This is a genomic window from Streptomyces sp. LBL (assembly GCF_029893585.1).
In the GTDB taxonomy this organism is placed as follows: domain Bacteria; phylum Actinomycetota; class Actinomycetes; order Streptomycetales; family Streptomycetaceae; genus Streptomyces.
This window is the reverse complement of record NZ_JARXYX010000013.1, coordinates 1-219,539: the sequence shown is the minus strand read 5'-3', so window position 1 is coordinate 219,539 and position 219,539 is coordinate 1. Positions and strand designations below refer to the sequence as shown.

Below are 219,539 nucleotides of genomic sequence, written 5' to 3'. Positions count from 1 at the left end.
GGTCACGGCCATGACGACGTAGATCGGACGGTTCGCGACCTGGCCGTCGCGGATCTTCACGTTGATGGCGTCCACGAACAGGACCGGATAGACGCCTTGAATTCCACGCCCCGGCGGCCCTGTCACTCATCACCACGACGTTCACCAAAGGCGCTCAGCGCAACCGAGCGCTCGGCGTCTACGCCCTGGCCGGCGCCATCGGATACAGCGGCGGACTTATCGCCTCCGGGCTGCTGACCGAGGTCAGTTGGCGACTGGTGTTCTTCTTCCCGGTGCCGATCGCCCTGCTGGTCCTCGTCCTCGCGCCGTTGGTGCTGCCGAGAGTGGAGCGCTCGCACAGTACGGCCAGGGGCTTCGACGGAGCCAGCGCGGTCACGATCACCGCGGGAGTGCTACTGCTCGTGTACGCACTCACCGGGACCACCTGGCCGGCAAGAGCGGCGGCCGTCCTGCTTCTGGTCGCCTTCGTACTGATTGAGCGTCGGCAGCAGCTCCCGCTGGTCCCACTGCGTGTCTTTCGGTCGCGCAGTCTGGTCACCGCCGACCTTGCCGCGCTTGCCTGGGCCTGCGCCACCATCGGCTGGCAGTTCGCTGCCGTCCTGTACCTCCAACAGGTCCAGGACTTCGGGGCTTTGGCAACCGGCTTAGGCATCGTCCCCATGGGGCTGGCCATCGTCGTGACCGCCAACCGAATTCCTCGGGAGCAGGTCCTGCATTGGGAGCAGTGGTAATGGAGAACTGAGCTCCCATCGCCTGCGTCAGCACGGCTGTCGCCCGTGGAACGTCAGGCCCTGCTCCCAGTTCGCTCTCCGCCGTCCACCAGGCGGCGGGGAGCAGGCACAACCGACGCTGGGCGAGTCGATCCACTCGATTCGGCCTCACAAGGCGTCCGGAGCAGAAACGGGACCGCCACACGACGTAGAAACTACCCGCTCGTCACCTTGCGCGGCTGGTGTCTGAGCTAGGACTCCGGGGCCGGGACGAAACCCGTCGCAGACATGTCTGCCACGCAAAGCACCAGATCAGAGCGGATGACGAACCCCCGAGCTATACATAAGCCAGTGGCACGTGCGGTTCGCGCTCTTCTACGTCGTCTGCGGCTACGCGGCCTCGTACGGCTTCGCGCTGCTCAACGCCGACTCGTCCGACCCGCTGTTCGGCGCGTCGGGGGCGTTCGCGGGTGTCCTCGGCGCCTATCCGGTGCTGTATCCGAAGGCCAGGGTCTGGGTGCTGGTGCCGTTCCTGGTCTTCCTGCCGCTACGGCTGCCGGCCTGGCTGGTGCTGGGCTTCTGGTTCGGCAGGCGGGCGAGGCCCCGGCACACCTGGTGAGTCAGCGGGCGGTCCGGGTGTGGACGTACTCGACGAGGCGGGTCAGCGCGTCCGGGTCGGTGGACGGCATCACGCCGTGGCCGAGGTTGAAGATGTGGCCGTCCAGGCCGGCGGCCGCGTCGAGGACCTCGCGGGCCTTGGCCTCGACCGCCTCGGTGCCGGCGAACAGGACCGTAGGGTCGAGGTTGCCCTGGAGCGTCTTGCCGGGGCCGACGCGGCGGACGGCCTCGTCGAGCGGGACACGCCAGTCGACACCGACGACATCCGCGCCGGCCTCGCCCATCAGCTTGAGCAGTTCACCGGTGCCGACACCGAAGTGGATGCGCGGGACGCCGTACGACTCCACCTCGCGGAACACCTTCGCCGAGGCGGGCAGCACCGAGCGGCGGTAGTCCGCGGGGGCGAGCGCGCCGGCCCACGAGTCGAACAGCTGGACCGCGCTCGCACCCGCCTCGATCTGGACCTTCAGGAAGGCGGCGGTGATCTCGGCGAGACGGTCCAGCAGGTCGGCCCAGAGCTCGGGGTCGCCGTACATCATCGCCTTGGCGTTCTCGTACGTGCGCGAGGGACCGCCCTCGACGAGGTAGCTGGCGAGGGTGAACGGCGCGCCGGCGAACCCGATGAGGGGGGTGGCGCCGAGCTCGGCGGTCAGCAGGCCGATGGCCTCGGTGACGTAGGAGACGTCCTCGGGGGTGAGGTCACGGAGCTGGGCCAGGTCGGCGCGGGTGCGGATCGGGCGCTCGACGACCGGGCCGACACCGGGCTTGATGTCGAGGCCGATACCGATGGCCTTGAGCGGGACGACGATGTCGCTGTAGTAGATCGCCGCGTCCACGTCGTGCCGGCGCACGGGCTGGAGCGTGATCTCGGTGACCAGCTCGGGCCGCGTGCAGGACTCGAGCATCGGGATGCCCTCGCGGACCTTGCGGTACTCCGGCAGCGAGCGCCCGGCCTGCCGCATGAACCACACGGGGGTGTGCGGCACGGGTTCGCGCCTGCAGGCCTTGAGGAAGGCGGAATCCTTGACTGCGTCGACTGCGTCGACTGCCTCGGATGTGGCTGACGGCTGCGCTGGCCGCGGGCGCGCGGGGCTCTCGTTGGCACTCACCCGGCAAGTCTCGCACGGCCCCGAAGTCGGGTCCGACGGCAACCCCGACGTCCGGGGCAGGGTGTTCCTCCCTGCACGGAGCGCCCGTTCCCCTTAATCTTCCCCGCATGGCTGCGGCTCAGGGACGACTGTCGGACGGCACGGGCGGAATGGACGAGGCGAAGGACACCGAGGAGGGCGAAGGGCATGCGGACAGGTCGGCCCCCCTGCCCTTCCGGGCGGCCGTGGAGGCGCTGAGAGGCGCGCGGCTGCGGCCGCAGATCGAGGTGGAGCCGACCCGGGCACCACAGCGACTCGCTCCGCACGCGTACGCGCTGGAGGCCGCGGTCGTCGACGGCGACGAGGACCTCGCCGACGGCCGGCTGGTGCTGCTGCACGACCCGGACGGGCACGACGCCTGGCGGGGCACCTTCCGGCTGGTGACGCTGGTGCGCGCGGATCTGGAGCCCGAGATGGCCGCCGATCCGCTGCTCCCCGACGTCTGCTGGTCCTGGCTCACCGGGGCGCTCACCGCGCGCGGTCTGGCGTTCGGTGAGCCGAGCGGCACGGTCACCCGGGCCGGCTCCCACTACTTCGGCGGGCTGTCCGAACGCCCGGCCGCCTCACAGATCGAGATCCGGGCTTCCTGGACGCCCCGGGAGGGCCCGGGCGGGGTGCCGGACACGGCGGCGCACCTGGCGTCCTGGTGCGATCTGCTGGCCCAGGTCGCGGGCCTGCCGCCAGCCGGGCCGGGCGACGCGTCGGTGGTCACGCTGCCGCAGCGTCGGGGGCCGCAGTCACGCTGAGTCCTGACGACGGGCGCCGATCGTCGATCTTTTGGGAATCATTTTGTCGATACGGCCACTTTCGGCCGCGTATCGACTCAGAGCGAAACCGTTCGATCTTCGAGTGATCGATCGCGTGTCCGAATTGCGCAGATTGTTACTCACTAGATCGTGATCATTCTCTAAAGGCGAACGGGTTTAGTGCCGAAGACGACTGTGACCTGCCCCGTTCCCCACCCAGGAGGCCTGGTGTCCGTTCTCCTCGAGCAGCCCGCAAGCCTGGTCGCCTACCGCCCGAACAAGCCGACCGCCATGGTGGTCGTGGCCGACCCGCGCGTCCGCTCCACCGTCACCCGCCATCTGTGGGCGCTCGGTGTGCGCGACGTCATCGAGGCCTCGTCCGTCGCGGAGGCTCGTCCCCGCATCGGCAACCCCCGCGACATCTGCGTCGCCGAGGTCCACCTGCCCGACGGCTCCGGCCTCACCCTCCTGTCCGAGACCCGCGCCGCGGGCTGGCCCAACGGGCTCGCCCTGTCCGCCGCCGACGACATCGGCGCCGTACGCAACGCGCTCGCCGGCGGAGTCAAGGGTTACGTCGTCACCGGCACCCGTACCAACCTCGGGCTCCCCACCCGACCGGGAGCCGCCCCCATCGGCTCCGCCGCCGCCCGTATGCACCGCCGCCACCCGGGCGCCCCGAGCCACCCGGGCGGCTACCGCGAACTGTCCGGCCGTGAGGTCGAGGTGCTGAGACTGGTCGCGGAAGGCCAGTCGAACAAGGCGATCGGCGTCTCGATGGGCCTGTCCGCGCTGACCGTCAAGAGCCACCTCGCCCGTATCGCCCGCAAACTCGGCACGGGCGACCGCGCCGGGATGGTCGCGGTGGCTCTGCGGACGGGAATCATCCACTGACCCTGACCCTTCACAGACGTGAACCGGATCGCCGCGCTCCTCATCCACGTTCCCACCCGTCGTGAACCGGATCTTTCACCGAGCTGACTGGTTTACGACCCTCGGGCGCCCGCCGACGGAACGTTCCGTCGGCGGGCGCTGTCCATACCCGGATACCCTTGACATGTGACCGACGCCCGAGAAACCGCAGCAGACACTTCACTGCGAACCACCGGAGGCGCCCCTCCGGACGACGGCGGATCTTCTGAGACGGGGGCGCCGAACTCCGAGTCCGGCCCTGAACCGATCCCTTTGCTGGAACCCCGCGAGGGCATTCCGCCGGTGATCGCCGACGAGACGGCGCTGGCCGAGGTGATCGCCGCCTTCGCCGCCGGCTCCGGTCCCGTCGCCGTCGACGCCGAGCGCGCCTCCGGCTACCGCTACGGGCAGCGTGCCTATCTGGTGCAGCTGCGCCGCGAGGGCGCGGGCACCGCACTGATCGACCCCGTGGCCTGTCCCGACCTCTCGGGACTCGGCGAGGCGCTCTCCGGTGTGGAGTGGGTGCTGCACGCCGCCACCCAGGACCTCCCGTGTCTGCGGGAGATAGGCATGGTCCCCAACCGTCTGTTCGACACCGAACTGGCCGGCCGGCTCGCCGGGTTCCCCCGGGTGGGTCTCGGCGCGATGGTCGAGGGCGTGCTGGGCTTCGTGCTGGAGAAGGGCCACTCGGCCGTCGACTGGTCCACGCGCCCGCTGCCGGAGCCCTGGCTGCGCTATGCGGCGCTGGACGTGGAACTGCTCGTCGACCTGCGGGATGCGCTGGAGAAGGAGCTGGACCGGCAGGGCAAGCTGGAGTGGGCGCAGCAGGAGTTCGACGCGATCGCCTCGGCGCCGCCGCCGGAGCCGCGCAAGGATCCCTGGCGACGGACCTCCGGTATGCACAAGGTGCGGCGGCGACGACAGCTCGCGGTGGTGCGCGAGCTGTGGGAGACACGGGACGGGATCGCCCAGCGGCGGGACGTGTCGCCGGGCAAGGTGCTGTCCGACGCGGCCATCGTGGAGGCCGCCCTCTCCCTTCCGGCCACGGTGCAGGCGCTGGCCGCGTTGAACGGGTTCGGGCACCGGGCCGGGCGGCGGCAGCTGGAGCAGTGGCAGGCCGCCGTCGATCGGGCGAAGGCGCTGCCCGACGTGCAGTTGCCGCAGCCGGGACTGCAGGTGACGGGACCGCCGCCGCCGCGGGCCTGGGCCGACAAGGATCCCGCGGCCGCGGCCCGGCTGACGGCGGCGCGGGCGGCGGTGTCGGCGCTGGCCGAGCAGCTGAACATGCCGCAGGAGAACCTGGTCACGCCCGATACGGTGCGGCGGGTCTGCTGGGAGCCGCCCAACGTTGTCAACGCGGAATCGGTCGGCGCCGCGTTGACGGGGTACGGGGCCCGGTCCTGGCAGGTGGAGCAGGTGACGCCTGTTCTGGTGGCCGCTCTGGTGGCCGCGCTGCCCGCCTAGTGCCGCGGCAGGCAATGTCTGCCCGAGAAGGAGCGGCGTCATGGGGGTCCCCCCGCTCGAGCGCAGCCGAGAGTGGGGGAGCGTGCTATCGGCGTGCCGGGCGGAAGCCCTCGTACTGGATGTACTTGGGCTTTCGCCCGGTGCGGCGAGTGGGGGCACCTCCCACGCCCTTAAGGCAGTGGGGGAGCGTGCCAGGCGTCGCGACGGGGCGAACATTGCCTGTCGCTGCACTAGCTCCCAGCCGTCGCGCCGAACCGTCACTTGGGCGTCGCGCCGAACAGGCCCTCTGGCGTCGCGCCTGGTCGGCACGTGACCGTCGTCCGGGCGTCGCGACGGGCTTCGGGGACCGCGCAGGGGTCCTTGAGGCGGATCAGGGACGTCGGATTCAAGCCAAGATCCTCCGACGCGGACACGATCCGGACGCTGTTCGGGGTGATCGGCGGAGACGAACCGGGGTCGCGTCCCGTACCCGTCCGGCCGCTGACTCCACGAGGTTCGACCACACCTCCGAAAGTGTGACCTTCGCCGCTTGGGGCGGGGGGACTGTGCAGCTACATTACCCACAAGTAGCATGGGGTCTGAGCGCGCGCTCAGCGCATCGCAGCAGTGCAGATCCCGCACCCTGGAGGAGAGCCAATCGTGCCTCGTACCGTCAGGGATGTCGTCTTCGTCGACGGCGTCCGCACCCCGTTCGGCAAGGCGGGCCCGAAGGGCATCTACCACGAGACCCGGGCCGACGACCTCGTGGTGAAGGCGATCCGGGAGCTGCTGCGCCGCAACCCCGGACTCGACCCGAAGAAGATCGACGAGGTCGCCATCGCCGCGACCACGCAGATCGGCGACCAGGGCCTGACGCTGGGCCGCACGGCCGGCATCCTCGCCGGTCTCCCCCAGTCGGTCCCCGGCTACTCGATCGACCGTATGTGCGCCGGTGCGCTCACGGCCGTCACCACCACCGCGGGCTCCATCGCCTTCGGCGCCTACGACGCCGTCATCGCCGGTGGCGTGGAGCACATGGGCCGCCACCCCATGGGCGAGGGCGTCGACCCGAACCCCCGGTTCGTCAGCGAGAAGCTGGTCGACGAGTCCGCCCTGTTCATGGGCATGACCGCCGAGAACCTGCACGACCGCTACCCGCACATCACCAAGCAGCGCGCCGACGAGTACGCCGTGCGCTCGCAGGAGAAGGCGGCGAAGGCGTACGCGAACGGCAAGATCCAGGCCGACCTGGTCCCGATCTCCGTACGCCGTACCAGCGCCGAGGCCGGCGAGACGGGCTGGGGTCTGGTCACCGCCGACGAGCCGATGCGCCCGGGCACCACGCTGGAGAACCTGGCCGGTCTGAAGACCCCGTTCCGGGTGCACGGCCGGGTCACCGCCGGTAACGCGGCCGGTCTGAACGACGGTGCGACCGCCTCGATCATCGCGTCCGAGGACTTCGCCCGCGAGCACAACCTGCCGGTCAAGATGCGCCTGGTCTCCTACGCCTTCGCGGGCGTCGAGCCGGAGGTCATGGGCTACGGCCCGATCCCGGCCACCGAGAAGGCACTCGCCAAGGCGGGCCTGTCGATCGAGGACATCAACCTCTTCGAGATCAACGAGGCCTTCGCCGTCCAGGTCCTGGCCTTCCTCGACCACTACGGCATCGCGGACGACGACGCGCGCGTCAACCAGTACGGCGGCGCCATCGCGTACGGTCACCCGCTGGCTTCCTCCGGCGTCCGTCTGATGACGCAGCTGGCCCGCCAGTTCGAGGAGCAGCCGGAGGTCCGCTACGGCCTCACCACCATGTGCGTCGGCTTCGGCATGGGCGCCACGGTGATCTGGGAGAACCCGCACCACAAGGACGCCGGAGGCGACAAGTGAGCACCGCTGAACTCCTCAAGGGCGCGGCCGAGCTGTTCCCCGACGAGGTCGTCACCCAGGCGCACGTACGCCACTTCGATCTGCCCTTCGGCGCCGGGCGCTTCGCGCTCATCACGCTCGACAACGGCTTCGACCACACCAAGCCGACCACTTTCGGCCCGGCGTCGCTGGCGAACCTCGACACCGCCGTCGACCAGGTCGAGAAGGAGGCCGCGGCCGGCGAGATCGTCGGTGTCGGTGTCACCGGCAAGCCGTTCGTCTTCGCGGTCGGCGCCGACCTCAAGGGCGTCGAGCTGGTGAAGGAGCACAAGGACGCGCTGGCCAGCGGCAAGGGCGGCCACGAGGTCTTCAAGCGCCTCGCGGCTCTCACGGTCCCGACCTTCGCGTACTACAACGGCGCGGCGATGGGCGGTGGCGTCGAGGTCGGTCTGCACTGCGAGTACCGCACGGTGTCGAAGGCGATCGCGGCCTTCTCGCTCCCTGAGGTCTTCCTCGGCCTGGTCCCCGGCTGGGGCGGCTGCACGCTGCTGCCGAACCTGATCGGTGCGGACAAGGCCGTCTCGGTGATCATCGAGAACTCGCTCAACCAGAACAAGCAGCTCAAGGGGCAGCAGGTCTTCGACCTCGGCATCGCCGACGCTCTCTTCGAGGGCGCCGACTTCCTGGAGCAGTCGCTGCTGTGGACCGCCCAGGTACTGAAGGGCGACATCGCGGTCGAGCGTCCGGCGATCGACCGCGGCGAGGCCTGGGACCAGGCCGTCGCCAAGGGCCGGTTCATCGCGGACAGCAAGGTGCACGGGGCCGCCCCGGCCGCCTACCGCGCCCTCGACATCATCGCCGCCGCCAAGAACGGCGACCTGCAGCAGGGTTACGACGCCGAGGACAAGGCGCTCGCCGACCTGGTCATGAGCGGTGAACTGCGCGCCGGCATCTACGCGTTCAACCTGGTGCAGAAGCGCGGCAAGCGTCCGGCGGGCGCCCCGGACAAGAACCTGGCGCGTCCGGTCACCAAGGTCGGTGTCGTCGGCGCCGGTCTGATGGCCTCCCAGCTCGCGCTGCTCTTCCTGCGCCGCCTGGAGGTGCCGGTCGTGCTGACCGACATCGACCAGGAGCGCGTCGACAAGGGCGTGGGTTACGTCCACGCGGAGATCGAGAAGCTGCTCGGCAAGGGCCGGATCAACCAGGACAAGGCCAACCGCCTCAAGGCGCTGGTGACCGGTGTGCTGGACAAGGCCGAGGGCTTCGCGGACGCGGACTTCATCATCGAGGCCGTGTTCGAGGAGATCGGCGTCAAGCAGCAGGTGTTCGCGGAGGTCGAGGCGGTCGCCCCGGCGCACGCGATCCTCGCCACCAACACCTCGTCCCTGTCCGTCTCCGAGATGGCGTCGAAGCTGAAGAACCCCGAGCGGGTCGTGGGCTTCCACTTCTTCAACCCGGTCGCGATCCTGCCGCTGCTGGAGATCGTCCGCGGCGAGCAGACCGACGACGCCTCGCTGGCCACGGCGTTCGCCGTCGCCAAGAAGCTGAAGAAGACCGCGGTTCTGGTGAAGGACGCCCCGGCGTTCGTCGTCAACCGCATCCTGACCCGCTTCCTGGGCGAGATCCAGAACGTCATCGACGAGGGCACCCCCGTCGAGGTCGCCGAGAAGGCCGTCACTCCGCTCGGTCTGCCGATGTCCCCGCTGGTGCTCCTGGAGTTGGTCGGTCCCGCGATCGGCCTGCACGTCTCCGAGACCCTCAACCGGGCCTTCCCGGACCGCTTCACGGTCTCCCCGAACCTCGCGGCCGTCGTCAAGGCGGGCAAGCGCGGCTTCTACGTCTACGACAGCGGCAAGCCGGAGTTGGACCCGGAGGTCGCCGCGCTGCTCAAGCAGGGCGACACCGTCCTGACCGAGGAGCAGGTCCGCGAACGCGTCCTGGACGCGGTGGCGCAGGAGATCGGGCTCATGCTCGACGAGGGCGTCGTCGCGGAGGCCCAGGACATCGACCTCTGCCTGATCACCGGTGCGGGCTGGCCCTTCCACCTGGGCGGCATCACGCCGTACCTGGACCGCGAGGGTGTCTCCGAGCGGGTGAACGGCAAGCAGTTCCTGGCTCCGGGCGTGGCGTCGGTTCCCGCGTGACAGCACCTGCGTGAAGAGGGCCTCCGCCTTTGTGGCGGAGGCCCTCTGCCACTGCGCGACCGGTGGAGGACTCCCCGAGCAGCGGTTGGCGGCCCGGGATGCCTGACCCCCTCGCCGAAGAAGCCGGGGCCACCGCCGGGTCAGACCCTCTCCCACGCCGTCAGCGCAAGGCCCGGCTCGTTCTTGCGGCGGGTGAGGAGCAACTGCCCGTTCGCCGGGGCGAGGGTGGCCGCGACCACCCGATTGTCCTCGTCCACGGCCAGCGACACCTCGGCGTCCGCGGGGAGTTGGGGCCCCGACTCGGTCCACCAGGCGCCGGCCGACTCCTGCTCGGTGGGGTACGCGGCGAAGGCGACCCGGCCACTGGCGGAACGCTGGGCGAGCAACGTGCAGTCGTGGCCGTCGAGTTCGCAGCGCACGGCGGAGACCGGGCCGGAACCGGTGGACGCAAGCAGGGTGGCCGGCTTGCTTCCGGGGCGCCAGGCGCACAGGTCGCCGGAGGTGTCGGTGAAGAAGAGTGTGCTGCTCTCCGCGGAAGTAGCGAGGGCGCGCAGGGTGCCGGGGCGGACCGGGGCGTCGATCGCCTCCGCCAGGACCGGCACGGCGCCCGCCCCCTCCTGCCGCCAGTGCAGGATCCGGCCGGGAGCGGCCGCGTACAGCTCGACGCGTCCGGACTCCCCCGTCACGGCCGCCAACTCCTCCTGTACGTCACGCCCCTTCAGGTCACGCCAGGGGCCCCAGCCGCCCTTCTCCTTCTGGCCGAGCATGCTCACCCCGCCGCTTTTGTCGCGGACGAAGACATGGGCGCGGCCCTGCGCGTCGACCGCGACGGCGGGCGTACCGGTGCGGTCGCCGGTCCTGTCGGGGTGACCGATCGGGGTCCAGTCGAGGGCCGCGAGCCGGGGCCGGAAGTGGGTGGAGTGCACCAGGCCGGACTCGCCGGGTCTGGTGGGCCGCCAGGCGATCAGATGGGCGTAACCGTCGGCCCCCTGCCCGACCGCGAGCACCGGGTGAAGCTTCTGCTCGCCACCCACCTGGCGGGGAGCCTGCCACGGGCCGTCGGGGCCGCGCTCGACCCGGCACAGGACGGCGTCGCCCACGGGCAGATACACACTGAGCCGGCCGTCGCGGCCGCGTAGGAGCCAGTCGCCGTTCACCGGTTCACTGTAAGCCGCGGCGGCGCCCGGCCGCCGCCCTGCCCCTACCTGGTCACAGCCGTTTGGCGCTGCGGAACAGCTCGGCGTAGAAGCCGTTGCCGTCGATGCGGGAGACACCGCCCGCGTCCCCCATCGTGGGGCCGTTCTGCTCCTTGCGGCTGGAGACGAAGACCTTGTGGCCCTCGGTGTCCAGTCCCAGGTAGATGGCGGCGTGGTCGAGGTGGTCGGCGGTGCGGTGGTCCATCTTGAAGAACAGCAGGTCGCCCGGCTGGAGCAGGTCCGTGTTCTTCGGCCTGGTGTACCAGGGGGCGGGGCCCTGGAGCTTGATGATGTCGACGCCGGTCTTGGAGCGGGCCATGCCGTTGGCCGAGCGGGGCAGGCCGTCACCGCTGGAGTTGGTGGCCATCAGCGGGTAGCGGGAGCGGTATCCCCACACCATCCGCAGGAAGCCGGAACAGTCCAGTGCGCGGTAGCGCTCCTTGCGCGGGGACAGCACGGTGCCGTTGCGGAAGGTGTACGGGATGCCGAGGTAGTCGTAGAAGTCGTTCTGCTCCAGACGGTCCACGCCGTCCGCCTTGAACGGGCCGAACACCGCGTCACCGGCGTACGGCACGCCCGCGGAGTCCTTCTTCTCCGGTGCGCCCTGCACGTACTGGAAGGCGATCGCGAAGATGTCGTCCTCCTGGCTGCCGTAGTACTTCTTGAACCAGTCCTTGAACCACTGCTGGTTCTCAGCGCCCTTGACCCAGGGCTCCGGCAACAGCCGGACCCAGTCGTCGGTGACCACCTTGGTGCTGGTGTTGGCCGGTTCGCCGAAGGTCCGCGAGGGGCCCTTGAGGGTGGCGGTACGGGCGCCGTCGGTGAAGGTTGCGACGACCGCGCCCTTGCCGTCGCGCAGCACCGACCGCGTCGGGTCGTTCAGCCGCTCCCAGGTCTGCTTGCCGGTCGCCTTGCCGGAGCTCTGCAGGGCGTTGTCGGTGACCGTCTGGGCGGCTGGGACCCCGGCCTGATCGTCCTTGCGCAGTTCGTAGGTGAAGTAGGCGCTGCCCGCGAGCAGCGACAGCACCGTCACCGCGTGGACGACGGGGCGGCCTTTGCGTTTCGGCATGGTGAGGGCTCCAGGATGACGTCGGGAACGTGAGGCTCAGGCGGACGGCAGAGCGCCCAGCAGGATGCCGGCGGTCAGCACCACATAGGTGGCGACGGTGACCGATCCGACGGACAGCAGCGTCGCGCCCTTGGGCTGGCGGACCAGTTGGTATCCGATGAGGCCCGGGACGATGAACCCGAGCGTCTGGTTGGCGTACAGCAGCGGGAACTCCATCTGCAGCACGATGATCACGGTGCCCTGGATGAGCACGCCGCTGAGTACGACGGCCGCGAACAGCCGCTTTCCGTACAGGATCACGAACTTCTGCATCAGCAGCGTGGTGACGTACGTCAGCACGGTCACGCCGACCACCAGGGCCGCTCGTTGCAGGTCCTCGATGAGGGTGAGCGCGAGCCAGCCCGGCGTGATCATGCCGCCCGGCGACAGGTTGGTCGCCAGATAGCACATCAGGGAGAACATCAGGCCCAGGCCGATGCCGATCGCGGCGATCTCGGGGGTGAGGACGGAGGGGGTCAACGCTGTTCTCCTGGGCTGTGCCACTGCTGGCTGTCGTCGGCGGGGGGCTGGGGAGGAATGCGGGCCTCGAAAAGCCCGCGGGGCGGGGCCTGTCCGGTCGGCGGTCCGGTGTCCGGGCGCTGCGCGGCGGAGGCGGGTCCGTCACCGTGGTACTGCTGCGTCCAGGCGTCGTCCGGGTACGTCACGCCGTGTCCCGCCTGGCCCATCGACTCCTGGTACGGGTACGGGTTTGCGGCGTCTTGATGCCCGGGGGGCCCCGAGACGTACGGCTGCTGCGCGTAGCGCGACTCGTACGCCTCCGGGTAACGCTGGTAGGGGTCGATGCGGGGCGCGTACAGCTGCATGGTCTCCACGTGCTCGACCACGGCGGGCTCCGCCCCGGATCGGCCGGCCGGGGCCGCGGCCACCGGCTCGTCGGCGCTCTCGTCCGCGGGGAGTTCGGCGAGGTGCTCCAGCAGGATCTCGCCCTGGCCGTGGATGTTGCCGATCGCGACCAGCGAGGAGTCCGGGTCGAGCGTCTGAAGCATCCGGGCCATGAACTCCTCGGGATCCCGCTTGTCGCCGCCGAGGTCGACGGCGCGCGAGCGGAACTCGGCGGGGATGGCGTCAATGGCGGACTTGGCCGGGTTGCCGATGACGAAGACGTGCTCGGGGTCGAGGCCGGGGATGATCTCGCCCATCTGACCGTTGCGTTCGACGCGGTCGGGGCGACAGTTGATGACCACGTTGAGCGGGCGGTGGATGGCGCCGAGGTCGAGCAGCTGGTTGATGTTCATCAGCGTCGACTCGGGGTCGTTGGCCGCGAAGACGTTGGCGAAGCGCAGCTTCTTCCCCTCGGGCGTCAGATAGCGCTCGACGGAGAGGACACCCGGGTCCGGCGGCGCCTCGTACATGCCCTTCAGCGCCGTCTCCCGGTCCAGACCGAGGAGTTCGGCGACGGCCAGCGCGATGGCGACGTTCTCCTTGAAGGTGAACCAGCTGAAGCCGCGCAGCTCCTCGTCGCTGACCGTCTCCGGGTCGGCGTAGACGAGCCGGCAGTTCCGGGCGTCCGCCTCCTCCTGGAGGATGTGGAAGCGCTCCTGCTCCGCAGTGACACAGATACCGTCCTCCGGCATCGAGCGGCACAGCGAGCGCGCCACGTCGTCCAGGGTGGGGCCCATCTCGGCGAGGTGGTCCTCGCGGACGTTGCAGAGCACGCCGATCGTGGAACGGATCAGCTTGGACTGGTTGATCTCCTGCAGGGCCGGCATGACGGCCATGCACTCGATGACGAGCGCGTCCGGCTGGTATGCGGCGGCGCGCCGGACGATGCCGATCTGCTCGACGACGTTGGCGATGCCGAACTTTCGGTAGACGGGCTCCTCGGTGGCGTCCGGGTGGATGAACCGGGCCGCGGTGCCGGTGGTCTTGGCGACGGTGACCAACCCACCGCCGCGCAGGGCGCCCGCGCACAGCCGGGTGATGGACGACTTGCCGCGAATGCCGTTGATCAGGACCCGGGTGGGTATGTGGTCCAGGTTGGTGAAGTGCCTGCGCTGCTCCACGACGCCCGCGACGAGCAGGATCGCGCAGCACACCAGCAGCACGGTGTAGAGGAAGAGCACGGGCGATCAGTTCCTTGTGTACTGCTGCGGCGCGGACGCCTGGGGCGGGGTACGGCGGGGCGGCTGCCGACGCTGGTCCTGCAACTGCTGCCGGATGAGTTCCAGGGAGCGGGTGACGGCGCCGACCTCGTCATGGTGCTGCGGGAACAGCACGGTCTTGCGGTCGCCGTCGGCCAGCGCCTCCGCACGGCCGGCGAGCGAGCGCAGTGGCCGGGCCACCACGATGTGCAGCCAGGCGAGGCAGCCGACGGCCGCGGCGGCGCCGAGCAGTCCGGCGAGCACGGTGCGGTTCTGGCTGTCGTACTCGGGGATGGCGAGCCGGTTGGCGGGCTGCCAGCTGACCACGCTCCAGTCGAGGGCCTCGGCGGGGCCGCTGCCGGCGAACGGGGCCGCGGCGGCGATCCGTACGCCGTGCTCGCGGTAGAGCACCCCGTTCGCGACGGCCTTCTTGCCGAGCCGCTGACCGCTGGCGGCGACCAGGTCCTTCAGGTGGTCGTCGGGCAGCGACTGGAAGGCGAGGAAGCCGGTGTTGCCGGCGATGACCTTGCTCTGGTCGTCGACGAGGCGGACCACGCCCAGACCCGGCCGGGTCAGCAGCGCGTTCAGGAACTCGACGCGGAACTCGCCGACGAGTTGGGTGCCGTCCCCTCCGGGGATCTCGGCGTTGGCGACGACGACGGGCTCCTTGCCGTTGCGGCCCAGCAGCCGGATCGGGGTGTCGGAGACCCGGTGGGAGCGGATCATCTTGGGTTCCTTGCCCTCGCGGACCAGGATCTCGCCGGAGGATTCGACGACGTAGAGGGAGCGGTAGCGCTGGTTCTCTTCGAGGGTGCGTTCCAGCACCTTCTCCATGGCGTCGGGTGCGGTGCGGTTGCCGATGAGGGAGCCGACCGAGTCCAGGTCGGCACTGCCCTCGTTGAGCGCGCGCCGCACCCGGTCGCTGAGCGTGTCGGTACGTTCGCGCTGGTCGCTGACGAGCTGCTGCGGTACGACGGCGGTGCCGTCGGCGCGGTTGACCAGCAGCATCAGCGGCACCGACCAGGCCAGCAGCAGCACCGCGCAGACGGCCAGCAGGGCCCGGGTGCCCACCCGGCGCAGTCCGCGCGGACGCGGAGCCTGGCCGGTGGCGTCGACGCTCTCCCCGAGCAGTTGGCGGCGCAGCCGCTCCAAGGCGTGGCCGAGGCGATGCGCCTCGCCGTAGCGGGGGACGGGGAAGGGCCGGGTCAGGTCGCCGCGGGTGAGCCGGCGGGACTCCAGAAACAGCCGGATCAGCGGGCGCTGCACGGTTCCCAGCAGCACCGCCACCGCGATGGAGCCGATGATGAGGAGGGCTCCGCCCGCCAGCACACCGAACACCAGGGAGTGGGTGCGGGTGGGGTCCTCGATCACCTTGACCATGGCCACCACGGACAGGCCGAGCCCGGAGGCGGTGGTGGTCTGCCCGGGGGCGGGCGCGGCCAGCGTGGCGTATCCGGCGACAGACCGGTCGCTGAGCACGCGCCCGCCGACCGCACTGCCGCTGACGCCCTGGTAGCCGCCCATGCCGGGCTCCTTGCTGCTGCGCGGGTCCTGCCGGGCCTTGCGGGCTGAGAGCTGGGCGAAGGCCTTCAACTGCTTTCGGGAGGTCTTGATCTCCTCGCGGTCGGTGCTGGTGCGCACCTGCTCGGGCTCGGGGATGCCGTCGCTGCTGAGGATCGCGCCGTCCCCGTCGACCACGGCGATGGACCGGAACTGGCCGATGCTGATGCCGGGGAACGTCAGGTTGCTGGACGCCACGAGCAGCAACTGCGGTTCGCCCGGCCAGGACAGCAGCGCGAGGGACAGCAGCCGCGTCTCGCCGTTCTTCAACCGGACCATGCGCGGCGCGAGGCCGCCCTCGTCGCCCAGGCCGGAGGTTCTCACCGAGGTCAGCGGCACGGTCTCGCCGCGGGCCGCGACCAGCTTGCCCGTGCCGACCTCGACGACGGCGGTGCCCGTCCACTTCTGGTAGGTGCTGCCGAGCTTGTCGAGGACGGCGTCGCCGGAGACCGCCCGGCCGGCACTGAACAGCCCGGCGGACCGGGTGAGGTCGGTGACGGACTCGTCGATGGAGGCGCGCAGTGCGGTCGCGCCGTCCTCCGCGAAGTGCTGCTGGGAGGTCAACACCGCCTTCGGCACCCCGGCGTTGTCGACGCGGCCCAGCACGAGTGCCGTGATGCCGGCGAGCGACAGCAGCAGCACCGAGAGGACCGCGATCGGCGGGCGGATGCCTCCGATCAGCGACATGTCGGCTCGTCGGCGGGCTCGGTGCTGCCGCGACGGGGGCGGTGACGCCAAGGGAGGGTCCTCTCAGGGCATGCGGGTGGTCGGTCCGCACGAGACGCAGGGCTGTTTCGCATGTGTGTATCTGGCAGACACAGTTTGTTTCTCACGTGTATCCGCAGCACTCAGACGGTCAATAGTCCTGCAAGGTTGTCCAGTTACAGATGTGAGCTGCGCAACAGTCGCGTTTATGCGGTCAGGAGTGGGTAGACGTGCGCCTCGCGCGGGCCTTCGCCGCTGTCAGGGCAACGGGGTCAGCGGCTTCAGTCCGTCCTTGGCCGCGCCGCGGTTGTTCAGGGTGCCCTCGGTGCGCTCGAAGGCGAGTCGCAGTCGGGACTTCTGACGGTCCGTGAGACCGTCGTCGTCCTGGAGCGCGGCCGGCACGTCCAGCAGACGGTAGTCCCGGGCGTCGTCCTCGGTGTAGGCCGCCTTGCCGCCGTCCGTGGCGTTCACCGCGTCCGGCGGGATCTGCAGCATGGTCGGCTCGAAGCTCGGCTGGATGTCCCAGTGGCCCTTGCCGCGCTCGGTGAACTTGAACCAGGCGGTCAGGCCCTCCTCGGTCAGGCCCGTCGGCTGCGCGTGCCGGGCGATCTGGTTGCCCATGCCGTACGCGACCCAGAGCCCGTCGACCTTCTCCATCGGCTGCACGACATGCGCGTGGCAGCCGATGACGAGGTTGATGCCGGTGCGCCGGGCGAGCTGCCGGGCGAAGGAGATCTGCGCGGCGGTGGGGGTCGGCTGGTGCTCGTGACCCCAGTGGATGGAGAGGATCACCACTTCGGCGCCGGCCTTGCGGGCGCGCTGCTCGGCGGCCTTGATCCCGGCGAGGCTCTGCTGGTTGGCGAGCCAGGGCTTGTCCTTCGGCATCGTGTGCGGCTCGTTGAAGCCGTACGCGAACGATATCTGCGCGACCTTCACGCCCTTGACGTTCATGATCAGCGGGGTGAGCGACTCCTTCTCCGTGCGGAAGGAGCCCGTGTGCTTCACATCGGCGGCGTCCAGCGCGTCCAGGGTTCGCTTCACGCCCGTGTATCCGTGGTCCAGCGTGTGGTTGGAGGCGGTGGAGCAGGTGTCGTAGCCGACGTCCTTGACCGTCTTCGCGACCTGCGGGGGCACCTGGAAGTCCGGGAAGCCCTCGAACGGGCCCGTTGCCGTGCCCACCACCGGTTCGAAGTGACAGATCCCCAGGTCCGCCTTGCTGATCAGCGGCTTGATCCCGGCCATCATCGGCCCGAAGTCCAGCCCGTCCACGCCCTTGCCGGTGCGCTTGGCGTCCTTGCGGGCCTGGTCGATCAACTCGGGATGCATCAGGATGTCCCCGGTCGCCGCGACGGTGAAGGAACGTCCGCCACCCTGGTCGCCCCCCTCGTCCGGGACAAGGCCGCAGCCGGCGACGGCGGCGACGAGGAGAAGCGGGCTCAGCAGGGTCAACAGGGTGCGGCTACGGCATATTTTCACCGGGATATCTTGATACAACCATGAGAGCCACTCGCCCGCGAATCATAACGATCGCAACAATTCTGCTGGTCATCGCCGGTCTCGCCAGTGTGCTGACCGTCGTACTCCGCGCTGCCCGCGACGGAGGCGGGGAGGTGAGTGCCCGCCCCGGCGCGGGCGCCCAGCAGGTCGACCTGGCGCGCGAGGTGGCGGACTACACCAGCCGGTTCGGCCCGGGCCAAGGCTATCGCCCACCCCGCCGAGCGGACCGCACCGCCATCGCCGAAGGCGTCGGTCTGCTCCTGGACGGCCACCGCGAAAAAGCGGAACAGGTGCTTTCCTCACATGACTTCACGGTGCGCACGCTCTTCGACCGGGTCTCCGAACACCGCTACGCCGAAGTGGCCGACCGCGCCGACGCCGCCGTGACACCGCGCGGCTGGGGCCGGATCTACGTCGATCTGGACCACCCTGCGCGCTGGTCGGTCCAGGTCCCTCACCCGGTCGCCGACCATGGCACCGAGCAGCTGGGCGTGCGGGTCCTGCGCGACTCCCCCGGGGGTGTCATGGTGCTCGCAGGCGCACATCGCAAAGCCGGACGCGGTGACTCCGCGGACGTGGCGCACCGCCGGGACACCGTCTTCTACGCCGTCTGCGCCGAGCTGGTCCGCCGCGGGGTCCCCGGGGTCCAGTTGCACGGCATGGCCGCCTCCTCGGCCCCCGGCTACGACGTGGTCGCCTCCACCGGTGCCGGATCGGCGGGCCGCGCGGACGGTCGCAGGCTGGCCGACGCCCTGCGCACGGACGGCTTCCAGGTGTGCCGGGCCTGGGTGCGGAGCTGCCCGCTGGAGGGTCAGCAGAACGTGGAGGGCCAGGCCGCCGACACCGCGAACGTGCCGTTCCTGCACGTCGAGTTCGCCCCGGAGGCGCGCGCCGGCGGGGCGCCCGCCGCCCGCTCGGTCACTGCGGTCAGCGAGGTCACACGCCGCTGGGCGAGGGCCGCTGTGACAACCTGAGGTCATGGCGGACGACACCGACGACCGAGGCACTGGGGGCGGCACGCACCCGGCAGCTCCCCTCCCGCTGCTCATCGTGGACGGCGCGAACGTCGTCGGATCCGTGCCCGACGGCTGGTGGCGCGACCGGCGCGCGGCCGCCGAGCGCCTGCGGGACCGGCTGGTGACGTACGCAAACTCCGGGCTGCCCGGGTGTCCCGGGCCGCTGGACGTCGTCCTCGTCGTCGAGGGCGCTGCGCGCGGAGTGGAGTCCGTACCGGGTGTACGGCTCGAAGCCGCACCCGGCAGCGGGGACGACCACATCGTGGAGCTGGCCCAGAAGGCCGCCGGCCGCCCCGTCCTGGTGGTGACGGCCGACCGTGAACTGCGGCGCCGGGTGCAGGAGTTCGGAGCCGAAGTCACCGGGCCACGGGCAGTACGCGGCTGATCGTCCGCCGCTGCCCGGCGGTACGGCGTGGTGCGTATCCCCCGGTCCCGCCGGCGGGGACGGATGCACGCGAAGGGCCGGCAGGACCACCGCGAGGAGTGGTCCTGCCGGCCCTTCGGGTCGGTCAGTCGCGGGCGGGCTCCACCGAGTCGACGTCGGCCGCCGGGCGGCTGATGGTGGTCCCCCCGTTCGAGCGGAGCCGTGCGTGGGTGAGGCCGTCCAGCTGGGAGACCAGTCCGGTGACCTGACGGGCGATGTCGGGCGCGGTCAGCCCGATCTCGGCCATCACCTCCGCGCGGGAGGCGTGGTCGAGGAAGCGCGGCGGGATCCCGAAGTCACGCAGCGGTACGTCGACGCCCGCGTCCCGCAGGGCCTGCGCGATCGTCGAACCGACGCCGCCGACACGGGAGTTGTCCTCGACGGTGACGACCACGCGGTGCCGTTCCGCGAGGGGGGCCATGGCCTCGTCGACGGGCTTGACCCAGCGCGGGTCGACGACGGTGGTGGAGATGCCCTGCTTGTCGAGCAGGTTCGCGATCTCCAGGCACATCGGCGCGAGGGCGCCCACGGAGACGAGGAGCACGTCGGGGGTGTCCGTCCCCGGCTCGCGCAGGACGTCCATGCCGCCGACGCGGCCGACGGCGGGTACGGCGGGGCCGACGGCGCCCTTCGAGAAGCGGACCACGGTCGGCGCGTCCTCGACGGCGACGGCCTCACGCAGCTGCGCGCGGACCTGGTCGGCGTCGCGCGGGGCGGCCAGCCTGAGGCCCGGCACGACCTGGAGGATCGACATGTCCCACATGCCGTTGTGGGAGGCGCCGTCGGTGCCGGTGACACCGGCCCGGTCCAGTACGAAGGTCACCCCGCACTTGTGGAGGGCGACGTCCATGAGGACCTGGTCGAAGGCGCGGTTGAGGAAGGTGGCGTACACCGCGAAGACCGGATGCAGACCGCCCGTGGCGAGGCCCGCCGCGGAGACGGCGCCGTGCTGCTCCGCGATGCCGACGTCGTGGATGCGGTCCGGGAAGGCGTCCGCGAACTTCTTCAGGCCGACGGGCTGCAGCATCGCCGCGGTGATCGCGACGATGTCGTCGCGCTCCTTGCCGAGCCGGACCATCTCGTCGCCGAAGACGGAGGTCCAGTCGGCGCCCGAGACCTTGACCGGCAGGCCCGTGTCCGGGTGGATGGGGCCGATGCCGTGGAAGCGGTCGGCCTCGTCCTGGAGGGCGGGCTGGTAGCCGCGGCCCTTCTCGGTGAGGCAGTGCACGATGACGGGTCCGCCGAAGCGTTTGGCGCGGGCCAGCGCGGACTCCAGGGCCTCGATGTCGTGGCCGTCGATCGGACCGACGTACTTCAGGCCGAGGTCCTCGAACATGCCCTGGGGCGCGATGAAGTCCTTGAAGCCCTTCTTGGCGCCGTGCAGGGTCTCGTACAGCGGCCTGCCGACGACGGGGGTCCGCTCCAGCACTTCCTTCGTGCGGGCGAGGAACCGCTCGTAGCCTTCGGTGGTCCGCAGCGTCGCGAGGTGGTTGGCGAGGCCGCCGATGGTCGGCGCGTAGGACCGCTCGTTGTCGTTGACGACGATGACCAGCGGGCGGTCCCCGTCGGCGATGTTGTTGAGGGCCTCCCAGGCCATGCCGCCGGTGAGGGCGCCGTCACCGATCACGGCGACCACATGGTCGTCACGCTTGCGGATCTGGTTGGCCTTGGCGAGGCCGTCGGCCCAGCCGAGGACCGTGGAGGCGTGGCTGTTCTCGATGATGTCGTGCTCGGACTCGGCCTGGGAGGGGTAGCCGGACAGGCCGCCCTTCATCTTCAGCCGGGAGAAGTCCTGGCGGCCGGTCAGCAGCTTGTGGACGTAGGACTGGTGCCCGGTGTCCCAGAGCACCTTGTCCTTGGGCGATTCGAACACCCGGTGCAGGGCGATGGTGAGCTCGACCACACCGAGGTTGGGGCCGAGGTGGCCGCCGGTCTTGGAGACTTCTGCGACGAGGAAGGTGCGGATCTCCTCGGCCAGCTGATCGAGCTCCTCCAGGCTGAGCCGGTCCAGATCGCGCGGTCCCCTGATGCGGGTCAGCAGCGGCACCCGTGCCTCCTTGCAATAGAGCTGATCGAGCTGTTTCCGGGCGTGTCGAGTCTAATGTTCCGCCTTTGCGCCCGAAGCCCGGGCACTGGCGATACGTCACGCGATCGGCTGTACCCAGGATGTGCGGTTCTACGACATGACGGTGCCCGGCGCCTGAAAGGCACCGGGCACAGGACGCCCCTCAGGGGCTCGGGGAACCGCGTGACCAGCCACAACCACCGGCGGTCGGCAGAGCACCGCGCCCCTGAGGCGCTCAGGCTCGGCCCGCGGTCTTCTGCGTCTTGCGTGTGATGGAGTCGATGACCACCGTCGTCAGCAGAACCGCCGCGGTGATCATGTACTTCACCGGCTCGGCGATGGACTCCAGCTGCAGCCCGTACTGGATGGACACGATCACCAGCACACCGAGCAGCGCGTTCCATGTCCGCCCGCGTCCGCCGAACAGCGACGTACCGCCGATCACCGCCGCGGCGATCGCGTTCATCAGCAGGTCACCGGTACCGGCGCTCTGGTTGGCCGACGCGATCTTCGACGCCAGGAACAGACCGCCGACCGCCGCGAGGCCGCCGGAGACCGCGAAGACCGAGACCCGGACCGCGGTGACGTTGATGCCCGCACGCCGGGACGCCTCGACACTGCCGCCGAGCGCGAAGATCTTGCGGCCGTACGCGGTGCGCCGCAGCACGAAGTCGGTCGCGATCAGGAACACCAGGAAGACCACCGTGGCCAGGGGCAGACCCTTGTACTGGTTGTACATGTAGGCCGCGGCGAAGGCGACGACGGCGAGCAGCACCGTCCGCAGGACCGTGTCGCTGAGCGGCCGGGACGGGACGCCCGCCGCCTCCCGGCGCCGGTTGCCCAGGAACGAGGTGAGGAAGAACACCGCGACCACGACCGTGGCCAGCGCGTACGCGGCGGCCACGTCCGCGAAGAAGTACGTGGTCAGCTTGCCGATCAGCCCCTCGCTGTCGAGGTTGATCGTGCCGTTCTCGCCCAGGATCTTGAGCATGAAGCCCAGCCAGAACAGCAGACCGGCCAGGGTCACGGCGAAGGCGGGGGCGCCGAGCACCGCGAAGAAGAAGCCGTGCGCCGCGCCGATGGCCGCGCCCGCGGCGACGGCGACGAGCACCGCCACCCACTCGGGCCAGCCCTGGTTGACCGCGAGGACGGCCGCGATGGCGCTGGCCGCACCGCTGACCGAGCCGACGGACAGGTCGATCTCGCCGAGCAGCAGTACGAAGACGATGCCGACGGAGATCATGCCCGTGCCGACCATCGTGACGGTGATGTCGCTGAGGTTCTGCGCGGACAGGAAGTTGGAATTCAGGCTCTGGAAGACGACGCAGATGATGATCAGGCCGATGACGACCGGGATCGAGCCGAGCTCGCCGGTCTTCATCTTGCGCTTGAACTCACCGAGGTAGCCCGTCAGTCCCTGCTCGCGGACGAGCAGCCGGGGGTCGACCGCGGTCACCGCGGCGGCGGCGGCCTCGGGGTTGTCGACGGCGTCGTCCTGTGTCACGGAGGTCTTGTCGACGCTCACTGGGAAACCTCCCCGTTCGTGCTGGTCGTGCGGGCGGCACGACGGGTCACGGCGTTCTCGGTGGCGCCGGTGATGGCGGAGATGATCTCCTCCTGCGAGGTCGTCCTGACCTCGAAGACGCCGTTGTTGCGGCCCAGACGCAGCACGGCGACCTTGTCCGCCACCGCCTTGACGTCGGCCATGTTGTGGCTGATGAGGATCACCGCGTGGCCGCGCTCACGCAGCCGCTCGACGAGGTCGAGGACCTGCGCGGTCTGCTCGACACCGAGGGCGGCGGTGGGCTCGTCCAGGATGACCAGCTTGGGCTCGCCGAGCATGGAACGGGCGATGGCCACGGTCTGGCGCTGACCGCCGGAGAGCGAGGCGATCGGGATACGGACGCTGGGGATACGGATGGACAGCGTGCGCAGCAGTTCCTGCGAGCGCCGCTCCATCTCGACCTCGTCGAGCACGCCCCACTTCTTCAGCTCACGGCCGAGGAAGAGGTTGCCGACGACGTCGATGTTGTCGCACAGCGCGAGGTCCTGGTAGACGGTCGCGATGCCCAGGGCCTGGGCGTCGTGCGGCCGGTTGATCTGGACGGACCTGCCGTCCCATTCGATGACGCCCTCATCGATGGGGTGCACGCCGGCGATCGTCTTCACCAGCGTGGACTTTCCGGCGCCGTTGTCGCCCACCAGGGCGACCACTTCACCGGCGTGGACCTCAAGCTCTACGTCGGTGAGCGCCTGAACGGCACCGAACCGCTTGGAGACCCCGCGCAACGCCAGCACGGGCGTAGCGGACACGTGAACCATCTCCTAAGCCGCCTGACCCGGCGGGAGGTTGTGCAGAAAGAAGTCGGGGGGGTGTTCCGTCCGGTGCCCCGCGACGAGCTTGCGGGGCTGTCTGATGTGCGGGCCGCCGGACGAGCCTGGGAAGCAGTCATGTCCCCTGCGGGAGAAGCCCGGTACGGGAATCCACGGTCGAACTCCCGTACGCGGCAAGGGACGTGAGGCTGCTTACTTGATGCCGGCCGCGTCGCACGCGGCCTTGTACTTGCCCGTGCAGATCTCGGCGGGGGTGTAGAAGCCTTCCTTGATGACCGTGTCGTTGACGTTGTCCTTGGTCAGCGAGACGACCGGGACCAGGACGGACGGGACGTCCTTCGCGCTGTCGCTGGAGGCCTTGTCCTTGGCGATGGAGCCCAGGCTCTCGCCCTTGGCCAGCGCGACGGCCATCTCACCGGCGATGCCGGCCTCCGTCGGGTACGACTTGAACACGCTCATGTACTGGTCGCCGGCGATGATCCGCTGGACGGCGGAGAGTTCGGCGTCCTGGCCGGTGACGGGGACCTTGAGGCCTGCGGCCTTGAGGGCGGTGATGATACCGCCGGCCATGCCGTCGTTCGCGGAGTAGACGCCCGCGATGTTCTTGCCGCCGACCGCCGAGATCGCCGCCTCCATCTCGGAGTTGGCGTTGTCCGGCGACCACTCCTTGGTGTCGAACTCCTTGGCGACGGTGACCTTGCCGTCGAGGGCGGAGTGGGCGCCCTTCTTGAACTGGGCGGCGTTCGGGTCGGTGACCGACCCGTTGATCATGACGACCTTGGCGGACTTGGTGGCCTTGGCGCCCAGGGCGGTCAGCAGGGCCTTGCCCTGGGTCCGGCCGACCTCCTCGTTGTCGAAGGAGGTGTAGGCGCTGATCGGGCCTTCGGCGAGGCGGTCGTAGGCGACGACCTTGATGCCCTGGTCCACGGCCTTCTGGATCGAGTTCTTGATGGCCTTCGCGTCCACCGCGTCCACGATGAGCACGTCCACCTTGTTGGTGATCATCGTGTCGACCTGCTGCGACTGCAGGCTCGCGTCCTGCCGCGCGTTGTTGTACAGGACTTCGGCCTTGTTGTTCGTGAGCTCCTTGATCTTCTTCTCGATCATGGGCTTGTCGAACTTCTCGTACCGCGCGGTCTTGTTCTCCGGAAGGAGCAGACCGACCTTGATGTCGTCGCCCTTCGAGGCGGAGCCGGAGGAGTCGGCCTTGTTGCCGGATTCCTTGGCGCTGCCACAGGCGGCGAGCGAGACCGCCATGGCGCCGGCGGCGACGGCAACGGCTGCACGACGCATACGTGTGTTCACTTCAGGTACCTCCCTGACGAGGCCGCGTCGTTGCGGCCGAGGTGGCTGGAAGTCAACTCGGCCACACGTGCGAGGTCAAGAAGTAAATCCTTAACGGGTTGGCAACGATGCCATCCGTTCTCTAAGTGAAGGCAGGTCGGGTCGCATGCAGCGTGCTGTCCAAAAGGGTTGAATCGCCCATCTCGCTGAGTGCGAGAGCGAGTGCTCCCAGCACTTCCGCACGGCCGCCGAGGGCCCCCGGGAGAACGGAGAGCCGGCGGGCCGCACTGGGGATCGCATAGCGGCCGACGGACTCCCTGATCGGTCCGAGCACCAGCTCCCCGGCCTCGGCGAGATCACCGCCCAGGACCACCCGGCTCGGGTTCAGCAGATTGCAGAGATTGGCGACTCCACTGCCGATGTGGCGGCCGACGTCGGCGATCACCCGACGGCAGCCGGGGTCTCCGTCCCGCGCCAGCCGTACGACGCCTTCCATCGTCAGATCCGTGCCATGGCTGGACTGGAGCAGCGGCAGCACGTAGCGCGCGGCCGCGAAGGTCTCCAGGCAGCCCCGGTTCCCGCAGCGGCAGACGGGGCCGGATTCGTCAAGGGTGATATGTCCGATCTCCCCCGCGGTCCCGCCGGGTCCGCGGTAGATCCTCCCGCTGATCACAAGGCCGGCGCCGACCCCGCTCGCGACCTTGATGTACGCCAGGTCGCGCACCCCCCGGCCACTGCCCCAGACCAGCTCGCCCAGGGCGCCGAGATTGGCGTCGTTGTCCACATGCACGGGCACGCCGAGCCGCTCCCGCAGTTCCTCGGCGGGCCGGGTGCCGCTCCAGCCGGGCAGGATGGTGGTCGAGCCCAGGGTGCCGGACTCCACGTCGATCGGGCCGGGGACGCCGAGGCCCACGCCGGCGATCTTGGCTCGGTCCACCCCGGTGGCCTCGATCAACCGGCTGACCAGCTGTTCCGCCCGGTCGAAGCCCTGCGCCGAGGAGGCGTCCACGTCGAGTGGCTCGGACTCCTCGGCCAGCACCTGGTGGGCCAGGTTGCCGATCGCCACGCGCAGATGGGTGTGCCCGAAGTCGACCCCTATGACGATGCCGGCGTCCCCGCTCAGGGAGACGCTGCGGGCCCTGCGCCCCCCGGCCGAGGTGGGCGTGACGTCGACGGTGCCGCCGTCCTTGAGTTCGCGCACGATGTTGGAGACGGTCGCCGCGGACAGGCCCGTCGTCCGCGCGATCTCCGCCTGCGTGAGCGACCCGGCCAGCCGCACCGCCCGTACGACCCGCTCGAGGTTGGCTCGGTGCAGCGACGACTGCGACCCCGGAGTCTCCACGACGACCTCCTGCGCACGGGGCCGCTTCGATGAGACCCCATCTATGTCCAACTAGTGAACTCTAAGCTGAGCCGTTCGGGCTGCCTCCCGTCAAGAGGTTGAACCGCATCCGGGTTCTTGGACACCACCGCGGACGCCGCCCCCGGAAGCCGGGAGCGGCGTTCACGCAGTGCGGTCGGGCTGTCACTTCAGGGCGCCCGCGGTCAGGCCCTGCACCACCTGACGCTGGAAGATGATGTACGCCGCGAGCACCGGCAGCATCGCCATCACCAGGCCCGCGAACAGCCCCGACCAGTCACCCTTGTAGCCCTGGCTGACGGCGAGTTGCACCAGCCCCTGGGTGAGGACGCGCTTGTCCGGGTCGGTGTTCAGCACGGTCGGCAGCATGTACTGGTTCCACTGCCCCAGGAAGTTGAAGATCCCCACGCTGATCAGGCCGGGCTTGGCCATCGGCAGCATGATCTGGAAGAACGTCCGGGAGTGCGAGGCCCCGTCCACGAACGCCGCCTCCGCGACCGAGGCCGGCAGGGTACGGAAGAACGAGGTCAGGAAGAACACCGTGAACGGCAGCGAGTAGGCGATGTAGACCAGGATCAGCCCATGGATCGTGTTCAGCAGGCCCATGTTGTTCACTACGTAGAACAACGGGACCAGCGCCAGCATGATCGGGAAGCTCATGCCGCCCACGAACAGGTAGTAGATGAACCGGTTGCCCGGGAAGTCGAAGCGGGCCAGCACATAGGCCGCCATCGAGCCGAGCACCAGGGTGCCGATCAGCGACCCTCCCACCACCAGGATGGTGTTGAGGAAGTAGTCGCTCATGTTGGCCTGGGTCCAGGCCCGCGACCAGTTGTCGAAGTGCAGCTTGTCCGGCAGCGACCAGGGCGAGCCGAAGATGGAGCTGTCGTCCTTGAAGGACGTCATCACCGCCCACGCCAGCGGCAGCACGACCAGGATCGCCCAGATGACCAGGATCCCGTGCGAGAAGACGTTGAGGGTGGTGCCCTCCTTCTTCTCCTTGCGGGGCGGGCCGTCCGGGACGTCGACCTTGGCGACGGGCACACCGGACTCGGCCGGTACGGGGGCGGAGGTCTCGGTCGTCTTCATCTGATCAGTACTCCAGCCGCTCGCGCCGTCCGAGCCGCATCACGAGGCCCGCGAAGGCCAGCGTGACGACGAGCAGGGCGACGCCGATGGTGGTGGCGTAGGCGGCCTGCCCGTCCCGGAACGCCTTCTGGTACACGTACAGGACCATGACGGTGGTCGAGTAGTCGGGGCCGCCCGGACCGGTCGTCATGATCTGCACGACCGCGAACGACTCGGCGCCCAGGGCGAGGATGCCCATGTAGACCCAGCCGGACTGCACGGTGTCCCACAGCAGCGGCAGAGTGATCCGGAAGAACGTGGTGGCCCGGCCGGCCCCGTCGAGCAGCGCCGCCTCGTACAGGTCCGCCGGGATGGAGGCCATACCGGCGGAGAAGAGGACCACGAAGAAACCCACCGTGGACCACACCAGCACCGCCATCACGCACCACAGGGCCAGGTTCGGGTCGCCCAGCCACACCGGCTGGACGCTGTCGAGCCCGATCCCGCGCAGCAGCGAGTTGAGGGCGCCGCTGTCCGGGTTGTACACGAACGTGAACAGCAGGGCGACGATCGCGATCGAGAGCACCTGCGGGAAGAAGTAGACGATCTTGTAGAACGAGGACCCCCGGACGCCGGAGATGACCGGGCCGCCCTTTCTCCTGCGTCCACCCACATTGATCATGAAGGCGAAGAACAGGGCCAGGCTGATCGTCACCAGCGGCAGCACGGCCGCGAAGATCAAGCTGTGCTGCAAGGACTTCCAGAAGATCTCGTCGTCCAGCATCCTCCGGTAGTTGTCCAGGCCGACCATCTTGAAGTCGGGGCTCAGGCCGGTCCAGTCCGTGAACGAGTAGTAGATGGACTGGATGAACGGCCAGACCACGAAGAGCGCGTACAGTCCCAGGGGCACTGCCAGAAACCCCACGATGAACCGGTACTTGCCGTGCTGCATGGCTTCTCCGGTTCGTTTACTGGTGCTTGTAGTGCTTGATCGAGCTGTCCTTGGCGGTCTCGTCCGCGTAGGCCTGGATCTTCTTGATGGCCTCGGCCGGAGTGAGACGGCCGGCCATCATCTCGCCGAGGCCGGACACGCCGATCTTCTCCTTCTGGAGCTGCACGTACCAGTCCTGCATCCGCGGGTTCACCACGTTGCTGCCGGCCTTCTCCAGCGCCGCGACGCCGGCCTTGAGGCCCGGGGTGAGGGTGATGCCCTCGGTGCCGCCGTTGTACGCGGTCAGCGACTTGACCTTGCTGGTGAAGTTCTTCGAGGACGCCTCGCTGAGCATGATGCGCAGCTGCTCCATGCCGCCCTCGGCGTTGTTCGCCTTGGACGGGACGATGAACGGCTCGCCGCCGGAGGCCCAGATGGTGCCGAAGGGCAGCTTGTCGGAGGAGTCGATACCGGTGGGCGCGGAGACCGCCAGGTCGAAGTCCTTCGGGATGACGTTGGCCGACTCGTTCTCCACCCAGGAGCCGTTCGGGATGAACAGCGCCTTGCCCTTGGCCCAGGCGGTCTGCGACTGGATGTGGTCCAGGCCGGGGGTGCCCTTGAGGATGTAGCCCTTCTTGTAGAGCTCGTAGTAGGCCTCGAAACACGCCTTGACGGCCGGGTGCTTCCAGGCGTTCGGCTCCAGGTTGTCGATGGCGTCGAGGACCTCGACACCGCCCACCTTGCCGATCATGGGGTAGAGCGAGAAGGGGAGGTAGTACGGGTACTTGCCCGCGTACGTCCAGCCCGCCATGCCCTTCTTCTTGGCCTTCTCGCACACCGCGAGCATCTGGTCCCAGGTCTCGGGATAGGTCGCGTCGAGCGAGTCCAGCGCCTTCTGCGAGTACCAGACGCCGTACACCGTGTAGGCGTAGTACATGATCCAGACCGGGTCGCCGTCGAGCTGGCCCATCTCCACGATGCCGGGACGCAGCGTGTCACGGACCTTCTTGTTCGGGTCGTCGTAGGACGGGGCGTCCAGCAGCGGGGTGAGGTCGGTGAGCTGCTTCTTTCCGGCCAGGACACCCATGTCCATCTGCTCGGCGCCGGAGTTGTCGATCAGGTCCGGCGGGGTGCCCTGGTTGAAGCGGGGCTGGAGGGTGGACTGGATCTTCTGGGTCGCGGCGAACTTCACCTTGGCCTTGGGGAAGGCCTTCTCGTAGACCTTCACGGCGTCCTCGGCGTACTCCTTGCCGAAACCACCGTCGAACAGGACGAACTCCATGCCCGCGGTCTCGTTCACACCCAGCGGGTTCTTGGCGGTCTTCTTGCCGGCCTTGGCCTTGTCGCCGTTGCCGCCGCCGCCACTGCTGGCGCACGCCGACAGGAAGCTCATCGTGGGGACGGAGATCAGGCCCAGCGCGGCGGACCGCTTGATCAGATCCCGGCGGCCTACGCCACCGGTTCCGTTGTTCTCGGCGGAAGTGGATCCCATGCTCAAGTCCTCGCCTTCTCCAGGACTCAGGCGGTGTACCGGATCCTCCCGGGCACCGCGGTCAGGTCAAGCAGGGTGGTGCTGGAAGTGCGCATCATGTGAATTGCCGACAGGTATAGTCCACTTGTTGCCAGCTGAGCAAGATCGAAAGCAAGGTTGGCCGCGGGTCTTTTCCGAGTTGAGACCTCGCGGACATATGAGCGGCCTGTGGGACTCCTGCCGGCAAAATCCCTGACATAGGCCCCGAATGCCGCACCAACACCCTTGACATCACTGCCCACTTGCGACACTACTGATGCTTGCGCACCGAATTTGACAACGTTGTCCGCAGCGCAGGAGGGGTGCTCGCGTATGCAGCAGCACAGGGTTCGACTGAGACGAAAATCAGCGGGGAGACGGAGTTCGGCGGTCGTTTTCACGACCGCCTTCGCTTTGGCACTGGGTTCACAGGGCGCGGCGGTCGCCCTCCCACAGGCGCCCGCCGCCGCGGACCAGGGGTTCGCGTCCTCCTTCGAGGCGGACGATCCCGCACCCGACTGGCTCAACACCGTCGACACGGCACCGGACGGCTCCCAGCGGGCCTCGGGCGTCGACGGCGGCTACAGCACCGGCATCCCCGGCAACGTCACCGACCACGTCACGGACGTCCGGGCGAGCGCCGAGAACACCGGCGGCGGCGAGGTGAAGGAGAACCTCGCCGACGGCGAGCCGAGCACCAAATGGCTGACCTTCGAGTCGACCGGCTGGGCCGAGTTCGACCTGGACAAACCGGTCAAAGCGGTCCGGTACGCGCTCACCTCGGCGAACGACGTCGTCGAGCGCGACCCGAGGGACTGGACCCTCGCGGGCTCCACCGACGGCAAGGACTGGAAGACCCTCGACACCCGCTCCGGCGAATCCTTCTCCGAGCGGTTACAGACGAAGACGTACGACATCCCGGAGGCGGCCGCCGCCGAGTACCGGCACTTCCGGCTGGAGATCACGAAGAACAACGGCGCCGCCGGTATCCTCCAGCTCGCCGACGTCCAGTTCTCCACGGGCGGCAGCGACGGTCCCGTCCCGCAGGACATGCTCTCGCTGGTCGACCGCGGCCCCAACGGATCGCCCACCGCGAAGGCGGGCGCCGGATTCACCGGAAAGAGGGCCCTGCGGTACGCCGGACGGCACACGGCGGACGGGCGGGCGTACTCGAACAACAAGATCTTCGACGTGAACGTGGCGGTCGGCCGGGACACCGAGCTGGCGTACCGGATCTTCCCGTCGATGGCGGACGGCGACCGTGACTACGACGCGACGAACGTGTCGGTGGACCTGGCGTTCACGGACGGAACGTACCTGAGCGGCCTCGGGGCGATGGACCAGCACGGATTCGGGCTGTCGCCGCAGGGGCAGGGCGCCGCCAAGGTGCTCTACGTCAACCAGTGGAACAACGTGGCCTCGCGGATCGGGTCGGTCGCGGCCGGGAAGACCGTCGACCGGATCCTGGTGGCCTACGACTCCCCCAAGGGCCCGGCGAAGTTCCGGGGCTGGCTGGACGACGTGACGATCGAGCGGGCCGCGCCGCAGAGGCCGAAGGCCCGTCTGTCGGACTACGCGCTGACCACCCGGGGCACCAACTCCAGCGGCGGCTTCTCGCGCGGCAACAACTTCCCGGCGACGGCGGTCCCGCACGGCTTCAACTTCTGGACGCCGGTGACCAACGCGTCCTCGCTGAGCTGGCTGTACGACTACGCGCGGGCCAACAACGCGGACAACCTGCCGACGATCCAGGCGTTCAGCGCGAGCCATGAGCCGAGCCCCTGGATGGGTGACCGGCAGACCTTCCAGGTGATGCCGTCGGCGGCCTCCGGAACCCCGGACACCGGTCGTGAGGCGCGTGAGCTGGCCTTCCGGCACGAGAACGAGACCGCGCGGCCGTACTACTACGGAGTGCGGTTCGAGAACGGGCTGAAGGCCGAGATGGCGCCGACCGACCACGCGGCGGCACTGCGCTTCACCTACCCGGGCGACGACACCAGCGTCCTCTTCGACAACGTGACCGACCAGGCCGGACTGACCCTCGACCAGGAGAACGGGATCATCACCGGTTACTCGGACGTGAAGTCCGGCCTGTCGACCGGTGCCACCCGGCTCTTCGTGTACGGCGTGTTCGACAAGCCGGTGACCGACGGAGCGTCGAGCGGTGTCAAGGGGTACCTGCGCTTCAAGGCCGAGGACCGGACGGTCACGCTGCGCCTGGCGACCTCGCTGATCAGCCTCGACCAGGCGAAGGACAACCTCCGCCAGGAGATTCCCGACGGCACCTCCTTCGCGAAGGTGAAGTCGCGCGCCCAGCAGCAGTGGGACCGGATCCTCGGCAAGGTCGAGGTGGAGGGCGCGACGCCGGACCAGCTGACCACGTTGTACTCCAGCCTGTACCGGCTGTACCTGTACCCCAACTCCGGCTTCGAGAAGGTCGGTTCGACGTTCCAGTACGCGTCCCCGTTCTCGCCGATGCCGGGCCCGGACACCCCGACCCACACCGGCGCCAAGATCGTGGACGGCAAGGTGTACATCAACAACGGCTTCTGGGACACGTATCGGACGACCTGGCCGGCGTACTCACTGCTGACGCCCGGTCAGGCCGGTGAGATGGTCGACGGGTTCGTGCAGCAGTACAAGGACGGCGGCTGGACCTCGCGCTGGTCCTCCCCCGGGTACGCGGACCTGATGACCGGCACCTCCTCGGACGTGGCCTTCGCGGACGCGTACGTCAAGGGTGTCGGCTTCGACGCGAAGTCGGCGTACGACGCGGCCCTGAAGAACGCGACCGTCGTGCCCCCGTCGTCCGGCGTGGGCCGCAAGGGCATGGCGACCTCGCCGTTCCTCGGCTACACGAGCACCGACACGCACGAGGGCCTGTCGTGGGCGCTGGAGGGCTACCTCAACGACTACGGCATCGCGAGGATGGGCCAGGCCCTCCACAAGGAGACCGGCGAGAAGCGCTACCAGGAGGAGTCCGCGTACTTCCTCAACCGCGCCCAGGACTACGTCAACCTCTTCGACTCCAAGGCCGGCTTCTTCCAGGGCCGGGACGCCAAGGGTGACTGGCGGGTCGAGTCGTCGACGTACGACCCGCGGGTGTGGGGCTACGACTACACCGAGACCAACGGCTGGGGCTACGCCTTCACCGCCCCGCAGGACAGCCGGGGCCTCGCCAACCTGTACGGCGGCCGCGGCGGTCTCGGGGAGAAGCTCGACGAGTACTTCGCCACCCCGGAGACCGCCTCGCCGGACGTCGTCGGCTCCTACGGCGGTGTCATCCACGAGATGACCGAGGCCCGGGACGTCCGGATGGGCATGTACGGTCACTCCAACCAGGTGGCCCACCACGTGAACTACATGTACGACGCGGCCGGGCAGCCCTGGAAGACCCAGAAGAACGTGCGCGAGGTGCTGTCCCGCCTCTACACCGGCAGCGAGATCGGGCAGGGTTACCACGGCGACGAGGACAACGGCGAGCAGTCGGCCTGGTTCCTGTTCTCCGCGCTCGGCTTCTACCCGCTGGTCATGGGCAGCGGCGAATACACCGTCGGCTCCCCGCTGTTCACCAAGGCGACGGTCCATCTGGAGAACGGCCGGGACCTGGTCGTCAGGGCGCCGAAGAACAGCGCGAAGAACGTGTACGTGCAGGGACTGAAGGTCAACGGCCGTACATGGACCTCGACTTCGCTCCCCCACTCGCTGCTGGCGAAGGGCGGGGTCCTGGACTTCGCCATGGGGCCGAAGCCGTCGTCGTGGGGCACGGGGACGAACGCGGCCCCTGTGTCGATCACCCAGGACGACAAGGTGCCGACCCCGCGCGCCGACGTGCTGAAGGGCGAGGGTGCCCTGTTCGACAACACCTCGGCGACGGACGCCCCTGTGGCGTCGCCGCTGGATCTGCCGGTCTCCGGGCAGGTCAAGGCGGTCCAGTACACGCTGACCTCGTCGGCGGACCGGACGAAGGCGCCGACCGGCTGGACGCTCCAGGGCTCGGCCGACGGGACCACGTGGAAGACGCTGGACGAACGCTCCGGGCAGTCCTTCCCGTGGGACAGGCAGACCCGTGCGTTCTCCGTGCGGACGCCGGGTGACTACGCGAAGTACCGTCTGGTCGTCGACGGCGAGGCGGTGGTGTCGGAGGTCGAACTGCTCGGCTGAGCAGTCGGGTCGAGGTCCTCGGACCGACTGGTGGAGTCGGTGTACGGGTAACTGGCCGCGACCTGCGCCCGGTTCGGAGGTCGTGTCGTACACGGCCCCGAGCCGGGCGCTTCCGCGTAGGGCCTGCTGCTGTGCTGACTCCGAGCCTGTCCTTGTCGTGACTTTTGTCGTGATCATGACAAGTCAGTCCGTTCCTTGGGGTACGGGCCGTGTGAATGCGTGCGTGAATGCGTGAAATGCGTGCGCGAATGCAGGGTGCGGGCGCATGGCGCGGGAGCGGGGGATGGGGGCGTCCCTCGGGGCGGGTTCCGGTCCGCCTTATGGGAGCGCTCCCACCCCACCTGTTCGGGAAGGTAGCGCTGAGCGGCCCGCTTGTAAACGGTTGGCGCACGGGCGTCGTATCCGGGTGGTGCGGTCCGGGGGGCGCATGGGGTGCGGAGCGGCCGGCGAGGATGCCGACTCGGCCGGGGGTGCGGTCGGTTCACGGCGGCGGCCGGGGTCAGTTTCTGGTGGCGCCTGGTGTCGGGGCGGCCGTCGGCCGGGCCGGGCGTACCGAGAACGCCGTGTCGCCTGCCACGGCCACGATCGCGTCCTTGACCAGCAGCACGCTCGGGATCGTGTTCTCCGCCGAGGTCCCCGGGTCGTCCAGTTTGTCCGTGCTCCAGCGCGCGGCGCCGGTAGTGCGGTCGAGCGCGAGGAGGCGGCCGTAGCGGTTGGCGAAGTAGAGGCTGTCGTACGCCGTCGACGACACCGGCGCGGACAGGTTCTCGATCTGCGTGCCCTCCTGCCACAGCCGGGTCCCGTCGGTCGCCCGGATCGCGGTGACGGTTCCGTCGGGGCGGACGAAGTACACGGTGCCGTCGATGAGGGTGGCCGCGCCGCGCGGGATGTCCGGCAGGGGAATCCGGATGGCCGTGCCCTCGGCCGGGTTCACCCGGATCAGGGCCGCATACGGCTCGTCCCGCCCGTCGTTCGACTCGGAGTCGAGCTTCTGCCGTACCGCGAACAGCGGCTGTCCGCCCACGGCGCCTACCGGCATCGCCGTCGGGGGCACCTTGGGAAGCTCGCGCGCCGTGCCGTGGGCCGGGTCGAGGTTCACCAGGCCGGCCTGGCCCTTGGTGGGGTCGTCGGCGTCGGTGCACACGCCGTAGGGGGCGCCACCCAGGACGAGCGGGGCGCAGCGGGTGCCGGCCGACGACCTCGCCGGGGTCCGCCAGAGATCCTTGCCGGTCCGGGCGTCGAGGGCGACGAACTCCGTCCCCTTTTCCGACATCGTCAGGATGCCTCCGCTGAACAGGGCGGCGGGGTGGCCCGCGTCGATCGTGCGGGTCCAGACCCGTTTCCCCGCGTCGGCGTCGAGGGCGGTCAACTGCCGCTCCGTGTACACGGTCTCGTCCTGCGGCTCGTACGCGTACACCATCCCGTTCCGGACGCCGAGGGGACGCTCGGCCGCCTGCGCGCTGCTGCCGAAGCGCCACTCGACCCGGCCCGAGGCCGCGGCGATCCGGGCGACCGTGAAACCGGTCCCCGCGCAGTACAGCGCGGATCCGCCGGACATGCAGCCGGAATCCACGGAGTCCACGTTGACGGTCGTGGAGTCGCCCTTCACGGGTCGGGTGAGCTCCGTCTGCCAGGGCCGCCAGCCGACGGGGAGCGACGGGCCGGGCGGAACGGGATGGTCGGCGGCGGGGGTTCCGTGGGACGTGTCCGGGTTCGTCGCCAGGTGGTACGCCGAAACGCCCACCACGGTGGCGGCCAGCGCGGCGCCGAGGACGACGAGGCGACGCACCCGGCGTGTGCGACCGCCGGTGGCGGGCTCCGTGCCCCCCGTACGGCCACCGTACCCGCGGCCGACGGTGGCGGACTCGGTGACCGGTGTGCGGCCGGGTCCTGCCGTGTCGCTCCCGCTTCCCGGCACCGTCGACGGACCGGCCGCCGCCGGACCGGCCGCCGCTGTGTCCGGCAGGGTCTCGAACATCCGGTACAGCTCGGCCAGTTGAGGCCTGGTGGCCGGATCCTTGGCCAGACAGCGCTCGGCCATGCCGCGCAGGGGCTCGGGTGCGCCGTCCAGGGTGGGCTGCTCGTGCACCACCTTGTAGCCCGTCATATAGGGGCTGCCGCCGTCGAAGGGGCGGTTGCCGGTGGCCGCGTACACCAGGAGGGAACCGAGCGAGAACACGTCCGAGGCGGCGGTGACATCCCGGGGCGAGGCGAACTGTTCCGGGGACATGAAGGGCGGGGTGCCGATCAGATGGCCGGTCATGGTGAGGGCCTCGTTGTCGGCGGCGCGCGAGATACCGAAGTCGATGACGCGCGGTCCGTCCTCGGCCATCAGGACGTTGCTCGGCTTCAGGTCCCGGTGGACCACTCCGGCCTGGTGGATGTCCCGCAGTGCCTCGACGAGGCCGAGGGCGAGGACGCGCAGCTCACGTCCGCTCAGCGCGCCTCGCCTGGCAACTCTGTCTTCGAGCGTGCGGCCCGGCACGTACAGCGTGGCCATCCACGGCAGTTCGGCGTCCGGGTCGGCGTCCACCACGGGGGCGGTGAACGCCCCGCTCACCCGACGGGCCGCCGCGACCTCCTGGCGGAAGCGGGTGCGGAACTCCTCGTCCTGCGCGTACTGCGCGTGAACGACCTTGACCGCGACCTGCCGTCCCGAGGCCGAGCGGCCGAGGTAGACGACTCCCATGCCGCCGCTGCCGAGCCGGTCGACGAGGGTGTAGCCGCCTATGGACCCGATGGAATCCGACTCCCCGGTACTCAGCGACATGTGCCGGTCGCCCTTTCTGGATCCCCTGTGCCACACAGCTGTTCGGTCGCATCACCCTAGTGCCTCGCCCGGCGTGCGGCGACGAGGCTCCCGCGCACCGACGCCGGCAAGCCGCCCGCACACCCGTCGAGCGGTCCGCGGCCGGGACGTTGACTAGGAAGTCGTCCGTGAAGCCGTCCGTGAAGCCGTCCGTGAAGTCGTCCATGAAGCCGTCCGTGAAGCCGTCCATGAAGCCGTCCGTGAAGCCGTCCATGAAGTCGGTGTGCTCGGAGACTTTGACGACAAGACCTGCGGAATCCGTCAATTCCCCTGGCCGAAGGGGGCGTTGGCACTCCTAGGCCACAGGATTCCCTTGAGCCGCTTTCCGCCCGGCGCTCACTCTGGTCACCGGCTTCCGCTCACCAGGCCGGAAGCGTCGTCAGTGTTCAGAAGAGGAAGCCACCCATGCGAAGACTCCAGGCCCTCTGGGCCGTGGCAGGAGCGGCAGGACTGCTCACGGGCGCGGTCACGCCCGCCGCGGCCGGTTCCGGATCGCAAGTCACCGCACCGGACGCCACGCCCGTGCGGAGCGGCGCCGAGTCCGGTGCCACGAACACGCAGACCGTCACCCTCATCACCGGTGACACCGTGTCCCTCACCGCCGGACCGGACGGCAAGCAGGCCGTCGACGTCCAGCGCGGCAAGGGCCGCGAAGCCGCCACCTTCGTATCGAGCGAGAAGGACGGCGAGGTCAGTGTCCTGCCGGCGGACGCGATCCCGCTGGTGCAGGCGGGCCGTCTCGACCCGGCCCTGTTCAACGTCACCCAGCTGGTGAAGCAGGGGTACGCCGACGCGAAGACCGGCACCACCCCGGTGATCGCGACGTACACGAAGGGCAACGCGACCCCCGACGGCGCGCGCCGGACCCTCGCGCTGCCGACGATCGGCGGCGCCGCGCTCAGCACGAAGAAATCGACCGCCTTCTGGGCGGACATCGCCCCCGCGCTCGGCACCGGACCCACCACGAAGGCCGCGAAGCAGCTCGGCGAGGGCCTCGACAAGATCTGGCTCGACGGCAAGGTGCAGGCGTCCCTCGACGTCAGCGTGCCGCAGATCGGCGCCCCCGAGGTGTGGAAGTCGGGCTTCGACGGCAAGGGCGTCAAGGTCGCCGTCCTGGACACGGGCGTGGACGCCGGGCACCCGGATCTCGCGGGGAAGATCGGCGAGACGAAGAGCTTCGTGCCGGACCAGGCGGTGCAGGACGGTCACGGCCACGGCACCCATGTGGCGTCCACGATCGTCGGCTCGGGCGCTGCCTCGGACGGCAAACGCAAGGGCGTGGCTCCGGGCGCGGAGCTGCTGGTCGGCAAGGTGCTGAACAACGCGGGCAGCGGCCAGGACTCCTGGATCATCGCGGGCATGGAGTGGGCGGCACGCTCCGGCGCGAAGATCGTCTCCATGTCCCTGGGCGGCACGGCCTCAGGCCCCTCGGACGTGCTGAGTGAGACCGTCGACGAGCTGTCCGCGTCCACCGGCACCCTCTTCGTGATCGCGGCGGGCAACGCGGGACCGTCCGAGCAGACCGTCGGCACCCCCGGCATCGCCGACTCGGCGCTGACGGTCGGCGCCGTCGACAAGTCCGACAAGCTGGCCTCGTTCTCCAGCCGCGGTCCGCGCCTCGGCGACTCGGCGGTCAAGCCGGAGATCACCGCACCGGGCGCGGCCATCACCGCGGCCCGCGCGGCCGGCACCACCATGGGCACGCCGGTCGACGAGTACTACACGACGTCGAGCGGTACGTCGATGGCGACCCCGCACGTCGCGGGCGCCGCCGCGCTGGTCGCGCAGGCCCATCCGGACTGGACGGGGCAGCAGATCAAGCAGGCGCTGGCGACCACCGCGAAGACGAACACCGTCAACTCGGTGTTCGAGCAGGGCGACGGCCGGGTCGACGCCGTACGGGCCGTCAACCAGGGCGTCTTCGCGACACCGACCCTGAGCTTCGGTAAGTACGAGGAGAGCGACACCGAGGCGGACAGCAAGGACACCAAGGACATCACGTACACCAACACCACCGACAAGGCGGTGGAGTTGAAGGTCTCCTCGACCCTCCCCGACGCCGCGCTGAACGCGGACACCGTGACCGTCCCGGCGAAGGGCACCGCCACCGTCGGGGTGACGGTCGACCCGGCCGCGGAGGCGACGGGCCGGTACACGGGCCACATCACCGCGAGTGCCGACGGCATCCAGGTCACCACCGCCATCGGCTTCGAGAAGCTGCCGAAGACCTTCGACCTGAAGGTGTCGCTGGTGGGCCGGGACGGCAAGCCGTCCACCGGGGCGTCGATCTTCATGCTCCAGGAACTGAACGGCGCATATCCGGACACGTACGGGTTCCTCGGCAGTGGCTACACCTTCAAGGTGCCGGCCGGTACGTACAACGTGGCGTCCTGGATCTCGCAGCGGGACGCGGCCGGGCTGGAGGTCAACACCTCCGTCGTCGGCGATCCGCAGATCAAGGTCGACAAGAACACCGAGGTCGTCCTCGACGCCCGCAAGGCGGTCGAGATCAAGCCGAAGACCAAGGAGGACTCCGAGTTCCAGGGATTCAGCACCAACTGGCACCGGGAGAGCCCGGGCAGCAACTGGGGCCTGACCTACAGCCAGGGCTGGTGGACCGACCACGTCTATGTGGCGCCCACCGAGAAGGTCACCGAGGGCATGTTCGAGTTCTCCTCGAAGTTCCGGCTGTACGCCAAGGAGCTGACGGCGAGCGTCACCAGCCCCGAGAAGTACGCGCTGCCCCTCGACTACGCACAGACGCACAGCGGCTTCCCCGTGAAGATCAGCGGTGACCGCACGGTCTGGGCCGTGGACGCGGGCAGCGGCACCATGGCCGACTTCGACGGGCTCGACGTCAAGGGCAAGGTGGCGGTCGTCCGGGTGGGCGCCGACGCGACGGCGGACGAGGCACTGGCCAACGCGACCGCGGCCGGGGCCGGTTACCTCCTCGCCTACCACGAGACGCCCGGGTACTGGATCTCCTGGGTGAAGAGCGCGGCCATCCCGCTGATGACCGCCACCGGCGAGGACGGCGCGAAGCTCGGGGCCCTGCTCAAGAGCGGGAAGAAGGTCAAGCTGAAGCTGAAGGGCACCGCGGTCAGCCCGTACGTGTACAGCGTGATGTTCCCGCAGCCGGGCGCCGTCTCGGCCGACCAGACGTACGACCTGAACAGCTCCAACACGGTGAAGCAGACGGTTCGCTACCACGCGGGCCGGGCCGACCAGGTCGGCAAGGACGCCGTGTACAGGTACCGTCCCTGGCAGTCCACCGACCTCGCGACCACCAACAACGTGCAACTCGGCACGGAGCGCACCGAGTACTACAACGTCTCCGACACCCGGATCTGGCACGCCGTCTATCCCGACGCGAACGCCAACAAGCCCCAGTGGAACGCCCTGCGGACCTTCGACAAGGCGGGCAAGCTGCCCTCCGAGGAGTGGTTGCGCCAGGTCGTCCGCCCGGCGACCAGTCAGCAGTACGGCCTCTCCCAGCGCACCGGCGACAAACTCACCTTCGCGGTACCGGAGTTGAGCGACTCGGCGCCGGAGCACTACGCGTCCGTGGACAACATCCAGGACACCGCGAAGGGCACGCTGTACAAGGACGGGCAGCTGGTCGGTGACACCACACTCGGCGGACTCGGCACCTTCGACGTCCCCGCGGCGAAGGCCTCGTACCGTCTCGTGCTCGACGCCCGGCGCACGGCCGGCTGGGCCGCGTACTCCACCGGCACCCACACCGAATGGTCCTTCGCCTCGGCGCACACGGACCAGCGCGCGGCGCTGCCGCTGCTCTCGGTCGGCTACGACGTGGACAAGCTCGACCTCCTCAACCGTGCTGAGCGCAAGCACACGTCCAAGCTCGGACTCTCCGTACGCGACCAGTCGGGCGACGTCGCGGTCGGTGACCTGAAGGCATGGGTCTCCTACGACGACGGCGCGTCCTGGAAGGAGGCGAAGGTGAAGAAGGGCGAGCTGAAGCTCAAGCACCCGAAGGGCGCCGAGTTCGTGTCGCTGCGGGTGCGGGCCGCCGATGCGAACGGCGACGCGGTCGACCAGACGGTGCTGCGGGCCTTCGGTCTGAAGTAGGCGGCCCCAAGGAGGTGGCCTGAAGTGATCGGCGTGAAGTCGACGGCCTCCAGGGCCTGTTAACAGCCTTAACAAAGATCGCCTACCGTGCCGAGCCATGGTGAACACGGCATACGACACGGCAGGGCAGACCCCCGCCGCGAGCCCCTGGGCCGCGGTGGGGGTCTCCGAGTTCGACGAACTGCTGTACCAGGCGGTCCTCAACCAACCCGACGCCGGCGCGGCCGGCTGGGCGTTGCTGACCGGCGCCTCCCCGGCCCGGGTCCGCGAGGCCTGCAACCGGCTGCTCGCGCTCGGGCTGCTGCAACCACCGGACTCCATGGGCGGGTTGCGGGCGGTCGACCCCCGGGTGGCGATCCGCGGGCTGATCCGGCGGCGCGAGACGGAGTCCGAGCTGCTGGCCGCCACCGCCGAGGAGATGGCGACCGCGTACGAGGCGGGGCTGCTGCGCGAGGAGCCGTCCCGGCTGATCGAGGTGGCCTCCGGCGAGGGCGCCATCGCGGCACGCCTGGAGGAGATGTACGCGCGCGCAGAGCACGAGGTGTGCCTTTTCGACACACCGCCGTATCTCGCCCCGGCCGCTCCGCAGGTGGATCTCCAGGCCGATCTGCTCAGCCGCGGGATCGTCTCTCGCGGGATCTACGCGGCGACCGGCCTGGAGGATCCGAAAGTTCTGTCCCGCGCCCTCAGAATGGTCGAACTCGGCGAACAAGCACGGGTGTTGCCGTCCGTTCCGCTCAAGCTGCTGGTGGTCGACGGATGCCGGGCACTGCTACCGCTGACCGCCTCCTCGGCCGGCGGTTACTGTGCCGTCGTGGTGTGGCACTCGGCGGTGACCGAGGCCCTGCAGAAGCTCTTCGAGCTGGCCTGGCAGCAGGCGACGCCGCTGGGCCAGGCGGCCGACGACAGTGAACTCTCCGAGAGTGACAGGACGTTGACCCGGCTGCTGGCGGCCGGGATGAAGGACGAGGCGGTGGCTCGCCATCTGGGGGTGAGCCTGCGGACCCTGCGGCGGCGGGTGAGCGACCTGCAGGAGCGGCTGGGAGCGTCCAGCAGGTTCCAGCTGGGGATGCGGGCGTCCCAACGCGGCTGGGTGTAGGCCACACCAGGGTCTGCGGGTGGTTTTTTGATCAAGTGGCGGACCGGCGGGCTCCTTGATCCAGCTCATCATGAGAGCGGCCTGTGCGGTGGTGGTGCTGCGGTGGCTGTGCCGGGCCTTCGGCCCCCGGGCGCCGGGCTCTCGGGCGCGCGTGTGGTCGGCGTGGAGTGCCTGGACACGTAGGTGTCCACTGATCGAGCAGAGAGTCGCCGGCGGTCGGCCCATGTCCCGCCCACGATGGCGCTTGCCCTCGGCGGTGTCGCCCCGCTCGGCCAACTGCCGTGACCGAAGGGCGCATTGGCACGCTTCGGCCACAGGAATCCCTTGAGGCACCCGCCGCACACCGCTCACTCTGGTCCATGGCGTCCGCCCACCAGGACGGAAGCCTTCAGAGAGTTCAGGGGAGGAAGTCCACCCATGCGAAGACTCCACGCCCTCTGGGCCGTGGCAGGAGCGGCCGGACTGATTGCGGGGGCCATCGCTCCCGCGACGGCCGGTCCTCGGGCCGCGGTCACCACGTCACGCGCCACCAGTACGCCGGACCTCGCCGGGTCGGGCGCCACGCCCGTGCGGAGCGGCGCCGCGTCCGGTGCCGCGAAGACACAGACCGTCACCCTCATCACCGGCGACACCGTGTCGCTCAGCGTCGGCCCGGACGGCAAGTACGCCGTCGACGTCCGGCGCGGCAAGGGCCGTGAGGCCGCCACTTTCCTGTCCAGCGAGAAGGACGGCGAGGTGAGCGTCCTGCCGTCGGACGTGATCCCGCTGGTGCAGGCGGGCCGTCTCGACCCGGCCCTGTTCAACGTCACCCAGCTGGTGAAGCAGGGGTACGCCGACGCGAAGACCGGCACCACCCCGGTGATCGCGACGTACAAGAGCGGCAGCGCGACCCCCGACGGCGCACGCCGCACTCTCAAACTGCCCGGAATAGACGGGGCCGCGCTCAGCGCGAAGAAGTCCACCGCCTTCTGGGCCGACATCGCCCCCAAACTCGGCACCGAACCCACCACGAAGGCGGCCAAGCAACTCGGCGAGGGCCTCGACAAGATCTGGCTCGACGGCAAGGTGCAGGCGTCCCTCGACGTCAGCGTGCCGCAGATCGGCGCCCCCGAGGTGTGGAAGTCGGGCTTCGACGGCAAGGGCGTCAAGGTCGCCGTCCTGGACACGGGCGTGGACGCCGGGCACCCGGATCTCGCGGGGAAGATCGGCGAGACGAAGAGCTTCGTGCCGGACCAGACGGCACAGGACGGCCACGGCCACGGCACCCATGTGGCGTCCACCATCGTCGGCTCGGGCGCGGCCTCGGACGGCAAACGCAAAGGTGTGGCGCCCGGCGCGGAGCTGCTGGTCGGCAAGGTGCTGAACAACGCGGGCAGCGGCCAGACCTCCTGGATCCTCGCGGGCATGGAGTGGGCGGCGAAGTCCGGCGCGAAGATCGTCTCCATGTCCCTGGGCGGCACGGCCTCGGGTCCCTCGGACGTGATGAGTGAGACCGTCGACGAGCTGTCCGCGTCCACCGGCACCCTCTTCGTGATCGCGGCGGGCAACGCGGGACCGTCCGAGCAGACCGTCGGCACCCCCGGCATCGCCGACTCGGCGCTGACGGTCGGCGCCGTCGACAAGTCCGACAAGCTGGCCTCGTTCTCCAGCCGGGGCCCACGCCTCGGCGACTCGGCGGTCAAGCCGGAGATCACCGCACCGGGCGCGGCCATCACGGCGGCCCGCGCGGCCGGCACCACCATGGGCACACCGGTCGACGACAACTACACGACGGCGAGCGGTACGTCGATGGCCACCCCGCATGTCGCGGGCGCCGCGGCGCTGGTCGCGCAAGCCCATCCGGACTGGACGGGACAGCAGATCAAGGCAGATCTGGCGAGCACCGCGAAGACCATGCCGGACGCCGACGCCTTCCAGCAGGGCGACGGCCGGGTCGACGCCGTACGGTCGGTCAAGCAGGGCGTCTTCGCCACGCCGACGCTGAACTTCGGAAAGTTCGAGGACGGCGACACCGAGGTCGCCACCAAGGACCTCACGTACACCAACACCACTGACAAGGCAGTGGAGTTGAAGATATCGTCGAGCCTCGCCGATGTCACGCCGGGCGCCGACACGGTGACCGTGCCCGCGAAGGGCACCGCCACGGCCCCGGTCAGTGTCGACCCGGCGAAGGAGACCCAGGGCCGGTACAACGGCCACATCACCGCGACCGCCGACGGCATCCAGGTCACCACGGGCGTCGGCTTCGCGAAGGCGCCCAGGACGTACGACCTCGAGGTCTCGCTCGTGGGCCGCGACGGCAAGCCGACCACCGGGGGCTCGATCTACACGTTGCAGGAGCTGAACGGCGCCCAGCCCAACGAGTACGGCCAAATCGCCTCCAACACGACCTGGGAGGTTCCCGCCGGCACCTACTCCATCGTCACCTGGATTCCGGACCGTGACGGCGGCGGCACGGCCGTCGGCACCTCGGTCGTCGGCAATCCGGAGATCAAGGTCGACAAGGACACCGAGGTCGTCCTCGACGCCCGCAAGGCCGTGGAGATCAAGCCGAGGACGAAGGAGGACTCCGAGTTCAAGGGGTTCAGCACCTCCTGGAACCGCACAGGACCGGTTAGCTCCTGGGGGCTGACCTACAGCCAGGGCTGGTGGACGGACCACATCTATGTGGCGCCGACCAAGCAGGTCACCGTGGGATCCCTCGATTTCTACGCCAAGTTCCGCCTGTACGCGAAGGAGTTGACGGCGAGCGTCACCAGTCCGGAGAAGTCCGCCCTGTCGCTCTACTACTGCCAGACCTACAACGACTTCCCGTTGAAGATCAGCGGTGACCACAAGGTGCAGGCGGTGGACGCGGGCGGCGGCACCGACGCCGACTTCGCGGGGCTCGACGTCAAGGGCAAGGTGGCGGTGGTCGGGCTCGGCGCCACCGAGCGGGCGGACGGCGCCCTGGCCGCAGCGACCAGGGCCGGGGCGGGTTACCTCATCGCGTACCGCAAGACGCCCGGTTTCTGGCTCGAAGCCGTGCAACACGCGACCACTGTCCCACTGATGATCGCCACCGGCGAGGAGGGCGCCAAGCTCACCAGCCTGCTGAAGACCAGCAAGAAGGTCACGCTGAAGCTGGGCGGCACACCGGTCAGCCCGTACGTCTACAACCTGCTCGCCACCCAGAGCGGCGCCATCACCACGAACCAGACGTACCGCCTGGACAGCACCAACACGACGAAGTCCAAGGCCCGTTACTACGGCGGCAAGCCCGGCCAGCTCGGCATGGACACCGTGTACACCTTCCGTCCCTGGCAGCTCTACGCCATCGAGAACAGCCAGTACATGCAGCTCGGCACGGAGCGCACGGAGTACAACTACGTCGACCCCGACACCCGGGTCCGGCACAACGTCTACCCGGACTGGCAGGCGGGCAAGGCCCAGTGGAGTCCGTTGCGGACCTACACCAAGGCGACCACGGAGCCGACTGAGGAGTGGCTGCGCCAGGTCGTCCGTCCGGGGGCCAGCGAGGAGTACGGGCTCTCCGAGCGCACCGGCGACAAACTCACCCTCTCGGTACCGGAGTTGAGCGACACCACGCCGGGCCACTACGGATACGTCGACGGCACCCAGGACACCGCGAAGGGCACGCTGTACAAGGACGGACTGCTGGTCGGCGACTCACTCGTCGGCGGCTACGGCATCTTCGACGTACCGGCGGACAAGGCCTCGTACCGCTTCGTGCTGGACGTGCAGCGCCGGGCCGACTGGGCCGCGTACTCGACGAGCACCCACACGGAATGGTCCTTCGCCTCGGCGCACACCGACGCCCGGACGCCGCTGCCGCTGCTCACCGTCGGCCTCGACCCGAAGAAGCTCGACCTCCTCAACCGTGCCGACAGGACGAAGGAGTTGGAGATCGGGCTGCCGGTCAGTGATCAGCTGGGAAGCGTCAGGGCGAGCAGCCTGGAGGCGTGGGTCTCCTACGACGACGGCACGTCCTGGAAAGAGGTGAAGGTCAAGAACGGCAAGGCGAAGTTCAAGCCCGCCAAGGGAGCGCAGTCGGTGTCGCTGCGCGTGCGGGCCGCCGACCAGGACGGCAACCGGATCGACCAGACCGTGCTGCGGGCGTTGGGTCTGAAGTGACCTGACGTGACGTGACGTGGGACGTCCACGACGGTCGGGCCGCGCTCCCCACGGGGGCGCGGCCCTTCGCCGTTCGGCTTGCTTGCCGGCAGGCTGCTTACTTCCGGAGCAGGCTGCGCAGCACGTACTGCATGATGCCGCCGTTGCGGTAGTAGTCGGCCTCACCGGGGGTGTCGATGCGGACGACCGCGTCGAACTCACGGCGTACATTGTCGGCTTCGCCGGGGGCCGTGTCGGTGGTGACCTTGACCGTGCGCGGCGTGGTGCCGTTGTTCAGCTCCTCGACGCCGGTGAAGGAGAAGGTCTCCTCTCCGGTCAGGCCGAGGGAGGCGGCCGAGGCGCCCTCGGGGTACTGGAGCGGGAGCACGCCCATGCCGATCAGGTTCGAGCGGTGGATGCGCTCGTACGACTCGGCGATGACGGCCTTGACGCCGAGGAGCGCGGTGCCCTTGGCGGCCCAGTCGCGGGACGAGCCGGAGCCGTACTCCTTGCCGGCCAGGACGACCAGCGGGATGCCCTGCTCGATGTAGTTGCGCGAGGCGTCGTAGATGAACGACACCGGGGCGTCGTCCTGCGTGAAGTCGCGGGTGTACCCGCCTTCCGTCCCCGGCGCGATCTGGTTGCGCAGGCGGATGTTGGCGAACGTGCCGCGGATCATGACCTCGTGGTTGCCGCGGCGCGAGCCGTAGCTGTTGAAGTCACGACGCTCCACACCGTGCTCGGTGAGGTACGTGCCGGCCGGGGTGTCGGCCTTGATGGCGCCGGCCGGGGAGATGTGGTCGGTGGTGACCGAGTCACCCAGCTTGGCCAGGACGCGGGCGCCCGTGATGTCGGAGACGGGGGTGGTCTCCACCGTCATGCCCTCGAAGTACGGGGGCTTGCGGACGTACGTCGACTCCGCGTCCCACTCGAAGGTGTTGCCGGTCGGGATCGACAGCGCCTGCCACTGGGCGTCGCCCGCGAAGACGTCCTGGTAGGACTTGTTGAACATGTCCTCGCCGATGGCGTTCGCCACCACGTCGTTGACCTCGGCCTCGGAGGGCCAGATGTCCCTGAGGTGGACCGGGTTGCCGTCCTGGTCGATGCCCAGGGCGTCCTTGGTGATGTCCACCTTCATGGAGCCGGCCAGGGCGTACGCGACGACCAGCGGCGGGGACGCCAGGTAGTTCATCTTGACGTCGGGGTTGATCCGGCCCTCGAAGTTCCGGTTGCCGGAGAGGACCGCGGTGACCGCGAGGTCGTGGTCGTTGACGGCCTGGGAGACCTCGTCCGGCAGCGGGCCGGAGTTGCCGATGCAGGTGGTGCAGCCGTAACCGACGAGGTTGAAGCCGACCTTGTCGAGGTACGGGGTCAGACCGGCCTTGTCGAAGTAGTCCGTCACGACCTTGGAACCCGGAGCGAGGGTGGTCTTGACCCACGGCTTGCGGGTCAGGCCCTTCTCCACGGCCTTCTTCGCGACCAGCGCGGCGGCGACCATGACGTACGGGTTGGAGGTGTTGGTGCAGGAGGTGATGGCCGCGACCGTCACCGCACCGTGGTCGATCTCGTACGTCGAACCGTCGGGGGCGGTCACGGTGACCGGGTTGGACGGGGCGCCGTTGGGGTGGTTGGCCGGGGAGTCGGAGGCCGGGAAGGACTCCTTGCCCGCCTCGTCGACGTCGTCGACGTAGTTGCGGACGTCCGTCGTGAACTGCTCGGCGGCGTGCGCGAGGACGATGCGGTCCTGCGGGCGCTTCGGGCCGGCGATGGACGGGACGACCGTGGACAGGTCCAGCTCGAGCTTCTCGGAGAAGTCCGGCTCGGCCTTCGGGTCCAACCAGAGGCCCTGCTCCTTGGCGTACGCCTCGACAAGCGCGAGCTGCTGCTCGGAGCGGCCGGTGAGCTTCAGGTACTTGATCGTCTCGTCGTCGATCGGGAAGATCGCGGCGGTGGAGCCGAACTCCGGCGACATGTTGCCGATGGTGGCACGGTTCGCGAGGGAGGTGGCGGCGACGCCCTCACCGTAGAACTCGACGAACTTGCCGACGACACCGTGCTTGCGGAGCATCTCGGTGATGGTCAGCACGAGGTCGGTGGCGGTGGTGCCGGCGGTGAGTTCACCGGTGAGCTTGAAGCCGACGACGCGCGGGATGAGCATGGAGACCGGCTGGCCGAGCATCGCGGCCTCGGCCTCGATGCCGCCGACGCCCCAGCCCAGCACGCCCAGGCCGTTGACCATGGTGGTGTGCGAGTCGGTGCCGACGAGGGTGTCGGGGTAGGCCTGGCCGCCGCGGACCATGATCGTGCGGGCCAGGTGCTCGATGTTCACCTGGTGGACGATGCCGGTGCCGGGCGGGACGACCTTGAACTCGTCGAACGCGGTCTGGCCCCAGCGCAGGAACTGGTAGCGCTCGCGGTTGCGGCCGTACTCCAGCTCGACGTTCTGCGCGAAGGCGTCGCTCGTGCCGAACTTGTCGGCGATGACGGAGTGGTCGATGACCAGCTCGGCCGGGGCCAGCGGGTTGATCTTCGCCGGGTCGCCGCCGAGCTCCTTGACGGCCTCACGCATGGTGGCGAGGTCGACGACGCAGGGCACGCCGGTGAAGTCCTGCATGATCACGCGGGCCGGCGTGAACTGGATCTCCTGCGACGGCCGGCCCTGGGAGTCCCAGCCGCCGATGGCGCGGATGTGGTCGGCGGTGATGTTGGCGCCGTCCTCGGTACGGAGCAGGTTCTCCAGGAGAACCTTGAGGCTGTACGGCAGGCGGGCCGATCCCTCCACCTTGTCCAGCCGGAAGATCTCGTACGACTCGTCGCCCACCTGCAGCGTGCTGCGGGCGTCGAAGCTGTTCGCCGACACGACAGTCTCCTTCTTTTTTGTGCGCTTACCACCGCATCCTGCCGCCACGCCCTCTTGGCCGATCGCTGAGGTAAGGCTAAGTTAGGCACGCCTTACTGCCAGGCCCGGCGGAGGCGTGCGACTGCGGTACGCCTCGGCAGATATCTCGATGTCGAGATAACTCTAGTACATGGGCGCGGAATGGTCATGTCCGGACCCGTGTCCGCTTTCATCCCATCGGAGCGTTCGACAACGAACCCGGTCGGTTGCGTCATCGTGCCGTCGCCGATCGTGGCGCCTGCGCCGTCGCCGATTGTGACGCGCGCGCCGTCGCTTCCGCGTTCGCCGTCGTTGACGGCCCCTCACCCGAACGGACTACCCCAAGAGGCGCCATCTCATATCTGAGATAACCTCGACCTCATGGCAGACGACTACCTCGTACGCATCGGCAAGCTCATCCGTGACGCCCGGCAGCACCGGGGCTGGACACAGTCGCAGCTTGCCGAGGCGCTCGGCACCAGCCAGAGCGCCGTCAATCGCATCGAGCGCGGAAATCAGAACATCAGCCTTGAGATGATCGCTCGCATCGGTGAGGCACTGGACAGCGAAATCGTCTCTCTGGGCTACGCGGGCCCGATGCATCTGCGAGTGGTCGGCGGCCGTCGGCTCTCCGGCGCCATCGACGTGAAGACCAGCAAGAACGCGTGCGTGGCACTGTTGTGCGCCTCCCTGCTGAACCGGGGGCGCACAGTGCTGCGCCGGGTGGCCCGCATCGAGGAGGTGTACCGCCTGCTGGAGGTGCTCAACTCCATCGGCGTGCGTACCCGCTGGATCAACGACGGTGTCGACCTGGAACTGGTGCCGCCTGCCGAGCTGGACATGGCGGCGATCGACGCGGAGGCCGCCGTACGGACGCGGTCCATCATCATGTTCTTCGGTCCGCTGCTGCACCGTATGGACCAGTTCAAGCTGCCGTACGCCGGCGGCTGCGACCTCGGGACGCGGACCATCGAGCCGCACATGATCGCGCTGCGCCGCTTCGGGCTGGACATCGCCGCGACGGAGGGCCAGTACCACGCGCGGGTCGACCGGTCGGTCCGCCCCGAGCGCCCGATCGTGCTGACCGAGCGCGGCGACACCGTGACGGAGAACGCGCTGCTGGCCGCCGCCCGGCACGACGGTGTCACGGTCATCCGCAACGCCTCCTCCAACTACATGGTCCAGGACCTCTGCTTCTTCCTGGAGGCCCTGGGCGTCAAGGTGGAGGGCATCGGCACCACCACGCTCACCGTGCACGGCATCCCGACCATCGACGTCGACGTCGACTACTGCCCCTCCGAGGACCCGGTCGAGGCGATGAGCCTGCTCGCCGCCGCCGTCGTCACCGAGTCGGAGCTGACGGTCCGCCGGGTGCCCGTCGAGTTCCTGGAGATCGAGCTGGCGGTCCTGGAGGAGATGGGCCTCGACCACGACCGCACACCGGAGTACCCCGCCGACAACGGCCGCACCCGGCTGGTGGACCTCACCGTCCGGCCCTCCAAGCTGGAGGCGCCGATCGACAAGATCCACCCGATGCCGTTCCCCGGCCTGAACATCGACAACGTCCCCTTCTTCGCGGCCATCGCGGCCGTCGCGTCGGGCAAGACGCTGATCCACGACTGGGTCTACGACAACCGGGCGATCTATCTCACCGACCTGAACCGGCTGGGTGGCCGGCTCCAACTCCTCGACCCGCACCGCGTGTTGGTGGAGGGCCCGACCCGCTGGCGCGCCGCCGAGATGATGTGCCCGCCCGCCCTACGACCCGCCGTGGTCGTCCTGCTCGCGATGATGGCAGCCGAGGGCACATCCGTGCTGCGCAACGTGTACGTCATCAACCGGGGGTACGAGGATCTGGCGGAGCGGCTGAACTCGATCGGGGCGCAGATCGAGATCTTCCGGGACATTTGACATGAGGATGCCGCCGCACACCGTCTGACCTGCGGCTTAGCGGGTCAGGGAGGGGTGCGGCGGCATCTCTGGGACTTCTCTGGGACTTTGGGCCCGCGGTGGGCTACGAGCCACGCTCCACAGGTCCTGCCGACCGGCCACGGCTACGCGAAAACCGCGTCGATGGCGGCGCTGCCTCGTGCGCCCGCGCGGGGCAGGAAGTGGGAGTACTTCCGCAGCGTGAACCCGGGGTCGGAGTGCCCCAGCCAGCGTGCCAGGGAGACGACCGATTCGCCAGCCTCCAGTTCCTCGGAGGCGTAGAAGTGGCGCAGGGCGTGGAAGCCGTGCTCCCGGGATGGCTCCCACACGCGAGCGCCGTTTGTGTTGCCCTCCTCCAACTGAGCGATCACGCCGGCCTCAGCCAGAGCGGGCTTCCACACGTAGGAGTTGAAGTAGTTCCGGTTGATGGCCTTCCGTTCGCGGCACCGTCGCCGCAGCGATGCGGCACCTGGCCGCGAAGGGTCCGAGATACTGTCTTCGGAGAAGACAAGTCCCAGGTCAGAACCCACAATGCGCCCGCCGTACTCGCTGCCGTCCGCGACCTGATCCGCAGCGCACATCAAGCTCGCCGGATACGTCAACACCGCCGCCGGACGCCGAGCCCACACCGACCGCCCAAGCGTCCTCACCCTCTACGGCATCACATGATCAAACCGGACGAGTCCGGCAAACGCCGGGGCCCTGCAGGGAAGATGGCACGCGAACGCGACCCCTGTTCATGATCTTTGGCTTCGAGAACCTTGATCATCGGGAGTCGCGTTCGTCATTTCCAGTCGGGCACATCGACCACGGTGCACCAGACAGGGGCGAACCCCACCATCTCTATACCTGAGAACGCATCAGCCCTGGGGCCGTCGGAATAGGACCCGAGCCACGGGTACCTCGTCGGCGGCCTACTTCACCTCTGAGGGGGCCGGGGATCAGCGATGGTCTCCGGCTACCCGACCATGCCGGGACGATCATCTACGTCTGGTCCGCGTATGTGCCTGGCGGACCCTGCCGCCCTGTTCCGGGATATCGAAGTTGGCGGCCCACCACAGATTCCGGATCCAGCCCTGACATCGTCCGGTCACGTCGGCAGATCCCTTCCGCCTTCTTCTGAACGGCCCGCGTCAGGGGGCGAGTCGGATGCGTTCGCCGGTGGTTGCGGCGCGTTCGATGCTATCGAGGAGGCGGTGGCGGCGTACGGCGTGCCCGAAGTCGGGTGCGGTGCGGGTCCCCTCGGTCAGGTCGTCGTGGAGGTCGGCGTACGCGTGGGCCAGGGCGTAGCCGGGTTCGTCGGAGCGGCCTGCAAGGGAGGGGACCCACTCGTAGGTGTCAGGGACGGCGAGTGCGGTGAGTCGGGCGTCGTTGCCGCGGGCGCCGTGCAGGGTGACGGGTGCCAGCTGCAGGTGCCCGCTGGGCGCGGTGACGATGAGATCGCCGTCGGTTCCGTTGATCTCCCAGTGGAAGTTCGTCCCGCGGGAGGAGCCTCCGCGGTAGTGGACGGAGGCGACGGCCCCGGTCTCCAGGACTCCCGTGACCGCGACCTGGTCGGCCGTCGTCATGGTCGTGCTCTCGCCGGTCTCGGCGTTGGTGACGCGGGGGCGGCGGACCGCCGTGGTGGCGGTGATCTCGGTGAACTCACCAAGGACCGTCGACAGCGCGTCGATGGTGTGTCCGAAGGGGATGGTGAGCATGGTGGCCCCGTTGTCCCGGTCGAGCAGGTACTCGCTGCCGGAGGGGAACGTGGGTCCCCAGGCACCGCCGGAGGCGATCATGCTGGTGGACAGCACCTCGCCGACGTAGCCCTCGGCGACCAAGTCGCGCGTATACCGCAGGGCGGAGCTGGCGCGGGCCTGGAGGCCCACGAAGCCGCGGACGCCCGCACGGGCGGCGAGCCCCGCCAACTCCTCCGCTTCTGCAAGGCCGTTGGCCAGGGGCCACTCGCACAGGACGTTCTTGCCCGCGTGCAGTGCCGCCTCGACGAGCCTCCGGTGGTGGGGGACCTTCACGGTCACCACCACCAAGTCCACTTCGTCGCGACGCACCAGTTCCTCGGCGCTGCCGAAGGCCAGTGGGATGCCGTACTTCTGCCCGGCAGCCCTGGCGGACTCGGCGCTGCTGGCGCTCAGCGCGCGCAGTTCGAACTTTCCCTTCAGCGCTTCCAGGGCGGGCACATGGGCGCGGGCGGCCCAGCCGCCGCGCGCGCTCAGCCCGATGATGCCGACGCCCACGGGAGATTGGAGTGGTTCGGCGGCTGAGACGGTGAATGACATGGTGGTGGGTCTTCTCTTCCTGCCGGTGACGAGCGCAGCGGGCTCTTACGCGTCGAGGATGCTGGGGGTGTCGTGCAGGACCACGCTCTGCTGCAGCGGAACCCGCTCCGTGCGGAGCGTGTTCACCGGTGCGGCCGGGTCAGCCATGCCGAAGGAGATGCCGAACAGCAGCTTGAGCTCCGCGGGGACGCCCAGGAACTCGCGGACGGTGTCGGCGTAGACGCCGAGTACGGTCTGCGGGATGCCGGCCAGCCCCCGGGCCGACAGTGAGAGCAGGAAGTTCTGCGCGTACATGCCGATGTCGCCGGCCGTCCGCACCCCGTCTCCGAGTGCCGGCATGAACAGGAAGGCGGCATGGGGGGCGCCGTAGAACTCCAGGTTCTCGCGGACCGCCGCCCTCCTGCCGTGCCGGTCCGAGCGCTCGACGCCCCGGGCCCGGTAGACACTCGCGCCCAGGGCTTTCGACCGCTCGAGGTAGATGCCCTCCTCGCCGTAGCCGTCGGTGAAATCGGGGGAGGTCCGTCCCTCCTCCTCTGCCTGGAGCAGCTCTTTGGCCAGGGCGTCCCGTGCCGAACCCGAGACGACGTGCACGGTCCACGGCTGGGTGTTGCTGTTCGAGGGGGCCGTCTGTGCGTCTTCCAGCACGCCGCGGATGTCGGAAGGGGACAGGGCGGTGGGCAGGAACCGTCGGGGGGAGCGTCGGGAGCGTGCGATGTCGGTGAAGGCTGATGTGGTGCCGGGCAAGGCGGTTCCTCTCCGTGGCGCGCAGTCCCCGCTTCGGCCACCGCGGCGCGGCGCAGTACGGCAGGCCACGCAAGGAGGCAGCCGGCGTAAGGGCCGGGTGCGGACGCACCCTTGCGGGCACCGGCGTGCTTGCGGATGCTCGCAGGCAGCGGCGTGCCGGGACTGCAGGCCGCAGCGCGGGGCTGTGCGCTCTTCGTGTTCGTCGTGTGTGTTCGTGGCGGGCCGGCGCTGCCGCCCTCGTGCCGTTGCGTGCACGAGAGCCCTGTCGGGTGACTCAGCGGTGGGCGGCGCGGTTCATCTCGACGATGTCGTCCAGGGTGGCCGTGGCCGGGCGGGCGGCGAGGCGCTCCGGGAGGCTGTCGCGGATGGCGGCGTCCTTGGCGCGGTCGGCCGCGGCCAGGGCCGCCGGCAGCTCGTCGAGGGTCAACTCGGTGCAGTAGGCGGGGCTGTTCGGCTGCTGGCGCCAGGAGTCGGCCAGCGTGCCGGCGTCGTAGGGGTCGAAGCCGGTGTCGTCCACAAGCTGCATCGCCACCCGCCGCGCCTCCTCAAAGTCGCCGGCGACCGGAATGGCGAGGCGGCCGGGCGTTCCGGCCGGAACGCCCCGGGTCCGCTGGGTTTCGGCCAGGGCGGCGTTCCACGCCTTGACCACGGGGCGCCCCAGCTGCTTCGCGTTCCACACGCTCTCGACCTCGCCGTTGTCCACGGCCTCGATCTGCCCGCTCAGGAACGGATAGTAGTTCGAGGTGTCGATGACGACCGTCTCGGCGGGGACCGAGGCGAACAGGCCGGCCAGCTCCCCCGCCACCCCGAAGGGGATGGCCAGGACGATGACGTCCCGGCCCTGGACGGCGTCGGCGAGGTCCGTCGCACGGGCCCCGGATTCCAGCACCTCCGCCCGGACGGCCTCGGGGCCGCGGGCGTCGGCCACCTGGACGTCGTGACCGGCCGTGCTGAGCTTGGCAGCGAGGTTCCCGCCGATGGCGCCAGCGCCTATAACAGTAATTTTCATGATTTGTCCTTTAGTTGGTTGCACTGCCCCTGAGGGCAATGTGAAGGCCGGGTGGTGGTACCACCTGGTGTTGCGGGGTCGGGGCGGGGGCCTGACGTTTACGCCTGGGTGCCCCGCTCGCGGTAGCCGCTCGCGATGAGCGTGCGCAGCCGGTCGAGCGGCTCCCCCTCGGTGCCGGTGCCCTTGATCCAGGCAACGGAACAGGCCGCGAGGAACAGGTCGTGCCCGCGCACCGACGCGCGCACGCGCCCCGCGAGCTGCGCGGCTCGCACGTACTCATCGGTGGCGGAGATGAGGATGTCGCAGGGAATCGTGAGCGGGCTGTCCGGCTCCTGCGCCCTGGCCGCGGCCATGAGTGGTTCCGGAAGGCCGCTGTAGGCGCTGAAGTAGTCCTCCATCGCCCGCAGCCACTGCTCCAGCGCCTCGGCGGGGTCGTCGAGCTGCTCGATGTCCGCCTGACGGGCCACCAGCTCCTCGGAGCGCGTCTGCAGCACGGCCGCCAGCAGCGCCTCCCGGGTGGGGAAGTGCCGGTACAGGGTGCCGGGCCCGACGCCCGCCTCCTTGGCCACCGCCTCGAGGGAGGTGCCGACGCCGTGCTGCAGGAAGTGACGCTGCGCGGTCTCCAGGAGGGCAGCGCGGTTGCGCTGGACGTCCGCGCGGGGCTTGCGTCCCCGCAGTTCACCGGCGCTCATGCGCCCTCCTGCCTGTCCTGATCCTGCGGCCACATCAAAACGGATGCTGCCTCCGTATGCATTCGAGAGTAAAACGGAGGCGGCATCCGGTCAAATCGGCGGCCCGGCCACGGCGCCCGGACAGCACAGGGGGCCCACCTGTCCGGCCGCAGCGCGCAGAGCAAGAGCCGTGCGGAAGTGGGTGGTATCACCAGCGCCCCCGACCGGGTCCGGGACACAGGTCTCCAACCTGTTCGACCCCTCCTGCGCCGAGCCCTGACCCGTCTCCCGGCCCATGACGTCAGGGGGTGAGCTGCTGGTGCCCTATGACGGAGAGCAGTTCGAGCTTGCTGTGGCTCTCCGTGCCGGGGCGAGTGGTCAGCACCACCAGGGTCTGGGCGCGGTTCTCGGTGAACAGAACCTGGGCGTCGACGTCGATGCGGCCGAGTTCGGGATGAACGATGGTCTTGCAGTCGTCGTAGCGTTGCGCGACCTCCTGCAGTTCCCACATGCGGACGAACTCGGGGCTGTGTTCCTGGAGTTCGGCGACGATCCGGGCGGCTCGGGGGATGTCGCTGCCGGCTGTCAGCGCGGCCCGCAAGCGAGCCGCCTGGGCGCGGCCGTGGCGTTCGTGGCTCTCCTCGGGAACCATCAGACGCTCGGCCGGGTCCATGAACCAGCGGTAGTAGCCGCTGCGGGCCAGACCGGTGTGGCGGGTCTGGTCGCCAAGCAGCGCCACGGCCAAGGGGTTCATCGCGAGGGTGTCGAACAGATCGGTCTGCACCATGGCCGGGGAGTCGTCCAGACGGTCCAGGACCCGCATCAGCGGCGGGCTGACATGTTCGGAGCGGTGGAAGCGGGCCGGGGCGTTGTGGCCGATGAGGACGAAGAGATGGTCGCGCTCGTCCAGGGACAGCCGCAGCGCCCGGGCGAGAGCCGTGGTGATCTGGACGGAAGGCTGGGGAGCACGCTGCTGTTCCAGCCGGGCGTAGTAGTCGGTGGACATGCCGGCGAGCTGCGCGACCTCCTCGCGGCGCAGTCCTTGGGTACGCCTGCGCGGCCCCTCGACCAGCCCGACGTCGCGGGGCCGCAGCGTCTCACGCCGGTGGCGCAGGAATTCCGCCAGTTCCTTCTTGTCCATGTCCCCATCCTCGCCGTATCGAGGCCGGCTATCCAGAGACTGCCAATCCATGGCTGAGCAGCCCTCTCCCACCCGCGCGGAGCCGCCCATGAGCGAGGCCGATGCCGAGGTCGCTCGCCGCAGGAAGACCCGATGGGCCCTTGACCTGCATGACCCGCTGGGAAATTCGCCGGCCATCGGCGGCACACCGCGGGCCACCGGTATGGAAGGCGGCCGGCGGCGACAGTCCCCCGTCGACGGCGCCGACGCTTTGGGAGCGGCCCCGGGCCTCGTCGGCCGGCCTGGCCGAGACGACGATGTGGACCGTGTCGGCCAGTCGCTCGCCTGCCCGACGGCACTCAGGACGGAGCCGGGGCGCCTCCCGTGCGACGAGCGTGGCGACGCCGAAGACGCTTCCTCACCGTTCCGCGTCTTGAGGCCCTCCCCCGAGGCGTTCCAGTTGCGTTCGCCCATGATGTGGCCCAACAGGACCTGCCCGCTTGCGGTTGTTCCGCGTAGGCCACTACAGGTCGGTCAGCTGCTGGCGACCATGGCGAGGACGTCGTCGTAGGTACCGGTGGCCACCGCGTCGCGGATGAACCTGGCGGGCTCGACGACGATCTCCTTCGCGTCGGGCTTCTCGCGCAGCAGGTCGAGAGCCTGGGTGAGGAAGTCGTCCAACGGCATGGCGTGCTCGTTGTCCTCCTGGCCCAGCAGGGTCGTGCGCACGCCCGGCGGGACCACCTCGATCACCTGGACGCCGGCGTCGGCACCGGCGAGCTGGATGCGCAGGCTCTCGGAGAAGGAGTGCAGCGCGGCCTTGGTCGCGCTGTAGGTCGGGGTGCTCGGGTACGGGACGAAGGCCAGCGCGGAGCTGACGTTCATGACGACCGCGTCGTCCTTGCCCGCGAGCAGGGGCAGGAAGGCGTACGTCATCCGGATCGTGCCGAGCAGGTTGACCGTGACGTGATCCTCGGCGACCGGGAGGTCGGCCGGGGCGAGAAGGTTTTCCCGCAGCATGATGCCGGCGTTGTTGACCAGGACGTTCAGCCCCGGGTGGCTCGCCGCCACGGTCTCGCGGGCCCGGGCAATCGAGTCTGGGTCCGCGACGTCGAGGACGAGCGCGTCGATGCCCGGGTGCTCGGTGGTGATCTCGTCGAGGAGTTCCTTGCGCCGGCCGGCGACGATCACCTTGTTGCCGGCCTCGTGCAGGCGCAGGGCCAGGCCGAGGCCGATGCCTGAGGTTCCGCCGGTGATCAGGATCGTGTTGCCGGTCATCTTCATGAGGATCTTACTCCTTCGGTACGGCGGGCCGGTGAGCGCCCGCAACTTCGACCGTAGGGGCGCCCGCGCAGGGGCGGGAGAGGAAGGTTTATCCATGGATCGGCGGTCTCTGCCTGGTGGGGTGATCTCACCAGCGGGTCCGGTGTCGCTTCGACCTCGCGGCATCCAAGGCCAGCCCTGGACGCGCCCGCACCGGCTTCCCCCTCCGACACAGGGAACAGAACGTCCAACCGCCACCGGACTAAGCCCCTCACAGGCGCACATCCGCCAACAGTGCTGGAATGCCCGGCGACCTCGGCGTCCCCCGCAGGCCCGGCGGTCGGTGCGGCTCATTGACGACCGTCCGCGACGTGACAGCGCAACGTGCCAACGATGCTCATCGGCGCCAAGTCGGTCGGGTCTCGTCCGCAAGCACCTGCTGTTGAACACGGGTCCGAGATCTGCTCTCGGATCGGAAGGCAACGACAGCGCACGTAGTTTGGGATATGGGGGTGGCGTCTGGTCAGAGAGGATCCGCGAGGTGCGCCCCTTCCCCGGGCTTTACCTCGGCGCTGAGACCTGGTCCCTGGGCGAGCGCCCAGCTGTGGAAGGAGACTCGAACGCGCCTTGCCCCGAACTGAGCCCGTCCAGCAGGAGGTCGCCGAGCTCGGAGAAGGCGTCGCCGGCGGTCAGGCCGGTGCTCTCCAGAAGAATCCCCGACTGGACGGCGTCGATGGTGACCGCTACGACCTGGGCGGCGAAGTGCCCGTTGAGGGCGCGGAAAACACCGGTCTGCACGCCTTCCTCGATCATCTGGTGGACCCGGTGCGCTGCGGCGGCAGAGTTCGTGCGGTAGATCTGTGCGGTCGGTTCGTAGCCGACCATGTCGTCGTAGAAGGCGTTGGAGTGGCGGCGCATGGCGGTGCCGACGCCGGTGAGGTAGACCCGGATGCGCTGCCTGGGGTCGGGCTCGGCCTGGACAGCCTGCTCGATCTCGGCGGTCGCGTCCCGGAAGAAGGCGCGGGTGACCGCCAGTACCAGTTGTTCCTTCGTGGAGGCCAGGCTGTACAGCGTCGCCTTGGAACACCCCAGGCGTTGGGCGAGTTCGTCCATGGTGACCGCGGTGAAGCCTTCGGTCAGGATGATGGTCTCGGCCTGGCGCAGCAGTTCCTCCTGCCGACGGGTGTCGACGACCCGCTTGCGTGCCGTGCGGCGCGGGCGTCGGTCACGTGGGTCAGGTTGGGCCGTCACCGCAGCAGTCTCCCATCAGCGTCTCCGCCGGAAGCGGCGGGTGGTCGTCCGGCCGGAAGGCCGACCAAATGGGTACTAACGTACCGCCTAACGTACCCGAGTGGAGTGTTCCGATGAGTGACGTTCAGACAAGGGTGCCTGACTGACTCGAAGGCGATGTCCGCGGCAGCAGCGGATCACCTTCGACATCGACAGGACCTGGCTCTCTTGAGCCTCCGGCTCCAGACGCTCTCGTACGACCAAGGCGCCAGGCAACCTCGGACGCGGTGACGAACACACCCTGCATCCCGGTCCAAGGACCATGACGAGACGATCACGGCTTGCACAAATACTGACCGGGTCGGCGGCGTTACTCATTCTCGACGATCACCTCACACGGGAGCAGGCGTGGACGTTTCCCGCTACGGGGGTCCGCCCGGCTCGATGTCATCACCACCGCGGTGATGACCCGGAGTATCGCTCGATATCAGTGAGACGCATGATCACCAGCCCGGTCAGCGGGGCTGGGCCGGACGATGAAGGCCGATGCAGCTGCACTGATCACCTGTTCGTCCGCCGGGTTCGCGGTTACCGGATCGAGGATCCGATGGAGATGCCGCCGTCGACGTCGAGGACGATGCCGGTGATGTAGCCGGCGGCCTCGCTGGCGAGGAAGGCGGCGGCTTCGGCGATGTCCTCGGGTCGGCCGGTGTGGCGCATGGGGATCTTGTTGGTGAGTTTGTCGCGGGCGGGGCCGTTCATGGAGGCGAGCATGGGGGTCTCGATGAGGCCGGGGGCGATGGCGTTGGCGGTGATGCCGTGGCGGGCGCCTTCGAGTGCGAGGGTGCGGGTCATGCCGACGATGCCGGCCTTGGCGGCCACGTAGTTGGTCTGGCCGAAGTTCCCGCGCCAGGACATGGAGGAGAAGCTGACGATACGGCCGTAGCCCTGGCGTTTCATGGGGCCGAAGGCGGCGCGGGCGCAGTGGAAGCCGCCGGTGAGGCTGACGTCGATGACGGCGTGCCAGTCGTCGTCGGTGATGTCCTCGACGCGGTTGTCTCGGATGATGCCGGCGTTGTTGACCAGGACGTCGAGGCGGCCGAGGTCGGCGGTGATGCCGTTGATCCAGGTGTTGACCTGGGCCGAGTCGGTCACGTCGACCACGTCGGTGCGGTGTTTCGTGTCGTGGGCGTCGGTGAGGGTTCCGGTGGCGTCGGTGAGGGCCTGTTCGTTGACGTCGGCGAGCGCGACCACGGCGCCCTCGGCGGCGAATCGGGTCGCCATGGCGAGGCCGAGACCTTGTGCGGCCCCGGTGATGGCGACGACGCGTCCCTGGTAGCGATTCACTTGCTGTCTGCTTTCGTGGTGGGGGGAGTGAGGAAGGTCCGCAGGGCGTCGGCCACCGAGCTCGCGGACCAGTTGTCGGCGAAGGTGGCCAGTTCCTCGCGCAGGGCCTGTTCGGGGTCGATGCCGTCGATGCGGTGCAGCAGTGTCTTGAGGTGTTGCTGGGCGGGGCTGTGGCGGTCGGCCAGCTGGTGGCAGACGCGGGTGGCGGTGGCGCCGAGGTCGGCCTCGGGCACGATCGCGTGGATCCAGCCAGTGTTCTCGAAGGCGGTGGCAGGGAGCAGTTCGCCGGTGAGGAGGAGCCAGCGGGACAGGCCCCGTCCGACCGCCTGGGGCAGCCGGACGCTCGACCCGCCGGCCGGTACCAGGCGCCGCTGGAGGTGGCCGTCGCCGATGAGCGTGGTGTCGGCGGCGACGACGACATCGCAGGCCAGGGCGAGTTCGAGGCCCCCGGCGACGGCGTGACCGTGCAGCACAGCGACCCAGGGTTTGGGACTGGCCGCGATACGGGTGAAGCAGGCCGAGACGTCGGCCAGGAAGTCGACCGGGTTGTCGCCCCGGTCGTGGAGTTCGAGGAACTGGTGGAAGTCACCGCCGGCACAGAAGCTCCGCCCGTTGCCCGCCACCGCGATGACCGCAGTCTCGGGATCGGCCTCGGCGCTGGTGATCTGCTTGTCCAGGGCCTCGATGAGGGTGATGTCCAGGGCGTTGCGCCGCTCGGGGCGGTTGAGCAACAGCCGGCGGACGGGGCCGTGTTGCTCCACGAGCAGGGGTTCCATGCCGGTCAAGGTCACTCCGGGGTGGTGAGTTCGGTGCGTCGGCGCTTGCGCAACAGGTAGCGCTGGGTCTTGCCGCTCGGTGTCTTGGGCAGGGCGTCGATGAAGTGGATGTGGCGCGGGTAGGCGTGGGCTGCGTAGCGGGTCTTGACCAACTGCTGGAGCTCCCAGGCCAGTTCGGGTGAGCCCTCGGTGCCGTCGCGCAGGACGACGTACGCCTCGATGACCTCGCCGCGGACCTCGTCGGGTGCGCCGATCACGCTGCACTCGACGACGGCTGGATGCTGGGCCAGCACGCTCTCGATCTCGAACGGCCCGATGCGGTACCCGGCCATGATGATGACGTCGTCGTCGCGGGAGGAGAAGAAGAAGTCGCCGTCGGCGTCGACGCGTCCGGCGTCGCCGGTGAGGTAATAGCGGCCGTCGGGGGTGAACTTGGAGCCGCTCTGCCCGGGGATCTGGTAGTCGCGGAAGGTCATCAGCGGGCTTCCAGCGACGTCGATCGCGACCCGGCCGAGCACGTCCGGTCCGGCGGGTTCGTCCTTGTCGTCGGCCAGGACGGTCAGGCTCCAGCCGGGTACCGGGCGGCCCATCGATCCGGTCTTGAGCGGGCGGGCGAGTTCGGGGTGGTGGTGGTTGGCCAGGGGCATGCCGACCTCGGTCTGGCCGAAGTGGTCGTGCACGGCCAGGCCGAGCGTGGCGCTTGCCCACTCGTTGACCTCGGGGGTCAGGGGCTCGCCCGCGCTGGACGCCCGCTCCAGGCGCAGGCCCTTAGGCACCGGCACGGACGAGGAGCGCAGCCCCCGGTACACGGTGGGTGCTGCGGTGAAGTCGGTGACCCGGTGGTCGACGAGGGTGCGCCAGGTCGTCTCGGCAGAGAACCCGCCGGTCAGCAGCAGGCTGGGGATGCCGGCGGCCATGGGGGCGACGATGGCGGAGTACAGCCCGTAGGCCCAGCCCGGGTCGGCGGCACACCAGTAGCTGCTATCCGGGGTGACGCCCAGGGCGTACTCCAGATAGATCTGCCACCCCGTGATGTAGGAGACGGGGTGGATGACGCCCTTGGGCTTGCCCGTGGTGCCGGAGGTGAACATGTGCACCAGGGGTCCGTCCCCACTGGTTATGATGGCGGGCAGCGGCTCCGGAGACGCGGCCGCGACGAGGTCGGCAAGGAGGATGTCGCCGCGCGACGTGTCGGTTCCGGTGACCACTACACGGCGCTGGGGGTCGTCCTGCATGTCCGGGCCGGGGTCGAGCTTGTGACGCTGGTCCGGGTCCACAACCACGACATGTGCACCCGCGCCCTCCAGACGCAGGGCGATGCCCTGGGGTGCGAACGCGGTGAACAGTGGGACGTAGACCGCGCCCAGCCGCCAGGATGACGGTGACCAGGTCGGCGCTCTTGCCCATCAGGGTTGCCACCCTGTCGCCCGGGCCGACCCCGAGCCCTTGCAGGGCCCTTGCGTACCGGTGCGAGTTTGCGGCGAGTTCGCCGTACGACAGCGTCGAAGCCTTGCCGTCGCTGCCGACGACGGTGAACGCGACGCGGTCGGCGGGGTGTCGGTCGCACAGCAGCTCGGCCACGCTGAGGGAGGGAGCCGCGAAGGTCGCGGTCAGTTCGGTGACCCGGTCGGCGGCGCTCACGACTGGTCCTTGCGGTCGATGATGGGCAGCACCAGGCGGCTGGGGTGATTCGGTCCGTGGTGGATGTGGACCCACGCCGTCCTTCAACCCGGGACTGGAACCTTCCGGGCACCGCACTCCAAGGCGTTCTATCGATCTGGCCCTGGTTCGTCGGCCAGCAGCCGCGCGATTCCCGCTGGACTGAACACGTTCTGCGTGGCGAGGGCGATGCCGCCGTGCAGTCCAGAGGCGCCCTTGAGCTGGGTCGCGGTGATGGTCAGTTTGCGGGTGGCCAGAGGTAGGGCGCGCTGGTACACGGCGGCCCGTACGGCGGACACGAGGTCGTCGCGGAGTTGGCTCAGGGGGCCGGCCAGCACCACGGTGCGCGGGTTGAGCATATGGACCAGCATGGCCACGACCTCGCCGATCTCGGTGGCGGCCTGGCGTACGGTGTGCAGCGCGGTCGGGTCGGCGTTGGCGATGCGCTGGGCGAGTTCGCGGGTGCCGTGGAGTGGGTCGTCGGCGGTCGACTCGGGGATGCCGAGGCCGCGCAGGATCGCCCGGTGGGAGGCCAGGGCGCCGACGCAGCCGATGTTGCCGCAGGCGCACAGGACGTTGCTGCCGCTGACGGCCCTGATGTGCCCGATGTCGCCGGCCGCTCCGTCCGCGCCGCGGTACACCTCACCGCTCGCCGCGATGAGACCCGAGCCGATGCCGGTCGAAATCTTTATGCAGAGCAGCGGTGTTTCCATCCGGGCCTGAGCGACCTCCCCCATGGCCATCAGGTTGACGTCGTTGTCCACCACGACGGGAGCGTGGAGGCGTTCCCGGAGGTGTTCGGCCACCAGGTAGCCGTCCCAGCCCGGCATACCGGTCGGCTGGACCGCGCACCCCTGTTGGAAGTCCACCGGCCCGGGCAGACCGACGACGACCTCACGCATGCGGCCGGGATCACGGCGGTGCTTCTCCAACAGGCTCTGCAGCCGTTCGGTCACCGCGTCCAGTACCGCCTGCGGGCCGGCGTCGATCCGGACGCCCACGGTCTCCTGCGCGATGACCCGCCGGCTCAGGTCGGCGATGGCGACCTGTGACTCCGAGGTGTCGACGTCCACCGCGGCGACGGTCCCGGCGTGCGGGCTGATCGTCAGCACGCGGGGCGGCCGGCCCCGGACGGACCGTCTGGACTCGACCTCCTCCAGGATGCCTGTGCCGACCAGGTGGTCGACCTGCTGCCCTACGGTCGAGCGGGCCAGGCCGCTGCGCCGGGCGATCTCCGCTCGGTTCGTCGCCGCCCCCGACACCACGAGGCCCAGCACGCGGCGCAGCGCGAGGGGCACCGGCGCGGGCCCCGCCACTTCCTCCGTGTAGCCGTCATCTTTATGCATTGCGGTGAACTTAACGCCACCACCTCATGACCGTCAATACGTGCGGTTGCGCCTGGCACAGATACTGATCAGTCCGACAAGTTGGCGAACTTTCTACCCCTATTAGGCCCGAAAGAAAATTAATTAGCCCTCTTGTGCTCTTCACTCGAACTAAACGAGGGTGATGCGCAACGCGGCTCTCAGACCGCGGTCGGTCGCTGGAAAACGGAGGTGCGCCGATGAACGGTTCCATTCAGGCCGTGGTGGTGGGGGCCGGGATGATCGGCGCGGTGCACGCCGCCGCGATCCGTGCCGCGGGCGGAGAACTGGCCGGTGTGGTCGCCTCGACCCCCGAGCGCAGCGCCCAGGTCGCGAAGGCCTGGAACGTGCCGGCCCGCTACCGGGACCTTGACTCCGTTCTCGCCGACGACAGCGTCCGCGTCGTCCACGTCTGCACGCCGAACGCCCTGCACGTGGAGCAGGCGGAGGCGGCCCTCGCCGCCGGTAAACACGTCATCTGTGAGAAGCCGCTCGCCACGTCGGCCGCCGAAGCGGAACGCCTGACCCGGCTGGCCGCGGAGGCGGACCTGCTGCTCGCCGTTCCCTTCGTCTACCGCTATCACCCGCTCGTGCGGGAGATCCGCGACCGCCGACTGCGCGGAGACTTCGGGGCCTGGCAGCTGATCCACGGCAGTTATCTGCAGGACTGGATGCTGTCCGGGGACGCCATGTCCTGGCGGGTCGATCCGGCCGACGGCGGCCCCTCACGGGCGTTCGCGGACATCGGCTCGCACTGGTGCGACCTCGTCGAGTGGGTCGCCGGAGTCCGCTTCACCGAGCTGACCGCGCGACTCGGCACGACGGTCCCCACCCGGCCCACCGGTACCGGCACCAGTTTCGCGACTCTCTCCGATGGGCCGCGGGTCGAGGTCCGTACCGAGGACGTCGCGACCGTGCTCCTGCGTACTGAAGGCGGCGTCCTGGGCACGCTGACCGTGTCCCAGGTGTCGGCGGGCCGCAAGAACCGGCTGTGGTTCGAGCTCGACGGTGCGGACGGCAGTGCGGTCTTCGACCAGGAGAACCCCGAGACGGCCTGGCTCGGCGCCCAGGACGGCGCACGCCTGATCGTCCGCGACCCCGGCCACGGCTCGGCCGAACAGCGGCGGCTCTCCCGGCTGCCGGCCGGACACTCCCAGGGTTACGCGGACTGCTTCACCTCGTTCGTGGCCGACGCGTACGCCGCGATCAGGGGCGAGAAGCCCGAGGGTCTGCCGACCGGCGCGGACGGCGTACGCGCGGCCCATGTCGTCGAAGCCGTACTGAGCTCCGACACCTCGCTCACCTGGACCGACATCGCCCCATCACGCGCGGTCATGCCGGCCCGCGCATGACATCCGTAGCTCTGGAGACCACCCCATGAAACTCGGCATGCTCACCGCCTGCCTGCCCCAGCAGTCCCTGCCGGAGATCGCCGCCTGGGCGAGCCGGGCGGGATACGAGGCCCTGGAGGTCGCCGCCTGGCCGCGCGCCGGCGGCCGGGACTTCGAGGCCGCGCACCTCCCGGTGACCGGCTTCGGCTCCCGCGAGGCCGACCAGACACGGGCGCTCATGGAGCGCCACGGCCTCGATATCTCCGCGCTCGCCTACTACGAGAACAACCTCCACCCCGACCCCGAACGCAGGGCCGCGATCCACACCCACCTCAAGGCGGTCGTGGATACGGCTGCCGCCCTGGAGGTCCCGTACGTCGGCACCTTCGTGGGCCGCGACTGGACCCGCCCGGTGGCGGCGAACCTCGACGACGCGGAGAAGGTCTTCCCCGAACTCGTCGAGTACGCGGGGGAGCGGGACGTACGGATCATCATCGAGAACTGTGTGATGGAGGGCTGGCACCCGGACGGCTATCCGGGCAACCTCGCCTACTCGCCGGAGTTGTGGGAGTGGATGTTCTCCCTCGGTCTGTACCTCAACTGGGACCCCTCCCACCTGACCTGGATCGGCATCGACCCCGTCACCACGATTGCGCCGTACGCCGACCGCATCGTCCACGCCCAGGCCAAGGACCTGCAGATCCTGCCCGGCAAGGCCGACCGCTACGGCTTCTTCGGCAAGGCGGTCCGCCGCGAGGACCCCTGGGACACCGGCTGGTGGCGCTACCGCGTCCCGGGCCGCGGCCAGGTGGACTGGAACGCCGTCGTGGACGCCCTCTACGAGAACGGCTTCACCGGCACGCTCTCCGTCGAGCACGAGGACCCCGTCTGGAGCGGCACCGAGGAGCGGGTCAAGAACGGGCTGGAGATCGCCCACCGGACGCTGCGGCCTCTCATCATCGCCTGACACCTCACCCATTGTCTGACACCTCGTCAACTCCCTACGAACCGCAGGAGATTCATGGACCGGCAACGAACACGGCACCGCATCGGGATACTGGGCGCCGGCAACATCTTCGGCCGCTACGTCGAGGGCCTGCGCACCTTCCCGGAGCTCGAAGTCGTCCGGGTGGCCGACGTCGACACCGCCCGCGCCCGACAGGCCGCGACCGAGTACGGCATACCGGCGTGGAGCGACGCGGACGAACTCCTCCACGACGACACGGTCGAGATCGTCGTCAACATCACCCCGCCGCAGTTCCACGCGAAGACCGTCATCGCGGCGCTGGAGGCAGGCAAGAACGTCTACGTCGAAAAGCCGCTCGCGGCCACGGTGGAGGAGGCCCGCGAGGTCCTCGCCGCCGCCGCGAGCAGCACGGCGCTGCTGGGGTCCGCCCCTGACACCTTCCTCGGCAGCGCTGTGCAGACGGCCCGGCACGCGATCGACACCGGCCGGATCGGCGAGGTCGTCGGAGCCACCGCCTTCGTGCGCTCCAGCCGCGCCGAGACCTGGCATCCCGACCCGCGCGCCTTCTACGGCCCCGGCGGCGGTCCGGTCCTGGACATGGGCCCCTACTACCTGGCCGCGCTCGTCAACTGCCTCGGCCCGGTCGCCCAGGTGTCCGCCGCCACCCGCATCGGTGCGAGGACGCGCACGGTCACCAGCCCCGACCGTGTGGTCGACGAGGTCACCGTCGAGGTGCCCACCCACGCCTCGGCCACCCTCACCTTCGCCTCCGGCGCCATCGCCACCACCCTGATGAGCTTCGACGTCTGGGACACCGAACTCCCGCGCATCGAGATCTACGGCACTGAAGGCACCCTCTCGCTGCCGAACCCCAACTTCTTCGACGGCGACGTACGCCTCAAGCGGCACGGCGACGACGAGTGGCAGGTGCTCACCCCGGTCACCGAACTCTTCGGCGCCGTCGGCACTCCCGAGCAGCACCGCCGCGGACTGGGCGTACAGGACCTCGCCGACGCGCTCGACGGCGGGCCGCATCGTGCGAACCCGGAGTTCGCCTTCCACACGCTCGAGGTGCTGGCGAGCTTCGAGACCTCCCAGCGAGAGAAACGTTTCGTCTCCCTGGAGAGCAGCTGCGAGCGCCCCGAACCCCGCACCGCCGCCCCAGCCCACCGTTGAAAGGACCACAGACCATGAAGATCAGGCAGGACCGACTCGCCATCAACCCGCTGCAGTGGGTCGCGAGCGCCGACGGCTGGATCGACCCCACGCTCGCCCCGCCGCTCGGCCGGCAGCTCTCGGTCATCCGCGACGCCGGCATCACCGCCCTCCACAGTGCCGTCCCCGGGGACATGACCCCCAAGGAGTACGCCGCCCAGCTCGCCGAATACGGCATCAGCCCGGCACCCGGCTACATCCCCGTCCGTCTCACCGACGACGCGACCGAGCGGCAGACCTTCCGCGACACCGCGGCCCGCGTCGCCGCACAGCACGCGGCACTCGGCGTACCCACCGTCTTCCTCGCCATGGGGATGGCCAAGGACGCCGAGCGCGTGGCCCGGCCCGCCGTCGGCCACCTCGCCGAGCAGGGACGACTGGAACGCGTACGGGATCTGTTGGCCGAGATCGCCGGAATCATCCGAGCCGAAGGCATCACCCCGGCCTTCCACCCGCACGTGGGCACCTGGGCCGAGACCGAGCTGGAGACCCGCTTCATCCTCGACACCGTCGACGCCTCCGTCCTCGGATTCGGACCCGACATGGGCCACCTGGCCTGGGCGGGCGCCGATCCGGCACAGCTCGTACGCGACTACGCGGACCGGGTGGCGAGCGTCCACATCAAGGACCTGGACCTGGGCCTCGCCGCGCAGGCCAGGGAAGCCGGCTGGGACTACCGCAAGACGGTCCTGGCGGGGCTGTGGTCGGAGCCGGGGCACGGAAACGCCGACATCGAGGGCTTCGTCGGCGCGCTGCCCGACGACTTCGACGGCTGGCTGATCGTCGAGGTCGACCGGGGCGCCCGGCCGACGCCGGACGAGAGCGTGCGGCTCTGCGGCGAGTGGGCCGCGCGGCAGGCGTAGGCATGACCGAGTTACGCGGCGCGACAGCAGTACCGGCAGTGCACGGCCGGCAGCGGGGCGACCCCGGGGGACAGCCAGGAGATTGAATTGAGACAGGCGGAGAGAACATGCGCAAGACAATCGCTTTCATCGGCGCCGGAATCCTGACAGCCACGGTCGCGGCCTGTGGTGGCGGCAGCCAAGCCGCCGGCAAGGACAAGACCCTGACGCTCGCGGAGTCGGTCACGGCCACACCGTGGGATCTGGCCAAAGCGAGCATGGGCCCCGAGGCCCAGTACTACCAGCCGGTGTACGACACGCTGATCCGGCTGAACACCAAGGGGGAGCCCACCCCCAACCTGGCCACCTCGTGGTCGTACGACAAGCCGCAGACCACGCTGACGCTGAAGCTGCGCAAGGGGATCAAGTTCACCGACGGCACCCCCCTCGACGCCGACGCGGTCAAGCAGAGCCTGCTGCACACCAAGAGCGGCACGGCCAGCGCGGCCGGCGAGATCCAGGACATCACCGGCGTCGACGTCGTCGACGCGCAGACCGTCGCCATCAGGCTGAGCCACCCCACCGCGGCCCTGCTGCCCGCGCTCGGTCAGGTCTCCGGCATGATCGTCAGCCCGAAGGCGCTGGAGAACCCGAAGTCTCCGGTGGGCTCGGGACCGTACAAGCTGGACGCGGCCGCCACCACCGCCGGGCAGACGTACACCTACACGCGCAACGACGACTACTGGAACGCCAAGGCCTTCCCGTACGACAAGGTCGTCATCAAGTTCCTGGCCGACCCGACGGCGCGCACCAACGCCCTGCTGTCCGGTCAGCTCGACGGAGCCACTCTCAGCCTCAACCGGGTCAAGACCGTCAAGGGCCGGGGCCTGAACGTCGTCACCTACCAGCCCGGCGACGTCGAGGGCCTCTACATCTGGGACCGCGCCGGCAAGAAGGTGCCCGCCCTCGGCAAGCTGAAGGTCCGTCAGGCGCTGAACCACGCCTTCGACAAGGACTCCATCATCACGTCGGCCAAGACCGGCCTCGGCACGCCCACCACCCAGCTGTTCGCCAAGAACGAGGACGGCTACAAGGACGAGCTGAACGACGCGTACGCGTACGACCCGGCGAAGGCCAAGAAGCTGCTCGCGGAGGCCGGATACCCGAACGGCTTCTCCGTGACCATCCCTGACCTCTCCGCGAACTTCCCGCAGGAGCAGGCCGCGCTCGACCAGTCCCTCAAGGACATCGGCATCAAGGTCAAACTGGACACCCTGCCCACCGACCAGATCTTCAGCGCCATGCTCTCCGGCAAGTACGCCATGTCGTACTTCAAGCTGGGCGCGCCCACCGCCTGGGACAAGGTCCAGCTGGAGCTGACCAAGAAGTCGACCTGGAACCCCTTCAAGTACGACGACCCGAAGGCCGACGACCTCATCACCCGCATCGGGAACGCCACCGGGGCCACGCGCGAAGCGCTCTTCGAGGAGCTGAACACCTACGTCGTCGACCAGGCCTGGAACGCCCCCTGGAGCGTCCTCGCCAATGCGTACGCGACCGCGAAGGACGTCAAGGTGACGCCGCAGCCCGGCACCCAGTACCCGCCGATCTACAACTACGCGCCGGCGAACTAGCCGTCGGTCCGTTCCGGCACGTGGAAGGAGGAACCGACCGTGCTTGTCTTCCTGTTCCGGCGCATCGCCGCCGGTGCCGTCCTGGTGGTCGTCGTGGCCACCGCGACATTCCTGCTGCTCAGCCTCACAGGCACCGATGTCGCCCGCAACGTCCTGGGCGAGACGGCCTCGCGGTCCGCCGTGGCCGCCAAGAGCCATGACCTCGGCCTGGACCAGCCCCTGGTGGAGCGTTACTGGCACTGGGCCGAACAGGCGGCGCAGGGAAACCTGGGCAGTTCCTGGTTCACCGGTGACTCGGTGAACCAGTCCCTGACGGACACCCTGCCGGTCACCCTCTCCGTGGTGCTGGCCGGAATGCTGGTCGCGGCGGTGCTCAGCGTGCTGGTGGGCACCGCGGCGGCCCTGCGGGGCGGCTGGGTGGACCGTCTCGTGCAGTTCGCCGCGGTGCTCGGCACCGCGGTTCCCAGCTTCCTGATCGCCTTGGTCCTCGCCGTCACCCTGGCCGTCCAGCTGGGCTGGATGCCGGCCACCGGTTACGTCGACCTCGCGGCCTCGCCCGGCGGCTGGCTGCGCTCCATCACCCTGCCCGCCCTGTCCCTGGCCGTCGGCGCGACCGCGGCCACCGCGATGCAGGTGCGCGGTGCCCTGATCGACGTCCTGCGCGCCGACTTCGTCCGTACCCTGCGCAGCCGCGGCCTCGGCACCCGCAGCGTCGTGTTCCGGCACGCGCTGCGCAACGCGGCGCCGCCCGCCCTGACCGTGCTCGCCCTGCAGTTCATCGGCCTGATCGGCGGCGCCGTCGTCGTGGAGAAGGTGTTCGGCCTGCCCGGCATCGGTACCCTCGCCAACTCGGCCGCCGTCCGTGGTGACGCCCCCGTGCTGCTCGGCACGGTCGTGGTCACCGTCACCGTCGTCGTCGCCGTCAACCTCCTGCTGGACATCGCGTACGGCTGGCTCAACCCCAAGGTGCGTGTCTCATGACCGAGGCTCCTGCGGCGGCCGAACGGGACCGCCTCCTGCGCCGTACACTGCGCGACCCGCTGGCCGTCGGATGCCTGGCCGTCCTGGCCCTGGTGATCCTGGCGAGCCTCGCGGCACCCCTGCTCACCAGTCAGGCCCCCGACCGCAGTGTCATCGCCGACACCCTCGCGCCCATGTCGGGCAGCCACCCGTTCGGTGGCGACGGTGTCGGCCGGGACGTCCTGTCCCGGCTGTTGTACGGCGGCCGCACCAGTCTGGTGGGCGGCGCCCTCGCCGTGCTCGTCGCCTTCGCGGTCGGCGGCCCGCTCGGCCTGGTCAGCGGCTTCTACCGCGGCTGGTTCGACGCGGTGGCCGGCTGGATCTCCAACATCATCATGGCCGTGCCCGCGATCATCGTGATGCTGGTGGTCATGGCGGCCGTCTCGCAGGACCTCAACGTCGCCATGGTCGTTCTCGGCGTGATCATGACCCCGATGGTCTTCCGCCTCATCCGCGCCTCCGTGCTCGCGGTCCGCGAGGAGCTGTACGTCGACGCCGCCCGCGTCTCCGGACTCGGCGACGCGCGCATCATGCGGCGGCATGTCCTGCCCGTGGTGATCGCGCCCTCCGTCATTCAGGCCACGCAGGTGTTCGCCGTGGCGATCGGCATCCAGGCCGGCCTCGCCTTCCTCGGCCTTGGCAAGGCGTCCCAGGCCAGCTGGGGTGCGATGCTCAACGACGCCTTCACGAACGTCTACACCGCGCCCCTGTTGCTGGTCTGGCCCGGCGGGGCCATGGCCCTGACCATCCTCGCGTCCAGCATGCTGGGCAACGCGGTGCGGGACGCGCTGGGCACCACCGAGCGCCGGGTGACCAAGCGTCCCGTGCCCGTGGCGCGGACCGCGCCCCGACCGGCAGCCGCGCCCCCCGCGGACCGCCTGCTGACGGTGGAGGGCCTGCACGTCGCCTACGGCGAGAAGACGGTCGTCGACGGAGTGAGCATCACCGTCGAACGTGGTGAAGTGCTCGGCCTGGTGGGCGAGTCCGGCTCCGGCAAGAGCCAGACCGCGTTCTCCGTCCTCGGGCTGCTGCCGTCCGAGGCCGAAGTGACGGCTGATCAACTCGCCTTCGACGGCAAAGCGCTGCTGAGCCTGGACCTCAAGCAGCTGGGCGCCCTGCGCGGGCGCGGCATCGGCTACATCCCCCAGGAGCCCATGTCCAACCTGGACCCCAGCTTCCGGATCGGGTTCCAGCTCGTGGAGCCCATGCGGCGACACCTGAAGCTGTCCCGGGCCGAAGCCCGCACCAAGGCACTGGAGCTCCTCGCCCGGGTCAACATCCCGGACCCGGAACGGGTGTTCAGGTCGTACCCGCACCAGATATCCGGCGGTATGGCCCAGCGCGTCCTCATCGCCGGCGCCGTCTCCTGCGACCCGAAGCTGCTGATCGCCGACGAGCCGACCACCGCGCTCGACGTCACCGTCCAGGCCGAGGTGCTCGACCTGATGCGCTCGCTCCAGCAGGAGCGGCACATGGGCATGATCCTCGTCACCCACGACTTCGGTGTCGTGGCCGACATCTGCGACCGGGTCGCCGTGATGCAGAAGGGCCGCATTGTGGAGACGGCGCCGGCCCGGCAGATCTTCGCGGCGCCCGGGCACGACTACACACGGATGCTGCTCGACTCGACTCTCGAAGACGGCCCCGCGCGCGGTGCTCTGCGCCCCGACCAGCCCCTCAAGGAAGTGACGCCATGACCTCGCCGTTCCTCGAACTCGACGACGTCATCGTGGAGTACCCCGGCAAGGGCCGCGGCAAGAAGCCCTTCCGTGTCCTGCACGGGGTCTCCCTGTCCGTCGCGCCCGGCGAGACGCTCGGCCTGGTCGGCGAGTCCGGCTCCGGCAAGACCACCCTGGGCCGAGCGGTCCTCGGCCTCGCCCCCGTCACCGGCGGTGAGATCCGCTACGACGGACGGCCCGTCTCACGGCTCGGTAAGCGGGAACGGCGGACACTCAGCAAGGACATCCAGGTCGTCTTCCAGGACCCCTACACCTCGCTGAACCCGGCGATGACGGTCATGGACATCCTCACCGAGCCACTGCTCGTGACCGGCGTCGCGCGCGCCGACGCGGAACGCCGGGTACAGAAGCTGCTGGACCACGTGTACCTCCCGCAGGACGCGGCCCACCGACTCCCCCGCGAGTTCTCCGGAGGCCAGCGCCAGCGCATCGCCATCGCCCGCGCCCTGTGCCGCGACCCGAAGCTGATCGTCTGCGACGAACCGGTCAGCGCGCTCGACCTGACCACCCAGGCCCGGGTGCTCGACCTGTTCATCGAGATCCAGGAGGCGACCGGCGTGGCGTACCTCTTCATCACCCACGACCTGTCCGTCGTCCGGCACATCAGCCACCGGGTGGCCGTGCTGTACCAGGGTGACATCGTGGAGACGGGCGATGCCACCCAGGTCACCGAACGCCCCGAACACGACTACACCAAGCGGCTGTTGCTCGCCGCCCCGGTCCCGGATCCGGAACGGCAGGCACAGCGCCGGGCCGAGCGGCTGAAGCTGGCCGCCCGGTGACCGGGGCCAGGGACACCCTCACGCGCTACCTCGCCCTGTGTGATGTCCCCGCGAGCGCGGAGGGCGAGCTGGGGGAGCTGTTCACCGAGGATGCCGTCTGGGAGGGCGGCGGCAGCGCATACGCCGAGCGGTTCGGACGCACCGAGGGCCGAGAGGCGATCGTCGCGATGCTGTCGGGATACCTGCCGCCCAACCCACACTTCCGTACGAACGTGCACGTGCTGCTGCCCGGAACCCTCGACACCGAGGGCCGGACGGCGCGGGGGAGTTGGCCGATGCAACAGCTCTCACGCTATGAGTCGGGGGACACGGAGATCATGATCGCCCGGCTCGACGTGACCTTCAGGCTGGACCCGGACCGGGCCCGCATCTCCGCCTTCCGTACCGAACGACTGTTCAGCGCACCGCTGATGGGGGAGCGATGAACGACCGCACGATGCTCCTGACCTGCTACGCCGACACCCACCGCTACGGGTGGCACCACGTGGACCTGTTCGTGCACGACCGCACGGGCCGCGAGGTCAACTGGGTCCACTGGACGGTCGACGCGGACGGCCCCGACGGCGCCGACGAGGCGACCGCCCGCGTCGAACCCACCCTGCGCCGCACCAGCGACTGGCAGCACGGGATCAGCGCCGACGGGAGCGAGTACTGGACCGCACAGGCATCCTGGGGCGGCTGAGATGTGCCTCGTCTACATCCTGGACGACGACGAGGAGCTGAGCGAGTCGCTCGCCTGGCTCCTGGAGTCGGTCGGCATCCCCTCGGAGCGCTTCCGGGACGCCCGGACCTTTCTGCGCTCGTACGACCGCGACCGTCCGGCCTGTCTGGTCCTGGACATCCGTATGCCCGAGCTCAGCGGCTTCGGCGTCCAGGAGGTACTGAACGAGACGGGGTCATTGCTGCCGGTCGTCTTCGTCTCCGCGCACGGCGACATCCGGATGTCCGTGCGCGCGATGCAGAAGGGCGCCGTCGACTTCCTGGAGAAGCCGTACGATCCCCAGCACCTGCTCGACGTTGTCCAGAACGCCCAGCGCACGGCCCGCGAGCGTTTCGCACGTGAGACCCGACAAGCGGATCTGCGCGCGAAGTTGAACGCGCTGACCGTACGGGAGAGGGAAGTTCTGGCGCTCTCCGTCGAGGGCGTGCCGAACAAGGTGATCGCCGGGCGGCTGGGCATCAGCGCCAAGACCGTCGACGTGCACCGGGCCCGCATCCGCGAGAAGACCGGCGCCGAGAGCATCGCCGCACTGGTCCGGGACGTACTCACGCTGGGTGAGAGGTGACGAGGAGTATGCCCGTGGACGACCTCGCCCCCGCCGACTTCCGCGAACTGGCCCAGGCTCTCAAGTACTGCGTCCTGCTCCACGACGCCCGGACCTTCGAGATCCTCTGGGCCAACCCGGCGGCCTGCCGGCTGCTCGGCTGGACGGTCGACGAACTGAAGCCGCTCAAGGCTACCGACATGAGCAAGAACGCCCGCCAGTACAGCCGGGAACTCGGACACCGCTGGCTGCGCCAGGCGGTCGAGCACGGCGTCAGCGCCACCGAGTGGTGCTACCGCGCAAAGGGCGGAGAGGAGATCCTCACCGAGGCGATCGCGATCCGCGTCGAACTCTCCGCGCGGACCGTGGTGATGGTCCAGTTCCGGGACATCGCCGAGGAGAAGGCGGTACAGCGGGACCTGTTCCGTACGGAGAGCAGGCTGCGCGCCTTCCTCAGCGGCCTGGCCGAGGGGATCGTCGTCCTCGACGAGGGGCACCGGGTGCTCTTCGCCAGCGAGTCGGCCAACAGGCTGCTCGGCGGGGGACTTCAGGGAGCGGACTTCACCGCCTACTGCTGCGACGGGGCGGTACCCGAGCGTGAGGGCCGGTACCGTTTCGCCGCGCCCGGCCGCGATTCCCGCTGGTACGCCGCGACCTGCCAGCACATCGAGATCGAGAGCGACCTGCACGGCCGGATGGTCCTCTTCTACGACATCACCGACCGCGTCCATGCCGAGGAACAGCACCGTCGCGACACCCAGCACCTGGACCACCTGGCCCGCTACAACGCCATGGGCGACATGGCGATGGCGATCGCCCACGAGGTGAGTCAGCCGCTGGCGGCCGCGTACAACTTCGTCGAAGGCGCCCGCGGCCGGCTCGGCCAGGGCTCCGGCGACGAATCCGTGGCCTGGGGGCTGGACAACGCGGTACGGCAGATCGAAAGGGCCCGGTCCATCCTGAGCAGCCTGCGTGGCTACGTCGGCCGCCTCGAAGAATCCGCCCAGCTCACGGATCTCAACACGGTCGTGCGTGACTGCGCGTACTTCATCGACCTACGGGCCCAGGAGCACGCGGTGGACGTCGACTTCGACCTCACCACCGAACCGCTGCCGGTCCTGTGCGAGCACGTGCTCATCGGGCAGGTCGTCATGAATCTTGCCTTCAACGCGGTCGACGAGATGGCCCGGTGCCCGCGCCCGGAGCGCCGGGTGGAGGTCGTCACCCGGCGCGCAGCGGACGGCGGCGCGGAACTGGCGGTCCGGGACCGGGGACCCGGCCCGCCCCCCGACGAGCGGATCTTCGACGGCGTCTTCACCCACAAGGCGAACGGCAGCGGCATCGGCCTCGCCCTCAGCCATCGCATCGTCACCCGCCACGGCGGGCGCATCGACGTACACCCGAACGAGCCGCGCGGCGCGGTCTTCCGGTTCACGCTGCCGACGGCGCAACACCCTCCGGACCCGAGGCGAACGGAATTGCCATGACCACCCGATACCAGCACGCAGTCCTCATCGACGGCACCGGCGGGCCCCCCGTGGCCGACGCGGTCCTTGTCGTGGACGACGACGGACTCGTCGTGCACGCGGGCCCCGCGGCCACCGCACCGCGTCCGACGCCCGCCGCGACAACGGTCGACCTGGGCGGTCGCACGGTGCTGCCCGGCTTCTTCGACTGCCACGCGCACCTGTGCATGACCCCGGAACGCGGCCTGGTCGCGGGACTTGCCGCCGACCCGACGGTGGATACCTTCGAGATCGCCGAACGGCTGCGCGCCACCCTGCAGGCGGGGGTGACGACCGTGCGCGACCTGGGGGGCATCCCGGCCGGGTACCGGACCGCCCTCGAACGCGGCCTGATCGAAGGACCGCGCCTTCAGGTCGCGGTGAAGGTGATCAGCCACACCGGCGGACACGCCGACTGCTCGCTGCCCGGCGGAGTCGACGCGGCCCCCCACCTCGGCGAGATCGCCGACACGGCCGACGAGGCCCGGATCGCGGCCCGCCGTGTGCTGCGCGCCGGAGCAGACGTCGTCAAGGTGTGCGCCACCGGAGGCATGGGCAGCCCGCACGACGACCCCGACGACGAAGGCCTGACGTACGAGGAACTGCGAGCCGTCGTCGACGAGGCGGCACGCCACCGCGGCAAGCCCGTCGCCGTGCACGCGCAGGGCGGCGCGGGCATCCGCAACGCCCTGCGGGCCGGTGTCACCAGCATCGAGCACGGTTACGGCATGACCGACGAACTGTGCGATCTGGCCCTGGCGCAGGACGCGTTCCTCGTCCCCACCCTGTCCACCGTGTTCGCTCCACTCGACCCGGCGGCGATGCCCGAGTACCACTACCGCAAGAAGACCCGGTGGTCCGGAATCAGCAAGGAGAACATCGCGCACGCGATCGAGCGAGGCGTTCCTGTCGCCCTGGGGACAGATGCGGGTGTCGTCCCGCACGCCCGGAATCTGCTCGAGTTGTCATACCTGGTGGAACTGGGCATGGACCCGCTGGACGCGATCACGGCCGGCACGCTGAACGCCGCACGCCTGCTGCGCCTCGACGACCGGCTCGGCTCTCTGGAAGCCGGGAAAACGGCCGATTTCGTGGTCGTCGACGGAGATCCGCTGCATGACATCGCCCTGCTCGGCCGACCGGAGAACATTCTCCTCGTCGCACAGTCGGGAATTGTGCGGAAGAACCTTCTGTGACGGCGGCGCATAGGGGAAAACCCCTATGGCATGGGGTCAAGTCCCGATTGTGGCCGCTTGGTTGCCGCGCATAACGTGAAGGCATGACGCGGATGAGAACCGTCCGGCAGCGCGAGGGGACAACCTCATGACGCAGTTCGAACGAATGCTGGAAGTGGTCGCGGAGCGGCGGGCTGAATTCGAGGAGAAGAAGCACGTCCCGACGGACGTGATCGGCGAATTCAAGAATGCCGGAGTCTACCGGGCGGGTGTTCCACGGCGTTTCGGTGGAGACGCTCTGCCGCCGGCCGCATTCCTGCGCCTCGTCGAGCGGATATCGGTGGTCGACGGTTCGGCCGGCTGGGTCGCGAGCTTCGGTTCGTCCGCCATCTACCTGGCCGCGCTCCCCTTGGAGACACAGGCCGAGTTGTACGCGGACGGGCCCGACGTGGCCTTCGCGGGCGGCCTCTTCCCCGTGCAGCCGGCGGAACCTGTCGAGGGCGGATACCGCGTTTCGGGCCGCTGGAAGTTCGCGAGCGGCTGCAAGGGCGCGGACGTCCTCGGCGTCGGCATCAAGGTCGGCGACGACAGAGCCGGCCGGCCCCTGACGGCCGTACTGCGGCCCGAGCAGGTGGAGATCGCCGAGAACTGGGACGTCATCGGGATGCGTGGCACCGGCAGCCACGACCTGGTGGTCGACGCGGCTGTGGTCCCCGAGGACTGGACGTTCGTCCGCGGGGGCACGCCCACCGTGGACGAACCGCTCTACCGCTACCCGACCGTCCCCTACGCCGCCCAGGTCCTGGCCGTCGTCGGCCTCGGCGTGGCCCGCGCGGCGCTCGACCACGTCATCGCCCAGGGTGGCCGCGCCGGTTACACCGGCGCCCCGAAGCCCGCCGAGCGTGCCACCTACCGCATCGCCGTCGGACAGGCCGAGGCCGGGCTCCGGTCCGCCCGCGCCTTCTTCTACGAGACCACCGAAGAGGTCTGGGCGACCGTCGAGGCCGGAGACCCCGCCACGGCCGAGCAGGCCAGCCTGCTGCGCCTGGCCTCCACGCACCTGGCCAAGACCTCCTTCGAGGTCACGCGGGCCGCCTATCAGCTCGGCGGCATCGCCGCCATCGCCACCGGCAGCCCCTTGGAACGCCACCTGCGTGACGCCTCGGTCGTACCGCAGCACGCCTTCGTCCAGGAGGGCATGTACGACGGCGCGGGCGCGGTCCTCATGGGCGTCCCGCCCTTCCCCGGCTACCTCTGACACCCAGATCCCAGACACTCAAGGAACACCGCCATGACCGATTCTCCCGGCGCACCCCTGCGTGTGCTCTTCTGCATAGGCGTCAACCAGAACTTCTTCGACCTCCCCACCGGACAGGGCAAGTCCGTCTGGGACGGCTTCACGACCATGCTCTCCCAACTGTACGAGCTGCCCGGTGTCACCGTCCTCGGCACCGTCGACGACGACCAGCACATGGTCGGCCCGTCCGACTCCTGGCCGTGGACCTGCTACGTCCTCGCCGATGTCGTCGACCAGCAGACCGTCGTCGAGGCCTGCAACCTCTTCCGTACCGTCCAGGTGGGCGAGCACGCCCTCTGGCGCTACATGAAGATCGAGGCGCGCCTCGGCCGCCCGCTCCCGGAGCCGGAGGTGGCCCGATGACCCCCGACCTCGCCTCCCTGGTCGAGTCCGACCGCGTCGCCGGCACCCTCTACAGCGACCCGGCGCTCTTCGAACGGGAGATGGACCGCATCTTCCACCGCACCTGGGTGTGGGTGGCGCACGAGAGCGAGATCGCCAAGGCCGGCGACTTCAAGATGGCCTGGGTGGGCCGCCGCCCCGTCATCGTCACCCGCGACCGCCGCGGCGGCATCAACGTCCTGCTCAACCGCTGCCGTCACCGCGGCGCCAGCGTCTGCGAGACCCCCAAGGGCAACAGCAACGGCTTCACCTGCCCCTACCACGCCTGGTCGTACGCCCTGGACGGCACCCTGCGGGGCATCCCGTACCCCGAGGGCTATGAAGACGTCGTGGAGAAGAAGGACCTGCCTCTGCAGAGGCTCAAGGTCGGCACCTACGCGGGCATGATCTTCGCGAGCTTCGACCCGGACATCGAGCCCCTGGAGGATTTCCTGGGCGGAGCCCGGTTGTGGATCGACCGCTTCATGAAGCAGGGCGCGGGCTATCCGATCAAGGTGCAGGGCGAGCACAAGTTCCGCTTCAACGGCAACTGGAAGATCCAGCTGGAGAACACCACCGACTGGTACCACTTCCCGATCGTGCACCGTTCCTGGATGTCGTCGGTCGACGCCGAGACCGCGAGCATGCTGTCGATCATGACCGACGAGACCGCGGTCACCCACGCCCTCGGCAACGGCCACAGCGTTTCCATCTCCGTCGCGGAACACGCCGACCTCGACGCCGACGACGGCACCGAGAAACTCCAGGACCGCTTCGCTCACATCGTCGAGGAACTGTCCAAGGACCTGCCGCCCGAGAAGGTGCGGCGCATCGTCCGCTCCCTGCACGGCGCCGGGTTCAACCTCAATCTGTTCCCGAACGTGGCCATGTCCATGGCGTTCTTCCGCGTCCTGCGCCCCCTGTCGGTCGCGGAGACGGAGATCCGCCATGTGGCGCTCGGCCTCGACGGCGGCCCGGAGATCGTCAACCGCGAACGGCTGCGCATCCACGAGCACTTCCAGGGTCCCTTCGGATTCGGCAGCCCCGACGACGCCGAGGCATGGAACCGCGTACAGCGGGGTGTCGCGGGCGGCACCGAGATGCCGATCCTCGTCAACCGTGGCCTCGGCCGCGAGAAGCCCGACGACCTCGGGCAGGCCACCTCGCACGCGACCGACGAGACCGGCATGCGCGAGGCGTACGCGATGTGGAAGAGGATGATGACCGATGCCGAGTGAAGCCCTCAGCGACGCTGTTGTGGAGGCCGGACTCCCTCTCGACGACCCCCGGGCTCTGGCCGCCGTCTCCCTGATCTGGTACGAGGCACACCTGCTGGACGCCCGGCGCTACGAGGAGTGGGACAAGCTGTGGGCCGAGGGCGGCGAGTACGTCGTCCCGATCGACCGCGAGGCGACCGACTTCGCCTCCCGCCTCAACCTCGTCTACGACGACGACCGGATGCGCCGGATGCGCATCGAACGCCTCACCGGAGGACTGTCGATCTCCGCCGCCGCGGCAGCGCGGACGGTCCGCTCGGTCTCCCGTTTCGTCGTCACCGAACGCGATCCCGACACGATCGGGATCAGCTCGGCGCAGATCCTCGTCGGGTACAAGCGCGAGGAGACCTTCGTCCTCGCCGCCGACGTCACGCACCGGTTCGTGTTCGGCCCGGACGGCCCGCGCATCCTCCAGAAGGTCGTGCGGCTGGCCAACTCGCAGGACGCCGTCACGGCCTCGGGGTTCCTGCTGTGAGCCCGCACGAGGACGGCACACCGCGCGTCGCACTGGTGACGGGCGCCGCCGGCGGCCTGGGCGCCTGCATCGCCGGGCGGCTGTACGACCGTGGCTACCGCGTCGCGCTCACCGACCTGGACGAGGAGGCCGCGGCCAAGGCAGCGGCGGAACTCGACCCCGAGGGGCGCTACGCCGTCGGGCTCTCCCTCGACGTGCGCGACAAGGAGGCCTTCGTCACGGTCCGCGACCAGCTGACCGAACGCTGGGGCGCCGTGCACGTCCTGGTCAACAACGCCGGACACTCCAAGGTCGAACCCCTGATGGAGATCGGCCCGGAGAGCTTCGAAGCCGTCGTGGCCACCAACCTCAACGGCACCTTCTTCGGCTGCCAGGTCTTCGGCGCGTACTTCGCCGAACGCGGCTACGGACGCATCGTCAACATCGCCTCCCTCGCGGGCCAGAACGGCGGGACGGCGACCGGCGCGCACTACGCGGCGGCCAAGGGCGGTGTAGCGACACTGACCAAGGTGTTCGCCCGCGAACTCGGCCCGCACGGAGTGACGGTCAACGCCATCTCCCCGGGACCACAGGACCTTCCGGTGGTCCGCGAGACCGTCGCCCCGGAAAGGCTCGCCCAGATCGAGGCGTCGATCCCGGTCGGCCGGCTCGGCAGACCCCGCTTCGTCGCCGACATGGCCGTCCTGCTCGCAGCCGAGCACGCGGACGCGGTCACGGGAGCCTGCTGGGACGCCAACGGCGGCCTGTACATGCGCTGACAGCGTCGTCGGCACCATCCCTCATGAGCACCTCTCATGAAGCATCCTTGATGAAGAACGCTAAGGCGGACGGATGTTCACTGTCACCGTCACCGAGACGCTCCACGAGACCGACTCGATCAGAGTCCTGCGGCTCGTCCGCTCCGACGGGGAAGCCCTCCCGGCGTATCCGGCCGGCGCGCACGTCGACGTCACCGGACCCACCGGGGTCACCCGCCCGTACTCCCTGTGCGGACCGCCCGACGACACAGGCGCGTACACCATCGCGGTCAAGCGCGAGGAGGACTCGCGGGGCGGCTCCCAAGCCCTGCACGACAAGGCCGCGGTGGGCACGGAGCTGACCGTGGGCGTGCCCCGCCGACTGTTCGGCCTGGACGGGGGCGCGGCGGAACACCACCTCGTGGCGGCCGGGATCGGCATCACGCCTCTGCTGGCGATGGCGTACGAACTGCACGCCGTCGGGGCCGAGTTCAGGCTGCACTACGTGGCCCGCGACCGGTCCGAGGCCGCCTTCGCCGGCCTGCTCGAACGCAGTGCCTTCGCCGACCGCGTCGACTTCCACTTCGGCCTCGGGCGCGAGGCGACGGCCGGGACCCTGGCGGCCGTGCTGGCCACTCCCGGCGCGGGAGCACACGTCTACACCTGCGGTCCGCAGGGCTTCATGGAGCAAGTGACCGCGCTCGCGGCCCGCAGCCTGCCCGAGGACCGCGTCCACCGTGAGCTGTTCCAGGCCGGCGACCTGCCGGACGCCGGGGCCGCTGTCGCCTTCGAGGTCGAGCTGGACACCGGCGAGGTGTACACGGTGCCGCCGGACAAGACCATCGCCGAGGTGCTGGAGGCGGGCGGCGTCCCCCTCGACACCTCGTGCCGCGAAGGCATCTGCGGGACCTGTGTCCTGCGGGTCCTCGAAGGCGAACCCGATCATCGTGACCACTGCCTGTCCGCCAAGGAGAAGGCGGCCGGGGACCAGATCGCCGCCTGCGTGTCGCGGGCGAAGTCGCCCCGGCTGGTGGTCGAACTGTGGTGAGCGAGAACCGACCGAAGCAGGAGAGGAGCAACATCGCCGTGACACCCGACCAGAGCGAGTTCCGGGAGGCCATGGCGCATCTCCCGGCAGCCGTCAACATCCTGACCACGAACGGTCCGAGCGGTCGCTGCGGCATCACCCTCAGCGCCGTCTGCTCGGTCACCGACGACCCGCCGACCCTCCTGGTCTGCGTCAACCGGTCCAGCGCCATGCACGACGTCTTCCAGGCCAACGGACGCGTCTGCGTCAACGTTCTCGGCGGTGACCAGCAGGAACTGGCACTGCACTTCGCCGGGGCCACCAAGGTGCCCATGGCCGAGCGCTTCACCTGGGACGTCTGGGACAGCGGCCACGACGTGCCGGTCCTCAAGGACGCCCTGGTGGCCGCGGTCGGCACCGTCAAGCACGCCGTACCAATGGGCTCCCACAGCGTCCTCTTCGTCGACATCGAGCACATCCGCACCCAAACGGGCGGGCAGAGCCTCGTCTACTTCAACCGGGCGTTCCACCGCCTCGGCGCCACCCCCCTGGTCCCGGAAAGCGCCCCGTCATGACGCCCGTCCGCACGGCCGCCGTCGAGGAAGCGCTCCGCCGGCTGGAGACGACCGAGCCCGAACTCCGTGCCTGGGTCCGCGTCGACGCCGACGGCGCCCGCGCGCAGGCGGAGCGGGCACCGGCCGGACCACTGAGCGGGGTGCCGTTCGGCGTCAAGGACATCATCGATGTCGCCGGACTGCCCACCGAGTGCGGTTCGCCGCTGCGCCGGGGCCGGATCGCCGAGGCCGACGCCTGGCTGGTCGACCGGCTGCGCGCGGCCGGCGCCGTCCCCCTGGGCAAGACCGTGACCACGGAGTTCGCGTACTTCCAGCCCGGCCCCACCCGCAACCCCCACAACCCGGCCCACACCCCGGGCGGTTCCTCCAGCGGCTCGGCCGCCGCGGTCGCGGCCGGTGTGGTGCCACTCGCGCTGGGCTCGCAGACCGCGGGCTCCCTGACCCGGCCCGCGTCCTTCTGCGGTGTCGCCGGTTACGTGGCCCCGGCGGGCGCCTGGCCGACAACGGGCATCACCGGCCTCAGCCCCACTCTCGACGCACCAGGACTGCTCGCGGCTGATGTCGCCTCTCTGGCCGCCGCGGTCGAGGCCGTCGACGGCACCCGGGCGGAGGGAGCACAGTCGATGAGAGTGCTGCTGTGGCCCGGCACGGAGCTGGCGGACATCGATCCGGCGATGCTCGACGCGCTGGAGCGCACCGGCGCCGCCCTGGCAGCCGCCGGCGCGGAGACAGCCGCGCTCGGGGAAAGCACCCGCACGACGGAACTCGCAGAGACCCACGCCACGGTCATGGCCTACGAAGCAGCCCGCGCGCTCGCCGCCGAGGCGCGGCACCCCGAGTCGCTGAGCGCCCACCTGGACGAACTCCTGGCCCGTGGACGGAGCACCCCCACGGCCGACTACGAGGCCGCGCTCGCCGTCAGGGACAGCGCCCGCGTCCGGATCCTCGAAGTCCTCCAAGACGAGGCCGACGTGATCCTCGGCCCGGCCGCTCCGGGCCCCGCCCCCCACGGGCTGGGCGCCACGGGAACACCGGTCCTCAGCCGACCCTGGCAGCTGCTCGGTCTGCCCGTGGTCACCGTCCCCGGCCACCGCGACGCGCACGGCATGCCCCTCGGCCTGCAACTCGTCGGCCACCCCGACCGCGTGGGCCGGCTGCTGGCCATCGCCCGGCACACGGAGACCCTCGTCCGGGACATCGGCGGGAGCCACTGATGAAGATCACCGCGATCGAGGCGATCCCGTACGCCATCCCCTACACCAAGCCGCTGCGGTTCGCGAGCGGCGAAGTGCACACCGCCGAACACGTCCTGGTCCGGGTGCACACCGACGAAGGCCTGACCGGAGTGGCCGACGCGCCGCCCCGCCCCTTCACCTACGGCGAGACGCAGAAATCCGTCACCGCCGTGATCGAGGACCTCTTCGCCCCGCAGCTCCTGGGCCTCGACGTCTTCGCCCGCGAGCGGATCCACGCCCTGCTGCACCGCACGGTCGGCAACCCGGCCGCGAAGTCGGCCCTCGACATGGCCCTGTGGGACATCACGGGCCAGTCCTGCGGACGGTCCGTCACCGAACTGCTCGGCGGCCACACCGACCGGATGCGGGTCAGCCACATGCTCGGCTTCGACACACCTCAGCGGGTGGCCGAGGAAGCCGAGCGCATCCGTGCCGCGTACGGCATCACCGTCTTCAAGGTGAAGGTCGGCCGCCGCCCGGTCCGCGCCGACCTCGACGTGTGCCGGGCCCTGCGCGAAACCCTGGGCGACGACGTCGAGTTGTACATCGACGGCAACCGCGGCTGGACCGCCTCCGAGGCCGCCACCGCGCTGCGCGAACTCGACGACCTGGGCCTGACCCTGGCCGAGGAGCTGTGCCCCGCCGACGACGTGCTCGGCCGCCGCCAACTCGTGCGGCACTGCCGCGTCCCGTTCGTCGCGGACGAGTCCGCCACCACCCCCGCCGAAGTGACCCGTTCCCTACTGGACGGCGACGCCACCGCCATCAGCATCAAGACCGCCCGCACCGGTTTCACCGGCTCCCAGCGGGTGCTGTTCCAATGCGAGGGGCTGGGCGCCGAAGTGGTGATGGGCAACCAGATCGACGGCCAACTGGGCACGGTGTGCACGGTGGCCTTCGGCGCCGCGCACGCGGCCTCGTCCCGGCGCGCCGGCGAACTGTCCAACTTCCTGGACATGAGCGACGACCTGCTCACCGAGTCACTCGCGATCGCCGGCGGCACACTCGCCGTCCCTGGCGGGCCCGGTCTGGGCGTCGCGATCGACGAGGACAAGCTCGCCCGCTACCGCCAGGACCACTGACACACCTCGATCCCGCATGCAGGCATTCACGAAGGAGCCGCACCTCATGACCGACACCACGCTCAATGCCACGGCCGCCGCCTCCGGCGCCTCGGCGACCGAACGCTTCCTCACGGACAAGACCGCCCGGCCCGGCGGGGGCACGGACACCGCGCGTGTCAACACGCTGGCCACGGAGGTCCTGACCGCCGTGCACGATGTGATCCGCCGTCATCAGGTGACCTACGACGAGTACAACGCCCTCAAGTCATGGCTCATCGCGGTCGGACAGGACGGCGAATGGCCGCTGTTCCTGGACGTGTGGGTCGAGCACGTCGTCGAGGAGGTCGCGGCCGCCGACCGCCACGGCAGTAAGGGCACCATCGAAGGCCCGTACTACGCACCGGGAGCTCCCGCGCTGCCCGCCACCTCGACCCTGCCCATGCGCGAGAACGAGGCAGGCACCCCGCTCCTCTTCCAGGGACAGGTCACCGGTGTGTCGGGCGAGCCGCTCGCCGGCGCCCTGCTGGAGATGTGGCAGGCCGACGCCGAAGGACTGTACGCACAGTTCGCCCCCGGCATCCCGGAGTGGAACCTGCGAGGCAGCGTCGTCGCCGACGCCGAGGGCCGGTTCGCCGTGACCACCATCCAGCCCGCCCCGTACCAGATACCCACCGACGGCTCCTGCGGCAGGCTCGTCGCCGCCGCGGGCTGGCACCCCTGGCGCCCCGCCCACCTGCACCTGAAGGTGTCCGCTCCCGGCCACGAGCCGCTGACCACGCAGCTGTACTTCAAGGGCGGCAACCACATCCAGGACGACGTGGCCTCTGCCGTCAAACCCGAACTCGTCCTCGCCCCGCAGCCCGCGCCCAGCGGCGGCAACGAGGTCGTGTACGACTTCGTCCTCGACGAGAAGTCCTGAGCCACCGGCCGAAAGGGAGGCGAGCCACCATGCTCTTCGCCGTCCGCATGACCGTCAACCTGCCGCCCGACATGGATCCCGACGTCCGCGCGTCGACGCTCGCAGCAGAGAAGGAGTATGCGCGGAAGCTGCAGCACACCGGAGAGTGGCTGCACCTGTGGCGGTGCGCAGGCCTGTACGCCAACCTCAGCATCTTCGACGTCACCGACAACGACCGGCTCAACGAAATCCTCTGGGAACTGCCGCTCTTCGCCTACCTGGACATCACCGTGACGCCGCTCGCCCGTCATGCGTCGGCGATCGGCTGACGCCCCGGGACGACGGGCGGTCCTCGGTGTCCAGGGTGTTCGCGCCGTACTCGAATCCGCCGCCAAGGATGTACACCGCCACCGGAAGCGCCTTCCCGACCGGCTGCTCGGGAGCCCACACGTTCAGGTTCAGGCAGTCCTCGCCCGTCCCGCTGTCCGCTTCGAGCCGGTCGCCGCTGTCGGGCTCGACGGGGGCGACGCCCTTGCGGTCATAGGGGCGGTCCGGATCGAAGTCCGCGACCACGGGGCGGCGGTATCGCTCGGCGGTGGCGTACGGGATTCCCCACCAGGACCGCGCCCCTGGTGCAGTCGGAGCCTTGGGCGCGGTCGCGACCACTCCGGCTCGACAACGGACATTGGAAGATCACCCACCGCACAGCCCATCCGGCCATGAGACGGTCCACGCTTCGCCGACATCCTCCAGCCACACGAAGGAGACTCATGCGCACCAGTCCTCGCCGCCGCGGGCAGCTCACGATAGCCGCCCTGGCCAGCATTACGGCGACCTTGGTGTCGAGCACCGCCTACGCGGTGCCCGACACCCCCGTCAACTTTCCCGCCGCTTCAGCGGGGGCGCAGCACCACCAGAAGCCGCGCGTCATCGTGACCCAGGATGGCGAAGTCGACGACATGGACTCCTTCATCCGGTTCCTCTACTACTCCAACGAGTTCGACGTCGCCGGCATCGTCCTCACCAGCTCGAAGTACCACTGGGCCGGTAACGGTGACACGGTTTCGCCCTACCGTTGGACCGGAACCCAGTGGGTCAACGAGTACCTCGACCGGTACGCCGAGATCTACCCCAATCTGCGCAAGCACGCGAACGGTTATCCCACCCCTGCCCGACTCCGCTCGCTGTACAAGGTCGGCAACATCGAGAACGTCAGCGATATGTCCAAGCCCACCGAGGGCTCCGATTTGGTCAAGAAGGCCATCCTCGACAACAAGCCCGGGCCGCTCTACGTCCAGGCCTGGGGCGGGCTCAACACCGTCGCCCGCGCGCTCAAGTCGATCCAGGAGCAATACGAGGGCACCAAGAAGTGGCCGGCCATCCAACGCAAGATCAGCGACAAGGTGGTGCTGTACAACATCCTCGAACAGGACGCGACGTTGAAGGACTACATCAAGCCGAACTGGCCTGATGTGAAAATCATTGACAACCAGTCCCAGTTCTGGAGTTTCGCCTACAGCTGGAAGAAGACCGTACCCAGTCCCTCTCAGTACACCCTCCGTGGCCCCTACATGGAGAGCAACTTCCTCAACGGACACGGTCCCCTGCTGCAGCAGTACCGAACCTACCGGGACGGCAACCCGACGGACGGCGACGACGAGAACAACCGCTGGCGCCCGGACCAGAACCTCGGCTACGACGTCCACGACTTCATCTCCGAGGGAGACTCCCCCGCGTTCATGCACCTGCTGGACTTCAACGGACTGCGTTCTTCCGAGGACCCGACGTACGGCGGATGGGGCGGCCGCTTCAAGCCCAACGCCTCAGGGTGGAACGACACCTCCGACGCCAACCCCTACACCGGGAACCCGGCCGACCTGAGCTACCCCCAGACCCGCTGGGTCGAGGACATCCAGAACGATTTCGCGGCCCGCGCCGACTGGGGCCAGGCCACCTCCTACAGCGCTGCCAACCACAACCCCACGGCAGCTGTGAGCCCCGGCACCAGCCTCACCGCCAAGCCGGGCACCACGGTCACTCTGCGGGGCAGCGCCCATGACCCCGATGGGGACCGCGTGTCGTACAAGTGGTGGCAGTACGCCGACGCCGACACCTACGACGGCGAAGTCGCCCTGAACAGGACGGACCAGCCGAACGTCTCCTTCACCGTTCCTGTCGACGCCGCACCAGGATCCACCATCCACGTGATCCTCGAAGTGAAGGACAGTGGCACCCCTGCGCTCAAGCACTACCAGCGCGTAGTCGTAACCGTCTCGCGCTGATAATCGCGTCACCTCACCGGCCCTGCCGGTGAGGTGGGGGCAACGCGGGCTTCCCGGTCGGCGCGCGCAGGAACCTCAGGTCTGGCCTGAGGGAGACGGTGATGCCCTTGGTCGCGGCCAGGTCTCCGAGCTTGCCCACGGCCTCGACGTTCTTCTCGAAGTTGCCGGGCTGCCAGCGGGGGTCGGCGTTGCGCATGTCGGTGACGTCGTATTCGCCGGCGGGCTTGGCGGTGCCGGTGATGAAGCCGCGGCCGAGCGATGAGTAGGCGACGAAGCCGACGCCCAGTTCGTCGAGGACCGGGAAGAGCTGCTCGGCGTCCCGCTCGAACAGGGAGTACTCGGTCTGCAGGACGGAGACCGGCTGCACGACATGCGCCCTGCGGATGGTCTGCGGGCCGGCCTCGCTCAGGCCGAAGTACTTGACCTTGCCTGCGTCGATCAGCTCCTTGACGGTGCCCGCCACGTCCTCGATCGGCACGTCCGGGTCGACGCGGTACTGGTAGAGGACGTCGATGTGGTCGACGCCGAGGTAGCGCAGGCTGTTGTCGGTGACCGTACGGATGTTGTCCGGACGGCTGTTGAGGCCCAGCCCCAGCCCCTCCTCCGTGCGCGCGAAGCCGACCCCGCCCGAGGAGGACGTGCCGCCCCTCTTTGACTGTCGTCATGAGCACGCAAGTGAGGCGTCGGGATCTGACCCCGGCCCGGTCACATCCGTCACGGCTCGTCGACAGACCGGCAACGGCTGGAGCAGTCGCGCGAGGCAAGCCTTTACTCCGGGTAAGCCGCCCTGCAGCGGGGCCGAAGGTCCCTTACGGTGCCCGTCGCATACCTCCGCAGGACCGCGCCGTACGATGCATAAAGTTGAAAGCAGGACAGCCTGCTCATGAACGGAACCGCCTTGTACGAACGCCGCTCAGCCTCCGCCTCGTGGCGCATCGCGCTGCCGCACTCCGCCGCGGCCGTGCCCGTGGCGCGCGCCCTGGTGCGCACCGCACTGACCGAGCTGGATCACGGGGCCGACAGCGACACCGCGGAGCTGCTGACGGCGGAGCTGGTGGCGAACGCCGTGGAGCACACCGTCGGGGACGCGCCGATAGAGCTCGTGGTGGAGCTGCTGCCGACCGGCTGCCAGGTCGAGGTGCACGACCCGGACCCGGCGCCACCCGTCAGTCTCACCCTCCCGGTGGACATCGAGCCCGACCCCTGGCAGGAGCACGGGCGCGGCCTGCTGCTGATCCGCACGCTCAGCTCGTCCTGCGGCCACCGCCCCACCGAGTCCGGCAAGGCGGTGTGGTTCACCCTGCCGACGGCGCCCGCCCAGCGGCAACCGGCATGACAGAGAACCTGGTCGGGCGCGGCCTGTCCGGGCGCGGCCTCCGGGCGTGGGCGGGCGCCGCGGAACCGGTCAGGCGAGGGTGGCGACCAGGACGGCCTTGATGGTGTGCAGCCGGTTCTCCGCCTCGTCGAACACGACCGAGTGCGCCGACTCGAAGACCTCGTCCGTCACTTCCAGGGAGTCGAGGCCGTGGGCCTCGTATATCTCCTGGCCGACCTTCGTACCCAGGTCATGGAAGGCCGGCAGGCAGTGCAGGAACTTCACGTCCGGGTTGCCGGTGGCGCGTAGGACGTCCATGGTCACGGCGTACGGGGCGAGGGCGGCGATCCGCTCGTCCCAGACCTCCTTGGGCTCGCCCATGGAGACCCACACGTCGGTGGCGACGAAGTCGGCGCCCCGGACGCCCTCGTCCAGGGACTCGGTGAGGGTGATGCGGGCCCCGCTGGACTCGGCCAGCTCATGGGCCCGGTCGACGATCTCCTGGGCGGGCCAGTAGGACTTGGGTGCGACGACCCGCACGTCCATGCCCAGCAGCGCGCCGGTGACCAGGTAGGAGTTGCCCATGTTGAAGCGGGCGTCGCCGAGGTAGGCGAAGGCGATCTCCTTGACGGGCTTGGCGGTGTGCTCGGTCATGGTGAGCACGTCGGCGAGCATCTGGGTGGGGTGCCAGTCGTCGGTGAGGCCGTTGTAGACGGGCACCGCGGCGTACGCGGCGAGCTCCTCCACGTTCCGCTGACTGTCCCCGCGGTACTCGATGCCGTCGTACATCCGGCCCAGCACACGTGCGGTGTCCTTCACCGACTCCTTGTGGCCGATCTGAGAGCCCGACGGGTCCAGGTACGTCGTCGAGGCGCCCTGGTCGGCGGCGGCGACCTCGAACGCGCAGCGGGTGCGTGTCGAGGTCTTCTCGAAGATCAGCGCGATGTTCCTGCCCCGCAGGTACCGCGTCTCGGTCCCGGCCTTCTTGGCGGCTTTCAGCTCGGCGGCCAGCTCGATCAGGCCGAGGAACTCCCGCTCGGTGAAGTCGAGCTCCTTGAGGAAGTGGCGGCCGGCGAGGGCGGTCGGGATTGTCGCCATGGGGCGCTCCAGAGGTACAGCGGACAGGAACAGGAACAGGAACAGAACCCTGGAAGTCTATACGACATTCGGCATTTCTATACAGCCTCCTTCTGCGTCCCGCACGGCCCTCCGCCTTACACCGCCTCTCCGTCCTGCACGGGCCCCTGTGCCTACACGGCCCCTCCGTCCTACACGGCACCTCTCTCCACCGGGCAGCTCATGCAGCGCGGCCCGCCCCTCCCCCGTCCCAGCTCGCTGCCCGGGATCTCGACGACCTCGATGCCCTGCTTGCGCAGGTGGGTGTTGGTGGTGGCGTTGCGCTCGTAGGCGATGACGACACCCGGCTCGACGGCCAGCACGTTGCAGCCGTCGTCCCACTGCTCGCGCTCGGCCGCGTGCACGTCCTGGGTGGCCGTGAGGACCCGGATCTCGTTCAGCCCGAGGGCGGCGGCGATCGCGCGGTGCATGTGCTCCGGTGGATGGTCGGTGACCTTGAGCTCCTTCTCGCCGACGCCCGGTTCGATGGTGTAGGAGCGGAGCATGCCGAGGCCCCCGTACTGGGTGAAGGTGTCGCCGTCGACCATGGTCATCACGGTGTCGAGGTGCATGAAGGCACGGCGCTTGGGCATGTCGAGGGCCACGATGGTCTGCGCGGAGCCGGCCTCGAACAGCTTGTGGGCGAGCATCTCGACGGCCTGGGGGGTGGTGCGTTCGCTCATGCCGATGAGGACCGCGCCGTTGCCGATCACCAGGACGTCCCCGCCCTCGATGGTGGACGGGTAGTCGGCCTGCCCCTCGGACCAGACGTGGAACGTCTCCTCGCGGAACAGGGGGTGATGCCGGTAGATCGCCTCGAAGTGCACGGTCTCGCGCTGCCGGGCCGGCCAGCGCATGGCGTTCACGGAGACGCCGTCGTAGATCCAGGCGGAGGTGTCCCGGGTGAAGAGGTGGTTGGGGAGCGGTGCGAGAAGGAAGTCGTCGAGCTCCATGACGTGGAAGCGCACGGAGGTCGGCTCCGGGTGTGCCTCCAGGAACTCCCGCTTGGTCATACCGCCGACGAGGCTCTCGGCCAGTTCGGGCGCGGGCAGGTTCTCGAAGGCGGCACGGAGATGGTCCGTGGCGAGCACCCCGTACTCCTTCTCGTCGAAGACGCGGTCCAGGACGAGCGAGCGGGCCGCCGGGATCTCCAGGGCCTCGGTCAGCAGATCACCGAACAGGTGGACGGCGACCCCACGGTCACGCAGCACATCGGCGAACCCGTCATGCTCGGCCCGCGCCCGCCGCACCCACAGGACGTCGTCGAAGAGCAACATGTCCTTGTTGCTCGGAGTGAGCCTTTTGAGCTCCAGGTCCGGCCGGTGCAGGATGACGCGGCGCAGCGGGCCGGCTTCGGAGTCGACGTGGAATCCCATGACTCCATCCTGACCACGGGGGGCCGGATTCACCCGTTCGTTTGACTGTTTCGGGGCGCTTGTTTTTCATCCGCATGATGAGACGTGATGAGAAATCCGGATGGCGTGCCGGCGCATCGGCGTACGGGCGCCCACCGGGTCCGGGGTCTCAGCAAGGCCGCGTTCGGTGAGCCTCCGGGCTGTACGGCCAGTACGGCACGACGTGGAGTCCGTCACGCAGGGCGCTCAGGCCGGTCAGGGCGGTCAGACCGGCCGCCACGCGCCCCGCGCGCTTCGACAAGCCCGGTTCGCGCATCCCTGACCCCTGGATGAGATCGGCCGCCGCCCTGAGCCCCCCGTGACACCGGTGCACCCTTGTATACGACTGCCGGTATTCCGTCAACTCATCAATACAATAAGGAGGTTGAGGTCGAGCAGACACGCGAAGACCTTCCGACGGCCGGGACTTCCGCCCGCCACGACCGGACAACAGGAGTACGCGGTGAGCCCTGACACGCTGGTCACGCATTTCCTGCTCGCCTCAGCGCTGATTCTGGCGGTCGGCCACGGCGCCGGCTGGCTGGCCCGGCGGCTGAAACAGCCGTACATCGTCGGCCAGTTGGCGGCGGGCATCGCGCTCGGCCCGTCACTGCTCGGCAGCGTGGCGCCGGGCTCGTACCACGTGCTCTTCCCGAAGGAGATCGGGACGGCGCTCACCGGACTCGCGCAGTTCGGGCTCGTGATCTTCCTGTTCGCCGTGGGGTACGAGCTGGACCTGAAGGTCCTGGGTGACCGGGCGCGTACGGCGGTGACCGTGGCACTGGTGGCGTTCCTGGTGCCGATGGCCGTGGGGAGCGGCGCCGCGCTGCTGTTCCGGGAGCAGTTGCGCGCCCTGGACATGCCTCACCTCTCCCCCGCCATGGTGGTGTTCGCCGGAGTCGCTTTATCGATAACCGCAGTACCGGTGCTGACCGCCATCGTGCGGGAGAACGGCCTGGCCAGCACGGTGCCGGGGGTGCTGGCGGTGTCCGCCGCCGGGCTGCTCGACGTGATCGGCTGGACGGTGCTGGCCGGGACACTGCTGGACGGCGGCAGCGGTGAGCGGGCGCTGGGCTGGCCGTGGCGGGCGGCGCTCGCGGTCGGGTTCACCGCCCTGATGCTGGTGGCGGCCCGGCCGCTGCTGCGCAGGCTCCTGTGGACGACCCGGATGGAGCCCTCGCTGCGGCTGGCCCTGCTCATCGGCTTCGCCTTCGCGTCGGCGTGCTTCACCCAGTTCCTCGGGCTGCACGCGATCTGCGGCGCACTCCTCGCGGGTGTCGTCTGCCCGCGTGAGCAGGACGGCACGCTCGACCCCGACCTGTTGCAGCCGCTGCACGTCGTCAGCTCGCTGCTGCTGCCGTTCTTCTTCGTCTACTCGGGGCAGTCCGTCGCCCTGAACAGCATGACCGCCACGGGATGGTCCGCCCTGCTGGTGGTGACGGTGCTGGCGGTCGTCACCAAGATCGGCAGCGGTACGGTCGCGGCCCGGCTGGGCGGCCTGGACCGCGACGACGCGCGGACCGTCGGCGTCCTGCTGAGCGCCCGCGGCCTCACCGAGCTGATCGCTCTCAACGCGGGCCTTCAAGCAGGCCTGTTGAGCGAGCCCTTCTACACGGTCCTGGTGTTCATGGCGCTGACCACGACCCTGCTCACCCAGCCGCTGCTGATCCTGGTCCGCCGACTGGCTCACCACGAACAGCGCCGCCTCGCGGACGGCCCCGGCACCATCCTGGTACGCCAGCACCCGACGCCCCACACCGTGGACTCCCCGGAACCCGCGCCAGGAGAACCACGTTGACCGACTGACCGCCGCGTTCGACGGACCGGGTGGCCTCCCGGCGGGAAGGCCACCCCATGGGCGACGGCTCAATACCGACGGCTCAATACCGACGACTCATTGCCGGCGACTCATTGCCGGCGACCGGACCGTTCGGGTACTCCGCTACAGCCGCGGATCCACCGGCTCCGACTCCAGCGCCAGCACTCCGAACACCGCCTCGTGAACCCGCCACAGCGGCTCGCCCTCGGCGAGTCGGTCGAGGGCCTCCAGGCCGAGCGCGTACTCGCGGATGGCGAGGGAGCGCTTGTGGTTCAGGAAGCGGCCGCGGAGGCGGGCGAGGTTCTCCGGGCGGGTGTACTCCGGGCCGTAGATGATCCGGAGGTACTCACGGCCGCGGCACTTGATGCCGGGCTGCACCAGACGGCCCTGCTGACCCACGCTTCCGCTCCCGCTCCCGCTCCCGCTCCCGCTCCCGCTCCCGCCCGAGGGGCTGCCCTGCTCTCCCCCGCTCCCGGCCTCGCCCGAGCGGGGGCGCTTCTGTCGCACCACCGCGCCGAGCGGCTTGACGACCATGCCCTCGCCGCCGCGTCCGGTCATCTCCAGCCACCAGTCGACGCCCGCCCGGACCGACTCCGGGTCACCGGTGTCGACGTACAGACGGCGGGTCGTCTGGAGCAGGCCGCTCGTGTCGTGCTCCACCATGCGGTCGAGGTACGCGAGTTGCTCGTCGTGCGGCAGGGCGGCGAGGCTGCGGCCCTGGACGGCGAGGATCTGGAACGGGGCCAGGCGTACGCCGTCCAGGCCGTCGGTGGTCCAGCAGTAGCGGCGGTAGGCGTCCGTGAACGCCGAGGCCGCTTCGGCTCGTTCGCGCTGGCGGGCCAGCAGGTCCGAGACGTCCACGCCCCGCGCCGCCGCGCCCTGCAGAGCGGCCAGCGCGCCCGGGAACACGGCGCCGGAGGCAGCGCCCACGGCCGCGTACTGACTGCGCAGCAGACCCTGGGCCTTCAGCGACCACGGCATCAACTCGGCGTCCAACAGCAGCCAGTCGCCCGCGCCGGAGGCGCTGTTGGATGCGGCGAGTTCGGTCCACAGGCCGGCCTCGCCGATCGCCGTGCGGAGGCGGCCGAGGATGTCCTCCGTCACCGACGCGTCGTCGAAGAAGGGGCGGCCGGTGCGCGTGTAGAGGGATCCGGTGGGGCCGTCCACGCCGAAGTGCGTGCGGGCCGTCTCCGCGTCCCGGCACACCAGGGCCACCGCCCGCGAGCCCATGTGCTTCTCCTCGCACACGACCCGCGCGACCCCGTCCTCCGCGTACTGCGCGAAGGCCTCCGCCGGGTGTTCGAGGTAGCCCTCGATGTGGCTGGTGGCCGTCGGCGCCATGGTCGGCGGGAGGTAGGGCAGCAGACGCGGGTCCACCGCGAAGCGGCTCATGACCTCCAGGGCCGCCGCCGCGTTCTCCTCGCGGATCGCGACCCGGCCCTGGTGCCGGGTCTCGACGACCCGGCGGCCGTGCACGTCCGCGAGGGCGAGCGGGCGTCCGTCGTGTCCGCCGGGCGCCTCGGCCCGCAGCGGCCTGGCCGGCTCGTACCAGACCCGCTCCGCCGGTACGTCGACCAGCTCGCGCTCCGGCCAGCGCAGCGCGGTGAGCTTGCCGCCGAAGACGGCACCGGTGTCCAGGCAGATGGTGTTGTTGAGCCAACTGGCTTCCGGAACGGGGGTGTGCCCGTAAACAACCGCCGCCCGGCCGCGGTAGTCCTCCGCCCACGGGTAACGCACCGGCAGCCCGAACTCGTCGGTCTCGCCGGTGGTGTCGCCGTACAGCGCGTGCGAACGGACCCGGCCGGAGGTGCGGCCGTGGTACTTCTCCGGCAGACCGGCGTGGCAGACGACCAGCCGGCCGCCGTCGAGGACGTAGTGGCTGACGAGGCCGTCGATGAACTCCCGTACCTGTGCCCGGAATTCGTCGCTCTCGCGCTCCATCTGCTCGACCGTCTCGGCCAGCCCGTGGGTGTGCTGGACCTTGCGGCCGCGCAGGTACCGCCCGTACTTGTTCTCGTGGTTGCCGGGGACGCAGAGGCCGTTGCCCGATCCCACCATCGACATGACGCGGCGCAGCACGCCGGGGCTGTCCGGGCCGCGGTCGACAAGGTCCCCGACGAAGACCGCGGTACGGCCTTCGGGGTGCACGCCGTCGGCGTAGCCCAACTTCCCGAGCAGGGTCTCCAGCTCGGAGGCGCAGCCGTGGATGTCGCCGACGATGTCGAAGGGGCCGGTGAGGTGGGACAGGTCGTTGAAGCGCTTCTCGGTGACGACGGTGGCGTTCTCGATGTCCGCCACGCCCCGCAGGACATGCACCTTGCGGAAGCCCTCGCGCTCCAGGTGCCGCAGCGAGCGCCTGAGTTCGCGGGTGTGCCGCTGGATGACCCGGCGGGGCATGTCGGCGCGGTCGCCGCGGCCGGCGTTGCGCTCGGCGCACACCTCCTCCGGCACGTCGAGCACGATGGCGATGGGCAGCACGTCGTACTGTCTGGCCAGGTCGATCAGCTGCCTGCGGGCGTCCTGCTGCACGCTGGTCGCGTCGACGACGGTGCGGCGGCCGGCGGCCAGGCGCTTGCCGGCGATGTAGTGCAGGACGTCGAAGGCCTCCCGGGTCGCGCTCTGGTCGTTCTCGTCGTCGGAGACCAGACCGCGGCAGAAGTCGGAGGAGATCACCTCGGTGGGCTTGAAGTGCCGTCGGGCGAAGGTCGACTTGCCGGAACCGGAGGCGCCGATCAGTACGACGAGGGAGAGGTCGGTGACGGGCAGGACGCGTCCCTGCCCGGGGGAAACCTGAGTCCCGGTCATGCCGCCTTCGCCTCCTTCTCGTTCGGGGTCGTCATGGTGGCCGGCGCGGATTCGAAAACGGCCATCTGCGTGGGCGGACCCACTTCCGGGTCGTCGGGCCCGACCGGCACGAACCGCACGGCGTATCCGTGTCGGGCGGCCACCGCGTCCGCCCAGTCCCGGAACTGTGCGCGCGTCCACTCGAAGCGGTGGTCGCCGTGCCGGACGTGACCGGCCGGGAGGCTCTCCCAGCGGACGTTGTACTCGACGTTCGGGGTCGTCACGAGGACCGTGCGCGGGCGGGCCGCTCCGAACACCGCGTACTCCAGGGCGGGCAGCCGGGGCAGGTCGAGGTGCTCGACGACCTCGCTCAGCACGGCGGCGTCGTACCCCTTGAGCCGGTTGTCGGTGTAGGCCAGCGAGCCCTGGAAGAGCTGGACGCGCGCGGCCTGCCGCTCCCCCATACGGTCCAGCTTCAGCCGCCGGGAGGCGATGGTGAGGGCGCGCATCGACACCTCGACGCCGACGATCTCGGTGAACCTCGGGTCCTTGAGCAGCGCCTGCACCAACTGGCCCTGCCCGCACCCGAGATCGAGCACCCGGGCGGCCCCGGACGCACCGAGCGCGGCGATGATCGCGTCCCGGCGCTGCACGGCGAGCGGGGTCGGCTTCTCCTCCGCCTCGCTCTCCGCCCCGACCGCGTTGTCGATCTCCTCGACGTCGCTGTCGTCGGCCTCGGCCAGCCGCACCAGCTCCAGCCGTTCCGTCGCCTCCCGGGTCAGCGACCAGCGGCGGGACAGGTAACGGCTGGTGATCAGCTTCTGCTCCGGGTGCGCGGGCAGCCAGCCCTCACCGGCCCTGAGCAGCTTGTCGACCTCGTCGGACGACACCCAGTAGTGCTTGGCGTCGTCGAGCACCGGCAGCAGGACGTACAGGTGACGCAGCGCCGCGGCGAGGGTCAGCTGCTCCGACTCCAGTACGAGACGCACGTACCGCGAGTCGCCCCACTCCGGGAACTCGCTGTCCAGGGCCACCGGCTCCACGGTCGCCGTCCAGCCGAGGGGCGCGAAGAGACGCCGTACGAGTTCCGGGCCGCCCCGGGCGGGCAGCGCGGGCACCTCGACGCGCAGCGGCAGCGGCTGCGCGGCGCGCTCGGGGAGGGCGCTGCACACGCCACGCATCGCGCTGGAGAACACGCCGCTCAGCGCCACGGCGAGCAGCGAGGAGGCCGCGTACGGGCGGTCGTTGACGTACTGCGCGAGGGCCGCGTTCGGGGCTCCGCCGCGCCCCTTGCCCTTGCCGCGCCGGACCAGTGCCACCGCATCGACCTCCAGCAGCAGCGCCGCCGTGCAGCGCTCGGCGTCCGCCTCGGGGTAGAGGACGTGGGCCGTGCCGTAGGACGTGGAGAACGCCTGCGCCTTCTCGGGATGCTTGTGCAGCAGGTAGCCGAGGTCGGTGGCGGGGCGTTCCGGGGTGCCGGTGGTGCTGATCGTCAGGAACATCGGGAGGCCTCTCCGGCCGGTGGACACGACAGGGTGCCGTACGCGCGCGGGCCCCCAGAGAGGGTGATCCTGGGGGCCCGACAGGACGACTGTCATACGATCCCACAGCCCGGACGACCGCCGCTTTCGTTTATTCACCCTGCTGGACTCATGAACGATCGAGGACGAGCACGACCACCTGTTCCGCCTTGCCGGTCACCAGCCCCGCCAGCCGACGGGGCGGCCGGCCTGGCGCGCTACGACAGCTGCGCCTGCACCTGGGACGAGATCAGTTCCAGGTGGTCCAGGTCGGAGAGGTCGAGTATCTGCAGGTAGAGCCGCTCGGAGCCGGCCTCGGCATGGCGGCCGATCGTCTCGACGACCTCGGCAGGGGTGCCGGCCAGGCCGTTGGCCTTGAGCTCGTCGACCTCCCGGCCGATGGCGGCGGCGCGACGGGCGACCTCTTGGTCGTCCTTGCCGACGCAAGCGACCAGAGCGTTGGAGTACGTGATCTCCCCGGCCTCGCGGCCGGCCTCCTCGGCGGCGGCGCGGACCCGGCCGAACTTGCGCTCGCTGTCCTCGATCGAGCCGAAGGGCAGGTTGAACTCGTCGGCGTACCGGGCGGCCAGTCGCGGGGTACGGGTGGCGCCGTGACCGCCGACGAGGACGGGGATCTTGCTCTGCGCGGGCTTGGGGAGCGCGGGCGAGTCCTTGAGGTCGTAGTAGGCGCCGTGGAAGTCGAAGGTCTCGCCGAGCTCGGTCGCCCACAGGCCGGTGACGATCGCCAGCTGCTCCTCCAGGCGGTCGAACTTCTCCTTCGGGAAGGGTATGCCGTACGCCGTGTGCTCCTCCTCGAACCAGCCCGCACCCAGGCCCAGTTCGACGCGGCCACCGGACATCTGGTCGACCTGCGCGACCTGGATGGCGAGCACGCCGGGCAGCCGGAAGGTTCCGGCGGTCATCAGCGTGCCGAGCCGGATGCGCTTGGTCTCGCGGGCCAGGCCGGCGAGGGTGATCCAGGCGTCGGTGGGTCCGGGGAGACCGTCCGCGGAGCCCATCTTGAGGTAGTGGTCGGAGCGGAAGAACTGGTCTGCTTGCTACCTAACTGTAGCGCATGCCCTGACCTGCGGAAACACCGATGCACACCGAAGCCCCGCTCACCTCACGGGGATACGGATGAGGTGAGCGGGGCTTACCCGCCCGAACCCCCCTTGCGGATGGGGGTCAGCACCGGGCGGGACTCCTCGCCAGGCCGGAGGAGTGACGGCCACCTGGCGAGGAGAGTCATCGGGCACAGGAGCCCCGCTCACTCCTACGAGGGGAGGAAGTGAACGGGGCTCCCGTACCGCCCCGGGCAGTCCCCGGACGATGGGGACTCCTCCGACGGGCGGCGTCTCGTCCCCGATCGGCGCGGATCGCGGGGGCGAGACGTACAGGACGCAAGCAGGAGCCGGGAGGGCCGACCTCACCAGCTGTCCGGCCTCTGCTGCGTCCACCGCGAGCCGGCGCCACAGGGCGCCAGCCCGCGGGCTCAGGGGGTCACCACATGATCACGGGGACGTCAGGGCCGCCATTACAGTTGGGGCAGGACACCATGCCCGTGCGCCGGCACTGTGGGCAACCGGCGAAACCGCAGCACCAGGGGCACCACACCGTTCCGTGCCCGATGCAGCGTCCGCAGTAGCGGAGGAGCGGAGGCGGAGTCGGCTTTGCGGCCTTCACGCGCCGCGCAGGAGCGGCAGTCACCCCACTGCCTTAGCGGGGCTCTGGCCGGACTGTATAGCGGGATAGAGATTTGGCGTCATCACTGTATTCCGTTCCGCGATCGGGCGTTCGCGACGCCTACCTTCGCCGCGAGGCGCTCGGCATCCGTTGCCTGGCGGACGTGCTCTTGACGTACCGGCCACTCACGTCCGCCCCCGACGGGCCGAAGAAAGAAGGTTCCACCCAACGCATCGCGGAACTCTCCGGTCACGCCGCGGATCGTGTCCACCATGACAGTTCCGACGGCTGGCAACGCTTCCGGTTCAGGGCTAGCCATGCTGGCTCCCTTGATGGCGTTCCAACTCGACGATCAGATCCGACGCCTTCGACGGGTCGTACTCCGGGCCCTTAGCGTTCATGGCGTCACTCCACTCCCGCGCGAACCTGGCGCACTCGTCACATCCGGGCGTCGGCTCTGGAGTGGCGCACGTCGGATACGTGAGATGCCCGAATTTTGACCGTTTCGCTAATGCCACCTCTGCACCTCCCTCACTGGATACGGGGGCGTAGCAACTACAGTGCCACCCCGTCACTTGCCGTGCTCGGAATGGCACTCCCAGTGTGACGACAGCGAGAGTGAAAATGCAACCCGACTGGAGATATCTGCAAAATTGCAGTCTGCTGGTCTCGGTGTCTCGGCAGCTGTGGAAAGCTGTAGCCACGCTGCGTGCGTGGCGGCGAGAATGGACTTACTGAGGGGGTGACGATGGCTGAACCGACAGTCCGCACACGAAGGCTGGGATCGGAGTTGCGCAGGCTCAGGGAGGCGTCAGGGCTGAAGCTCGACGATGTGGCTGATCGCGTTGACCTCCCGGCGTCGAAGGTGAGCCGCGTCGAAAAGGCGGCACTCGGCATCAAGCCTGCCGACCTTGACAAGTTGCTCGACCTCTACGAGGTCGACGACGCGGAGAAGCGCGACGCCCTCCACTCGTTCGCCCGACATGGACGAACCCGCGGATGGTGGCAGACCTACCGCGACGTCATCTCGCCGGCCTACGCCGACCTGATCAGTCTGGAAGCAGACGCGGCCGACATGCGCTCGTACGAGTCGACGCTCATTCCCGGGCTCCTCCAGACGTCCGCGTACGCGCGTGCCACGATCAGAGCGATCAACATGACGTCGACCGACGGCGAGGTTGACGCCCTCGTTGAAGTCCGCATGGCTCGACAGTCCGTGCTCACCCGTCCAGAGCCCCTACAGCTATGGGCCGTCATCCACGAGGCCGCGCTCCGCCCCCGAGTGAAGAGCGCCCCGCAGATGATGAAGGAGCAGCTTCAGAAGCTGCTAGACATTGCAAGGCTTCCGCACGTCGCGATACAGGTTCTCCCGCTCGAAGCTCCACCTCACGTAGGTATGAGCGGGAGCTTCACGGTCGTCGGGTTCTCGGAGACGTCAGACCTTGACGTCGCCCTCCTGGAGCATCTGACGTCTGCGCTGTACGTCGAGGACGCTGCGGAAGTGAGTCGCTACGGCACCGCGTTTGAGCATCTTCGCGCTGCGTCGCTGCCTTTCGACGAATCGGCCGACCTCATTGATCGAGTGAAGGACAGCATCAAATGACCAGGATCAACGACGCATCCGCGGCAGGCTTCGTGTGGACGAAGTCGTCGTACAGCGGAGGTAACAACAACTGTGTAGAGGTTGCCCACGGTGCCGTGGACGCAGCTCTGCCCGTACGCGACAGCAAGGCACCTACCGGGCCGGCTGTCGTCTTCAGCGACACCACGTGGGGCGACTTCGTCAACGCCGTGAAGCGTGGCGCCGTCGCCTGATCGCAGGACAACGCAAAGAGCCCCCGTCGGGTGACCCTGGCGGGGGCTGTGTCGTGTGGTCAGTTCAGGTGCGGGTGCTCTCGCTTGAAACGCTCCAGAGCCTCCAGCGCCCGTGCACGGTCTTCGGTGCCGTGCCGGACAGCCGTCGGGGTGCGTCCCTGCGCGCCGTAAACTCGGAAGAAGCGGAGCCAGTACTCCATAGACCCGTATGGGGGCTTCGTGCCGTCGGGGTCGCGCATGGACGGGTAGGTCATCGCTCCCCCTCCGCCTCGTCCGCGGCCCGGAGGAGAGCGGCGGCGAGTTCGCGGGCCCGTGCGGGGGTGTAATCCAGCTCAGCACACGATTCAGCGTGCGCAAACACCCGGACGTTTCCGCTGGAGGCTGTAGAACCCTCCCCCGCCTCCACCGTGATGTAGTCGCCGTCGTCGTCTCTGATCATTACGTCCATCGTTCGATCTCCCCTCACACGCCCACGGGGCGCAGGTTGTAGACCTTACGGACCTCGTCGAGGTCGACGCGGGGTCCCTCGTACGTCTGGTGCTTCACGAGTCGGGGACTGTCCCCGTTCGCTGCGCCGCGGATCGTCTCCGGCTTGACGCCGGCCACGGCAGCAGCCTCCGCGTAGGTGACGAGATTGGGCTTCTGAGCGGCTTTCTCGGGCTCCAGGTCCACTTCCTCGTCCGGCTCCCCCGCAGGCTCCTCAGCGGGCTCCTGCGGCTCCTCCGCGTGTGCCTTGCGCGAGTGAACGAGCAGCGATCCACCCAGGAACGCAACGGCCGGCCAACCGGCGACAAGGACGCGCAGACCGACAGGGAGGTTGTCGAGGTCCAGGACTCCAGCCGTGGCGATGTTCGCCCCGAGAGAGGCCGCGAGGGAGACGACGAACCACACCCACGGGGCCGCCTTTGACGCGCCGTCCGCCGTGCGGATCTGCTTCCACGCCATGACCATCAACAGGTCGACGCTGACCGGGTACGCCCACGCCTTCCATCCACCCTGTCCGGCAGCCTCCGCGATGTCGTGGATGTGGGCGAAGGACAGGGCTGCCGCGATGACGGCCTGAATCAGGATCGGGTCCCGAAGCTTCTCTCTCATGGCTCCTCGTTCGTGTGCATGGTTCGTGAGTGGCAAGCGGAGCCCCCGCCACCGCAATTGGCAGGGGCTCCGTGAGGGCGGGTCAGACGATCGTTGGGTTCGCCAGCATGTCCAGCGGGAGCCCCTTGACTAGCGCGCTCCCCGCGGACAGGTGCGACACCGCGTGAAGGTCATCACCCGGCTTAGGCGCGATCAAGATACGGTGCCGGGCGGACTCTACGGGCGCCTCGACGATGTCCGCCGCCTCCACGGCCGTCAGCTTCCGCGCGCAGTCCTCGTGCAGCTTCACCATGTCCCGCGCCATCTCCAGCGTGGTCCGGAACGAGCTGCCGGAGCGGATGCTCTTCCGGCACACCGCGCGGTGCTCACTGTCGAACGCGTGGGCAAGCGTCGCGTTGCTCTTCGTCGTTGCCCAGATCTTGTCGTTGCTGTCGACCAGTGTCGTCATGTCTGCCTTTCGTGAGTGCCTTGCGTTACTCAGATCATGACACGGTTATGTCGACCGGCACAACACTTGACCGCAAAACGTTTGTCGCTTCTTCGGCGATCAGCGCCACCATCCGCCCACTCGGCAGCGTCACCACGAACCCGCCCCGCACCTCGTCGTCTCGTGCCGGCGCCTCAGGGCCTGGCGGAGGAAGTGGCGGTGCGCCACGTCGTCGATGACGGACGAAGTCCCGCCCTCGAACGTCAGGCGATACCTCACGCCGTCGCCACGGAGCGCGTGACGGTGAGCGGCTTGCCCGCGGGGGCCGTCGCCCCTCCCCCGCCCACGAACGGGATGTAGACGTGCCCCTTGAACCCGACGGGCCACGCGTCATGGAGCGCCGTACGCTCGTGGGTGTGAAGGGTGAAGACGTCGCCCTGCCGGATCTCGCTGGCAGTGGTGTGCAGCTCTTCGGTTCTCTCGGTCATGGCTCCTCCTGGAGTGACTCGCACTACGGGAAGAGCCCCCGCGACCGCAATTCGCAGGGGCTCAGGGGATGGTTCAGGCGGCGACGTCAAGCGACAGCGCGGCAACCGCTTCTTCGGCCTTACGGAGGTCGTCCTCCGCCCACGCGTTGCGCTTCGATGAGGTGACGAACTCGCGCATTATCACGAGCTTGACTACAGCTGCCGTCTCCTCGTCGGCCACGATCTCGGCCCGGGATCGCGTGAAGTCGAAGCGCGCCAACTCCGTCAGCACCACCTCGCGCGCGCGCTTCCGGGTCTTGAACACGGGTCCGAGATGAATGTTCGGCTGTTCGTCCGTCACCGACGGAAGGTGGTGCAGCGTCCATCCTTTTCCGTATCGGGCAATCGCCAGGCCCGGAACGATCTCGTCGACGTGCTCCGTGGCGCCCATCGACTTTGCGGCCTCAGGCGTGGCGTACTCGCCGGGAGCGGTCTCAATGAGGTACTCCGGTACGGTGCTCGTGAACGTCACCTTCGGGAAGCCCTTGCGAGCGTTTACGTAGCTGGTCGTGACGTTCCTCACCGGTCCTGCGGTGCCGTACTTGGCCCTCCAGATCTCCGCCTGGTCAAGGAGGTTCTGACGGGTTCGCTCGCCCGATCCGGGCCACCCCTTCTTGTCCTTCTGGGGCGCCTGCGCGTCAGTCACCATCTCGTCGTACTGCGTATCAAGCTTGGTCTGACGCATCGCGACGACGCCATCCTTCACGGCCTTCAGCTGCGCCGCCTCCAGCTGCTTCACGGTGCGGATCTTTCCGCCCAGCTCCGTGCGGATGACGCGCTCGACGCCGTTAATCCGGATCATGGTCTCTCGGTAGGTCTGCATGTCCCCGCCCCTTCGTCAGTGCCTTGCGTTGCCTCAACTATGACACGGTTATGTCGACCGGCACAACATCTAGCGCAAAACGTTTTGCGCTTCTCTTCTGGGTGCCCCGCCGCGGATTCGAACCGCGCGCCCGCCGGCACTGGGGGTGTCGGGTTGGTCGGGCGATGCCTCAGCGGGGCGGGTGTCAGCGTCGAACGCGGGGGCGGGTGTTGCAGATGGGGTGGTGGCACTCTTCGCCGGTGAGGGTGTCGTACCCCCAGCAGCTGTTCCACCAGCGGGATACGGCGTTGGACATCCGCTGCTCTGCCGGGGTCTGCTTCTCCTCCCGGACAAGCGCCGCTTTGAGCGTGGCGGCCGTTCCTGTGGCCTCGCAGGTTCGTGTCCCGTACCGGTCTCCATGACGCGTAAGGAGCTGCTCACGCGTCACGTCGACGACATCCCCGCATACGCGGCAGGAAGTGACGTATTGACGCTCCGCACTATTGGAGTCCCAGTGCCGGACGCGCGCCACCTGTCCAGGCTCAGGGCACGTCGAGGGGTCGTAACGGTCGTACTCCCCGATCACGTCCGGCGTGTCCTGCCAGTGGTGTACGAGGTCCCCGCCAGCGAGGTTGAGGCGGAAAACCTTCACCTCGTAGGGGGTGGCGTCGAACCAGTACCTGACGCCGTCGATGATCCGCTCCCACGCGACAACGTCCCCAGAGACCCCACGCGCCGACCGTGCCGAAATCTTACTCATCCCTCCCCCTCCTACGGCCTGCCTCCTCAGTACGGGTAGGCCAACCCCCGCAGACGCCCCGGAGGGCGTTTCGGCTATTCCGGTAGCGGCGCCCACGGTAGGTTCAACGCCTGAGTGTGAGTGATCCACGCATCGAGCTTGACGCTTACCGGCTCCCACTCCTCGACGGCGAGGTTGTTGCCCCATCGCGGGTCGCCATAGTTCCGCACGTAGTCCGCCAGAGCCGCAATGCAGTTGTCGCGGGTCCGCGGGGAGGTGACGACGCACTCTTGACTGGGCTTGCCGTAGTCCGTCATGACGGACCATCCGAAGAAACTAGCCTCTGCGATCCACACCGAGTAGCGGCCGAAGTGCGACCAGTCGTAGGAAAGTCGCGTTGCCCGTGCCCGCGGGATGTTACTCAGTTCCTCCGCGGTGATCGGCTGCACTGTGTCCATCTCGTCCCCTCCCCCTCATGGTCTGCCTCGTCAGGCCCGGTAGACCAATCCCGGACGACGCCCCAGAGGGCGTTTCGACTATGACTTGCGGTGCATCGTGTGCGTGCAGTCCCACTCAGGCTTACAGTCGGGGACGTTGCGCTTCCGGCCGTCGAGGCAGGTGTCGCACAGGTCGTAGTTCGGGTTGTCCAACACCCGCTGAGTGGGAAGACCGAAGTCGTTGATCATGTAGGCAGGGGCGGCGTTCCCGCAGTGGCGGTAGAGGTCGCCCCGCCCCTTCCACGTCCACATGCGGCCGTGACGGTCGACAATGTCCGGGTGTTCCGCGCGCTCCAGCTCCGCCAGTGCGGCGCGGGCGTCCTGCCACTTCGTAATCAGTTCGGCTACGGCCTGCATCTCGTCCCCTCCCCTGGGGCGCCCCGAGTGAGGCGCCCCTTCGTCAGTGTCTTGCGTTGCTCTGACTATGACACGGTTATGTCGACCGGCACAACTCGGCAGCGCAAAACGTTTGTCGCTACTTGCCGACGGCGAGTTCGCGGGCGAGATTCACGACGTCGGCCCCAGTGTGCGCAGTGCCGTCGAGCAGCTTCTTCGCCTCGTCGACGTGGCGGGCGAACGCGGAGGTGGGCGGGGCGGGCTCGCTGGCCTCCGCCGGCTCGTCGACGAGTTCGACCTCAGCCGCCCAGATGTCATAGAGGTGGCCGTCGACCTTCACGCGGTACGGGTGGATGTCGCCATGACTGGGCTGCCACTCGTCCGTGGTCGAGGTTGACCGTTCCCAGCGATCCGTGGTGCTCCTCCGCGTGCTTTGCGAAGACCACCCGCACGCGGTCCCCCACCTTCGGGCGGGTGTCGGCAGGAGCCTCAGCCGGCGCGTCAACGAGTTCGACCTCCGCGCACCACCATCCGATGCCGTCCAGCTCCACGCGGTACTGGCACTTGTCGTCGTAGATGTCGGTCCGCGCCAGGCGGCCCACGTTGCCGACGTTGGCGGCACCATCACCCACGTAGGCATTCCGCACGACGCGCACCCGGTCGCCGACCTTCGGGGCAGGCTTCGGAGCCTCCGCCTTCGCCTCTCCCCCGTCGATCTCGTCAGCCAGGGCGAGTATGCCGCGAGCGAACTCACGGACTTCGTTGGGGCGGAGTGCGGAGTCCGCCTCGTGCTTGTCGTTGCTGAAGGCGTCGAAGTGCACGGAGTCGCCGCAGATGTACGCCTTGATGTAGTCGCGGGACGCCCAACGGCACTGCGCGGTGACGGCCTCGGTCATGTTCTCTCCTCGTGTGTGATTCGCGGACCGCAAAACGTTTTGCGGTCGGGTCAGAGGGTCTCGATGGAGAAACCTTCGAGCGGGGCTGAGTCGTTCCGGGCCTCCACCGCGTACATCACCTCATCGCCCCAGTAAGCGGCCTCGTCGGGGCGAACGCCCTGAACGTCGTACTCGTCGAGAGAGGGAAGTCGGTGCATGAGCTGTGCTCCAGATCGGTTAAGAGTGAGTGACTTACGCTGTCAGACCGTGCGCGTCAGCCACGGTGCGGGCGCTTGCGACCCCGCGGGAGCGGAGCCGACGGAGGGCGACGCCGTTGACGGCCATGTCGGCGCACGTCTGCTGGTCGTCCTGCTTCGTCATGTCGACGCCGTAGAATGCGCGGAGCGCGAAGGACTGACGCTGCGGGATCTGCGTCATGAGCCACAGGGCCAGGTCGCGACGCTCCACGGAGTCGGTGACTTCGGAGGAAGGGTCTTCGATGACGTCAGTCAGCGTGAGCGACTCGCGCCCCTCCCCCGTGGCCGTGTTGGCTGCCGGAGCGTCGAACGACGTCACGGCCGCGAGTGCTTCGAGGATGGCGACGAACATCTCCCGGGAGATCCGGTGAGTGGCGCTTTTCTCCTCCTGAAGTTCCGCCCACACCTTGTCGACGTCGCCACCGTGGCGCCACAGGAGGTGACGCACAACGATCGTGGCCGTGGCGGGGACAGCGACAGCGCACGAGTTGCTGATGTGCGCTTCCGCCACGGCGCGTCGAGCAGCCCGGTAGACGTACGACGTCAGCTGTGCGGAGGAAGCCTCCGACTTGTAGTCGCGAACGTGCTGGATCAGCACCACGCGCGCTTCCTGGAGGTAGTCCTCCGCATCCTCCACGCTGGCTCCAGGAGCCACGCTGCGAACGATCCCCCGGAGCATGGCGTCACAGCCCTGGACGATTGCCCACATGGCGTCAGTGTCTCCGGCCTGTGCATCGCGGATCTGCTCTGCGTTGATCGTTTCGCGGCTCATGTGGACTCCTCCGTGTGTGGCTTGTGCTTGTGTTGTGTCGTAATCCGGAGAGGACGTGACGCGGAGATTAAGTGATCTGAGTCACACGGTGATTCAGGGAGACGAAAGCCCCCGTCCCTCAAAAGAACGGGGGCTCAAGTCCGCTAAACGTTTTGCGGTGCTCAGACAGAGAGGTGATGTACGGCCAGGCCGGAAGCCTCCGCGATCGTCACGTCAGCGACTGCCAGCGGGCAAGACTCCCACCCCACCATGCAGTACAGGGCAGTTGCTTCGGCCCACTGAGACACCGCGCTGGATGCAGGGACGGCATCCAGAATGCTCGCCACGTCGTCGAGGGTCTCCAGCTGCACGCTAGTGCTCTGCGGACCCGTTAGGATGATCAACTGTTCCCCCTGGGAGCGGGATTGTATTTTTCGCCCTCCCACCGGGCGAGGGCGCGATCCATGGACGCGGCGACACCCTGGACTGCCGCAACTGCGTACGGAGCCATCGGGCGCCATTCTTCAGTTCTGCTAGAAGAGCCTGGCGACGGTCATCAAAATGCCGTCACCTCCGTCGGGCGGGATGGGCCTGCCGGCCTCCGTCCGCATCCACTCCAGCCTGTCGGCGGGCTGGCATGGTTACTGCGTCGTCGTAGGCGTCCACGAAACGGCGAACTGCGGACGCTGCGTGTTCAAGTGCGTTCAGTAGTTCGAACATTTTCGGTCCGTCTGCAACCTGATCAGGACTGTAAGTCACACAACCTCCACGGGCAATCACTAAGTGGCGGGATCGACTCCGCTATCCGCACCCCTATGTAACGGTTCATCCGATTAACACATACAGGGGGGTCAACCCGTTTATGTCGGCCACCCAATCTCACCTGGAGTTATGTCGACCGACACAAGTCAGACTTGAGCTTTTCGACGTTATTGACTCGTGACCTTGTGAAGGACTTATGGAGTCCTCTTGTGGGCCTTGAACTCCGCTACGTAGCCACGTCAACCCCCGACGTGAGGTCCCCACCTGCGGTTTCTGACAGCCACTCAGCTACGTCCCGATCCGACTTCAGACGGTTGCACCGGGCGCACGCCGGAGCGAGATTGGACCACTCGTGAAGGCCACCTCGTGCAAGCGGACGAACGTGGTCCACCTCAGGCACAACCTTTTCGCCGAACGCGGAGTCACAGTAGGCACATGACCACTCCTCCGTCTCCTCCCACCGTCGCAGACAGTCACGTCGGGACGGGTACAGAGGAGGCTCCGGGGGCCGCAGGGAAGGCGTGATGCGCATGGGACGCGGGACCGACCGCGCGGCGGAAGGGCGATATCCCGCCACCGATCGGTCAACTGTGGTCGCTCGTACCGCACTCGGGGGCGCGAGACGTGCGGGGGTCACTTGCGCCGCTCCTCCGCCGCACGCGCCTCGTCAGGGTGCGTCGCATACCAAGGGTCATGCTGCGTCATGGTGCTCGCCTTCTTCATGTAGAGGGATCCCCAGCTCTGCCCGCCCACGTCAGGGTCTGTGTCGATCGGAATCCCGCGGATGGTGGATGCCATCGCCTCCCCGATCTCCTTTGCGACGGTCTCCGCCTCCCGCTCGGGGGCGTCCGCAACGATCTCGTCGTGCACTGGGAGCAACACGTGAGGGATGAGTCCGCGCTCGTAGATCTCCAACATTCCCTGAGCGAAGATGTCGCGCGCGGTGCTCTGGATCTCTCCGTTGAACGAGGCGTAGGCGGCGTCACGGTCGAAGACGAGCCGGCGCCCGGACGGAGTCCGCAGGGTGTAGCCGTTGCGGATCACCTTTCCCTGAAGCTGCTTGATGTAGCGAGCGAGACGCGGATAGGTCCGCTTGTAGCCCCTGACGGCGTCCTGCGCGGCAGCCATCGTCAACCCGGTCTGAGCAGCGATCGTCTTCGCGCCTCCCCCGTACGCGACGCCCAGTTGCACGACCTTCGCGACCTTGCGTTGTCCGGTGGTGAATCCGGGACCATAGACGCTCGCGGCCGTCAGATTGTGGAGGTCCGCCCCGGCGAGGATCGCGGCCGTCATCCGCTCGTCGCCGGACAGTGCCGCCATGACGCGCGGCTCCACGGACGAGTAGTCGACGGAGATCATCCGATGCCCGTCGTCGGACACGACGGCATGCCGAACCTCCCACTTGCCCGACGGGAGTTGCTGGAAGGGCGGGTCAGACATGGACATTCGCGCTGTCCGGGCGGCCAGCGCCCCGATCTTCGGGTGTACTCGGTCGTTCTCGTCCGCGGTCCGAAGCATGGCGTCCGCATAGGACGTCTTCCACTTCGACGCCCGCTTACTGCGGAGGATGGCCATCGCGAGCGGGTTCGGGGTGCGCGACTGGATCGGCTCCCACTCCTTGTCGACGTCGGCTAGGCGCTTCAGTACCTTTCCGTCCACCTGGACCGCTCCGCCGTCCGTGCGCTCCGGGATCACCTCCCCCATGCCTAGCAGCGCCTCCGACACCTGGCGGGTGGAGTTGATGTTCTCGACGCCGTACTTCCGGGACTCCGCAGCCCAGCGCGCGGACTCCTCCAACAGCTCCTGGGACAGGTGCGTCGTGTAGTCGCGGTTGATGCGCATCCCCCGCCGCTCCACGAGCGCGCAGACGAAGGCGACTCGATGCTCGAACGGAATGAGTGCGGGGTTGATGCCCAGCTCTTTGACGCGCGCCTGAACCTTCGGCAGGAGGCGTGACGTCAGGATCACGTCCCCGCCGGCGTAGCTCAGGTATCGCGGGTTGTCGATGTCGATGTACGCCCATCCGTCATCCTTCGTCCGGCCGATCTTGTGGAACTCCTCGATAAGGCCGGTCTGTGTGTCGGGGGCGGACGGATCGACGTAGTGTTCCGCGGCCTCTTTCAGCTTGTTCCCGGGGCCACCCTGATCCTTCCGGCGAGGGTCGGAGAGGTGGAGGTGGATGTAGGTGTCCAGGGTCTTCGGTGCCAGGTCCTCCAGCGTGACGCCAGGGATGTGACGGTCCATAGCCAGCTGGTCGAAGTTCTGGTTCTGCATGGACAACGCGGGCAATGTGTTTGCAGCCCATGCTGCATGTTCCGTGAGTGTCTTGCCTTTCTCCACCTGAAGAACCCACGCCTGATCCGGGGTGCCGTACTGAACCGTGCGGATGCGAAAGCCACGTGTGAACGTTCCGAGCCCCGTGGCTTCGGTGTCCAGCGCCACACGCTCCCCACGGCTCGCGGCGTCGGTGACGTACTGGCGGAAGAGCCGGAGGTCGTCGTCGTTCTGGGGCACGTAGACGGGTATCTGTTGCCCCAGCACGGGGAAGCTGTGCGTGATCATGCTGCCGCCTTAGGCTCTCCGAAGATGTTTGTCGGTCCGTCAGCCGGCGCATCCGGCTCGTCCTCCGCGCGGCTCGCGATCTCCCGCTCCTCGTCAGTTGCAAGGCGGAGCCCGTCAAAGCCCCACTTGCCGCCGCGCTTGTCCTTCGGGAAGTTCCGGCTCTCCAACTCAACGCCCAGAGCCCAGCCGGACAGGACTTCCTTCCGGCTCAGTCCCGCGTCCTCCGCCCACTCCGCGTAGGCGCGACGGACTGCCATCGGGGCGACACGAGCGCCGCGCTCCTGGACGCAACGGGCCGTCAGGAACTCTTGGAGCCTGTCCTCCGACTCCCGGTAGTCCTGCGTGGCAGCCTGGACGGAGGCAGGCTCCTGGAGACCGCTCTCGTACCACTCCGACGCTCCGCGCACAGCCCACGCGAGGATGCCCTCCGCCTCATCCCGAAGCTTCGCCGGAAGGGAGGTGTCGGCCTTCGAGCCGCGGAACGTGGCTTCGAACGGGACGAGCTTGACGCGTCGCCAGACTCCGAGATCCTGCGAGAGGATCGCAGGCTTGTAGTTGCCGGCGACCATGAGCAAAAAATTCGGGACGTAGGTGAACGGGTTCTGATTCAGGAAGCGGCAGGTAACCGGGTCGCCTCCCGTCAGCTGCTTGACCAGGGCCTCAGCAAGCCGGCTGTACTTCTCCGTCTCGGAGGCCGTCACGAGCCGCGCCCCGCGGAGTGACGCGAGTTCGGGCGATGCCTGGCCAACGGCCGTGCGCTGCTCGAACGTGCTGAACTCCGTGCTCTTCGTGATCCCCCGGAGAACGTGGAGAAGTGCGTCCAGGAACACGCTCTTCCCGTTCGCCCCCTGCCCGTACATGAAGACGAAGCACTGTTCCGCCGTACTGCCCGTGATTCCGTAGCCGACGAGGCGGCACATGTAGCCGGGTAGTTCCGGGTGCTTCGGGAAGATCTCTCCGAGGAATTGCAGCCACCGGGGCGCCGCCGCATCCGGGTGGTATGCGATGTCGAGCCGCTTCGTGATCATGTCCGCGGGAGTGTGCGAGTGAATCTCCTTCGTGCGGAGATTGATCGTCCCGTTGGCGACGGACAGCAGTTCAGGGTGCGCGTCGAACTGATCGGCCTTCGCCGGGACTCCGGGGACGGACGGCAGAACCTTGATGACGTCCTCGATGGCACGGTTGGTCAGAGCCTTCAGCGCCAACTTCCGCGAACCGTCGTCGCCCGACGCGATCAGCTCCGCACCCATCTGGATCAGAGCCGACCTGACGTCGTCGTTGCCAGGCGACCAGACAGCACCGTCCCAGACGAGGAACCCCAGTCCCGGGGCGTAGCGCACTCCACCGCCTGTGCGCGCCATGTAGTCGCGCAGACGGACGGCAATACCCGCGTCCGTCTGGTCGAAGGCTTCACGCGCGCTGACGCCCATCGTCTGAAGAGCGGCGTCCGTGGCGGACACGTCCGGCTCTGTCTCCGTCGAGGGGGCAGGAGTCGGAGCGGATGACTCCAACTCGACGACGGAGGCAGCGCGTACCGCGAGATGCAACTCCCCGGCGAACGTCTCCGGCGTGCGCTCCCGCCACGCCGTCAGATCCTCCTTCCGGTTCGGGAAGTCGAGCTGACGCGGAGTGTTACCCGACTCGACGAGTGCCTTCGCGAGAGCCTTACTCCCCCGCTCCCCTGCGGCGTCGGGGTCGAATGCGATGACGACGTCACGGCCGGCGAGATGCTCGACGAGGTCCGTCAGGAGTGCGGCATTGTTGGCCAAGGCGGCGCCACGGATGATGAGTGCGTCGTAGCCGACACCGACCGACGTCAGCCCGTCGCCCGGACCCTCAGTGATCAGGATCGTGTCGTAGCCCGTGCCCGCGGACAGGACGCCGTACTTGCTCCACGTACGGCCGTCGACGTTGGTCAGGGACATCCACCGGGCGGGGCACTTGCCGGAGAGGTCACGGCCCTGGAGTCCGCGGATGACGCCATCGAAGCCGACGAGCGGGACGGTTAGGCGCGGGTACCGAGTGAAGGAGCGGGAGAGCCACGGCCGCGACTGCACCGCCTGCGAAGACCAACCGACGCGCAGGTCCGCGCACATCTCCGGCGTGACGCCGAAACGACGAGCCGCGTAGTCCAGCGCCTCCGCAGAGAATGGGGCCATGGACTCCGTGTCCTGGAGTGCATCGGCCCACTGATCGACAGCCATCCGCAGACCAGCAATCTCCGCGATGCCGACCGATTCCGGCGCCTTCGCGCTGACAGTCCGCGCGCCCTGGCCGTCGACATCGAAGAGGTCCGACTCCGACATGCGGAGCTTCGCCAGGATCTCCGGCTTGGGGCACCCGGTGCGGCAGACGAGCAGAAGCATGCCGTCCGACTTCAGCGTCAGCTTCAGGCTTGGGTGCTTCCTATCTGAGTGAGCGGGGCAGAGCGCAAGGTACCCGTCGTGATCAGGCTCGACCCCCTCCAGTCGCCCCAGGATCTCCGTCAGTCGCAAAGGTCTCTCCCCCTCTTCGTGCATGCGGAAGGGGCGCCCCGGAAGGACGCCCCTTTGTGGCAGTGCTTTGCGGTTGTGGTGCGTAAGACGTTTTGCGCTACTCGTCTTCGTCGTAGTCCTCGTAGGTGGCCGAGGTGACGCCGCCCGACGTCAGGTAGTTGCCCGCGTGCTTGTCGCCCCGGGCCAGGGCATGGCTGACCCACCCGTATGCGTCCCGGTCGGGCATCTCTCCGCCCTCGTACTCGTCGCCGTCGGGATAGATGGTGAAAGTCCCGGAGAACTCAATGACGGCTTGCTTCATGCTGCCCCCGATACTGCCTGTCGATGAGTTCGTAAGCCGTTGGCGCCGCCGCTCTGAGGGCATCCTCCATGTCCCGCATGCGGTTGAGGAGACGCACGTCCGTCCGGACGTCCCGCACGACGTAGCCGTCCGCCACACCCTTCATCCGTCGCTTCACCACCGCGCATCCGAACGGCTGGCCGGCGTGGACAGCCTCCCGGTTCGCCTGCGCAATGTAGTCAGCGAGAGTGATTGTTTTCTCTGCCTTCGCCTCCAGGGCGTGCAGGTAGTAGCCGGCGACGTCGCCAATGTCGCGGGCGCCCGTCTGCACGTTCCGATGGACGCCCGAGTTGTGATGCTCACGCAGGTAGCCGACGATGTCCGACTCCCACGCGGTGCCCTTGGCCTTACTGGGGTTGCTCGATGCCCTCACCTCTTCGCACCCAGACTTCGACGAGGTCAGATCCTCCGTCGGAGTCGATCACTACGGGCTCTGACTGAACTGTCCACGTGCGTTCCCGGTACGTTAGAACCCCGTCCCCGGTCGTGCTCTGTGCCGCTTCGTCCGTCACTGCCCGCACCCCTTCGTCTCTTGCCTCTGCCATATCGTACGCGCGTTCGATATGTCGGGGATGACTACTGGCCATGAGCCAACGAGTGATGTCGGATGCGGGTGCGGGTGCGGGTGCGGACAGGCATAATGCCTTCACGCCGTGACTAGAAGACCTCCACCTCCCCCGCCAGCGTTGACCAGGATGCGGCACGGGGTGCCGAACTCCCCGGACTCGATCACGCCGTCACCGTCGAAGGACCGGAGCGTCTTCACCCGTTCCTGCGCGTCGACCTCTTCGACGTACGGGCCCCAGACCTTGCCCTCCGAGTACGCGAAGGCTTCACGCGTCTGGACTACTCGGAACACTGTTGATCTCCTCTCGGTGAACCGCCGCGTAGGCCCACAGGAAGACGAGTGCGGCCAGGGCGACGCCGGACGGGATGAGCGTTGCGGCGATCAGGAGTTGTTGCATCACCCCTCCTCCACCTCCCGAATGAACTCCTCCGTAAGCCACGACCATGAGGCATACACGCATCGCGGCTTGTCGAACTCGACGGGGATCGGGTCGGGGACGGCGTGGACGATGTAGGTGTCCGGCTCGCGGATCACTCGACACGCTCCCATGAGATCGGGGCCCGATCGATCGTGAACACCGGGTTCGCGTACATCGGGTACCTCGACTGACGGGTCCGCATGCCGCGTGCCTGAGCAAGCGTCGAGTACGGGCCCCATGTGAGGTAGCCCGTCGTACCGTTGGACCTCGTGAAGGTCTGCACGAGTCGGAAGCACTCTTCATCGTCGTGACCGATGTTTCGGGTCATCAGTTCACGTCCTCCCATGTCGGCTGGCACGTCTCAATGTCCGACGAAATGACGTCCCACAGACCGTCATGTGTGCCTGCCACCGTGACGGCTCCGTGCCGCCGGATGTACGGGCCGTAGTACTCAACGGTCTCCTCAGCGTCGACGAGGAGCCGGGACGACTCTCCACATCCGTAGCCCGTGTACGCGCGGTTGGGGATCGACTTGTGGCGCACGACCTTGACGCGCCAGAGGGGCTCAGGTCCCTTCATGGTTCGGAGGGCCATCAGTCCTCGTCCTCCTCGTCTGGGTTACCGAACGAGAAGTCGCACTGATAGGCGCCCGTGACGTAGTGGATCGCGTGTGTCTCCACGGCCCTCACCTCCGGGTCCGAGCGGAGCGACTCGACGAGGGTGCGCGGGTCGTCCGTGTGCTCGTCCTGCCCGTCCTCATCGCCCTTGCGGTAGACGGTGACGCAGTAGGTTCCACCGTCGAAGACACCCATCAGCCCGTCACCTTCCGCCACGCCACCGTGGTCACCTCGACGCGCTCCACCTCGTCGGCCGGCACGGTGCGGTCGTCGTCCCACGGGTCGTGGTCGTCCTGACTCTCCGTGAGACCCCGCTCGTAGTAGACGCGCCACACCTTGCCGTCGTCCGGTGCGCGGAAGACGAGTTCATTGACGGACACCCAGCGACGCGAATCGACTTGCTCCCGGTGCAGGATCTCCGGCGCATCGTCGGACCACGCTCCCGGGAGGTCCCACTCTTCGAGCTGCTCGCGGGTGAACTCTCGTGTTGGCATTAGCTCTCCTCTCGGTTCAGCACACTCACGATCGCGCCCCGAGCCATCGCGACTCCCGCGGCCTCCCAGTACTTCGGAAAGTCGCGCCTCGTCGTCGCTGCGGGGCAAATGCAGATCAGGTCACCGGGGCCGGCGTCGCGGAGGTCGCCCAGTGCGGGGGCGTTGTCGTCGTCGATGACGTGAAGGGCGCCGCTCACTCCACGCCCCGCGCGAGGGTCTGCTCCAGCTCACGCGCGATGCGGTCCTCCGGGCTGTCCCACGCGGTGTTGTTCCGCTCGGAGTACAGGAGAGCCTGTCGGACCAACTCCACCTCTTGGCCCGTGAGTTCCACGGTCAGCCCGCTGCTGCCAATCACCTTCGCCATGTGCTCGCTCCTCTCGGTTGGTGCTCCTACGCCCTCAGCCCCCGGGACCGAAGTCACCGGGGGCTGAAGGGGGCTGGTCAGATCTTGGTAAGAGGGCCGTACAGATTCGCGACGCTGCTCAGCTGTCGGCCGCCCTCGAAGGAGTCCGACGTGCTGCGGATCCCGGTGAGGCTGCGCTCGAACTTCCAGCGGTCGCCGTCGTTGTCGCGGTAGAAGATGCCGAGTTCGTAGGTCTTGCCGGCGTTCTCGACGGTGTCCCGCGCGGGCTCTGGCTCGACGAGAGCGAGAACGGCCGCACGGTTTTGGGTGACGTTGCCCTGAGGGCTTTTCGTCGCGTACCACTCGTTCGGGCTGAAGAAGGGACCGGCCTCGATGGTGTACTCCATGCCGGAGAACGTGCCCATCACCTTGTCCCCGACCTTGAACTTCGCGGCCGGCGTCATGCCCTCAGCGCCGATCACGTAGTGGCGCTCGTTCTCCCCCTTCATCAGGTAGCGCTCCGCGCCGAACGCCGCCGTGTACGGGCCGAACACGATCTCTCCCGCACCCCAGGAACCGTGCTCTACCTTGTCGCCAACCTTGAACGTCGCTGCCATGTTCTCTCCTCCGTGAATGGCTCATGCAAAGGCCCCCGGATCGTCGGTGTCCGGGGGCCGCGGGTCGGGGTTGGTCAGTCGGTGACGCGAGTGAGAGGGCCCCAGCGCTCAGCGACGTGCGCCAGCGAGAGACTGTCCTCCGTCGGGTTGCCCGTGCCGTCGGTACGGGCGCGCACGACTGCGCCGACCCTCTTCATCCGCCACACGTCGCCGTCACGGTCGCGGTACTTCGCCGACAGGTCGTAGGTGACGCCGTTGTGGGTGTAGGTGTTCTCGTCCTCGACGCGCTCGACGGCCTTGCAGTGCCACTGGCCGTTGACGTCGCCATGCCTGCCGCGACCGTCTCCGAACTGAACGAGGTAAGGCAGGAAGCTCCCGTCGTCCAGCTCCTTGACGGTGCCGACCTTGCCGTTGAACCGGTTCCGCCCGCCTCCGTCGTCGTCCGTCACCCGCACCCGGTCACCGACCTTGAGCGGCTCCAGTGTGTCGACCTTCGTCAGCGTCGACTCACGGGGCGTGGCGTGCTTGCCGTCGCGCTCCATCACCCAGAACGGCACGTCGGAGAAACGGCCGACGAACGGTCCGGCTACGAGCGTTGCCGACTCCCCGCGGAACGAAACCGTCGACGTCACCCTGTCGCCCACGGCGAACGCGGGAGCCTTCCGCATCACGCTGGACAGGGACGTGAACGTCCGCACGGCGTCCGGGTCGGACGGCGCGTCGACGAGCCTCACGACGTAGACGTCCCTGTCGTCGAACGGGCCGTATTCGACGGTCGCTCGGGATCCCCGCAGGGTCAGGATGACTTCCTCGCCGATCTTGAACGTGTTCGTCACTTGCTCTCCCCCGCGTCGCCAATAACCACCACGTGCTCCGCGCCGATCGTCTGCTGCTGGAGCGTCTTGCGCCCCGAGACACCCGACTCGCGCCCCGTCGGCACGACCTTGAGCTTCGGCACCACGCGCCCCGAGGACTTGTCGGAGAGGGTCTCCAGGACTACGGCCTCCGTGTTGCGCACCCTGTTTCCCCGGCGGGTGGGGTAGGCGATGAGCCGCCCCGGCTTGATGACAGCCCCCGTGAAGTCCGTCAGATCGGTCTTAGCCATGGTTTCTCTCCTCCGTGTGTGCTTCGTGCTTGTCGACGTTCATCAGCCGGTGGTACGCCTCGTACGCCTGATGAGGGGCGACTCCGTTACCGATCTTGTGAAGCTGCTCAGCACGCTTCAGGCCCGGGACGTCGGTCACCCAGCCGTCGGCCAGACCCATGAGCCACTCGGCGAAACGCGCCGTCAGTCGTCGTCCCCCACGGGGACCTATCTCCGTGGGTATGGGCGCCTGGCGCCCGGTGACGGCTTCCTGACGGCGGATGGCGGGCTCAAAGTCGACCCAATCCTGGATTAGCCCCTCCTCGTCCGGGAGGGTGAGCACCAGTTCGTTCAACGGTCGACTGTTGCGTCCGTGAAGATTGGACGCTCCCGATCGCCAGTCACGAGCCGTCGGCGTTGGCAACAGATGTCGTACAGCATCCGTCAGTGTCGGCCTCGTCCGCGAAGACGTGTACGGCGTCCCGTCGGCCCGGTAGCTTGCGCTACTCCGGCCGTCCGCCGCCAATGGGGTGGGAAGAAGATTGACCACCGCCCCGGGAAGCGCGTAGTCGCCTCCGCTGCTCCGCTGGTTAGGCCCACCGTGCGGACCGTCAGACGCACGCGGTATGGGCAGACACCTCACCGGCTCAGGAAGCATCCGGACAGCGACACCGAGCGGCGTTCCCTGCCCGTTGCCATTGACCCGCTTCGCCAAGTTCCGCTGGCGTCGCGCCTCCCACGATGCCAGCGACTCCCCATCATTGGGGTTGCTGGCTACTGGCGTCGGCAGGAGCCGCGACACCGAACCACCGGTCCCGGTGATGCGCGAGTCCGATAGATCCTTCGGAAGCTCGTACGCATGTCCACCGCAGGTCATACCCGATCTCGGCCAGGTCTCCAGCGACTTCCGCGAGCCCCCGCGACTTGATCGCGGAGACATTTTCCAGGAAGACGAGTCGCGGTCGAAGGATGCGAATCGCCTCGATGACATGGACGTAGACGCCTGATCGCTTTCCACGAATCCCCTCCCGCTTTCCGGCGTTGCTGATGTCCTGGCAGGGGAATCCCGCCGTGATGATGTCGACCAGGCCGACGAGTTGCGCCCAGTCGTAGGCGGTGATGTCACCGATGTTCGGTACGTCGGGGAAACGGTGGGCTAGCACCCTCGATGCAGCCCCGTCGACCTCCGCGACGTACGCAACCTTGCCGCCCGTGAGCGCCTCGACCGCCATCCCGAGCCCGCCGTACCCTGCGCAAAGCTCAAGAATTGTCAACGTTCCTCCTGTCAATCTGGCCCTTCAGCCACCGAAACGCGTGGTGTGCTTGCTGTGGGCAGACGCCGTTACCGATACGGCCGATCTGTTCTTCCCGCGTGAGGTCCGGGACGTCGGTAACCCACCCGTCGGGAAGGCCCATCATCCATTCGCAAAACTTCGGGGCGAGCTTCAATCCGCCCCGGGGTCCGCGCATGAGCGGGACGGGGGCCTGACGCCCCATGAAGATTTCCCAGCGGTAGACGCAAGTGGCGAACTCTCCCCACCACTCAGCCGGCGAATGCGGCCCGTCGTCCGGATGCTCCGCGTCGGGTTCGACGTTCAGGAGGAAACAGACCTCGTCCTCCAGCGTCGGACCGTGACCACCGGCCTTGCGCTTGTCCGGGTGCTGTGCGGAGCCATTTGACGCCAGATTGGCCGTCGGCGTCTTGAACAGCTTCTCTGCCCGCTCCCGCGGGAAGAGACGGGCAATGGCGGTTACGAGGTCGTCACCGCCCGACCCCTCACGGGTCCGCTTGGCGAAGTCGGGGCCGCGGGTCGCGTCACTGACCGTCGGGGACGGAAGGTGTGGCAACGCAGAACCACCGGTCGCGATGGTGCGGCGCCCCGATGTCGGAAGCTCGTAGAGCTGTCCACGCTGCGTCATACCCGATCTCGTGAAGCGATGTGAGCACTGCTGCTTGTCCCCGATTTCGGAGTGCTCCCACGTTCTCCAGGTAGACGTGTCGGGGTCGAAGAACCCGTATGGCGTCGGCGATGTTGAACCAGATTCCAGAGCGCGCACCCTTGATTCCCTCCCGGCGTCCTGCGTTGCTGATGTCCTGGCAGGGGAAACCCGCCGTGACGGTGTCGATCCCCTCGTCAAGCAGTGCGCCCCAGTTCTGAAAGCGCACGTCGCCAATGTTCGGGGCGTCGGGGAAGCGGTGCGCCATGACTCGGCAGGCAGCTCCGTGGACTTCCGCGACCACTGTGACTTTGTCGCCCGTCAGGGCTTCAACCGCAATTCCCAGCCCGCCATATCCGGCGCAGAGTTCGAGGATGGGCATCGGGTCACCCCGCGTTGAACGACTTGATGACGGCGCCGTCGGTGCCGTCGCTACTCAGAGGCTCGACGGTCAGGTTGGAGCCGTCCCGCTTGAACCCCGGGAAGTCCTCATCCCAGAACTCACCGTCGCCGAAGGGGTCCGTACCGTTCGTCGCGATCTTCAACGCCGTCGCCTCGTCGCCCGCGCGGACAACGATCGCGTCGTACTCGTCGTAGTCGTGGCGGTCCGTGCGGGACACCAGGAACAAAGCCACTGTCTCTCCTCAGTGTGCGTAGAATCGTGAGTACGCCCGCCCCTCCCGACCGCAATTCGGGAGGGGCGGGCGAAGTGCGTAGCTCAACTAGCGCGAGTAGCTCACGCAGCCTTCGCCAGGTCGGCCGTCTCCGTGGCCTCGACGGACCCGAAGACCTTGATGACCGGCTTGTTGTAGCTGACGGTCTGACCGGCGCGCGGACCCTTCTTCGGAACGTAGGTGACGTTCTCGATCGTCAGCGAGGCTCGGACCTGCTTGCCCGGCTCCGCCTCCGTCCCTTCGTTGCCGTACTTGTCGAGGGCCTCGAAAAGCGGGGCGAGAGCTTCGACCAACTTCCACGAGCCGCTGTTGAACCGGAACTTCCCGAGATCCGGAGCGTCGAGGATCCGGAACTCGATGTCGACAGACGGCTTCGGGCCCCGCAGCTTCGCCGCCTTGTCCTTCCGCTCCGCGATGTAGGAGGGGCAGCCGCAGGGGTTGCCCTTGTCCTCTTCCGGAGACAGGTAGTGGAAGCCGTCGCAGTGGTGGACCAGGCCAGCACCGGGCATGAACTGCTTGAACGAGGCTGAGACGCCGTCCGGCTCGATGATGATCTGAATCGTCTTCGAGTCGGTGAGGATCTCCAGGTTGTCTTCCCGGTCGGTCTCCCAGGGCTCCGGCTCGCCCCCGAGCAGCTCCGCCACCTTCGCGGCAACCGTGGGGTCGCCAGTCGTAACGCGCCAATCGTTGAGGGCTTCCGGGGTCTCCGTCTTGCCGACCTTGACGAGTCGGCCCGACCGGAAGCGGCCCACAATGTCGCTCTCGAAGGTGGTCTGTTCGCGGGGAGCGGCGTCCGGGTCGGCGTCCCAGATGGCCTTGAGGTGATTCGCCATACGTGAATGCCTCTCGTTGGTTGTGTGCGTGTCGGTGTGCGGCCGTTCGGTTCGGCCTTACACATGGGTTATGTCGTAATGCCGGGTCGATGTGACGCGGAAGTTCAGCGCACCTTCGGGGCCGAGGTGCCGACGGGTGCCACGTAGACGGCCGTACCGTCGGTGTCTCGGCATAGGAGTTGCCACACCGTCCCGCCTTCGCCGTCGTGGAGCGGTTCGAGGCGGGGGGCGTCAAACGTTTTGCGCTCGTCTGCGAGCTGAGCACGTAGGCGTGCGATCGCCTGCCGCTTCAGCTCCAGTGCCTCCATACCGAAGTTGGCTTCGTCCGCGGCACGCCGGCGGGCGGAGAGCCAGGCGGAGCGGTAGCGGTCGGACCTGTCGGCCTCCTCGTCACGGAGGTCTCGAAACATCAGGTACAGGTTCCCTGCGGACTCTCGCGCACGGTCGCAGTCGGCTAGCTTCCGCTTCAGGTCCGCAATCTCCGTGTCGCGCGCATCCACCATCGCGGCCCAGTCAGCCATACGCGAGCCTCCTAAGCTCCCGGTCCGTCGATGTCACGCGCTTCGGGTGAAGCAGCTTCCAGAGGTCTCCGGGCGTCACGTCTCCTGGGATCCGCCCGTCACTGAACAGACGCACGCCGGCGCGGAGATACGCCTCGTCGACGAGCTGAGAGCAGATCAGGTGTCCGCTGTCCGCGACGAACTCCCGCACCCACGCCGGGCGGATGCGGAAATGGGCGAGCGCTATCGAGCCGTAGTCGAGGAAGCTGTACGGCGTTCCGACGAGGCCACGGGCAGCGCCACAGATCCGCACACGGTCCGCGGCCGTCACGGCGAACTGCCCTGTCGACCACACGACGGGTGCATGCGCATCCTCCAGCGGGATCAACTCCGCCCCACCCGGCATGGCTTGGACGATCTCCCCGTTGCCGACGTACACGTATGCGTGCTGAACGGGGGCAGCGTCGCCCACGAGCCACTGGCCGGCTGCGACGAACTGGCCCGTGAATCCAGGGATCTTCGTCAGGGCGAAGTCGCCCGGTCGGGGGTAGGTCACCGCATCCCCCACTTCGGCCCCCGGAACGTCGCCGGAACCATCGGCGGGTACAGGTGCGGACGCTGCGCCGCAATGACGTTGTGGTACGCCTGCGTCAGGCTGGGGTCGGCCTCCCGGTCGTACTCCACGGCCCACGTCTCGCGGATCAGGGCGTTGATGTAGTCGCTCGTCATCTGGTGTTCTCCTTCGTGAGTCGTGCGCGCTTCTTCGGACGTGGCATCTCGTCCCACGGCAGGGAGGCGAAGGCAGCGGTGTACCTGCGCTGAGCGCGCTCTACGGCGTCGTAGTAGGGCTGTTCGTATGCCTGAAGGACGTCGGCAGTCCGCGGAGCCGTCGCCAGGAGCAGACGGAAGCGCTGCCGTGCGACGTGGCGCCGCAGCATCCGGACCTTCTCCCGCTCCTGCTCCAGCTTCCAGAGCTGCTCTTCGTAGCGCAGTTGAAGCCAACTGGAGCCCTCGCAGCGTCTGCACGCTGCCGCGCGGCCGTGCCACGGGGTCTCGCGGAAGTCCTCCCGGTCCTTGCGGCGTCGACACAGTCCGACGCACAGGAGGGTGTCTTTGCCGTTCGGGTGGGTGCGCTCGAACTCCGCGCGGATGGCGTCGGCAAGGGTGTAGGTCACGCGCGACGCTCCAGGTCTGCTAGCCACTTGCGGTAGAAGGTAAGGGCCTCCTCCGGCGTGCCGAAACCGGAGTACGTCCCGCCTGCCTCCACGGCCACGATGCGTTCCCGACAGAGACGAGCGTTCGCTCTACGCTGCTCCGCCTGTCGCTCCGCATCCGTCGGGAGATCACTGTCCGGGAGAACGTCCACGACTACGAGCCGATCCGCGCCAACGTGGACGCGCTTCTTACCGTCAGCCCAGCCTCCGCCGTACGCCCGTCGGACAACCTTCACCCACACGCGCCCCGACGATGTGAATCCGTCAACGACGGCCTCCACGAGTGCGATGGATCGGCCTACTCCTGCGCCGTAGACACAGGTAGCGCCCTCATGGATCTCGACGCCTCGTGCGTCCTTCAGTGGCTCCATCACTTGCCTCCCCCACCGATGCCCTGAAGCGTCGACGCGAGCCACACGCCGGCGCACTGCTCCGCCACAGTGGGCGACCATCCGCGGGACTCCAGGTCGCGCTTCATGCCGTCCGCGGCGTCGTAGATCGGTTCCAGGATTCCCGCCATGTCGAGCATGGCTGTAGTGATCTGCGCCTTCAGCTCCGCGGGAGTGGGAGGTGTTGCCGGTCCGAACATCACCCCTCGCCCTCCAGCCACTTAGCCACGCTCAGCACGTCGTAGACGCTTGCCTTCTCGTCCTCGCCCCAGTCCAGACCCTTCAGGAGGGCGTGAGCGGACTGAAAGACACTCGCGCGATCCAGGACGTCTGCGACGGTGGAGAAGCCGTCAGAGGGGCGCTCAGCGCCGTCGGTGAGGGGAGTCAGCGGACCGTGCAGCTCCTCCACGACCTCCAGGGCGGAATACTCGGAATCGTCCACCCTGTCGCCGCTCACCTCGATGACGCGGACCATGCCGTCACCGTCGTCTTCCCACACGTCCCCGCCGTCGTCGATGTACTTCACGGCGCCTCCTCCCCTGCCCTGTCGATGGCCTCCACCCACTTCACGCCGACTGCGATGGCCTGCATCAGTTCGGCACGCAGCTTGACCGGGTCGTCCTCCGCCACGGCCTCGTAGACCTCTTCCAGGAAGACGTGACGGAAGGTTCCGGACCCAGCGGCAAACGCCTCGTCGCACTCTCGACGGCTAACGTGTGCCATGGCTCCCATCCACTCATCGCCAGTGCCGTGCGGGAGATCCTGAACACCGAAGATGGCGTCCTGGGCGTCGCGCTCGTGCAGCACCTCGTCAAGGATTTTCAGCTGTCGTCCAATGTGCGTTGTCATGGCCGGACCTCCGGGTCGAAGTGGTCCACGGCGTCGTGCCAGCCGGCGACGTACCGCGCGACTCGCTCCGGCTCGGTACCGCTCGGCAACAGCCGCGGACCCATGACCTTCCGCGCCTCCTCCGCCAACTCGTGCGCGCCCTCCTTCAGCACCTCGTCAACGAGCCGTTTCGCCTCCGCGCGGTGCGAGTCCATGCGTCCGCGTCGGGAGGCTGCGAGGAGGTGCGTGGTGGTGGTGACGAGGGTCTCTCGGGCGGTCACGACGTCACCACCGGGTCAATCAGACCGACGATGTAGCGCACGCTCGGGACGAGTCCGCGACGCGTCATGTCCGCGGCCGTGTGACGCTGCTTCGCCGCGTTCCGTCGCGACGTCTCCCGCTGCACTTCCTCCAGTGCGCGGCTGCACAGCTCCAGCCACTCGTCACCGTCTCGCTCGTTGACAAGCTCAGCCCACGCGCTCATGAAGACACCTCCGGGTCGATCAGGTCGGGCAACTTCGAAGCGCGTTGTATCCATTCGCGGTCGTCGACGTAGACCGGCCCGTCGTTCATGTCGTCCAGCTCTGCACGCTGCTTCTCCGCCAACTCGTGCGCAAAGTCGTCGATTAGCTTGTTGGCCTCTTCCCCGTCCGACTCTCGGCACATGCAGCCCACGCACCGCTCTCCGCAGATGGAGGCGTTGAGGCTCATGACGTGGTCGAAGAGTTCGTCACGCGCGCTCACGCCGCCTCCTCCATCTCCGCGCGCAGCGCCACCAGGTCGCCGGCGGTCATGACGACGGTTGCGACCGTCTCCCCCGCGGCATTGCGAACGTGCAAGTCGTACTCGATACCGCGCGGCGTAATGGTGACCGACGATCCGTCGGCCGTGTGGATGGTGCGTCCGCCGTTGATCATGCTCGGGTCTCCTCGTCCGTCAGCTCAACAGGGATCAGGTAGCGGTCCGCACCACCACCAGGGCGGAACATTTCGCCGAGGTTGAAGCGGCCGATCGTGGCGTAGACGCGACGCGCGGTGTCGTCGTCACGGTCAGATGCGAACTTCAGGAGCGTGCGCAGGACGGCACGGCAGGCGTAGACCTCCCCGTGGTACTCGTCGACGAGGGCGGCGTTCGTGGCCTCCGCGCGCTGCTTCACGTGCTCGACGTCGACGGCTTCGCGGCTGATCTCCTCGTAGAGGCGGGTGACGTAGCCGTCCGCCTTCTCGGGGTCCGCAGACTGGCCGATCCAGTAGCACAGTTGCCGCGTACCGGGCGTGGTCATCGGCTCTCCTCTCGTGTGGGTACACGCCGAAAGCCCCCGGCGCCGAAGCAGCCGGGGGCTAAGTAGTGCGTGTGTGACTTGCGTCAGGCAGCCTTGCTGACGCCGTAGCCGATGATGAGTCCGACGATGAGGCAGAGCAGTTCCATGCGTCCTCCTACATGTGAGGCTGCGAACCGCACTTGCGACCGCAGGTCCAGCAGAATTCGGGGTCCCGCATCTCCTCCTCGGTCGGCACCTACCGTCTCCTCGCCCTCGACGGCGCCTTGCCCGCCGGCGCCTTGAACCTCGCCGTCCCCGTCTTCTTCACCTTCGGGTGGTCGATGTCGATCTCGATCCCCGGGGACTGCGCTGGTGAGTCGGCGTAGTCGCACGAGGCCAGGGCCAGGGCGAGGAGCAGAGCCACGGCCAGGGCCCAAACTGCAGGACGCTTCAGAGGGTTCACGCTGCCGCCTCCCACTTGCCCGAGTCGTTGTTGTTGAGGGTGACCTTGAAGACGTTCCGGGTCTGTGTGTGGTAGACGCAGATACCTTCGGGGTTCATGAAACCGGGGGCCGCGACGGAGCCCTTCAGATGGAGGGTGTCGATGGCGTTCACGACGCTGGCCTCCCGGAAGGTGCCGGAGTACAGCACCGGCACGGCGCGGATCTGCCCGGCGAGCGACGAAAGCTCAGCGCGCGTCGCCACGGAGTCAAGGCCGTCCTCCCCCGTCTTGAACCAGCGGTCCGTGTTGAAAAGGCTGAACACCTTGCCAGGCATGTCGTAGCGTCGCTGAATCCCCTGGCCCCACCACTCGCCGAAGTGGACGCCTTCGCCGAGGATGCAAACGAGGTCCGCGGCATTGTCGTAGACCCATCCGGCAAAGCCGTAGTGGTCGGTCGTTTTGCCGGGCGTAATGATGCGCGTCCGGGACTGCGCGCTGAGGCCGTACCACTGCCTGTCGACGTAGGTCAGTCGGCCGGCGTCCGTCGCCGTCAGCTCGTCGTCACGGACCTTACTGATCTGGATCGCGGCGTTGGTCCCGTCGATCTTCTCCGTCACGACGATGTCTCGGAAGAGCCGCTTCGTCTTCGGCCACGGGGCGAACTCGTGCGCTGCCATGCTCTCTCCTCTGTGCATGCGAAGCGGGGCGCCCGGTGTGGGCGCCCCGCGTGTGTGACTGGCGCTACTTGCGGCGGAACAGACGTCGCGCGCTTAGAACGAACGCCACGGCCCCGAAGCCAGCGAAGAACGCCGTCGTGTGGCCGATGGCGAGCATGAAGAGTCCGACCTCCACAGGGAGGAAGAGCAGCACGGCCAGGACCACGACAGCCATGGCGGCCGGGCGGGGCTTCTCCGTCACTCGCTCTCCCCCTTCAACTGCGTGATCTCGCGCGCCTGGCGGACGATGGTTGCCTTGAGTTCGTCGACTTCCTCCGGGTGGCCGTACTGCTCCCGGACGTACAGGGCGTTGGCCTGCGCGCCCTCGTACCGAGATCGCCAGTGGTCGCGCTCACGCTCCGCTTCTCGGAGGTCCCTCCGGATCGGAGCCGTGTTGTCCTGCCGCTCCGCGAGGGACTTCCACAGCTTGGCCTGCTCCGCGGCACCGTCACGCTCGTCCCGGACCTGCTCCGCAACGGCAATCACACGCGCCATGTGCTCCGGGTCCCATCGGTTCCCCGGGCCCTCGTCTATGTCGACCCCCAGAACGCGGGCGACGTCAGCGACGACCTGACGTGCCTGGCCACCAGACTCGTTCTCCCGGTGGACGGCCGCCAGCGCAGCCACCTCCAACCGGTCGATCGCTGCCCGGTCTGCGCCACCCTTCAGACGCTCGTTGATGAAGTGGCGGCGCATCTGGCCCATTGAACTGCCCATGCCGATCACGCCGCCCTCCGCTGAGTTCCCGTGACGAACTCTCCACCGGACGCGACCGGCTTGCCGATCACGCGCTTCTTCCCCTCCGCTTCCCAGTTGAAGACGCCGCGTAGGTGAAGAAACGTCTCGAACACCACCGGATCGCACTTGACCGGATGCAGTGCCCATCCCTCCGGGCGGACGTGTAGAGCGGCTCCGCCGGCCATCTCCGGCATCGGGACAGACGAGCCGTCCTCAGCCAGGATGATTCGGTCCGCGTAGCGGTAGGCGGAGAGCTGGAGGGCGACGGAGTCGTAGATCGATTTCGACGTCTTCCAGTCGACGATGACCGTCTCATCGTCGATCTTCGCAATGGCGTCGAACGACCCGGCGTACTGATGGGTGTCGCTCCATACCGTTTCCTCCAGGTAGAGGAACTCCGGCTGCACCTCCTGGAGGAACTCGCTGAACCATCGAACGTGCGGCTTCACGTCCATGTGGACGTGCCGCAGGTTGACCGACTCTCCGCGGGCGAGTCGCTCGAAGAGGTCGTGCGCTGCGGTGCCCAAGTCACTCGCGGCTCCCGACGTCCGCCGGTGCGCGCCCTTCAGGTAGTCGGTGGCGCCCTTCGGGTCGCGCCGGACCAATTCCGAGACGATGTCCCAATTTTTGACGGCAGCCTCCGCGGCCTCCTTCGCTGCCCAGTAGGTGAGGTAGTCCTTCGGCAGCATGCCGCCAACGGACGTCACCCCGGGAACCTTGATCGCACCGTCGTCCGGATGGATGTAGAAACGGCTGCCACCGCGCTTGATTGTGCTCACTCCGGCCATGCGGCCTCCTGTGTAGTCCGTGCTGACACAGGAGTTATGTCGTAATGCCGGGACGATGTGACGCGAGACTTCGCAGATCTTCCGCGTCCTCCCCCGCGTTCAGACCGCATGCCAAAACGCCAAACTAACCCCCTATTTCACTTCTCTCTAACACACGTTAAGGAGAGTTAGAAATAAGGGGTTAGTTTGGCTAGTTCGGCCAGCCGGAGGACGAAGGGGTGGGCGACGTCGAGGGGCGACGAGGCGGCGATCAGCGTCCTGACCTGCGGGTTTTCAGGTGCTTGCGCAGTTCACGGATGGTCTTCTCCATCGCCGCGAGGTGCTCGTCCAGTTTGGCACGCTGCCCGTCAGTCATGTCGACGTCGATGACCTCTGGGCGTAGCTGCCCCACAATGCCGCCCGCAACCTCCGCTAGGCGGAGTTGATCCGCGGTTGCCTTCACCCGCAGGCCCGGCGACCGCTGTTCGACGACGTCCGCCTTCAATTCACCCTTGGCGCTGGACTTCTTCGCCGGCCTGGCTGCCACCTGCTTCACGGGGCTGGCCTCAACAGCAGCCGTCAGTTTGGTGGCGTTGATGATCGCCTGATTCGTAGCGCGGGTGTCCTGCTGACGCTCCAGGGCGGATTCAGGGATGAGTCCGAGCCGCGTCAGTTCGCGGGTCGTCAACGTGCGGCGTAGAAGGTTGTTGACGTGGTAGCGGACAGATGTCTTGATCCTGGCCTCGTCGATGCCGGCGCGGACGTACATATCCGCAACGGCCTTCCGGTACTCGCCGTCACGACCTAGGTAGTCGTCGTACTTTTCGCGCAGAGCGACCACGACCACCGCGACGTTCCGCAGGAGGATCGTCGGGTGATTCTCGATGCGCGCCCATTCACGGGCGTACGCCGCTCCGCGAGCGACGAGCGCCTCCTCCGGGTCGCCACGGAGGTCGTCAAGCTCCAGCTGTCGAGGATCCGCCACGTCGACGCGCGCGGCACTGCCGGTAGTACGTCGAGAAACCTCGCTGGAACTCATCTGTCCTGACCTCTCGAATGAATGCCGCTACCTTGTTGAGGCTAGCGCAAAACGTTTGACGTTGGCAGACCATACAGCAAGGCAGCGGCGAGTGATCATTCTTCGTCGAACAGGTTCCCGCAGACTCCGCAGACGATCGGCCCCTTCGCAGCGATGGTCTGCGAGATGCGAAAGGTACGTGCTGGGGTGCATTTACACCGGAGCGTCAGCCTGTCTACACGGTCGGCCCTGACCGTTGACGGCAGCTCCAAGTGCGGCAGAAGGAGCGGGATCGTGTCGCTCAAAGCTGCCAGGTCCGGGCGGTGTCGACGCAGGGCCGGATTCGTCAAGGTCACGTTCTCCGAGCCCCTGCTCTGCGTTCGCTGAGCGGTCTCGCTCCACTGGAGCCCTACCTCGTCAGCAGCCGTAAGAAACTCCTGATTGTGGTACGCCCCGCGCATAGTGGTGTCGTTGACGCCGCGTACCCAGTTCAGCAAATGAGCGGCGTCGTGGAGCACCATCTCTAGGACAGCTTCCGGGCCCTCCTGGAGCACGTCAGCGCTGACGACGAACCCTGAGACAGATCCGTCAGCGTCCACCGTCCATCGCTCCGGGCCGTGGTCCTTTCTCCTCTTGGTAGGTGACACGGTTGATCGAATCCGTGGTAGCTCCGCCACGTCGGCCCTCAGTCGCTCCCATAGAGCGTCGAGGGCGGCCAGCAACGGGCCGGGTGAGGTCGGCATGCGCGGAGTATAGGGGTTATGTCGACCGGCCCAGCTACTCCAGAACTGGCCACCTTGAGACGTTTTACGCTGGCTGGATGACCCCTGAAACGCAAAAGAGCCCCGCCTCCCACACAGGGGAACGGGGCTCTGAGGCTACGTCGTACGGTTGTTGACCTTTCTGCCTCTTACGACAGAAACCGTCCGCGCGGTCTGTATGTGACGAGAGTCTCAGAGGGAGCGGACTACGCAGTGACGTGAGTGTTGGGGTCGTCCGCACGCGCCCCTCCCCGTATTCCTGTACGTGAGCACGTGGTCAAGGTCGACGTCGAGCGGCTATGGCGTCGATGGAGGCGAGGCAGGCGTCAAGCTCGGTGCCCTGGTCGGCCAGGGCTTCGCGGAGGAACTGCCAGGGCTCGCGGCTGTGCTTCCCGTTGACTCCGCGGTTGCAGGGGGCGCAGGAGGGGAGGAGGTTGAAGAGGGCGTGGGGGCCGCCCTTGGACAGGGGATAGAAGTGCTCCACCTCGTAGCCGTCGACGAGGAAGCCGCCGCAGAAGAAACAGGCGTAAAGGTCATGGTCCTCCCAGTCGTGGCGGAGGTCGCGGGCAGTGAAGGTCTCGATCGTGGCTTCAGCGATGCTGGCCCTACGTCGCTGACTTGCAGCTCGCACAAGTTCCGGGCTCTCCTGTCGCCATCTGCGGCTTCGCTCGCTGACGTGCGGCCGGTTTCGCATGTCCCACTCGCGACATCGCCGGTTTCCGCAATCTCTGCAGTAGGTCTGTAGCCCGCTCGCCGTGTGCTTGCTGATGTTGAACTGGTCAGACGTCTTGGTCCGCCTACACCCTGGGCACTGGCGGTGTGCAGGTGCAGCGACGACGGGCCGCCTAGTCAGTGCCTCCCGGTGCTCTTTCGCCTTTTCCGCCTCACAGCTCTTACACCACGACCGAAGACCGTCACGCGCCGCCTTACGTCGCCCGAACTGCTCAGTGGTCTTCGTCTCCGAACATCTCGTGCACCTCTTCGTCTTCTCCATCTCTCCTCCTACGCCAAAAGCCCCCTGCCTCCGAAGAGACAGGGGGCTGATGATTACTGCGCAGGCGTCACCTTTGCCCTCGTCGTCTCCCCGACCACGATGGGGAGCACGATGGCGCCGAGGGCTCCGAGGTTCTCCGCCAGTCCCGGCTGAGACAGGATGGGGACGTAAAGCGCACCAGCGATGATGAGTGACGTCAGAGCCGCGCGCAGGCGGACAGGCTCCGTCGCAGCGAACGCCTGGAGCTTCACCTTCACGCGTAGGGCGACGATTTGGAGGTACGTGAGGAAGGAGTTCATGAGTGCCTTTCGCTAGAACTTCATGGCCATGCGGGCGGACTCCAAGGCGTGGATGTCCTCCCAGATCCGTTCGAGCTGTGCGTGTAGCTGCGGGAGGTCGCCGTCGTTCTGGGCGAGGTAGTGAGCGGCCTCCGGTCCGAGTCGCTCCGACTCGTGGTCGAGGTGCGGGATACCGGGCCGGTTGATGTGGAGGAGACGGAATCCAGCCCGCTTCAGGGCGTCTACCTCGTTGGGGTACCGAACGTCAGTGACGACCACCGGTACGCCTGCGTCGTTGGCCTCGATCGCCTTCGTGAGTACGGGGCGGATCCAGATGTCCTCGTCCACGGCGCGCATGGCGGAGCCAAGTTCCTGGAGGACGCGACGGACTTCGGGGGTTTCCTTCGCAATCTCCCAGCCTTCGTCTTCGACGACCTCGGAGAGGCGGACCATGTCCCAGTGCTCTTGGCGGTCGCCCTCGTGATCAACCCACGAGTCGTAGTCGACGTAAGGATCCACCTTCAGCGCCGCATCCTTCAGCACGTCCGCGAACGCCACGCGCCGGTAGCCCCGCTCGTCGACGAACCACGCGCCGGCAGTGTCTTTGCCTACCCTTGCGCGGCCGATGATCCCGATGTTCATGGGCTCTCCCCTCTAAGTGGTTACAGAGGGGTTGTGTCGTAATCCGAAGAGGATGTGACGCGGACGGTGCTACTTCTCGCCCGCCAGAGTCGTGACCTGGCGGACATTGTGCCGACGGACCCCAATCAGGGGACTACGTCCTGATCACGGGATCCACAGGGGCGGACGAAGCGCTACCCCCGCGGGGACTTCAGGCATCTACATGTCTCCTCGCGGTGGCTGCCGGCCGATCAAGAGGTGCTCTGCGTCGTGAGCGGCCTGCCACTCCCGGACGCGAGACACGTCCTCCCGGACGCCGTCGATGTCGTCCCGCACGTCGTCAATGCGGAGGTTGAGCGCTCGCGCGATGCCGTCCAGGGCGTCTCGCGTGGCTGTCCCCTCCGCCTCCACGGCGCCGGTAGTGCGGCGTTGGAGTGCGAGTAGCGTAGGGACAGCCGCGATGACAGCTGCACCCATGACGGATGCAGCCGTGATCAGCGAGATGAGGACTTCCGGACTCAAGCCGTGACCTTGAAACCGTGCTTGGCGCCGAGCTTCTCCATCGACGTCTTGCCCGGGATGCCGTCGGCCGCCGAGCCGGTGTAGCCGCAACGCTTCTGCCACGCCTTGTACGCCGCGATCGTCGAATAGCCGAACGACCCGTCAGAGGCGAGCGATGAGGTGAGCAGGCCCTCGGCCTTGAGCGCGGCTTCGACGACCTTGACGTCCCCTGGGTGTGTCGTCCCACCCTGCTTCAGGTCCGGGTCAACCTTCGCGGCAGCGATGACGTTGGAGAGGTCGACAGTCTTCTTCGTGGGGACGGGTTTTGACGGAGTGGGCGGAGTTGGCGTCGACTCCGCCGGGGCCGCCTTGAAGATGGCGTTCTTGTCGATGGCGCCCGGGTCCCAGTGGTCGTTGCCGGGCACCTGCGAGTGTCCGTAGTGCCCGCCCTTGGTCGCCCACACAGACCGCGAGCGGCTCACGTCGGAGTCACCGTAGCTGTCGGCCAGGGCGCCACCGGGCCAGGTGTCCGGGACGTCCCACGAGCGGATGGCGCGCATGAGGGCGCGGAAGTTCGGACCTGGCTTCCACGTCTTCGTGAACGGGGCCGCAGCCTTGCCGAGTACCTCGATCTGTATGCACGTGCTGCCAGTCCTGTTCGTCCGCGTCAGGCCGTCGTTCTTCAGCGCTCTCGCGGACTGGTTGATCGGTCCGTACTGGCCAAGACGATCGGTCGTCGGGTCGTACAGGAAGTGCGGCTCAGCCGAGATGGTGCTCAGGTACTTACCAACGGCGGTGAAGGACGCGTTGCCCGTCCCGCTCTCCGTCGTGTGCCAGACGACTCGGCCAGGAGCCGTCGGGGTGTCCATCGCTCCCCCGATGCTGCCGTCACCCAGACGCTCAGCGTCCTTGATCCAAATCTCACGCATGCTGGCCCCTCCAGGGCATGAAAAATCGCCCCGCTGCTGCGGGGCGTGAATGTCGTGTGGTGTGGGATTAGTCGCCGGCAGGGCTGAACTGGATTCCGTCGAGGGCGAACCACGCGGGCGAAGCGGACGTTCCCTGCCCTCCGCCGCTCTCCGCGAAGTACCAGAGGGCGCCGGTCGCGTCGGCCCAGACTCGCGCCGTCATACGCGTTATATCGGAGAAGGTCGCCCGGCTGGTGGCAACGATGAAATGCCGGTTCGACGCAGGAGCGATTACCGACGGGATCGATGCGAAATGCGCGGCGTCACCAGTGTCGTTCAGCTTTCCATTGTTCGCCTTGACAGCCCCGCGGAGTTCGATTCCTCCGCCCGCCTTCCTACGCCACCCCGGCGATCCGGCAAACGCTGAGTGTCCGCTAGTGTAAGTCAACGGAGACCAAGGTCCGTCGGACAACAGGAGCCAACTGCCATCAGCCTGACGTCCTTCCCACCGGTCTTCCGCGATCAGGTACGTCAGCATTCCGGGAACAGGCTTCGTTGAGCCGGACAACGCTGCGGCCCTCGCGTTGGCATCGGCGAAACGCATGACGATCTTGGGAACGACCCCGTTTACGATCGTCTGAGTCGCGACCTCCATATCCGGCGCGTCTCCCATTACCGGATACTGAACTCCCTGACTGTATGCGTCACTTCTGGGCATAGTTAAGGCGCCTCCTGCGCATCATGAACTCCGACTTACGCAAGCGCTCCGTCGACAATCCAATTGCCGTCCGCGTTGCGTGATACTTTGACGACGTCGTTCACGGCTGGAGCCGAATACGACTTCAGCCGGCGGACCCTGTCGACAGGGCCGCGAGCCGTCGAGATGTTGACCGTGCCGTCCCCGTTGACGGCCCTCACGGAGGCTAGTCCCCAGGAGGCTCCGCGCTGCTCGACGGTCTGGACTGCAAGGCGCTGAACTGCATCGATGAGCCGCTTAGAGAGCCTCATGCCGCCTCCTCCTTCCCTCCGCGGAGGGCCATTGCGAAGGCGCCGTCGGCCGTCAGCGGGATGGTCAGCGACTGCACGAGGTAACGCTCCTTCCGTCCCGCGTGAATGAGGCGGATGATGTCGTTGCCCTCCAATGCGGGATTAGGAAGGGAGTCAAGGGACGTCTGCACATTCGGCGCCGTAGCGTCGAACAGGGCGTACTCAGCTGCCGAAGTGCAGTCGGCAGCACTGATCCACAGAGCCGACGAAATGAACTTTGTAACTCGCCCGAATGGTCCTTCCCACCTAGTAGGACTTGTCGGCTCCAGATCTTTCGCGAATCCGCTAACCGGAGCGACTCCGGATGCTGCATTCTCTCCGGACGCTACAATGCAGTTGTAAACGCCCGTTCTTGGCATGGAGCGCGTGGAGGAGATGAGCGTTCCCCCCTCTCCCTCCGCGATGTCCCACGCAACGGTGCCGTTTATAACGTCGGGAAGATCGACGACTACGAACCGGTTCTGCGCGTCGACGTAGATCTCAGCACTCATGGCGCGCGCTATCTGCTGAACGGCGTCCCAACGGTCGGAGCCCGCATCCCACGTAGCCACGGCACATGGTGGGTTACGTGCGCCGGACGTGCGATTGACGATCGTCGCCAGGGGAATCGTCTGCCGGATCAACGCCTCTATGGCGTCGACGCATCCTCCGTATCCCCGGGTAGTCGTCGGAGAAAGGAGCTTGTCGTCGATGACGGCGCATTCCATAGAGGCGCCCGTGACGCTGATCGGTCCGAAGTGGACGTCTCCGCCAGGCTCATTGAGACGGAAAGTCCCGAGCGGGACCCACTCCTCCGAACCGTTGGAGTAGCGGATCCCACGCGAGGCAACCAATTGCTGACCGTAGGGCGCCAGCTGGTCAGTCTCCAGCCACGGCATGTACTTCGGATCGGAGACCGTCAGGGAGATCGTCCGGCGGGTCTTGCTCCCGCGATCGACGGTGACTGAGCCACTGTCGAACGGGAGGTTGGCCACCTTAATTTGTCCGTTGAAGTAGACGTCGACCTTCGCGAGCATCGTGTGTGACGTTGCGAGGGTCTTCAGGAACGTCGAGCTGACCGGGTACATCAGTGCTTCACGCTCCGGAGTAGACGTCGAGCCACGTCGTGGCGCCGGACAGGACTTCAGACCACGTCGAGCCGTCGTCCTTGACGGTCTGCCAGGTGCGGTCAGCGCTGCCAGTGACGCCGCCGATCGGGCGGTCAACCTCAGTCAGCGGAAGGACCCAAGTGCGGTCATGGAATTCGGAGTAGTCGACGACGGGAGCCGCCTGGACATCGCCGATGGAGACGTACATGTCCTCTTCGCCCCACCCGGGAGGCCACTGGAGGAGGAGCGGACTGCCGGACGCGAGCACCCAGTCAAGGGCCTCCCGGTCCGCGGTGGTCTCCGTGACAACCGTCAGGTCGCCCGTCTTGCCTCCGCGCACGTCGCTGATGACCACAGGGAGCCGACGCCCACGCACGCGGCTCACACCCTGTCGCGCGGGCGTTGCCCATGTTGGCATGGGAGTAGCTACGGTGACCTTGACGGATCTCTGAGGAAGGCCCGGATCCTTCAGCCAGACATCCGTGATCTCCGCATCGAGGGTGATCGGGTCAGACGTGTACGTCAGACGGACGACTCCGCCGGCGTCCGTGAGGATCACGCGCCACTGAACGGGGACGCCTAGGGGCGCCTCGTAGTCCCTGGCCACGGCGATATCCCCAATGACTGGCTGCGAAGTCAGGTCGCCAGTCCAGCCGCGAACGGGCAGGCTGCCACTGCCGGTAACAATGCGGACCAACGACCAGTTGTAGGTGGGGCCGCCTGTCGTGAGGCCGCGCAGGGTAATGGCAGCTCCTCCGCCTCCAGCTGCTTCCGCCTTGACGGTCAGACCACCTAGGGTCAACTGGACGCGGTCCAGATAGAGGACTTCACCAAGGGCAGCATCGGGAACGATCAGGCTGAGCCGCACCGACGCAGCACCCTCAGGGGCGAGATCACCCATGGCGGGGGCACGCCATCCGCCCGGCGATGACGCCCACGATTGCCACCGTGTACGCACTGCATCACCCGCCGAGTTCAGCCACTCAATCCGGGTCTGATAGGTGCGAGCAATGGTCTGGTACAGGCACGGCGCGAACTGATAGCCCAGCCCCTCCACGATCCCAGTGACAGGTGTCGTGATCGTGGCTACGACGTCGCCACCACCGGCTACTAGCTTCATTGCGTAGCTGCCGGTGAGGACTTGCTCCGCCGTCCGGGCACTTGTGCCGCCCGTTATCGTCCAGCCGGACGTATTGACCTCGAAGTCTGACGTGTTGTACGGCAGCAGATTGCCCGACACCATGAGCGCGCTCGTTGGCGCCAAGACAGCACGGTCCACTGCCCACTGCTGTCCGGCTGCCGTAGCGGTGGGAGCAACGGCAATGCGCGCGGCGGCTGCGTTGGGCGGCGCCGTGTCGACGACAGCGACCCGCGTCCACTGGCTTGTGGCTGGGGTCCATGTCGACGACGAAGAACTGATCTCCGTCCCGCTGGCGTCGCGCCAGTAGATCCGGATATCGAGCGGAAGGCCGGAGACGCTAGGTGTTACGTAGGCATAGGCCACGTACTCCACGCCTGGAGTGACGGTGGGAGCCTGCGATAGAGCTGTGCGCGTCATGACGGCACCAGCAGCAGAGGACGTCACCAACAGGGACTGATACCACATGAAGGCAGCCGTCGATACGGAGAGCAAACAGTTCGTCGCCGCGAACCACCCGCTAGCGTCGACCTCCGCCGTCTCTGTGTTGAACGGCAGCAAGTTCCCCGTCGATACGGCAGTGAGCCCAAGAAATATGCGGTCCGCGAACCAACTCTGGTTCGCGACAGACGCGTTCGGGCGGATGACTACATCAGCCTTAGCGGCGTTGGCTGGGGCCGTACCTACCGCGCCGACTTGATGCCAGGTAGCCGCAGAAGCCGTGACGTATGGACCCGCTGACGTGCTGATCAAGGATCCGCCAGCCGTGTACCAGCGTATCTCGATCCGGGACATAGCCCCGACGCCCGGCGGGAAGACGGACGCACACGCCCAGTGCTCCGCGCCAGGTGTGACAGTCACTCGCGCGGCTAGTCCGATCTGGACGTCACCCGCCGCGATAGACCTGAAGTTCATCGACTTCGAGCCGAGTGTTCCGCCATTGGCCTGGAGGGGGTTCGTGGAGTTGGTCAGGGCCACCCACGCGGAGGCGTCAGTCTCGACGCTCTCCGCGTTGGCTGGCAGCAAGTTGCCCGTTATGGCCACTACCCGTCGACCTCCCCCGGAGCGGGGTATGTGGGGCCGGAGATGATCGGGCTACCGTCCTCAGACGGAGGTGTCGCCGGCTCCGGCTGCGGTTCCGGCGTCACCTCCTCCGACTCGTAGTCTCTGATCGGCGGAACCATTTCGCCTTCGGCTAGTTCATCAGGCACGTCAGGCCCACCTTCCGTTGTCGAGGTCAGTAGCGGTTTCGGAGTCGTACGTGTTGATCTCCGTCCGGACGATGTCCGTGATCTCGCGGTCACCCACGAAAACGCGGACGTTGGCGTGAACCTGCGTCGTCCCTCCGCCCTTCGCGGCCCTGACGTCGGACCACTGGCCGGACGTGAACACGGGCTCTGGCTTTCCGGTGCCGTTCGCGACGAGGTTCAGCCCCGGTTGGAGGTATCCGCCGTCGTCGTACCAGTGCGGGGATCGAGACATCCACTTGGAATAGGCGGATGCCGGCGACCCGTAGTCGGGACGGTTCTTGATGTAGCCCAAGCCCCACCGGACCTGCGTCCGATAGTTCGTCCGCCAGTCCGCGCCAGCCGACGCCATCTTCGAGCCCGGGAGAGCCTGCGGAATTCCGAAGGCACCACTCGACGGGTTCTCAGCGTTCCAGCGCCATCCAGACTCGCCCTGCCACAGCTTCTTCAGCGGTCCGAACTGGGACGCACCCCAGCCGTAGTTGCCGAGGATGCTCTTGGCGTACGTCTGCGCCGCTCCGACGGCGTTGGCGTTGAAGCCTCCGCCTCCGCCCGTCAGGTACTTCATGGGGTCGACTGGCTTTCCGTTGAGCCTCGCCTCCAGGTGGAGGTGAGGACCCGTGACGTTGCCCGTCGCGCCCACGTCACCGATGCGGTCGCCAGCGTTCTGCGCCTTCGGGACCGTGGTGCGGATCTTGGAGAGGTGCGCATAGAGGGACTGAAGGCCGCCACCGTGGTCGATCATGATGTGGTTGCCGTACGGTCCGCCTGACGTCGCCATCGAGACGCGACCCGCGGCTACCGCCTTCACGGCCGTGCCGACGGCAGCAGGGAAGTCCAGGCCCGTGTGATGCCCGGACGACCACATCGACCCGGCTACGCCGAACTTCGTTCCGTAGGGGACGTCGACGGGCTTCATCCACTGCCCGCCTCCAGCGCCTCCGCCGGAGAACATGGACGAGACCGCGTTTACGATCTTGTCCTTCAGCCCGCCAACCATCTTGGTCGGGATTCGCGTCAGAGCCTTGCCCATTGGGGAGGTTCCAACGCCGTCCGCAACCTTGGAGAGGATCGGCTTCGTCAGCGTGTTCCAGATCTTCGACGGGTTGACGAGGAGATCAGCTCCCGCCTTCGCCCAGTCGATTCCCTTCCCGACGACGTCAGAGACGGTGTCCTTCGTCCAGTCCCATGCAGCCTCGAAGCCGCCCAGAATGCCGCCGGATTCGAGGAGCTGAGTTCCCGCCTGACGATGGAGGGCGAGTGATCGAGCCCGGTATTTCGGGTCGGTCGGAATGACGTACTCGGGATAGCGCGGGTTACCCTCACCGACGATTGCCGTCGGCTTGTTCGTCTTCATCGGGACTGCGGGGCCCCAGCCGTTACCGACTGTACCGCCCGCCTCCAGGAGCTTAGGAGCTGCTGGAAGCGGGTCCAGACTCACGTATTTAGCTACGCGATCCCAGACCGCTTTAATCCCTTTTGTGTATACCCACTCGATTATGAAGTTCACGGGCTTTTTGGCGATATCGGAGATCTTACCGAAGGCGATTCCGATTGCCTTCTTCGCCGTGTTGAAGGCGTCAGCGACAAGACCGACCGCAGTCTTTATCTTGTCGAACGCTGGCCTCAGACCCTTGTCGTACAGCCAGGCTGCCTTGTCGGCTATCCAGTTGGCAGGCGGCTTTACGCCGTGGTCGTACAGCCAAGCAAACTTTTCGCCTACCCACCGTAGCCCGTCCCAGATGAATCGGAATGCAGGAGCGAGCGCCTTATCCCAGAGCCACTTTGCCTTCTCGGCGATCCACCCTGCGGAGGGAGCAACGGCGTTGTTGTAGAGCCAGACGAACTTATCGCCGACCCACTTTATGCCGTTCCATATCCAGCCGAATACCGGCTGAAGAACCGTCGACCAAAGCCACTGCGCGAGTGCCGCGATGTTCTCGAACGACGGTTTGAAACAGTCCGTCCACAGCCACATTGCTAGGACTCCCACCAGCCTGCCTGCCAGAAGGATGGGCGTGAACACGAGCGTGACCAGCACCGCGACGAAGATCCGGGCTGCCAGCGAAATTGCGTCGAAGGCGGGGACGAACGCTGTCTTCCAGAGCCATACCGCGATGTCACCGACTACCTTCAGAGCAGCCGAAAGGCCGTCGAAAGCGGGCTTCAGACCGTTTTCCCAGAGCCCGACGGTTGCCTTCTTGATGGCACCCCAGGATGCGTCTACGGCAATCCGGAACCATTCGACATTCTTGTATGCCCAGATAATGCCAGCTGCGAGGAGTGCAACCGCAAGGACGATCGCCTCAATGACTGGAACAATTCCAGTCGCCTGGATTGCTGCGGCCCATCCGGAAGTGACTAGCGTCGCTCCCGCTATAGCTACCTGATAAACCCCCATGGCGACGGCGAAGGCGGCCATTCCCAACTGAACTGCCTTGTGAACCGCGTAGAGGCCCCAAAGGATCTGAATTACGCCAGGAGCGTTGTTCGACACCCACGACAGCCCGTCGAGTAGCGGTTTAACCACGCCCATTGCCACCTGACTCATTGGGGCCAGTGCCTGAGCAAGGTCTAGTGTCGTCCTCATCAGGTCGCCCAAGAACTCAGCGACACCCGGAGACGTATCCTTGACGTACTGGAGGAATCTCTCGAATTCCGGAGAGCCCTTGAGATTCGATCCCCAGTCAGCGAACCGCTTCGTGATGCGCTGCATCGTCAGCGAGATGCCGTCCATGTGCGGGAGGAATGCATCAACGATTCCCGCCATGCCCTTGAGGATGTTTCCGAAGGCGATGCCGAGACCAACGATCGCGGGCTTAGCGCTCTTCTCGATATCCTTTTTGAAATCCTGCCAGAAGGGCTTCTTCAGCTCCGCGCTAGCGCGGTCCATCAGATCCCCGATGGCGTCTGCGGCGGTTTTTACGATCGGCGTCAGACTCGGGAGCGAGTTCTTCGCGCCGTCGACGCCTCGCGTGAACAGCGGGAGGACGTCAGGCTGAAGCTCCTTCGACCACGCCTTGAAGGCTGCCGTCAGCCCCTTCGGGCCGGCGATGGAGTCGTAAAGGTCGCGCTGTTCGGGCGTCAGCTTCGCGAGTGCCTTACGGTACTCATCCGCCTTCGTCGCAGCCTTGACCGTCGTGTTGATGCTCGACAGTCGTGCCGACTCGATGCCTCGCTCCGCGGACGCGATGGACTCGGCCGCCTGCACCTGTGTGTTGGCTGCGTTCGCCACGACGTCCGAGAGGGAGCGCTGAGCGTCGGCAACGGACTGCGCAGACTCAATCTGCGCCCGTGCTGCGTTGCGCTGAGCGTCGGCAACTGCCTCCACCTGGTCCTGCACGTTGCGCTGAGCGTCGGCTACCGACTGGGTCTGATCCCGGACGCCCCGCTGAGCGTCAGCAACCGCCTGGGTCTGGTCCTGGACGTTGCGCTGGGCGTCAGCAACCCTGTCAGTTGCCTGCTTGACGGCGTCGTTGCCGTCGACGCCTGCCTTCTTCGCGGCCTCTGCATCCTTTTGGAGCTGCGCGTAATCCTTCTTCTGTTGCTTGGCAGCCTGAACCGACTGATCGTAGGCGAGCTGTGCACGCTCCATCTGGAGATCCGTCGCCCTGCCGGCGTCGTATTCCGCCTGAGTGCGATTCAGCTCCTCCTGCGCCTCTTGGACGCGGAGGGTTGCGTCACGCTCGTCGAGCTTGCCGCGCTCCAACTGGTCGTTCAGGTCGGCTAGCTGACGAGCGGCATCCGCGCGAGCCTGCGTAAGGTCTTCCTGCGCCTGCGTCGACTGGCGCTGAGCGTCGGCAAGTGACTGCTCTGCACGTTGAACGCCCCGGTGAGCATCGGCAAGCGACTGCTCTGCACGCTGCACACCCCGGTGAGCGTCAGCTAGGGACTGCTCCGCGTGCTCCACGTTCTCCGCGGACTGGCGCCGCTGATCGGCCGCACGCTGTACAGCCTGCGCGACGGCTCGTTCCGCGTTTTCCACCTGGCGGTTGGACTGCGCGATGGAGCGTGCGGCGTTACGGTGCGCGGAGGTTAGAGCCTGCTGCGCGCTCGCCATCTGGAGGGCACTCTGAGCGGCCCGGACGTTGGCGGATGCTGAGTTGTCCGTCGCCTTCGCGGCTTCCTTGTCCGCCTGCGTCTTCAGCTGCATGACGCTGGTTACGCCCTTGATGGCCGGGACTGCGGCGAGCGTCAGGGCACCGATCCCCGCGCCGGCCGCTACGGCTGCGGATGCGATTGCGCCGATACCTGCGGCAAGCGTGGCGCCAAGAGGGATGGCCGTCAGGACAGCCAGCTGAACGCCAAGGCCCATCAGGGCGGACGTTGCCTGTGATGTGTCGGCCAGAGCTGTAATGCGGAAGAGCTTCGTGTCGTCCGCCATGGCCTTCAGCGCTGCCAGCTTGGCGGCAGCCTGTGCGGCATCGACGCGCACGTCAATGTCCGTGCGCTGAATGCTCAGGATTTCGAGCCGCGTTTGAATGGCGGTGATCTCAGCCATTGCCGCGCGGGCGTCGATATCGATGCCGATGCGAGCGTCCGACAGGGTAGCCAGACGCTCGCGGAGGGCCTGCACCTCTGCGCGGGCAGGCGTTGTGTCGGCGTCGATGTTGATGTCAGGGATAGACGCCTGAGCTTCCGCCACCACCGCGCGGAGCTTGGCACCGAACGCGCCGTCAACCTCCAGAGTGACGTCCTGTCGGCCGCCAACGGACGCTATCTCTGCGCGGATCTCCGCGAGGGCAGCGCGAGCAGTGGCGGTGTCCGCGCGGACCTGAACGTTCGGGTGCTGCGCGCCCAGTTCCCGGAGCTGCGCCTCCAGGCGGACGATTTCCGCTTCCGCGGCCTCCGCAGAGACGTCGATGCCTACGCGCTTGTTGGACAGCGTTTCGAGCTTGGACCGGATGCGGGCAAGTTCAGCGTCAACGCCGGTATCGCCCAACTTCACGTCGAGCTTCGGCATTGCCTTGAACGCCGCTTCGAGCTTCCGCCGGAGGGACCGGGAGAATGCCCCGCCCGCGTCGTCGCCCTGCTTACCGGCTACCCGGACTCCCGCCTTACCGCCCTGGTTGATGGCCTGCGGAATGGCGATGACGATGTTGTCAGACATCGCCTGGCCCATCCGCTTCCCCGCCTCTTCGCCGACCTTGTCAGCGATGGGGAGGACCAGAGTCTTCAGCTTCGTGTGGAAGTTCGGGACGATCGGGACGACGTCGACCGCTGCCCCACCAACAATGTCCAAGTCGGCCATCACGCCTCCTTCGGCTGGTTTCTCAGCCGCGGGTCAAGCGCGCGGCGCTGCTCGTCTGTCAGGCCCCGCTTCTGAGCGGCGGACTTCGGCGGAATGCCGGGGCGTGGTGTGGGTGTGAATTCAGGCGCCTTGTTGCCGTTGACGGCGAGGAGCGTGAACCGCAGGATGCGGATCTCGTCCTTCACAGCCGCGAGGAGCGTTTCTGTGCCGCTCCACGGGGCCAGGTCTGGGCGGCCCTCATCGGTCGACTGCTCCAGCACCTCCGCGGGAATGGCGTTGCGGAGTGCCGTCTTCGTCGCGGACTCCGGAGGGAGATGCTCAATCCAGATGCGCAGTGTCCGAATGGAAAGCCCTCCGCGGTACAGGTCCAGCACTCGCGCGCCGGGGTAGTACCGCGGTATGTCGGCCTCTAGCGCTTCCGCGTGGTCCTGGAGGATCGCGTACGTGCTCCAGACTTTCCCGGGGTCTCCCCGGCGGATTCCATGGCCGAGGAGGTGAAGTCGTTGATCTCCGCGAAGGTAGCGTCAGCGTCGATGAACGCCGTCACGTCGTCTGGGTGGAGTGCGCCCTCCGCCCACGCGTCGTAGTCGCCCTGACGGAGAGCCCGCAGGTACGACGGACGCCAGTGCTCGATCGTCTTGACGCGGAGCGTCGCCTCCCCCAGCTTCGCTGTGACGAACTCGCCGTTCGCCTCGATCTCCTGCGCCTCAGCGGGGGTGGTGGTGGTCTCAGACATGCGCGGGTCTCCTAAGTCGTTGTGGTTCTGGCGCGGGTCGGTAGATCAGGTGTGAAGCGGGACCCCGGACCCGCGCAGATACGGGGTCCCGCTAGTCATTGGCGTCAGCCGCCAGCGGGGAAGAAGCCGCTGACGTCGACGGCGCCGTAGTCGATGGAGCGCTTGACGGCCGCACCGGAAGTGCCCGTGTAGAAGCGGAACGTCATCTGTACCGGCATGACATCCTGCGTCTGCGGCTGCTCGTCGCCGCGCTCCACGACCTTGCCGTTTGGCATGAAGAGCCTCATGCGCTTGTCGCCGTCCATCGAGTCGAAGACGTAGGCGTAGCGGAGATCGTTGGGCTTGGCGGGGAGGTCGTAACTCGCCACACCCGACGTCGCGTCGGGCTTCAGGGAGAGAACCGGGACGTTGTCGTACAGGCTCCGAACGAGCGGGTTCAGACCCTCCAGGAACGTCACCTGAAGTGACTTCGTGCTCTTGGTCATCAGGGTCCGGATCGGCTCCAAAGAGCCGGCGGCGTCGATGTCCTTCGACTCCTCTTCGATCTTGAAGAGGCCGCCGTCGGTGGTCACCCATCCGAGCATCTGCCACGGGGTGGCAGGGTCCGTGAAGCCGGTCGGAGCGGTCGTGTTCACGGCCGCCATGTAGACAAGGTAGTCAGTTGCGCCATAGGTCAGATCGGCATTGCGGGTGTCCGCCATGAGCCCTCCAGGGCATACGAGAGACCCGCGCGTCTCGGTCGACGGCGGGTCAGAGTGTCAGTGGTTTACGCGTCTCGGAGGCTCACCGTGTACGTGGCGCCTCGACGGTGGACGGCTTCGTTTGCCCACGGCTGCCGGGAGGGTCCGGAGTCACACCGGACGTGCCGGATCACTGCGCCGTTCACCGGGCCGCGGAGGGCGAGGAGTGCGTCACGCAGGCTGTTTGCCAGGGTCCGCGCTTCGTCGGCTGTGGCCGCGAAGACGTCGACGTACACCCGGGGGTGCACGGAGAAACGTTCGTCGTCTCCCCCGCCCCGCTCGATGCGGATGACGGGGAGGAGTTCCTCCAAGTCGCCGGGAGTCTCGGACGCACTGAAGACACCGAACGTCGACTCTGCCCAATGCGGAAGTACGGCCTCGATGTCAGGCACGGTGCGCCGCCTTCAGGTCGTCGATGCTCTTCCGGAAGATCGCGTATCGCGGCGTCAGGCTGTTCCCGTACTCCAGAATCCGTGCGTGTCGAGCGCTGTTCAGCACCCGCGCGCCGGCACGCCTTCGAGGCTGCCCACGGAAGGGCACGTTTTTGGTGATCGGCACGACAGCAAACGACGACTTGTAGAGCCCCGGGTGACTGTCCTCGTTCGGGTCGCCCACCGGGGCGCGTCCCTCTGCGATGGTTTGGAGCTTCTCCGCAGCAGCAACGCACGGGGCTTGGAGCCACGGCCGCGAGAGCATCGCGCCGATACCGCCATAGCGACCGTGGTACTTCGATCGGTACGCCATCAGCCAGTCACCCGCTTCACGGATGCCTCGACGCGCGCGAGTGACGTCAAGGGGAAGATCAGCGGCTCACCGACGACCTCCCACTTCTCCGCCTCACGAAGGATGCGGTCCGCCGGCCTAACGTCAGTGCCGAGAGGAGCGGCGAAAATTCGTCGCGTCTCTACGGTCATCGATGCGTCCTGCGTCTCCGACGAACTGCCGACCGTGACGCCGTAGGGGCTCATGATCGCGCAGTTCGTGACGGTGATCAGAACGGGCGGACCCGGAATGTACGACCCAGTGGAGTCCCTGACTCGTGGACCCGGACGCTCGATGATGAGCGTCTCCGACATGAGCTGAGCTATCAGGCTCATGTCGCCCTCCACACCGTGACGCACGAAGTGGCGTCCGTCGGAGCAATGTCGAGGGACGAGGCGCCGGAGGACATTCCGACAATACGCCGGATCCGCTTGCGCTCGTCCTCCGAGAGCATCACGCCAGTCTCTGAGTCCGCGTAGGACACAAGCATGCCGCCTGCCTGTTCCGACCGGACCCCAGAAGGGTTCGTCAGGATTCGGCAGGCGACGGCCAGCGCGACGCTCTTGACGCCACGTTGCGGCGGGTCCGTCAGCCGCTTCCCGACCTCACCGTAAAGCGCGTCTTCAGTGAGGTCGTGGGCGAGCGCGCATTCGTCGTCGGTGAGCGGTCGCTTTAGCAGCGTACGGAGTTCACTCGCTTCGAACAGTGCCACTGCCGCCCGCCTTCCGCCGTGGCGCCGCGCGCTTCGCGGGTGCCTTAGGCGCGGGCGCGGGTTCCGGTGTGCGCAAAACGTTTAGCGCTGGAGCCTCCGCCCATGCCTTCGGATTCGTGATGAGTGCCTGAGCCCACGTGGGGACCTCGTCCGCGGGGCCGAACACGTGGGCTGTGCCCCGCTCGTCAGTCACGTGGACGTTCGCTGCCAGGGTTGCCATGCGTGAATGCCTCGCGTTTTCGATCAGAGGACGTCGGCCTGGAAGGTGAGGTCCGGCGCAGCGACAACGGGCAGCGCGATGGCAACCGCGCGGGTCCACACGGTCTGCGGATCCTCGCTCTTGTAGCCACCGACCGCCACACCCGCAGCGTCGCCGGCCAGGCCGTACCGCGGGTCGTCCGCCTCGACGGGGACGCCCCACAGGGTCTGCCCCACGGCGTCGCCGAACTCGGGGAGGAACAGAATCTTGTCGACGGGAGTGACTCGCGTCGCCACGCCGCCCACGGAGACCTGAGCGTCGTAGATCAGAACCGGCGGGATGTCGTAGTCACCGAGGACCGTGTTCAGTCCGTCGCGCGTCAGAACCGTAGGCGGGTTCGTCGAGTTCGCGAGCTTCGTCAGGCCGACGTTCCGGCGGAGCCAGTTGTAGATGGTGCGCGACATGAGCGTGTACGCCGGGAGGCGACCGTTCGTGGCGTTGTAGGTGTCCAGCCAGGACGACAGGTCACCGTACGCGTCCGCAGTGGCGACGGTGCTCCACGGAGTCGAAGCCGTCACGGAGTGCGCTGCGTTGCGGCCGAAGTCGACCGACGCCTGAACACCGTTCTCGTTCAGGTTCACGGCACCGGAGAACAAAGCCTCACCGCGCGCAAGCTCCAGTCGGGCTTCGATCTGACGGGCCAGACGGACACCGTCGTCGAGCATGGCGTCGCGGATCTCCGCGTTCTGCGTGTCGACGTTCCGGCGCCGGATGCGCTCGTACTCCCCGACCGGGATCTTGCGCGAGATGGGCGGCAGTTCGCCGCTCACACGCGCGCCACCTGGCCGAGTGCCGACGTCGGACGACGCGTCGTAGGCGCGGAACACGGCTGCCTCAGTGAGGCCGCCTCCGCCCCGGGTGAAGCGGTACGAAAGATCGTTGATGGTCCGGTTGGGGAGCCACCGGTCAAGGTTCTGCTCGTTCTCCGGTCGGTCGGCGAGAGCCGCGCGCGCGTATCCGGTGAGTTCCGCGGGAGTCGCGAACTCGTCAATGAGCTGCATAGTTGGTGGTTACCTCTCAGACGAAGATGACGCGGGAGGCCAGATCGACCTTGCCAGCGGCGTCGACAGCGACGGGGAGCTTGGCCTCCCGGATCGCGCAGTGAACGAGCATGGAGCCGACCGCGGACGAGAGCGTTGCGCCCCGTCGCGTAACGACCTCGACGCTCGTGAAGAGGAAGCCGACGCAGGTCTGACGACCGTCGGAAGCCGCGTCGTCGTACGGGCCGTACTTGCCGCCCGTGGTGATCTTGCCGAGCGGAATACCGCTCTTGATGTAGCCGTCTGGGTAGTGGGTGCCGGCGGTGAACTTGCTGACGTCGAGGGTCACCGACGGAGCGATATCCGTCCCGTGCTCGCCCTGGAGCCAGTCCCGCTTGTCCTGAGAGAAAGTCTCAGTGATCTGCCCGAGGTTCATGTGTCCTCCGTTGAAGGGTTGGTCAGTTCTTCGCGTGACGCTCGCGGTACAGGTCCGCGCCCGCGCTCACGGTCTTCGTGGATCCGCCGACGTCGCCTCCGCGGTTGCCTCCGGATCGCGTGGAGCCACTGGAGGTGCCTCCGCCAGTGGCGCCGAACAGTGCCTTCAACGCGTCAGCGTCTGCCTCCAGCTCCAGTTTCGTGGAGCCCTGGAGGCGGGCAGCCTGGGCGGGCGTCAATCCCTTGTCAGCGGCGATTTCGAGGACGAGTGCCTTGCGAGCAGCGGCGTCACGCTCTGCCTTCGCGGTCGCAGCCTCTGCCGCAGCGTCGTCACGCTCCTTCTGGAGTCGCTCGGTCTCGCTCAGCTCCGCAGCCTTGCGGGTGTTCAGCTCCGTCTCAGCCGCGCGCAGTCGCTCCAGCTCCGCAGCGTCAGGGGCAGCGTTCGCACGCTGCTCGTGCTTGCGGGCGTGGTGCTTCCAGTAGGCGACCTGATGAGCAGGCTCCATCTCCGCGACGGGCTTACCGTCGGGGTAACCGTGCTCGCCGACGGTCGGAGCGCCTCCCCCACCACCGTCGCCCCCCTCGTTGAAGAGGGTCCAGGGCTGGGCGGAGAAGGTGAGCAGCGCGTTGCGGCGCGCGAGAGTGCGTCGAGGCATGTGGTGTTCCCCTGTCGGGATGAGCTGCGCCCATGTCGGGCATGGCAAAGGGGCTCACGGCGGTCCGTGAGCCCCAGAGGCAATTGACGTATTCGGCTAGTAAACGACGCCCCTGGCTACGGGGGGCACCTTGGGGACAGCCGGCGGGCTGCCGCTCACCGATGGGGTGGGGACGATGCCGGTCGCTGCAAGGAACAACGCGACGTTGTCATTTGGGCCGGTAGGTGTGTAGACCGGGCCGACGGGCGTGAGCGGTTGTGGATCGTTGCGCACGATCAGCAGGAGGCTCTGGGTATCTGGGTCCGCAGTCCACTGCGTCCCGTCGTACTCAACCCAGCGCCCCGGCTCCGTCCTCGATTCGACCCGCCACGACATCTTTCAATCCTCTCAGAGCAGCGCGAGAATGGCTAGCACGAAGGCTTGTAGCTCCTCGTCCCCGTACCGGTATGGGCCCCGTCCGAATAGGTCCTGAAGACCCACCTGGAAGACCTCTGACGGTTGGGAGGCCGGGTCGTCGGGCTGGAACGTCTCATACGTCTTGCCAGTGTATGGATCCGGCCAGTGGTCTTCGTAGGTCATCTCGTTGTCAGTGTGGTTGTAGCCTGCCGTGAGGTCGGCCATGTTCTTCGGAGCGGGAAGCGCGTCGTTGTCCAGGGCACGGCGGCGTATGAGCGTGTACTCAAGCTCCTTCAGTCCTGGTACGTACTGCTCCATGCGGTGACCAAGCTCGTGCGCCGCAATTTCCGCAGCGTAGCCGGAGAACGCACCGTGATAGTTGAGCTTGAGTGTGGACAGTGCCATGAGGTCGGGCCATCCCCCGTTGCCCGCGCTGTAATACGCACGCTCGCTCCCAACGACGTGGAGCGTGTCGTTCGACATCTTCTCCAACCAATCAGCCGGAAAGTGTCTGAACGCCTCGTCGAGTTGCTCCGGCCAGTCCGACGGCGCAGGCAGTTGGTTCCCCGAAGGAGTACCGACCTGGGTGTTTACCGTGCCGCCCATCTGCCTGACGTCGCTCAGGAGCGTATGGATCAAGGCAGACTCTCTCTGAACCACAGCACGGCGTGCCGCAGCCAGGTCAGCCCCTTCTACGCTCGCGAGGACACTGCGGAGGTGAGCCAACTCAGCGTCAGCCTGGAATGCGTTGTCCAGGTCGCCACGTAGCGCGTGGCCCACGTCGAGGAGGCTGTTGAGGTGATGGCCGTACTCCTCCGGCGGAAGCAACCTGCCGCTAGCGTCCGTGCGGTATGCGAACTTGACCTTCGCAGGGACCTCGTCAAGAAGATAGCGCTCATGCAACGGAAGCTCGTCCTGCGGCGTCGCTGCCTTCTTGCGTAGCTCGTCCAGGAAGCTGCGCTCGTCCTGCAACTCGTGATCCGTGCTCCACACTGCGTCTTCCAGCAGCTCATCGCGCTTCGCCTTCGGCGTGCGGCTGCGTTTGAACTCCGCTTCCTTCTCTGCAACGATCTGTTCTCGCTGCTTCTGTAGCTCGTTGATCCGCGCCCCAACCCTAGCGATGCGGTTATCAATGAGCCGGCTTGCAGGCTCCACGCCTTCGGATCGAGCGTTGAGCCAATCCTCGTGCGTGGTCGGAAGTCCGGATCTGACGTCAGCAATCTGCTGACGCGTACTGTCAGAGACACTGACCGTCGGTTCGTCCACGATGTGCTGAGCCGGTTCGGGCGAATCAGAAGAGCCGACGTGACTGGAGTCGGTATGGTCCGCGTCGCCTAGACGCGTGAAGTTGTGGCTGTTGAAGCCGAGCACTGGACCGATCTCACCGTGTTGGTTGGACACGATGATCTGCCGGTAGTCAACGGCACGGCCCGAGCGGTCATGGGTGCCTAGCGCGTCGTCAACCGCTTTGTGGATGGCGTCTAGCTTCTCCTCGTCGATGACCTGCCCAGGATCCTCGTCCGCTGTCACGAGCTTGACGAGGCAGTCACACCCAGGGTGGATCGGTGCTAGCTCGCGCTTGTGGTAGCGCTGCGTCGAGGCGACGAGGCAGAGTGCGCAGTTGTACTCCCCTTGAAGTTCTCGGACGGTGTACTCGAACTTCGGGAACTCAGGTCCCAGAGCCTGAACCGTGTGGGTCCGCGCCAACTGAAGATCCGTCTTGGCGATCGTCTCCAGGCGGTGTGCGCCACGCTCGACGGCGATGTCCAGCGGCTCCCCCTTCGAGAGGGCCGTGTAAATCTCCGTGAAGGGCCGGTCGTAGACCTCAGCAGGGTCAACACCGCGGAGGGACTCCCCCGTGACGGCGTCGAGGTCGAGTGCAATCCGACCGGCTCCGGAGTCCACTTCCTTGTAGAGCTGCTCCAGGTAGGATGCCGTCAGCGCCGCTATCTGCCGCTCGCCGGCAAGGATGATGGGGAGCGTCTGACGACGGAACCTCGATGCGTCGGCGTCACGCCAGGAGTTCAGACTGGAGAAGGAACGGTTCGTCCGCCCCAACACGTTCGTCCAGACGCTTCGGACGGCCGCCCCGTACCGCTGGTCAAGCCGCGTTAGCGCCATCGTCACCCCGCCCAATCACGGTCCGCTGGTCGCGAGCCGCACGGGCATCGGCAATGTTCGTCGGTTGCGGAGCCGCCGGGTCGGTGGCCGTCTGCGCGTTTATCGCGTCTGCGGCACGATCGACCTCCATGCGGGAAATCTCCGCGGGTGTGTAGCCCATGTCTTCCATGCGCTGACGCCAGGGGACGCCGGCAGACGCCTTCTTCACAGCAGCGTCCGCAAGCTCGGAGATGCTTCGCGATTCGGGGTCACGCCAGACGGTCTCAGCGGTGTATGCCGTTGCCCGCTCCTCGTCGCCCAGGACGCGGAACGCGAGACGCATCGTGGCTTCCCAGGATTCGCCGAAGTTGCGTTGGCGGTCACGAACCTTACTGATCAGGCCCGTTTCCGCAGCCTTCAGGGCGTCGCCGGAGACGTTCACAACAGCCCCGATCAGGTAGTGCGGGGGCGTGCGGCTGATCGCTGCGAGATCCTGCACGGCTGACTCGACGGTTCGGACGTACGGCACGAGGTCCGTCGCCGCGAATTCGCCAAAGCGGACGTCGGGGTCGTCGGTGGTCCAGAGCTTCCGAATGTCGAGCTGATACGGCTGTATTGGCTTCCCCGTAACGGGGTCCTCGTCGACCTCCAGGCCTGCGGCCCAACGCTGCCTGAACGCGCCGTACTTCATCGCGGCGATCAAATTGATGATCGCCAGGTTGATCCGGTTTTGGATGGAAAGAACGTCCTCGTGCTCCGCGAAGCCTTCCGGCCGACGGTTACGGCGGTTGATGAACGGGATAAGCGGGACAAGCTTCAGATCGTTGGGGCGTTCGCCGTCGCCAGAGTTGGGAAGCGCGAAGGCGTCCCAACCGCGGAGCGTCGCGGAGTGGCCGCTGAAGACGGGCGCCTGAGACTTCGTGGTGAAGTCGAAGATGCGATCAGGCGTCCACAGAGTCGCTCGGGTGTTGCCGGTCCAGTCGTCACGCCAGAGCTTCAGGCCAGCGGCCAACTTCCGGCGGCTACCCTGCGCGTGCTCGACGGCAACCTGTCGCGGTGTCTCGTGGGTGAGGACTGGACGGCCCTCGTCACCCTTCTCTACGAGGACGAAGGCTCGTCGCTGCGAGAGGGCGCCGTAGTGGACGAGGTCGGCGTCAGCGTCGAGGCTGTTCTCCTGCCAAACGCGGTTCGCCTCCTTGTCCGCGACTTTCGCGCTGTCACTGTCGTCGTCCGGCTCGCCAAAGCGGAAGCCGTCGACGTGCATGCGCTCTGTTGGGGAGTCGATGACGAGTGACGTCCAGTTGGTTCGCGCGTCCTTCATCCACTCGCGCACTTCGCGCGGGTCGACGCCCGGGACGTGCGGGAGCGGGGGCTTGCCTTCGGCGTAGCGACGCAGGGTGTTGAGCCCGGGTATCACCTCGCCGTCCTCGTCGGGACGGCTGTCAGGACGCTCGTCGAGGAGCTGCTTTCCGAGACGCTGAAGCCACCACCCGGGAGACTCCACCTTCGATGCATCGATAGGCACTAACGGACCTCCCTCAGAAGGCGACTAGCTTTCCGGATTTCTTCTTACGTTTGGTGATGCCTGCGGCCACTGCGTCAGCGCGGCATTCGTAGGCCAGGACTGCCGACATCGCAGCGTCGATCTTCTTCGGGCTCTTGGGATGCTCCTTGCCGATGCCCATGTGATTGCGACCCATCGGGCGTCGCTTGGCGTTCAGCACGTGACGTGTGAGCGTGGCGCCCAACTTCGAATACGTCGCCTCGTCGTCGGCTTTGTCGGTGCCGGCGTAGCTGAGTGCCTGATCGTCGACGGCTTCGACGAAGCGGTCTAGCGCGTGCTCCATGGCCGTCGGCCGGTTGGTCCACCATTCCAGCGGACGCGCCTGCGTGGCGCTGACTTGAAGCTCCTCGCCGTGCTCCGCGGTCCACTTGTCTACGTAGTCCTGCCAGTGCGGCGGGTCGCAATAGAAGCCGCAGACTTCGTATTTGGTGAAGGCACGAGCAACAGCGTTGTCGACTGCCTCACGGTCGACCTGCCAGCCTTCGCCCTCGTGCCCTTCGGGCTTTTCCCAGACGCCCAAAAGTTGGAGGTGTCCGTCAGAGACCCGGCAAGCGGTGAGCGCCGTAGCGTCGTCGCGGATAGAGCCGTCAAAGCCGAGAGTGACGAGGTCACCGGGCTGCAACTCCTCCGGCCGGCGGCAGACCTCCCACGCGTCGGAGTCCATCCACGAATCGGAACTGCTCGTCCTGGAGTTGAGGAAGTAACGCTTACCGTCGGCACTGTCGTTACGAAGGTCGTAGAAGTCGTCTACGAGCGTTTCGAGGTCCATCCACTCCATGGCGTCGCCGTAGGAGTCGAGGAGCGCTGCACGTAGTTCGTCCTCGTTGCGAAGGTCTTTGCAGACGCCGTAACGGTGGTCGTAGAGGAGACGAGCGCGACCGCGCTTTTTCTTCCCCTCACGAATAGCTTCGGCTTCTTCGTAAGTACGCTCTGCGACAGAATCCTGACCTGGCGCAAACATTGTGGTCGTTTCCAAATACCACGTACCCGCACCCTTCTTCCTCTTGCGGAGGTTACGGGTCACCGTGGCGTACATGCGCCTTAATTCCGGCGTGTTGTACAAGTGCGTTTCGTCGAAACAGACCCACGTTTCCTTACCGCCATCCTTCGACGAGGACGAGGCGGTTGACGGGGTGATCTCTCCACCGTCGGGCAGGTTGATTTTCGTCAGTCCGGGGTCTACGCCCGGGACTTGCGACAGGCGCGACGCCTCGTCGGTCAGGTTGAAATGGATGGTGTCGTAGACGTTCCCGGTCTGCCCCTCCTCCGTCGCCATGATGCGGAGGTAGGGAACGCGGACCGGACGGCCCATCGGGTCTCCGGGCTGATACTCGTGGTAAAAGCCTAGTCCCCACGGATCTTCGTAGATCTCCCCGCCTTCGGCCCAGCCATCGAAGCGGGCGGGTCCGAACGCTTCGAACAGGCCAATGCGGGCACCGAGTCCGCTCTTATCGCAGCCCTTCGGGCGGCTGAAAAACGCAGAGTCGTACCGCAACTTGCCTTCGTCGTCGACGGCGTAGCAGTCCGCTACGAAACCCGAGTACTCGTCTCCGTGGGTTACAGCCTCGCCCTGGACGTCGCCGGGGCCGTGGACTACGAAGTACTCCATCCATCTCAGCGCAAGCCACCCCAAGGATCGGTTGCGGTCGTGACCGGGGGCGCGCACAGTGACGTGCGGCATCCGGTCCCCTAGCCTGTGAGACGCGCCCTGCGCGAGTTGATGTCAGAGACGTTGTCAGTGCGCTGTACGGCCCTCTGAGGGCCTGCGGACGGGTCGTCGACCTTGAGCTTCAGACGGGCCCTGTCCTCCGGCGTAGCGCCGAATTTGGCGCTTCTCATGCGCACTTCGGAGAGGAACTCCCACTTACCCTTTGTCCACGCCGTGTGGTGCATGAGCGCGGCGTCGAGGAGGAACGCCCAGTCGGTTTCGAGGAACGTGGCGGCCATCGGTGAGACGCGCCAGGTGTGCCACCACCGAACCGTCATCTCGTGCCACTCTTCATCACCCGGGAGGACTCCCTCCGGCAGCTCAGGGCCGCGGAGTTCACCGTCGTTGACGATGACGGTCTCCGGGTCGGTGGCGTTGCGTCGACGGCGCTTCGATGGGTCCTTTGGGGCGGGTCCACGGCCAGCCATCAGGAGACCTCGTCGACGTTCGACGTGGAGAAGGCGGCACCCGCGGCGCACATGCGCGCGAGCACCCGATCCACGGTCTCCGTGAGCCGCTCCAGGTCCTCCGGCGTGAACTCACGGAGGGTGCCGTCCTCGAAGATGAAGCTCGGCATGGGCTGAGCCATGGGGTACCTCCCGGGTATGAACGGCAGCGCCGCCCATGTCGGGAGCTACGCCGTCAGCTTGGAGACCACCGCGGAGAGGTCCGCGAGGATGGACGGGGAAGAGCCATGTCGGCGACCCGTCATTGCGATGTACCGGCCGGTTCCGTAGATCTCCACGGCCGTGCCGTCGGGGCGTCGGATGCGGCGTCCCTGACGGACGTGCGCGCGGCCCCAGATATGCAGCCCGTCGCCGGACGGGGACACCTCTACGTAGGTGGCGCCCCCGTCGCGAACGATGGCTGCGGCCCACGGGGCGAGACGCCCGGTGAGCGGATTGAGGCAGTGGTCCAAGTCGATGCAGACCACGTCGTCGACGTCGGACAGGACAAAGCCCAGACCGACGCCTGCCACGGACTCCGCGGCGTTCTTGTAGGTGCTCCAGGTTCGAGCGTCAGTGCTTGACGCGGCCCTGCCGGTCGTCGTCAGTGGACGCTTGTCGCCGGCTCGACGCACCCACCTGTCGCGGGTCGTCAACTCGACGGGGAACACCTGCTTCTTCGCCGCACGGTGTGCAGCAACGCGGCACCGGGTGGAGCACGTCCGAGCGTCCGCGCGAGCAGCAAGAGGCATGTCGCCCTCGCAGGTCGCGCACTGTCGCTCGATCTTCATCATGACTCCATTATAGATGCACCGTGTAACACTTACAAGCCTCTGACCTGCAGAAACCATATCCGTCAGACCAGCTGGCGAGTAACGCTTACGCCCTAGGTCGACGCTCAGATGCCCCTAGGAAGCCCTATGCGGCCGTCTCCGGGCCTGCCGGCTCGGGGGTGCTAGCCGTTACATTTTGGATCCCCAGACCCGTACAGAGCGCGAGGCCCAGCACCTTTACGGTTCGAAGGGTGGGCGGAAGGGGGTCACCCCCCTGGTCCAGGGCTAGTCGATCTTCGCAGCAAAGCCGGCGCGAGGTTCGCGACGCTCTCCGTCGCTCAGCTCGCCCTTGATCTCCAGGCGAGCCGGCACGAGCGTGAGTGTGAGCGTCGTGCACGTGCGATCGTGGCCGACGCTGATCTTCGGCGCCTTCGCGAGCTTGCCGACATCAACACCGTTCACAGTCACGCGAGTCACGATGACTCCGTCTGCGCCTGTGTCGTCTGCCTCCTCCAGCACCACATGGGCACCGCTCACGGGCTAGTCCTCCAGTGCGGGGTGGGTTGGCTTGGGCCTGTCGGTGCGCACGCGTGTGAGAGCAGCTGCTGTACCACCCTCACTACTGCTCTTGTGCGTGTGGCACCACTGGCACAGGGCCTGGAGGTTGGCGTCACCGTGGTCGTCACCTGGCACCACGTGGTCAACCTGATTGGCAGGTGCGCCACACATGCGCCCATCAGAGAAGCGGGTCTGACACGCATGGTTGTCGCGCCTCAGTATCCGGCGCCGTGTACGAGCCCAGTCCTTCGGGAGGCGGGCTCTGCGTGTACTGCCTGCCCACGCCATGCGCTCACCTCCCGCTACTCTGTTCGCTCATGGGGCTCTTTACGAGGCGCTCTACGTCGGACGCTGACAGGCATGCAGCGAAGGCGTACAAGCGCGGGGATCAGGTCTACACACGCGTCATCCACGCCATACCGGGCCGCATTGACGGTGGGTTGGGAATGGCGATCAACCGGATTGAGCTGGCCGGCTGGAAGCTGGAGCAACAGACCGAAGGGTCGAAGCGCCAGGCCGGTTTCACTCAGCAGTATTGGACGTGCACGTTCAGGGCGGTGCCGTCGACGTGAACGTAGCCAACCCCGCTCCCGGGAACTTTCCTCCGGGGCGGGGCTGTGTATGTGGTCGGGACGGGAGGATTCGAACCTCCGACTCCCCGCTCCCAAAGCGGGTGCTCTGACCTCTGAACTACGTCCCGCGGTACCAGCGCTTTTGTCCACCGCTGGGGTTACACTTGAAGAGCTAGGACATGGTAGGGACGAGATTCCTGATCTGGAGTTGGAAACAGCACAGAGATGGCGGGACGCGAGTCTCGCGGTTCGCTGGGAACCGGTCGCTACCGAAAGGGAAACGTGCCTACATGGTCACGCTACTGGAAATGTTCACCGTCAGCATATTCGGATGTTTCGTTCTGAAGCTGAAGATCCCCATCAGGGTTTTGATTTACGCACCCGGTTGGAATACCGGAAGGCGCGGTCCCTGTGTGGTGTGGTGATCGGTAACTAGCACGTGAGGCGCGAGGTTCAGCAAGCCAAACGCCTCACAACCTTGCGTCTAGAGCCCCCGGCGCGAGTCGAACGCGCGACCTCTGCTTTACGAGAGCAGCGCTCTGGCCGGCTGAGCTACGGAGGCAGTGCTGTCCGGGTCCCGCCGTCGGACAGCCGCATCGGGTCGCGCGCGGGCTCCAGAGCGCTTCTGGACCCGCGTCGGTCGCTGCTACATCGGGCGCGTGCTGATCAGTCACGCACGGGACGCCCCTCTGTGCCGACCCTTGGACTCGAACCAGGGACCTCCGGGATTTCACTCCGGCGCTCTACCAACTGAGCTAGATCGGCGTGCACGTCAGCGGCCCGGAATCGAACCGGCACCCTCGCAGGTTGGGGATTTGGTCCCCGTCGGCCGCACCAGTAGCCGACACACCGCGCTGACGTCCTCGTCCGCCAGGCTCGCCTGACGGGAAGTCTTGAACGGCCGGACCGCTACAACCGCGTCATCAACCCGGAGGAGAGAGCGGGGAGCGTCGGGAGCGGTGCCGGCCGTCGAGGCAGGGAGAGGGTCGCCCGCTACTCGCGACGGCCGCTCAACCTCCCTACACATAGGTAATGTCGTAAGAGAATCAAACAGGATCATCGAAACGCGTTTGCGCTGGTCAGAGCCCCGCTCAGATACGACACCACGCGGCCCAACCGGGCGGCATCCTCGTCGAACAACCCAATTCCGATGTTGCAGTTCGCGCACAACAGCCCCCGCGTGCAGCGTCCGCACGTCGGAGTAAGAGGGCAGCAGGCGTGATCGTGGTCAACCGCCAACGCACGTACTCCCGGAGGATGCCCGCACACCGCGCACCCTCCACTCTGCGCCTCCACCTTCGCCGCGTACTCGTCCCGCGTCAGCTTGAACGCGTACCAACGACGGTCACGGGGCGCCGGAGGTAAAGGCGATACCGCTTTGGGCCGCCCGGCGCTCCAGGTGCGCAGGTACTCCGCGGCCGTCGTAGCGCGCTCCGCGCTGTTTCCGAGCCGTCCGACCCCCATACGGCATCGCGAACACAGCAGTCCGCGGAGGTACTTGCCACCGTGGTCAACCACCAGATCTTTCCCCGCGGGGTCAGGACGCTCACAGACGGCACACATGCCCCTCTGAGCCTCCAGGAGAGCGGCGTAGCGCCCCGGGGTCACTCCGCACGCTGCAAAGCGTGCACAGCCCTTGCAGCGAGGCTGTAGGCCGTCTGCCTGGGCAGGCGACGCAGCGTAAGCCGTGAGCGCTTGCCACGTCAGACACACGGAGCACTGTTTACGCCCCTGCTCGTTCCTCTCCGATGCGGCGCCACGGGGCCGGCGCTGAGCAATCGGCGTCGTCCTCCCCCGTCGCTCCATCTGCCGGCTGTGCCGGCCGCACAGGTCGTCCCCGACCGCTGGAAACCGGCAGCCGTGCCCGGCAGCACAGGTGCGCGCGACCACCCGGGCAACCTTGCGCGCCACCGTCGGCCGGACAGCCTCCCTCCGGTACGCCCGGACGGCGTGACCCGGACACCAACGCCCGATCACTGCCGCCTCTCCGCAGTCCTGCCCCTGACACTGGCCCATGTGTGCCACCTCCCACATGGGTCATGTCGTAATCGGGGCAGGATGTGACGCGACTGCCCCACGTCGCCCGCATCCTCCGCCCCGGACAGGCTTGACGCAAACTGCCAAACTAACCCCCTATTTTACTTCTCTCTAACACGCGTTAAGAAGAGTTAGAAATAGGGGGTTAGTTTGGCTATTTGGACCTCAGAATGGCCTCACCGGCTACGTTCAGTCATCAAACACGCCCCACCACTCACCCGTTGGAGTTATCCACAGGGTCCTGTGGATGAGGGAGCCGCGGGGCGACGTGGACGAGGGAGGGGTGGACGTGGCGAAATTTTCCGCGTACGCCCCCGCGCCCCCTAAGCCGATACCGACTCGTTACCTTCATTGGGCTCCGCTGGCTTCGCCCAGTCGACTTCGAGCCGCCCCAACGCGCGTTCCCATGCCGTTCCGCGTCGCGTTGTGGCTGGGTTGACCGTGATGGAGTCGCTGAACAGGGACAGGAACGAGCGTTTATCAGCGATGTCCCATCGGCTCCATAGCCCTCCCTCCGACAACGGGTCGCCACCATCGGAGCCCTCGAACCACTCGTCGATAGGCAGCTGAATGGCCGTGTTGGCTGACGCCCTCAGCTCGTCGATACGCTGCGTGCACCGGGCCTCGTGCTGCTGGTACTTCCGGATGGTGTCGCGAAAGGATGCGCGCCCCGTCGGGCCTGCGTAGAGGCCCTCGTCTCGGTCCTCGTACAGCTCCCTCATGCTCTGCTGTACGTGCTCCAACTGCGCGTCCTGCTCGGCTAGCTCAGCTGCCGCTTCCGGGTCGGCGCCTTGCGTTGCGAAGCGTTCAGCTGCCGTTGCCAAGAGGGCAACGTCGTTGTCATCCTCGGGATCGAGCGTTGCCACCTTCTCCCACAGCATCGACGCAACGACCTTGTCTGCCTCCCCCATGGCGATGCGGGTGACGTGACGCGGGGCGTCACCGACGCTGCGACGGAGGTTGCAAACGTACGTCCCGTCGGCGTTAGCTACGGTCATTCCACACCCGCAGGTGCCGCACCTCAGGGCGCCCCATGAGCCAAGGAACGTCATCGTCCCCGCCCTGTCCATGTTGCGCTCGCGCTTGCGGCCGTCGAGGAGCTTCTGAAGGCCGTACCAGCGCGTTGGCGTGATGAAACCTTCATGCGGCTGCACCGGCTGTCCCTGCTCGTCCCGGAGGATCGTGCGGCGCCTCGTCTTGCCGTCCGTGGAAGCGACAGCGAATCCGGCAAGCCGCGGGTCACGGAGAATGCGAGTAACGACAGTTGACGACCACTCGTTCCCCGCGCTGTCTGTCTTCCCGCTCTTCCGACGCTGGCGTGCCGCTTCACGTCGCGCATTGGCGTGATCTTCGTCAAGGCTGTAAAGAGGCGTCGGTGCCCCCTTCTCCGTCAGGTCGGATGCGATGGCGTTAGCCTTCGCTCCTGACTCCGCCTCAGAGATGACGTATTCAACGACGTCCGCCGGCATCGAATCTGCCCCGATATCTCCGCCGTGCCGTGGTCCAGGGCTGAGCTTCCGGATTGTGATTTTGTCGACCTGGATGGGCTCTGCCTTGAATCCGTACGGGACTGGACCGGACGAGTGGGAGCCGCGCGCCTTGAGTTCGGCGAACGCGTCCCGGATAAACTTGGATTTGTTCTTGGATTCTTGGTGCGCGAGCCCCGCGATAAGCGCGAAGAATGCGACGCCGAACGGATTGTCGTCCGAAGTGTTGATGAAGGGCTCTTGCGTCGAGACGAGTGCGACGCCATGGTTGGCCAACTCCTGTTGGATCTTCAGCGCCTCCGCGGCCCCCTGGCGCGTCAGACGGGAAAGCATGTAGATCACTACGACGTCGAACTTGCGGGCGCGAGCGTCCTCCAACAGTCGCTCAAACCCTGGCCGGTAAACGTTGGGATCGTAGCCGGAAATGCCGATGTCCGAGTAGTCGACGTCTACGTGTGACCAGTTGTCCTGACTGTTGATGTACGCGACACTCTTGTCCCGCTGCATCTTCGGAGACGCTTGACTGTCGGTCTCGCTCTTATGGCTCTGGCGCTCGTACGTGACGGCCCTGATCATGTCCTGACCCCTGTCCCCCAGGGCGATTAGCTCCATGGGTAGATACGGTACCGGTTCTGAAGAACGCGTCGAAGCCGAGGTCCTCGGTGGCCTTGGCGACGGTGAGGAGGGTGTCGTAGCTGGCGCCCTGCTGGGGCTCGGTGAAGATGCGAAGGTCCATGCACCCCATCCTGCACGCCGGGGGGCCGGCCGGCCGCAGCGGTCCCCCGGTCGCCCCGTCCCGGCGGCTGCGGCAGCCGGGCGTCGGATCTCCCGCACCTGGGCGGCGGGTCGGCCGCGGCTCGTCGGCGCTCAGGACGCCGGTAATGCCTCATCCCTTTCCGCCAGCCTGCGGAGCATCTCTCTCACTCTGTCTCTGGATTCGTCCGCCGCGTCGATCGCTTCCATGCACTGCCAGTACGTGCTCTCGTCGTCGGCGGCGGAGGCGAGGGCGACCAGGGCCATGCCCACCTCGCCGAGGAGGCCGCCGAGGCAGATGAGGGCCTGGCGCGCGTCGCCCAGGTCGGTGAGCTGGGCCGCCCGCAGGGCCTTGGTGTCGATGTCCGGTCGGTCCAGTACTCCGCAGCCCCTGCCCGCCAGCTCGGTCAACCCCAGTGCTTCGCCCCGCAGTTCGGGTGGGCCGGAGACCGCGAGGCGGCTGCCTATCGCCTGAGCCAGGGCCTGTGCCTGCCACACCTCCGTCAGGATCTGAGACGCATCACCGCTCCCTGCCAGCGCGCGTCTGCTCGTCACTATGAGCCGCACAGCGTCCATGTGTTGTCCCCGTCTGTCCGTCAGGCTCTTGCCACGTCCGCCTGAACTCCCTTGTTAATTACCCAGAGTGAGAGCGATTGAGACGAAAAACCAGAGGAAGGCGGAAATCTTCGGACAACGAAACGGTTTCAGATGGACTTTTGACTACGAAGAGTGAAAGGTGAGTTGGCCACTCCGCAACGAGGTCCCCGCGCGGCTACGGCGCCGGCTACGGCTACGGCGCCGGAAACCTCCGCTCGTTCCGGTCGATCTTCGCGTCCAGTGCCGTCAGCGGGTCGATGCCGAGCACCTCGCACAGTTGGAGCAGATACGCGAGCACGTCGGCGACCTCGTCCCTGACGCGGTGCGCGGTGCCGGGGTCGTCCATGACACGCGCCGACTCCTCGGGCGTCAACCACTGGAAGATCTCGACCAGTTCGGAGGCCTCCACGCTCAGGGCGGCGACGAGGTTCTTGGGTGTGTGGTACGGCTGCCAGTCGCGTGCCGCCGCGAACTCGGTCAGCCTGCGCTGCAGTTTCGCCACGTCGAGAGGTTCTGTCACGGCTTCAGGTGTACCACTGTGACGCCGTCCACCCCGGCGGCCCACGACGCGTCACTCACCGCGCCGACCAGCCGGATGTGGCCACGGTCGCACATGCGGGCGGCGAGCCGCAGCAGTTCGGTTCGCTGGCCGGGGTCCATGGCCCGGTCGAGGTTGTCGGCGAGCACCGTGAGTGTCTGCATGGCCGCGGGCACCTCACCCGCCGGGTCGACCTCCAGCACCCCGGGCCCGGTGAACAGCACCAGCGCGAGCGCGAGGTATCTCAACTCCCCGTCGCCCAGCCGCCCGCAGTCCGTGCGGATGCCGTCGCCCCGGTCGAGCAGGGCACGGAGGGTTCGGTCGGTGAGCGGTTCGGCGAGTACGTCGGTGACGGGGCCGCCGCATCCGGCGCGTACCGCGGTGACGAACTGCGTGTGCCGCTTGGCGCATTCGGCCTGGGTGCGCCACAGCACGTCGGCGAGGTTGTCGCAGCCGCCGAGCAGCCGCCCGGAGCCGGTCGGGACGGGGGTGCGCATCCGGCCGGGCCGTGGGTCGCAGGCGAAGACGGAGCGCAGGGCGACCACCGTCTGTTCGGCGGCGGCGAGCACCCGGCGCTGTCCGTCCGTCTTGCCGGCCACGCGGAGCGGGAGCAGGGCGGTGCCGAGCCGGTCGTCCGGGAGCGGGGCGCGGGTGACGGGTGACTGGCCGGCGGTGTGCCAGGCCGCCTGCACCTGGCGGCGGCCCGGGTCGCGCAGCGCGGTCTCCAGGAGGACCAGGCCGTCGACCGACAGCCGCTCCCCGACAATGCGCAGGGTCGGCTCGGCCTGGACGGCGACGTCGAGCCGGATCGGGCCCTCGGGGCCGTCGGTCGTGCAGCCGATACGGAAGCCGCGGCGGCGCTGGGCGTCGGGCCGGGCCCGCTCGGGCACGCAGGCGAGCGGGTCGGGGAACACCTCGCCGACGGGGATGCCGGCACCGAGCCGGGCGAGCGCCTCGTACGCCCGTAACGCGGTTGACTTGCCGTGGCCGCTGGGTCCCGCGAGGAGGGTGAGGGGGCCGAGCGGGAGCCCGGCGCGGCGGTGTCCGGCGAAGGCGGACAGCCGCAGTTCGGTGACGCGAGGGCGGCCCGGACGGTCCTCGGCGATACCGGGTGAGGCCGGGGGCGGCACGGGACGCACGGGCTGCGAGCAACGCGCGGGCGGTGAGGGACGCGCGGGCGGCACGGAGGATGCGGACGGCGCGGAGGACACGGGCGGTGAGGGACGCGCGGGCGGCACGGAGGACGCGGTCATATCCGGACGGTAGGCGCCGGCGGCCGAGCGAACCGTTTCGTCGCGGTGACCTTCCTACGATCGAGGGATCGCCCCGTTACCTTCCGCTGCCTTCCGCGTCTCGACCGTGTCCTCGGACAGGAAACAGCTCGCGGCCGATCTTGGCGGCCGAGCACGGCAGCCCCCGGCGCCCGGTCGCCACCCCTCCCACCCGGGGAGGGACCCCCGGCCCCTCACACCTCGGGAACCCCCGCCCCCTCCATCAGCCCGGTCACCTCGGTGCCGGCCGGTGTGAGCAGGAACACGTTTCGGTCGACGCGGTGCATCCCGCTCGCCAGGCCGAAGACGACGCCCGTGCTGAAGTCCAGGACCCGCTTGGCGACCTCGGTCTCCGCGCTGGTCAGGTCGAGCAGCACGGGGATGCCCGCCATCAACGTCTCGGCGACGTCGCGGGCGTCCGCGAACACGTCGACGCGCAGGACGACGAAGCGGCGCCGCATCTCGGTCTCGGCGTCCGGTATGGACCGGTGCCCGACCGCGGACGGCCAGGCGTCCCGGCCCCGCAACGGCACTACCTGGGCGAGCCCCTCCCACTGTGCGTCGGTGACATCGTGGCCGTTCACCGGCATGCTCCATCTTTGGCTGGCCGTGCTGTCTGCATTGGCCAATTCTTACCCATGGTCACCCGTTCGGCCCAATGCGACACGCTCCGCGATATCGTTGCACCTCACACCGGCCGTAGGTCGGCTGTGCAGCGGGCGTAACCCCTCATGATCAAGCCGTGTCACGTCGGCGTAACGGGCAATTCGTACCGTCGACTGCATGACGACGACCCCCGAGGCACAGCAGACGCAACAGGTGCGGACCGTCTGCTCGTACTGCGGTGTGGGCTGCGGCCTGCTGCTCGATGTCGGGATGGGGCCGGACGGCAGGCGTACGGTCCTGAAGGCGTCCGGGGACAAGGCGCACCCGGCGAACGCGGGCCGGCTGTGCACCAAGGGTGCGACCACGGCCGAGATGCTCGCCGCGCCGGGGCGGCTGACCAGCGCGCTGGTGCGGGACGACCGGGGCGAGGAGCCGGTCCCGGTGCCGGTGGCCGACGCGATCGCCGACACCGCGCGACGGCTGCGCGCGGTCATCGACGAGCACGGGCCGGACGCGGTCGCCTTCTACGTCTCCGGGCAGATGAGCCTGGAGGCGCAGTACCTGGCGAACAAGCTGGCCAAGGGGTTCGTGCGGACCAACCAGATCGAGTCCAACTCCCGGCTGTGCATGGCGAGTGCCGGTGCCGGATACAAGCTGTCGCTGGGCGCCGACGGGCCGCCCGGGTCGTACGAGGACTTCGACCGGGCGGATGTCTTCCTGGTCATCGGGTCGAACATGGCCGACTGTCATCCGATCCTGTTCCTGCGGATGATGGAGCGGGTCAAGGCGGGGGCCAAGCTCATCGTGGTCGATCCGCGGCGCACCGCCACGGCCGCGAAGGCCGATCTGTTCCTGCAGGTCAGGTCGGGGTCCGACCTCGCGCTCCTCAACGGGCTGCTGCACCTGCTGGTGGCGAACGGGCACACCGATCCCGCGTTCGTCGCCGCGCACACCGAGGGCTGGGAGGCGATGGAGGAGTTCCTCGCCGACTACGGGCCGGCCACGGTCGCGGAGATCACCGGGCTCGCCGAGGACGACCTGCACGAGGCGGCCCGGCTGATCGGTGCGGCCGGGGAGTGGATGAGCTGTTGGACGATGGGGCTCAACCAGTCCACGCACGGCACCTGGAACACCAACGCCCTGGTCAACCTGCATCTCGCGACCGGCGCCATCTGCCGTCCGGGCAGCGGGCCCTTCTCCCTGACCGGCCAGCCGAACGCGATGGGCGGGCGCGAGATGGGCTACATGGGGCCGGGGCTGCCCGGGCAGCGGTCGGTGCTCGTCGACGAGGAGCGGGCGTTCACCGAGGACGTGTGGGGGCTGCCGCCGGACACCCTGCGGGGGGACGGGGTCGGCAAGGGCACCGTCGAGATGTTCCAGAAGATGGCCGACGGGGAGATCAAGGCCTGCTGGATCATCTGCACCAACCCGGTCGCCTCGGTCGCCAACCGCCGTACCGTCATCGAGGGCTTGGAGGCCGCCGAGTTCGTCGTCACCCAGGACGTGTTCGGGGACACGGAGACCAACGCGTACGCCGATGTCGTCCTGCCCGGCGCGATGTGGACCGAGGCCGAGGGCGTCTTCGTCAACAGCGAGCGCAACCTCACCCTCACCCGGGCCGTGTCCGATCCGCCCGGCGAGGCGATGGCCGACTGGCGGATCATCGCGGCCGTCGCGCGGGAGATGGGGTACGAGAACGGGTTCTCCTACGACCGTGCCGAGGACGTCTTCGAGGAGATCCGGCGCTTCTGGAATCCCGTCACGGGGTGGGATCTGCGCGGGGTGACGTACGAGCGGCTGCGGTCGACGCCCGTGCAGTGGCCGGCCGCGGAGGAGGACGGGCCGTCACGCAATCCGATCCGGTACGTGTCCGGTGCCGGCGGGCTGCGGTTCCCCACGCCCAGTGGACGGGCCGTCTTCCACGCCCGGCCGCACCTGCCGGCCGCCGAGATGCCGGACGACGACTATCCCTTCGTACTGAACACCGGGCGGGTGCAGCACCAGTGGCACACGCTGACGAAGACGGGGAAGGTCGCCAAGCTCAACAAGCTGAACCCCGGGCCGTTCGTGGAGCTGCATCCCGGGGACGCGCGGGAGTTGGGGATCGTGGACGGCGACCGGGTCGAGGTCGCCTCCCGGCGGGGGCGGGCCGTGCTCCCCGCGGTGGTGACGGACCGGGTGCGGCTGGGGGCCTGTTTCGCGCCGTTCCACTGGAACGACCTGTTCGGGGAGTATCTGAGCGTCAACGCGGTGACGAGCGACGCGGTGGATCCGGTGTCGTTCCAGCCGGAGTTCAAGGTGTGCGCGGTGTCGTTGGCGCGGGTGGCGGCTTCGGCGGATCGGGGGACTCCGGCGGATCGGAGGACTCCGGCGGAGGCGGATCGGGGGACTCCGGCGGAGGCGGATCAGGGGACTCCGGCGGAGGCGGATCGGGGGACTCCGGCTGCTCTGGCGGGTCCGACGGCTCCGACGGGGCTGGCGGGGCTGGCGGGTCCGGCGGGTCCGGCGGCTCTGGCGGGTCCGGCAGGACCGGCGGGTCCGGCCGAGGTCGTCGTCTCCACAGCCGTCACCCCGGGCGGGGACCCCTTCGGGATCGCTCCGGCTGCGCCGCCCGTGCTCACGGCGCAGGAACGGCTCTATCTCACCGGCTTCCTCGCAGGCATCAGCTCCGGTGCCCCCGGTGTCCCGGTGCTGCCGCCGGACGCGCCCTTCAGTCCCGAGCACCGGCTGTGGGTGGACGGTGTCCTCGCCGGCATGTACTCGCGTACGGCAGCCGAGCCCAGGGAACAGCACGGCCGGTCCGGCCGTGAGGTCGTCGTCCTGTGGGCCTCGCAGACCGGGAACGCCGAGGAGTTCGCGGGGTCCGTCGCCGACCGGCTGTCCGCCGGAGGGCACCGGGCGCGGCTCGCCGGGATGGACGAGACCGACCTGGGCACGCTCCCGTCCGGCGCCGACCTGCTCCTGATCACCAGCACCTTCGGCGACGGCGACGCGCCCGACAACGGCTCCGGGTTCTGGGAGTCGCTGGCCGGGCAGCACGCCCCGCGCCTGGACGGAGTCCGCTTCGCCGTGCTGGGTTTCGGTGACTCCTCGTACGGCGACTTCTGCGGGCACGGGCGCCGGCTCGACGCGCGGCTGGACGAACTGGGCGGGGTGCGGCTCGCGCCGCGCACGGACTGCGAGCCCGACTACGAGTCCTCCGCGGGGGTCTGGCTGGACCAGGTGCTGTCGGCTCTGAGCACCGGAACCGGCACCGGCACCGGCACCGGCACCGGCACCGGCACGCGGCCGGCTCCGACGCAGCCCGTGTCTGCCGCCCGGCCCGCCTCCGCTGCCGCTACCGCCACCGCCACCGCCAGGCCGGTCTCCCCCACCGCCAGGCCGGTCTCCGCCGCTGCCCGGCTCGTCGGCAACCGGCTGCTGAGCGGGGCAGGCGCGGGCAAGGAGGTCCGGCGGTTCACCTTCGACACCAGCGGCACCGAGCTGACGTACGAGGCGGGGGACGCGCTCGGCGTGCGGCCGGTCAACTCGCCCGCGCTGGTGGAGGAGTGGCTCGCGGCGACCGGGGTGGACGGAGCAACGCCCGTATCGGTGGAAGGAGTCGGCGAACTTGCCGTTGCCGAGGCCCTGCACCGGCATCTCGACATCACGCGGATCACCCCCGGCCTGCTCCGCTTCGTCGCCGAACGCGTCCGTGACGACCGGGAGTTGCGCAAGCTGCTGCGGCCTGACAACAAGGACCGGCTGGCTCAGTGGAGTTGGGGACGGCAGGCGGTGGACGTGCTCGCGGAGCATCCGGTGCGGGCAGACGCTCAGGACTGGGCGGACGTCCTCAAGAAGCTGCAACCGCGTCTGTACTCCATATCGTCCAGCCCGCTGGCCGACCCGCACCTCGTCTCGCTCACGGTGTCCGTGGTGCGCTACGAGAACCTGTACGGCCGTCCCCGGGGCGGGGTCTGCTCGCCGTTCCTCGCGGACGCCGAGGCGGACACGGAGGTGCCGGTGTTCGTGCAGCGCTCACCGCATTTCCGGCCGCCCGCCGACGCGTCGACGCCGATGGTGCTGGTCGGTCCCGGGACGGGGGTCGCGCCGTTCGTCGGCTTCCTCCAGGAGCGGCACGCACTCGGGCACAAGGCGCCCAACTGGCTGTTCTTCGGCGAACAGCACCGCGCCACCGACTTCTACTACGAGGAGGAGCTCACCGGACTCCTCGACGAGGGCTCCCTGACCCGCCTCGACACCGCCTTCTCCCGCGACCAGCGCAACAAGGTGTACGTGCAGGACCGGATGCGCGAGCACGGCCCCGAGCTGTGGCGCTGGCTCCAGGACGGCGCCCACTTCTACGTCTGCGGCGACGCCGCCCGGATGGCCAAGGACGTCGACCGGGCCCTGCGGGACATCGCGGTCGCGCACGGCGGCCTGGGCGAGGCCGAGGCGTCGGGGTGGGTGAAGCAACTGGCGGCGGCCAAGCGGTACGTACGGGACGTGTACTGAGGCTTGCCGGTACGGAGGGCTTCCGGTACTGAAGGCCTTCTGGCACCTGCCCGGGGACGCGGACGGTCCTGTGACGGCAGGACGTCCGCAGCCAGGTGCGCGGGTGCGGGTGCGGGTGCGGCGTCCACGGTGTTCACGGCCTCGCCGCAGACGCTGCCGGGCGGTTACATCAAGCTGCCGTCCGCGTGAACTTGAGCGTGGCGGCGATCGTGGTCAGGCCGCGGATCATGCCCATCTGGTTCCAGCCCATGCCGAACTGTGCGCGGTCCACGGAGAATTCGGCGTCCAGGGTGAGCGCGTCGGCGTCGGCTCCGACCATGCGCGCGGTGAAGGACTGGGGCCTGCTGACGCCTCGCGCGGTCAGCTGACCGACGACGTGGACCGTCTGGCCGTCGCGGAGCTCGGCGCTGCGGACCGTGAAGGTGATCTCGGGGTGATTCTCGACGTCGAAGAAGTCGGCGGACCGCAGGTGCTTGTCGCGCTTGGTGTGCTTGGTGTCCAGGGAAGCGGCGTCGAGGGTGAGGGTGCCGACGGCCGACCCGTCGGGCCGTACCTCGCCCTGTCCGGTGACGCCGGTGAAGGTGCCCTTCACGGTGACCAGGCCCCACATGGTCTTGTGCCGCAGGGCGACGGTGGAGGCGGTGCGGTCGAGCTGCCAGGTGCCGGTTTCGACGGTGACGGTCATGATCCTTGCTCCCTATCGTCCAAATTTGGATGACATCAGGCTAGCCAATAATTCAAATTTGGACAACCGCTAGAATCGTATCCATGGACGATCTGCCCACGTGTCCCTCCATGTCCGGTGACGGACTCCTGCCGACCGAGCTGCGGGCCTGGATGGTGCTGCTCGCCGCGACCGGAGCCGTGGAACAACAGCTGCGCGCGGCCGTGAAGGAAGGGCTCGACGTCTCGCACGACGAGTTCCTGGTCCTGTGTCTGCTGGCCGAGCAGCCCGCGGGCCTGCGCATGACACGGATCGCGGAACTCCTGGGCCGCCCCAAGACCCGCCTGACCTACCAGATCGCCTGCCTCCAGCACGCCGGCCTCGTCACCCGCAAGTCGGTGTGCGGCGACAAACGGGGCGTCGAGGTCATCCTCACCGACAAGGCCCGGCGCCTGCTGACGGAGGTCTCCGAGCCTCTCTCCGAGACCGTCGTCCAGGCCCTCGGCCGGTTCATGGGCCCCACCCAGCGAAAGGCGATGCGCGCACTGCTGCCCGACCTCACGGAGCCCTCGGACGCCGAATAAGGGACGCACGGACGCCGAACGGTAAGCCCTCGGGCGTCGGATCGGGCACCCCGTGGTCGGTGCGCCCACGGGGTGCCCCGGTCGGCCCGTGCCATCCGGCGACCACGACCTCCAGGCAGCAGACGTACAGCCCGCGCACGGCTTCGACGCTGACGTTTCCCCCGCCCGGCCGTACCCGCGAAGGCGGCCCGCTCACCGCAGGCATGCCACATTCAGGACGATTTAAGAATTGGAACCAATCCATTTCTTGAACCGTTCGTGTTTGAGAGGGTAGGTTGACCGCATGACTTCACCCCCGAGCCCGACCACCGCCGACCAGCTGCGCGGTGTCGGCCTGCGGGTGACGGCCGCTCGTGTCGCGCTGCTCGACACCGTGCGGGCCGGTGATCACCTCGGGGTCGAGGCGATCGCCTCCGGAGTGCGCGACCGCGTGGGTCACATCTCCGTCCAGGCCGTGTACGAGGCCCTCCACGCCCTCACGGCGGCCGGGCTCATACGCCGCATCGAACCGGCCGGCAGCCCGGCCCGGTTCGAGGGCCGGGTCGGGGACAACCACCACCACGTCGTGTGCCGGTCCTGCGGTGTCGTCGCCGACGTCGACTGCGAGCGCGGCGAGGCCCCCTGTCTGACCGCGTCCGACGACCATGGCTTCTCGATCGACGAGGCCGAGGTCATCTACTGGGGCCAGTGCCCCTCCTGTTCCACCGCTTCCACCGCTTCCACCGCCCCCAGTTCCTGAGCATTTAGATCCACCCCGCTTGGAAGGATTTCGTATGACCGAGAACCACGACGCGATCGTCAGCGACCCGAAGCCGGAGGAGACGGGCGGCTGCCCGGTCGCGCACGGGCGCGCGGCGCACCCGACCCAGGGCGGCGGAAACCGCCAGTGGTGGCCGGAGCGGCTCAACGTGAAGATCCTTGCGAAGAACCCGGCCGTGGCCAACCCTCTCGGCGAGGAGTTCGACTACGCCGAGGCGTTCAAGGCCCTCGACCTCCCGGCCGTGAAGCGGGACATCGCCGAGGTGCTAACCACCTCGCAGGACTGGTGGCCGGCCGACTTCGGCAACTACGGCCCGCTGATGATCCGTATGGCCTGGCACAGCGCCGGCACCTACCGGATCAGCGACGGCCGCGGCGGTGCCGGCGCCGGCCAGCAGCGCTTCGCGCCGCTGAACAGCTGGCCGGACAACGCCAACCTCGACAAGGCCCGCCGTCTGCTGTGGCCGGTGAAGAAGAAGTACGGCCAGAGCATCTCCTGGGCCGACCTCATGATCCTCACGGGCAACGTCGCGCTGGAGCAGATGGGCTTCGAGACCTTCGGCTTCGGCGGCGGCCGCGAGGACGTCTGGGAGCCCGAGGAGGACGTGTACTGGGGTCCCGAGACCACCTGGCTCGACGACCAGCGCTACACCGGCGACCGTGAGCTGGAGAACCCGCTCGGCGCGGTCCAGATGGGCCTGATCTACGTCAACCCGGAGGGCCCCAACGGCAACCCGGACCCGATCGCCTCGGCCCGTGACATCCGTGAGACGTTCCGCCGGATGGCGATGAACGACGAGGAGACGGTCGCCCTGATCGCGGGCGGACACACCTTCGGCAAGACCCACGGCGCGGGCCCCGCGGACAACGTGGGCGACGACCCCGAGGCCGCCCCGCTGGAGCAGCAGGGCCTCGGCTGGAAGAGCACCTACGGCACCGGCAAGGGCGGCGACGCGATCACCTCCGGTCTGGAGGTCACCTGGACCAGCACACCGACGCAGTGGAGCCACGGCTTCTTCAAGAACCTCTTCGAGTTCGAGTGGGAGCTGACCGAGAGCCCGGCCGGCGCCAAGCAGTGGGTGGCGAAGGACGGGGCCGGCGCGGGCACCGTCCCGGACGCCCACGACCCGTCCAAGAGCCACGCCCCGACGATGCTCACCACCGACCTGGCGCTGCGCTTCGACCCGGTCTACGAGCAGATCTCGCGCCGGTTCTACGAGAACCCGGACCAGTTCGCGGACGCCTTCGCCCGCGCCTGGTACAAGCTGACCCACCGCGACATGGGCCCGAAGTCGCTGTACCTCGGCCCGGAGGTCCCGGACGAGACCCTCGACTGGCAGGACCCGCTGCCCGAGGCCGAGGGCGAGGTCATCGACACCGAGGACATCGCGACCCTCAAGACCAAGCTCCTCGAGTCGGGACTGTCCGTCTCGCAGCTGGTCTCCACCGCGTGGGCCTCGGCCTCGTCCTTCCGCGTCAGCGACAAGCGCGGCGGCGCCAACGGTGCCCGCATCCGCCTGGAGCCGCAGCGCGGCTGGGAGGCCAACGACCCCGACCAGCTGGCGACCGTGCTGCGCACCCTTGAGGGGATCCAGCAGGAGTTCGGCTCCGGTGCCAAGAAGGTCTCGCTGGCCGACCTGATCGTGCTCGGTGGCGTCGCCGCCGTGGAGAAGGCCGCCAAGGAGGCCGGCTTCGCGGTCCAGGTGCCCTTCACGCCGGGCCGCGTCGACGCCACGCAGAAGCAGACGGACGTCGAGTCGTTCGCCGCGCTCGAGCCGACCGCCGACGGGTTCCGCAACTACCAGGGCAAGGGCAACCGCCTGCCGGCCGAGTTCCTGCTGCTCGACAAGGCGAACCTGCTGGACCTGAGCGCCCCCGAGATGACGGTCCTCGTCGGTGGCCTCCGCGTCCTCGGCGCGAACCACCAGCAGTCACAGCTCGGCGTCCTCACCACGACGCCCGAGTCGCTGACCAACGACTACTTCGTCAACCTGCTCGACCTGGGCACGACGTGGAAGTCGACGTCGGAGGACCAGACCACGTTCGAGGGCCGCGACGCCGCCACGGGCGAGCTCAAGTGGGCGGGCACCCGTGCCGACCTCGTGTTCGGCTCGAACTCCGAGCTGCGCGCGCTCGCCGAGGTCTACGCGAGCGACGACGCGAAGGAGAAGTTCGTGAAGGACTTCGTCTCCGCGTGGGACAAGGTCATGAACCTGGACCGGTTCGACCTGATCTGATCGACCCACCTCGCTGAAACCCCGCTGTACGCCCTGTGGGCCCCGGATCATCCGATCCGGGGCCCACAGGCGTACACGCGTCGTCTGTTGTCACGGAGCGGTGGTGTTGAGGCTCGCTCCCGCCGCAAGGCCCTCGGTGGAAGCGAAGGCCAGGAGGCCGGCACTGATGTTCGCGACCGGCGTCTCAAGGCAGAGACCGCCGGAGCCACCGGCGGCGAATCCACCGGAGACGTTGTCCAGGTCGGCGTCGGAGATCTCGGCTGCTTCAACCTGGACGGCGTGGTTCATCACGTGCGGTTCCCTTCGTATGAACTTCTTCTGAGTTTCTTTGTGCTTCTTCTGGGCTTCTTCGGAATGGCAGAGCTCGTCTGATTCACGAAACGGGGGCCCTCCCGGCGACTTGCGCCACGCGCAGGATCAAAGCACGCCCACAGGAGGGCGGCCAGCGGTCCGAGGCTCAGCCGGGAACGCGACGTCACCGGTGTGACCGGGCAGTGACCGGACACACCGACTCCTTCACTCGGCCCGCATCTTCCTGCACGTACGACGGGTTGCCGACGGGCCGCCGACGTTCTACGAGACGGACACCCCGCGCCGAGACCGACATGATCCGGCCCGGTCGTGAGTACGGTTCAGGTTCCGCGCGTCCTGCCGGTGAACGGTGTGCAGGTTTACCGGATCTTCGGCACCCGACCCACCACCCGAACCATCCTCCGCCTCCGATGTTTGCGCGGAGACCGCCCGCTGCCTCATTGCCGATCCCCTGGGCCTCGCGCCCGAGTGCGGAGAGAGGGCGTTCTGCACGCGGGCCCCCGCCGCAGCGACGAACCAGCACCGCCGACGCGGGCGCGCACAACCAACGCGGGCGCGCACCATCGTGCTACTCCTCCGTCCGCCCCCGCAGCCACCTGCGCAGCTGCACGCCCCAGACCACGACGGCGGCCAGGGCGATCGACACGACGGCCGTGGACATTCCGGCCTGGATGCCCACCCGCACGGTGACGGTGCTCGCCACCAGCGCACCGAGCGGAACACCCAGCCCCGAGGAGAGCATCCGGCGGGTGGTGTTGACCCGGCCCTGGAGCTCGGCGGGGGTCACCTCCTGGGAGTAGGTCATCGTGTTCACCAGGACGACGAGGTAGGCCGACCCCCACACGGCCAGCGCGACCAGGGCGACACGCCAGTCGGACGTGAGGACGACGACCAGGCCGAGCAGCGCCCCGATCGGGAGCACCCCGAGCAACAGCGGGAAGGCCTCGAAACGGCGCCGCAGCCGGGGCAGCAGCACGGACCCGCCGATGCCTCCGGCGCTCCACGCCATGTACAGCAGACCGATCCGCCCGTCGGATCCCTGGATGCCCAGCACCCGGTCGGCGAAGACGACGAGCTGTCCGATGATCGCCCCGCCGGAGAACGACTGCAGGGTGCCGACCACGGTCATGACGCGCAGCGTGGACTGGCGGTAGAGGAAGCGGAGTCCCTCGTGGACGGACTCCTTCCACCCCGGTTGCTTGGCTCTCGGTGTGCCGGGCCGTTCCGTGGTGTGCGAGTGCGAGTGCGAGTGCGAGTGCGAGTGCGAGACAGCCCTGATGAGCAGGGCGGACACGGCGAAGGAGAGGGCGTCCAGTGCCAGCGTGCCGGCGGGGCGGAACAGGAAGATCAGGCCGCCCGCCACCGCGTTCCCGGCGATGCGTACGACGGTATCGGCGCCGTAGAGGGCGCTGTTGGCCCCGGCCAGGTTGCCCTTGCCGACGATGTCCGGGACGAACCCGTACACGCCCGCGTCGAAGAAGAGGCTGAGGGCGGCCGACGCGAGCGCCACGACGAGGACGTGGCCTCCGGTCAGCACGTCCAGGGCCGAGGCGAGCGGGACGGAGGCGAGACAGGCCGCGTTGAGCCAGTCGGTGACGATCATCAGGCGGCGCCGGTCCACCCGGTCCGCGACGGTGCCCGCGATCAGTCCGAAGACCAGGTAGGGCAGGGTCGCGGCGGCTGCCACCAGGGACACCATCAGGGGCGAGCCGGTCTCCTGGAAGATCAGCACGGGCAGGGCGACGGTGGTGATTGCGGAGCCCAGCCCGGACACCGCGCGCGACAACCAGAACCAGCGGAACCCGGGGATGCGCCGCAGCGGGATCTCCGGGGCCTTCGATGTCTCATCGAGGTCTTTCGACGTCTCGTCGGATTCTCCCTTCGGGCGGTTCGGCAGTTCGGGCGGTCGCTGCGGCGACGGAGACGTCATGCATGGCTCCCTGGTGGGTGGACCGCGGCTCGACCGCGGCGGGGAACAGGTGGTTGCCCGGCGCCGCCCGCGACGGGGAGGGCACCGGGTGGTGAAACAGCGAAACCCCACCAGACAGTCGTCTGTGGGGTGCGTGCGGGAGGACCGCGGCCACCCGTCCGCCGGGGAGCCGCTCGCTGTCGCGTACGCCTGATGGACCATGAACGCGCTCAGGAACGACACCGGCCGGTTCATCGGCCCAGGGTGCGGAAAGCAGATCGCGACAGCGCGGGCGAAACCGCGTCCAGGCGCACGTCCGGGGGCAGTTGAGGCATCCCAGGACTGGGTGGAGATTATCAGGATACGGAGGGCGGGACACACATAACGCCGGATCCCGCCGGGGACTCGGTCGGCGCCCACCCCGTACCGGGTCCCTGCTTGTGGACACCGAAGAGGGGGTTCTGGGTCAGGACCGTTGGCCGCGCCGCGGGACAGCGATCGGCGCGCCGACGGGACGGCGCCCCTCGGGGTGGCGAACTGCACCAGTCGACACGCGAAGGTGCCACGTTCGCGGCCACTCAGTCGAGACAGAACTCGTTACCCTCGATGTCCTGCATCGGGAGGCACGACTCGTTGACGCCGTCGGCACGCAGCAGCCGCCCGCGTACCGCGCCGAGCGGGACCAGTCGTGCGCATTCGGCCTCAAGTGCGGCCAGGCGCTCTTCACCCACGAGCCCGGTGCCGACCCGCACGTCAAGGTGCACCCGATTCTTGACGACCTTGCCTTCGGGAACGCGCTGGAAGAACAGTCGCGGGCCCACACCTGAGGGATCCATACAGGCGAACGCTGCACCCTGACGCTCAGGCGGCAGCGAGCGATCGAAATCGTCCCAAGTGGCAAACCCCTCCGGCGGCGGCGGTACGACGTACCCCAACACCTCGCACCAGAAACGAGCGACGCGCTCCGGTTCTGCGCAGTCGAAGGTGATCTGGACCTGCTTGATCGACGTCATCGGCCCATCGTAGAGACGGATCTTTCGTCTCTCCACGGGTTTACCCCCGGTGTTCGGCTATGTCCTCCGTAGCGGGAACTTCCAGGTCCGCCAGCAGGTCGTCCAGCACCGCCTCCTCCTCGACCCGGACACCGCACTCGGCGAGAGCGACGGCCAGGTCCGGATCCCACGGGGTCGCGGCGGGTGGGCCCGTCAGGTCCGGGGCGTCGGCCACTCCGGTCACCGCCGCCCGGTAGTGGGCGGCCGTGTAGCGCCATGGTCGCCAAGGGACGCTGCGGCTCAGCGCGGTGGCGATGCGTACGCCGCCCCAGTCGAAGTCGCCGTGGTGGAGCAGGCCGGCCCCCTGCGCGGACAGGTCGCGCAGCAGGGTGAGGGCGGCCGCCGACGGCTGCCCTTGGAGGCACACCAGCGGCGGGCACTTCGGGCCGAAGGCGTCGGCAGCGGCGGACAGCACGGCCGGGTTCTCACAGACGTGGACGGTTCCCGTGGCCGGGACGGCGGCAACCGGTGTGCGACGGGTGAGGGAGCGCAGCGTCAGTACCGCGGGCTCACCCGCGTCGGCCATCCAGTCGAGGGAGGGGGTACCTCGCAGGTTGAGGGTGAGGACGGTCGATGACAGGTCGTCCATGAGCAGACCCGCCGAAGCCCATGCCTCCCGCCGCCATGGGCCACCGGCGCCGTCCGGAAAGCCGGTGAGCCAACGGATCCCGGACAGGACGAGAGTGGCGAGCGGTTTCCCGTCGTCCAGGTCGTGGGCGCCCGAGAGGTTCTGTGCCGCGAACGTCGCTCGCGCGGCAGGGGGCGACACGGGCAGCGCACGCAGCGCGCGCACGGCATCCGCCACCAAGGGGCCGGCCACTTCCGGTGTGCGGGCGAGGCGTCGTACGAGGCCGTCCCTGCGGATCCGTTCGGCCCAGTCGGCCAGCCCGGCATCGAGGGCGCCGAGTGGGGCGTACGCCTTTTCCCAGGCGCGTTCCTCCCGGTCCCGTACCTCCGCGCGGAGTGTGACGGGGCCGGTGAGGGCCACCACGGCGGCCGCCAGTCCGTCGCGGCTGACACCGGAGCGCCGCAGGATCGCGTCGACGGTGTCGAGGCGAACGCTCAGGGAGCCGCCGGCGCGGGGCGCCCGTCCCAGCAGCCGGTCGGCGGCGCGGCGTTGGGATTCGTCGGGGTGGGACAGGGTGACGGGGCCGGTGAGCGGCCGGCCGCGTACCATCCGCTGCCGGGCTCGGTCCACGAGCCAGGCGAGGCCTGCGTCACCGAGCAGACGGCCGAGCCGCTCGGCGTCGATGCCGAGTCGGTCTCCGGCCGGCGGTGGCGGGGTCGGCCCGGCCCGGTCTCCGGCCGGCGGTGGCGGGGTCGGCCCAGTCCGGTCCCCGGCCGGCGGTGGCACGGCCAGCCCGGCCCGGTCCCCGGCCGGTGGCGGCGCGGTCGGCGCCACGTCCACCACGGCGTCGTCCTCCGGTGTCTTCCGTGTCGCCGGTGTCGGTGCCTCCCGTACCTCCCGTGCCTCCCGTCCGGACACCGCCTGGGTCTCGGGAACCCTGCCGCTGGGGACGGACGAAGTCGTCTCCGCGTCCGGCCGCGCACCGCCCGCGGGATTCATGTCCACAGGGCCTCCGGTGCGCCGGTGCCGTCGACAACGGTCGTCCGACCCGGAGCTTCACCGGTGCCGTCAACGACGGCGCCGGGCTCCGGGCCGCGCCGCCGGTCGCTGCCGTTCCACTCCCACCGCGTCACCAGTACGGCGTCGATGTCGTCGACGCGCGAGAGCTGGGCGATGGCGATGCCCGGTACCTGGGGGTAGCAGGCCCATTCGCGTTCGCTGGTCATGACGACGTCGAGGTCGAAGGCGCGCAGCAGGCCGAGGCACTTGGCGCGCGAGTCGTCGTCGACGCCGGCGAACGCCTCGTCCAGGGTGACCAGGCGCGGGGCGTGGGCGCCGCCCGCGGTCGCGTAGTGGGAGGACGCGGCGGCGAACAGGGGTACGGACGCCGCGAGTACCCGTTCACCGCCCGAGGCGGGCCCGGTGGCCGGGACCCACTTGCCGTGCTGGTGGCGTTCGACGCCGAACTCGTGCCAGGCCCGGTAGTCGAGGGCGGCGGTCAGGTCCTCCAGCCAGCTGCCGGCGTTCTCGTCGGCCTGTCGTCGGGCGATCTGCTCCTGGAGGAACGCGCCGACCGCGGCCCGGTCCTCGGGCGACCACGCGTCGGCGGACTGGCGCAGCCGTTCCCGTGCCTGAGCCAGTCCCTGCGGGGCCCGACGGGACGCCCGCCACACCAGTCGCAGCTTCATTCCCGTCGAGGTGGGGCGCTCCTCCAACTCCTTGTTCATCGCGCGCACCTGTCGTTCGGCGGCCCCGATCAGTTCCTGGAGTGTCCCGGCGACCTCGGTGACGAGATGGGTCTGGAGGATCTCGCGCTCGCGTGCGGACAGGATGCGGGTCAGTTCGCCGACCTCCACGGCGAGCGCCTCGGCGAGTTCGGGCACGGCCCGTTCGCGGCCCTGGTAGACGATGTCGACCCGCATGCCGTCCTCGCTCGGACGGGCGGTGGCGGTGTGGCCGTGCCGCGACAGCGCGTCCTGGAGCCTGCCGAACTCCTCGCTCAGCCGTTTCTGTACGCGTTCCCAGGCCGCGTCCGAGTCGTCGATGGAGGAGAGCCGGGACTCGACGGCGCGGGCCAGGGCTACGGCGGGGGTGGCCGCCCAGGTCTTCTCGTCGTCGTCCGGTACGGCGAGGTCGGGCAGCGCGACGGCGAGCAGCCCCGTCGAGGCGAACCGCTGGAGCGCCGCGACGGCTTCCTCGCGTGCGGCGGTCGCGTCGGTGACGTCCTCGGCGAGCCGCTCGATGCGCCCCTCGGCGCGGCTGGCCCGCCGGTCCGCGTCACCGAAGTCCGTACGGGCCTGCTGCTGTTCGCGCGCGCAGACGCGGACGGCCTCGGCCGTCTCCTCCAGTCGCCGCTGGAGCTCGGCCACGGCCGCTCCGACGGTGGAGCGGAGTGTCGTGAGGTGTTCGTCCGCCGCCGCGGCGGCCCGGACCGCCTCCGTGGCGCGCTCCGCGAGTTGGGACACGAGGAGTTCGGCCCGGCGGGTCTCCGCCTGCTCGCCGGTCACCGCGCGCTCCGCGTCGGCGCGTTCCCGCAGCGCCGGCCACAGCGCCGCGAGGAGGGCGGTGTGATCGGCGAGCGCCTGGCGTACGGCGCCCAGTCCCGCCGTGTCGGTGGGCAGGTTCAGGGCGGTCGCGGTCTCGGTGAGCTCGGCCGTCGCCCGGTCGGCCTGTTCCGTGGCCAGGGCCAGGTCCGCGGCCCGCTCGTCCTGCCGGGTACGGGCCCGGTGGGCCGTGTCGGCGGCGGCGGTGACGCGTGCGTGGGCGTGCCGCAGGTCATCGTCGCCCGGTACGGCGGCGAGTTCGGCGTCGAGCACGGCGCGACGCTCGCCCACGGCGCGGGACTCCTCGGCCAGTCGCTGCCGTTCCTCCGCCAACGCGTCGATCTCGGTGCGCAGTTCGCCGATCCGGGCGCGGCGGGCCTGTTCCCGGGCGCCTTCTCCCACGTACTGGGCTCTGTCCTTGGCCCAGCTTCCGGTGAGCGCGCCGACCCGGAACCGCCCGTCCGCGCGGACCCAGGTGTCGTGGCCGCCGGCTTCCCAGGAGGTCTCCTCGGTCCGGTCGCCGTTCCCCTCGGCCAGCCCGATCGAGGCGAGCAGGCGCGCGACCCTCTCCTCCCCCACGGCGGCGGCCCCCACGTCCACGGGGTTGACCGCCGGGCACAGCACACGGTCGAGACCGGCTCCGCCGAGCAGCCCGTCCGGGTCGAGCAGCACGTCGTGACCGTGCGGATCGAGCGGCACGGGGTGGCCGTCCGGGTCGAGCGGCACGTGGTGGCCGTCCGGGGCGAGCGGCACGGGGTGGCCGTCCGGGTGGACCAGTACGTCATGGCCGTCCGCCGTGACCGCGGTACCGTCCGGCCGTACCCAGGCGTCGAGGAGCCCCGACGCCTCCAGCGCGGCTTCCAGTCCCGCCCGGTCGGCCTCGGGGACGTGCGGGCGGAAGTCGACGAGTCGCCACAGCGGGGCGCCGAGGACTCGGTCCCGGACGTCGGGCGTGCGCGTGTACGGAGCCGAGGGACCGCGCTGCCCGCCCGTTTCGAGGGCGGTCAGCTCCTCGGCCGCCAGCCGCTGCCGTTCCGCTCTCGCCGCCTCGCGGTGGGCCAGCCCGGACGCCCGGTCGGCCAGGCGGGCGGCGGCGGTGCGGTGCGCCTCGGCCGCCGCCGTACGGGCCGGCAGGGGGCCGTCCAGCCCGCTCACCCAGTTCTGTACGGCGTCCAGGACTCCCGGCAGCCCGGGCATCCGTAGCTCCACGCACCCGGAGAGGTGTTCCCGCACGGCCGTGACCAGCGCCCGTCCCGCCCCGTCGACGTTCTCCTGCGCCTCGGCCAGCCGCTCCCCGCTGTGCACGGCCTCCTCGTCGGCCTCGTCGGCGCGCAACCGGGCCGCCCCGCGCTGCTCCTCGGCCCGCTCGGCCCGCGTGACGAGTTCCGCCACGTGCTCGACGGCACGCCGCCTGCCCGTCGTCGCCTCCTGAGCCTCCCGGCGCAGCACCGGGTCAGGAGCCCCGTGTGTCCTGGGGACGTCGAGCCGGGCCGTCTCCGCACTCTCCGTCACGCGGTTCTGGAGGTCGTCCAGCACCTCCTGGGCCGCCGTGAGCCGGTTGTCCGCGGTGGCGAGCCGGCCCAGGGCACGGGTGTGCGCCTCGGCCGCCGTCCGCCGGTCCGCCTCGGCCCGGGTCAGCTCCCCGGCGGTGCGGGAGGCGTCGGTCGCCGCCTGGTCGAGTGCGCGGGCGTCGCGCATCTCGGGCCCGGACCGCAGCGCGGCGTCCTGGGCGGCCAGCCGCGCGGCCCGCTCGTCGAGTGCGGCGCCCCTCTCCCCCGCCTCCTCGCGGTCCGTCACCGCCTGGTCCCGGTCCGTCTGCGCCTTGAGGAGTTCCCGCTGGAGGTTCTCGTAGCGGGCGTGTTCGCGGCGGGGCAGGCGGGCGCGGCGCCGGGAGGCCAGGCGGGCGTAGCGCCGGTAGTGGTCGAGGAACGCCGAGGACGCCTGCTCGGCCTCGCGGGCCGCCCGCAGTTCCTCCTTCTCCTCCTCCAGCGACCGGAACGCCTCCGCCGCGTCGGCGACGACCGCCTGGTCCATCGGCGGCAGCGCCTCGGTCAGCGCCTTGGACAGGGCGGCCTCGCTGGGGCGCTTGGACAGCTGGGGCTGGCGCAGCTGGATCAGAAGGTCGACGAGGGCGCCGTAGCGCCGCTCCCCGAGCCCGAAGAGGGCTTCGTCGACCGCTCTGCGATACGTCTTCGCCGTGTCGTAGACCATGCCGTGACTGCCGACGGCCTCCGCGAGCCGGTCCCGGGACAGTGCCGTTCCGGTCGCGTCCAGCAGGTCGAGGCCGGCGCCGATCCGCTGGTCCGTCACCGCGAACCAGTGGCGGGCGATGCCGCGTCCGGCGACCGCCTTCAGCCCGCAGAGCAGCGTACGGAAGTGCGCCTCGCCCGTGGTGTCGTCGAGCCGTCCGAACTCGATCCAGGTGTAGCCGAGGCGCTCCGCATGCGGGTGCCGGCCGCCCAGGAGCAGGTTCCACTCCATTCGCTTGCCCGGGTCGCCGTCGGGTTCGACACGGCGGGCGGAGAGGTCGCCGTCCAGCAGGAACGGCAGGGTGAGGGCGAGCACCTTCGACTTGCCGGTGCCGTTGTTGCCGCGCAGCAGCAGGCGGCCGTCGCGGAACCAGAACTCCTCGACGTCGTAGTGGAACAGGTCGACGAGCCCGATACGCAGGGGCCGCCACCGGCCGGGCGCGGGGGTGGGGAGCGCGGTCACGGCGCGGTTCACCTTTCGTCCTTCATGGTCATGCCCAGGGCTGCGGCGGGGTGGTGGGGGCCGGCGGGTCCCGGTTGCTTGATCACGGGCTCGCCGACCGCGTACCGGGCGAGGGCCGGGCGGGGTACGACGCCGCGTTCCGTGCGCTCGGCGAGCCCCAGCGCCACCAGCTTCGTCAGCGCCTGCTCGACGAGTTCGGGCTCCGCTCCCGGCTCCCTCGCCGACTTGGACCAGAAACCGCCGTGCTCCAGGGCCAGTTCCCGTACGCGGTCCGCCAGTTCCGCCGGTTGGACGGGTCCGGCGGCCCGTGCCAGGTGCCCTGCCAGCAGCAGGGTGATGTGACCGTGTGTGCCCTGTTCGGGCATGCGTACGTCGGTGAGGTCGTCCAGGGGGTCGACCATGGCGATGCCCTCGGCACGCACCTCCGCGACCAGCCCGGTCAGTTCGTTGATCCGCGCGGTGATGAAGCCGCGCTGCCGGGTGAGGTAGGCGAGTTCGTCGTCGGTGAGGTCGTCGTAGTAGAGCACCGGGTCGTCGAGGAGGCGGCGGGTCAGCTTCCAGCGGATCGCGCGGAACCTGAGCTCGTCGCTGTCGAGGGCGGTCTGCGCCGTCATCTCCACCAGACGCTCCTCGAAGTCCTCGGCCTCGACCATGGAGGGGCCGCGCAGGGACGCCGACATCCCGGCCAGCACGCGCCGCCGTACGTCGTACAGCACGTCCCCCGATCCGCTGACGTACGCCTCCTCGTCGCCGGCCACCCGCCGCAGCACACCGAGCCGCAGCAGCAGGCGTACGACGGCCGCGAGGTCGAGGCGCTCGTCGCGCCGCTCCAGGGTGAACGTGATCCCGGCGGCGACGAGTTCGGGATCGGCGGCGGCCAGGACGACCTGTTCGGCGAGGCGGCCGAGCGCCACCTGCGACTCGCCCCGCTCCAGCGCGGCCAGCGTCAGGCAGAACAGGACGTAGCGGCGGCGGGTGAAGGGCAGAGCGGTCCGGGCGGCCTCCCGGGCCGGGTGCGTGGCGTCGGTGAGGGCGCCCGGTGTCTTGCGCAGCCGTGCGGCGTCGGTGTCCGTGCGCAGCGCCCAGCCGGCGTTGCGCTCGAACCACTCCCGCAGCTCGGCGGCGTGCCGGCGCACCAGCCGGAACTCGTCGGTGTACGGCCCCTCGGCGGTGAGCAACGGCTCCTTCAGCAGGGCCCGCGCGGCCCGCTGCAGGTCGGCTTGGCGCTGACCGTCGAGGACCTCGGCGAGGGGGCCGGTCATCGGTTCTCCATAAGGTGTTGCGTGGCCCGTGAGGGCGGAAGCGGGGAGGGCGGCGGGAGCGAGGCGTCCTGCCGTGGGACGGCGGTGGCCTGCGGCTCCGGCCCGGTGGGCTGCGGCCAGGACTCGGCGGACTGCGGCTCCGGCCCGACGGACTCCGGCCCCGGCCCCATGGCCGGTGCGGGTGCCCTCCCGGAGGGCGCACTGCCCTCCCCTTCCTCCGTGAGATCGCTGCTACCGCTGCTGTCGCCGATATCGCCGATACCGCTGCTGTCGATGATGTCGACCAGATGGTCGGGTCCGCTGAACACCCCATCCGGGGTGTGCACTTCGGCGGTCGAACCGTCGTCGAGGGCGGTCAGCCGGATCTCCATCGAGCCGTCGGAACTGGTGGCCACGGTGGTCGTCATGCCCGGCCGCCAGGTGGCGAGCGCGTCGCCGAGCAGACCCAGGAACAACTGGAAGGACGCCGGATCGAGTTCACCCAGCCGGGACAGCCGCACCGGCCCGCCCGTCACGAGACGGTCCCGCGCCTGTCTGGCCTCCCCCGCCTGCCGGGCGGCGATCTCGGCGAGCCTGCGCTTCGCCTCACCCCGGTCGGCGACCTTGCGCGGCTTGCCCCGCCGCTCGTAACTGCCCGTACGGCGCAGTTGGGGGCTGATACGCAGGGGCCGTGCCTCCCTCCACGGGGTCGACGCCGGCTCCGGTGAGGCCGCCCGCTCGGCGAGGGTGTCGGCGTCGACGGTGAGGTGCCGGGAGGAGTGCAGCCCGAACGCCACCCGCCACAGCCGGTGCCGCGCCGCGTCGTCCGGCGCCTGGGCGAACCAGCGCGCCAGCGCCCGGAAGTCGGCGGAACGGTCGGAACGCCCGGCCCGCCGCTCGTTCAACTGCCGTACGACGGCGAGCAGTTGCGGAATCGCCCCCAGGGCCCGCCCCCGCAGCAGCCTGGCCTGCGACTCCCGCCCCTCCCCCGACACGAACCACTGGGCGAGGCCGGACCACCGGCCGGCCCACTTCCCGTACGCCGCCGCCTCCGCGTGCTCGGCGTCCTCAGGAGCGGCGTCGGCGGCCTCCCGGACGGCGGCGAGCCTCAGCAGCGGCCCGACCCGGCCCTGATCCTCCAGCTCCCCGATCAGCAGGGCGATCCGCCCGCCGAGGGTGATGAGGTCCTGGATGAACCGCTCCAGGTACTGGATCAGCCGGTCCTTGTACGCGAGGAACGCCTCGACCTCGATGTCGTGCAGGTCGATGGTCCGTTGCAGGGACCCCATGAAGGCACGGGCGTTGTCCGCGAGGTCGGTGAACCGCGCCGTCAGCACGGACAGGGCGATGTACGCCTTGGCCGGGTCGGGCTCGTCCTCCGCGGCGATCACCAGGAGGGCCCGCAGCTGCGTGACGATGTCGTGCAGGGCGACCGCCTGGAGTTGACCGCGCCGCCCCAGCACCTCGTCGTACGTCCCCAGCGCCGCCTCGGCCGCCTCACCGGCCCGCGTGAGCTGGTAGATGAACCGCCTGCGATAGAAGTCCTCGACCGCCGTCACCCGCGCGTGGTCCGGATCGGCCCGCAGATTGCCCCAGCCGACAAGACTGTCCAGCGCCTTCACCACCGCCTCGACCTCGGCAGGCCGACTCCCCGCGTCCAGCGCGGCGTACACGTCCTCCGGCCGCAGATGCACCGCGAACCGTTCCTTGGCGGTGAGGAACGCGCGCATCACCTGGCGGTAGAGGGCGGCGTTGGGGGCGGTCAGGTGGGCAAAGGGGGTGTAGTCGATGGAGGTCATCTCGCCACATTGTTCCACCCCGCTCACGAGCTCACGTGGGAGTCGTGAACACGTACTCCGCCCACACCGTCTTGCCCGGCCCTTCGGACCGGAAGTGCCAGCCCCAGCGGGTGGCGAGCCCCGCGACGAGGAGCAGTCCTCGGCCGCCGGTGTCCTCGGCGCCGGGGGCCCGCAGCGCCTTCGGGCCGGGCGGGGTCCGTTCGGTACGGCTGTCAGTGACCTCGACTCTGACCGTACGGGTGGGCGCGACCACGTGCAGGAACAGGTGGAAGTCGCGTCCGGGGACACACCAGGCGTCATATCTCATTCGGACGGGTGCGCCTGGAGGAAGAAGGTGGTCCCTTCGACGGAGGCGAATGGTCCGGCCCGGCACGCGTCGGCACGACTCGCACCTCGTCGATCAGTGGTGTCACTGTCGCACCATGCGCTCGGCCAGAACACCCATCTCTCTGAGAAGTTCCGACGGGGCCTGGTCGAGATCGAGAGCGTGCTGGTGCAGCCCGATGCCGGAACGGCGGACCATGTGGCCGGCGTGCGGTGCGTTGCCTTTCGCGTAGACGAGGTGCCCGTTCTCCAGTCCCAGAGAGGTGCAATACGCCAACATCTGGTACAGATCGACATCGGGATACCCTTGCGGCCTGCCCACCTTGTACTTCGCGTCCGCCACAGCCAACGGAGCTCCGGACGCCCTGTACCAGACGAGGTCCGGTCGCATCCGGATGGTGTCGCCTTCATCCAGGAAGATGTCCCTGGCCTGCAGCGCGACATATCCGCCGTAGGCGGACAGGGCCTCACGGAGCGCGACGCAGACGAAGTCCTCGAAGACCTTGTTCATGTTGAAGAGGAAGCCGTTCATCCGCAGCCCGCCCGGCAGATGCTCGGCCGACGCTCCGTCCAGTACGAGCCCTGCCAGATGGAGGGCGTGGTGATACCGGGCGTTGAGACGGTTCGGCAGCCATGGTGGGACCGCCTGCCCCCTTCCGAGTGGGGTGGCGTCCGCGAGCCTGGCCCGCTGATGCATCAGGCGTGTGCGGACGGCTCGGGGCACGCCGGGCAGGCGCAGCAGTCGTTCCACCGCGGACCTCAGGATGCGGTTCTCGGTGATGTCCGTGGTGAACTCGTCGTATGCCGTCTCCACCGGCAGTGGGGCCCCGAATCGTCGCCGGATCTGATCGGCTTCGCGGATCCGGCCTCGTACGACGAACGCCGTGGTTTCGGTGGGCCGGTAACCCTGCAGAACCCCCTGCCGTAGTGCCCGGTCCGTCTGCCGCTCCACTGCGTGGGCGAACGCCGGCAGGAGTTCGTCGTATCCGGCGGCGTCGACCTCTGCGTCCCGCCAGCCGCGTGGGTCGAGGCTGTAGCCAAGGAGGAAAAACAGGCGCCCGATGGGCACTTTGGGCGTGATCCGCAGCCGGACGGTCTCGCCTCCCGGGACATCGAGCGCCACGGCCCCGACCTTGCTTCCCGCTCGCAGCCGCCACAGCCCCGGCTCGTACGGATCGGGTACGGCGTCCACGATCTTCGAAGCGGCCAGGGCCCGCCCTGCCTCGTCCGGGAGGGACACGACTTTCGCCGGGGCGTGTTCGACGAGGTGAACGTCGGTCACGGCGTGCCGGTGCCTTCCGAGGCGTCATCCGCTTCAGGTGTCCTGCGCGCGGAGGCCTGTAGCGTCGCCAGCCCGTACCGTTTCTCGATATCCACGCCTTCCCCGTAATGGTGTTCTTCCAGCAGGGGCAGGATCTTTGTCCGCCAGGTGCGTTCCAGTCCGCCCTCGCGGTAGACGCCGGGTTTCATCAGGTACGACGGCCCGAGCCGGAAGTCGGGGTCGTCGATACGGGCGTTGAGGGCGTCGAGCAGGTCGGCCGGCTCGGCGTCCTTCCTCTCGCCCTCCAACCAGCGCCGGAGAAGTCCGCTGGTGGGTTCGGTTCTCGGCGAGAGCTCCACGAAGGCGAACCGTCGTCGCATCGCCGCGTCCACCAGCGCGATGGACCGGTCGGCGGTGTTCATCGTGCCGATGACGAACAGGTTCCGGGGCAGGGCGAAGTCCTCGCCCGAGTAGGTCAGCCGGACCGACTTCTTGCGGTACTCCAGCAGGAAGTACAACTCACCGAAGACCTTGGCCAGATTGGCGCGGTTGATCTCGTCGATGATCAGGAAGTGCGGGATGTGCCCCCTGCCCTCCAGGCGGGCGAGATCGGCCAGTTCACGAAGCGGACCGGGAGTCAGCCGGAACGCGACCTCGCGGGTGTCCGGGTCTTCCCGGGGCCGGAACCCCTCGAAGAAGTCCTCGTAGGCGTAGCTGGGGTGGAACTGCACCAGCTTGACCTGCTCCGGGCCGCCGCCGAGGAATTCGGCTATTTCCTGCGCGAGGTAGGTCTTGCCGGTTCCGGGTGGCCCGTAGAAGATCAGCTGACGTTCGTCCCAGAGCAGGTCCCGTACCTCGCTCAGCCATGCGAGTCTGTGGACGTTGAGCTTCTTGCGCAGTGCCTCATCGGGGTGAGGGAAGTCAAGGTCACGGCGGGCGGCGATGGTCTGAAGCGCGACGCCGGAGGTGTCGGCGGATTCCTGGGCTGCCTTCTTCAGTTCGTCGTCGGTGACCCAGAGTCCGTCGAGGATGCCCTTCACCGCCGTCAAGTCGACCAGGTCGTGTCCGGTGTTCAGCTTCTGCTGAAGCTCCTCCGGAAGCTTGTCGTACGGATAGCCCTCGCTCCACTCCACCGGGCGCCGCAGAACGCTGCGCCCGTCCTCTGTGGCGATCTGCTCAGCGTTGCCGGTGATCTCACCTGCGTACAGCTTGTCGCCGGGGAACACGCAGACGGTGTCACCCGGTCTCATCCGGGAGAGGAACGCATGGAACTCGTCGACGAACCGGGCCTTCTGGCTGTAGGCGACCGCAGATTCGTAGTCCTCGTCCACGATGGCGCGTAGGTTCTCCTTGCTGATGCCCGGGGTCACCCCGGGCCTCAGCCGGTCCGCGGCGAGCGTCACACGACCCTCGGTCAGCCACTCCTGGTCGACCGGAGCGAGACCGGTGACGCTGGGGTCGCGGACCAGCCAGGCACGGCTGGGGCCGGCCGACGCCTGTTCCAGGAAGTCGGCGAGCGGTCGGCCGTCGGCTGTCTTCCACTCCAGCCAGCCGTTGGCGCTGCGGCCGAGGAGGATCTCCGCCGCGGCGGACGGTGAGTTGCACTCGACGTCACTGACCACTTCGAGCCACCCGGGCCAGGTCGTCGTCTCCTTGATCGTGCCCTCGTCCCGCAGTTGCTCCCGCAGCCGGTGGGAGGACGGCATCCGCAAGGGGAAGGAGGGTACGACCTCAGGGCGGGCCGGCGAACCGGCCAGGACCACCATCTTCTGGCTGCCGTTGGTCCCCTTCTCCGTGAGCAACCGCCCGCGCGCCGACGGCCCACCGTGCGGCAGGCGCAGCAGGAACTCCGGGTACTCCTCGGTCATCCGTCTCCTCAGTTACTCAGGTCACTGTTAGGTACTTACGCGAGGCAAGGACCAGGCCGCAATCAGCAGGCAACTGCACAGTCCCGACACGCAGCTACGAAGGCCGGCATGTCGACCGGCAGCGCCAAGGCGGCCTCCTGGCACTGCATTCGGGCATTCTGCGGGCGGCGGGTGCCGGGGTGACAGCCGTAGGAGCGTTTCCGGCCAGCGGTCGGAGCCCGGATTGCCCTCGTAAGCGTGCTGCGCCCATGATCTGTTCCGATGGGGACCAGGCATGAGGGGGAACAGTGAGTAGCGGAACGACGGTGCCGGCGGGGAAGCCGCAGGCGGAGGCGCTGCCCGCGGCACTGGGCATGTCCGTATCGGAGCTCGTCCATGCGGTGGGCGGCTTCGAGTGTGACCCGGCGGAGATGGTTCGTGCCTCGGTACGGACGGCAGAGCGTGCGTTCGCCGAACTCGACGCGTGCGACCACGTGATCGACGAAGCCTCGGAGGTCGGCAGGAAGGTTGCGGACCGCCTGCGCGTACATCTCATGGCGGAGTCCGCGGCGGAGATCCCCGCCGAGTTGACGGAGTTGGAGACGGTCGCTGCCCGGGTGCGAAGCACCGATGAAACGCGCCAACTGCTGAACCGCGTGCTGGGCAGGGAGGACCGGGATGCGTCCGCTCCTATGGCTGTCGTCCGCCGCACCGCCGACGACCTGCCGAAGCTCCCGTCCGCGTACACCGAGCCCGACGACTATACGGACCTGCTCGCGGTGGCCGGCCGCGAAGAGCAACTGAGGCCCCAGCTGAAACTGGTGCACGCGGACCGGATTGCTCGTGTGGCCACCCACCTGGTGACCGTGGTGGAACAGGTCGCCGCGGTCGGCTTCGCCGACAAGGAATTCGCCGGTGAGTCACTTCGCGAGGCACAGCGCTCGTACGAATTGTGGCAGCGGTGCCTGGCCGAGCGCCGACGGGACCTGAGATAGGGAGGACCCGTGCTTCGCCCCTCGTCACCTGAGCTGACCGGCCCCCTTCCTTCCAGGCGTGGTCTAGCGTGGCGATGAACAGCTGCCCCGGCTCGCTCGTCCCGAATGTGAGGCCTCACGTGCACATCGCGCCCCTCAGTCCCGACGATCCCGCCGAGTTGGGCGGGTACGAGTTGCTCGGGCGGATCGGGCAGGGCGGCATGGGGCAGGTGTATCTGGGGGAGTCGCCGGGCGGGGAACCGGCAGCGGTGAAGGTGATCAAGCCGTCGGTCGTGGACCACGAGACCCGGCTGAGGTTCGCGCAGGAGGTGGAGATCCTCAAGACGGTCTGGGGGGCCCGGGTCGCCGCGCTGCTGGACGCCGACCCGGAGGCTGACCCGCCGTGGCTGGCGACCGAGTACGTCGAGGGGCTGGACCTGAGCCGGCATGTGGGCAGGCACGGCCCGCTCGACGCCCTGCTCACCGCCTCGCTGGGCGCGACGCTCGCGGAGGCGCTGGCGACGGTGCACAAGCAGGGGCTGCTGCACCGTGATCTGAAGCCGGCCAATGTGCTTCTCGGCCCCAACGGGCCCAAGGTGATCGACTTCGGGCTCGCGGTGTTCGCGGAGTCCAGTGTGTCGCTGACCGCGGCCAACACGGTCGTCGGCACGCCCTCCTGTATGCCACCCGAGCAGGCCGGCGGCGAGAAGCCGCTGACCACGGCGGTCGACGTGTACGGGTTGGGCGCGGTGCTGCTGTTCGCCGCCGCTGGGCACGCCCCCTACCTGGCCGACAACATCCACCTCCTGTTCCACCAGGTCGTCGATCCGGCGACCTCGCCGGACCTCTCGGGGACGCCGGAGGAGCTCGTGCCGCTGCTGACGGCGATGCTGGCTCACCGTCCCCAGGACCGGCCCGCGCTCGACGAGGTCGTACGGCGGTGCCGGGCGCTGATCGAGGCGCACGGGCTGAAGGTCGCTCAGGCGCGGCGCAGGCTCACGAACTACACGGCCGCGCCGGCCCACGTCCTCGACGACCTGCTCGCCGTGGACCGCCCGCCCGCGTCGGGACCGGCGGCCCGGACCCGCGCTCAGACGGCGGGCATCCCCGCCGACACACCGCCCGGCCGGCAGGAGCCGGAGACGCCCACGCCCAGGTCGGCCCGGCAGGAGCCGGGCGGGCTCCGGCCCACCCGCCCGGAGCCCGCGATGCCCGCCCCTCCGATGCCTCCGGCCCAGGTACGTCCGCCCACGGATCCACGCCTGTTCTTCGCCCGTGTCGACACCCCCACGCCCCCGCCCGCCGACCGGGCGGCCGACTCCACGGCGGCCTGGCGGCAGCCGGCGGACGGGACGACGGCGGAGCCGGGCGGCACCCGTTCCCCGGCTCGCCCGGTGGGGCGTGACCACGCGGGCAGCGGTAGCGCTCAGCGGCGCTCGCTGCGGCATTCCGCGCAGGCCCGGATCACCGCGCAGCGGCTGCGCGAGGCGTATGCGGCCAGTACACCCTTCTGACCCATACGCCCCTGTGACCCGCGATAATGGCCGGGCCCTGAAGGGGGCGCGTGCCTTGTACGACCGAACCGCCTCAGGAGGCCACGGGTGACCGCCGTCCAGACCAGTGCGGAGCAGAGCGTCGCCACGACCGGCCAGGACACGACCGGCCAGGACCAGTACCCGGCAGGCGCCCAGGTGGTCGTGCGGGACGAGGTGTGGCTGGTCAGGAGCTCGATGCCCACGACGGACGACGGCACCCGGATCGAGGTCGTCGGGGTGTCGGAGTTCGTCCGCGACCAGGAGGCCGTGTTCTTCTCCGGCCTGGACCGCATCGAGCTCCTGGACCCCCGCGAGACCGCTCTGGTCATGGACGACTCCCCCAACTACCGCCGCTCCCGGCTGTTCCTGGAGGCGGTGCTGCGCCGCACCGCGCTCCCCCAGTCGGAGCGTCGGCTCGCGCTGGCCGACTCGTTCCTGATGGACCCGCTGCCGTACCAGCGGCGCCCCGCCGAGCTGGCCCTGTCGGGCGCCAATCTCCGCCCGCGTCTGCTGATCGCGGACGTGGTGGGACTCGGCAAGACCCTGGAGATCGGGCTGACCCTGGCCGAGCTGATCCGTCGCGGCCGGGGCGAGCGCATCCTGGTCGTCACGCCGCAGCATGTGCTGGAGCAGTTCCAGCACGAGCTGTGGACGCGGTTCGCGATCCCGTTGGTGCGGCTGGACTCGGTCGGCATCGAGCGGATCCAGCGGGAGATCCCGGCCGGCCGCAACCCCTTCACCTCGTTCAAGCGGGTCATCGTCTCCATCGACACCCTGAAGAACACCGACCAGTACCAGCACCATCTGGAGCAGATCCGCTGGGACGCGGTCGTCATCGACGAGTCGCACAACCTGATCAACCGGGGTTCCCTGCGCAACCAGCTCGCGCGCACCCTCGCTCCCCGCACGGACGCCCTGATCCTGGCGTCGGCGACCCCGCACAACGGCGACGCCAAATCCTTCGCCGAACTGATCGGCCTCCTCGACCCGGTGGCGATCCAGGACCCGGAGAACTACCGCGCGGCGGACATCGAGCACCTCTTCATCCGCCGTACGAAGGTCAGCCCCGAGGTGCGGGAGCAGATGAAGGGCCAGTGGGCGGACCGCGGTCCCTCCCACTCCGTGCGCTGCCCGGCCACCCCCGCCGAGGAGAAGATCTTCGAGGAGCTGGCCGCCGTCTGGCTGCCCGGCGACGGCGGCACCTCGGTCAGCTCGGTCCCCCTCTTCCCGTACACGTTGCTGAAGTCGTTCCTGTCCTCCCACGCGGCGCTGCGAGCCACGGTCTCCGCGCGTGTCAAAACCCTGGAGAAGAAGGACGACCCGCAGGGCACCGCGGCCGAACTGGCCGCCCTCGACCGGCTGTCAGAACTGGCCGCCGACCTCACCGAGGCGGACTCCGCGAAGTTCACCGCCCTCGTGCGTCAACTGCGCGAGAAGATCGGAGTCGGGCCCGGTTCGGACGAACGGGTCGTGGTCTTCTCCGAGCGTGTGCAGACCCTGGAGTGGCTGTCCGCGGTGCTGCCCGCCGCGCTGGGCTTCAAGGGCCGGGCCGCCCGTGACTGCGTCCGGGTCATGCACGGCGGCCTCTCCGACGAGCAACAGATGGCCTGCGTCGAGGAGTTCGGCCTGGCCGACGCACCCGTACGGGTCCTGCTGACCGGTGATGTGGCCTCCGAGGGCGTCAACCTGCACCGCCAGTGCCACCAGTTGGTGCACTACGACGTGCCGTGGTCGCTGATCCGTATCGAGCAGCGCAACGGCCGTATCGACCGGTACGGGCAGGCCCGTCCCCCCGAGTTCCGTGCGCTGATCCTGACCAGCGAGGTCAAGGGCGCCAAGGACGACACGGTGGTCGCCGAGCGGCTCCTGGAACGCGAGGACCAGGCCCACCGGTCACTGGGTACGGCCGAGGCGGTGACCGGGCTGTACCGGGCCGAGGCGGAGGAGAAGTCCCTCATCCAGGACCTGCTGCGCGGCAGGACGGTGGACGAGTCCCTGAACGCCCGCCGCTCCGGCGCGGACGGCGAGGACGCGGGCCTGGACGACTTCCTGGCGGACTTCTTCGGCTCGGTCGGTGAGGCCGGGCCCGTGGGTGAGGCCGGCGGGTCCGGGCCCGTCGGCGAGGGCCCACGAGCGGCGGAGTCCGGCAGCTCGGCCCCGGCCGGTACGGGGTCGTCATCGGCCGGTACGGGGTCGTCATCGGCCGACCGTGCCGCCGCGAGCCCCGTGGTCCCCCGTCTCTTCGACTCGACCGCGCACTTCCTGGACGAGGCGCTGCGCGAGGTGTATCCGGACGCCCGTGACCGGCTGGACCTGGATCGCGATCAGCAGTCGGGACTGCTGTCGTTCCGGCCGCCGACGGAACTCGTCCACCGCCTCAAGGCGCTCCCCATGGACTACCTGCGCGAGCAACGGCTGCGCGAGCGGCTGCTCGTGACCTTCAACCGCCGTCTCGCCGAGCACTCCCTCCAGCGGGCCCGGGAGTCGTCCACGTCGAGCTGGCCGGAGATCTCCCTGCTGACGGACCTGCATCCGGTCGTGGAGTGGCTCACCGACAAGGTCCTTGTCGGGATGGGCCGCCAGGAAGCCCCGATGATCACGGCGAACGTGATGGAGCCCATCTACCTGGTCCAGGGCGTCTATTCGAACAAGTTGGGTAAGCCCACCGTCGTGAAGTGGATGGGGGTCACCTGGCTGGAGGCCACGGGCGAAGGGCTGGTCGACGACGACATGGTGTCGCTGCTGCGCCGCTGCGGTGTCGGCCCCACCATGGCGAACAAGCTCCGCTACCGCGATCCCAAGCCGCTGCGCAAGGCCCTCCCCCAGGTGCTGGACACGGCCGAGGCGTTCCTCAACGCGCACCGCGACGCCTGGGACGAACCGCTGCGCGAGCCCATCGAGCAGTACAAGCGACGGCTCGGCACCTGGCGGCAGCCCACCCTCGCCGACGAGCGTACGAAGGAGCGCCTCGCCGATCTCGCCGACTCCCTGCTGACGACCGGAAGGCCGCTGCTGCGGGTCCTCGCGGTGCTCCTGCCGGACACGGACCGCGAGGACGGTGACGACGGGCCGCCGTCCGTCTCCCTCACCGTCCCGTCCGCGACCGCGACCGCGCTCCGGCCCCCGTCCTCGTCCGCCGCCCTGTGACCCTGGTCTGTGACCATCTGAGAGAAGCACTGTCATGACGTACGACTCCCTGGTCAACCGCGGCGACTACTTCTCCGCCCACTATCTGGCCGAGGTGCTTCCGAAGGACCTCAAGTCGGGCCTGCTGCAGGCGTGGAAGGAACGCGAGGAGGCGGCGAAGCCGCCCGCCGGGGACGAGCGCGGCACGGAGGCCGAGGACCTCGTCACGGCGGCGCCCGGCGGCGGCGAGCTTCCGGTGACCCCCCGGGCCGGGCTGCGAGCGCTGCGCCGCGACTACTTCCGGGCCCGGTCGTCCTTCGCCGTCCCCAAGGACAAGGACGGCCTCCCCGTCGTACGGGAAGTCGACGAGGAGAGGGCGACGTACGGCGACCCGGAGTGGCGGGAGCGGGTGCGGGCGCTCAACGCCGAGGTGTTGCGCGCCCTCGGGTACGACGCGAAGCCCCGCACGCTCACGGTGGTACGCGCCGGGCAGACGTACGAGATCCCGGTCGCGCACGCCGAGAAGGGCCTCGTCGCGCTGGACTGCGGCTGGGCCGCCGAACCGGACGCCGCCGTCGACCCGAAGGGCCGGGGCCGGTTGCTGGAGCCGGTGCCGCTGGACGGTACGACTCCGGTGGAGACCGGTGACAAGCTGGCCAAGTTCCTGTTCGCCTGCGAGGAGCCGCCCCGGTACGCGCTGCTGCTCGGCGGCGGTGTGATCGTCCTCGCCGACCGCGCGGTGTGGGGCGAGAGCCGCTACCTCGGGGTCTCCCTGGACACGGCGCTCCAGCGCAACGACACCCGGGCGGGCGGCGAACTCGACACGGTGGCCGCGCTGTTCGGCGCGGACTCGCTGCGCACTCCGGAGGAGGGCGGCGACAACCCGCTCTCCGAGCTGGTCGGCAAGTCGGCGAAGCACGCGGTGGGAGTCTCCAGCGAACTGCGCGACGGCCTGCGCAAGAGCGTCGAGCTGATCGCGGGCGAAGTGCTGGAGCGACTGCGCGACCAGGGAGTGAGCCCGCAGGACATCGGTGAACTCCCGGAACTGGGGCGCCGGTTGACGCGTGAGTCCCTGCGCTATCTGTACCGGATCCTGTTCCTCCTGTACGCGGAGGCCCGCCCCGAGCTGGGCATCCTGCCGGCCGACTATCCCGAGTACCAGCAGGGGTACGGGCTCGGCCGGCTCGGTGAGCTGATCGCCGACCGGGAGCCGATCGGCGACACCGCCCGCAAGGGCTTCTACCTGTACGAGTCCCTGGACCTGCTCTTCAAGAAGGTCCAGGACGGCTACCGCCCGCGCCGCACCCACGGCGTCGAGCCCTCCCCCGACGGTATCGACGGGAAGACCAGCGAGGACATCGGCCTGCGTTTCGAACCGCTGCACAGCAAGCTGTTCGAGCGCGACGCCATCCGGCTGATCGGCGCCGACAGCCTCCTCGATCCGCGCTTCGACTCCGACGAGGCCCTGGCCCGGGACGAGCCCGTCCGCTACCTCGACACCCGGCTGCGCAACGCCACCCTCCACCAGGTCCTGCACAGCCTGATGATCACCCAGGGGAAGCGGGGCGAGCGCGGCGGCTTCATCTCGTACGCACAGCTCGGCATCAACCAGCTCGGCGCGGTGTACGAGGGCCTGATGTCGTACAGCGGCTTCATCGCGGGCGAGGAGCTGTACGAGGTCGCCAAGGGCGGCGACCCGAAGGACGGCTCCTGGCTGGTCCCCAAGTCGAAGATCGACGAGTACCCGGACTCGGTGTTCGTACGGCGCCGCGACCGGCACACGGGCGAGGACGTCCGGATGCGGTACGCCCCGGGTTCGTTCGTGTACCGCCTCTCCGGCCGCGACCGGCAGACCTCGGCGTCGTACTACACGCCGGAGTCCCTGACGAAGGTCACCGTGCAGCTGGCTTTGCAGCAGCTGCTCACCGAGGAGACCGAGGCGAAGGATCTGCTGGGCTGGAGGATCTGCGAGCCGGCCCTCGGCTCGGGCGCGTTCCTCAACGAGGCGATCAACCAGGTCGCGGCCGAGTATCTGCGGCGCAGGCAGAGCGAGTTGGGGCGCTCCATCGACACGGAGCAGTACGCCGTCGAACTCCAGAAGGCGAAGGCGTACATCGCCCTGCACAACTCCTACGGCGTCGACCTCAACGAGACGGCCGTGGAGCTGGCCGAGGTGTCGTTGTGGCTCAACACCATGCACCCCGGCATGGAGGCCCCCTGGTTCGGCCTGCACCTGCGGCGCGGCAACTCGCTGATCGGCGGGCGGCGGGAGGTGTACGGCGCCGAGCGCCTGAAGAAGGGCGGCTGGCTGGGGGCCACTCCGGAACGGTTCGCGTTGACGGACGCGGTGCAGGGCGCGCCGCTTCCGGAAGGGGCCGTGCATCACTTCCTGCTTCCGGCGAAGGAGTGGGGCGCGGTCGCGGCCGAGAAGGAGGCGAAGGCGCTCGCCCCGGAGGCCGCGAAGGCGCTGGGCGCGTGGCGGAAGGCGATCACGAAGTCCCCGACCACGAAGCAGACGGCCCGGCTTCAGGGGCTGGCCCGGCGGGCCGAGTACCTGTGGGACCTGGTCGTACAGCGACTGGAGCTGTCGGAGCAGTACATCTCGCGGCACATCCAGGTGTGGGGCGCGGAGGGCGACTGGCTGCGGCGGCCGGAAGCCGCGGTACAGCGGGACAAGGTGCTGGCCGACCTCCAGGCGGAGGACACCCCGTACTGGCGGCTGAAGACGCTCATGGACTCGTGGTGCGCGCTGTGGTTCTGGCCCGTGCAGAGCGCGTCACTGCTCGACGGTACGGACGAACGGTACGCGCGGGCCGAGGCGCTGGCGGAACGGGCGGCGGAGTTCGAGGCGGCGGGCCTTTCGGCGACTGCCGAGGGGAAGGCGGTCGGGGCTGCTGACGAGGACTCCGGTGTCCTGATGGCGTGGGAGGCGGACGCCCTGCCGGGGTTCACGGCCGAGCCCAAGCAGATGACGCTGACGCGTGATTCGGTGTCGCGCCGCCGCACCGGCCGCCGCGCGGAGCAGGTCAAGGGGCAGCGCCGGGAGGTCATTCCGCTGGCGACACTGGACGACTGGCTCGACTTCGCGGAAGCGCTGCTGGGCACGCAGGACGTGCCGGACGAGTCGCTGGTGTCGACGTTCGGGACGCTGGACGACCTGTCGAGGTACGAGGACGAGCTGCCCGAGTGGATGGGCATGGAACGGTTCCAGTGGCTGGAGAACCGGTTCCTGTGGGCGTCCGTCGCGAAGGACGTGGCGAAGGCGCAGGGGTTCTTCCACTGGGAGCTGGAGTTCGCGCAGGTGTTTGCGCGGGGTGGGTTTGATTTGCAGGTGGGGAATCCGCCTTGGGTTCGGCCGAGGTGGCAGGAGGACCTGGTTCTGGCGGAGTTGGAGCCATGGTTTGTGCTGGCGGACAATCCGAGCGCGGCGGAATGGCGCCTCCGCAAAGAGGACGTGCTGGCCACACGTGCGGGCGGCCAGGATTTCCTCCTCAACGAATTGGCACCCCATGCTGGGTCCGTCGCCACGCTGGGCAGCCTGGCCACCTATCCGCTCCTTGTCGGTACCCAGGGCGACCTCTACCGGGCCTTCATGGCTCAGGTTTGGCAGCACATCGCACTGCACGGCAGCGCAGGGATGATCCATCCGGATACGCATTTCGGGGGCGTACGCGAAGGTGTCATCCGGGCTGCCGCGTACCGACATCTGCGGATCCACTCGCACTTTGTGAACTCGGCGAACTGGGCGTTCGAAGACCTTTCCCGGTCCCAGGAATTTGGGATGCACATCTATGGCACGTCGCAGGAACCCAACTTCTTGCACGTAAGCCAGCTTCGCGACGCTGAGGCGCTGCCCAACTCTCTGACTCATGACGGGCAAGGCACGGCGCCCGGAATCAAACACAACGGCTCGTGGGACATCCGGCCGCACCGCGATCGCGTCGTCCAGGTGGACACAGCCCGGCTAGCCAGCTGGTATGCCCTAACGGGCTCAGCAGGGAAAGCTGGGCAGAACCCTCTGTTGTATCCAGTCCTGATTGGCGAGCAAGGGGCGATCGATGCGCTGGCCTCATTTGGCAGCAGTCTGGACGATTACGGCCCGATGATCTCAAGCGGATACCACGAATCAGGCGCCAAGAAGAACGGGCTTATCCGCTGGGGTAACCAGCGGGTTCCCGAGCTCTCAGATACAATTCTGCAAGGGCCGCACTTCTCCTGTGCACTCCCCTTTTCGAATGAGCCGATGATCCCCTGCCGGAACCAGAGACACTGGAATGCGCTCGCACCAACAGAGCTTCCCGAGTCGCACGTCCCCGTGACCAACTATGTGCGGTCCACTGACGAGGCAGCGTACCTGGCGGCCCAGGATTCCTGGTTCGGAAGGCCGTTCACCACGTTCTTCCGTCTGGCCTGGCGAATCATGATCCCCTTCAACACCAGCCGCAGCCTTCAGGCCGCCCTCATCCCACCCGGCCCCGCACACATTCATGGCGTACACACCATGGCCATGCCGACTAATCGCGCGACGGTCCTCAACGCCGGTTTTTGGGGTGCTCTTCCGCTGGACTATCTGCTACGAATCACTGGCCGCGCTAATCTCATGACGGGCGAAGCCCTGAAGATGCCCGCCCCTGACCCAAAGCACCCCCTCGCCCCCGCCCTACTCCTCCGCACCCTCCGCCTGAACGCCCTCACCACCCACTACACCCCCCTCTGGACGGAGCTGTTCGACCCCCGCTGGGCAGGCTACGAGGACTGGGCCAACCCCCGCTGGCCCCACCTGAAGCCCCTCGCCGCCGGCCTCAAGCCAGCCTGGGAGTACAGCACCCCCCTCCGCACCGAACACGAGCGCCGCGCCGCCCTCGTAGAACTCGACGCCCTCGTCGCCGTCTGGCTCGGCATCACCGCTGACCAACTCGCCGCGATCTTCAAGTCCCGCTACCCGCAGCTGTACGACTACGAGTCGGCGACCTATTTCGACGCCAACGGCCGTAAGATCGCGGGCGACTTCAACACTTACGGCCACGGCCAGACCAAGCAGGATTACCTCGATCTCCTCGCCCACCTAGAAGACCCAGACGGCACCCCACCCCCGGCTGGCTACACGGCCCCCTTCTACAAGGCCGACCGAGAGGCCGAGATGAGAGCAGCACACGCGCACTTCCAGGCCAGGCTGGACGCCGAAATCGCAGTCGGCCGCTGGACTCCGCCCGTCCGTGAAGCCGCACAGGCGTAGCGACAAGCCTCACCTGAAGGGCGCTGCCCCCGACACCTGTCGGGGGCAGGCCGCGCACTAACCATCGGGCAGTGTTTACCGCCCCACGAAGCCGACGAACAGGTTCCAAGCGGCAGCATCGACGGCGAGGCCCGGTCGGCTCGTGTCCTTGGAGTCCCGCACGTGGATGGCCTGAGTGAAGGAAGCCACCTCGACGCACTGGCCGCCCTCACCGCTGCTGTAGCTGCTCGTGCGCCACGCAATGAGTTCATCACCGTCGACGTTCATGTCTCTCCAAGCAGTTTCTCGATGAGTGTCAACGACTCGCGCGGGGTGAGAGCCTGGGCTCGCAGCAGACCGTACTGCTCTTCGAGCTCCCGGACAGTCCCCCGGTCCGTGTAGAGACGGCTGTGCTTGTGCGCCTCCACGTAGGCGATCCTCCGCGCATCTTGCGTCTCGATCAAGGTGAAGGGGCCAGCCAAACCGGCGTGTTCCTCCCTGTTGTTCGGCATGACCTGAATCTCGACGTTGCGTCGCTGACCGCAGAGCAGAAGCTGCTCCAACTGCGTGCGCATCACGTACTCGCCGCCCGTAGGACGCGTCAGGACCGACTCCTCGATGACGAAACTGATGGTCGGCATCGGGCTGCGGGCGAAGATCTCCTGCCTGGCGAGACGCGCGACGACCCGCTGGTCGATCGTCTCGTCGCTCAGCAGAGGCCGTCGCATCGTGAAAACGGCCCGTGCGTACTCCTCCGTCTGCAAGAGCCCGTTGATGAGGTGCGTGTCATAGACGTGCAGCTCAACGGCCTCCGCCTCCAACCGCGCCGCATCCCGAAAGAACGCCGGAAACTGCGCCCGCGCCACCTCCTCCTTCATCTCCTGGAGGACTCCGCCCGCGTCCAGCATCTCGTCCGCCTGGTCGATGAACTTCGGCGGCGGCACCCGGCGGCCCTGCTCGTACGCGGCGATGGTCGACACGGAGTAGCCCGTCATCGACCCGAACTCGACCCGCTCCAGCCCCGCCCGTACCCGGAACCTCTTCAACTGGCGTCCGAAGACGCGCAGGATGCCCGACCCCGTCCCCGCCTCCCGCTCGTCCCCCTCCGCACCCGACTCGTCCTCGGCCGCCGACTCCACCGGCTCGTTCATGTCCCGCACCACCTCCCTCGGCCAACGCGGCACCGCGTCGACCGTCACGCTCCGCTCCGCCTACACGCGCAGACTGCTCACGTACAGCGACCGTCCGTGTGCGCGTCGTGTCTCGTCACGGTAAAACCACCACGTCAGCGTGGACGCATGAACAGCGAAACTTCCCCCTCCCCGGGGGCCCGACCGAACGCCCCGGCGCAGCCGGACCCGAACCCGGCTCCACAGCGGACCGTCGAGCAGGCCCCTTCCCACCACGCTCGCGAGACGACCCAACACCCCAGCAGACAAGGGGAGTTCGCGATGCGCTTCACGTCCTCCCACCGTGGCGCGCGCCTCGCCCGGCGTCTCGTCTCGCACCGGCTGGACACCTGGGGCCACCCGTACACCTGTGCGGTCAACGAGACGCTGACACTGATCACCGCGGAGCTGACCGCGAACGCCGTACGGCACGGGCATGTGGCTGGGCGGGACTTCCACGTGCGGCTGACCGAGACCGGTGACGGCCCGCGCCGGCGGGTCCTGCGCGTCGAGGTCACCGACACCCGTACCGAGCGGGTGCCGCTGCTCGCCACCCAAGAACCCCCAGGGGACATGGAGTCGGGGCGGGGTCTGCTCATCGTGGCGCACCTGGCGACGCGGTGGGCGGTCGCGCCGTGTGTCGACCGCCCCGGCAAGACCGTATGGGCGGAGCTGGAGCTGGGACCGCCCGGGGAGCCCCCCGTACCGCCCTCGGTCAGGCGCTTTCCCGCCAACACCTGACGGGTTTTCGGAAACTCGGGCGCCCGGTGTCGTACCCCCCGACTAACGTCAGCCGCTCATCCCTCCGCCAAGAGCACCGCAGACCAAGGGGAAGCGCTGTGACCACCACGCCCGAGGACCGGACCGGGTACCGGATCTCCATCGTCGACGAGGACCCGCTGCGTGCGCGCAAGGAAGCGCGCGAGTTGCTCGCCGGGATCGCCGACGTCGATCCCGGGGCCGCCCTGGACGTTCCCCGGCCGGGCGTGGCGGCCGGGGCGGCGGACAAGGGCGGGCTGTCGGCCGACACCATCGGGCTGGTGATCAGCGCCGGTTCACTGGTGGCCGCCGGGGTGCAGATCTGGCTGGCGCGGATGCCGCAGCGGACGATCATCGTCAAGCGGCCCGACGGGTCGACCCTGCACATCACCGGCAAGCAGGCCCGTGAGGACGACGAGCGGATCGAGAGGTTCCTCGCGGGCGGCGGAGAGACGCCGCACCCCACGGGCGACGACGGCCTCGGCAACACCCCCGCGGCGGGCTGAGCGCGGATGGCCGACAACGACCGGTACGCCATGCTCGTCGGCGTGTCCACGTACGACAGTGACGCCTACCGCGATCTGCCGCCCGTGCGCGCCGACCTGCACTACATGCGGGCGGTGCTGGAGAACACCGAGATCGGCATGTACAACGACTGCGCGATGGTCGCCGAGCCGACCCGCGCGGAGATGCTGCACGCCATCGAGACGTTCCTGGAGGCGCGGCAGCCCAGCGAGACGGCCCTGCTGTACTTCAGCGGGCACGGGGAGTTCTGCGAGGACGACAACCAGCTGTACTTCCTGACCCGGGACGCCGACCCCGCCGATCTGCCGGGCACGGCGGTGCCGGCGGAGTTCCTGGAACGGATGCTCCAGTCGTGCCGTGCCTCCTCGAAACTGGTGTTGCTGGACTGCTGCTCCAGCGGCTCCGTCGTACAGGGCTGGACCGCGAAGGGGCCGGCGGAGGAACCCGCGCGGCCCGTGCCGAGCACCCTGCTGCGGCCGACCGGCGTGTACTTCATCACCGCCTCCGACGCCCTCCAGTCGGCGTCCGCGATGGCGCCGCCCGGGTCGAGCCTCGGCACGTCCCGGTTCACCGGGGAGATCGTGGAGGGGTTGCGCAACGGGAGGATCAAGGGCGGCGGCTGGATCACACCGGACGACCTCTTCGACTACCTGACCGCGCAGATGGCGCGTGAGGGCGTACCGGAGGAGCAGCGCCCCACCAAGTCCACGATCAGAGCGACGCGGAGCCTGCCCTTCGCCCGGTCCGTGGCGCGGCCGGTGCACATCGCCGCCCTGCCGCGCGACGCGGCCGAGGCGGCGCGGCGCTCGCCCGCTCTGCTGAAGGCCCGCGAACTGGCCGCGCTGGACGCCCGGGACGGCGTCGACCGGCAGCGGCTGCTGCGGTACTACGCGCACTGCCTCACCGCGCAGGCGGCGGCCGGCATGCGGCCCGACCGTGACATCGGGCGCGATTCCACGTACTTCCTGCTGGGTCAGGGCGAGGAGACCATCCAGTCGGGGCGGGGCTCGACCGTTCTCGCTCCCGGGCAACTGTCCACACCGCAGGGCGGGTCGGCCGGGGCGGGCGGTGACGCGGGTGCGCGGCAGGAGTACTGGTACGGCTATCCGGCGATCACGCTGCCCGTGCGGGACGGGGGGCGGGGGCGCCGTACGGCGGTGGAGCTGGCGCCGCTGCTCATCCAGCAGCTGGAACTCGCGCCGGACGAGGACGGCAGGAACGTGCTCCGGCCCAGCGGGGTACCGTCGCTGCACACCGGTGTCGTCTCGGAACTGCTGGACGCGGGTGACGCGGCCGACCTCGTCGCGCGCTGGCAGCCGACCTGGCAGGAGGGCAACGACGCGCAGATGCTGCGTGCCGTACGGGAGTTGCTGGAGGAGCTGGGGCTGCCGGAGCTGGAACCACTCGACCCGTCGGCGCTCAGCGAACGGACGGTGATGCAGGCGCTGCGGCCCGGCGCGCACAACGCGGCCGTGCTGCTGGTGCCTTCGGGTGTGGAGGCCATCGCCACCCAGGCTCTGGTAAGCAACCTGCTGGAGATGTCGACACGGACCGGGCGGATCCCCGGCACCGCGCTGGACGCGCTGCTGAGCGGCGGTGGGGACGGGGCACCGGCCGCGTCCGCCGCCGTGGTCGTGGCTCCGGGGCCGTGCAACGAGAGCCAGGAGCGGGTGATCTCCTCGGCTATGACACGTCCCCTGACGGTGGCGACCGGGCCGCCCGGCACGGGCAAGAGCGAGGTCGTCACGGCCGTCGTCACCACCTGTGTCGCCGCCGGGCAGTCCGTGCTGGTCGCCTCCACGAACAACGAGGCCGTGAACGTCGTCGCCGAACGCTGCGACGACATCGCGCCGGGCCTGCTGATGCGCACGGGCAACGCCGAGGCGCTGGAACGGGAGGCGGCGAAACTGGAGCGGCTGCTCGGTGAGACCGCCCAGGCCCCGCGGCGCGGATCGGCCACCGTGGGCGGGCAGTTGCGCAACACCCGCGGGACAGCCGACGGGCTGCGGGCGGAGGCGGCACGCCGCGTCGGTGAGGAGGGGCGGCTGCTGGAGCTGATCCGGGACCGGGAGGAGCGGGCGGCCGCACTGGAGCTGCCGCTGCCGCTCCTGGAGGGTGTCTGGGCGGCTGAGGATGACGGCGTGGACGCTCTGGGGCGCTGGGAGGACAGGGCGCGGAAGGTGGCCGGGGCAAGCTGGTGGCGGCTCGGACCCTGGCGGCGGGGGCGGGCGCTCGGCGCGCTGGTCTCGGCGGTGGCCGATGCCCCGGAAGGGGACCTGCCCGGCCGGCCGGCGTGGCCGGCGTGGGCGACCGGGCGGCCGGTGCCGCCCGAGCTGCTGGAGTCGCTGGCGGACGCGGTGGCCGTGGAACGCGAGGTGCGGGAACTCGTACCCCGGCACCTGGGATGGGACGAGGAGGGGCTGCGGCGGTCGCGGCTGGAGACGGCGGGCGCACTGTCCGCACTGTCGGCGGAGCTGTCCCGGGCGGCGTCCGCCGAGGCGCTGACGAGGGCACGCGCGCTCATGGGCCAGCGGCTCCAGGCGCTGCGGAGCCGCGCGGGCTACCAGCGCAGCCAGAAGAACCTGATGGCCCACATCAAGGGGTGGGCCATCAGCACCCACTCGGTGCGGCAACTGGAACTCACGCCGAAGCTGTTCGACCTCGTCGTCATCGACGAGGCGAGCCAGTGCTCCATCCCGTCGGTGCTGCCGCTGCTGTTCCGGGCTCGCCGGGCACTGATCATCGGCGACCCGATGCAGCTGGGACACATCCCCGGCGTGTCACCGCAGCAGGAACAGCAGGCGCGGGTCAGGGCCGGGCTGAGCGCGGCCCAGCTGGAGGACCACCGGCTCACGTACCACGTGTACTCCTCGTACCACGCGGCCGAGCAGCACGGCGACTCGGCACTGCTCCTCGACGAGCACTACCGGTGCCACCCGAGCATCGCCGACGTCGTCAACGGCTACTGCTACGCGGGCCAGTTGCAGGTGCTCACCGACGTACGGCGGCAGGTCCCGCCAGTGGACCCGGTCGGGGCCGCCGATCCGGCGCCGGTGCTGGGCTGGGTGGACGTACCGCACGGCGAGTCGGCACGGGGCGGCGACGGGCGGTCCTGGCGCAACGCGACGGAGGCGCAGGCCGTACGGCGGGTGGTGGACGAACTGCTGGCGCGGCTGCCGCAGGACGCCGAGGTCGGAGTGGTCACGCCGTTCCGGGCGCAGAAGGAGGCGCTGGCGCGGATGTGGCGCGACGACGACCGTGTCCGGGTCGGCACGGTGCACGCCTTCCAGGGCGGGCAGCGCGACGTGATGGTGCTGAGCCCGGTGGCCACGCACAACACGCCGCCGAGGACGACGTACTGGGTCGCGAGCCAGGTCAACCTGTGGAACGTGGCGGTCACCCGCGCCAAGTCGCAGCTGATCACCGTGGGCGCCCACGCGTTCTGGCAGGGTCAGAGCGGACTGCCGACCCTGCTCGCGGGACGCTCGGTGCCCCTGGGGGCGGCGGCGGGTGAGGACGGCGGGCCGGTGTTGACGGCCACCCCGGTGACCGGGCTCCGCGAGGAACTCGCCGACCGGCTCCAGCAGTACCTCGCCCGGCGGGGGATCACCGATCTGGAGCGGGCGGCGGTGGTCGGCGGCCATCCGGTGGACCTGCTGTTCACCGAGGCCGGCGAGAACACGGCGGTGCTGATCGACCCCGGTCCGCCGCCCGGCGGGGATCCGGCGCGGCACCTGCGGCTGACACACGCGCGCAGCGACCTGCTGACCGGGCTGCCGTCCGGGGGCTACGGGGCGAAGGCGGCCCCGGTGGGCCGGACGGTGCGGGTTCCGGCGTGGCGGATCCTGGCGGGCGAGGAGGTACTCGCGCCGCTCTTCGACTGAGCCCGACCGTGCTTCCACCGGCGGTTCAGCTGCTGGGCAGACACCGGACGACGTAGGTCATGTGCTGGACGTTGCCTGCCCAGAGCCACTGCGTATGGTTGCCGGATCCTTCGCCGTCCGTCATGGGTCCGTCGGCGCAGTCGCGCAGCCAGGTCTCACCGGCGCTCGCGACCGCTCCCCGGAATTCGGACAGATCACAGATTTGGCCGGCGGCGGCCCGGATGCCCGCCGTACGGTCCGGTCCTTGGTTCAGCACCTTGCACAGCACGTATGTACGGTCGGTGGTGTAGCGGAGGACGCCCCAGGGCGGTCCGCCGCCCCCCGGCTCCTGGGCCAGGGCCGTGGGGGGCTGCACCCCGTAGTCGCCGTATCTCAGACGGGAGAGGCGTTCCCGGCGGCCCGCCCGTATCTCGTGCCACATGTCCCAGTCGGCGCGGGGCTCCTCGTGCGGTTGCCCCAACTCCAGCATGTCGTCCGTGGCCTGAGGGGCTCCCCCACCGAGTACGGCGATGGTCCGCCAGTCGTCGGTCAGGGCCACCAGTGCGTCCAGAGCGCGCAGCGCATCCTTTCCCGCATCGGGGCGGCCGGGCAGCACACCCCCCAGGTCCAGCAACAGATCGACAGGCACCTCCCGGTCGAACCGAGCCAGCAGTGAGCTGACGCCCTCGACGGCGGCTCCGTCCCACTCGCCCGGCAGGCTGACGCGGATACCGACTCCACAGCCGCAGCGACGGGCGGTCTCCATCGCCGCTGTCTGCTGAGCCTCGCTCCGCTCAGGCCCGGTCACCGGGCGAAGCAGGTGGGAGAGCGCGCTGTACTCGGCCAGGAGCCCGGCAAGTGCCGGTGTCTGCGCGGGCTGAGCGAACGGGGCGTCGATCCAGCCCGGATGGCGCCGGTGGGCGCCCCTCACCCGGCGCAGTTCCCGCTGCCAGTGGGCCCTCTCCAGCTCCGCCGGAGTCACCCCGGAAAAGGGCGGGAGGTTCCACACGGGCGCGATCGCCGCCTGGATGTCGGGGCGGAGGCGCTCGTAAGCCATCCGGGCGTGCTGCCGGACGGGCAGGACGGGAACGTAGAGCGGTTCGGACATCGTGGCTTCCCCTCGACACTGCCCGCGCGCTTTCCCTTCCCGTCAGGGTCCGCGAACGTCAAGGCACGGGGAAAGAGAGCCCTTTCGGCCCGGCTGGCTGAAGTACGTGAGTACCTGGTGACGGTGTGACACAAGTTGTACGCTTCGTGATGCTCGGTGGTCGGACGCGCCAAGTGGACGGCACACATGGGGAACTGAGCGGCACTCAGCTGTCTGCCTCGGGGACCGTCCACCGTGCGCCGAACAGTTCGATGACCGGGTCGCTGTCACCCGGCTGTTCCACGATGGGGCGCGAGGCTTGAACCACCGCATACTCGGTCTGACCGTGCGCAACTTCCGCACCCTGACCGACACGAAGCTGCCACTCGGGGCCCTGACCGTCATGGTCGGCCCGAACGCGGCGGGCAAGTCGAACGTGTTCCACGCCCTGGAGTTTCTGCGCGGCGTGTCCCACGACGGGATCGCGTCGGCGCTGACGGAGCGCGGCGGCTTCGAGAGGGTCGCCTTTCGAGGCGGTCCGAAACCGGTGTCGCGGATCACGATCGGCGTCGAGGGCATCTGGTCCGAGTTCGCGTCCGAGGAGAGCCCGGACCGCTACGAACTGAGTGTCAACCGGCGTCGCGTGTCGACGCTCGAACACAGGCTGTACCGGCACGAGCGGTTCACCCAGCACCCGCGGCAGGACACGGAGACCTCCGTCGAACTGAAGAGCGCCGCCGTGGAGGTCAACAGTCCCTTGGCGACCGACGGCTTGGAGGACCCCGCGGGCATCGACCGGATGGCGTCCGCCCTGCACCGACCGCTGCCCTGGACCACGGACAGCCCAACCGCCCACGCCGTGGCGGAGATCAGCCGGCACCTCTCCGAGGTCCGGGTGTTCGACCCGGATGTGCGGGCTGCGCGGCAGCCTTCCCCGATCACCAGTTCAGGGCGTCACCTGGAAGACGACGCCTCCAACCTCGCGGACTTCCTCAAGACCCTCCAGGCCATCAGGAACGACAAAGGCCGCAGGTACGTCTGGGAGGCCCTGCTGAACGACGTCAGAGCGGTGATCCCCCAGATCCGTGACGTGCACGTCGTGGACACGCCCGGGACCTACGACCATCTTTCGATCGAACTGGAGGAAGAGGGCCTGCGGGGACGCACCCGGCTGGAGGACGCCTCCTTCGGAACGGTGCGCGTCCTGTGCCTCCTGGCGATCTTCCACGACCCGGAGCCGCCCGCTCTCACCTGTATCGAGGAGATCGACCACGGCATCCATCCGCACGCGCTGGAACTCCTCGCGGGGCGACTGCGGGAGGCGAGCCGCCGGGCGCAGTTCCTGATCACCACTCATTCTCCTGTCTTCGTCAGCGAACTGACCCCGGAGGAATTCGTGGTCTGCGAGCGGGGCACGGACGGGGCATCGCGCATCCCGGCGCTCACGCCGGATGAGGTCCAAGAGGTCATCGACGCGTCCGAAGGCATGCCCATCGGGGAGTTGTGGTTCGCCAACACGCTGGGGGGTGGGCTGTGAAAGGCAAGGGCAAGAGCCACGGGAGGAAAGACTCCGTCATAGTCGTCGCGGGTGAGGGCGACTTCGACAGGAAGGTGCTCTGGCACCTCATTCGAGCCTTCCGCCCGGACACGAAGATCGTCAACATCAGGGACAAGACCTCGCTCCGGGAGGCGGACAAGGAACTCACACCGCGCATCGACAGGCTGCGCAAGCTCGCACAGGCGGCCTCCGTCCGGTCAGAACTGGCGGGGATCGTGGTCCACGTCGATCTCGACCTCGTGAACGAGGAGAAATACGAAGAGGTTCGCCGACGCATCAGCGCCGAGCTGCGGAAGCACTTCGCGTGTCCGTCCGCCGTGGCCCTGGCGGCCTTCGAGATGGAGGCCTGGCTCATGCAGTTCCCCGCCGCCTTCGCCAAGGTCAACAACAGCTGGATCCTCAAGGCGAAGTACCAGAAGGGATGTGATCTCACGAAGATCCACAAACCCAAGGAACGCCTGAAGGAGCATGCCTGGACGCCGCCCTATCTGGAGTCGGACGCACCCCGGATCATGGAGAAGGCCTTCAGTCAGGACGGCAAGCTCATGCGACCCGACGGGAAGAACCGTTCGTACGAGGAGTTCATCAGCGAACTGGCCGGCTGGTAGCCGCGGTACCGGTGACCTGTGCGTCCGTACGGCGCGTACTACGGTGGTACCGATCATCAGGTCATCAGGGCACCGGCACGCAAGGGGGACCGTGAAGCCCACCATGGCCGCCGCGCAGCTGCGCGGCAGTCTGACGCAGTACCTCACGACGACGTACGCCCTCGCCGACGAGGACACCCGCGGCGCCCTCGAACGCTTCCTCGGGCACCCCGAGACCGGCATCTTCCGCGGGCCCTACCTGCGGATCAGGACGCCGTTCCACGTCGCCGACCGTGACTGGCAGCGGGATGTGGAGTGGTCGGCCGGGTTCCCGGGGTTCGCTCCGTGGCGGCACCAGGCGAAGGCGTGGGCGCGGCTGTCGACGCTGCACGGGCCCGCCCGGCCGACGCTGGTGACCACCGGCACCGGGTCCGGCAAGACCGAGTCCTTCCTGATCCCCGTACTGGACCACTGCCGGCGCCAGAAGGCCGAGGGGCGAGCCGGGATCAAGGCCGTGCTGCTGTACCCGATGAACGCGCTCGCCACCGACCAGGCCGGCCGCATCGGCGAGTACCTGGCGCGGCCGGAGCTGGCGCAGGTCACGGCGGGCCTGTACATCGGTGACCGGCCCGACACGGACTTCCGGCGGGTGATGACGCGCCGCGAGGAGATGCGCCTCTCCCCGCCCGACGTGCTGATCACCAACTACAAGATGCTCGACCTGCTGCTCCAGCGCGGCGAGGACCGCGGTCTGTGGGAAGGCGCCGACCCCGCCTACGTCGTGCTGGACGAGTTCCACACGTACGACGGTGCGCAAGGCACCGACGTGGCGATGCTGCTGCGCCGGCTGGCCGCCGCCACCGGAAAGTCCCGGCCCGGCAGGCCACTGGGCGCGATCTGCCCGGTGGCGACGTCGGCGACGCTCGGTGAGGGTGCGCCGGGCAAGGAGGCCGGGGGCATCCTCGACGTGGCGGGGCGGGTGTTCGGGATGCCGTTCCCGCCGGACGCCGTCATCGGCGAGGAGCGGATGACCGCCGACGAGTTCACCGGCACCGTCGACTACGAGCTGCCGGAACCACCGACCCCGCAGGACGTCGTGGCGGTGTCCGGCGGGCCGGACGTGGAGGCCCGGCCCGACCTGCTGGACCTCGACGCGCTCGCCGCCCGGATGCTGGGGCGCACCGGGCTGGACGCCTTCCGCGTCGGGCGGCTGCTGAAGCGGCACGACTTCACCCACGGGGTGCTGTCCCTGCTCGGCGGTGAGCCGCTGGACGAGTGGGCGCTGCGGGACCGGCTCGCCCGGTTCGGCTACTCCTGGCCCCGCACCGCCCGGGAGAACCCGCGGCTGGTGCTCCAGGCGCTGTCCCGGTTCGTGGCGCTGCTGTCGGCCGCCCGCGACCCGGACTCCGACGAGCGCAGGCCCCGGCCGCTGCTGCACATCGAGGCACACCTGTGGGTGCGGCCCGTGACGCGGGTGCTGCGCGGGGTGGGCCGCACCCCCGAGTTCCGCTGGTACGAGGACGACCGGACGGCCGCCCGCCGGGCCGCGCTCAACGCCGCGCCGCCCGGCGACGAGGATCCGGACGCCTCGTCCGGCAACTGGCCGTCGTCCTCCGCGAGCAGGCAGCCGCTGCCCGGCACCGACACCGCGCCGCGCCCCGCCCAGGTGCACCTGCCCGCCGTGTACTGCCGCAACTGCGGGCGCTCCGGCTGGGCCGCCCTGTCCCCCGAAGCCGACCCGCAGCGGCTGGTGATGGCGCAGGACCGGATCTGGCGGGCCGGCGTGGGCCGGGACAAGCGGCGCGTGCGCTACTTCGTCTCCGCCACCGCCCGCGAGCGGCAGCAGGCCCTCGACGCGCTGACCGGGGCACGACCCTCGGACGGCGGCGTCGACCCGCTGTCGGTGGTCGTCCTCGACGGCGGACAGGGCACCTACCGGCTGCCCACCGCAGGGGACGACGGCGAACTCGTCGACGCCTGGTTCGCGCTGGCCGTGCTCGACAAGAAGACCGCCGACCGGGCCGCGAAGGACGACCGTTGCCCGGCCTGCCACACCGACAACAGCATCCGCTTCCTCGGCACCGCCCAGGCGGCCCTCGCCTCGGCGACGGTCACCCAGCTGTTCACCGGCGGCGACATCGCGCTCGTACCGGAGGAGCGCAAGACGCTGCTGTTCAACGACTCCACGCAGGACGCGGCACACCGCGCGGGATACGTCGCGAACGCCTCGTACAAGTTCTCGCTGCGCTCGCTGCTCGCCCACAACCTGGACGACTCGGGGGCGCCGACCGCGCTGAACGACCTGATCGGGCATGTCCTGGACTCGGTGGACGACCCGGAGGCGCTGGCCGCCGTGGTGCCCCCCGACCTGCATGACGAGCCGGGCGTCGACCGGCTGCTGTCCGGTCGCGGCACCGGCGACGCGCGGACCTGGCGGCTGATCGGCGAACGGCTCGCGTTCGCGACGGTGATGGAGTTCGGGCTGCGCAGCCGCATGGGCCGCACCCTGGAGCTGACCCGGACCGCGGCCGCCGAGGTCACGGTGGCGGAACCGGACCGGGTCACGGACCTGGCACGAGACCTGCACCTGTCGCTGCCCGGCCAGCTGCTGGCGGTCGGCGGGCTGCCCACACCCGAACGCTATCTGGCGTATGTCCGGGGCCTGTTGGAGCGGCTGCGGCTGCGCGGCGCGGTGCGGCACCACTGGCTGGACACCTGGATCAAGGAGGCCGGCACCGACCGCTACCTCATCTCCGGGCGCAGGCCCGACGGCATGCCCGCGTTTCCCGAAGGGGTCGCGCCCCCGAGGTTCCTGCTGGACGGGCAGAAGGACAGGTCCGAGTTCGACGCGGTCACCGGGCGCCTGGGCTGGTACCAGGACTGGACCCGCAGATGCCTGGATCTGGACGCCGCGGGGGCCACCGAATACCTGCGCAGACTGCTGCCCGCCCTCGCCGACGCGGGCGTCCTCGCGGTGCGGACGGCCCGTGACCGCCAGAGTCGGGTGTACGGGCTGCAGCCCGGCCACATCGAGGTGCGGCTACTAGGCGACACCGTCGTCAACAAGGCCTTCGTCAGCTGTGAGGACTGCGGCTGGCAGCAGGTCGTGGCGCCCGAGCGGCGCACCCGCTGGTACGGGCATCCCTGCCCCCGCTACCGGTGCAAGGGCAGCCTGACCGCCCCCCAGCCCGGCCTGTCCGGAACCGGGACCGACGTGTCCCGCTTCGGCGCGCTCGCGCAGGAGCGGGACTACACCGGCGACTACTACCGCCGCCTCTACCTGACCGGCGGCACGTTCCGTGTGGTGACCGCCGAGCACACGGGCATGCTCAGCCGTCCCCAACGGGAGCGCGTCGAGCGCACCTTCAAAGCGGGTACGCACTACACCGACCCCAATGTGCTGTCGTGCACCCCGACCCTGGAACTCGGCATCGACATCGGCGACCTGTCCGCCGTTCTGCTCGGCTCCCTGCCGGCCGGGCCCGCCAACTACGTGCAGCGCGCCGGACGCGCCGGGCGCCGGACGGGCAACGCCCTGATCGTCGCGTTCGGCGGACGCAAGGCACGCGACCTGTACTACCTGGACGAGCCGCGCGAGATGATCGCCGGGACCATCCTGCCGCCGGGCTGCTACCTGTCGGCAGTGGAGATCCTGCGCCGCCAGTACACGGCGCGGCTGCTGGACCTGGCGGCCCGCGGCGAACTGCGCACCTCCGACGGCGAGGTGCTCGCGCCGCTCCCCCGGCTGTCCTCCGCCCTGTTCGGCACCAGCGGATGGTGCCAGGACCTCGCGGACGCCGCCCAGACGCACGGCGCCGCCCTCGCGGAGGAGTTCCTGGGCCTGTTCCCCGACAGCGGCGACGTGCGGGACGCCGACAGCACCGACGGGGCGGGCGTCTCCGCGTACGCGGCGGCGGAACTCCGGGCCTACGCGACCGGCGGGATCGTGCGGGCACTGCAGGAGGCCGAGGAGGACTGGACGGGGCGGCGCGAGGAACTGCGCCGCAGGATCGCCGCGATCGACGAGGCCGCGGGACAGTTGGCCCGGTCCGACGACACGCAGGACCGGGAGCGCCGCGAACTGCTCGCCGAACGGCGGGGCGCCGGGGACCTGCTGCGGGAGCTGAGCCAGTCCAGCGCCCACGCCACCCTCGTGGACCTCGGGCTGCTGCCGAACTACAGCCTGACGGACACCACCACCCAGCTGGAAGCGACGCTGTACTGGGCTGAGACACCGGGCGAAGAGGACGGCACGGGCGGGGCAGCAGCCGGGAAAGGCGCCGGCGGCAAGGTGTACCGCAGTGAGACCCGGGACTACGAACGGTCCCGCAAGCTCGCCCTCACCGAACTCGCCCCCGGCAACAGCTTCTACGTCAACGGCTACCGGCACGTGGTACGCGCCCTCGACGTCGGCAGCCCCGAGCGCCGCGCCTGGTCGGTGTGGCGGTTCTGCCCCGCCTGCGGATACGTCCGCACCGAGGAACACGACGCCGAACACAACACCGACCCGTGCCCGCGCTGCCGCGGACGCGAGATCGCCGACGCTGGGTGCGTCCAGTACGTACTGCGGCCCAGGCGGGTCCTGTCCCGCGACAAACGCGACGACGCCCGGGTCCGCGACGACCGCGACGAACGGGACCGCAAGCGCTACGCGGTCCTCACCACCGTCGACATCGACCCCGACCGCATGGCGTCCGGTTCGTGGCGGCACGACAGTGCCGTGTTCGGGGTGGACTTCACCCGCCACGCCACGATCCGGACGCTCAACCTCGGGCTGGACCGCGAGGACGGCAGCAGCACGGTGCCGCTCGCCGGACAGGACGTACGGCTCAACCCGTTCTACGTCTGCACCGAGTGCGGCGGCGCGACGGCCGACGGACGGCCCGTGGTGGACGTGTCGCAGCACGCGCTCACCGAGTCGGGGGCGGCGAGCACCCCGGCCGCGGCGCACCACCAACTGTGGTGCCCGCGCCGCCGTGTCCGGGGGCCGGCGACCGACAAGGGCCGACAGCAGGGCAAGGGTCAGGACGTGCCGCTGCTGCTCGCCCACGAACTGACCACCGAGGCCGTACGCATCCTGCTGCCCGCGTCGGTGGCCCGCGTCAAGGAACGGCTCGCGTCGTTCACCGCCGCCCTGTTCGCGGGGATCGCGGCCCGCTACGGCGGCGATCCCGACCACATCGACATCGCCGAGGCGACGATGCCCGACCACGCGGGCGACCTGGACGCCGACTGGCCGAGGCGTTTCCTCGTCGTCTACGACCGGCTGCCGGGCGGCACCGGCTACCTGCACCGGCTGGCATCCGCCGACGGATTCCGTGAGGTGCTGCTCAGGGCGCGCGACGTCATCGAGGGCTGCGCGTGCCGGGAGAAAGGGCTCGACGGCTGCCACCAGTGCCTGCTGCGACGGGTACCGGCCGCCGACTACGACAAGGTCAGCCGCAACGAGGTCCGCCAGATGCTGGACGAGTTGCTGGGCGCCGACGGTGAACGGTGGCACACCTCACCGGTGGCGACGACCCGTCACATCCCGCTGCAGCGGCAGGCCGAGAGCGACCTGGAGATCCTGTTCATCGACACCCTCCAGGACTGGGCGAAGACGCCGGAGTCGAACGCCGCGGCGGACACGTACACCACCTCCGCCGGTACGTACGCCCTCGACCTGCGGCTCACGGCGGCCGACGGGACCACCGTGAGCTGGCGCGTCTCCCAGCAACGTGACCTGAACGGCACCCGGCCCGACATCCTCCTCGAACGGCTGGACAGCCCGGGCCCGCGTGTCGCCCTGTACCTCGACGGCTACGCGTACCACGCCACCCGTGAGCACAACCGGCTGGCGGACGACGCCAGGAAACGCACCCGGCTCCGGGCGGACGGACTGCGGGTGTTCCAGCTGACCTACCACGACGTCAAGGAGTGGCGTCAGCAGGTCCAGGACACCGGATACGGGGGGGCGGGCGCCGCCGACCCGGTGTGGGAGCCGTACGGCACGGGCGGGCAGCAGCGTGCCCGCGACTACTACGACCGCGTGGGCCGGGGCCTGCCCGGTGAGCTCGCCGAGACGGTGTGGGTCAACCCGGCCCGGCTGCTGCTGGCCTACCTGCGCTCCCCCGACCCGGAGCGCTGGCGTCGGCGGGCGGAAGCGGCGGCCGCGGGACTCAGCGGGAGGGACGGGGTCCGTGCCGCCGCCCTCACCGGCGAGGACATCGGCGCGGGCCTGGGGCAAGCGCTGCGCGGCGGCATGCCCGCCGGGGTGGCCGGTCCCGTACGGCTGCTGTCCGGACCCGACGCGTCGGGCTGCCGTCTGGTGCTCGCCGCGGACGGCAGGCGGACCCCGCCCGTGTGGACGGGACTCACCGTCCTGGACGACAGTGACGCGGCCTTGGCCGACGAGCCGGCCCACAAGCGACGCTGGCGTGCCTGGCTGTACTGGAGCAACGTGCTGCAGTTCCTGGAGCACGGCGGCGGTGACAGCGCCCAGCTGACGTCGGGCATGCTCGACGACTTCGCCACCGAGGCGCTCACCGTGACCGGCGGGGCGGGCTGGCTGACGTCGAACCGCACCCCCATGCCCTCGCCCGCGAACGACCTCGCCTCCGTCGGGATCGTCGCCGCACCCTCGGTGCCCGCCGTGGCCGGCGGTGAGACGGTCCCGCCGAAATCCGAGGCACCCGAGATCCCGGGCGACGCGGGGGCAGGACGGGATCCCCGCTGGAACCGGGTCATCGAGTTGCTCGACCCCGATGAACCGGGGCTCGCCGAGCTGGCCCACGCACTGGCCACGACAGCGGTGCCGGCACCTCGGGACGGCTTCGAACTGGACAGCCACGGCTGGCAGGCCGAACTGGCCTGGCCCGATGCCCGCATCGCGGTGGTCCGCGCGCCACGCACGGACGGCGACGAACCCGACTACGAGGCACAGGACCGGGACAAGGCCTTCTCGGCAGCGGGCTGGACAGTCCGCACCGCCACGCAATGGGACCCGGCGGCGATGACCGCCCGGCTCACGGCACGGCGGCAGGAAAGCGACACCAACAGCGACGGGGAGCGGAAGCGATGAACACCTCGGGCGTCACACTGCGCCTGCTCGACAAGGCGGACAAGGAGATCCTCAAACTCCCCCGCACGGTCAAGGGCGCGTTCTTCGACTTCCAGCACAAGTTCCGGAGCAACCCGCACACCACCGGGCTCAAACTCCAACAGCTCAAGGGCGACAGCAGGCTCTGGTCGGCGCGCGTCAACGACGAGTACCGGGCGCTGCTGCTGCGGCTCGCCGACGACGACTGGCTGATCGTCTCCGTCAAGCACCGCAAGGACGTGTACAACCGGCTGTCGTACGGCGTCAACCACGTCACCGGCGGCATCGAGTACGTGGACCTGGAGGTGGTCGAGGACAGCGTCCTGCGCAGGCTCCCCGCCCCGCCCGCCCAGGCCCCGACACCCGCTGAACCGGCCAGGCCCGCGCGGCCGGAACCGCCCCGGCCGCTGTTCGCTGCCTGGTCCGACCAGCAACTGTCGGATCTCGGTGTCGCCGAACCCCTGCTGCCCGTCATCCGCACCCTCGCCACCGAGGACCAGCTGCTCGGTCTCGTCGAGTACGCGCCGCAGCTCACCGGCGAAGTGCTGCTCGCCCTGTTCGACGGGGCGTCGTACGACGATGTCCTCGACCAGGTCACCAAGCCGGTGGCCGCCACCGAGCCGGTCGACCCGGACGACTTCGAGGCCGCCGCACAACGGCCGGCGACGGTCGTCACCACGACGGACGACGCCCTGCGGGAGGCACTGGAGAGCGGCGACTTCGGCCGCTGGAAGGTCTTCCTCCACCCCACCCAGGCCAAGCTCGTCGAACGGCGCTACAACGGCCCCGCGCGGGTGGGCGGCGGCCCCGGCACCGGCAAGACCATCGTCGCCCTGCACCGGGTGCGGCATCTCGTGCGGCATCTTCCCCCGGGCCGGGACAAGCCCGTCCTGCTGACCACGTACAACAAGAACCTCGCGGCCGACCTGCGCTCCCGGCTGCTGGAACTGGGCGGCGAGGAACTGCTGAGCCGGGTCGAGGTCAGCCACGTCGACCAGCTGGCGCTGCGCATCGTCCGCGAGGCCGAACCGGGCAGCAGGAAGCAGGCCATTGACGACAGCCAGGCCGTACGCGAATGGCGCGGGCTGCTCGACGAGCTGGGCGGGGACGGCTGGGACCCGGAGTTCCTGCACGACGAGTGGACACAGGTCATCCTCGGCCAGGCCGTCGGTACCCGTACCGACTACTTCCGGGCCCGGCGTTCCGGACGCGGCAGGAACATCGGCCGCGGCGAGCGCGCCGAGATCTGGCAGCTCACCGAACGCTTCACACAGCGGCTGGACCGGCTCGGGCGGCAGACCTGGGACCAGGTGGCGGAGCGTGCCGCTCGGCTGGAGATGGGCCGGGAGCAGCGCATCCTGAACATCGACCGGCAACGGGAGGCGACGGGCGGCCTCGACAACGTCCACCTCCAGGACGGCTCAGGAGGCTGGTTGCGCTACCGGTACCGGCACATCGTGGTCGACGAGGCCCAGGATCTGCGCCCCGCCCACTGGAAGATGCTGCGCGCGATGGTCGCGCGCGGCGCGGACGACCTGTTCCTGGTCGGCGACACCCACCAGCGGATCTACAAGAACCAGGTGACCCTCGGCAGCCTGGGCGTCAACATCCGCGGCCGGTCCTCAAGGCTGAGCCTCAGCTACCGCACGACGCGGCAGATCCTGCGCTCCGCCCTCGGCGTGCTGGGCGAGACGACGTACGACGACCTCGACGGCAGCGAGGAAACCCTGGCCGGCTACCGGTCGGTCCTCAGCGGGGGGCTTCCGGCGGGGCACGCGTTCCCGGACTGGGCCGCCGAGCGGGAAGGCGTGGCCGCGCTCATCCAGGAGTGGGACGCCGACGACGACCTGGCCATCGCCCACGAGCAGATCGCGATCTGCGTGCCGACCAATCAGATGGCGGCCGAGATGGCCTACACGCTCAAACTGCACGGCATCGACTCGGTGGAGATCCGCTCCGATGGCCCGCACGGCTCCACCGGCGTGCACATCGGCACAATGTTCCGGTTCAAGGGGCTGGAGTACCAGCGAATGATCATCGCGGGTGTGGCGGACGGACTCGTGCCACGCCAGGCCGTCAGCGGACTGCGGGACAGGGACCCGGCACGCCACCGGCACGAGATCCAGCGGGCTCGATCCCTGCTGTTCGTGGCAGCGACACGGGCACGCGACAGCGTGGACGTGTTCTGGCACGGAAAGCCCAGCCCGTTCCTCGACGACTCATGGGTGACGCGGAACCCGGCGTGAGTTGACGGTCCGGCATCCAAGCGACGACACGACGCGGGGTCGAGTGGTACGGGCCCGGCTGTCGCGATCAACCGCTCTGGGAATCTCGCGAGAGCCGTTGCCCGTACAACCCTGTCTACGTGTCAGCGGGCAGCCGCAGCGTGAAGACGGTCTCCGTGCCCGGCACCCTCGTCACGGAGACCTTGCCCCGGTGCGCCCCGGCAGTTGCATGACGATGGACACAGACCGGCGCGGTGACGCACCCCCGCACCCCGGGAACCAGGTCGGCCCACCCGCCCGCACCCTGAGAAAAAAGAAGAACCGTCAGGTCAGAGGCGCCTTCGGCACGGGCGTGGCATGAAGTCCAGTGGACCGGGTGACTGCGAGGCCCGTTTCAAACGGCTACGGCGGATCACCCGAGAGGCGGTTTGCCGACAGGCACATGCGTTCAGGGCTGTGTGGTGCAATAGCATCTGCTTGGCCCCGGGCTTGGCACGGGCCCCTCGCGCATATCCGGTCAGCCGTGCGCACCAGTGTGGACGTTCACGTATTTCCCCGGGGCTGAGTTCACGTAATTCCCCAGCCCCGGGCGCCGATGGCGTCTACTTGACCGACGGCTTGGCGGGCTT

191 protein-coding genes, 3 tRNA genes, 2 other RNA genes and 10 pseudogenes are annotated in these 219,539 nt (G+C 68.6%); 62 read left to right on the top strand and 144 right to left on the bottom strand.

The features are described 5' to 3' along the window. Nucleotides 1-93 (bottom strand): annotated as a pseudogene (locus M2271_RS18280) (transposase); the annotation flags it as partial. Between the two features lie 26 nt (nt 94-119). Here M2271_RS18280 and M2271_RS18275 point away from each other — a divergent pair. Beyond that, complete coding sequence (locus tag M2271_RS18275) at nt 120-731, top strand: MFS transporter (RefSeq protein WP_280888310.1); 612 nt, start codon at nt 120-122, stop codon at nt 729-731. Nucleotides 732-1,065: 334 nt separating this feature from the next. Continuing rightward, nucleotides 1,066-1,296 (top strand): annotated as a pseudogene (locus tag M2271_RS18270) (rhomboid family intramembrane serine protease); the annotation flags it as partial. 34 nt (nt 1,297-1,330) lie between these two features. Here M2271_RS18270 and hemE read toward each other — a convergent pair. Further along, nucleotides 1,331-2,437 carry a uroporphyrinogen decarboxylase gene (gene hemE, locus M2271_RS18265; RefSeq protein WP_280888304.1) on the bottom strand — a complete coding sequence of 369 codons (1,107 nt, stop codon included), beginning with the start codon at nt 2,435-2,437 and terminating at the stop codon, nt 1,331-1,333. A gap of 107 nt (nt 2,438-2,544) precedes the next feature. Between hemE and M2271_RS18260 the strand changes: the two genes are divergently transcribed. The 6 genes and pseudogenes from M2271_RS18260 to M2271_RS18235 all read left to right on the top strand — a co-directional run bounded on the left by M2271_RS18260 (nt 2,545) and on the right by M2271_RS18235 (nt 9,584). Beyond that, complete coding sequence (locus M2271_RS18260; RefSeq protein ID WP_280888303.1) at nt 2,545-3,222, top strand: DUF3000 domain-containing protein; 678 nt, start codon at nt 2,545-2,547, stop codon at nt 3,220-3,222. 228 nt (nt 3,223-3,450) lie between these two features. Further along, nucleotides 3,451-4,113, top strand: a complete 663-nt coding sequence (locus tag M2271_RS18255; RefSeq protein WP_280888302.1) for a response regulator transcription factor — start codon at nt 3,451-3,453, stop codon at nt 4,111-4,113. 165 nt (nt 4,114-4,278) lie between these two features. Next, entirely contained in the window at nt 4,279-5,595 is a 1,317-nt protein-coding gene (locus tag M2271_RS18250; RefSeq protein ID WP_280888301.1) for a ribonuclease D, read from the top strand. A gap of 405 nt (nt 5,596-6,000) precedes the next feature. Further along, nucleotides 6,001-6,114: pseudogene (locus tag M2271_RS18245) on the top strand (LacI family transcriptional regulator); the annotation flags it as partial. Between the two features lie 120 nt (nt 6,115-6,234). Further along, on the top strand, nt 6,235-7,461 hold the full coding sequence (locus tag M2271_RS18240; RefSeq protein WP_280888300.1) for an acetyl-CoA C-acyltransferase: 1,227 nt from the start codon (nt 6,235-6,237) through the stop codon (nt 7,459-7,461). Next, a complete protein-coding gene (locus M2271_RS18235; RefSeq protein ID WP_280888299.1) occupies nt 7,458-9,584 on the top strand; it encodes a 3-hydroxyacyl-CoA dehydrogenase NAD-binding domain-containing protein in 2,127 nt (708 codons plus the stop codon). Before M2271_RS18240 ends, M2271_RS18235 begins: the two co-directional genes overlap by 4 nt. Nucleotides 9,585-9,724: 140 nt before the next feature. Here M2271_RS18235 and M2271_RS18230 read toward each other — a convergent pair whose 3' ends face one another. The 6 genes from M2271_RS18230 to M2271_RS18205 all read right to left on the bottom strand — a co-directional run bounded on the left by M2271_RS18230 (nt 9,725) and on the right by M2271_RS18205 (nt 17,731). Beyond that, complete coding sequence (locus M2271_RS18230) at nt 9,725-10,741, bottom strand: hypothetical protein (RefSeq protein WP_280888298.1); 1,017 nt, start codon at nt 10,739-10,741, stop codon at nt 9,725-9,727. 52 nt (nt 10,742-10,793) lie between these two features. Beyond that, complete coding sequence (locus M2271_RS18225) at nt 10,794-11,849, bottom strand: NlpC/P60 family protein (RefSeq protein ID WP_280888297.1); 1,056 nt, start codon at nt 11,847-11,849, stop codon at nt 10,794-10,796. Nucleotides 11,850-11,885: 36 nt separating this feature from the next. Further along, a complete protein-coding gene (locus M2271_RS18220) occupies nt 11,886-12,368 on the bottom strand; it encodes a poly-gamma-glutamate biosynthesis protein PgsC/CapC (RefSeq protein ID WP_280888296.1) in 483 nt (160 codons plus the stop codon). Next, the gene (gene pgsB / locus M2271_RS18215; RefSeq protein WP_280888295.1) at nt 12,365-13,972 is read right to left on the bottom strand and encodes a poly-gamma-glutamate synthase PgsB; all 1,608 of its coding nucleotides are present in this window, start codon (nt 13,970-13,972) and stop codon (nt 12,365-12,367) included. Before pgsB ends, M2271_RS18220 begins: the two co-directional genes overlap by 4 nt. Before the next feature lie 6 nt (nt 13,973-13,978). Beyond that, entirely contained in the window at nt 13,979-16,237 is a 2,259-nt protein-coding gene (locus M2271_RS18210) for a HAMP domain-containing protein (protein WP_280888294.1), read from the bottom strand. Nucleotides 16,238-16,513: 276 nt separating this feature from the next. Next, complete coding sequence (locus tag M2271_RS18205) at nt 16,514-17,731, bottom strand: CapA family protein (protein WP_280888293.1); 1,218 nt, start codon at nt 17,729-17,731, stop codon at nt 16,514-16,516. Between the two features lie 134 nt (nt 17,732-17,865). Between M2271_RS18205 and M2271_RS18200 the strand changes: the two genes are divergently transcribed. Then, the gene (locus M2271_RS18200; protein WP_280888292.1) at nt 17,866-18,726 is read left to right on the top strand and encodes a hypothetical protein; all 861 of its coding nucleotides are present in this window, start codon (nt 17,866-17,868) and stop codon (nt 18,724-18,726) included. A 4-nt stretch (nt 18,727-18,730) separates the two neighbouring features. Then, complete coding sequence (locus M2271_RS18195; protein WP_280888291.1) at nt 18,731-19,153, top strand: NTP pyrophosphohydrolase; 423 nt, start codon at nt 18,731-18,733, stop codon at nt 19,151-19,153. Nucleotides 19,154-19,277: 124 nt separating this feature from the next. Here the strand turns inward: M2271_RS18195 and dxs are convergent, their stop codons facing one another. The 8 genes from dxs to ngcE form a co-directional block, all read right to left on the bottom strand. Then, a complete protein-coding gene (dxs, locus tag M2271_RS18190) occupies nt 19,278-21,239 on the bottom strand; it encodes a 1-deoxy-D-xylulose-5-phosphate synthase (RefSeq protein ID WP_280888290.1) in 1,962 nt (653 codons plus the stop codon). Between the two features lie 253 nt (nt 21,240-21,492). Beyond that, nucleotides 21,493-22,782, bottom strand: coding sequence for a sugar ABC transporter permease (locus M2271_RS18185; protein WP_280888289.1), 1,290 nt, complete (start codon nt 22,780-22,782; stop codon nt 21,493-21,495). Further along, nucleotides 22,779-23,579: an ATP-binding cassette domain-containing protein gene (locus tag M2271_RS18180; protein ID WP_280888288.1), complete on the bottom strand. Its 801-nt coding sequence runs from the start codon at nt 23,577-23,579 to the stop codon at nt 22,779-22,781. The genes M2271_RS18185 and M2271_RS18180 overlap by 4 nt, the downstream gene beginning before the upstream one ends. 204 nt (nt 23,580-23,783) lie before the next feature. After that, nucleotides 23,784-24,884 (bottom strand): substrate-binding domain-containing protein, encoded by a 1,101-nt coding sequence (locus tag M2271_RS18175; RefSeq protein ID WP_280888309.1) that lies wholly within the window; start codon nt 24,882-24,884, stop codon nt 23,784-23,786. A 133-nt stretch (nt 24,885-25,017) separates the two neighbouring features. After that, on the bottom strand, nt 25,018-26,217 hold the full coding sequence (locus M2271_RS18170) for an ROK family transcriptional regulator (RefSeq protein WP_280888287.1): 1,200 nt from the start codon (nt 26,215-26,217) through the stop codon (nt 25,018-25,020). A 183-nt stretch (nt 26,218-26,400) separates the two neighbouring features. Continuing rightward, nucleotides 26,401-27,324, bottom strand: a complete 924-nt coding sequence (locus tag M2271_RS18165; protein WP_280888286.1) for a carbohydrate ABC transporter permease — start codon at nt 27,322-27,324, stop codon at nt 26,401-26,403. A gap of 4 nt (nt 27,325-27,328) precedes the next feature. Next, nucleotides 27,329-28,255: a sugar ABC transporter permease gene (locus tag M2271_RS18160; RefSeq protein WP_280888285.1), complete on the bottom strand. Its 927-nt coding sequence runs from the start codon at nt 28,253-28,255 to the stop codon at nt 27,329-27,331. Nucleotides 28,256-28,271: 16 nt separating this feature from the next. Next, nucleotides 28,272-29,726, bottom strand: coding sequence for an N-acetylglucosamine/diacetylchitobiose ABC transporter substrate-binding protein (gene ngcE, locus M2271_RS18155; protein ID WP_280888284.1), 1,455 nt, complete (start codon nt 29,724-29,726; stop codon nt 28,272-28,274). A 432-nt stretch (nt 29,727-30,158) separates the two neighbouring features. Here ngcE and M2271_RS18150 point away from each other — a divergent pair, with 432 nt between their 5' ends. Next, on the top strand, nt 30,159-33,908 hold the full coding sequence (locus tag M2271_RS18150) for a GH92 family glycosyl hydrolase (RefSeq protein ID WP_280888283.1): 3,750 nt from the start codon (nt 30,159-30,161) through the stop codon (nt 33,906-33,908). A gap of 499 nt (nt 33,909-34,407) precedes the next feature. On the opposite strand, the gene M2271_RS18145 is transcribed toward M2271_RS18150, so the two are convergent. Further along, nucleotides 34,408-36,678, bottom strand: a complete 2,271-nt coding sequence (locus M2271_RS18145; protein WP_280888282.1) for a PQQ-binding-like beta-propeller repeat protein — start codon at nt 36,676-36,678, stop codon at nt 34,408-34,410. Nucleotides 36,679-37,122: 444 nt separating this feature from the next. Here M2271_RS18145 and M2271_RS18140 point away from each other — a divergent pair, with 444 nt between their 5' ends. The 3 genes from M2271_RS18140 to M2271_RS18130 all read left to right on the top strand — a co-directional run bounded on the left by M2271_RS18140 (nt 37,123) and on the right by M2271_RS18130 (nt 46,042). Then, a complete protein-coding gene (locus M2271_RS18140) occupies nt 37,123-40,809 on the top strand; it encodes a S8 family serine peptidase (protein WP_280888281.1) in 3,687 nt (1,228 codons plus the stop codon). 97 nt (nt 40,810-40,906) lie between these two features. Then, nucleotides 40,907-41,908, top strand: a complete 1,002-nt coding sequence (locus M2271_RS18135) for a LuxR C-terminal-related transcriptional regulator (protein WP_280888280.1) — start codon at nt 40,907-40,909, stop codon at nt 41,906-41,908. Between the two features lie 417 nt (nt 41,909-42,325). Next, nucleotides 42,326-46,042 carry a S8 family serine peptidase gene (locus tag M2271_RS18130; protein WP_280888279.1) on the top strand — a complete coding sequence of 1,239 codons (3,717 nt, stop codon included), beginning with the start codon at nt 42,326-42,328 and terminating at the stop codon, nt 46,040-46,042. 97 nt (nt 46,043-46,139) lie between these two features. Here the strand turns inward: M2271_RS18130 and acnA are convergent, their stop codons facing one another. Continuing rightward, nucleotides 46,140-48,881, bottom strand: a complete 2,742-nt coding sequence (acnA, locus tag M2271_RS18125) for an aconitate hydratase AcnA (RefSeq protein ID WP_280888278.1) — start codon at nt 48,879-48,881, stop codon at nt 46,140-46,142. Between the two features lie 399 nt (nt 48,882-49,280). On the opposite strand from acnA, the gene M2271_RS18120 reads away from it, so the two are divergent. Continuing rightward, the gene (locus M2271_RS18120) at nt 49,281-50,810 is read left to right on the top strand and encodes a UDP-N-acetylglucosamine 1-carboxyvinyltransferase (protein ID WP_280888277.1); all 1,530 of its coding nucleotides are present in this window, start codon (nt 49,281-49,283) and stop codon (nt 50,808-50,810) included. A gap of 143 nt (nt 50,811-50,953) precedes the next feature. On the opposite strand, the gene M2271_RS18115 is transcribed toward M2271_RS18120, so the two are convergent. Beyond that, nucleotides 50,954-51,199 carry a hypothetical protein gene (locus M2271_RS18115; protein WP_280888311.1) on the bottom strand — a complete coding sequence of 82 codons (246 nt, stop codon included), beginning with the start codon at nt 51,197-51,199 and terminating at the stop codon, nt 50,954-50,956. A gap of 132 nt (nt 51,200-51,331) precedes the next feature. Between M2271_RS18115 and M2271_RS18110 the strand changes: the two are divergent. Both M2271_RS18110 and M2271_RS18105 read left to right on the top strand, forming a co-directional pair. Beyond that, nucleotides 51,332-51,497 (top strand): annotated as a pseudogene (locus tag M2271_RS18110) (ISAs1 family transposase); the annotation flags it as partial. 310 nt (nt 51,498-51,807) lie between these two features. Further along, nucleotides 51,808-51,899 (top strand): annotated as a pseudogene (locus M2271_RS18105) (IS5/IS1182 family transposase); the annotation flags it as partial. 62 nt (nt 51,900-51,961) lie between these two features. Here M2271_RS18105 and M2271_RS18100 read toward each other — a convergent pair. The 12 genes and pseudogenes from M2271_RS18100 to M2271_RS18045 form a co-directional block, all read right to left on the bottom strand. Continuing rightward, complete coding sequence (locus M2271_RS18100; RefSeq protein ID WP_280888276.1) at nt 51,962-53,107, bottom strand: Gfo/Idh/MocA family oxidoreductase; 1,146 nt, start codon at nt 53,105-53,107, stop codon at nt 51,962-51,964. Between the two features lie 45 nt (nt 53,108-53,152). Continuing rightward, nucleotides 53,153-53,851, bottom strand: coding sequence for a nitroreductase (locus M2271_RS18095; RefSeq protein ID WP_280888275.1), 699 nt, complete (start codon nt 53,849-53,851; stop codon nt 53,153-53,155). 274 nt (nt 53,852-54,125) lie between these two features. Next, nucleotides 54,126-54,860, bottom strand: coding sequence for an NAD(P)-binding domain-containing protein (locus M2271_RS18090; protein WP_280888274.1), 735 nt, complete (start codon nt 54,858-54,860; stop codon nt 54,126-54,128). A 98-nt stretch (nt 54,861-54,958) separates the two neighbouring features. After that, a complete protein-coding gene (locus M2271_RS18085; protein ID WP_280888273.1) occupies nt 54,959-55,552 on the bottom strand; it encodes a TetR/AcrR family transcriptional regulator in 594 nt (197 codons plus the stop codon). Between the two features lie 280 nt (nt 55,553-55,832). Beyond that, entirely contained in the window at nt 55,833-56,672 is an 840-nt protein-coding gene (locus M2271_RS18080; protein WP_280888272.1) for a helix-turn-helix transcriptional regulator, read from the bottom strand. A gap of 513 nt (nt 56,673-57,185) precedes the next feature. Further along, the gene (locus M2271_RS18075; protein WP_280888271.1) at nt 57,186-57,935 is read right to left on the bottom strand and encodes an SDR family NAD(P)-dependent oxidoreductase; all 750 of its coding nucleotides are present in this window, start codon (nt 57,933-57,935) and stop codon (nt 57,186-57,188) included. Between the two features lie 540 nt (nt 57,936-58,475). After that, entirely contained in the window at nt 58,476-59,165 is a 690-nt protein-coding gene (locus M2271_RS18070; protein WP_280888270.1) for a TetR/AcrR family transcriptional regulator, read from the bottom strand. 567 nt (nt 59,166-59,732) lie between these two features. Next, nucleotides 59,733-60,491 carry an SDR family NAD(P)-dependent oxidoreductase gene (locus tag M2271_RS18065; RefSeq protein ID WP_280888269.1) on the bottom strand — a complete coding sequence of 253 codons (759 nt, stop codon included), beginning with the start codon at nt 60,489-60,491 and terminating at the stop codon, nt 59,733-59,735. Continuing rightward, nucleotides 60,488-61,267 carry an enoyl-CoA hydratase/isomerase family protein gene (locus M2271_RS18060; RefSeq protein ID WP_280888268.1) on the bottom strand — a complete coding sequence of 260 codons (780 nt, stop codon included), beginning with the start codon at nt 61,265-61,267 and terminating at the stop codon, nt 60,488-60,490. Before M2271_RS18060 ends, M2271_RS18065 begins: the two co-directional genes overlap by 4 nt. A gap of 11 nt (nt 61,268-61,278) precedes the next feature. Further along, nucleotides 61,279-61,599 (bottom strand): hypothetical protein, encoded by a 321-nt coding sequence (locus tag M2271_RS18055; RefSeq protein ID WP_280888308.1) that lies wholly within the window; start codon nt 61,597-61,599, stop codon nt 61,279-61,281. Nucleotides 61,600-61,824: 225 nt separating this feature from the next. Further along, nucleotides 61,825-62,848, bottom strand: a pseudogene (locus M2271_RS18050) (AMP-binding protein); the annotation flags it as partial. Nucleotides 62,849-63,036: 188 nt separating this feature from the next. Then, on the bottom strand, nt 63,037-64,272 hold the full coding sequence (locus M2271_RS18045) for an ROK family transcriptional regulator (RefSeq protein WP_280888267.1): 1,236 nt from the start codon (nt 64,270-64,272) through the stop codon (nt 63,037-63,039). Nucleotides 64,273-64,490: 218 nt separating this feature from the next. Here M2271_RS18045 and M2271_RS18040 point away from each other — a divergent pair, with 218 nt between their 5' ends. The 24 genes from M2271_RS18040 to M2271_RS17925 all read left to right on the top strand — a co-directional run bounded on the left by M2271_RS18040 (nt 64,491) and on the right by M2271_RS17925 (nt 87,060). Continuing rightward, nucleotides 64,491-65,642 carry a Gfo/Idh/MocA family oxidoreductase gene (locus tag M2271_RS18040; protein ID WP_280888266.1) on the top strand — a complete coding sequence of 384 codons (1,152 nt, stop codon included), beginning with the start codon at nt 64,491-64,493 and terminating at the stop codon, nt 65,640-65,642. A 25-nt stretch (nt 65,643-65,667) separates the two neighbouring features. Continuing rightward, entirely contained in the window at nt 65,668-66,588 is a 921-nt protein-coding gene (locus M2271_RS18035) for a sugar phosphate isomerase/epimerase (RefSeq protein ID WP_280888265.1), read from the top strand. A gap of 54 nt (nt 66,589-66,642) precedes the next feature. Next, complete coding sequence (locus M2271_RS18030) at nt 66,643-67,764, top strand: Gfo/Idh/MocA family oxidoreductase (protein WP_280888264.1); 1,122 nt, start codon at nt 66,643-66,645, stop codon at nt 67,762-67,764. 14 nt (nt 67,765-67,778) lie between these two features. Further along, nucleotides 67,779-68,666 (top strand): sugar phosphate isomerase/epimerase, encoded by an 888-nt coding sequence (locus tag M2271_RS18025; RefSeq protein WP_280888263.1) that lies wholly within the window; start codon nt 67,779-67,781, stop codon nt 68,664-68,666. A gap of 107 nt (nt 68,667-68,773) precedes the next feature. Next, nucleotides 68,774-70,279 carry an ABC transporter substrate-binding protein gene (locus M2271_RS18020; protein ID WP_280888262.1) on the top strand — a complete coding sequence of 502 codons (1,506 nt, stop codon included), beginning with the start codon at nt 68,774-68,776 and terminating at the stop codon, nt 70,277-70,279. A gap of 39 nt (nt 70,280-70,318) precedes the next feature. Beyond that, a complete protein-coding gene (locus tag M2271_RS18015) occupies nt 70,319-71,260 on the top strand; it encodes an ABC transporter permease (protein ID WP_280888261.1) in 942 nt (313 codons plus the stop codon). Further along, on the top strand, nt 71,257-72,996 hold the full coding sequence (locus tag M2271_RS18010) for a dipeptide/oligopeptide/nickel ABC transporter permease/ATP-binding protein (protein WP_280888260.1): 1,740 nt from the start codon (nt 71,257-71,259) through the stop codon (nt 72,994-72,996). The genes M2271_RS18015 and M2271_RS18010 overlap by 4 nt, the downstream gene beginning before the upstream one ends. Next, on the top strand, nt 72,993-73,820 hold the full coding sequence (locus tag M2271_RS18005) for an ATP-binding cassette domain-containing protein (protein ID WP_280888259.1): 828 nt from the start codon (nt 72,993-72,995) through the stop codon (nt 73,818-73,820). Before M2271_RS18010 ends, M2271_RS18005 begins: the two co-directional genes overlap by 4 nt. Then, nucleotides 73,817-74,245 (top strand): nuclear transport factor 2 family protein, encoded by a 429-nt coding sequence (locus tag M2271_RS18000; protein ID WP_280888258.1) that lies wholly within the window; start codon nt 73,817-73,819, stop codon nt 74,243-74,245. The genes M2271_RS18005 and M2271_RS18000 overlap by 4 nt, the downstream gene beginning before the upstream one ends. Further along, nucleotides 74,242-74,502 carry a hypothetical protein gene (locus M2271_RS17995; protein WP_280888257.1) on the top strand — a complete coding sequence of 87 codons (261 nt, stop codon included), beginning with the start codon at nt 74,242-74,244 and terminating at the stop codon, nt 74,500-74,502. Before M2271_RS18000 ends, M2271_RS17995 begins: the two co-directional genes overlap by 4 nt. Nucleotide 74,503: 1 nt before the next feature. Continuing rightward, nucleotides 74,504-75,106, top strand: a complete 603-nt coding sequence (locus M2271_RS17990; protein WP_280888256.1) for a response regulator — start codon at nt 74,504-74,506, stop codon at nt 75,104-75,106. A 14-nt stretch (nt 75,107-75,120) separates the two neighbouring features. Next, nucleotides 75,121-76,572 carry an ATP-binding protein gene (locus M2271_RS17985; RefSeq protein WP_280888255.1) on the top strand — a complete coding sequence of 484 codons (1,452 nt, stop codon included), beginning with the start codon at nt 75,121-75,123 and terminating at the stop codon, nt 76,570-76,572. Continuing rightward, nucleotides 76,569-77,786 carry an amidohydrolase family protein gene (locus M2271_RS17980; protein WP_280888254.1) on the top strand — a complete coding sequence of 406 codons (1,218 nt, stop codon included), beginning with the start codon at nt 76,569-76,571 and terminating at the stop codon, nt 77,784-77,786. Before M2271_RS17985 ends, M2271_RS17980 begins: the two co-directional genes overlap by 4 nt. A gap of 127 nt (nt 77,787-77,913) precedes the next feature. Then, the gene (locus M2271_RS17975; protein WP_280888253.1) at nt 77,914-79,023 is read left to right on the top strand and encodes an acyl-CoA dehydrogenase family protein; all 1,110 of its coding nucleotides are present in this window, start codon (nt 77,914-77,916) and stop codon (nt 79,021-79,023) included. Between the two features lie 33 nt (nt 79,024-79,056). Next, nucleotides 79,057-79,425, top strand: a complete 369-nt coding sequence (locus M2271_RS17970) for a hypothetical protein (RefSeq protein ID WP_280888252.1) — start codon at nt 79,057-79,059, stop codon at nt 79,423-79,425. Then, nucleotides 79,422-80,681 carry an aromatic ring-hydroxylating dioxygenase subunit alpha gene (locus tag M2271_RS17965; protein WP_280888251.1) on the top strand — a complete coding sequence of 420 codons (1,260 nt, stop codon included), beginning with the start codon at nt 79,422-79,424 and terminating at the stop codon, nt 80,679-80,681. Before M2271_RS17970 ends, M2271_RS17965 begins: the two co-directional genes overlap by 4 nt. Beyond that, nucleotides 80,671-81,195 (top strand): aromatic-ring-hydroxylating dioxygenase subunit beta, encoded by a 525-nt coding sequence (locus M2271_RS17960; RefSeq protein ID WP_280888250.1) that lies wholly within the window; start codon nt 80,671-80,673, stop codon nt 81,193-81,195. The genes M2271_RS17965 and M2271_RS17960 overlap by 11 nt, the downstream gene beginning before the upstream one ends. Continuing rightward, complete coding sequence (locus tag M2271_RS17955) at nt 81,192-81,953, top strand: SDR family NAD(P)-dependent oxidoreductase (RefSeq protein ID WP_280888249.1); 762 nt, start codon at nt 81,192-81,194, stop codon at nt 81,951-81,953. The genes M2271_RS17960 and M2271_RS17955 overlap by 4 nt, the downstream gene beginning before the upstream one ends. Before the next feature lie 73 nt (nt 81,954-82,026). Then, entirely contained in the window at nt 82,027-82,980 is a 954-nt protein-coding gene (locus M2271_RS17950; protein ID WP_280888248.1) for a PDR/VanB family oxidoreductase, read from the top strand. Nucleotides 82,981-83,018: 38 nt separating this feature from the next. Then, a complete protein-coding gene (locus M2271_RS17945; protein WP_280888247.1) occupies nt 83,019-83,534 on the top strand; it encodes a flavin reductase in 516 nt (171 codons plus the stop codon). After that, on the top strand, nt 83,531-84,748 hold the full coding sequence (locus tag M2271_RS17940; RefSeq protein WP_280888246.1) for an amidase: 1,218 nt from the start codon (nt 83,531-83,533) through the stop codon (nt 84,746-84,748). Before M2271_RS17945 ends, M2271_RS17940 begins: the two co-directional genes overlap by 4 nt. Continuing rightward, nucleotides 84,748-85,851 (top strand): enolase C-terminal domain-like protein, encoded by a 1,104-nt coding sequence (locus M2271_RS17935; RefSeq protein ID WP_280888245.1) that lies wholly within the window; start codon nt 84,748-84,750, stop codon nt 85,849-85,851. Before M2271_RS17940 ends, M2271_RS17935 begins: the two co-directional genes overlap by 1 nt. 46 nt (nt 85,852-85,897) lie before the next feature. After that, on the top strand, nt 85,898-86,752 hold the full coding sequence (gene catA, locus M2271_RS17930) for a catechol 1,2-dioxygenase (protein WP_280888244.1): 855 nt from the start codon (nt 85,898-85,900) through the stop codon (nt 86,750-86,752). Nucleotides 86,753-86,781: 29 nt separating this feature from the next. Then, nucleotides 86,782-87,060, top strand: coding sequence for a muconolactone Delta-isomerase family protein (locus M2271_RS17925; RefSeq protein ID WP_348539173.1), 279 nt, complete (start codon nt 86,782-86,784; stop codon nt 87,058-87,060). On the opposite strand, the gene M2271_RS17920 is transcribed toward M2271_RS17925, so the two are convergent. Continuing rightward, nucleotides 87,017-87,397, bottom strand: coding sequence for a carboxylesterase family protein (locus tag M2271_RS17920; protein WP_280888242.1), 381 nt, complete (start codon nt 87,395-87,397; stop codon nt 87,017-87,019). The genes M2271_RS17925 and M2271_RS17920 overlap by 44 nt on opposite strands. Before the next feature lie 104 nt (nt 87,398-87,501). Here M2271_RS17920 and M2271_RS17915 point away from each other — a divergent pair, with 104 nt between their 5' ends. Next, nucleotides 87,502-89,013 carry a DUF1593 domain-containing protein gene (locus M2271_RS17915; RefSeq protein WP_280888241.1) on the top strand — a complete coding sequence of 504 codons (1,512 nt, stop codon included), beginning with the start codon at nt 87,502-87,504 and terminating at the stop codon, nt 89,011-89,013. 61 nt (nt 89,014-89,074) lie between these two features. On the opposite strand, the pseudogene M2271_RS17910 reads toward M2271_RS17915, so the two are convergent. Continuing rightward, nucleotides 89,075-89,602 (bottom strand): annotated as a pseudogene (locus M2271_RS17910) (aldo/keto reductase); the annotation flags it as partial. 294 nt (nt 89,603-89,896) lie between these two features. Here M2271_RS17910 and M2271_RS17905 point away from each other — a divergent pair. Further along, a complete protein-coding gene (locus M2271_RS17905) occupies nt 89,897-90,349 on the top strand; it encodes an ATP-binding protein (RefSeq protein ID WP_280888240.1) in 453 nt (150 codons plus the stop codon). A 69-nt stretch (nt 90,350-90,418) separates the two neighbouring features. On the opposite strand, the gene argF is transcribed toward M2271_RS17905, so the two are convergent. Both argF and M2271_RS17895 read right to left on the bottom strand, forming a co-directional pair. Beyond that, on the bottom strand, nt 90,419-91,426 hold the full coding sequence (gene argF, locus M2271_RS17900) for an ornithine carbamoyltransferase (protein WP_280888239.1): 1,008 nt from the start codon (nt 91,424-91,426) through the stop codon (nt 90,419-90,421). Nucleotides 91,427-91,596: 170 nt separating this feature from the next. Next, entirely contained in the window at nt 91,597-92,820 is a 1,224-nt protein-coding gene (locus tag M2271_RS17895) for an arginine deiminase (protein ID WP_280888238.1), read from the bottom strand. A 481-nt stretch (nt 92,821-93,301) separates the two neighbouring features. Between M2271_RS17895 and M2271_RS17890 the strand changes: the two genes are divergently transcribed. Then, nucleotides 93,302-94,636: a cation:proton antiporter gene (locus M2271_RS17890; protein ID WP_280888237.1), complete on the top strand. Its 1,335-nt coding sequence runs from the start codon at nt 93,302-93,304 to the stop codon at nt 94,634-94,636. 144 nt (nt 94,637-94,780) lie between these two features. On the opposite strand, the gene M2271_RS17885 is transcribed toward M2271_RS17890, so the two are convergent. The 3 genes and pseudogenes from M2271_RS17885 to M2271_RS17875 form a co-directional block, all read right to left on the bottom strand. After that, the gene (locus tag M2271_RS17885) at nt 94,781-97,462 is read right to left on the bottom strand and encodes a polynucleotide kinase-phosphatase (RefSeq protein WP_280888236.1); all 2,682 of its coding nucleotides are present in this window, start codon (nt 97,460-97,462) and stop codon (nt 94,781-94,783) included. Further along, nucleotides 97,459-98,943: a 3' terminal RNA ribose 2'-O-methyltransferase Hen1 gene (locus M2271_RS17880; RefSeq protein ID WP_280888235.1), complete on the bottom strand. Its 1,485-nt coding sequence runs from the start codon at nt 98,941-98,943 to the stop codon at nt 97,459-97,461. The genes M2271_RS17885 and M2271_RS17880 overlap by 4 nt, the downstream gene beginning before the upstream one ends. Before the next feature lie 236 nt (nt 98,944-99,179). After that, nucleotides 99,180-100,007: pseudogene (locus M2271_RS17875) on the bottom strand (LLM class F420-dependent oxidoreductase); the annotation flags it as partial. A gap of 1,385 nt (nt 100,008-101,392) precedes the next feature. On the opposite strand from M2271_RS17875, the gene M2271_RS17865 reads away from it, so the two are divergent. Further along, the gene (locus M2271_RS17865) at nt 101,393-102,247 is read left to right on the top strand and encodes a helix-turn-helix transcriptional regulator (RefSeq protein WP_280888233.1); all 855 of its coding nucleotides are present in this window, start codon (nt 101,393-101,395) and stop codon (nt 102,245-102,247) included. Continuing rightward, a complete protein-coding gene (locus M2271_RS17860) occupies nt 102,244-102,459 on the top strand; it encodes a DUF397 domain-containing protein (RefSeq protein WP_280888232.1) in 216 nt (71 codons plus the stop codon). The genes M2271_RS17865 and M2271_RS17860 overlap by 4 nt, the downstream gene beginning before the upstream one ends. A 250-nt stretch (nt 102,460-102,709) precedes the next feature. Here the strand turns inward: M2271_RS17860 and M2271_RS17855 are convergent, their stop codons facing one another. From M2271_RS17855 to M2271_RS17445, 83 genes are all read right to left on the bottom strand, one after another. Beyond that, nucleotides 102,710-102,907 (bottom strand): hypothetical protein, encoded by a 198-nt coding sequence (locus tag M2271_RS17855; RefSeq protein ID WP_280888231.1) that lies wholly within the window; start codon nt 102,905-102,907, stop codon nt 102,710-102,712. Nucleotides 102,908-102,921: 14 nt separating this feature from the next. Next, nucleotides 102,922-103,554, bottom strand: coding sequence for a DUF2637 domain-containing protein (locus M2271_RS17850; protein WP_280888230.1), 633 nt, complete (start codon nt 103,552-103,554; stop codon nt 102,922-102,924). 82 nt (nt 103,555-103,636) lie between these two features. Further along, nucleotides 103,637-104,002 (bottom strand): hypothetical protein, encoded by a 366-nt coding sequence (locus M2271_RS17845; RefSeq protein WP_280888229.1) that lies wholly within the window; start codon nt 104,000-104,002, stop codon nt 103,637-103,639. Between the two features lie 254 nt (nt 104,003-104,256). After that, nucleotides 104,257-104,469, bottom strand: a complete 213-nt coding sequence (locus tag M2271_RS17840) for a hypothetical protein (protein ID WP_280888228.1) — start codon at nt 104,467-104,469, stop codon at nt 104,257-104,259. Between the two features lie 73 nt (nt 104,470-104,542). Next, nucleotides 104,543-105,331, bottom strand: a complete 789-nt coding sequence (locus M2271_RS17835) for a hypothetical protein (protein ID WP_280888227.1) — start codon at nt 105,329-105,331, stop codon at nt 104,543-104,545. Between the two features lie 184 nt (nt 105,332-105,515). Then, entirely contained in the window at nt 105,516-106,070 is a 555-nt protein-coding gene (locus M2271_RS17830) for a hypothetical protein (protein WP_280888226.1), read from the bottom strand. A 12-nt stretch (nt 106,071-106,082) separates the two neighbouring features. Then, nucleotides 106,083-106,146, bottom strand: an RNA gene (locus tag M2271_RS17825) — hammerhead ribozyme type II. Continuing rightward, on the bottom strand, nt 106,145-106,507 hold the full coding sequence (locus M2271_RS17820) for a hypothetical protein (protein WP_280888225.1): 363 nt from the start codon (nt 106,505-106,507) through the stop codon (nt 106,145-106,147). Before M2271_RS17820 ends, M2271_RS17825 begins: the two co-directional genes overlap by 2 nt. 16 nt (nt 106,508-106,523) lie before the next feature. Next, an RNA gene (locus M2271_RS17815) (hammerhead ribozyme type II) lies at nt 106,524-106,587 on the bottom strand. Next, entirely contained in the window at nt 106,586-106,903 is a 318-nt protein-coding gene (locus M2271_RS17810; protein WP_280888224.1) for a hypothetical protein, read from the bottom strand. The genes M2271_RS17815 and M2271_RS17810 overlap by 2 nt, the downstream gene beginning before the upstream one ends. Nucleotides 106,904-107,021: 118 nt before the next feature. Continuing rightward, the gene (locus M2271_RS17805; protein WP_280888223.1) at nt 107,022-107,222 is read right to left on the bottom strand and encodes a hypothetical protein; all 201 of its coding nucleotides are present in this window, start codon (nt 107,220-107,222) and stop codon (nt 107,022-107,024) included. After that, on the bottom strand, nt 107,197-107,778 hold the full coding sequence (locus M2271_RS17800) for a hypothetical protein (RefSeq protein WP_280888222.1): 582 nt from the start codon (nt 107,776-107,778) through the stop codon (nt 107,197-107,199). Before M2271_RS17800 ends, M2271_RS17805 begins: the two co-directional genes overlap by 26 nt. Before the next feature lie 50 nt (nt 107,779-107,828). Next, the gene (locus tag M2271_RS17795) at nt 107,829-107,975 is read right to left on the bottom strand and encodes a hypothetical protein (protein ID WP_280888221.1); all 147 of its coding nucleotides are present in this window, start codon (nt 107,973-107,975) and stop codon (nt 107,829-107,831) included. A 34-nt stretch (nt 107,976-108,009) separates the two neighbouring features. After that, nucleotides 108,010-108,786 (bottom strand): sigma factor, encoded by a 777-nt coding sequence (locus M2271_RS17790; RefSeq protein ID WP_280888220.1) that lies wholly within the window; start codon nt 108,784-108,786, stop codon nt 108,010-108,012. Nucleotides 108,787-109,753: 967 nt separating this feature from the next. Continuing rightward, complete coding sequence (locus M2271_RS17785; protein ID WP_280888219.1) at nt 109,754-110,059, bottom strand: HNH endonuclease signature motif containing protein; 306 nt, start codon at nt 110,057-110,059, stop codon at nt 109,754-109,756. Between the two features lie 101 nt (nt 110,060-110,160). Beyond that, nucleotides 110,161-112,089, bottom strand: coding sequence for a DNA polymerase (locus tag M2271_RS17780; protein WP_280888218.1), 1,929 nt, complete (start codon nt 112,087-112,089; stop codon nt 110,161-110,163). Continuing rightward, entirely contained in the window at nt 112,086-114,455 is a 2,370-nt protein-coding gene (locus M2271_RS17775) for a phage/plasmid primase, P4 family (protein WP_280888217.1), read from the bottom strand. Before M2271_RS17775 ends, M2271_RS17780 begins: the two co-directional genes overlap by 4 nt. Nucleotides 114,456-114,681: 226 nt before the next feature. After that, entirely contained in the window at nt 114,682-114,885 is a 204-nt protein-coding gene (locus M2271_RS17770; RefSeq protein WP_280888216.1) for a hypothetical protein, read from the bottom strand. Next, complete coding sequence (locus M2271_RS17765) at nt 114,866-115,297, bottom strand: hypothetical protein (RefSeq protein ID WP_280888215.1); 432 nt, start codon at nt 115,295-115,297, stop codon at nt 114,866-114,868. Before M2271_RS17765 ends, M2271_RS17770 begins: the two co-directional genes overlap by 20 nt. A 273-nt stretch (nt 115,298-115,570) precedes the next feature. Continuing rightward, the gene (locus M2271_RS17760; RefSeq protein ID WP_280888214.1) at nt 115,571-115,783 is read right to left on the bottom strand and encodes a hypothetical protein; all 213 of its coding nucleotides are present in this window, start codon (nt 115,781-115,783) and stop codon (nt 115,571-115,573) included. Continuing rightward, the gene (locus M2271_RS17755; RefSeq protein ID WP_280888213.1) at nt 115,758-115,889 is read right to left on the bottom strand and encodes a hypothetical protein; all 132 of its coding nucleotides are present in this window, start codon (nt 115,887-115,889) and stop codon (nt 115,758-115,760) included. Before M2271_RS17755 ends, M2271_RS17760 begins: the two co-directional genes overlap by 26 nt. Next, complete coding sequence (locus M2271_RS17750) at nt 115,889-116,026, bottom strand: hypothetical protein (protein ID WP_280888212.1); 138 nt, start codon at nt 116,024-116,026, stop codon at nt 115,889-115,891. The genes M2271_RS17755 and M2271_RS17750 overlap by 1 nt, the downstream gene beginning before the upstream one ends. A 211-nt stretch (nt 116,027-116,237) precedes the next feature. Next, entirely contained in the window at nt 116,238-116,504 is a 267-nt protein-coding gene (locus M2271_RS17745) for a hypothetical protein (protein ID WP_280888211.1), read from the bottom strand. Beyond that, nucleotides 116,504-116,722, bottom strand: a complete 219-nt coding sequence (locus tag M2271_RS17740; protein WP_280888210.1) for a hypothetical protein — start codon at nt 116,720-116,722, stop codon at nt 116,504-116,506. Before M2271_RS17740 ends, M2271_RS17745 begins: the two co-directional genes overlap by 1 nt. After that, nucleotides 116,722-117,021 (bottom strand): hypothetical protein, encoded by a 300-nt coding sequence (locus M2271_RS17735; RefSeq protein WP_280888209.1) that lies wholly within the window; start codon nt 117,019-117,021, stop codon nt 116,722-116,724. Before M2271_RS17735 ends, M2271_RS17740 begins: the two co-directional genes overlap by 1 nt. After that, entirely contained in the window at nt 117,021-117,218 is a 198-nt protein-coding gene (locus M2271_RS17730) for a hypothetical protein (protein ID WP_280888208.1), read from the bottom strand. The genes M2271_RS17735 and M2271_RS17730 overlap by 1 nt, the downstream gene beginning before the upstream one ends. After that, nucleotides 117,215-117,385, bottom strand: coding sequence for a hypothetical protein (locus M2271_RS17725; RefSeq protein WP_280888207.1), 171 nt, complete (start codon nt 117,383-117,385; stop codon nt 117,215-117,217). Before M2271_RS17725 ends, M2271_RS17730 begins: the two co-directional genes overlap by 4 nt. A gap of 77 nt (nt 117,386-117,462) precedes the next feature. After that, nucleotides 117,463-117,981, bottom strand: a complete 519-nt coding sequence (locus tag M2271_RS17720) for a phiSA1p31-related protein (RefSeq protein ID WP_280888206.1) — start codon at nt 117,979-117,981, stop codon at nt 117,463-117,465. A 74-nt stretch (nt 117,982-118,055) separates the two neighbouring features. After that, on the bottom strand, nt 118,056-118,817 hold the full coding sequence (locus M2271_RS17715; protein ID WP_280888205.1) for a phiSA1p31-related protein: 762 nt from the start codon (nt 118,815-118,817) through the stop codon (nt 118,056-118,058). Then, nucleotides 118,814-119,086, bottom strand: a complete 273-nt coding sequence (locus M2271_RS17710) for a hypothetical protein (protein ID WP_280888204.1) — start codon at nt 119,084-119,086, stop codon at nt 118,814-118,816. The genes M2271_RS17715 and M2271_RS17710 overlap by 4 nt, the downstream gene beginning before the upstream one ends. Then, nucleotides 119,079-119,420: a hypothetical protein gene (locus M2271_RS17705; protein WP_280888203.1), complete on the bottom strand. Its 342-nt coding sequence runs from the start codon at nt 119,418-119,420 to the stop codon at nt 119,079-119,081. The genes M2271_RS17710 and M2271_RS17705 overlap by 8 nt, the downstream gene beginning before the upstream one ends. A gap of 403 nt (nt 119,421-119,823) precedes the next feature. Beyond that, nucleotides 119,824-120,339: a DNA cytosine methyltransferase gene (locus M2271_RS17700; RefSeq protein ID WP_280888202.1), complete on the bottom strand. Its 516-nt coding sequence runs from the start codon at nt 120,337-120,339 to the stop codon at nt 119,824-119,826. Continuing rightward, nucleotides 120,326-120,985: a DNA (cytosine-5-)-methyltransferase gene (locus tag M2271_RS17695; protein WP_280888201.1), complete on the bottom strand. Its 660-nt coding sequence runs from the start codon at nt 120,983-120,985 to the stop codon at nt 120,326-120,328. The genes M2271_RS17700 and M2271_RS17695 overlap by 14 nt, the downstream gene beginning before the upstream one ends. Further along, nucleotides 120,882-121,385 carry a DNA cytosine methyltransferase gene (locus M2271_RS17690; protein WP_280888200.1) on the bottom strand — a complete coding sequence of 168 codons (504 nt, stop codon included), beginning with the start codon at nt 121,383-121,385 and terminating at the stop codon, nt 120,882-120,884. The genes M2271_RS17695 and M2271_RS17690 overlap by 104 nt, the downstream gene beginning before the upstream one ends. A gap of 4 nt (nt 121,386-121,389) precedes the next feature. Beyond that, nucleotides 121,390-121,638 carry a hypothetical protein gene (locus M2271_RS17685; RefSeq protein ID WP_280888199.1) on the bottom strand — a complete coding sequence of 83 codons (249 nt, stop codon included), beginning with the start codon at nt 121,636-121,638 and terminating at the stop codon, nt 121,390-121,392. Between the two features lie 101 nt (nt 121,639-121,739). Further along, a complete protein-coding gene (locus M2271_RS17680; RefSeq protein WP_280888198.1) occupies nt 121,740-122,510 on the bottom strand; it encodes a hypothetical protein in 771 nt (256 codons plus the stop codon). A gap of 104 nt (nt 122,511-122,614) precedes the next feature. Continuing rightward, nucleotides 122,615-123,031, bottom strand: a complete 417-nt coding sequence (locus M2271_RS17675) for a hypothetical protein (RefSeq protein WP_280888197.1) — start codon at nt 123,029-123,031, stop codon at nt 122,615-122,617. Beyond that, on the bottom strand, nt 123,024-123,449 hold the full coding sequence (locus tag M2271_RS17670) for a hypothetical protein (RefSeq protein WP_280888196.1): 426 nt from the start codon (nt 123,447-123,449) through the stop codon (nt 123,024-123,026). The genes M2271_RS17675 and M2271_RS17670 overlap by 8 nt, the downstream gene beginning before the upstream one ends. A 113-nt stretch (nt 123,450-123,562) precedes the next feature. Beyond that, nucleotides 123,563-123,739, bottom strand: coding sequence for a hypothetical protein (locus M2271_RS17665; RefSeq protein WP_280888195.1), 177 nt, complete (start codon nt 123,737-123,739; stop codon nt 123,563-123,565). Further along, nucleotides 123,736-124,185, bottom strand: a complete 450-nt coding sequence (locus M2271_RS17660) for a hypothetical protein (RefSeq protein WP_280888194.1) — start codon at nt 124,183-124,185, stop codon at nt 123,736-123,738. Before M2271_RS17660 ends, M2271_RS17665 begins: the two co-directional genes overlap by 4 nt. After that, a complete protein-coding gene (locus tag M2271_RS17655) occupies nt 124,182-124,595 on the bottom strand; it encodes a hypothetical protein (RefSeq protein WP_280888193.1) in 414 nt (137 codons plus the stop codon). The genes M2271_RS17660 and M2271_RS17655 overlap by 4 nt, the downstream gene beginning before the upstream one ends. Beyond that, nucleotides 124,595-124,813: a hypothetical protein gene (locus M2271_RS17650; RefSeq protein ID WP_280888192.1), complete on the bottom strand. Its 219-nt coding sequence runs from the start codon at nt 124,811-124,813 to the stop codon at nt 124,595-124,597. Before M2271_RS17650 ends, M2271_RS17655 begins: the two co-directional genes overlap by 1 nt. Continuing rightward, nucleotides 124,813-125,139, bottom strand: coding sequence for a hypothetical protein (locus M2271_RS17645; protein ID WP_280888191.1), 327 nt, complete (start codon nt 125,137-125,139; stop codon nt 124,813-124,815). The genes M2271_RS17650 and M2271_RS17645 overlap by 1 nt, the downstream gene beginning before the upstream one ends. Then, entirely contained in the window at nt 125,136-125,462 is a 327-nt protein-coding gene (locus M2271_RS17640) for a hypothetical protein (protein WP_280888190.1), read from the bottom strand. The genes M2271_RS17645 and M2271_RS17640 overlap by 4 nt, the downstream gene beginning before the upstream one ends. Further along, nucleotides 125,459-125,722, bottom strand: a complete 264-nt coding sequence (locus M2271_RS17635) for a hypothetical protein (RefSeq protein WP_280888189.1) — start codon at nt 125,720-125,722, stop codon at nt 125,459-125,461. Before M2271_RS17635 ends, M2271_RS17640 begins: the two co-directional genes overlap by 4 nt. After that, complete coding sequence (locus tag M2271_RS17630) at nt 125,719-125,925, bottom strand: hypothetical protein (protein WP_280888188.1); 207 nt, start codon at nt 125,923-125,925, stop codon at nt 125,719-125,721. Before M2271_RS17630 ends, M2271_RS17635 begins: the two co-directional genes overlap by 4 nt. Next, complete coding sequence (locus M2271_RS17625; RefSeq protein WP_280888187.1) at nt 125,922-126,185, bottom strand: hypothetical protein; 264 nt, start codon at nt 126,183-126,185, stop codon at nt 125,922-125,924. The genes M2271_RS17630 and M2271_RS17625 overlap by 4 nt, the downstream gene beginning before the upstream one ends. Further along, on the bottom strand, nt 126,182-126,358 hold the full coding sequence (locus M2271_RS17620; protein ID WP_280888186.1) for a hypothetical protein: 177 nt from the start codon (nt 126,356-126,358) through the stop codon (nt 126,182-126,184). Before M2271_RS17620 ends, M2271_RS17625 begins: the two co-directional genes overlap by 4 nt. Next, complete coding sequence (locus M2271_RS17615; protein WP_280888185.1) at nt 126,355-126,723, bottom strand: hypothetical protein; 369 nt, start codon at nt 126,721-126,723, stop codon at nt 126,355-126,357. The genes M2271_RS17620 and M2271_RS17615 overlap by 4 nt, the downstream gene beginning before the upstream one ends. Before the next feature lie 235 nt (nt 126,724-126,958). Further along, the gene (locus tag M2271_RS17610) at nt 126,959-127,165 is read right to left on the bottom strand and encodes a hypothetical protein (RefSeq protein WP_280888184.1); all 207 of its coding nucleotides are present in this window, start codon (nt 127,163-127,165) and stop codon (nt 126,959-126,961) included. Beyond that, nucleotides 127,162-127,821, bottom strand: coding sequence for an RNA ligase family protein (locus tag M2271_RS17605; protein ID WP_280888183.1), 660 nt, complete (start codon nt 127,819-127,821; stop codon nt 127,162-127,164). The genes M2271_RS17610 and M2271_RS17605 overlap by 4 nt, the downstream gene beginning before the upstream one ends. Nucleotides 127,822-127,885: 64 nt before the next feature. Further along, nucleotides 127,886-128,062 (bottom strand): hypothetical protein, encoded by a 177-nt coding sequence (locus M2271_RS17600; protein WP_280888182.1) that lies wholly within the window; start codon nt 128,060-128,062, stop codon nt 127,886-127,888. Further along, nucleotides 128,059-128,577, bottom strand: coding sequence for a hypothetical protein (locus M2271_RS17595; protein WP_280888181.1), 519 nt, complete (start codon nt 128,575-128,577; stop codon nt 128,059-128,061). The genes M2271_RS17600 and M2271_RS17595 overlap by 4 nt, the downstream gene beginning before the upstream one ends. 5 nt (nt 128,578-128,582) lie before the next feature. Beyond that, on the bottom strand, nt 128,583-129,386 hold the full coding sequence (locus tag M2271_RS17590; RefSeq protein ID WP_280888180.1) for a hypothetical protein: 804 nt from the start codon (nt 129,384-129,386) through the stop codon (nt 128,583-128,585). Between the two features lie 250 nt (nt 129,387-129,636). Further along, the gene (locus M2271_RS17585) at nt 129,637-130,404 is read right to left on the bottom strand and encodes a hypothetical protein (protein WP_280888179.1); all 768 of its coding nucleotides are present in this window, start codon (nt 130,402-130,404) and stop codon (nt 129,637-129,639) included. Between the two features lie 95 nt (nt 130,405-130,499). Continuing rightward, nucleotides 130,500-131,126, bottom strand: coding sequence for a hypothetical protein (locus M2271_RS17580; protein WP_280888178.1), 627 nt, complete (start codon nt 131,124-131,126; stop codon nt 130,500-130,502). Between the two features lie 295 nt (nt 131,127-131,421). Continuing rightward, nucleotides 131,422-131,775 carry an HNH endonuclease signature motif containing protein gene (locus tag M2271_RS17575; protein WP_280888177.1) on the bottom strand — a complete coding sequence of 118 codons (354 nt, stop codon included), beginning with the start codon at nt 131,773-131,775 and terminating at the stop codon, nt 131,422-131,424. Nucleotides 131,776-132,191: 416 nt separating this feature from the next. Then, the gene (locus tag M2271_RS17570) at nt 132,192-132,437 is read right to left on the bottom strand and encodes a hypothetical protein (protein WP_280888176.1); all 246 of its coding nucleotides are present in this window, start codon (nt 132,435-132,437) and stop codon (nt 132,192-132,194) included. Nucleotides 132,438-132,449: 12 nt separating this feature from the next. Then, complete coding sequence (locus M2271_RS17565; RefSeq protein WP_280888175.1) at nt 132,450-133,058, bottom strand: hypothetical protein; 609 nt, start codon at nt 133,056-133,058, stop codon at nt 132,450-132,452. Nucleotides 133,059-133,256: 198 nt separating this feature from the next. Beyond that, nucleotides 133,257-133,559 (bottom strand): hypothetical protein, encoded by a 303-nt coding sequence (locus M2271_RS17560; RefSeq protein WP_280888174.1) that lies wholly within the window; start codon nt 133,557-133,559, stop codon nt 133,257-133,259. Then, nucleotides 133,556-134,467: a peptidoglycan-binding protein LysM gene (locus M2271_RS17555; protein ID WP_280888173.1), complete on the bottom strand. Its 912-nt coding sequence runs from the start codon at nt 134,465-134,467 to the stop codon at nt 133,556-133,558. Before M2271_RS17555 ends, M2271_RS17560 begins: the two co-directional genes overlap by 4 nt. A 67-nt stretch (nt 134,468-134,534) precedes the next feature. Then, entirely contained in the window at nt 134,535-134,669 is a 135-nt protein-coding gene (locus tag M2271_RS17550; RefSeq protein WP_280888172.1) for a hypothetical protein, read from the bottom strand. Between the two features lie 781 nt (nt 134,670-135,450). Further along, complete coding sequence (locus M2271_RS17545) at nt 135,451-136,560, bottom strand: DUF5047 domain-containing protein (RefSeq protein ID WP_280888171.1); 1,110 nt, start codon at nt 136,558-136,560, stop codon at nt 135,451-135,453. 7 nt (nt 136,561-136,567) lie between these two features. Then, nucleotides 136,568-138,763: a hypothetical protein gene (locus tag M2271_RS17540; protein ID WP_280888170.1), complete on the bottom strand. Its 2,196-nt coding sequence runs from the start codon at nt 138,761-138,763 to the stop codon at nt 136,568-136,570. A 168-nt stretch (nt 138,764-138,931) separates the two neighbouring features. Continuing rightward, nucleotides 138,932-144,217, bottom strand: a complete 5,286-nt coding sequence (locus tag M2271_RS17535; RefSeq protein ID WP_280888169.1) for a peptidoglycan DD-metalloendopeptidase family protein — start codon at nt 144,215-144,217, stop codon at nt 138,932-138,934. Next, nucleotides 144,217-144,591: a hypothetical protein gene (locus M2271_RS17530; protein WP_280888168.1), complete on the bottom strand. Its 375-nt coding sequence runs from the start codon at nt 144,589-144,591 to the stop codon at nt 144,217-144,219. Before M2271_RS17530 ends, M2271_RS17535 begins: the two co-directional genes overlap by 1 nt. A 35-nt stretch (nt 144,592-144,626) precedes the next feature. After that, a complete protein-coding gene (locus M2271_RS17525) occupies nt 144,627-144,953 on the bottom strand; it encodes a hypothetical protein (protein WP_280888167.1) in 327 nt (108 codons plus the stop codon). A 104-nt stretch (nt 144,954-145,057) separates the two neighbouring features. Further along, nucleotides 145,058-145,654: a phage tail protein gene (locus tag M2271_RS17520; RefSeq protein WP_280888166.1), complete on the bottom strand. Its 597-nt coding sequence runs from the start codon at nt 145,652-145,654 to the stop codon at nt 145,058-145,060. Nucleotides 145,655-145,719: 65 nt separating this feature from the next. Next, the gene (locus M2271_RS17515) at nt 145,720-146,085 is read right to left on the bottom strand and encodes a hypothetical protein (RefSeq protein WP_280888165.1); all 366 of its coding nucleotides are present in this window, start codon (nt 146,083-146,085) and stop codon (nt 145,720-145,722) included. Beyond that, nucleotides 146,078-146,437, bottom strand: a complete 360-nt coding sequence (locus M2271_RS17510; protein WP_280888164.1) for a hypothetical protein — start codon at nt 146,435-146,437, stop codon at nt 146,078-146,080. Before M2271_RS17510 ends, M2271_RS17515 begins: the two co-directional genes overlap by 8 nt. Next, on the bottom strand, nt 146,437-146,790 hold the full coding sequence (locus M2271_RS17505) for a hypothetical protein (RefSeq protein ID WP_280888163.1): 354 nt from the start codon (nt 146,788-146,790) through the stop codon (nt 146,437-146,439). Before M2271_RS17505 ends, M2271_RS17510 begins: the two co-directional genes overlap by 1 nt. After that, nucleotides 146,787-147,167 carry a hypothetical protein gene (locus M2271_RS17500; protein WP_280888162.1) on the bottom strand — a complete coding sequence of 127 codons (381 nt, stop codon included), beginning with the start codon at nt 147,165-147,167 and terminating at the stop codon, nt 146,787-146,789. Before M2271_RS17500 ends, M2271_RS17505 begins: the two co-directional genes overlap by 4 nt. 243 nt (nt 147,168-147,410) lie before the next feature. Then, complete coding sequence (locus M2271_RS17495) at nt 147,411-148,427, bottom strand: major capsid protein (RefSeq protein ID WP_280888161.1); 1,017 nt, start codon at nt 148,425-148,427, stop codon at nt 147,411-147,413. Nucleotides 148,428-148,443: 16 nt separating this feature from the next. After that, the gene (locus tag M2271_RS17490; protein ID WP_280888160.1) at nt 148,444-148,842 is read right to left on the bottom strand and encodes a head decoration protein; all 399 of its coding nucleotides are present in this window, start codon (nt 148,840-148,842) and stop codon (nt 148,444-148,446) included. 22 nt (nt 148,843-148,864) lie between these two features. After that, nucleotides 148,865-149,497 carry a hypothetical protein gene (locus M2271_RS17485; protein ID WP_280888159.1) on the bottom strand — a complete coding sequence of 211 codons (633 nt, stop codon included), beginning with the start codon at nt 149,495-149,497 and terminating at the stop codon, nt 148,865-148,867. A 387-nt stretch (nt 149,498-149,884) separates the two neighbouring features. Beyond that, the gene (locus M2271_RS17480) at nt 149,885-152,014 is read right to left on the bottom strand and encodes a hypothetical protein (RefSeq protein ID WP_280888158.1); all 2,130 of its coding nucleotides are present in this window, start codon (nt 152,012-152,014) and stop codon (nt 149,885-149,887) included. Further along, the gene (locus M2271_RS17475; RefSeq protein ID WP_280888157.1) at nt 151,995-153,518 is read right to left on the bottom strand and encodes a phage portal protein; all 1,524 of its coding nucleotides are present in this window, start codon (nt 153,516-153,518) and stop codon (nt 151,995-151,997) included. The genes M2271_RS17480 and M2271_RS17475 overlap by 20 nt, the downstream gene beginning before the upstream one ends. Nucleotides 153,519-153,531: 13 nt before the next feature. Beyond that, nucleotides 153,532-155,166, bottom strand: coding sequence for a terminase large subunit (locus M2271_RS17470; RefSeq protein ID WP_280888156.1), 1,635 nt, complete (start codon nt 155,164-155,166; stop codon nt 153,532-153,534). Between the two features lie 80 nt (nt 155,167-155,246). Then, nucleotides 155,247-155,693: a hypothetical protein gene (locus M2271_RS17465; RefSeq protein WP_280888155.1), complete on the bottom strand. Its 447-nt coding sequence runs from the start codon at nt 155,691-155,693 to the stop codon at nt 155,247-155,249. Further along, on the bottom strand, nt 155,693-155,854 hold the full coding sequence (locus M2271_RS17460) for a hypothetical protein (RefSeq protein WP_280888154.1): 162 nt from the start codon (nt 155,852-155,854) through the stop codon (nt 155,693-155,695). Before M2271_RS17460 ends, M2271_RS17465 begins: the two co-directional genes overlap by 1 nt. A 45-nt stretch (nt 155,855-155,899) precedes the next feature. Next, entirely contained in the window at nt 155,900-156,505 is a 606-nt protein-coding gene (locus tag M2271_RS17455; RefSeq protein ID WP_280888153.1) for a bifunctional DNA primase/polymerase, read from the bottom strand. Nucleotides 156,506-156,769: 264 nt separating this feature from the next. Next, nucleotides 156,770-157,021 (bottom strand): hypothetical protein, encoded by a 252-nt coding sequence (locus tag M2271_RS17450; RefSeq protein ID WP_280888152.1) that lies wholly within the window; start codon nt 157,019-157,021, stop codon nt 156,770-156,772. A 3-nt stretch (nt 157,022-157,024) separates the two neighbouring features. Continuing rightward, nucleotides 157,025-157,213 carry an HNH endonuclease gene (locus tag M2271_RS17445; protein WP_280888151.1) on the bottom strand — a complete coding sequence of 63 codons (189 nt, stop codon included), beginning with the start codon at nt 157,211-157,213 and terminating at the stop codon, nt 157,025-157,027. Nucleotides 157,214-157,488: 275 nt separating this feature from the next. Here M2271_RS17445 and M2271_RS17440 point away from each other — a divergent pair, with 275 nt between their 5' ends. Further along, nucleotides 157,489-157,614, top strand: coding sequence for a hypothetical protein (locus M2271_RS17440; protein WP_280888150.1), 126 nt, complete (start codon nt 157,489-157,491; stop codon nt 157,612-157,614). Nucleotides 157,615-157,666: 52 nt separating this feature from the next. Here M2271_RS17440 and M2271_RS17435 read toward each other — a convergent pair. The 9 genes and pseudogenes from M2271_RS17435 to M2271_RS17395 form a co-directional block, all read right to left on the bottom strand. Continuing rightward, nucleotides 157,667-157,742: transfer RNA gene (locus tag M2271_RS17435), tRNA-Pro, on the bottom strand. 360 nt (nt 157,743-158,102) lie between these two features. Beyond that, nucleotides 158,103-158,176 (bottom strand) — tRNA-Thr (locus M2271_RS17430). 130 nt (nt 158,177-158,306) lie between these two features. Further along, a tRNA-Phe gene (locus M2271_RS17425) sits at nt 158,307-158,379 on the bottom strand. Between the two features lie 1,595 nt (nt 158,380-159,974). Next, nucleotides 159,975-161,750, bottom strand: a complete 1,776-nt coding sequence (locus tag M2271_RS17420; protein ID WP_280888149.1) for a recombinase family protein — start codon at nt 161,748-161,750, stop codon at nt 159,975-159,977. A 16-nt stretch (nt 161,751-161,766) separates the two neighbouring features. Beyond that, nucleotides 161,767-161,874: pseudogene (locus M2271_RS17415) on the bottom strand (LLM class F420-dependent oxidoreductase); the annotation flags it as partial. Between the two features lie 131 nt (nt 161,875-162,005). Continuing rightward, complete coding sequence (locus tag M2271_RS17410; RefSeq protein ID WP_280888148.1) at nt 162,006-162,467, bottom strand: DUF6099 family protein; 462 nt, start codon at nt 162,465-162,467, stop codon at nt 162,006-162,008. A gap of 214 nt (nt 162,468-162,681) precedes the next feature. Continuing rightward, entirely contained in the window at nt 162,682-163,008 is a 327-nt protein-coding gene (locus M2271_RS17405; protein WP_280888147.1) for a nucleotide pyrophosphohydrolase, read from the bottom strand. Then, nucleotides 163,005-164,279, bottom strand: coding sequence for an ATP-binding protein (locus M2271_RS17400; protein ID WP_280888146.1), 1,275 nt, complete (start codon nt 164,277-164,279; stop codon nt 163,005-163,007). Before M2271_RS17400 ends, M2271_RS17405 begins: the two co-directional genes overlap by 4 nt. 212 nt (nt 164,280-164,491) lie before the next feature. After that, nucleotides 164,492-164,887 (bottom strand): cell division protein SepF, encoded by a 396-nt coding sequence (locus M2271_RS17395; RefSeq protein WP_280888145.1) that lies wholly within the window; start codon nt 164,885-164,887, stop codon nt 164,492-164,494. A 193-nt stretch (nt 164,888-165,080) separates the two neighbouring features. Here M2271_RS17395 and M2271_RS17390 point away from each other — a divergent pair, with 193 nt between their 5' ends. Next, entirely contained in the window at nt 165,081-169,397 is a 4,317-nt protein-coding gene (locus tag M2271_RS17390; protein WP_280888144.1) for a bifunctional nitrate reductase/sulfite reductase flavoprotein subunit alpha, read from the top strand. 169 nt (nt 169,398-169,566) lie between these two features. Here the strand turns inward: M2271_RS17390 and M2271_RS17385 are convergent, their stop codons facing one another. Continuing rightward, on the bottom strand, nt 169,567-170,082 hold the full coding sequence (locus M2271_RS17385; protein ID WP_280888143.1) for a YceI family protein: 516 nt from the start codon (nt 170,080-170,082) through the stop codon (nt 169,567-169,569). Between the two features lie 83 nt (nt 170,083-170,165). Here M2271_RS17385 and M2271_RS17380 point away from each other — a divergent pair, with 83 nt between their 5' ends. From M2271_RS17380 to katG, 3 genes are all read left to right on the top strand, one after another. Continuing rightward, nucleotides 170,166-170,645 carry a MarR family transcriptional regulator gene (locus M2271_RS17380; protein WP_280888142.1) on the top strand — a complete coding sequence of 160 codons (480 nt, stop codon included), beginning with the start codon at nt 170,166-170,168 and terminating at the stop codon, nt 170,643-170,645. Between the two features lie 283 nt (nt 170,646-170,928). Then, on the top strand, nt 170,929-171,384 hold the full coding sequence (locus M2271_RS17375) for a Fur family transcriptional regulator (protein WP_280888141.1): 456 nt from the start codon (nt 170,929-170,931) through the stop codon (nt 171,382-171,384). A 34-nt stretch (nt 171,385-171,418) separates the two neighbouring features. Further along, the gene (katG, locus tag M2271_RS17370; protein WP_280888140.1) at nt 171,419-173,641 is read left to right on the top strand and encodes a catalase/peroxidase HPI; all 2,223 of its coding nucleotides are present in this window, start codon (nt 171,419-171,421) and stop codon (nt 173,639-173,641) included. A gap of 90 nt (nt 173,642-173,731) precedes the next feature. Here katG and M2271_RS17365 read toward each other — a convergent pair whose 3' ends face one another. The 10 genes and pseudogenes from M2271_RS17365 to M2271_RS17320 all read right to left on the bottom strand — a co-directional run bounded on the left by M2271_RS17365 (nt 173,732) and on the right by M2271_RS17320 (nt 189,230). Then, nucleotides 173,732-173,929, bottom strand: a complete 198-nt coding sequence (locus M2271_RS17365; RefSeq protein WP_280888139.1) for a hypothetical protein — start codon at nt 173,927-173,929, stop codon at nt 173,732-173,734. 592 nt (nt 173,930-174,521) lie between these two features. Then, a complete protein-coding gene (locus tag M2271_RS17360; RefSeq protein ID WP_280888138.1) occupies nt 174,522-175,883 on the bottom strand; it encodes an MFS transporter in 1,362 nt (453 codons plus the stop codon). Between the two features lie 557 nt (nt 175,884-176,440). Then, nucleotides 176,441-176,875, bottom strand: coding sequence for a VOC family protein (locus M2271_RS17355; protein WP_280888137.1), 435 nt, complete (start codon nt 176,873-176,875; stop codon nt 176,441-176,443). A 40-nt stretch (nt 176,876-176,915) separates the two neighbouring features. Next, nucleotides 176,916-178,481 carry a TIGR02679 family protein gene (locus tag M2271_RS17350; protein ID WP_280888307.1) on the bottom strand — a complete coding sequence of 522 codons (1,566 nt, stop codon included), beginning with the start codon at nt 178,479-178,481 and terminating at the stop codon, nt 176,916-176,918. Beyond that, nucleotides 178,478-182,749 (bottom strand): TIGR02680 family protein, encoded by a 4,272-nt coding sequence (locus M2271_RS17345; protein WP_280888136.1) that lies wholly within the window; start codon nt 182,747-182,749, stop codon nt 178,478-178,480. The genes M2271_RS17350 and M2271_RS17345 overlap by 4 nt, the downstream gene beginning before the upstream one ends. Continuing rightward, a complete protein-coding gene (locus tag M2271_RS17340) occupies nt 182,746-183,999 on the bottom strand; it encodes a TIGR02678 family protein (protein ID WP_280888135.1) in 1,254 nt (417 codons plus the stop codon). Before M2271_RS17340 ends, M2271_RS17345 begins: the two co-directional genes overlap by 4 nt. Continuing rightward, on the bottom strand, nt 183,996-185,777 hold the full coding sequence (locus M2271_RS17335; RefSeq protein ID WP_280888134.1) for a TIGR02677 family protein: 1,782 nt from the start codon (nt 185,775-185,777) through the stop codon (nt 183,996-183,998). Before M2271_RS17335 ends, M2271_RS17340 begins: the two co-directional genes overlap by 4 nt. A gap of 31 nt (nt 185,778-185,808) precedes the next feature. After that, nucleotides 185,809-186,063 (bottom strand): annotated as a pseudogene (locus M2271_RS17330) (ATP-binding protein); the annotation flags it as partial. A 123-nt stretch (nt 186,064-186,186) separates the two neighbouring features. Next, a complete protein-coding gene (locus M2271_RS17325) occupies nt 186,187-187,383 on the bottom strand; it encodes a restriction endonuclease (RefSeq protein WP_280888133.1) in 1,197 nt (398 codons plus the stop codon). Next, nucleotides 187,380-189,230 (bottom strand): DUF4357 domain-containing protein, encoded by a 1,851-nt coding sequence (locus M2271_RS17320; RefSeq protein WP_280888132.1) that lies wholly within the window; start codon nt 189,228-189,230, stop codon nt 187,380-187,382. The genes M2271_RS17325 and M2271_RS17320 overlap by 4 nt, the downstream gene beginning before the upstream one ends. A 287-nt stretch (nt 189,231-189,517) precedes the next feature. On the opposite strand from M2271_RS17320, the gene M2271_RS17315 reads away from it, so the two are divergent. The 4 genes from M2271_RS17315 to M2271_RS17300 all read left to right on the top strand — a co-directional run bounded on the left by M2271_RS17315 (nt 189,518) and on the right by M2271_RS17300 (nt 200,080). Then, nucleotides 189,518-190,204 carry a hypothetical protein gene (locus M2271_RS17315; RefSeq protein WP_280888131.1) on the top strand — a complete coding sequence of 229 codons (687 nt, stop codon included), beginning with the start codon at nt 189,518-189,520 and terminating at the stop codon, nt 190,202-190,204. A 119-nt stretch (nt 190,205-190,323) separates the two neighbouring features. Beyond that, the gene (locus M2271_RS17310; protein ID WP_280888130.1) at nt 190,324-191,697 is read left to right on the top strand and encodes a serine/threonine-protein kinase; all 1,374 of its coding nucleotides are present in this window, start codon (nt 190,324-190,326) and stop codon (nt 191,695-191,697) included. 87 nt (nt 191,698-191,784) lie between these two features. Then, entirely contained in the window at nt 191,785-194,865 is a 3,081-nt protein-coding gene (locus tag M2271_RS17305; protein ID WP_280888129.1) for an SNF2-related protein, read from the top strand. Nucleotides 194,866-194,899: 34 nt separating this feature from the next. Next, nucleotides 194,900-200,080: a class I SAM-dependent DNA methyltransferase gene (locus M2271_RS17300; protein WP_280888128.1), complete on the top strand. Its 5,181-nt coding sequence runs from the start codon at nt 194,900-194,902 to the stop codon at nt 200,078-200,080. Nucleotides 200,081-200,155: 75 nt separating this feature from the next. Here M2271_RS17300 and M2271_RS17295 read toward each other — a convergent pair whose 3' ends face one another. Both M2271_RS17295 and M2271_RS17290 read right to left on the bottom strand, forming a co-directional pair. Next, nucleotides 200,156-200,347, bottom strand: coding sequence for a DUF397 domain-containing protein (locus M2271_RS17295; protein ID WP_280888127.1), 192 nt, complete (start codon nt 200,345-200,347; stop codon nt 200,156-200,158). Beyond that, nucleotides 200,344-201,210 carry a helix-turn-helix transcriptional regulator gene (locus M2271_RS17290; protein ID WP_280888306.1) on the bottom strand — a complete coding sequence of 289 codons (867 nt, stop codon included), beginning with the start codon at nt 201,208-201,210 and terminating at the stop codon, nt 200,344-200,346. The genes M2271_RS17295 and M2271_RS17290 overlap by 4 nt, the downstream gene beginning before the upstream one ends. 300 nt (nt 201,211-201,510) lie before the next feature. Between M2271_RS17290 and M2271_RS17285 the strand changes: the two genes are divergently transcribed. The 3 genes from M2271_RS17285 to M2271_RS17275 all read left to right on the top strand — a co-directional run bounded on the left by M2271_RS17285 (nt 201,511) and on the right by M2271_RS17275 (nt 206,396). Then, a complete protein-coding gene (locus M2271_RS17285; RefSeq protein WP_280888305.1) occupies nt 201,511-201,969 on the top strand; it encodes an ATP-binding protein in 459 nt (152 codons plus the stop codon). A 98-nt stretch (nt 201,970-202,067) separates the two neighbouring features. After that, nucleotides 202,068-202,493, top strand: coding sequence for a hypothetical protein (locus M2271_RS17280; RefSeq protein ID WP_280888126.1), 426 nt, complete (start codon nt 202,068-202,070; stop codon nt 202,491-202,493). Nucleotides 202,494-202,499: 6 nt separating this feature from the next. After that, the gene (locus M2271_RS17275) at nt 202,500-206,396 is read left to right on the top strand and encodes an AAA domain-containing protein (protein WP_280888125.1); all 3,897 of its coding nucleotides are present in this window, start codon (nt 202,500-202,502) and stop codon (nt 206,394-206,396) included. Nucleotides 206,397-206,421: 25 nt separating this feature from the next. Here M2271_RS17275 and M2271_RS17270 read toward each other — a convergent pair whose 3' ends face one another. Further along, a complete protein-coding gene (locus M2271_RS17270; RefSeq protein WP_280888124.1) occupies nt 206,422-207,483 on the bottom strand; it encodes a beta family protein in 1,062 nt (353 codons plus the stop codon). Nucleotides 207,484-207,781: 298 nt separating this feature from the next. Here M2271_RS17270 and M2271_RS17265 point away from each other — a divergent pair, with 298 nt between their 5' ends. From M2271_RS17265 to M2271_RS17250, 4 genes are all read left to right on the top strand, one after another. Then, nucleotides 207,782-208,999 (top strand): AAA family ATPase, encoded by a 1,218-nt coding sequence (locus tag M2271_RS17265; RefSeq protein WP_280888123.1) that lies wholly within the window; start codon nt 207,782-207,784, stop codon nt 208,997-208,999. Further along, the gene (locus tag M2271_RS17260) at nt 208,996-209,628 is read left to right on the top strand and encodes a hypothetical protein (protein ID WP_280888122.1); all 633 of its coding nucleotides are present in this window, start codon (nt 208,996-208,998) and stop codon (nt 209,626-209,628) included. Before M2271_RS17265 ends, M2271_RS17260 begins: the two co-directional genes overlap by 4 nt. 91 nt (nt 209,629-209,719) lie before the next feature. Beyond that, nucleotides 209,720-216,667: a DEAD/DEAH box helicase gene (locus M2271_RS17255; protein ID WP_280888121.1), complete on the top strand. Its 6,948-nt coding sequence runs from the start codon at nt 209,720-209,722 to the stop codon at nt 216,665-216,667. Next, complete coding sequence (locus M2271_RS17250; RefSeq protein ID WP_280888120.1) at nt 216,664-218,931, top strand: UvrD-helicase domain-containing protein; 2,268 nt, start codon at nt 216,664-216,666, stop codon at nt 218,929-218,931. Before M2271_RS17255 ends, M2271_RS17250 begins: the two co-directional genes overlap by 4 nt. The last annotated feature ends 608 nt before the right edge of the window (nt 218,932-219,539 follow it).

Bases quoted from the DNA above. Each gene is read 5' to 3' on its own strand.
- M2271_RS17960 (WP_280888250.1), top strand. From the start codon at position 80,671: ATGCCGAGTGAAGCCCTCAGCGACGCTGTTGTGGAGGCCGGACTCCCT.
- M2271_RS17935 (WP_280888245.1), top strand. From the start codon at position 84,748: ATGAAGATCACCGCGATCGAGGCGATCCCGTACGCCATCCCCTACACC.
- argF (WP_280888239.1), bottom strand. From the start codon at position 91,426: ATGGCGACAATCCCGACCGCCCTCGCCGGCCGCCACTTCCTCAAGGAG.
- M2271_RS17395 (WP_280888145.1), bottom strand. From the start codon at position 164,887: ATGCCGGTGAACGGCCACGATGTCACCGACGCACAGTGGGAGGGGCTC.
- M2271_RS17295 (WP_280888127.1), bottom strand. From the start codon at position 200,347: ATGAACGTCGACGGTGATGAACTCATTGCGTGGCGCACGAGCAGCTAC.
- M2271_RS17510 (WP_280888164.1), bottom strand. From the start codon at position 146,437: ATGGCGTACCGATCGAAGTACCACGGTCGCTATGGCGGTATCGGCGCG.
- M2271_RS17855 (WP_280888231.1), bottom strand. From the start codon at position 102,907: ATGGACGTAATGATCAGAGACGACGACGGCGACTACATCACGGTGGAG.
- M2271_RS17380 (WP_280888142.1), top strand. From the start codon at position 170,166: ATGGACGATCTGCCCACGTGTCCCTCCATGTCCGGTGACGGACTCCTG.
- M2271_RS17905 (WP_280888240.1), top strand. From the start codon at position 89,897: ATGAACGGAACCGCCTTGTACGAACGCCGCTCAGCCTCCGCCTCGTGG.
- M2271_RS17335 (WP_280888134.1), bottom strand. From the start codon at position 185,777: ATGACCTCCATCGACTACACCCCCTTTGCCCACCTGACCGCCCCCAAC.
- M2271_RS17640 (WP_280888190.1), bottom strand. From the start codon at position 125,462: ATGACAACGCACATTGGACGACAGCTGAAAATCCTTGACGAGGTGCTG.
- M2271_RS17410 (WP_280888148.1), bottom strand. From the start codon at position 162,467: ATGGACGCTGTGCGGCTCATAGTGACGAGCAGACGCGCGCTGGCAGGG.
- M2271_RS18025 (WP_280888263.1), top strand. From the start codon at position 67,779: ATGAAGATCAGGCAGGACCGACTCGCCATCAACCCGCTGCAGTGGGTC.
- M2271_RS17665 (WP_280888195.1), bottom strand. From the start codon at position 123,739: ATGACGAGCGACTACATCAACGCCCTGATCCGCGAGACGTGGGCCGTG.
- M2271_RS17975 (WP_280888253.1), top strand. From the start codon at position 77,914: ATGACGCAGTTCGAACGAATGCTGGAAGTGGTCGCGGAGCGGCGGGCT.
- M2271_RS17250 (WP_280888120.1), top strand. From the start codon at position 216,664: ATGAACACCTCGGGCGTCACACTGCGCCTGCTCGACAAGGCGGACAAG.
- M2271_RS18145 (WP_280888282.1), bottom strand. From the start codon at position 36,678: ATGTCGCTGAGTACCGGGGAGTCGGATTCCATCGGGTCCATAGGCGGC.
- M2271_RS17360 (WP_280888138.1), bottom strand. From the start codon at position 175,883: ATGACGTCTCCGTCGCCGCAGCGACCGCCCGAACTGCCGAACCGCCCG.
- M2271_RS17270 (WP_280888124.1), bottom strand. From the start codon at position 207,483: ATGTCCGAACCGCTCTACGTTCCCGTCCTGCCCGTCCGGCAGCACGCC.
- M2271_RS17590 (WP_280888180.1), bottom strand. From the start codon at position 129,386: ATGGCCGGAGTGAGCACAATCAAGCGCGGTGGCAGCCGTTTCTACATC.
- M2271_RS18045 (WP_280888267.1), bottom strand. From the start codon at position 64,272: ATGCATAAAGATGACGGCTACACGGAGGAAGTGGCGGGGCCCGCGCCG.
- M2271_RS17535 (WP_280888169.1), bottom strand. From the start codon at position 144,217: ATGGCCGACTTGGACATTGTTGGTGGGGCAGCGGTCGACGTCGTCCCG.
- M2271_RS17605 (WP_280888183.1), bottom strand. From the start codon at position 127,821: ATGGCAGCGCACGAGTTCGCCCCGTGGCCGAAGACGAAGCGGCTCTTC.
- catA (WP_280888244.1), top strand. From the start codon at position 85,898: ATGACCGACACCACGCTCAATGCCACGGCCGCCGCCTCCGGCGCCTCG.
- M2271_RS17615 (WP_280888185.1), bottom strand. From the start codon at position 126,723: ATGACCACGCCCGGTACGCGGCAACTGTGCTACTGGATCGGCCAGTCT.
- M2271_RS17880 (WP_280888235.1), bottom strand. From the start codon at position 98,943: ATGTTCCTGACGATCAGCACCACCGGCACCCCGGAACGCCCCGCCACC.
- M2271_RS17695 (WP_280888201.1), bottom strand. From the start codon at position 120,985: ATGACGCAGCGTGGACAGCTCTACGAGCTTCCGACATCGGGGCGCCGC.
- M2271_RS17495 (WP_280888161.1), bottom strand. From the start codon at position 148,427: ATGCAGCTCATTGACGAGTTCGCGACTCCCGCGGAACTCACCGGATAC.
- M2271_RS17675 (WP_280888197.1), bottom strand. From the start codon at position 123,031: ATGGCTGACTGGGCCGCGATGGTGGATGCGCGCGACACGGAGATTGCG.
- M2271_RS17995 (WP_280888257.1), top strand. From the start codon at position 74,242: ATGAACGACCGCACGATGCTCCTGACCTGCTACGCCGACACCCACCGC.
- M2271_RS17565 (WP_280888175.1), bottom strand. From the start codon at position 133,058: ATGAACATCGGGATCATCGGCCGCGCAAGGGTAGGCAAAGACACTGCC.
- ngcE (WP_280888284.1), bottom strand. From the start codon at position 29,726: ATGGGATCCACTTCCGCCGAGAACAACGGAACCGGTGGCGTAGGCCGC.
- M2271_RS17595 (WP_280888181.1), bottom strand. From the start codon at position 128,577: ATGGGCAGTTCAATGGGCCAGATGCGCCGCCACTTCATCAACGAGCGT.
- M2271_RS17800 (WP_280888222.1), bottom strand. From the start codon at position 107,778: ATGACCGAGGCCGTCACCGCGCAGTGCCGTTGGGCGTCCCGCGACTAC.
- M2271_RS17770 (WP_280888216.1), bottom strand. From the start codon at position 114,885: ATGAAGCAAGCCGTCATTGAGTTCTCCGGGACTTTCACCATCTATCCC.
- M2271_RS17720 (WP_280888206.1), bottom strand. From the start codon at position 117,981: ATGGCAGCGACGTTCAAGGTTGGCGACAAGGTAGAGCACGGTTCCTGG.
- M2271_RS18090 (WP_280888274.1), bottom strand. From the start codon at position 54,860: ATGAAAATTACTGTTATAGGCGCTGGCGCCATCGGCGGGAACCTCGCT.
- katG (WP_280888140.1), top strand. From the start codon at position 171,419: ATGACCGAGAACCACGACGCGATCGTCAGCGACCCGAAGCCGGAGGAG.
- M2271_RS17795 (WP_280888221.1), bottom strand. From the start codon at position 107,975: ATGCACCGACTTCCCTCTCTCGACGAGTACGACGTTCAGGGCGTTCGC.
- M2271_RS17745 (WP_280888211.1), bottom strand. From the start codon at position 116,504: ATGGCCCTCCGAACCATGAAGGGACCTGAGCCCCTCTGGCGCGTCAAG.
- M2271_RS17690 (WP_280888200.1), bottom strand. From the start codon at position 121,385: ATGCCCATCCTCGAACTCTGCGCCGGATATGGCGGGCTGGGAATTGCG.
- M2271_RS17505 (WP_280888163.1), bottom strand. From the start codon at position 146,790: ATGAGCCTGATAGCTCAGCTCATGTCGGAGACGCTCATCATCGAGCGT.
- M2271_RS17555 (WP_280888173.1), bottom strand. From the start codon at position 134,467: ATGCGTGAGATTTGGATCAAGGACGCTGAGCGTCTGGGTGACGGCAGC.
- M2271_RS18085 (WP_280888273.1), bottom strand. From the start codon at position 55,552: ATGAGCGCCGGTGAACTGCGGGGACGCAAGCCCCGCGCGGACGTCCAG.
- M2271_RS17835 (WP_280888227.1), bottom strand. From the start codon at position 105,331: ATGCAGACCTACCGAGAGACCATGATCCGGATTAACGGCGTCGAGCGC.
- M2271_RS17340 (WP_280888135.1), bottom strand. From the start codon at position 183,999: ATGACCGGCCCCCTCGCCGAGGTCCTCGACGGTCAGCGCCAAGCCGAC.
- M2271_RS17630 (WP_280888188.1), bottom strand. From the start codon at position 125,925: ATGAGCGCGTGGGCTGAGCTTGTCAACGAGCGAGACGGTGACGAGTGG.
- M2271_RS17895 (WP_280888238.1), bottom strand. From the start codon at position 92,820: ATGGGATTCCACGTCGACTCCGAAGCCGGCCCGCTGCGCCGCGTCATC.
- M2271_RS17735 (WP_280888209.1), bottom strand. From the start codon at position 117,021: ATGCCAACACGAGAGTTCACCCGCGAGCAGCTCGAAGAGTGGGACCTC.
- M2271_RS18080 (WP_280888272.1), bottom strand. From the start codon at position 56,672: ATGGACAAGAAGGAACTGGCGGAATTCCTGCGCCACCGGCGTGAGACG.
- M2271_RS17520 (WP_280888166.1), bottom strand. From the start codon at position 145,654: ATGGCGGACACCCGCAATGCCGATCTGACCTATGGCGCAACTGACTAC.
- M2271_RS17840 (WP_280888228.1), bottom strand. From the start codon at position 104,469: ATGACCGAGAGAACCGAAGAGCTGCACACCACTGCCAGCGAGATCCGG.
- M2271_RS18005 (WP_280888259.1), top strand. From the start codon at position 72,993: ATGACCTCGCCGTTCCTCGAACTCGACGACGTCATCGTGGAGTACCCC.
- M2271_RS17725 (WP_280888207.1), bottom strand. From the start codon at position 117,385: ATGGCGAAGGTGATTGGCAGCAGCGGGCTGACCGTGGAACTCACGGGC.
- M2271_RS17545 (WP_280888171.1), bottom strand. From the start codon at position 136,560: ATGTACCCGGTCAGCTCGACGTTCCTGAAGACCCTCGCAACGTCACAC.
- M2271_RS18055 (WP_280888308.1), bottom strand. From the start codon at position 61,599: ATGGCCGGGTACCGCATCGGGCCGTTCGAGATCGAGAGCGTGCTGGCC.
- M2271_RS17940 (WP_280888246.1), top strand. From the start codon at position 83,531: ATGACGCCCGTCCGCACGGCCGCCGTCGAGGAAGCGCTCCGCCGGCTG.
- M2271_RS17830 (WP_280888226.1), bottom strand. From the start codon at position 106,070: ATGAGTAAGATTTCGGCACGGTCGGCGCGTGGGGTCTCTGGGGACGTT.
- M2271_RS17460 (WP_280888154.1), bottom strand. From the start codon at position 155,854: ATGGCTCAGCCCATGCCGAGCTTCATCTTCGAGGACGGCACCCTCCGT.
- M2271_RS17275 (WP_280888125.1), top strand. From the start codon at position 202,500: ATGGCCGACAACGACCGGTACGCCATGCTCGTCGGCGTGTCCACGTAC.
- M2271_RS17845 (WP_280888229.1), bottom strand. From the start codon at position 104,002: ATGACGACACTGGTCGACAGCAACGACAAGATCTGGGCAACGACGAAG.
- M2271_RS17655 (WP_280888193.1), bottom strand. From the start codon at position 124,595: ATGGAGCCACTGAAGGACGCACGAGGCGTCGAGATCCATGAGGGCGCT.
- M2271_RS18160 (WP_280888285.1), bottom strand. From the start codon at position 28,255: ATGCAGCACGGCAAGTACCGGTTCATCGTGGGGTTTCTGGCAGTGCCC.
- M2271_RS17915 (WP_280888241.1), top strand. From the start codon at position 87,502: ATGCGCACCAGTCCTCGCCGCCGCGGGCAGCTCACGATAGCCGCCCTG.
- M2271_RS17820 (WP_280888225.1), bottom strand. From the start codon at position 106,507: ATGGACACAGTGCAGCCGATCACCGCGGAGGAACTGAGTAACATCCCG.
- M2271_RS18100 (WP_280888276.1), bottom strand. From the start codon at position 53,107: ATGTCATTCACCGTCTCAGCCGCCGAACCACTCCAATCTCCCGTGGGC.
- M2271_RS18135 (WP_280888280.1), top strand. From the start codon at position 40,907: ATGGTGAACACGGCATACGACACGGCAGGGCAGACCCCCGCCGCGAGC.
- M2271_RS18140 (WP_280888281.1), top strand. From the start codon at position 37,123: ATGCGAAGACTCCAGGCCCTCTGGGCCGTGGCAGGAGCGGCAGGACTG.
- M2271_RS17990 (WP_280888256.1), top strand. From the start codon at position 74,504: ATGTGCCTCGTCTACATCCTGGACGACGACGAGGAGCTGAGCGAGTCG.
- M2271_RS17355 (WP_280888137.1), bottom strand. From the start codon at position 176,875: ATGACGTCGATCAAGCAGGTCCAGATCACCTTCGACTGCGCAGAACCG.
- M2271_RS17790 (WP_280888220.1), bottom strand. From the start codon at position 108,786: ATGAGCCGCGAAACGATCAACGCAGAGCAGATCCGCGATGCACAGGCC.
- M2271_RS18260 (WP_280888303.1), top strand. From the start codon at position 2,545: ATGGCTGCGGCTCAGGGACGACTGTCGGACGGCACGGGCGGAATGGAC.
- M2271_RS18130 (WP_280888279.1), top strand. From the start codon at position 42,326: ATGCGAAGACTCCACGCCCTCTGGGCCGTGGCAGGAGCGGCCGGACTG.
- M2271_RS17965 (WP_280888251.1), top strand. From the start codon at position 79,422: ATGACCCCCGACCTCGCCTCCCTGGTCGAGTCCGACCGCGTCGCCGGC.
- M2271_RS17525 (WP_280888167.1), bottom strand. From the start codon at position 144,953: ATGTCTGAGACCACCACCACCCCCGCTGAGGCGCAGGAGATCGAGGCG.
- M2271_RS17710 (WP_280888204.1), bottom strand. From the start codon at position 119,086: ATGGCTAAGACCGATCTGACGGACTTCACGGGGGCTGTCATCAAGCCG.
- M2271_RS18030 (WP_280888264.1), top strand. From the start codon at position 66,643: ATGGACCGGCAACGAACACGGCACCGCATCGGGATACTGGGCGCCGGC.
- M2271_RS18120 (WP_280888277.1), top strand. From the start codon at position 49,281: ATGGCAGACGACTACCTCGTACGCATCGGCAAGCTCATCCGTGACGCC.
- M2271_RS17785 (WP_280888219.1), bottom strand. From the start codon at position 110,059: ATGCGCATCACGCCTTCCCTGCGGCCCCCGGAGCCTCCTCTGTACCCG.
- M2271_RS17775 (WP_280888217.1), bottom strand. From the start codon at position 114,455: ATGCTTCTGCTCGTCTGCCGCACCGGGTGCCCCAAGCCGGAGATCCTG.
- M2271_RS17850 (WP_280888230.1), bottom strand. From the start codon at position 103,554: ATGAGAGAGAAGCTTCGGGACCCGATCCTGATTCAGGCCGTCATCGCG.
- M2271_RS18020 (WP_280888262.1), top strand. From the start codon at position 68,774: ATGCGCAAGACAATCGCTTTCATCGGCGCCGGAATCCTGACAGCCACG.
- M2271_RS17860 (WP_280888232.1), top strand. From the start codon at position 102,244: ATGACCAGGATCAACGACGCATCCGCGGCAGGCTTCGTGTGGACGAAG.
- M2271_RS17300 (WP_280888128.1), top strand. From the start codon at position 194,900: ATGACGTACGACTCCCTGGTCAACCGCGGCGACTACTTCTCCGCCCAC.
- M2271_RS17780 (WP_280888218.1), bottom strand. From the start codon at position 112,089: ATGATCACGCACAGCTTCCCCGTGCTGGGGCAACAGATACCCGTCTAC.
- M2271_RS17620 (WP_280888186.1), bottom strand. From the start codon at position 126,358: ATGATCAACGGCGGACGCACCATCCACACGGCCGACGGATCGTCGGTC.
- M2271_RS17440 (WP_280888150.1), top strand. From the start codon at position 157,489: ATGGCGATCAACCGGATTGAGCTGGCCGGCTGGAAGCTGGAGCAACAG.
- M2271_RS18195 (WP_280888291.1), top strand. From the start codon at position 18,731: ATGGCGGACGACACCGACGACCGAGGCACTGGGGGCGGCACGCACCCG.
- M2271_RS18210 (WP_280888294.1), bottom strand. From the start codon at position 16,237: ATGTCGCTGATCGGAGGCATCCGCCCGCCGATCGCGGTCCTCTCGGTG.
- M2271_RS17465 (WP_280888155.1), bottom strand. From the start codon at position 155,693: ATGGCTGGCCGTGGACCCGCCCCAAAGGACCCATCGAAGCGCCGTCGA.
- M2271_RS17570 (WP_280888176.1), bottom strand. From the start codon at position 132,437: ATGAACTCCTTCCTCACGTACCTCCAAATCGTCGCCCTACGCGTGAAG.
- M2271_RS18225 (WP_280888297.1), bottom strand. From the start codon at position 11,849: ATGCCGAAACGCAAAGGCCGCCCCGTCGTCCACGCGGTGACGGTGCTG.
- M2271_RS17445 (WP_280888151.1), bottom strand. From the start codon at position 157,213: ATGTGTGGCGCACCTGCCAATCAGGTTGACCACGTGGTGCCAGGTGAC.
- M2271_RS17580 (WP_280888178.1), bottom strand. From the start codon at position 131,126: ATGCCGACCTCACCCGGCCCGTTGCTGGCCGCCCTCGACGCTCTATGG.
- M2271_RS17550 (WP_280888172.1), bottom strand. From the start codon at position 134,669: ATGACGGCGCGAGTCTGGGCCGACGCGACCGGCGCCCTCTGGTACTTC.
- M2271_RS17650 (WP_280888192.1), bottom strand. From the start codon at position 124,813: ATGTTCGGACCGGCAACACCTCCCACTCCCGCGGAGCTGAAGGCGCAG.
- M2271_RS18060 (WP_280888268.1), bottom strand. From the start codon at position 61,267: ATGGAACCCCTGCTCGTGGAGCAACACGGCCCCGTCCGCCGGCTGTTG.
- M2271_RS17420 (WP_280888149.1), bottom strand. From the start codon at position 161,750: ATGGAGCTAATCGCCCTGGGGGACAGGGGTCAGGACATGATCAGGGCC.
- M2271_RS18175 (WP_280888309.1), bottom strand. From the start codon at position 24,884: ATGCGTCGTGCAGCCGTTGCCGTCGCCGCCGGCGCCATGGCGGTCTCG.
- M2271_RS17375 (WP_280888141.1), top strand. From the start codon at position 170,929: ATGACTTCACCCCCGAGCCCGACCACCGCCGACCAGCTGCGCGGTGTC.
- M2271_RS17385 (WP_280888143.1), bottom strand. From the start codon at position 170,082: ATGACCGTCACCGTCGAAACCGGCACCTGGCAGCTCGACCGCACCGCC.
- M2271_RS17290 (WP_280888306.1), bottom strand. From the start codon at position 201,210: ATGAACGAGCCGGTGGAGTCGGCGGCCGAGGACGAGTCGGGTGCGGAG.
- M2271_RS17755 (WP_280888213.1), bottom strand. From the start codon at position 115,889: ATGCAACAACTCCTGATCGCCGCAACGCTCATCCCGTCCGGCGTCGCC.
- M2271_RS17885 (WP_280888236.1), bottom strand. From the start codon at position 97,462: ATGACCGGGACTCAGGTTTCCCCCGGGCAGGGACGCGTCCTGCCCGTC.
- M2271_RS18075 (WP_280888271.1), bottom strand. From the start codon at position 57,935: ATGAAGATGACCGGCAACACGATCCTGATCACCGGCGGAACCTCAGGC.
- M2271_RS17285 (WP_280888305.1), top strand. From the start codon at position 201,511: ATGCGCTTCACGTCCTCCCACCGTGGCGCGCGCCTCGCCCGGCGTCTC.
- M2271_RS17390 (WP_280888144.1), top strand. From the start codon at position 165,081: ATGACGACGACCCCCGAGGCACAGCAGACGCAACAGGTGCGGACCGTC.
- M2271_RS17365 (WP_280888139.1), bottom strand. From the start codon at position 173,929: ATGAACCACGCCGTCCAGGTTGAAGCAGCCGAGATCTCCGACGCCGAC.
- M2271_RS17865 (WP_280888233.1), top strand. From the start codon at position 101,393: ATGGCTGAACCGACAGTCCGCACACGAAGGCTGGGATCGGAGTTGCGC.
- M2271_RS17925 (WP_348539173.1), top strand. From the start codon at position 86,782: ATGCTCTTCGCCGTCCGCATGACCGTCAACCTGCCGCCCGACATGGAT.
- M2271_RS18180 (WP_280888288.1), bottom strand. From the start codon at position 23,579: ATGGTTCACGTGTCCGCTACGCCCGTGCTGGCGTTGCGCGGGGTCTCC.
- M2271_RS17740 (WP_280888210.1), bottom strand. From the start codon at position 116,722: ATGGGTGTCTTCGACGGTGGAACCTACTGCGTCACCGTCTACCGCAAG.
- M2271_RS18010 (WP_280888260.1), top strand. From the start codon at position 71,257: ATGACCGAGGCTCCTGCGGCGGCCGAACGGGACCGCCTCCTGCGCCGT.
- M2271_RS17480 (WP_280888158.1), bottom strand. From the start codon at position 152,014: ATGGCGCTAACGCGGCTTGACCAGCGGTACGGGGCGGCCGTCCGAAGC.
- M2271_RS18165 (WP_280888286.1), bottom strand. From the start codon at position 27,324: ATGAAGACGACCGAGACCTCCGCCCCCGTACCGGCCGAGTCCGGTGTG.
- M2271_RS17350 (WP_280888307.1), bottom strand. From the start codon at position 178,481: ATGAATCCCGCGGGCGGTGCGCGGCCGGACGCGGAGACGACTTCGTCC.
- M2271_RS18040 (WP_280888266.1), top strand. From the start codon at position 64,491: ATGAACGGTTCCATTCAGGCCGTGGTGGTGGGGGCCGGGATGATCGGC.
- M2271_RS17950 (WP_280888248.1), top strand. From the start codon at position 82,027: ATGTTCACTGTCACCGTCACCGAGACGCTCCACGAGACCGACTCGATC.
- M2271_RS17320 (WP_280888132.1), bottom strand. From the start codon at position 189,230: ATGACCGAGGAGTACCCGGAGTTCCTGCTGCGCCTGCCGCACGGTGGG.
- M2271_RS17490 (WP_280888160.1), bottom strand. From the start codon at position 148,842: ATGAACCTCGGGCAGATCACTGAGACTTTCTCTCAGGACAAGCGGGAC.
- M2271_RS17485 (WP_280888159.1), bottom strand. From the start codon at position 149,497: ATGCCTCGACGCACTCTCGCGCGCCGCAACGCGCTGCTCACCTTCTCC.
- M2271_RS17980 (WP_280888254.1), top strand. From the start codon at position 76,569: ATGACCACCCGATACCAGCACGCAGTCCTCATCGACGGCACCGGCGGG.
- M2271_RS18035 (WP_280888265.1), top strand. From the start codon at position 65,668: ATGAAACTCGGCATGCTCACCGCCTGCCTGCCCCAGCAGTCCCTGCCG.
- M2271_RS17400 (WP_280888146.1), bottom strand. From the start codon at position 164,279: ATGACCGCGTCCTCCGTGCCGCCCGCGCGTCCCTCACCGCCCGTGTCC.
- M2271_RS17585 (WP_280888179.1), bottom strand. From the start codon at position 130,404: ATGAGTTCCAGCGAGGTTTCTCGACGTACTACCGGCAGTGCCGCGCGC.
- M2271_RS17970 (WP_280888252.1), top strand. From the start codon at position 79,057: ATGACCGATTCTCCCGGCGCACCCCTGCGTGTGCTCTTCTGCATAGGC.
- M2271_RS17810 (WP_280888224.1), bottom strand. From the start codon at position 106,903: ATGCAGGCCGTAGCCGAACTGATTACGAAGTGGCAGGACGCCCGCGCC.
- M2271_RS17680 (WP_280888198.1), bottom strand. From the start codon at position 122,510: ATGGCGAATCACCTCAAGGCCATCTGGGACGCCGACCCGGACGCCGCT.
- M2271_RS17470 (WP_280888156.1), bottom strand. From the start codon at position 155,166: ATGGAGTACTTCGTAGTCCACGGCCCCGGCGACGTCCAGGGCGAGGCT.
- M2271_RS17455 (WP_280888153.1), bottom strand. From the start codon at position 156,505: ATGATGAAGATCGAGCGACAGTGCGCGACCTGCGAGGGCGACATGCCT.